Raw genomic sequence first — 230,686 nt, 5'->3', positions numbered from 1 at the left:
GGGTCTCCGGCCGCCCCGGCGGTGTCGGCGACGTGACCGCGTTCCGGGACTGGATCATCGACCTGGCCGCCGACGCGGGCCCGTACCTCCGCCGCGAGATCGACGACCTGATCGGCTCCAACGGCTCGGCCGCCCTCGCGGGCGCCCGCGAGCGCCGCGCACGCGCGGACGTGCTCCTGGAGATCGACACGCCCCGCTGGGACCGGCGCTACCCGTGGCGCGTGAAGCTGCTCCGCGACGGGCACATGGTCACCCCGCTCAAGGGCGACGACCGGGGTGTCGAGCGGGCCCGACTCAAGGAGACCCTGCGCGGGCCGCTCGCCGAGGCACTCAGGCTCGGCGACAACGGGCCGCACCTGGCCTCCGTGGAGGCCGTGCTGCCGCGCGAGCTCTTCGACGAGCCGCTCGACACCTGGCGGCTCGAACCCCCGGAGGGACCCGACGAGGAGCAGGGGCCCCTCACCCTCGGGCAGCGCCGCATCGTGGTCATCAGGGACGCCCGGCGCCACGGCAAGGAGCCGTCGGCCGAGTGGCGGGAGCGCTGGGAGGCAGGGGAGCGGGGACCGCTGCGTGCGACACCCCTGCGTGCCGAGGTGCCCGGCGCGGGCTCGGACGCCCACACCGCGCGCGTGCGCCGGGAGACCCTGGAGGAGACGCGCGAGCGGCTCCGCCGGGCCGAGGGCGGCACCGTTCCCGTCTACTGCGGCCCGGTGGGCAGCGGCGACGGGCTCATGGCGATGAACGCCGCCCTGGCCGCCGGCCACCCCCTGGCCCTCTGGCGGACCGGCGCCCACGACCACACCGACTGCGCGGCCTTCCACGTGGAGGCGGACTGGCTGCTCGCGGACGCGCGCACCGCCCACGGGCTCGGCGAGCCCATCCGTTCCCTGCGCGCCCTGGTGCCGGAGCGGGCCGACCTCGCCTGGGCCGAGACCATCGCCGTCCTGTACGACCCCCCCGACCGCCCGCCGGCCGCCGGCCGCCTGGAGCCCCCGCCGCTGCTCGGCGAGGAGGACCCGTGACGGCGGCGGCGCCCGCCGCCCGGACCCGCCCCGGGCAGGCCTCGTGAGGCCGGCGGAGCCCGCCGCGGTCCCCGGGCGGTCACGGGGGCCCTCCCGCCCCGGCCGGTCACAGGATCCCTCCCGCCCCGGTCCCTCACCGGCCCCGTCCCGCCCAAAGCGCCCCACGCGTCCGACAGTTACCGTCCCCGCCCGGAACGACCGGTTCGGGGGTCGGCAAGTACGGCCCCGGGGCAGTACGTTCGGAAAGCCCGGCCAGCACACCACAGCCAGGAGGAGTTCATCGTGAACGATTGGCGGATCTACCGTGGGGCCGGGCATCCGCATGACGAGATACGGCGCCTGCCCGCCCCGCCGCCCTGGCGCGACTTCTCGGCGGGCGGCGCCGACGACACCCTCGCCGGCTCCGACCGCCGGCTCGGCGTCAAGCGCAGGCTCGTCCAGAACCACCACCCCCGGCCCGCCGAGACCGACGCGGTCAACGCCGCCCTCTACCTGCGGCGTCCGCTCCTCGTCACCGGCAACCCCGGCACCGGCAAGTCCACGCTCGCGCACGCCGTCGCCCATGAGCTGCGCCTCGGCCGGGTGCTCCGCTGGCCCATCGTCAGCCGCTCCACCCTCCAGGACGGCCTCTACCGGTACGACGCCATCGGCCGCCTCCAGGACGTGCAGCTGGAGCGCGCCCAGGCCGGTGCGTCCGGTTCCGCCGCCGCGGCCCCGGCCGGCATCGGCTCGTACATCCGGCTCGGACCGCTCGGCACCGCGCTGCTCCCCTCCGAGCAGCCCCGTGTCCTGCTCATCGACGAGCTCGACAAGAGCGACCTCGACCTGCCCAACGACCTCCTGAACGCCCTGGAGGAGGGCGAGTTCGCCATCCCCGAGCTGGAGCGGCTCGCCGACCGGGAGCCGGTCGTCGAGGTGCTCAGCGACGACGGCCGCAAGGTGCCGGTGTACGGCGGCCGGATCCGCTGCAGCACCTTCCCGTTCATCGTGCTCACCTCCAACGGCGAACGGGACTTCCCCGCCGCCCTGTTGCGCCGCTGCATCCGCCTGGAGCTCGAACCGCCCGGCGAGGAGCAGCTCGGCGCGATGATCGAGGCCCACCTGGGGACCGAAGCCGTCGCGGGCGACGGCGAACAGGGCCTCGTCCAGCGCTTCCTGAACCGCGAGCCCGGCGAGGTGATCGCCACCGACCAGCTCCTCAACGCCCTCTACCTGACCCAGCACGCCTCCCGCGCCGAACGGGTGACCAGGGAACGGATCGCGGACATGCTCATGCAGCCGCTCGATCAGCCGAGGTGATGACCGGATGCACCGGACGCACCGGATGCCTCTGGAGGAGCTGACCCGCAGACTCCGGGCGGGCGGGGTGGACCCGTCCGCCGAGGCGGTCGCGGACGCGCTCTGGCTGTCCCAGTGGCTGCCGGAACCGGAGACTCCCGATCCGGAGCCACCGTCCCGCGCGGAAGGCGGAGACGCGGAGACCGCCCGGCCCGTCGGCGAGGGGCGAGAACCGGCCAATCACGAGGAGACGCCCGCACCCACGCCCGCGCCCCCGGCCGAGCGCACCGCGGGCCGCGAGTCCGTCGCCCTCCACACGCGCGCCGGAGTCGGCCCGGCGGACGGAGTGCGCCGCGGCGGGGGCGTCGGCACGGGGCGGGGCGCGGCCCTGTCCGTACGCGCGCCCGGCGCCAACGCCCTGCCCGGGCTCCTCGGCCTCCAGAAGGCCCTGCGCCCGCTGCGGGGGTACGCGCCCGCCCCGCCGCGCCCCGACGAGGGCGTCCTCGACGAGGAGGCCACCGCCGAAAGCAGCGCCGCCGCGGGCATCCTCACACCCGTCCTGCGTCCCGCCGCCGGCCGCCGCCCCGACATCCAGCTCCTCATGGACACCGGTCCCGCGATGGTCGTCTGGGACCGCATGGTCGAGGAGCTCCGCCAGGCCTGCCAGCAGTCCGGCGCCTTCCGCGACGTCCAGGTGCACCGCCTCTACGACACGGGCGAAGGCCCCCCGCTCGTCACCACCACCTCCGGTGCCGACGGCCGGCCCCGGCTCCGCCCCGTCGACCAGCTCCACGACCCCACCGGGCGCCGCCTCACCCTCGTCGTCAGCGACTGCGTCGGGCCCCTCTGGCAGCGCGGCGCCGCCCAGCGCTTCCTGCGCCAGTGGCCCCGCCACTCCCCGCTCGCCCTCGTCCAGCCGCTGCCGCCGCGCCTGTGGCCGCGCACCGCGCTCCCCGCCGAACCGGGCACCTTCCAGCGCTCCTCCCGCCCCGGAGGACCCGCCGCCTTCCGTTCCGACGACGAACCCTGGGCGGTCCCCGACCCGGCCCGGCGGGCCGTTCCCGTGCTCACCCCCACCCCCGAGGCCTTCGCCTCCTGGGCCCGGCTCCACACCGGCCACGGCGGCGACATCGTCCGCGGCTGGGCCGCCTGGCCCGCCCCCGGCCCCACGCGGCCGCCGGAGCCCCGGACACCCCGCGTCCCGCGCGGCGACGAGGAGCTCCTGCGCGCGTTCCGGGCGGGCGCATCCCCGGGGGCGCTCCGGCTCGCCGTCCAGCTCGCGGCGGCCCCGCTCACCCTCCCCGTCATGCAGCTCGTCCAGCGCGCGATGCTGCCCGACACCGGGCCCATGGAGCTGGCCGAGGTCCTGCTCAGCGGCCTCCTGCGGAGACTGCCGGGACCCACCCCGTACCCCTGCTTCAGCTATCCGCCCGGCATCCAGCAGCTCCTGCTCGGCTCGCTCGACCCCGGCGCCGCCGCTCTCGTCCTGAAACACTGCTCCGCCTACGTGGAGCGCAATTTCGGCCAGGGCATGCGGAACTTCCCGGCGCTCGCCGCCGCCCGGCTCGCCGGCCACGGCCCCGCCGACGGCGAGGGCGGACCCGGCCCCGTCCCGGCGTCCGACGAGACCGACGAACCCGCCGGGCCCGAGGGCGCCGAGGCGGAACTCTTCGCCCGCATCCCCGCGCGCGTGCTCCGCTTCTACCACCCCGACCTCGTCACCCCCGACCCCCTCACCGAAGCCCGCCGCCTCCTCGAACAGGGGCGCGCCCAGTCCGACCCCGCCCTCCTCTCCGCCGCCCGCGAGCGCGCCGAGGAGGCGCTCCCCACCGCGCCCGCCGAGGCCCGGATCGTCCTCGGCCGTGTCGTGTACGCGGAGGCGGGCACGGGGGCCGTCCGGCGTGCGGGACGCCGCCGCGAGCTCCTCGACCGGGCCGACGACATCCTCGTCAACGCCGCGGAGCTGGCCCGGCCGGGGGACGAGCACTGGGCCGAGGCCCGCCTCGAACGGGCCGTCGTCCAGCACGCCCTGTGGCAGGAGACCGGGGACGCACGGCGGCTCGACACCGCCCTCGCCACGCTCGCCGGGGACGCGGGCCGGTGGCCCCCGACCGCCCGGCCCACCCTGCACCTGCGCCGGGGACGGCTGCTCCTCGCGCGCGGCGACGGCGCGGCGGCGGCCGAGGAGCTCACCGCGGCCCTCGCCCTCGGGGAGAGCGCCGCGGCCCTGCTCGACCTCGCCGACGCCCTGCACCTCGCCGAGGCGGGACCCGACCGCATCGGCCCCGTCCTCGACCGCGCGGAGGCCCTCCTCGGCGACGGCCGGGCGCTGAGGCTGCGTCACGCCGCCGCACGCGCCCGCCTGTACGAGACCGCGGGCGACGGGCCGGCCGCCGACGCGGCCTACGAGCGGGCCACCCTGCTCACCCCCGCCGAGGGCGAGCAGCGCGGCCGCCTCCTGCTCACCTGGGGCGAGTCCCTGCTGCGCCGCGCCGCCGCCGGCACCGGGACCCGGCCGGTCGACCGCGCGGAGTCCGTGCTGCGCGAGGCCCTCACCTGCCTCCCCGCCGGATCCCCCGCCCGCGAGCGGGCCAGGATCCTCATCGGCAACGTGCTCGCCCTGCGCTTCGACCGCGCGGGGTTCCTGCCGGACCTGTACGAGAGCCGCCATCTCCTCGACGAGGCCCTCCGCACCACCCGCGACCCGGCGACCCGGGCCGAGGTCGGGCTGCAACTGGGATGGGTGCAGCTCCAGCTGAGCGAGGCGGCGAGGGACGGGCAGCTCGTCGGCGCCCTCACCGCCTTCCGGCGCGCCGCCGACGACTCCCGGGCCGCCCGCGGCGACACCCCCGGCACCGTCACCCTGGCGCGGGCGCTCCACGCCCAGGGCGCGGTGCTGTACCTGATGGACCGCGTCGGTCACGCCGCGACGGTCCTGGCGGAGGCCGCCGAGCAGTGGCGGCGGCTCGACGGCGTGCTGGTGGCGGTGGACTGGGCGGACGTCGAGCGGACCCGGACGCTGCTCGCCGAGGCCAGGGCCGTCCCCCGCCCGCGGCCGGACCGCTTCTCCCGCGAGGAACGGCGCCGGATCGCGCCGCCCTGGTGGGCCTGGCGCGAGGAGGACGCGGAACGGCTGGATAACGGGGGCGCGCATGGGCGCAGTTGAGTCGAACCGGTTTCCGCCTCTGGGGCGTCGGGAAGAACCGCTCCGCCGCTACGACCGTGGGGGACAAGGGTCGGTGAGGAGGAGCCGAGGGTGTTGGAGCACACGAAGCGGGTCGCAGGCGTCGACCGGGGCGGTGAACGGCCTCGGCACCTGCCCGATCTCAACGGCGTGGACCTGCGGACCCTGCGCTTCATGGACGATCCCGCCCTGGCGGCCGCCGTCGAGCGGGTCCTCTGGCATCCCCAGGAGCTGGCCGATTCCTGGGCGGAGACCGCCGGGGACAAGGTCCACGGCTGACCCTCGGTGGAGTGTCCGCCCCGACCGACCGTTTTCGGTCAGATGCGCGCCTCCCGCCGTAGGCCCATGGAGCCGGGAGTGAACAGCGCGCCCCTGCCCGCGCCCGTCTTCGTCCGGCTGGCCCGGCTCAGCCCCGCCCCGGACGGGCTCACGCTGCTCCGATCCGCGCTGCACGCCCGGCGGCTGCTGCTCCTCAAAGCACTCCTGGTGCGCGTCCACCGGCACCGGGAGTCCGTCGAACCGGGCGCGCTCGGCCGGTTCGACCGCGCCTGGGACCTGCTCGAACGGGTCGAGGAGCGCCATCCCGCCGTGGTCCGGGACGTCCTCGACTACCCCACGACCGGCGCCTGGCTGGCCGACGCGCTCGCCGAGTCACCCGGGCCGGCCTTCGACCGGCTGCTCGGCCACCTCGACAACCTCGCGGTCACCGCCGCCCTGCGCGCCGGAGGCCCGCTCGACCTGACCGTGGAGACCCCCGACGGCCTGCTCCCGCTGCCCGGCGTGGGCCGGCTGGCCGTGGCCGCGGACCGCGTCAGGGTCAGCGCCGGCGAGCGGACCGTACGGTTCCACCCGGACGGCGCCCGCCACCCCGTGCCCGCCGTCCTGCGGCTGACCGGCGGGCACGACGGCGTCCTCGCGGGCCACGGCCCCGGCTGGCGCGCCGTCCGCCCGCTGCCCGGCGGCAGCGCGCTCCTGGACGATCTCGACCCGTACCGGGTGCCGTTCGGCGGGGGCGGCGGCACGGTGGTCGCCGCGGCCGATCCCGCCGACACCGACCACGCCGCCTGGGCCGCCACCTGGTGCGCCGCCCGGGACCTCCTCGCCCGCACGGACCCCGGCCGGGCCGCCGAGGTGGCGCGCGGCGTCCGCGCGGTCGTCCCGGTCGTCCCGCGCGGACCCCGGCACCTGGGCGCCACCCTGAGCGCCGCCCCCGGAGCCGTACTGACCTCGCTGCCCGCCGAAGGGCAGGGGATGGCCGAAACGCTCGTGCACGAGCTGCACCACAGCAAGCTCGCGACACTCCATGAACTCGTGCCGCTGTACGGCCCCGGGCGGGGCGCCGTGCACCGGGTCGGCTGGCGTTCGGACCCACGGCCCATCGCCGGTGTGCTGCACGGCGCCTACGCGCATCTGGCCCTGGCCGATCTGTGGTGGCGCGCGGTCACCGCCGACGGAGTGCCGGCGGCCTGGCGGTCCGCCGCCGGGCAACAGTTCGACGACATCCACGATCAGGTGGGCGAGGCGCTGCCGATCCTGCTTGAATCCGATGAACTGACCGCGAACGGACGGGAGTTCGTTCGACAAATGGGACTGCACCACGCGAGCCTCGGCGCGACCCCCCTGGTCGCTGGGTAACACTGTGCTCACGGCACAAGACACTGCGTTGCGCGGGAGCGGGACGGGAGACACGACAGATGGCGGAACAGCGATCGGGCGGTGCGGCGGACCACGGAGCCAGAAGCGCGCCGGAACACGTCCTCGTGGTCTTCCCCGGCTATCACCGCCCGTGGGCCACCTGGATCAACCAACGGCTCGACGCGTACGGGGTGCGCGCGAGCCTTCAGCGCTGGGACCCGCCGCGCGAGGTGCCCCTGGAGGACTCGCTCGGCGACCTGCTGCTCGCCCGCGGACAGGTGCTGCTCGTCCTGGACGACTGGTTCTTCCAGCTCGGACCGCGCGCGGCCGGCGAGTGGAACGACGTGCTGCGCGGCTTCGTCGCCGCCCACGCCGAGCGGTTCGCCGCGGTCAACCTCACCAACCGGACCCTGCTCCCGGCCACCGCCGTCCTCGAACCCGTCAGCCTGTGGGGCGTCGGCGAGGAGGAGGCCGAAGCCCGGCTGCTCAGCCGGCTCGGCGTCGAACCCCGCCGCGCCACCGGCCGCCGGCTGCCCGCCGGCTCACTCGTCCGCTTCCCCGACACCCCACCCGAGATCTGGGGCGAGATCCCGCGCCGCAACCCGCGCTTCACCGGCCGCGACGACCTGCTCAGCGAGCTCCAGGAACGGCTCATGGACGCCGAGCGCGGCAACGCCGCGTGCACCCTGCTCGGCATGTCCGGCATCGGCAAGACCCAGATCGCCGCCGAGTACGCCCACCGCTTCAGCTCCGACTACGACGTCGTGTGGTGGGTCAGCTCCGACGACCGCAACGTGCAGCGCGACCGTTTCGGCGAGCTCGCCGCCGAACTCGGCCTCGCCACCGGCAACGAACCCGGCGAACGCATCCGCGCCGTCCGCGAGGCCCTGCGCCGGGGCGACCCGCACTCCCGCTGGCTCATCGTCTTCGACGGCTGGGACGACACCGACGGCGCGAACGTCATCCTGCCCCACGGCCCCGGCCACGTCCTCGTCACCTCGCGCAACCGCGGCTGGGGCGACTACACCGACATCCTCGAGGTCCCCGGCTTCGACCGCGCCGAATCCACCGCCTACCTGATGCGGCGCGCCCCGCACATCACGGCGCCCGAGGCCGACGAGGTCGCCGCCGAGTTCGGAGACGTACCGCTGCCGCTGGTCCAGGCCGCGGCCTGGCTGGGCGAGTCCCACATGGAGGTCTCCGAGTACCTGCACATGGTCCGCGAAGGACGGATCTCCGCCGTCGAGCCGTCCGGCGACGGCTTCCCGCAGGCCTCCCTCACCTCCTGGTCGATACTGATCAACCGGCTCCGGCGCGCCCAGCCGCAGGCCATCGACGTGCTCAGCCTGTGCGCGTCCTTCGCCCCCGGCCGCATCCCGCTCGGTCTCATCCGCGCCTATCCGCAGGCGGACCTCCCCGAGGACCTGCGCTGGATGGTCACGGACCTCGCCGCCTGGTCCCGGGCCCTGGACACCCTGGTCAACTACTCGGTGCTCACCCGCGAGACCCGGGGCCCCGTCAACAACGCCGAGGTGGGCCCCCACCAGGAGTCCGTGCACATGCACCGGCTCGTCCACGACATCGTCGCCCGGCTCACCGAGGGCGACCACCGCGCCGCCCACCGCCAGGCCGTCCGCACCCTGCTCGCCGAGGCCGACCCCGGCAACCCCATGGACAGCCGTCACTGGCCCCGCTACGCCGAACTCCTGCCCCACCTGGAACCCTCGGGCGCGCTCCTCAGCCACAACCCGCGCACCCAGACCGCGGTGCTCAACTGCCTGCGCTACTGCTTCCGCAGCGGCGAGTTCAAGGCCGGCATCCAGCTCGCCGAGAAGATCCGGGACAACTGGTCCACCTTCATGGACCCGCTGGACCAGCCCATGCTGGACCTCACCACCCAGCAGGGGAACATCCTGCGCTCCTTCGGCCGCTTCCGCGAGGCGTACGACCTCGACCTCGCCCAGCGCGAGCGCCTCGCCGCCGCCCAGCCCCCCAACGAGCTCGGCACCCTGCTCTCCAGCAGCGCCATCTCCAGCGACCTGCGCTTCCTCGGCCAGTACAAGGAGTCGGAACGACTGCAGCGCGCCGTCCTCGCCGACGCCGAACGCCTCCTCGGCGACAGCGAGTTCTCCACCCTCGTCGCCCGGCACAACCTCGGCGTCACCCTGCGGCAGCTCGGCCGCTTCCAGGAGGCGCACGAGTCCGACGCCGAGACCCTCGCCCAGTGCGAGCGCGTCCTCGGCAAACGCCACTCCCACACCCTCAACTCCAGCAGCGCCCTCGCCCACGACCTGCGGCTGCTCGGCCGGTACCGCGAAGCCCTCGCCCGCCAGGAGGCCAACGTCCTGCGGCACGTCCAGGTGCTCGGCCCGCAGCACCTGCAGACCCTGCACGCCCGCACCCAGCTGGCCCTGTGCCGGCGCCGCGAGGGCGGCTTCCAGCAGGACCTCGGAGCCACCATGGCCAGCCTGCTCGAACAGCTGGAGCAGGTGCACGGCCGCACCCACTGGGTGACGCTCTCCTCCCTCAACAACTACGCCAACTACCTCCGCGAACACGGCGACCTCGACCAGGCCCGTGAACTCAGCCAGGAGGCCGAGGCCGGCTACCGCGCCCTCCTCGGCCCCGCCCACCCGGTCGCCACCGGTGTCCTCGCCAACACCGCCCTCGTCCTCCAGGCGTCCGGCGAACGCGCGAGCGCCCTCGCCATCCTGGAGGCCGCACTCGCCGGACTGACCTCCTCGCTCGGCTCCGACCACCCCTGGGTCCTCGGCTGCGCCCTCAACGCCGGCGCCGCCCGCAACTTCAACGGCCGGGTGCACGACGCCGCCGAGCTCAGCCGGGACACCCTGCGCCGGGCCCGGCACACCCTGGGCAACGAGCACCCGCTCACCCTGTCGTCCCAGGTGGCCCTCGCCACCGACCTGCGCGGGCTCAGGGAGAACGAGGAGGCGAGCAAGCTGGAGGAGGACGCCCTGCTCACCCTCACCCGCACCCTGGGGGCCCAGCACCCGCACACCCTGTCGGCGCGTCAGCGCAACCGGCCCTACTGGGACTTCGAGGCCAACCTGGGCTGACAGCCCGTACGGCACAGGAAACGCCGGAGGCCCGGCACCCCTTCCAGGGTGCCGGGCCTCTTCACGCGGTACGAGATCAGGCGTCGAAGACCTCGTTGACCAGCTGCTGCTGCTCCGCCTGGTGGCGCTTGGCCGAGCCGACCGCCGGGGAGGAGGAGTGCGGACGCGAGATCCGGCGCAGGCGCTCGCCCGCCGGGATGTCCGCGCCGACCGCCAGGTCCAGGTGGTCGATCAGGTTGAGCGCGATGAACGGCCAGGCACCCTGGTTCGCCGGCTCCTCCTGCGCCCAGATGTACTTCGCGGCGTTCGGGTACTTGGCGATCTCGGCCTGCAGCTCGGCACCCGGCAGCGGGTACAGGCGCTCCAGACGGATGATCGCGGTCTCCGTGTCACCGCGCTTCTGACGCTCGGCCTCCAGGTCGTAGTAGACCTTGCCGGCGCAGAAGACGACCTTGCGGACGTCGGCCGGGTTGACCGTGCTGTCGCCGATCACCGGGCGGAAGCCGCCGGTGGTGAACTCCTCCACCTTGGACGCCGCGGCCTTCAGACGCAGCATCGACTTCGGGGTGAAGACGATGAGCGGCTTGTGGTGCGGGTTGTGCACCTGCCAGCGCAGGAGGTGGAAGTAGTTCGACGGCAGCGTCGGCATGGCGACCGTCATGTTGTCCTGGGCGCACATCTGGAGGAAGCGCTCCGGGCGCGCGGACGAGTGGTCCGGGCCCTGGCCCTCGTAGCCGTGCGGCAGGAGCAGCGTGACGCCGGAGGTCTGGCCCCACTTCTGCTCGGCCGAGGAGATGAACTCGTCGACGACGGTCTGCGCGCCGTTGACGAAGTCACCGAACTGGGCCTCCCAGATGACCAGGGCGTCCGGGCGCTCCAGCGAGTAGCCGTACTCGAAGCCCATCGCCGCGTACTCGCTGAGCAGCGAGTCGTAGACGTTGTAGTGGGCCTGGTCCTCGGTCAGGTAGAGCAGCGGGGTGTAGTCCTCGCCGGTCTCCTGGTCGACCAGGACCGCGTGGCGCTGGCCGAAGGTGCCGCGGCGGGAGTCCTGGCCCGACAGGCGGACCGGGGTGCCCTCCATCAGCAGGGAGCCGATGGCGAGGGTCTCGCCGAAGCCCCAGTCGATGGTGCCGTCGTCGATCGAGGCGGCACGGCGCTGCATCTGCGGCAGCAGACGCGGGTGGACCGTGACCCGCTCCGGGATGCTGACCTGCGACTCGGCGATCCGCTTCACGACCTCCTGGGAGACCGCGGTGGTGACGGCGACCGGGAACTCGGCCCGGGCGTCCGGGACGGTCGTCGCCGACGGGGCGGCGGTGGCCTCGCGGACCTCCGCGAACACCTTCTCCAGCTGGCCCTGGAAGTCCTGGAGCGCCTGCTCCGCCTCTTCGAGGGTGATGTCGCCGCGACCGATGAGCGACTCGGTGTACAGCTTGCGCACCGAACGCTTCTTGTCGATCAGGTTGTACATCTGCGGGTTGGTGAACTGCGGGTTGTCGCCCTCGTTGTGACCGCGGCGGCGGTAGCAGATGAGGTCGATCACGACGTCCTTGTTGAACGTCTGGCGGAACTCGAAGGCGAGCCGCGCGACGCGGACCACGGCCTCCGGGTCGTCGCCGTTCACGTGGAAGATCGGCGCCTCGATCATGCGGGCCACGTCGGTCGCGTACATCGAGGAACGCGAGGACTCCGGGGCGGCGGTGAAGCCGACCTGGTTGTTGATGACGATGTGGACCGTGCCGCCGGTGCGGTAGCCCCGCAGCTGCGACATGTTCAGCGTCTCGGCGACGACACCCTGGCCGGCGAAGGCCGCGTCGCCGTGGAGGGCGACGGGCAGGACGGTGAAGTCCGTGCCGCCCTTGTTGATGACGTCCTGCTTGGCGCGGACGATGCCTTCCAGGACCGGGTCGACCGCCTCCAGGTGCGAGGGGTTGGCGGCCAGGGAGACCCTGATCTGCTCGCCGTCGAGGCCCGTGAAGGTGCCCTCGGCGCCCAGGTGGTACTTGACGTCGCCGGAGCCGTGCATCGACTTCGGGTCGAGGTTGCCCTCGAACTCGCGGAAGATCTGCGCGTACGACTTGCCGACGATGTTCGCCAGGACGTTCAGGCGGCCGCGGTGGGCCATGCCGATGACGACCTCGTCCAGGCGGGACTCCGCCGCGGAGTCGATGACCGCGTCGAGCAGCGGGATGACGGACTCGCCGCCCTCCAGGGAGAAGCGCTTCTGGCCGACGTACTTCGTCTGCAGGAAGGTCTCGAAGGCCTCCGCCGCGTTCAGCCGGCGCAGGATCCGCAGCTGCTCCTCGCGCTCCACGCGGGAGTGCTGGCGCTCGACGCGGTCCTGGATCCACTTGCGCTGCTTCGGGTCCTGGATGTGCATGAACTCGACGCCGGTGGTGCGGCAGTACGAGTCGCGGAGCACGCCGAGGATGTCGCGGAGCTTCATCATCGACTTGCCGGCGAAGCCGCCGACCGCGAACTCGCGCTCCAGGTCCCACAGGGTGAGGCCGTGCTCGGTGATGTCCAGGTCGGGGTGCTTGCGCTGCTTGTACTCCAGCGGGTCGGTGTCGGCCATGACGTGGCCGCGGACCCGGTAGGAGTGGATGAGCTCGAAGACGCGCGCGGCCTTGGTGACGTCGTCGTCGTGCGAGGCGTCGATGTCCCGGAGCCAGCGGACCGGCTCGTACGGGATGCGCAGGGCCTTGAAGATCTCGTCGTAGAAGCCCTCCTCGCCGAGGAGGAGGTTCGCCACGATCCGCAGGAACTCGCCGGAGGCGGCGCCCTGGATGACGCGGTGGTCGTACGTCGAGGTCAGGGTCATGACCTTCGAGATGCCCAGCTTGTTCAGGGTGTCCTGGGAGGTGCCCTGGAACTCGGCCGGGTAGTCCATCGAGCCGACGCCCATGATGACCGACTGTCCGGGCATCAGGCGCGGCACGGAGTGGACGGTGCCGAGGCCGCCGGGGTTGGTCAGGGAGACCGTGACGCCGGAGAAGTCGTCCATCGTCAGCTTGCCCACGCGGGCGCGCTTGACGATGTCCTCGTAGGCCTGCCAGAACTCGAAGAAGTTGAGCGTCTCGGCCTTCTTGATGCCCGCGACGACGAGCTGGCGGTCGCCGTTGGGCTTGACCAGGTCGATCGCGAGGCCGAAGTTCACGTGGTCCGGCTTGACCAGGGTCGGCTTGCCGTCCTTCTCCGCGAAGGAGTAGTTCATCGACGGCATGGCCTTGATCGCCTGCACCATCGCGTAGCCGATGAGGTGCGTGAAGGAGATCTTCCCGCCCCGGGCGCGCTTCAGGTGGTTGTTGATCACGATCCGGTTGTCGAAGAGCAGCTTCACCGGGACGGCGCGGACGGACGTGGCCGTCGGCACCTCCAGGGAGGCGTTCATGTTCTTCGCGACCGCGGCGGCGGGGCCGCGCAGCGTGATCAGCTCGGGACCGGCGGGCGCCTCGGCGGCCGGGGCGGCCTTGACCGGCGCCGGAGCGGCGGCGGCCGGCTTCGCGGCGACCGGCGCGGCAGCAGAGGGCGCGGCGCCAGCCGCTCCGGTGGAGCCGGTGCTTGCACCGGAGGGCTTCACGGGAGCCGGGGCCGCGACCGGGGCCGGCGCGGGGGCCGGGACGACCGCGGGAGCCGAAGGCGCGGCCTGTGCGGGGCCCGCCTGCGGCGCGGCGGGCGCGGCGCTCTGCGTGGTGGTGGCGGCCGGGGCGGCCGGGGTCTCCGACGCTCCGGGCTTGTAGTCGGCGAAGAAGTCCCACCAGGCACGATCGACCGAATTCGGGTCCTGGAGGTACTGCTGGTAGATCTCGTCGACGAGCCACTCATTGGCACCGAAGGCGGCTGCGGGGCTTACGCCCTGCCCGTCTTGGTCGGCCGGGGAGCTCGGGGTACTGGGGGACTGAGACGACACGGCGGCAACCGCCCTCTTCCGCTTCGCAAGGTGATGGACAGCGGAAATAAAGGCTACGCCTGTCCGGCCGAGAGGTGCAGGCCAGGCAGTCCAACGTTGCGCAAGTCACACTTGACAGCGTGTTTCGATGCCATGAATGGCGGGAAACAAGCGTGGTTCCGCATGTGTGAGGGTACGAGGAAGCGCGAGCACGACCCGATTCGGCCGCACCTCTGATCACGCCCCGCTCACGGAGGCACACGTCCCGCTCATGAAGACGCAGGTCTCGCTCACGGAGACGCGTGTCCTGCTCACGTACACGCAGAACGTGCGCTTCCGGTTCGAACCCTACGTCAATCTCTGGAGGGAAGGCTGCCCGGAAGGGTGACTCTGATGCGGCATCCACGTGACGATTCGGCCACTCCGATCCCGCCGCCGTGCAGATCCACCGCCCAGCGGGCGATCGCGAGCCCGAGCCCCGTGCCGCCGTCGCTGCCCGGCCCCTGCCGGTTCGGGACCGAGCCCCGGTTGAACCGCTCGAAGACCTTGTGCCGCTCCGACTCCGGAATGCCGGGACCCTCGTCCTCGACCTCCAGCTCCAGCGAGTCCGGATACGGGCCCCGCCGGGCCCGGACCGTGACCCGGCCGTGCGGCGGGGAGTGCTTCACCGCGTTGTCGATCAGGTTCGCCATCACCTGGTGCAGCCGCTCCGCGTCCGCGTGCGCGACCAGCTCGGGCGGCGACACGTCCAGATGCAGATGCACGTCCGTACGACGGTGAAGGCCCGAGGTCGACGAGAGGCCGCGCTGGGACGCGGCCAGGTTCGCCTCCCGCAGCACCCCCGACAGATACGGCCATACCTCGAAGCGGCTCGCCCGGAGCGCCACGACACCGTTGTCGAGACGCGACAGGTCGAGCAGGGTCTCCACGAGCCGCCCGAGCCGCTCCGTCTGCTTCAGCGCCGACCGCATGGTCTCCGGATCGGCCTCGGACACCCCGTCCACCACGTTCTCCAGGACGGCCCGGAGCGCGGCGATCGGCGTGCGCAGCTCGTGCGAGACGTTCGCCACCAGCTCCTTGCGGTGCCGGTCGACGGCCTCCAGGTCGTCCGCCATGCGGTTGATCGTCGAGGCGAGGTCGCCCAGCTCGTCCCGCCGGTCCGCGCCCCGCACCCGGCGGCTGAAGTCCCCGCGCGAGATCGACCCGGCCACCGTGTTCATCTCGTCGAGCGGCGCCGTCAGGGACTGCGCCACGAACTGGGTGATCAGCAGGGTCGCGATCATCGCGAAGATCGTGATGTACCGGAACTCGGTGGAGGTCCGGATCGCCACCAGGGCCAGGCAGGAGGTCAGCAGGACCGCCCCGACGACCAGGGCGCCCAGCTTCGTCTTGATCGAGATCACGATGCGGCGGGACCGGCGCGGCCCCCGCGCATCCGGCCTCCCGGGCCCCGGCCGGCTCACGGCGCCGGGGTCTCCAGCGCGTAACCGACGCCATGGACCGTACGGATGCGCTCGGCCCCGATCTTCCGGCGCAGCGCCTTGATGTGGCTGTCCACGGTCCGGGTGCCGGAGGCGTCCGCCCAGTCCCACACCTCGGCGAGCAGCTGCTCGCGGGAGAGGACCGCGCGGGGGGTGCTCGCCAGGCAGACGAGCAGGTCGAACTCGGTCGGGGTCAGGTGCACGTCCTCCGCGCGGACCCGGACCCGGCGCTGCGCGTGGTCGATCTCCAGCTCGCCGAGGCGCAGGATCCCGCTGCGCGGGGTGACCGCCGCGAGCGCGGCCCGCTCCACCCGGCGCAGCAGCACGTGCACCCGGGCGGCCAGCTCGCGCATCGAGAACGGCTTCGTCATGTAGTCGTCGGCGCCGACGCCGAGGCCGACCAGCATGTCGGTCTCGTCGTCGCGGGCGGTCAGCATGAGGACCGGGACGGGGCGCTGGGCCTGGACCCTGCGGCACACCTCCAGGCCGTCGAAACCGGGCAGCATCACGTCCAGGACCATCAGGTCCGGCTGCCAGGCCTCGGCCGCGTCGACGGCCGCGGGACCGTCGGTCGCGGTCTGCACGAGGAAGCCCTCGGCGCGCAGCCGCGCGGAGATCGCCTCCACGATCGTGGCGTCGTCCTCGACCACAAGGACGCGCCGCTGGGCCCCCGGAGTGGCCGCCGCACCGTGGTGAGTGGTGTGTGTCTGCTCCATTGCCCCGCCTCGCGTCGCCGATGTCGGTGCAGCAGCCTAGAGGTACCGGCGGCGTCCCGGCTATCCAGGAGCTATCCGGGACGGACGGCGAGGTGGACCACGTCGGGGACGCCCCGGGCAACGGGGATCTCTTCCGTCCGTACCCCGCTGAATCCGGCATTCCGCAACGACTCTTCGAAATCGACGGACGGCTGGGCGGACCACACGGCGAGGATCCCACCGGGGTTGAGACGGGCCGCGCAGGCCGCCAAACCCTCGGCCGAGTACAGGGATTCGTTGTCCTCGGTGACCGTCCAGTCGGGCCCGTTGTCGATGTCCAGACACAGGGCGTCGTAGGTGTCGGTCGTGGTGCGCAGGTGCTCCACCAGGTCCGTGTGCAGGATCACGGTCCTCGGATCGGCGAGCGCGGCCCCGGAGATCGCCGCGAGGGGCCCCCGCCGGTGCCAGTCGATGATCGCCTCCTCACGCTCGGCGACGACGATCCGTCGCCAACGGGGCTCGGCGGCGGCGTGCGCGAGCGAGAAACCGACCCCGAGCCCGCCGACGAGGACGGACGCACCGGACCGCGACGCCTCGGGCAGGGCGCCCAGCGCCGCGTCGACCAGCAGCCGCTCGGAGCGCCCGTCGGAGGTGTCCATGAGGAAGGTGCCGTTGGCGATGATCTCGTAGTGCTCGGCCCTGCGGCGGAGCACCACTTCTCCGTACGGTCCGTCGCGGCGGTCGAGGGTGACGGGGCTGGTCATGATCACTCCGTGGTCTCGTGAACGTACGGTCTCTCCCGGCCATCCTTGCGGGGCGGCGACGACCGGGACAAACACTTAACGGGCCGTACGCGCGCGGGGACGCCGTCTCGTACGCGCCCTCACGGGCTCGTCGGCGGGCCGCCCTCCGGGAGGGCCGTGAAGACGCGGTCGAGGGCCGGCGGGCGGGTGTGGTCGTCCGCGACGACCAGGCGGTGGCGGTACGTCACGTAGTACTGGAAGCCGTCCGGGATCGGCTTGCCCGTCGGGCGGTCCGGGACCAGGGCGAAGGCGGGGTCCTCCAGGGCCGCGCGCAGTTCGGCGGCCTCGGCGGGGGTCTGCCGGCCCGTCCGGGGCGGTCTGGTGCCGGAGCGGCTGGTCCAGCTGCCGTCGTAGTGGACGACGAGCCGGTTGCGGACGCCGGCGAGGCCGCCGTTGACGACCACCTCGACGAGGACCTCGCCCGGCTGGGGTTCCGCGGTGGGCGTGCCAAGGTCCGTCGTGGGGCTCGGAACGGCCGGCACGCTCGCGCTCGACGGCGCTCCGCCGGGCGTGGGCGGCACCCCGGGGCCGCAGCCGCTCAGGCCGCCGGCCAGGGCTCCCGCCAGCAGCAGGGCCCCGCACCACTTCCCCGTACCCCTCACGCCTCGCGCCATGGAACGAGCATGCCCGCTCCGGGGTCCCGCTCGCAGCCGGACGGCCGGGTTTCAGCCCCGGGCGTCTGTTCGGACCATTCCGGTGATCGGTCCCCGGTAGCGCCAGTCCAGGGAGTCGTAGAGCGCGAGGCCGTCCGTGGTCGCGGCGAGCACGCCGGTCTCGGCGCCGGCCTGGGCGGCGGCGGCCTCCAGGGTGCGCATGACGTTCGCGCCGAGGCCCCGGCGCCGGTGCGCGGGGTCGGTCTCGATCTGGTCGGCCACGGCGGTGGAGCCGGTCGGGGCGATCTGGCCGCGGGCGGCGAGAGTGCCGTCCGGGGCGAGGACGCGGACGCGTATGACGCCGTTCGCGACCTCGGTCGTACGGGCGTACCCCTCGGGGGGCGCGGGGCGGGCGCCGGGGTCCAGCGGCTTGACCATCATGAAGCCGGGGTCGTCGGGGACCGTCCATCCTTCGGTGATCCACGGCGCCACCTCCTCGGGTCCCGCCATCACCTTGAGCCAGCTGTACGGCGTGGTCAGCCGGGCGCAGAGCGCGCCGACGGAGGCCGCGTCGGGGGCGGGCAGGACGTGCCGCACGACATGCCGGGGCAGGCCGACGTCGATCCGGTGGCCCCAGGGCTCGGCGACGGCGGCCGGGGTGCCCCGGGAGACCGTCCAGCCCGCCACCCACGCTGAAGTAATGGATGAGATGTTCATGGGGGTATTACATGTGACCTGTGCGGGTGCGTGTGGGGGTGATCGCTCAGAGCGAACGTATGGGCGGGAACATCTCTGGGCTCACAAGCATTGAGTGCACATAGCTCAACTTGACTGCCGAAGGGGAGATCATGGCTTCTGAGTCCATGGCGTCCGTGCCGCTCACTCTGCCTGTGCTGCCGCTCGACGACGAGGTCGTGCTGCCCGGAATGGTCGTGCCGCTGGACCTGTCCGACAACGACGTACGGGCCGCCGTCGAGGCCGCCCAGGCCGCCGCCCGCGCCGTCGCGGGCAAGCCCCGCGTCCTCCTGGTGCCGCGGGTCGACGGGACCTACGCCGGCACCGGCGTCCTGGGCATCGTCGAGCAGGTGGGACGCCTGTCCGACGGCGATCCCGGCGCGCTGATCCGCGGCCTCGGCCGCGTCCGCATCGGCGCCGGCACGACCGGCCCCGGCGCCGCGCTGTGGGTCGAGGGCGCCACGGTCGAGGAGACCCTGCCCGACCCGCTGCCCGGCCACGTGACCGAACTGGTCAAGGAGTACAAGGCGCTGGCCACCAGCTGGCTCAAGAAGCGCGGCGCCTGGCAGGTCGTCGACCGCGTCCAGCAGATCGACGGCGTCGGCGCCCTCGCCGACAACTCCGGCTACTCGCCCTTCCTCAGCGTCGAGCAGAAGGTCGAACTCCTGGAGACCGCCGACCCGGTCGCCCGCCTCAAGCTCGCCACCGCCCAGCTCCGCGAGCACCTCGCCGAGCAGGACGTCGCCGAGACCATCGCCAAGGACGTCCAGGAGGGCGTCGACAAGCAGCAGCGCGAGTTCCTGCTCCGCCGCCAGCTCGAAGCCGTCCGCAAGGAGCTCCGCGACCTCAACGGCGAGGCCGAGGGCGACGAGTCCGACGACTACCGCGCCCGCGTGGAGGCCGCCGACCTGCCCGAGAAGGTGCGGGAGGCCGCCCTCAAGGAGGTCGAGAAGCTGGAGCGGTCCAGCGACCAGTCCCCCGAGGGCTCCTGGATCCGCACCTGGCTGGACACCGTCCTCGAACTGCCGTGGAACGAGCGGACCGAGGACCGGTACGACATCCGGGGCGCCCGCGCGGTCCTGGACGCCGAGCACGCCGGCCTCGACGACGTGAAGGAACGGATCACCGAGTACCTCGCGGTGCGCAAGCGGCGTTCCGACCGCGGTCTCGGCGTGGTCGGCGGCCGTCGCGGCGGTGCCGTGCTCGCCCTCGTCGGTCCGCCCGGCGTCGGAAAGACCAGCCTGGGCGAGAGCGTCGCCCACGCCATGGGCCGCCGGTTCGTCCGGGTCGCCCTCGGCGGCGTACGGGACGAGGCGGAGATCCGCGGTCACCGGCGGACGTACGTCGGCGCCCTGCCCGGCCGGATCGTCCGCGCCATCAAGGAGGCCGGGTCGATGAACCCGGTGGTCCTGCTCGACGAGATCGACAAGGTCGGCTCCGACTTCCGCGGCGACCCCGCGGCGGCCCTCCTCGAAGTCCTCGACCCCGCGCAGAACCACACCTTCCGCGACCACTACCTGGAGGTCGAACTCGACCTCTCCGACGTCGTCTTCCTGGCCACGGCCAACGTCCTCGAAGCCATCCCCGAGGCGCTCCTCGACCGCATGGAGCTGGTGCGCCTCGACGGCTACACGGAGGACGAGAAGGTCGTCATCGCCCGTGACCACCTGCTCCCGCGCCAGCTGGAGCGGGCCGGTCTGGAGCCGGGCGAGGTCGTCCTGGAGGAGTCCGCGCTGCGGAAGCTGGCCGGGGAGTACACCCGCGAGGCCGGCGTCCGCACCCTGGAGCGGTCGATCGCCCGGCTGCTGCGGAAGGTCGCGGCCCAGCACGAACTCGGCGACCGCGAGCTGCCGCTCACGGTCGGAGCGGACGATCTGCGGGAGCTCATCGGGCGGCCGCACCACGTGCCGGAGTCGGCCCAGGACCCGGCGGAGCGCCGGACGGCCGTGCCGGGTGTCGCCACCGGGCTCGCCGTGACCGGCGCGGGCGGTGACGTCCTCTTCGTGGAGGCGTCCCTCGCCGACCCGGAGACGGGCGCCGCCGGTCTGACCCTCACCGGTCAGCTGGGCGACGTGATGAAGGAGTCGGCGCAGATCGCGCTCTCCTTCCTCCGCTCGCACGGCGCGGAGCTGGAGCTGCCCGTCACCGGCCTCAAGGACCGGGGCGTGCACATCCACTTCCCGGCGGGCGCGGTGCCCAAGGACGGGCCGAGCGCGGGCGTCACCATGACGACCGCCCTCGCCTCCCTGCTGAGCGGCCGGCTCGTCCGTACGGACGTGGCCATGACCGGCGAGGTCTCCCTCACCGGCCGGGTGCTGCCGATCGGCGGCGTGAAGCAGAAGCTCCTCGCCGCGCACCGGGCGGGCATCACGACGGTCGTGATCCCCAAGCGGAACGAGGCCGACCTGGACGACGTCCCGGCCGAGATCCTGGAGAAGCTGGAGGTCCACCCGGTGACGGACGTCCGCCAGGTCCTGGAGATCGCGCTCGCCCCGGCGGTCGTGCCGGTGGACGTGGCCGCGTAACTCCCCACGTTCCGGAGCGGGGTGCCGTGTCGGCACCCCGCTCCGGCGCGTACGGATCTCGTTACCCGGATGTCAGTCGGGGCTGGCATGCTCGTACGCATGAACGACGACGCCTTCTGGGCTCTCATCGACGAGTTGGGCCGCCGGCCGGGTGACCGGGAGGAGCGGCTCGAATGGCTGCGGGCGGAGTTGCTGCGGCGTCCGGAGGCCGAGAGCGTGGCGTTCCAGGTGCGCCTGGAGCGGGCGACCGAGCTCGCGGACACGCGCGCGCTGTGGAAGGCGGCCGACCGGATCGAGGGCGGCGCCTGCACGGACGACGGCTTCCACTACTTCACCCTCTGGCTGGTGGGCCAGGGGCGGAAGGTGTACGAGTCGGTCCTCGCCGACCCGGACGCGCTGGCGGACCTGCCCGGGGTGCGCGCGCTCGTGGGCCGGCACCACGACGAGTGGCACGACGACGAGTGGCCCGAGTGGGAGGAGCTCGACTACGTCGCCCAGGACGCGTGGGACGAGCTGACGGGCCAGGAGGACGACCACGGCGAGGAGTTCCTCGACGCGGTGGAGGAGGCGGAGGACGCCGCGGAGGCGGCGGGGGAGTGGGAAGAGGGCGAGTCGCTCCGGGGCTCTCGGCCGGAGGGGTTGGCGATACCCCGGCTCACCGCCCTCTTCCCACCCGCCACCTCCGGCTCCTAGGAGCCGGAGGGGCACGGGCCTCAGGGGCCCGGACCGCGGGGGCCGGAGCCTGACGGGGCCCGGCCCCCGGGATTTCGGGGCCTCGGGGCCCGGGCCTCGGTGGCCCGGAGCTGAGGTGGCCCGCGCCTCGGGCTCCGGAGCCGAGGTGGCCCGGGCCTCGGGCTCCGGAGCTCAGGGGCCCGAAGTCTGAGGTGTCCGGGGCCTCAGGGGTTCGGGTCCCTGAGCGTTCAGGACGCCGACGGGTTGCGGCGGCGGCCCAGGAGCAGGGTGCCCGCTGCGAAGACGGCGAGGGCGCCCGCGCCCGTGAGGGCCAGCGGGAGCGGCGAGGAGGGGGCCTCGGTGGTCTCGGCGGAGAGGGCCGGGGGCTGCTCGTCGCCGCCGTGGCCCGCGTGGCTCACGGTGGACAGCTCGGCGCCCGCCGCGATCTTCGCCTCGGTGGGGGCCTGGGCCTCGGCCGCCGTCGCGGAAGCCGTCGCCGTACCGCCGAACGTGACGTCCGAGCAGCTGTAGAAGGCCTCGGGGCTGTCGTTGCGCTGCCAGATCTTGTAGACGATGTGGCGGCCGGTGCGCGCCGGGAAGGTGCCCGTGAAGTTGTAGTAGCCGTCGGTCGCGGTGCGGCCGGTGTTGTAGACGGCGACGGGCGTCGGGTCCAGGTCCGACCACTTCAGGGGATGCGTCGGGTCGAAGCCCGCCTTGGTGATGTAGACGGTCATCGTGCCCGAGTGCGGCGCCGTCACGCGGAACTTGAAGTCGAAGGAGCCGGCGGCGACGGCCGTCGCCGGCCAGTCGGTGCGCGCCCAGTCCAGCGCCCGGTACTTCTCGCGGTTGGCCGAGCAGAGCTTGCCGTCCGGGATGAGCGCCTGGTGCTGCCCGGCGGCGTTGGCGATGTTGACCTCGTTCCAGTCGTAGAGCGGCTGGGTGCCGGAGTCGGCGACGAGGTCCTTGCAGACCTGCGACTTGGGCGTCTCGGGGCCCTCGGCGTAGCAGGCCGCGATCCGGCTCACGGGGTTGAAGACGGCTCCGTGGGCGCTCGCGGTGGCGGGCGTGAGGCTGACCAGGGCCGCGGCGGCGGACAGGGCTGCGACGCCGGTGGCGGTGCGGCGGGAGGACGGCATGCGGGGGCTCTCTCTCGTGCGTGGGGGAGTACGGGGCGAGCAACGCGCGCCGGGCGCAAGGAAGTTGATCCGGGCGGCCGGCGGAGGAAGCGTCGCATTGGTCCATACCAATGGGCAAGGGGGTGGACGGAAAAAGGCGGCCCCCCGGAGTGCCGCCGCACACCGGGGGGCCGCCGTCGGGGCGGCGGGGGTCAGCCGTTCGCGAGCGCCTGCACGCGCGAGTAGTCCCCGTTGAAGTGGTTGTGGTCGCCGACCGTCGGGCCGGAGGAGGTGTACTGCCAGATCGTGTAGTACGGCCAGCCGGCCGGGAGTTCGCCGACGTCGGTGGCGTACCGCGCGATCCACAGCGGGTTGGTGGAGGAGAAGGCGGCGGAGTTGCCGGTGCACTGCTTCCACCAGCTGGTGGCCGTGTAGATCACCGGGTCGCGGCCCGTCCGGTACCGGTAGCGGTTCACGAAGTCCTGGATCCAGGCGACCATTCCGGACGCCGTCTTGCCGTAGCAGGTCGCGCCGTACGGGTTCCACTCGATGTCGAGGACGCCCGGCAGGGTCCTGCCGTCCTTCGACCAGCCGCCGCCGTTGTTGACGAAGTAGTCGGCCTGGGCGGCTCCGGTCGTCGTGTCCGGGGTGGCGAAGTGGTACGTGCCGCGGATCATGCCGACGTTGTAGGAGCCGTTGTACTGCTGGGTGAAGGAGGTGTTCTTGTAGTACGTGCCCTCCGTCGCCTTGACGTAGGCCCACTTGACCCCGCTGTTCCACAGCGTGGACCAGTCCACGTTGCCGTTGTGGCTGGAGACGTCCACGCCTTCCGTCTGGGTGGCGAGGAGCGAGGCGCCGCCGGCCGGCTTGGCGCCCTGCCCGTCGTGCGCGATCACGCCCATGCCCATGTAGGCGGAGCCGCGCGCGGGGGTCGCCTTCCGGGCGCCCGGGTCCTGGGCGGCGGTGGCGGTGCCGGAGAGGCCGAGGGGGAGGAGGAGGGCCAGGGCCGCGAGGGCGACGCCGGCGAAGGTCGTTCCGGATCTGTGCACACGCATTGCGTGCCTCCGAAAGGCTCGGTGGGGGAGCGGGGGCGGCGGACCGCACGACAAAGTCTGGAATGGACATGTCATACGCCCTGCCGGAGAAGACGCTACGCACGTAGACCCGCCCTGCGGAAGGGGGCCTGGTTGCCGCCGTTGGTCTACGCCTGCGAAATACTGAAGGAGCTGCGGCGATGGACACCGCCGCAAGAAACTTTCAGGGTTCGGAAAGCGCGCGGGAGGTGCTGACGTGCACGGAAGCGGTACGGGAAGTGAAGGCCGGGCCACCGCCGGAAGTGGTGTGGACCAGGAATTCCTGGCCCTCGAACGGGAGCTGGCGGTCTTTCTGCGCCGCGCCCGTGCCCAGTCCGGCGAGATGGCCCGCGAGGTCCACCCCGAACTGGAACCCGCGGCCTACGGCCTCTTCGTACGCCTCGACGACGCCGGACCCCAGCGGGCCACCGAACTCGCCGGGTACTTCGGCGTCGGCAAGGCCACGATGAGCCGCCAGCTCCGCGCCCTGGAGGACCTCGGGCTCGTCGCCCGCGACCCCGACCCCGCCGACGGCCGCGCCTCGCTCGTCCGCCTCACCGAGGAGGGCCGCAGCCGCTTCCGCAGCGTCCGCGACGCCCGGCGCGAACGCTACGTCCGCAAACTCGCCGACTGGGACCGCGCCGAGGTCGCCGAACTGGCCCGCCTCCTGAACCACTTCAACCTCCGCTCGGAGGGGTGACGGGCCGGGGCTCACCGCCCCGGCAGCTCCGCGTACGCCGCCGTCGCGTCGTCGTGCAGCTTCCAGCGCCGCGCGCCGCCGGCCCGTGCGTCCGCCGCCTCCAGGGCCCGCACCCGGCGGAGCAGGCCGACCGGACCCTCCTTCCGCAGGACGCCGAAGCAGTCCGTCCAGTCGCCCTCGCCGAACAGCTCCACCCAGCGGCTCGCCCCGTCGGAGAGCGCCGCCAGGGCCCGTACCTCCGCGCGGGGCGTCGTCCCGGTCACCGCCCGCGCGGCCACCTCCGGGTCCGCCGCCGCGGTGAAGAAGCCGCCCTCCCGGTTCCGCAGCCGGTCCGTCGCCTCCAGGGAGCGCAGCACCTCGGCCGGCACCCGGTCGAGCCGGTCGTCGAGCACGGCCCGCACCGTCCCGTCCGGTGACTCCAGGAGGAGTGCGGAGTCGGAGAGGACGAGATGCTCGACCGAGGCCTCGTCCCAGCGGGCGAGGACCACGGTCGCCTGAGGCGTTCGCACGTGAGAAAGGTCACAGGTGTGGCGATGGGCGTCCGCGGTGCGCCGGATTGCCAGCGACAGGATCTCGGACAAGGGCATGTCCCGGCGGGAACCGGACAGTTCGGTCAAAGCCCCGCCCAGTCGCGCGGTGAACCAGGGGACCGTGTGCACACAACCGTCATCACCGGCGGGAGGCGTGACGCCGTCGAGCAGAACGAGGGTCCCCCCGCTGCCCGAGGCGGGCAGAACAGCGGCCACCCAGTCCTCGTTGGGGCGTTCGGGGCTGCCGGGAAGAGAGGCGACTTCGCTGCGCATGCCTTCCAGTGTGCCCGCCGCCCCGCATTCCCCCCTGAACTCCTTCACCGGACCTGCAAATGGCCGGAAAAGGCCTGTACCAAGCCCGCAGAAGCGGTGAGAGAGGCGGAAGGGTTACCTCCGGGAAACTGCGGGCGCGCATCCTGCCAAAGCCCGCCCGGAAGATCCAACCGGCGCCCCGTACGAGCCCCCGGAACCCACCTCCGCGAGTTGTCCGCCAACTACGGAGTGTTGTTCACTCGTTCGGGTGGCGGAGCGGCCGATGCCCGTCCCCCTGCCGGAAGCGCTGGAATGGTCGGAAGCCGTACCAGGGGTGGGGGCGCTCCCTCGTGACCGGTCGTCACCTCTGCTTCATCGGCGGACGAATCAAGAATGCGAGCACCGGTGCAGAAGAAGCGGCCTCGGAGCAACAACGGCACGCAGAGCCAGACCCCCGGTGAGCCGCAGGCCCCCGCCGGCCGGCCCAAGCGCGTCCGCAACCGGCTGGTCGCGGGCGTCGCCCTGGTGAGCGTCACCGTCCTCGCCGCCGGAGCCCCTGCGGTCCTCGCCGCCTCCACCGAGCTCACCGAGTCCCAGCGCCTGGTCACCCTCGCCGAACTCGACCGGCAGGCCGTCACCCTCGCGCACTCCCTCGCCGACGAGCGCGACGAGGTCGTGGCGTACATCGCCGCCGGCCGCGAGAACCAGAGCGGCGACGCCAAGCACAAGCGGCAGATCACCGAGGCCCGCTCCACCCGCGTCGACCGCCAGATCGACGAGATCCGGCCCGCCGCCCCCGCCGAACTCCGCCGCGAACTCGCCGGAGTCCCCTCCGTCCGCCGCACCGCCCTGACCGGCAAGGGCACGGCCCTGGAGGCCCACAAGGCGTACTCGGACGTCATCGCCAAGCTCCAGGCCCTCGCCGACGAACTCGCCGACAAGACCCCGGCCCGCGCCTCCGACGCCGCGCTGACCGGGGCCACCCGCGCCCCCGCCGCCCTCGGCCGGGCCGTCGAACAGGCCTCCGCCACCCGCGGCCTGCTCCTCGGCGCGCTCTCCGTGCCGCAGCCCGAGCCCAGCGGGGACGTCCACTACGACCCCCAGACCGGCACCTACGTCGCCGACGAGCCCGAGGGCGCGGCGGAGGCCGACCGGGCCCGCGACGGCCTCACCGCGGCCGCCCAGCAGGCCCGCGTCCGCGAACTCGCCGCCCTCGGCGACTTCGACCAGGCCGCCGGGGCCACCGCCCGCGACTCCCTCGCGGCCACCGTCACCGGCCCCGACGTCAAGACCGCCGAGCTCGCCCTCGCCAGCCTCACCGACCAGCCCAAGCTGACCGAGGCCGAGCGCGGCACGGACCCGGTCGCCCTGGACGCCGCGCTCTCCGCCCGCATCGAGCAGATGCGCGGCGTCGAGTCCGCCCTCGCCACCGAGCGGGTCGAACGCCTCGCCGCCCTCCGCGACGACGACGTCGAAGCCCTCGAACTGCGCCTCGCCTACCTCGGCGGCTGCCTCCTCGTCGCGATCGGCATCTCCACCTACGTCGCCCGCACCCTCACCCGGCCGCTCGCCGTGCTCCGCCTCGGCGCCGCCCGGCTCGCCGCCGCACACGGGCCGCGGCCCGATACGGACGCAGCAGCGGTCCGCTTCACCGGCCGCAACGACGAGTTCGCCCAGGTCGTCCGCTCCCTCAACGCCCTCCACGGCAAGCTCGCCGGCCTCGCCGCCCAGACCGAGCGGCTCACCGACGAGCGCGAGGACCTGGCCGCCGCCAAGGACGCCGTCGGCGCCGAACTCGCCGCCCAGCGCGCCGACCTCCAGGGCCGGGTCGCCCTCCTCACCGCCGACCTCGAACGGCTCAGGAACAGCGTCCACCACACCTTCGTCAACCTCTCGCTGCGCAGCCTCGGGCTCGTGGAGCGGCAGCTCGGCGTCATCGAGAAGCTGGAGGAGCGCGAGCAGGACCCGGACCGCCTCGCGACCCTCTTCAAGCTCGACCACATGGCGACCGTCATGCGCCGCCACAGCGAGAACCTCCTCGTCCTCGCCGGCCACGAGCACGTCCACGGCCACGCCGGGCCCGTCCCGCTCGTCGACGTGCTGCGCGCCGCCGTCAGCGAGATCGAGCGGTACGAGCGGGTCACCATCCAGTCGCTGCCGCCGCACGCCCAGATCGCCGGCTTCGCCGCGGACGACCTGAGCCACCTGGTCGCGGAGCTCCTGGAGAACGCCACCTCCTTCTCGCCGCCCGACGCCGAGGTCCAGCTCTCCGGCTGGCTCCTGGAGAGCGGCGAGGTGATGCTCTCCGTGCAGGACGCGGGCATCGGCATGACCGCCTCCCGGTCCGCCGAGCTCAACACGCGCCTCGCCGAGGCCGACCCGGAGGCCTTCGAGGGCGAGGGGCTCGGCATGCGGGTCATCGCCCTGCTCGCCGCCCGCCACGGCGTCCGCGTCGAGCTGCGCGAGCAGCAGCAGGGCGGCACGGCCGCCGTCGTGGTCCTGCCGCTGCCCCTGCTGCCGACGACGCCGCCGACGGCCGTGTCGGAGCCGGTACGGGTCGCGGGCGCCGCACCCGTCATCCAGCTGCCCGGCTCGGTCGCGGAGGCCAACTCCAACACCCTGCCGTCCCGGAACCGCGACCCGCTCGTGGAGGCGGCGGAGGCGGCGTTCCTGGCGGCGGAGACGGCGGAGACGCAGGAGGCCGGGTACGCCCCGGACCCCGAAGAGGCGTACGCCCCCGAGCCGGAGGCCCCGCACGCACCGGAGCCCGCGCCGGAGGAGCCGTACGAGCCGGCCCCCCTCGGGGAGTCCGTCTCCGAGACCACGCTCCAGGTCCGGCTGCCCGACCCGCCGCCCGAGCCGGACACGCACGAGCGCGCCGCCGACGGCGAGGAGACGGCCCGGCCCGAGGCGCCCGTCGCCGAGGTGCCCGTGGCCGACGCGACCACCGCGGACGTGCCCGGTCCGCGCCCCGCGCAGTGGGAGCGGGTCACCGACAAGGGCCTGCCCAAGCGCACTCCGCAGGTGGTCCGCCAGCCGGCCGCCGCCACCACGCCCCGCCGGGGCGGCGTGGACGCGGAGGCGCTGCGGCGCCGGCTCGGCGGCTTCCACCAGGGCGCCAAGGCGGGGCGCCGGGACGTGGAGGCGGAGCTGGACACGGCTCGCGCAGAGACCACACAGACTGCACGTACAGGGGAGAAGACGGGGGACACAGTCGAGGAGGCACGCAGTTGACCGCGACGGGAACGTTCGGACTGAGCACGGAAGCCCGCAACCTGCAATGGCTGCTGGGGAATCTGGTGGAGGAGGTCCCGGGTGTCCGCTCGGTGGCCGTCGTCTCCTCCGACGGCCTCATGCTGCTCTCGTCGGATCCGGCCACCCAGCAGGCCGCGACGGCCGCCGACGGCCCCGGCCGTCCCGGCGGGCCGCGCGGCTCCAGCGCCGATCTGGCCACCATCGTCTCCGGCATCGGCAGCCTCACCATCGGGGCGGCCCGGCTGATGGACGGCGGCGGGGTCAAGCAGACGATGGTCGCGATGGACGAGGGCAGCGTCTTCGTCATGTCGATCAGCGACGGCTCGCTGCTCGGCGTGCACGCCACGCCCGACTGCGACATGAGCGTCGTGGCGTACCACATGGCGCTCTTCGTGGGCCGCGCCGGTCACGTACTCACCCCCGAAGTCCGCAGTGAGCTGCGCAAATCGATGGAGAGCACCCAGTGACGGCCATGTCCTCAGCCCACGGGTTCAAGCTGCCGGTACGGGGGGAGAACCGCCGCCCCGCGCGCGTGCGCCCGTACTCGCTGACCGGCGGCCGCACCCGCTTCGGGCACATCCTGCTCGTCGAGACCTTCGTGGCGGCGCTCGAAGCGCCCGCCGCCCGCAAGGTCCTCACGGACGGCGGGCCCGCCGTCCGCGGGCTGATGCCGGAGATGCGGGCCATCGTCGAGATCTGCCGCCGGATGCGGACGGTCGCGGAGATCTCGGCGCTTCTGAAGATGCCGTTGGGGGTCGTCCGGGTGCTGCTCAGCGACCTGGCCGACCAGGGAAAGATCCGTGTGTACGGGACCGGTCACGGCACCGGCCAGCCCGACCGCGCGCTCCTCGAAAGGGTGCTGAGTGGACTCCGTCGTCTCTGACGCCACCGCCGTCTCCGAAAGCCCGGCGGTCGCCGGCATCCCCGCGCAGCCGGGGCCCGAGGGTCCGATCCTGGACACCGAAGAGGGCGCCCAGGACTGGCAGCTCGACCACTCGCGCGCCCCGATCGCGACGAAGATCGTCGTCGCGGGCGGCTTCGGCGTCGGCAAGACCACCTTCGTCCGCGCCGTCTCGGAGATCACCCCGCTCCAGACCGAGGCGCTGATGACCCGGGCGAGCGAGGACACCGACGACCTCACCGCCACGCCGGACAAGCTCACCACCACGGTGGCGATGGACTTCGGCCGGATCACGCTCGACAACGACCTGGTGCTGTACGTCTTCGGCACGCCGGGGCAGCAGCGCTTCTGGTTCATGTGGGACGACCTGGTGCGCGGGGCGATCGGGGCGATCGTGCTCGCCGACACCCGCCGGCTCACCGACTGCTTCCCGGCGCTCGACTACTTCGAGAGCTGCGGGCTGCCGTACATCGTGGCCGTCAACCACTTCGAGGGCACCGAGCTGTTCGAGGCGGACGACGTACGGGAGGCCCTGACCGTGCCCGCGCACGTGCCCGTGGTGGTCATGGACGCGCGCAAGCGGTACAGCGTCGTCGAGACCCTGCTCGCGATGGTCGCGCACGCCCTCGAAGCCACGCCCGAATAGTCGGCCCAGAACCGCCCTCCCCACAGCTCACCGTCGCCAGGAGCACCACCCATGCGGAAGATACTCATAGTCGGCGCAGGCCAGTCCGGCCTGCAGCTCGCCCTCGGACTCCAGTCGCAGGGGTACGAGGTCACCCTCATGTCGAACCGGACGGCGGACGAGATCCGTACCGGCCGGGTCATGTCCACCCAGTGCATGTTCGACACCGCCCTCCAGCACGAGCGCGACCTCGGGCTGAACTTCTGGGAGTCCCAGGCCCCGCGGATCGAGGGCCTCGGCGTCTCCGTCGCGGGACCCGAGTCCGCCCGCGTGATCGACTGGGTCGGTCGGCTCGGCGGTTACGCCCAGTCCGTGGACCAGCGCGTGAAGATGGCCGGCTGGATGGACACCTTCGCCCAGCGCGGCGGCCAGCTGGTGATACACGGCGCGGCCGTCGGCGACCTGGACTACTTCTCCCGCGGCTACGACCTGGTGCTCGTCGCGGCCGGCAAGGGCGAGCTGGTCTCCATGTTCGGCCGGGACGCCGCCCGTTCGCCGTACGGCGAGCCGCAGCGCGCGCTCGCCGTCGCGTACGTCCACGGCCTCGGCCCGCGCCCCGAGCACCCGGAGTTCGACGCGGTCCGCTGCAACATCGTGCCCGGTGTCGGCGAGCTCTTCGTCATGCCGACGCTCACCACCGGCGGCCGTGCCGACATCCTCTTCTGGGAGGGCGTCCCCGGCGGCCCCGTCGACGCGTTCCAGGGCGTCAAGGACCCCTCGGAGCACCTGGCGCTGACGCTGGAGCTCATGGAGAAGTTCCTGCCCTGGGAGTACGCGCGCGCCACCAAGGTCGAGCTGACCGACGCGGGCGGCACCCTCGCCGGCCGGTACGCGCCGACCGTCCGCAACCCCATCGGCCGGCTCCCCGGCGGCGGCCTGGTCCTCGGCGTCGCCGACGTCGTCGTGGCGAACGACCCGATCACCGGCCAGGGCTCCAACTCGGCGTCCAAGTGCGCCGCCGCGTACCTCGCCGCCATCGTCGAGCAGGGCGACAAGCCCTTCGACGAGGAGTGGATGCAGGGCGCCTTCGACCGCTACTGGAACACGGCCCAGCACGTCACCAAGTGGACGAACGCGATGCTGGCGCCCCCGCCGGAGCACGTCCTGAACCTGCTCGGCGCGGCCGGCCGGCTCCAGCCCGTCGCCGACCGCTTCGCCAACGGCTTCAACGACCCGGCGGACTTCGAGAACTTCTTCTTCGACCCGGAGAAGACGTCCGCGTACCTGGCCGAGGTCTCCGCCGGCTAGCGCCCCGACGGCCGGCGCCCGCGCGCCGGCCGTCGAAATCCGGTCGATCCGGCGCGTACCCGTGTTCGATCATGGGGGTATGCCCCCGACACGGACCCTCGCCCGCGTGGACGCGGACCTGGCCGCCGGCCGTGTGCCGATGGCGCGCCAGCGCCTGCGCGGTCTCGTCTCCTCCTTCCCGTACGACCTGACCCTCCGCCGCCGGCTCGCCGAGGTGTACCGGCTGTACGGGGACGCGGCGGAGGCCGGGCGCTGGATGTACCTCGAAGAGGACCGGCGCCCGGACGAGACGGCCGCCTTCGAGGAGCGGTACGGGTCTCCCGCGTGGCGCATGAAGGCCCTCGCGTGGCGCGGACCCGAGGCGCTGGCCGCCACCCCGTTCGCCGAGCGGCAGCTGGCGGCGGTGCGCACGGCCCGCGCCGGGGAGCTGGGGCGGCCGGTCGACTGGGACGACCCCGCCTCCTACGACGAGGACGCGGACGAGCAGTGCGCGCCGGACGCCGACGGGTGGACGGCCGGCGGCGTCGCCGCGGGCGTCGGCTGCCTGGTCGGGGCCATCGCCTTCGGCTGGGTCTGGGTGCTCGGCGTCGTCTCCCTGTTCAGCGACTGACGGCCCTGCTCCGCGCGCCGGACGGCGAGCGGGGTCAGGAGGCCGGTCAGGGCGAAGAGGGCGCCCACGGCGAACCAGCCGGGGCGGCCCCAGCCGATGCAGAGGGCAATGAGGAGACCGGGTCCGAGGGCCTCGGAGAGACCGGCGCCGAGGCCGAAGACGCCCAGGTACTGGCCCGTGGCGTGGGGCGGTGCGAGGGCGTACGAGACCTCGAAGCCGCCCGCCGCGTGCCAGAGTTCGCCGGCCGTGTGGACGACCACGGCGGCGAGCAGCAGGACCACGGCCACCGCCACGGACGTCCCGGCGGAGAGCGGGACGAGGGCGCAGGAGACGAGGAAGGCCGCTCCGGCGCGCCGGTAGGCCAGGCCGCCGGCCCGGGGCGAGTCGATCCCGCGGCTCGCCCGCACCTGGAGGCCGACGACGAGGACCGTGTTGGCGAGCATGGTGCCGGAGACCAGCCAGTGCGGGGCGGCGGTCGAGCCCACGAGCCAGAGCGGGATCGCGACGGTGAGCACCTTGAACTGGACCGCCATGACGCCGTCGAGCGCGGTGAGCGCCAGATACGGCCGGTCCCGCAGCGCGATCCACCGGGGGCCGCGGGCGACGGGCGCGGGCGCGACGGGCGGCAGCAGGAGCAGGACGGCGGCGGAGGCCGCGAACGCGAGCGCGTTCCCGGTGACCAGGACCCGGTAGGCGCCGAGCGTGCCGACCTGGACCGCCCATCCCGCGAGGAGGGCGCCGAGGGAGATGCCGACGTTGGTCACGGCGCGCAGATAGGCGCGGAACTCCTGCGGCCGGTCCCCTCCGTAGTGGCGGACGAGCGGAGCCCGGGCGGCGAGGCCGGCCGCTTTCGCGCCGGTCGCCGCGGAGACGGCGAGCACGAACGGCCAGAAGCTGTCGGCGAGGACGAAGGCCGCCGTGGCGAGCGCCTGCACCGCCAGGGTGGTCACGAAGACCCCGCGCGCGCCGCACCGGTCCGCGAGGTGGCCGACGGCGATTCCGACGGCGAGCGAGAGGAGCCCGGCGATGCCGAGCCCGAGGCCGACGGTGGCGGCCGGGAGGCGCACGGCCTGGGTGAAGTACAGCACTCCGGCGGTCAGGAAGAGGCCGCTGCCGACGGCGTTGACGAAGTTCGAGGCGGCGAGCGCGCGCTGGGGCCGGGTGTCCGGCAGCAGTCGGGGCATGACGGGGCTCCGCTCCGGGACAGGCGGTCAGAAGTCTGTAAGGACCCGTCAAGCTTGTTGCATATTACGTGCAAGAGCAAGAGGTGGGCAGGGAGCGGGAGTTCAGTTCTTGTCGTAGCCCTCGTCCCCGCCGTCCCTCGCACCTGCCGGAAGCACGGGCGGGGTGTACGTCTTCAGCGCCTTTCCCTCCGGATCGGGCCGTACGGCCCCGAGCACCGGGTTCGCCGCGAGCGGGGAGACCTTCACCCTGCCGCCGGGGCGCGGGGCCTGCACCACCAGGCCCCCGCCCAGATAGAGCGCCACATGGGTCGCGCCCGGGAAGTAGACCACCAGGTCCCCGGGGCGCAGCTCGGCCAGCGGCACCCGGGGCAGGGTCGCCCACTGCTCCTGGCTGGTCCTCGGCAGCTCCCGGCCGGCCGCCGCCCACGCCTGCTGCGTCAGCCCCGAGCAGTCGTACGCCTCCGGGCCCTCCGCCCCCCACTCGTACGGCTTGCCGATCTGCCCCACCGCGAAGCGCAGGGCCTCCGCCCCCGCCCGCGACGGGGTGCGCACGCCGTCCAGGACCCCGGAGTCGAGCAGCTCGCGCTGCGCGCCGGCGGTCTGGACGCGTTCGAGCGCGGTGAGCCGGGACAGCTGGTCCGGCGACAGGGCGGCGAGCAGCTTCTCGACCTCCTGGAGCTTGGCCCGCACCTCGTCGCGCCGGGTGCGCTGCGCGGCCGCGAGCCCCTGCTGCCGGTCGAGCGCCTTGCGGGAGGCGCTCGCGAGGCTGCCGGCCTGCCGTTCGGCCCGGGTGAGCCGCGCGATGGCACCGGCCCGGTCGCGGGCCGCGCGGGCCATCAGATGACCCTCGTCCAGGGCCGACTGGGGGTCCGCGGCGAAGAGCAGCCCCAGGTACGAGGGGAACGAGGAGGGATCGGACCTGCCCTGGTACTGGTCCCGGGCGATCCGGCCGGCCGCCGCACGGCCCTCCGCGAGCGCGGTCCGGGCGGCGGTGAGTCGGGCGGTGACCTTCCTGGTGTCGGCGGCCTGGCGCTTCAGGGCCTCCTCGGCGGCGTTGTACTTCTCGGTCGCCGCCTCGGCCTGCTGGTAGAGCGTCCGAAGCCGGGTGAGCAGCCCGCCGACGGAGTCCCCGCCGGGGGGCGGGAGGGCGGCGGCGTCGTCGTCCTCGGCGGTGCCGTTCGCGGGGGGAGCGGCCGTGGCGGGGGGAGAGGCGGTGGCCGGGGTGACGGGATCCGCGCCGGGTGCCGTACTGGTACCCGAAGGCGCGACCGGATCCGCGCCGGGTGCCGTACTCGTGCCCCCGGGCGGCACGGGATCCGCGGCCGTCACGCCCGGCGTGCCCGTATCCACCGGTCCCACCGGTTCCGCCGCCGGGTCGCCCCAGGCGATCGGGGCCTCCGCAGGCGGGTCCACCGGCGGGGGGGCCGGGACGGCACCCGCCGCCGGGAGGACTCCCGTGAGGGCCGTCGCCGCGGCGAGCGCCCCCGTGCAGACCGTGCGCAGCAGCCTTCGCGACACGTCATCACCTCCACGGGGATGATGACGTGTCACTTCATGCGATTACCGTACGAATCGGGGCGTGCCTTCTCTCGTCACTCGTTCGGCCCCGGCCCCGGCCCCGGCCCCGGCGTCGGCTTCGACCACGGCCACTTCAGCTCGCGCCGCTCCCGCCCCTCGGGGGCGTACTGGTAGACCCAGCCGCGCTGGAGCCCGAGCCGCTTCGTGTATCCCGAGGGCTCGCGCCGGTAGGCGTACAGGGTCGGCGGGCGCCCGTCGTGCGCCGGGACCGGGACCTCGTACCACTTCGGCGGGTGGCCGGTCGGGCCGAGCAGGATCGGCAGGACCCGGCCGTCGAGGGGGCCGCCGCGGAAGGGGGTGTTCTCGCTCTTCACCCCCACAGTCTCTCCCGGCGCAGGGCCTCACAGCAGGTGGGCCGCCCCGTCCGCCACCGGGATCACCCGGCGGGCGAGCGCCGCCACCGGCCCCTCGGGGGTCTCCTGCGCGAGGAGCCGCCTCACGACCTCCGCCGTCTCCGGGTCGCCCGCCGCGGTCGCCGCGAGCAGGGCGACGAGATGGTCGACGAGCCACTCCCGCAGCTCCCGGGCCGGCGGCCGCTTCTCCTCGTCGAGCCAGATGAGCGAGGCCGCCTCGACGGCCGCGATCCACGTCCGGACGAGCATGCCGAGCCGGGGGCCCGGCCGCTCCACCCCGAGGTGGACGAGGATCTGCCCGGCGGCGGCCCGCCGCACCTCGTCCACGATCGCGGAGGTCCGGGAGGTCTCGGCGACGCTGCCGCCGCGCAGCAGGGCGCTGAACCCGGTGTCGTGCCCGTCGACGAAGGCCAGGTAGCGGTCGAGCACCCGGCCGAGCCGCTCGGTGGGCGGCCCCTCCGGCGGTTCGGCGAAGCAGCGGTTCAGGGCGTCGGCCGAGGAGCGCAGGGCCGCCTCGTACAGCTGCTGCTTGCCGCCGGGGAAGTAGCGGTAGACGAGGGGCCGCGAGACCCCGGCCGCCTCGGCGACGTCGTCGAGCGAGACGTCCTCGGGCGCCCGGTGGGCGAAGAGCTCCTGGGCGGTGTCGAGGAGCTGCCCGCGCCGCTCCTCGACGCTGAGCCTGCGGTACGCGGGGGTGGCGGCGCTCGTCATGCACCGCAGCGTATCCGCGGAGCGGGACGCTCGGACGCCGGGGCGACAAAGCCTTGTGCGCGACTTGTTGACGATCCGTCTACCACCGTGTGAGCCTGCTGGAAAAGGACGGAAGGAGTCGTCAGTGTCGACGCACGACCTCTACGTGAACGCCCCGGCCGGACCCGTCTGGGAGGTCCCCGCCGCCGGTTCCGCCCGCTTCTCCTGGGACTACGACGACGGCCGCGAGCGCCTCCTCGCCCTCTACCAGAAGGGCAAGGACAAGCAGTGGGACGGCGCGACCCGGATCGACTGGGGCATCGAGGTCGACCCGTACGACCCGCTCGGCACCCCCGACGAGGTCCTGACGCTCCACGGCACCCGCCACTGGGCGAAGATGACCGAGAAGGACAAGGGCGACCTGCGCCGGCACTACGCCTCCTGGCAGTTCAGCCAGTTCCTCCACGGCGAGCAGGGCGCCATGGTCTGCGCCGCCCGGATCGTCGAGTCCGTCCCCGACCTGGACGCCAAGTTCTACTCGGCCACCCAGACCATGGACGAGGCCCGGCACGCCGAGATCTACGGCCGCTTCCTCCACGAGAAGATCGGGATGCTGTATCCGATCAACGACAACCTCCAGGGCCTCCTCGACGACACCCTGCGCGACTCCCGCTGGGACATGCCCTACCTCGGCATGCAGGTCCTCATCGAAGGCCTCGCCCTCGCCGCCTTCGGCATGATCCGCGACACCACCGACAAGCCGCTGCCGAAGCAGATCCTCGCGTACGTGATGCAGGACGAGGCCCGGCACGTCGCCTTCGGCCGGATGGCCCTGCGCGACTACTACCGGCAGCTCGGCGACGCCGAACTGCGCGAGCGCGAGGAGTTCGTCATCGAGGGCTGCTACCTGATGCGCGACCGGCTGCGCGGGGTGGAGGTCCTGGAGAACTTCGGCATCCCGAAGAAGGAGGCGGAGGAACTCAGCGAGCAGAGCGAGTTCCTGCACCTCTTCCGCAAGCTCCTCTTCAGCCGGATCGTCCCCTGCGTCAAGGACATCGGACTCTGGGGCGAGCGCCTCCAGAAGGCCTACCTCGACATGGGCGTCTTCGACCTCGGCGACTCCAACCTGGACCTGCTGATGACCCAGGACGAGGAGATCGCGGAGGCGCTGGACCGCGAACGGTTCGCGACGGAGGAGGCGGAGCGGGCCGCGGAGGTGGAGGTCGCGATCGCCGAGGGGTCGGCGGGGGAGTAGGAGCAGGGACGGGGGCTGTCATACGGGTGACGTAGCGTGCTCGTCATGACCATGCCACCATCGCCGACCCCGCCGCCCCACCAGCCGTACGGCGGGCCCGTACCGCCCCCGCAGCAGCCGGGCGCGTACGGGGCTCCGCGGCAGCCCGGTGCGTACGGAGCCCCGCAGCAGCCCGGCGCCTTCGGGGCTCCGCAGGGCTACCCGCCGCACGGTGTTCCGCCTCACGGGGTTCCCCCGCAGTACCCGGGGCCCGGCGCGCCGGGCTGGGGGCAGCCGCCCATGGGGCCGCCGAAGAAGAAGCTGTCGGCCGCGGCGATCACCGGCATCGTCGTCGGATCCCTGGTCCTGGTCGGCGGTCTCGGCTACGCGGCCAAGGCGGGGCTCGACGGCGTCACCGGCTCCTTCCCCGAGGCGACGCACAAGCTCGTCGTCCCCAAGAGCCTCCTCGCCGAGCGGTACACCCTGGTCTCCGACCTCTCCGACACCCAGGGCAAGGAGATCGAGAACACCCCCGACTTCACCGTCAAGGACGCCCAGGCGGCGGTCGGGCAGTACCGCGGAGAGAACCAGGCCACCCTCGTCCTCTCCGGGATGTACGGCCGCATCAAGAACCCCGGGGCCACCCGCGCGTCCATCCTCCGGGGCGCCGCCACGGACGAGGGCTCCACGCTCGCCGTCCGGCCCAGGAACTTCACGCCCGCCGGATCCGGAGTGACCGTCAGCTGCCAGGTCACCACGTCGAAGAGCGCGCTCGGTACGACCACGCTCCCCATGTGCGCCTGGGGCGACGACAACACCGCGGCCGCGATCGCCCTCGTCACCGCCGAGTCGGCCACCGCCGACCCGAAGGACATCGACCTGGCCGAGCTCGCCGAGACCACGGTCAAGATCCGCGCGGAGATCCGCAAGCCGATCGGCTGACGCATGCGGAGGGGGGCGGGATATTGGATCCACGGTCCAGGATCCAACCTCCTGGCTACGGGATATTGAATCCGCGATCCAGGATCTTGGATCCAGCCTTTCGGCTACGGGGTATTGGATCCACGATCCAGGATCCAGCCTCCCGGCTACGGGGTATTGGATCCACGATCCAGCCCCCGGCTACGGCTTCCGCGCCTCCGCCTCCAGCCTCAGCGCCTCCTCCATCACCGCCTTCGCGATCGGCGCCGCGCTGCCGCCCCCGCTGATGTCCGTACGGGAGGCCTCCGCGTCCTCGACGACGACCGCCACCGCCACCGCGGGCTGGGCCGCGTCGTCCGCCTGCGCCCAGGCGATGAACCAGGCGTACGGGGTGCCCGTGTTGCCGAAGCCGTGCTGCGCGGTGCCTGTCTTGCCGCCGACCCGGGCCCCGGGGATCATCGCGTTCGTGCCCGTGCCCTCCTCCACGGCCCGCACCATCAGCCGCTGGAGCTGCATCGCGGTCGCGGGGTTCATCGCCTGCCGGTAGCTGTGGCGGGCCGTGCGGTCCACGATCGTGCCGCCGGAGGTCGTGGTGCGGTCGACGAGGTACGGCTGGGCGATCTCCCCGTTGTTGGCGACGGCCGCCGCCACCATCGCCATCTGGAGCGGGGTCGCCGTCGTGTCGAACTGCCCGATCGACGAGAGCGCCAGCTGGTCCGGGCTCATCTCCCGGTCGAAGTTGGACTTCGCCACCCAGGACGGCACCCGGAGCCCCGTGTCGTTGAAGCCGAACCGTTCCGCCGCGTCGACCATCCCCGTAAGACCCACCTTCACCCCGAGTCCGGCCATCACCGTGTTGCAGGACCACTGGATCGCGGACGCGAGGGACGCGTCGCCGCAGCCCGTCGCCTCGTTCGGCAGGACCTGCCGGGTGCCGGGCAGCACGAACGGGTCCGGGGTGTCCGTCGCCGCGTCCGGGTCCCGCACCACCCCCGCGTCCAGGGCCGCCGCGGCCGTCACGATCTTGAAGGTGGAGCCCGGCGGATACGTCTGCCGCAGCGCCCGGTTCAGCATCGGCTGGTTCGGCGAGGTGTTGAGGCGCCGCCAGGCGTCCTTGACCGCCTGGCCCGTCCCGGACAGGACCCCCGGGTCGTACGAGGGCGAGCTGACCAGCGCGAGGATGCGGCCGCTGTACGGCTCGACCGCCACGACCGCGCCCCGCTTCCCGTCGAGCCCCCGGAACGCGGCCTCCTGCATCGGGGCGCGGATCGTCGTCACGACGTCGCCGCCGGGCTGCCGGCCGCGGGTGAGGTCGTTCCAGAAGGGCAGGGGCGCGAGCATCGGGTCGGTGCCCGCGAGGACGTCGTCCTCGGCGTGCTCGACGAGCGTCGTGCCGTACGTCTGGGAGGAGTAGCCGGTCACCGGCGCGTACAACGGGCCCTGCTTGTACGTCCGTTCCCAGCGCAGCTGCTGCCCGCTGTCCCGGGAGCCGGTCACGGGCTTCCCGTCGACGACGATCCCGCCGCGCGGATGCGCGTACCGGTCGATCGCGATCCGCCGGTTGGCCGGGTTGTCGTCGAGGGAGTCGGCCTGGAAGACCATCACGCGGGCGGCGTTGACGAGCAGCGCCACCAGGAGGACGAGGCAGAGGGCGGCGGCCCTCCGGATGTAGCGGATCACCGGGGACCCGCCTTCGCCAGCTCCCCGGTGTCCGCGCCGTCCGGCTGCGGCGCGCGGGCCGAGTCGCTGACCCGGATGAGGAGCGCGACGATCACCCAGTTGGTCACCACGGACGAACCTCCCTGCGCCAGGAACGGCATCGCCATGCCGGTCAGCGGGATCAGCCCCATCACCCCGCCCGCGATCACGAAGACCTGGAGCGCCACGATCGAGGCGAGGCCGATCGCGAGCAGCCGCCCGAAGGGGTCGCGCAGCGAGAGGCCGGCGCGGTAGCCGCGGGCGACGAGCAGCGCGTACAGCAGGAAGAGCGCGGTGAGGCCGACGAGCCCGAGCTCCTCGCCGGCCGTCGCCAGGATGAAGTCGGACTTGGTGGCGAAGCCGATGAGGACGGAATGGCCGAGACCGAGCCCGGTACCGAGGATCCCGCCGGCGGCGAAGGCGAAGAGCGACTGGGCGAGCTGCCCGGGCCCGTCCCCCGCGCGGATCGACGCGAAGGGGTCCAGCCAGTCCTGGACCCTGGTGTGGACGTGCGGTTCGAGCGAGCCGACGAGGAACGCGCCGGCGGAGGCCAGGACGAGGCCGACCGCGATCCAGCCGGTCCGGCCGGTCGCCACGTACAGCATGATCACGAAGAGTCCGAAGAAGAGAAGCGAGGTACCCAGGTCCCGTTCCAGGACGAGGACGCCGACGCTGAGCAGCCAGATCGCCACGATCGGCCCGAGGACCCGGCCCGTCGGGAACTGGAACTTCCAGATCCGGCGGCCGGTGTACGCGAGCGCGTTGCGGTTGGCGGCGAGGTACGCGGCGAAGAACACCGCGAGCAGGATCTTGGCGAACTCGCCAGGCTGGAACGAGAACCCGCCGATCCGGATCCAGATCTTGGCGCCGTTCACCGCGGGGAAGAAGATCGGCAGGATCATCAGGGCGAGCGCGGCGGCCACCGACACGTACGCGTACCCCTGGAGTGTCCGGTGGTCGCGGAGCAGCAGGACGGCCACGATGAACAGCGCCACCCCGAGCGTCGACCAGACCAGCTGCGTCGTCGCCGCCTGGTCCTTCGGCGTCTCCAGGTCGAGGCGGTAGATCAGCACCAGACCGAGGCCGTTGAGCAGGACCGCGATCGGCAGCAGCAGGGGATCGGCGTACGGGGCGCGGAAGCGGACCGCGAGGTGGGCGACGAGCGCGAGCAGCCCGAGCCCGGCCCCGTAGCGGGCGGCGTCGGGCGGCACCGCGCCGCTGCGGGCGAGGCCCACCTCCGCGTACCCGAGGACGGAGATCAGGACCGCGCCGATCAGGAGCGACAGCTCCACGCCGCGCCGCTTCGGGACGCGGATGCCGGGCGGGGGTGCGGTCATGGCCGCAACGTAGCAAGCGGTATGCCCTATGTCCCTTTTGTGTGACGGTGTGCCGTCACTGCGCGGATTCGGAGTCGGCGAGCCGTACGTACTCCGGCAGCCGCAGCCGGGCCTCGGCGCCCCCGTCCGGGGCGGCGGCGAAGACCAGCTCGGCGCCGATCACCTCCGCCTGACCCGCCGCGATCGTCAGCCCGAGGCCGTGCCCCTTGCCCCCGCCCTCGGTACGGAACCGCTGCGGCCCCGACTCCAGGAGGTACGCCGGATAGCCCGGCCCGTGGTCCCGCACGGACACCACCGGGCCGTCCACCGTCACCACCACCGGCGGCGCCCCGTGCCTGTGCGCGTTCGCCACCAGATTGCCGAGCACCCGCTCCACCCGCCGCCGGTCCGTCTCGACCGTGGCGTCCCGGAGCACCCGCACCTCGGTGTCCGTGCCCGAGGCGCGCACCACCCGCTCGGCGAGCGGCCCGAGCTCGTGCACCGCCAGGTCGACGGTCTCGGTGCGGGCGTCGAGCCGCGAGATCTCCAGGAGGTCCTCGGTGAGCCCGCGCATCGCCCGCACCCTGTCCCGTACGAGCTCCGACGGCCGCCCCTCCGGCAGCAGTTCGGCCGCCGCCGAGAGCCCGGTCAGCGGGGTCCGCAGCTCGTGCGCCACGTCGGCGGTGAACCGCTGCTCGCTCTGCAGCTTGCGCTGGAGCGAGGAGGCCATCGTGTCGAGGGCCCCGGAGACCGTGGCCACCTCGTCCTGGGGCCGGGTCGGGTCCTTCGTACGGGGGTCGTCGACGCGCGCGTCGAGGTCGCCGGCGCTGATCCGGCGGGCCACCTGCGCGGTGAGGTGCAGCCGGCGGGTGACCCGGGTGACCGCGAAGGCGCCCACGAGCAGGGTCGCCCCGATGGCCAGGACGGAGGAGCCGAGGATCGAGCGGTCGAGCGCGTCGATCGTCTCGGCGCTCTGGGTGTAGTCGAGGCGTACGGCGAGGGCGCGGCCGTCCGCCGGGCCCGCCGCCCACATCGTCGGCCGGCCCGCGTACTCGGACACCATCGTGCCGCGCTCCCCGCGCACGGCGAGCGCCCGCAGCGAGGCGGGCAGGCCGGGCGGATCCACGCCGGCGAACCGGGGGAGCGGCTCGCCCGCCTCGTACAGCTCGCCGACCTCGGTGAGCCGCGTCAGGGCCTTCTCCCGGGAGTCGCTCACGGTCTGGCCGGCCACCGAGACGTGGACGAGGACACCGAGCAGGGCGGCCAGGGCGCAGCACATCACCGTGATGAAGACCGCCGCCTTCCAGGTGAGGGTCGCGGTCCAGGCGGGCCGCCGGGGCGCCCTCACGGCGTCGCCTCCGGGGGCAGGGGTACGGGCGCGGGCCCGTCCGTCGGAGTCGGCGACGGGCTCACCAGGTGGGGCGCGGGCACCATGGAGGGCCCGGTGCCGGAGGGCTTCACCCGTACGATCTCGTCGCGGGTCGGCAGCATGCTGCCCTGCTGCTCGTCCCAGGACCAGGCGGTCCGGTACTCGTACCCGGGGATGCCGGCCGAGCCGACCCGCAGGATCAGGTCCCGGCCCGCCAGCTCCACGCTGATGACCTGGTCGACGGTCGACATGATCCGGGTGAGGCCGCCGTTCTCGGCGAGGTAGACCCGCACCCCGACCTGCTGGTCCGGCATCCGGATCCCGACGATCAGCTCGTCCCGGCCGTTGCCGGTGAGGTCGCGGTAGTACGGCCGCAGCACCGGACAGGCGGCCGGAGCCGTGCCGCAGGCCTCGATCGCCCGGGCGGTCTGCGCGTAGAGACCGTCGGGGCCGGTGTACGTGTCGGGGTGGGCGCGCACCTCGGCCTGGACGACCGCCACCGGGTCGACGGAGTGGACGTCGTTGTCGGCGGCCCGGATGCCGGGGACGCGCTGGATGTCGGACTCGCCGTAGTCGAGCGGCGGGTTCGTGGCGGGCGGCAGATCGGGCCAGAGGCGGACGGGCCCCACGGCGGTGGGCGTGGGCCCGGCGCTCCTGAGCCCGCCCACTTTGCCGCCGCACCCGGAGAGCGCGAGGGTGAGCACGCACGGGACGCCGACGGCCCACTGCACTCCGCGCGGTCTCACGCTGCTCCTCGGTCGGTCGATGGGGGTCGGGCTCCTCGTAGACCTTATGCGGAGTGAAGTCCTTTTTGTCTCACCATCGGACCGGTTCCCTTCGGGCGGTCCTAGAACGTCCCCCGCTCCATCCGGGCCAGCGCCGCCCGGCACAGGGTCAGCAGCTTCTCGTCCACGTGGATGTCATGGCTGCCGGAGCCGTCCTCGCGGGCGTTGTGACGGCGCCTGCGGGTCAGCTCGGTGAGGACGACCAGCTGCGCCGCCGAGGCCGCCGGGCCCATCTCCGCCAGGCACTCCGCGATGTCCACGCGCGCGTGCCGGTTCTCCTCCCAGGCCGCGAGCAGCACCGGGAGCGCCACCGACGCGTCACCCGACACCCGCCACAGCGCCGCCGCGCTGCGGACCCGCACCCACAGGTCCCGCGAGGCCAGCCCCGGCCGCAGGGCCGGGGCCGCCGCGGCCGCCGCCGGACCGATCTCGCCGAGGGCCTGCGCGGCCGCGCACCACTCCGCACCCGACGCGCCCGGCTGGAGCCACCCCTCCAGGGCCGGCAGCACGTCCCCGCGATCACCCTCGGCCGCCCACAGCGCCCGCGCCGCCGTCGTGGCCACCGCGGCCGAATCGGCGGCCAGGAGTCTTCGCACGTCCGGTACGGCCTCCGCGGCGGCGGGCCCGAAGGCCGCCAGGGTCCGCAGGGCGGCCTCCCGCACCCAGTCGCGCCGGTTCGCCGGCGCCCCGCGCAGCACCCGCAGCACCTCCGGCACGGCCTGGGCGCCCCGCACGGCCGCCAGGGCGTACAGCAGCGGCGCCGCCCGGTCGTACAGCCGCTCGTCGAGCTCGACCTCGGCGAGCCGGCGCGTGAGCAGCGGGGCGAGCATCGCCGCGGAGGGCCCGAGCCCGTCCATGGCGTACAGCAACTCGCGCCGCACCTCGGGCTCCTCCAGCGCCCGGGCGAGCAACGGGACCGCCCGGGTGTCCCCGGCCCGGGCGAGCGCGAGCAGAGCACCGTCCCGCCCGGACCTGACCGGCCCCGCAGCGCTCGTGCCCGCGGCTCCCGGGCCCGCCGCGAGGCGGGCGGCGAGTGCGTCCGCTGCGGGTGCGCCCAGTTCGAAGAGTCGTTCCAGGAAGGACGTGGCCGCCTCGCGGAGCCGGGGCTCGGGGTCCTGGAGCTGGGCGCCGACGAGTCGCACGACCTCCTCGTACCGCCCGCGCCAGACCCGTATCAAACCGCCGCACATCCAGATCGCGTCCGAACGCTGCCCCCAGTCGGGACTGCGCAGCTGCGCGACGATCAGCGCGATCCGGTCGTCGACCCGGTCGTCCAGCGCCGCGTGCAGGGTCCGCAGCAGCTCCTCCGTCCACGGCGCGGGCCGCCCGGCGGCGTGCTCCTCCAGGAGCTCGCGGACCTGCCCGATGAGGGTCGGCGTCGCCGCCCGCTCCGTGCCGGGGGCTGCCGCCCGGTTCGCCGAGGTCCTGATCTCCTCCAGGAGCCCCGTCACCCACGGCACCACATCGTCCGGAATGTCACCGGGCGCGCAGCGCGCCCGCTGCGCGAGGGCGGCGAGCCGGAGCCCGGGGTCCTGCGCGGCGCGGGCGAGCCAGCCGAGCCACTCGACGGTCTCGGTGCGCAGCGAGGCGTGCCGCAGGGCGAGCCGCCCGACGGCGGCCACCAGGGCGAGCCGCACCTCGGTGTCCCGCTCGACGGTGAGCCGCTCCCGCAGCAGGTTCAGCACCCGGGCGGGCTCGGGGTGCAGCGAGGCGAGCGCGCACGGCGCGGCCAGCCGCACCTCGGGGTCGGCGTCCGACACGAGGCCGAGGAAGACGTCGGCCCCGGCGGCGATGGCTGCGGCCGCCATCGCGTAGTTGGCGGCGGGGATGAACTCCTCGTCGTCCGCGCCGAGTTCGTCCAGTTCCTCATCGTCGTCGTCGAGCTCGATCCCGCCGATGCTGGTGAGCAGCTCGACGATGCAGCCCCGGTCCTGGACCGCGGGGTCGGCGACGAGTTCGAGGAGGAAGGGGATGCAGGCGAGCGTCGAGTCGTACACGTCGCCCTGGTGGTGCACCGCGCCGTACATGCCGTCGAGGGCGGTCTCCCGCTCCGCGGGGTCGGCGGAGGCGAGTCCGCGGAGCAGCTCCGGCACGTCGTCCGCGGGGCCGTACGCGTGCCCCAGCGAGGCCCAGTCGACCTCCTCGATCCCCGTCAGCATTGCCAGGCCGCCTTCCCCGTGAGCGCTGTGCCAGGCAGCAAGTGTGCACCACAGGACGGACAACAAAGCCGAACCGGCGACACCTGCCGCGCCCGGAGCGCCTGTTGCGGTCTCTTTGCGCCATGTACGGTGCGGAGCAAGGCAGTTGCGGTCGGTGTCGGAACGGACGACACGCCGGTGCCGGGTGAGGAGCGCGGGACGGTGCCGGGTGAGGAGCGCGGGACGGTGCCGGGTGAGGAGCGCGGGACGGTGCCGGGTGAGGGACGCGGGACGGTGCCGGACGCGGAGCGCGGGAGGGCGCTGGACGAGGGGCGCGGAGAGTCCCGCCTGACGACCCCCGCCACGCCGCCCCCTACCCCTCTGACCGGACCCGGGCGAACGTCGCCGTCTCGTGCCGCCCCGCGACCTGGTGCAGCTCGACCGGGAGCGGCGGGTCCACCCAGCTCACCGGCCCGTGCTCCGGGTCCTCCGCGAGGGGCCCCGCCCGGTCGCCCGCCGGCTCCCCGACCTCGCGCGACTGCGCCGGGGCAGCCGGGTCCGGCCTCGCGGGACCTGTGGGTGCGGGTCCGCAGCAGGGCGTCGCTCGTGTCGGCGTGCCGGATCTTGTGCCAGGCCCAGGTGGAGCCCGCCCGGTAGGGGGAGTCGAGCCGCTTCGCGACGACCTTCGCGACGCCCGCGTCCCGCAGGTCCCGGAACCAGCCCCGCGCGCACGTCGCGCCCGGGGCCGGGGAGCAGGTCGAAGGCGACGTACGAGACGGGCACCCCGGTCCGTACCCGGTCGGTGTGCGGCCGGAGCAGGTCGGTGAAGCTGAGCCGCCCGTCCCGGTAGGCGCACAGCTCGCCCGCCGTCCAGGACGATCCCCGGCGCGAGGTCCCGGCGGGAGCGGGACCGCAGGACGGCCTTCCCGGCGTCGAGGACGAAGGCCAGTACGCGGAAGCCGTCCAGCTTGAGGGAGTACGGGAGCTCCCGGGACGGCTCCGCCTGTGCGGGGATCTCGTCGGCGGCCCGGGGCCGCATGACGTCGACGGGCGGCGGCAGCACGACGGCGCCGCCTTCCTCCGGGACTCCGTTCACGGGACGGCCCCTGCCCGCCCCGGCTCGAGGAGCGGCTCCATGAGGTCCCCGTACCGCTCCAGACGTGGCGCGATGTCGCCCCTGAGGAGGACGAGATCCCCGGGCGGGGCGCAGCCCTCCACTTCCTCCCAGGTGACGGGCGCCGAGACGGAGGGCAGGGCCCGCGCGCGCAGGGTGTAGCTGCCCGTCGGGACCGTCCGGATGGCGCAGGGAGGGTCTGGCCGCGCTGCCGCTCCCCACCGCGACGACCGGCAGTTCCTTGCGCAGCCTCATGCGCCCCACACTGCGACCGGGGTCGGTCGCCGACACGCAGGCGCAAGGCATCGGGCCGGGGGGGGGGGGGGGCAGGTCGCCGACACACAAGGGCAAGGCCTCAGACCGGGGGCAGGTCGCCGGCACCGCCGTCGTCGTACACCCGCCGGGACCGCCCGATGTACGAACGGTGTTCCTCCGCCCACCGGATGAGCCCGCCCACCTCGGCCGACAGGGTCCGGCCGACCGGCGTGAGCGCGTAGTCGACGCGGGGCGGTGAGCTGGGGGTGACGGTGCGCAGGACGAGGCCGTCGCGTTCCAGGCTGCGCAGGGTGAGGGTCAGCATGCGCGGGGAGATGCCCTCGATGGAGCGGCGGAGCTCGGAGTAGCGCCGCGGGCCGTCGCCGAGGAGCGCCATGACGAGGACGCTCCACTTGTCGCCGACGCGGTCGAGGACCTCGCGCAGCTCGCAGACCTGGTCGGTAACACCGGTGTGCGCAGGGCCTGTTGAAGTGCCGTCTTCTGTCACGCGGGGAGCATCGCGCAGACTGCGGGTCGGGCACAAGAAGTACCCAGGGCACGCCCGGGTACCGCCCCTTCCCTTTCCCTCCCCCCCTCTGAGGAGCCCCATGTCTGCCGACCTGCCCCTCGACCTCACGTCCCTGCCCGCGCGCAGGGGCCCGCGTCCGCGGACGACCGGCGCCGAGATCCCGCACGACCAGCTGGAGGACTTCTCTCCGCCGGCGGTACGGGAGGAGCTGGTGGCCCGTGCCCGACTGCTGCCCGGAGTGGTGACCGGCCCGAGCCTGGTCTCGGAGCCGGGCTCGCTGGCGCTGCGGCTGCCCCGGATCCCGGAACGGGACCGCTCCTTCACGGCGTTCCTGCACCCCTCGGTGGACGAGTTCGGACATGTCCACCGCTCCGGCTTCCTCCACCTCACCGTGGAGCCGACGGCGCTGCCGGCTCTGGTGGACCTCGGCTGGGCGGAACCGCATCCGATCACGAGGCGGCCGGAGTTCCCCGACACGATCGTGATGCTGTACGCGCCGCGCGACGAGGAGGAGCTGGAGGTGGCGACGGCGGTGCTGCGCTCCTCGTACGCCCAGGCGGTCGCGAACGGTCGCCCCAACGCGGGTGTCCGATAAATGAACAGCGGTTGAAGTTGATCCAACTCGCCGCATAGCGGACGCTCTTGGCCGCCCTTCGGACAACAGATGGTCAAATCCTTGTTGCATACCTGTCAAACGGGGACTTTCGCTGGCACGCTCACCCCGCAACACACCCCCACCAAAACCCCCACGCTTCACAGCGAAGGAGCCCGCGTGACCCGCCAGCAGTCTTCGTCCCGCCGCACCACCGCCCGTGCCGCCGCGCTGATCGCCTCCGCCGCCATGGTCGTCGTCGGTGTCCAGACCGGATCCGCCAACGCCGACGCCCAGCGCGAGGCCGGTGCCACCGCCGTCCAGCTGACCGGCAGCCAGCGCGCCGCCGCCATCCACGAGGCGCAGGGCGAGGCCGCCGCCACCGCCCAGGCCATCGGCCTGCCGGCCCAGGAGAAGCTGGTCGTCCGGGACGTCGTCAAGGACGCGGACGGCACCGTGCACACGCGCTACGAGCGCACCTACGAGGGCCTCCCGGTCCTCGGCGGCGACCTGGTCGTCCACCAGAAGAAGTCGGGCGCCCGCTCCACCACCAAGGCGACCTCGGCCCGGATATCCGTCGCCACCACGACGGCCGCCGTCTCGTCCGTCGCCGCGGGCAAGTCCGCCCTCGCCTCCGCCGCCAACGCGGACGAGAAGGTCGCTTCCGCCCGCAAGGTCATCTGGGTGGCCACCGGCAAGCCGGTCCTCGCCTGGGAGACCTACGTCACCGGCGTCCAGAAGGACGGCACCCCGAGCCGCCGCCAGGTCGTCACCGACGCCACCACCGGCAAGGAGCTCTCCTCCGTCGAGACGATCGAGACGGGCGTCGGCAACACGATGTACGCCGGCCAGGTCACCCTCGGCACCTCGGGCTCGTACACCCTCACCGACGCCACGCGCGGCGGCCACAAGACGTACGACCTGAACGGCGGCACGTCCGGCCAGGGCACGCTCTTCACCAACTCCACGGACACGTGGGGCAACGGCCTCGCGAGCAACCGCGAGACGGCGGCCGCGGACGCCCACTACGGCGCGGCCGTCACGTGGGACTTCTACAAGAACGAGCTCGGCCGCCTCGGCATCCGCGGCGACGGCGTCGCCGCCTACTCCCGCGTCCACTACGGCAGCGCGTACGTGAACGCGTTCTGGGACGACTCCTGCTTCTGCATGACCTACGGCGACGGCATCAGCAACACCCACCCGCTCACGTCCCTCGACGTGGCCGGCCACGAGATGTCCCACGGCCTGACCTCCTCCACCGCCAACCTCCGCTACAGCGGCGAGTCCGGCGGCCTGAACGAGGCGACCTCCGACATCCTCGGCACCTCGGTCGAGTGGTACGCCAACAACGCCTCCGACACCGGTGACTACCTCATCGGCGAGAAGATCGACATCAACGGCAACGGCTCGCCGCTCCGTTACATGGACCAGCCCAGCAAGGACGGCTCTTCCGCCGACTACTGGTCGAAGTCGGTCGGCCGCCTGAACGTCCACTACTCCTCGGGCCCGGCGAACCACTTCTTCTACCTGCTCTCCGAGGGCAGCGGCACGAAGACGATCAACGGCGTCACCTACAACTCGCCCACCTACAACGGCGCCACGCTCACGGGCATCGGCCGCCAGGCCGCGTACAAGATCTGGTACAAGGCCCTCTCCACCTACATGACCTCCACCACCGGCTACGCGGGCGCCCGCACGGCCACCCTCTCGGCCGCCGCCGACCTCTACGGCACCGGCAGCACCCAGTACAACGCGGTCGCCGCGGCCTGGACCGCGATCAACGTGAAGTAACCCCACCGGCACCACACGAAGGCCCCGCCCCGGCACCAGCCGAGGGCGGGGCCTTCCGCTTGAACCCCTGAACCCCTGAACGCCCGAACGCCTGAACCGAGACATACGAAAAAGACCCCGCTTCCAGCGTTTCCGCTGATCGCGAGGTCTTTTTGGCACTTCCTGCGAAGTGCCCCCGGCAGGATTCGAACCTGCGCACACGGCTCCGGAGGGCATGCTCAACTAGGCGTCTACACCACCTCCGAGCTGCTACTTCTCATGAGGAGCAACCCCACCAGGCCGGTCTCACTCGCCCGTCACGCGTGCGGGCGGCAACGCCCAGGTCTCTCCACAACCTCTGGGCCGCAGCCGTAGCCATGCTGAGACCTCCGAACTGCGACACGCAGGGCAGCAGCCACAGCTATCGTTCCGTCATGAGCCAGCGCAGCTACTTTCGTGATGACCCGGACCCGGCCAACGACAGCCTCGAGCGGCGGTCATTTGCCCAGAGCGTTGTTGGGGCTCTTGCGCAAGTAAGGCAGCAGAGCAAGTCGAGCGTCGCCGGCCTCATCGGGCCTTGGGGGTCAGGAAAGTCCACCACCTTGTCCATGGTTCTGGATGGGCTGAAGGACGGCCAGGATGTCGACTGGACCGTGGTGGAACTGAATCCGTGGCTCTACAGCGATACCGAGTCCCTGCAACTGGGCTTCTTTGTGGCGCTCCGTGAGGCTCTTCCGGATGGAAGTAAGTGGAGTCAAGGGCGAGAGCGAATCGGAAATTTCTTCACCGCGATCTCGCCTGCCGGAAAAGTGAATGGAATCGCCGGAGTCGACGCCAGCGCTGCTCTCGAATCCGTAGGTAAATGGATCGCTGGTGATGTCAGCGCCAACGGTATGAAGGCCCGAGCGGAAAAAGTCTTGGAGGACTTGGAAAAGCCGATCATGTTCGTCTTGGACGATCTCGATCGCCTAACGCCGGAAGAGCTTTTGATGGTGTTCAAGCTTGTCCGGCTAGTGGGGCGACTTCCGAACATCTACTACCTGCTCGCTTACGATGAGAAGACTCTGCTGGACCTGATTCAACAGACGGACGTCGCTGCGGGGGACAGGCTCCGCGCCCGTGACTACATGGAAAAGATCGTCCAGGTTAGATTCGATATGCCTCCAATGAGGCCGAAGCAGACGCTCGCTCTTCTCGATAGCGCGTTGACGGAGCTTATGGAGCGTTACGGTGTGGTGATGGATGAGCAGGATGTCATCCGCTTTAGTGCCACCTATCAGGACCTCATTTCCGGCTATCTGACCACACCTCGCGCCGTCAATAGGTACATTGCGCAAATTGACTCACTATTCGACTCCCTGAATGACGAAGTGAACTTCGTTGAATTCTGTCTCCTCACCTTCCTTCGCACTTTCGAGCCTGAAGTCTATAAGAAAATTCCTGGCTCTTGGCGTGCTGAACTTCTTGGCGAGGACGTTGGGAGGATGCTTCGGCAGCGGAGCGGGGAAAATGCTCAGGAGGAGGCTCGCTGGCTTAAGGAGCTCTCGGAGGCAGGCGCTGCGGATGCGCGAACCCAGTCGATTTTTGACCTGCTGAGCTCTCTCTTCCCCGCCCTGGAGATGATCAAGAAAAACTACAGCGGAGGTCTTGGTTCGCTTCAGGACAAGGCTGAGCGCCGGCTTGGGGTCGGGCACCGCGACTACTTCGATCGGTACTTCTCCTTTGGCGTCCCTGGTGATGACGTTCCGAATAGAACGGTGAGGGGCTGGCTCGTTCGTCTCGGCGAAGGCCCGGATGAGTCGGTGGCGGCCGAGCTCGAAGCGTCCCTGTTTGAAGACACTGTACGAATCGCGCGGAAGATCGAAGCGCGCATCTCCGAGTTTCCTGACGCCGCCTGTCTGATCCTTCCGATAGCTGCCGATATCCGATCCAGAGTCGTACACCAGTCTTTTTCGATCGTCGGCAGCCCGATGCTTGCCGTTGAACGACTTGCTCGAGTTGCAATGGAGGCGGTTCCGTCCGATAGGGCGCATGCAGTAATTCTTGAAATGGATTCGTACGAGTATGGGGCGATTCTGGTTTCGGAAGTGCTTGAGGACTTGAGGCTCACCGGGGATGAGGGCAAAATTACGCCAGTAGAGCCTGCAGTTGTAGAGGTGCTCCATCGCCGAGTAGAAGGCTTCATTTCGCGAGATCTTAAAGACGTCTCTGATCACGATTTCAGGCACGTATTCCACTGGCGACGTGCAGCGGGTAAGGAGGTGGTTGACCCCATCTTGCGTGAAGCGCTAATTGGTGGTCCTTGGGATGCGCTGGAGTTTGCTGCACTGAATGTGTCTGTAGCGATCAGTGGATCCGGTGAGTCGCTTTCCGATCTAAGGATCGATTTTCTTGAGGAAGTGGTTGGACTCGACTACTTCTACGAGAATCTCTCAAGCGAACTTGATGGATTCGAGGAGAGTGTGCCGGACCATCTTCCTGTTACCAGGGAAAATCGCAGGAAGGTCGCTCTTGCGCGCCTTAAGTACCGTCGCGGCCCACGCGACTAGGGCTGCGGCCATCTGAGTAGGGATATGTGTGGGACGCTTGAGTGGTCCCCATTCGCTTGCAGTGGCTAGAAAATGAGGCCGGAAGGAGGGAATCTCGTGCCAGTGGCGAGCCCGCGCGGAACCTATATGCGCATTGCTGAAGGGGTGCGCAAGGAAATCTCGGAAGGAAAGTTCAAGAATGGGATCCTTCCATCCGAGGCTGCCATGGCTGATAAGTTCGGCGTGGCGCGAAATACGATACGGAGAGCACTCAAGAGTCTAGAGTCGGATAAACTGGTGGTCTCGGTGCCAGGAGCGGGATGGCGGATCGCTTCGGCTCCAATTCGCCCCCTCGTTCAGCGCCTTACTGAGCTCATCATTGAAGATTCCTTGTCGATTGGCGATGGTTATCCGTCTGAGTCTCAACTGTGCGCGCGCTTTGACGCCTCGCGGACTGCGGTGCGACGGGCTTTGGCGCAAATGGAGGGCTCTGGTTTGCTCATCGCCGTCCACGGCAAGGGCCGCACGGTACGCGCCCTCCCGGCCGTCCCTGAGTAGCCGTAGCCTTGACGTCCATGGGGCTTACTGAGTGGGCGTACTCGCTCTCCGAATCGATGTTGTCCGGTCCGCTGCCGCGTCGTTGGGCGCACTCCCTCGGAGTGGCCAAGCGGGCTCGGTCTCTGAGTCCGATCCTCGGCGCCGATGCGGAGTTGCTGGAGGCTGCCGCCGTTCTGCATGACGTCGGGTACTCGCCGGCCATCGCGACTACCGGCTTCCACCCGCTCGATGGGGCCCGGTTCCTTCGGGACCAGGAGGGTGCCGACGAGCGTGTGGTGCGGCTCGTGGCGCATCACTCCTGTGCGCTCCTGGAGGCTGAGGAGCGAGGGCTCCGGCATGAGCTTGAGACTGAGTTCGAGCTTGAGCGGCCGGAGCTGGTGGACGCGCTGATCGTCTCCGACATGACGACGACGCCCGACGGCGGGCACACCACCCCGGTCGCCCGGCTGGACGAGATCGTGCAGCGGTACGGGCCGGACACCATCGTGGGACGGTTCATTCAGCGCGCGGCGCCCGAGATCTACGCCGCCAATGAGCGGGTGGAGCGCCGTATGGCCGCTGCCGTGGCCGGCGCTCAGCCGAGGTAGGGCTCTCGTCGCGACTCGTCCAGGCCGTGCCGGATGCGCAGCCTCATGGACGGGTGGATGTCCAGGTCATCGAGGTCCGCTGGGTGAACCCAGCGGACCTCCTTCGATTCGCTGCTCGTGCGGAGGGATCCGCCGACCGGGTGGGCCCGGAAGCAGATGGAGAACTGCTGCCGGACCTCTCCGTCGTCGTACGCCAGGACGTGGTCCGGGTCCGTGTAGAGGCCGACGATGTTGTCCACCTCCACCTCGATCCCTGTCTCCTCCCGAACCTCCCGGACCGCGGTGTCGCCGATTCGTTCGCCGATGTCGTGGCCTCCGCCTGGGAGGGCCCACAGGTCGTTGTCGGTCTTATGGATGAGGAGGAGCCGCCCCTCGTCGTCGCGTACGACGACCGTCACGGACGGCACCACCGAGTTGGCTTTTGGGGCGGCGGGGTCGCGGAAGTAGTCGGTTCGGCTCATGCGTCCGAGCCTGCCAGGTCAGTGGGTGAGGTGATGGGGCGGGCGCTCTCCCAGACTCGCTCGATGCTCTCGGCGTAAGCGTCGAAGAGCTCGCCGCCGGCCACCCGCTGGATGTGCAGCACCGGCGCCATGTACGCGCCGACGCCGTACAGGTGCCCGTTTGCGAGCATCTGGTCGTCCGCGCGATAGAGGGAGTTGTAGAGGGTGGTGGAGTGAAGGCGGAATTCCACGCCAGGGAGTCCGAAGAGTGGCGCATAGTTGACCAGGGCATTTCGGATCTTGCCTGCCATGGCGCCACCGATCCCCTCGTCGGCTCCGCGCACTGCCACCGCAGCTGAGTCGGGGTCGCCGAGCATGAACCGGACCGGGATGCCGGCGGCCGACTTCTCCTTGACGACCTGGTGGAAGGCCGCGTCCTCAGTGAGCCAGAACCCCGAGTAGACCAGGACATCGAAGGATCGCTGAGCGCTGGCGTAGAGCTGCGTCCAGAGCCGGTTCGGCACGACCGAGCGGTGGGGGTAGAGCTTGATCAGCTCGGCGTTGCCCGCCTCGGTGACCTCCGCGGACGTCCGTTCCTCAGGCCATAAGTAAGACATCTCGCGTTGGAGGAGCGAGGCCGTCGCGTACTTGAATCGGCGGTACGGCTGGCGCTTGGGGTCGTTGATCCAGCGCTCCACTGTCTTCGCCGACACCCCGAGCCGCTCGGCGACCTGATCGAGCGTCATGCCGCTCTCGATGATGGCGCCGCGCAGTCGTTCGTTGGCCATGCCGCACTCTCCCATCCGCGGGACGACTTGGGACGACTTCACCGTAGCCAAGTCGTCCCACAGCCGTACATGTGTGGAGTCCAGCGTCTGCCCTGATCAGGCCAAGCTTGAGGCATCGAGCGGGGCGGGTTCACGACCTCCTTGAAAACCAAGGGACTTGACGACCCCAACCCGCCTCTCCATGATGAGGAACAGGTAATACATGTACCTCATCGGGCTTCGGTCCGAAGAGAGGTGCTGTCTGCAAGCACAGGGCGGGGACGCTGCAATCCCGCTAAAGGCCAGGTGGAACAGGGTTGTGGCCCGTACTGGCGAGGTGGCCCGGCGACCGCGAGCAACGGCCGGAGGGTGGGGACACAGGTCCCCCTTGCAGTGCTTCATCCGATCCGACCGACCCGAGGGGGTCTCCATGCATCGACGAAGACTTTGGGCGCCGCCCGTGCTCGACCGGCACGGCGGCCATGCCTACCGCGTCCCCTGATCCGCAGCTTCGGCGCACCGGGATGGCCGGTGATTCGCGGACGTCAGATCACCTGCGCAGCGGTTGCTGCGGCCGGTTGCCTCCCTCGCCCGTCCGGGCCCCGCACGGGGTGCCGTACGGGCGAGGCAGAGGGGAGCCGGAGAAATTCCGACCCCGCCGCGCTGGGGTGGCTGCCTCTCACCACGGACCGAGGCCACCCAGCGCCCCTTCGACAAGTTCAGGAGCGATCAGCCATGCGTACATTCATCGGCGGCCATCAGGCCGTCAGCGCCAACGACTTCGTGGAACTCGCCCTCGGTACCCCGGTGGAGCTGTGGCTCGGGGTGGAGGGCGAGAGCGAGGAGGAGCGCGCGGCCCGTCTGGACGCGGCGCGGGACATCCTCGCGGACAACCCGAACCTGCCGGACGAGGTGAGCCGGGTCGCCGCCGAGGCGATCGAGGCGTTCGCGCCGGAGCTGTTCAACGTCATCCCGCTGGTACGGCCGGCGGCCCGCCGCTCCCGTCCCCGGAAGGGAGCGGCGGCATGAGCGCCCGGATGCCCTGGGGCCCGGAGCTGGGTCCCGTCTGGCTCGGCTCGCTGATCGCGGTGGGCAGTGCCGCGGGCGCTGTCGCGGCCCATCAGGCATGGCTGTTCGCCGCGGCGGTTCTCGGGTTCCTCATCCAGCACATCGGTTGGGCTGTTCGGAACCGGAAGCTCTTCGGCGGTGCGCGATGACGACCGCGATCACCAACGAGCGGTCGGCGGTGCCGCCGCTGACGCGTCCGGAGATGGGCCTCGCCGGTGTCGGTGCGCTCGCCGCGGCCGGTGTCGGCGCGCTCGGGCTCATCTCCTCCTTCGATGCCGTGTCGGCCGCCGCGCTGCGGTGGGGCTTCGGTGAGCCGTGGATGCTGCCGGTCGGCATCGACGTGGCCATTCCGGTGTTCACGGTGGCCAACCTGCTGCTGATCCGGATGGACATGGCCCTCGCGTGGGTGCGGTTCGTGCCCTGGGTCCTGACCCTGATCACCTGCGGCCTGAACGTGGCCGCCGGGCACGGGATGTGGGCCAAGCTCGCCCACGGCACGATGCCGCTGCTGTGGGTGGTGTTCTCCGAGATCGGCGCCCACATCTACGCCGTACGGATCGGGGCCGCGACCGGCCGCCGGATGGACAAGATCCGGGCCTCGCGGTGGCTGCTGGCCTTCCCCTCCACCTTCTTGCTGTGGCGCCGGATGACGCTGTGGGAGATCACCTCCTACGCCGATGCGCTCGCCCGCGAGAAGGAGCGGCAGCTCGCCCGCGCCGACTTGCGCGAGACCTACGGCTGGCGGTGGCGGTCGAAGACCCCGCGCCGCGAACGCGTCCTCCTGCGGCTCGGGGAGCTTGCCCCCGACGGGGCCGTGGAGGAGCCGGAGCAGGAACCCGCCGTGCCGCCCGTCCCGCCGCCGGCCGAGGAGCAGGACGAGCGGAAGCCGCGCAAGCGCACCACCCGACAGAAGCCCAAGGGGGCGAAGCCGCCGCGTTCGGCGGCGGAGCTGCTGGCCGAGGCCCGTGAGCTGACCGCCGACTGGCCCCTCGCGGGGATCAACGCCGAGGCGATCCGGACCGCGCTGCACTGCTCGGCAGCCAACTCCCGCGTTCTGCGTGACGAGTTGCTCGCCGAGCGAGCCAGCCGCCCGGAGCTCCACTCCGTCGAGACGAACGAAGGCAGCGACACGGACGAGTCCGCCGAGACGGCCGAGGAGGTCGCCGCATGAACACGCTCGCCACGATCCTTGCCGCGACCGGCCCGCTCGCGGCCGGATGGTCCGGCCACGTGCTTTGGTTGCGCCGTCGGCTCCGCACCGCCCGCCGTGACCCGCTGACCGGGCTGCGGACCCGCGAGGGCTTCACCCGCCGGGCCGCCGCGCTCCTGCGCGACGACAGGGCGGTGGTCGTCCTCGCGGACGTCGACCACTTCAAGCAGATCAACGACCGCCACGGCCACGCGGCCGGCGACGCCCTCTTGAAGGCCACCGCCGACCGGCTCGCCCACTATGTCGGCCCGAACGGTGTTGCCGGGCGCCTCGGCGGCGACGAGTTCGCGGCCGTCGTCCTGGACACCGACGGCACGGTCGCGGACCTCCTCGCCGTCCTTCACGGGGTGCTGGCCCGCCCCGCCGACAAGGCCAACCCGCACGTCGCCACCACGGTGTCCCTCGGCTGGGTCCGCGCCGCCGACTTCCCCGGCGAAGACCTCTCCGCGCTCCTCGGCCGAGCCGATGAGGCCATGTACACGGCCAAGCAGGCGCGTGCCGGGGTCCGGCGGGCGGGGCTGAGGCGGCTGTTCGCTACCGTGGCCGGCCGCCGCTCCGGACGACGCGGCGCCCACACCGACGCTCCCGCGATCGTGGCGGCGGCATGAGCGGGCTGCGGATCGGTTCGCTGTGCACCGGTTACGGCGGGCTGGACATGGCCGTCCAGACCGTCTTCGGCGGGACGCTCGCGTGGGTGGCGGACAACGATCCCGGAGCGTCCCGCATCCTGGCCCACCACCACCCCGGCGTGCCGAACCTCGGTGACTTTACGGCCCTGGACTGGCACGACCTTGAGCCGGTCGACGTCGTCATCGGTGGCTATCCGTGCCAGCCGTTCAGCACCGCAGGCAAGCGGAAGGGAGTGCACGATGCCCGGCACCTCTGGCCCCACATCGCTCGTGCCCTTGGCGTTCTTCGACCCCGACTCGCGGTCTTTGAGAACGTCGCAGGGCACCTTCGACTGGGATTCGACACCGTCCTCGCCGACCTTGCCGGCCTCGGGTTCGATGCGGAGTGGTGCCTTGTACGCGCATCGGAGGTCGGCGCTCCCCACCGACGCCAGCGCCTCTTCCTCCTCGCCGCTCCTGCCGACGCCGCGGACCTCGGACACGAACGGGGCCGGGACGCACGGCGACGGGGGCATGGACCTGCGGACCACGGTCACGCTCCTGCCCACGCCGAACGCTTCGTTCCCGGGCACCACGGCCAATTACCGGCCGGACGGGACGCCGTACAGCAGCGGGTACGGGCTGACGCTCCTCGATGCGGCACGGCTGTTGCTGCCTACTCCCACCCGCGCGGACGGGGAGCGGACGAGCCTCACGTTCGGCAGGGGGAACCCGACACTGACTGGGGCAATTTCGCCCCCGCCATCGCCCGCTGGGAATCCGTCCTCGGGCGGCGTGCCCCATGGGCAACTGACGATCGACGTCGTCTGAGCCCTGCCTTCGTCGAGTGGCTCATGGGCCTGCCCGCCGGTCACGTCACGGACGTGCCGGGGCTGCCCCGCACGGCGCAGCTCAAAGCTCTGGGCAACGGAGTCGTACCCCAACAGGCCACGGTCGCCCTGGAGGTTCTCTGGGCTCGCCTGGAAGTTGCCGCGCGCAGGGGGAGGGCTGCGTGATGTCCGAGCCGATCGTCGCTGCGGGGCTGTTCCGCGCGGTGATGGTGGCTGCCGGCCACCGCTGTCAGTGCGAGGGCGCATGCGGCCAGCCGCACGCGAAGGGCGCTGGCCGCTGCACCAAGGTGCACGACGCCTACGCGAGCAAGCACGGCGGCCCGGTCCGGCTCATGGCCGCCGCGACCAACCCGCTTACTCCCGACCGTCAAGCCGCTGCTCTTCCCGCGAGTGAGCTGCGCGCCTGGTGCCCGCCCTGCTTCACCGCCGCCCGACGGGCCGCTCAGCGAGCCGCCGCCGCGACGCCCGACGCCGACCAGGGTGGCCTGTTCGACCTGTGAGCAACGGGGTCCGGTCACGACCGACCAAAGCAGCGGCCGGACCCCTCCATCCCTTTCAAGAGAAGGAAGAGTCTCAGTGAAGCACCCCGACGACGAGAACGACTTCTTCGACCGACTCGAAGCCGACATGGCCGCCACCGGGTCGCCCGACTCCGGGGCCGATGTGGTCGACCTCGACAAGGCCCGATCCGCCCGCACCGAGTCGGCCAACTCCACCGCCGACACGTCGGCCGACGCTCACACGGACGAGTCGGGCGACCCGTCGGCCCGCCGGTTGGTCGACGGTCCGGCGCTCGCCGGGCCCGGATACCTCGGCCGACTCGCGGGCGCGAAGCGGCGACGGATCGTCCCCGCGTGGCTGCGGTCGACGGCCGAACTCAAGACGGCCGCCCGCTGGGTCGCCAGCCACTACACCCACCTCGCCGGGTACCACGCACTCCGCTCCCCGGTCTACGCCGGGCGCCTCGCGCTCCAGGCCCCGCGCGGGGCGGCGAAGTTCATCGGCGGCACGATGCGCTGGGTCGCCGACCGCGAGGGCGAGCCCGTCCGGCTCGCCGCCGTCCGGCGCGAGGACGCGGCGGAGTACCTCAAGCTGTCCCGGCAGCGCGACGGCCGGGTCCGGCTGCGGACGCTCGTCGCCACCCTCGCCGCACTCGTCGGCATGGGCGCCGCGCTCGCCCTCTACGTCCTCGCCCCCGGCTGGCTCCAGGCCGTCTCGGTCGGCGCGCTGCTGCTCGCCCTCGGGTCGGCCGGCGGCCAGGCCGACGCCCCGGTCATCAACCGGGCGGTGGAGGTCACCAAGGCGCCCAAGCTCACCAGCGACATCGTCCTGCGCGCGCTGGGGGCGCTCGGCATCCCGGCGATCAACCAGGCACAGGGCAAGGGGCGGGACGGGTTCACGTTCACCGCACCGATCACGCGTGACGGGCCCGGCTGGCGTGCCGAGGGGGACCTCCCGTACGGCGTGACCGTGACGGACGTGATCGAGCGCCGCGACAAGCTCGCGTCCGGCCTGCGCCGTCCGCTGGGCTGCGTGTGGCCCGAGGCCGTACCGGAGGAGCACACCGGGCACCTGGTGCTGTGGGTCGGCGACCAGGACATGTCGACCGCGCGGAAGCCCGTGTGGCCGCTGCTCAAGGGCGGGGCCACGGACCTGTTCAAGCCGGTCGCCTTCGGCACCGACCAGCGTGGTCGCTGGGTGGAGATGACGCTCATGTACATCGCGGCCGTCATCGGCGCGATCCCCCGCATGGGCAAGACGTTCCTCCTGCGCCTGCTGCTCCTGATCGCCGCGCTCGACCCGCGCGCCGAGCTGCACACCTACGACCTCAAGGGCACCGGCGACCTCGACCCGGTCGGCGAGCGCGTCTCGCACCGCCACCGCGCCGGGGACGACGACGAGGACATCGAGTACGCCCTCGCCGACCTGCGGGAACTGCGGGACGAGCTGCGGCGCCGGGCGAAGATGATCCGCTCCCTGCCCCGGGACATCTGCCCGGAGTCGAAGGTCACCAGCGAGCTGGCGAACATGAAGAACCTGAGGCTCCACCCGATCGTCGTCGGCGTGGACGAGTGCCAGGTCTGGTTCGAGCACCCCAAGCACGGCGCGGAGTTCGAGGAGATCTGCACCGACCTGGTCAAGCGCGGCCCCGCCACCGGCATCGTGCTGCTGCTCGCCACCCAGCGCCCCGACGCCAAGGCCCTGCCGACCGGCATCAGCGCGAACGCCTCGGCCCGGTTCTGCCTGAAGGTCATGGGCCAGCTGGAGAACGACATGGTCCTCGGCACGTCCTCGTACAAGCGGGGCGTACGGGCCACGATGTTCTCCTGGAAGGACAAGGGCATCCACTACTTCGTCGGCGAAGGAGCGGACGCCCGGATCGTCTCCTCCGTCTACGTCGACGCCCCCACCGCCGAGACCATCGGCCTACGGGCGCGCAAGCTCCGCGAACAGGCCGGCACCCTCTCCGGCCATGCGCTGGGGGAGTCGTTCGAGACCGGCGAGACCAGCGCGTACGACCTGCTGCGCGACATCCTCGCCGTCGTCCCCGCCGAGGAGCCCAAGGTCTGGTCCGAAGTCGTCGTGGCCCGGCTCGCCGAGCTGTGCCCCGACGTCTACGGCGGCTGGGACCCCGAGGGACTGGCCGCCGCCCTCAAGCCGCACGGCATCTCCACCACCCAGGTGTGGGGCAAGACCGAGAGCGGCAAGGGCGCCAACCGGCGCGGCATCGAGCGCTCCCGTATCTCCGCCGCCATCACGGAACGTGACGGGAATCGGGACGCGAGCTGACGCGGATCGCCGCTAGGTCTAGCAGTAAGCCCCGCTAGGTCTAGCGGCACCGCTAGCACCCCATACCGCATCTGATCAGCGTGCTAGTTCCTAGCGGGCTGACCTGCGCATACCCCGAAAACCGCCGGAGAGGCCCCGATGACCCCCTTCCTCGCCGCTAGTGCACTCCTGCTCGCCATCACGCTCGGTTACATCGCCCTGTGTGCGGCCTCGCCGTTCGGCAACTGCCGCAAGTGCAACGGACTCGGTTTCGCCCTCACGACGGACCGCAAGGGCAAGCCCAAGCGCGGCAAGCCCTGCCGCCGCTGCAAGGGCCACGGCATCCGCATCCGCGTCGGCCGCCACCTGTTCAACATCGCCGCCCGCCTCCACCGCGACGGCACCCGCTGACCCCGCAACGACAGGAGCCTGACATGAACTTCGAGATCTCCGCCGTCCTGCTCTTCGGCGCCGCGTCCGCCTTCGCCGTCAAGAGCAAGTCCTCCGGCGCCGGCGCCGCCATCGTGCTCTTCCTCTTCGGGTTCTTCGCCGCCGGGACCGGCGCGTACGAGCCGATCGCCAACCTCGTCCAGTCCTCCGCCACGGCCCTCTCCGACCTCGCCAACTAGCCGAAGGAGCCCGCGATGAACGAGCCGATCACCGTCCCGCACTGGCTCACCACGGCCATGCCGAAGGTGGCCCCCGCCCTCGCCACGTCCACGGTCCTGGTCCTTGGCCGGATCTGGAACACCAACGGCGCCGAACACTCCGTCGGCAACGCCATCCTGATGGTCGTCCTCGCCGCCGGAGCGGCCACGGCCGGCGCCTTCGCCGCGGCCGGACACCGCGGGGACAGCACTCTCGCCGGAACCGCGTTCGCTACCTCGGGCGGCCTCGCCTTCGCCGGGGTCGCCGGATACGCCGACGGACTGTCCCTGCCGCTCCTGCTCTGGGTGCTCGCCACCGCCGTCGCCTACGGCCTCGCCGCCCGCTACTGGCGCACAAACCGCCGCGAGACCACCGCCTACGAGCGCCGCACCGTTGAGCGGCGCGAGGACCACGCCCACATCGAGCGGGTGGAAGCCCTGCGCGCCGGAGCTCAGATCGAGGCCGCCCGCACCGGCGCCCTCTACGCCGAGCAGCTCGCCACCGCCCTGCTCACGCGCGCGGCCCTGCCCGGCTTCGACCCGCAGGCCCTCACCCGCGCCGGACTGCCCGAACTCCCCGCCACCGAGAACACCAAGGAGCGCTGACCCATGTTCGAGATCCGCGTCATCTGCGACCCCGACGACACCGACCGGGTGACCGCTGCGCTCGGCGGCGCCTTCACCACGGGCGCCGTACGGCAGTACGCCACCCGCGACGGGAAGCGCGAGCGCCTCTACCTCACCGCCGACCTCCGGGCCGAGCGGTGGCCGACGCCCGAGGAGGCCTACGCCCTCGCCCCGAGCATCATCAGCGAGGTCGGCTGGACCGCCGGCACCGCGGCCGACAAGCCGTTCGGCAAGGGCCTCGGCCGCGAGTTCTGGCTCCGCAAGGCCGCGCTCCTTGACCGCATCGCGCTGGGCGACGAGAGCGAGCGCGTACGCAGCGACGCGGCGGAGATGGCCACCGCGGCGGCCCGCCGCCTCATGGACACCGACGACACCACGGTCATCTGCGACCCCCGCGCCTACGTCCGCCAGCAGTACGAGCAGTGGCTCAAGCAGAAGTAGCTGTGCCCGGGGCGGTCGCCTCTCACCACAAGACCGCGACCGCCCCGGCTCTCCGTCCCTTCGACAGAAACAGGAGAAACCCCAGCATGACACCTGAGCCCGCCCATGGGCAGTACGCCCCCGTGGTGCCGCTGCACAGCGTGCCCGACGGCACGGAGCGGATGGCACCGCATGACCGGGAAGCCGAACAGGCCGTCGTCGGCGCGCTCATGCTCGCGCCCGGCGTCATCGGCGACGTGAACGGCTCGATGGACCCGGCCGACCACTATGTGCCCGCCCACGAGACGATCCACCGCGCGATCCTCGCCCTGCACGCCCAGGGCCAGCCCGTGGACCCGATCACCCTCGGGCACCACCTGGAGCAGACCGGCGAACTCGTCCGCGCGGGCGGCCGGCCCTACCTCCACACCCTCATCCAGGCCGTGCCCTCCACGGCCAACGCCACTTACTACGCCGAGATCGTCCACGACCTCGCCCGGCGCCGCCGGAGCATCGAGGTCGGCACCCGCATCGTCCAGGCCGGCATGTCGGCCGAGGCCACCGAGGACGACCTCCGCGAGGCCCTTGCGCTCGGCGCCGCGACCGTCCCGGCCGCGTGGCCGGAGCCGATTCCGCTGGACCGCCAGCCGAAGCTGCCGCCGTTCCCCGTTCACGCCCTGCCCGGCTGGGTCTCGGACTTCGTCGTCGCGCTCGCCGAGGAGACCCAGACCCCGGTGGACCTCGCGGGCGCCCTCGCCCTCTCCGTCCTCGCGACCGCGGCCGGCGGCCGGGCCGTCGTCCAGGTGCGCGGGCGGTGGCGTGAGCCCACGAACCTCTTCGTCGTCGTCGCCCTCGGCCCGGCCAACCGCAAGTCCGCCGTCTTCGCCGCCATGACCGCCCCGCTCTACGAGGCGGAGAACACGCTCGTGGAGGGCTCCAACCTCACGATCGTAGAGGCCGAGGTCACCGCCCGCATGGCACGCGAGGCCGCCGACAAGGCCGCCGCCCAAGCCGCCAAGGCGGAGGGTCCCGAGCGGGACAACCTGGTGGCCGAGGCGATCGGCCTCGCCCAGACCGCCGAGTCCCTGACCGTGCCGCCACGCCCGCGGCTCCTCGCCGACGACGCCACCCCCGAGACCGTCACCACCCTGCTCGCCGAGCAGGGCGGCAGGCTCGCGGTCATGTCCGCCGAGGGCGGCATCTTCGACATCATTGCCGGGCGGTACTCCGGCGTCCCCAACATGGAGGTCTTCCTCAAGGGCCACGCCGGCGACCGGCTGCGTGTCGACCGCCGGACCCGCCAGGAGTTCATCGAGGCTCCCGCGCTCACCATGGGCCTCGCCGTCCAGCCCAGCGTCCTGGAGGACATCGGCAAGAACCGCGGCTTCGACGGCCGCGGACTGCTCGCTCGCTTCCTCTACTGCCTGCCGGAATCCCTGGTCGGCTACCGGAAGATCGACCCGGACCCCGTTCCGCCCGCCGTGGCGGCGGCGTACGAGCGGAACGTCTTCGCCCTCACGCTCAAGCTCGCGGACTGGACCGACCCCCTCGTGGTGCAGGTGGGCCCCGAGGCCGACGCTGCCCTGGTCGCGTACGCGGAACGCATCGAGCCGCAGCTCCGGGCGAAGGGTGGACGCCTTGGGCACATCGGCAAGTGGGCGGGCAAGGTCATCGGCGCCACGGCCCGCATCGCCGGGCTCCTCCACCTGGCCGACCACATCGACGGCGGCACCAGCAAGCCCATCAGCGCGGCGACCATGCAGTCCGCGATCGAGTTGGCGGACTACTTCACCGCCCATGCTCTGAGCGTCTTCGACCTGATGGGCGCAGACGCCACCCTCGCCCGCGCCCGTACGCTCCTGTCGGTCCTGGAGGACAACGGCTGGGAGAGCGTCAGTCGACGCGACCTGTTCAGCAAGGTCTCGCGCTCCGCCTTCCCCACGGTCGCCGAGCTGGAGCCTGCCGCCGCCGTCCTGGAGGACCACGGCTACATCCGGATCGAGACCCCGCCCCGGACCGGCAAGCGAGGCCGCCCGCCGGCGCCCCGCTACTTCATCCACCCCTGCGTCCGAGGGGCTCAGGCGTGAGCCACCGCGTGCTCTCCTGCCTCGGCCCCGTGCCGCGTAAATCGCAGAACCCGCAGAAGACCCCGGCCGTCCCCGCCCACCTGCGGCGACAGTTCCTCGGCGTCGCCGCCGCAGAAGTCCCTGAAACATCCGCAGTAATGGGCACTCGGCCCCCGGGTCGTCTCGCCGTGCCCATCGGCACCGGTTTCTGTGGCGATTCCCAAGACTTTTGCGGCAGCCACCACCCGACTCCCAACGCCGCAGGTCAGACCCCAGAACCGCAGCAATCTGCGGCCTCCGCGGTTTTTGCGGCGCCCGTCAGTCCCGTACTGCTCAGCCAGATGAGGAGGACCCGACCCCATGGCGCGTGACGAGATGCTCACCATCGACCAGGTCGTGGAGGAGATCGGAGTACCCCGCGCGACCTTCTACAGGTGGCGCCAGCTGAAGAAGGGCCCTAGGTCGATCAAGTTCCCGAACGGCTCCGTCCGCATCCGCCGCTCCGAGCTGGAGCGCTGGATCGAGATGCTGGAGGACGCAGCGTGACCCACCGCAAGACCAGCACGACGACGGGCGCCCGCAACAGCGGGCGCCCGCTCGTTTCCGAGGCCGCCACACTCTCCACCGACGTCAGGGTGTGGAAGGTCAGCCAGGTACGCAGCAAAAAGGCCCCGTATCAACTCCGGTGGAAGGTTGCCGGCCGTGTGAAGACGGCCAGCTTCGCCACGGTCACCCTCGCCGAGAGCCGCCGCTCCGAGCTATGGCAGGCGATGCGAAGGGGCGAAGCCTTCGATGTCGAGACTGGACTCCCGGAGTCCGAACTCCGGGCCGCGGCCGCGAAGGAGAACCAGCGTCCCGACCCGTCGTGGTGGGACTTCAGCCGCGAGTACATGGCGAGCCGCTGGCGTACGGCGGCGGCCAAGACGCGGGAGGGCCTCGCCGACAGTCTCGCCACGGTGGCGCTCGCGATGGTGGAGGCCGGGAAGAAGGCGCCGGAGCCAGAGGAGATCCGGCTCGCGATGCGATGGGCGGTCGTCCCGGTGCACCACGAGGAGAACCCGCCACACGAACTGGTTGCGGCCTGCCAGTGGCTCCAGCACCGTTCGCTCCCGCTGTCCGCCCTTACCGACCCCAAGGCGGTCCGGGACGTGCAGTACCGGCTTTCCTTCAAGCTGGACGACACCCCGGCGGCGGGGGAGACGTACAAGCGCCGGCGCCGCGGCTTCAACACGGCGATGGAGTACGCGATCGAGTGCGGCTACCTGGAAGAGAACCCGCTTCACGGGCTCAAGCGCTCCGGCCCCACGAAGGGCGACGTCGTCGACCCCCGAGTCCTAGTGAATCCCGTCCAGGGCGCCGAGCTGCTGACGGCGGTCTCGTACGTAGGCTCCGTCCACCGCAACCGCGGTCGCCGCCTGGTCGCGTTTTTTGCCTGCCAGCTCTACGCGGCGATGAGGCCAGCCGAAGTGGTCGGCCTCAGGGAGAAGGATTGCCACCTACCTGACACCGGATGGGGAACCCTCACACTGAGGGAGACCCGCCCGGTGTCCGGGAAGAGGTGGACGGACTCGGGGGAGCGCCACGACAAGCGCGGCCTCAAGTCCCGCGCCCCCAGGGCGGATCGTCCGGTTCCCATCCCGCCCATTCTGGTCACGATGCTCCGCGCTCACATAGCGGAGTACGGCACGGCGGCGGATGGCCGACTCTTCGCGAACGAGCGCGGTGGTGTTCTCGGGACGTCCAGCTATTGGAGGGTCTGGCAGGAAGCTCGTCCTATGGCTCTCCCCCCAGACAAGGTCAATTCCCTTCTGGCGCATAGGCCGTATGACTTGCGGCATACCTGCATCACAAATTGGTTGAATGCTGGTGTCCCAGTTGCCGAGGTGGCGCGACGGGCGGGCAACTCGCCCGAGGTTATCCACCGACGCTATGAAGGGTGCATCGACGGGCACGAGCAGCTAAATAACCGAAAGATCGAGGAGTCCATGGGTTGGTAGATGACTGCACTCAGGTGAGGTAAACAGCGGGTCCTACTCTGGCTATGCTCGGTGACCCTCATGATGTCTCGTTGAGGATCTCGACGAGATCTGAAAGGGTGGGCACAATTCTTGTTCCAGCCTTGCCCGGGATTTTCGCCGCGTTCAGGACGCTGGATGCGTGGCGCTCTGTCACTACGACATCACAGTAGGGGACAGCGATACTAAGCGCGTCGATATCGAAGATATCGTTTACTTTCCAACTCTTGTCGCGGTTCCTGTGTGCGGCAGTGGTGAGGGTGACGTCCACGTCCGCACTCGGCATTTTCGCCACGAACTGTCGAGCGGACTCCCTGTTTGGGAAGGCATCCTCGATCTGGATTCCTCGCGTCCCAAGAGCCTCGTTGAGAGCGTTGCGCAACTCAATCAGCAAGTAGCGTGCCGACACTACGTCGCGGAGGCGGCCCTTGCGCCACTGAGGGTCGGCATCCAAGCGTCGTCCTTGATCACGTTCCTGTTCTGCTCGTTTCTCGGCGGTCGTGCGGGCCACGGTTGGGTCCCATCCATGAGCCTTCAGCGCAGGGACCTCTGCGTCTGAAGGTCCACGCAGGATGGCTCTCTCTGCATACAGCTCGGCGTCTCTTTTCCAGGCGTCGAATGCTGCGGGGCCGCCGGGCCACTTTTGCCGACTGGTTGCTGTGACGTCACTGCCGTCAGAAGAACGGATCTGTAGCCCGCCGCGAATTCCCAGGGAGGGGCCCACACCGAAGTTGAGCAGTGGAACGCGCTGCATCTGCGGCCCCCGGACTTGCGGGTAGTCCTGCAGGGCCTCTTCCAGCTCGAATCGCATAATGATGGTTCGCGAAAGGATCGTTCTGAAACCTGACAGCTCCTCCATGACCATCGCGATGTCGGCCCGCTGCCTGGGGTCCTTGATGTTGGACATCTCCATGTAGTGCGTCGACGACAGCGGGAAGACGGTGGTACCTGAAGCCGCGGCAGCGCGCGCCACTTTGAGTGCCTCGCGGTGTCGGTCCCCGTCCTTGTGGCCCGTGGCGGCCTTGGCGAGGCTGATCCAGTGGTTCAGGTCGAGATAGACCAACCGAAGCCCCGCCTCTGGCCTGCCAAGCCATCGAGGCCACACGTACGGTTCAACCTGCTGGTGCGCCATGGAGAGATCCTGGCCCCTCTTGGGTGGCTCTGTCACCGGGTTTCGGCATCGACGCAGATGCATGGCGTGGGCCGGCAGCATGCGCCCACGCACCACTCACGCGCGACCAGTGATACGCAACGATGAAGGGCCGGACTCAGTGAGACTGAGTCCGGCCCTTCATTTTCGGCACTTCAACAGGTCAGCGGGTTGATCACGCTGTCCGAGCTGGAGTGCCCCCGGCAGGATTCGAACCTGCGCACACGGCTCCGGAGGCCGTTGCTCTATCCCCTGAGCTACGGGGGCGTCCGCCGTGTTTCTCGGCGACGGGTAGAACCCTACCAGCTCTGTGGGTGTGCCTGTGAACAGGTATTTCCGGGGCGTCACCGAGGGGTGCGTCCCCCGCACGGGTCAGAAGTGGGCAAAACCCGGACGCGGCCCTTGGGGGCGGCCTACTCTCGTTCGTGTGTCAGGCGTGTCCGGTCGGGTGCTCGTTGTCGATGACAACAAGGTGATCCGCCAGTTGATCAGGGTCAATCTCGAACTCGAGGGGTTCGAGGTCGTGACCGCGGCCGATGGTGCCGAGTGTCTGGATGTCGTACATCAAGTCTGTCCTGATGTCGTCACCCTGGACGTCGTCATGCCCCGCTTGGACGGGATCAAGACGGCCGAGCGGCTGCGGGCCGACCCGCGGACCAGTCATCTGCCGGTGGCGATCATCAGCGCCTGCGGCGAGCACGAGGTCGGCGGGGTCTCCTCCGGTGTCGACGCGTTCCTCGCCAAGCCCTTCGAGCCCTCGGAGCTCGTGCGCGTCGTGCGGCAGTTGATGCACCGCGAGCGGCGGGAGCGGCCCGAGGCGGCCGGGCCCGACGGGGGAGAGGACCCTGCCGCAGTCGTCGTACTGAAGGAACCGAAGGAACCGAAGGAGCAGGACGCCCGACGCTGAGCCGCGGTGCCCGCATGGCGAAACCGGTTCGCGTTCCGACCCCCCTCCTCCCCTAGGCTGGTCCCGTGACCCCCGCGGACCTCTCCCTCACCGTGCAGCACGCCGTGCGCCGTGCGGTCGACGACGGTGCGCTGCGGGTCGACGTTCCCTCTCGCGTCAAGGTCGAGCGGGCCCGTCCCGGGGGTACCGGGGAGTACGCGAGCAACGTCGCGCTCGGTCTCGCCCGGTCCGCAGGGCGTACCCCCCTCGATGTCGCGGGGATTCTTCAGGAGCGGCTCCGTGACAGCCCCGGGATCCTCGCCGTCGACATCACCGGGCCCGGGTTCCTGAACTTCACCCTTCGTGCCGATGCCGGCGGTGACCTCGTACGGGCGATCCGCGGAGCCGGATCGCGGTACGGGCACGGCACCGCCCTCGCCGGGACCGTCGTGCGCTTCGCCGACGTGACCGAGCCCCGCGCCTCGGTCGTGACCGACGTCGTGCTGCGGCTGCTGCGGGGGCAGGGCGCCGACGCCGACTTCGGGGGGGACGAGCGGATCCCCGTGCGGGGTGGGGCGTACCAGCCGGGGCTCCTCGGCGTCGACGCCGCTCGGTGGGCTCTGCTGCGGGCCGCCACCCATGATCGCGTCCTCGACGGGGCCCCTCTGCTCGTCCAGCACGAGCGCAACTCACTCTTCCGGGTGCGATACGCGCATGCGCGAGTGCGCCGGCTCGTCGCCAATGCGGCGCAGCTCGGCTTCGCCCCCTCGTACGAGACCGACATCCACGCACCCGAGCTTCTCGGCGTCCTCGGCGACCACCCCTTCGTCCTCCTCGCCGCCGCCCGCCACCGCGCCCCCGACCGGGTCGCCCGGCACCTCGAAGCCACCGCCGACGCGCTGCTCGCCTTCCAGCACACCGTGCTGCCCCTCGGCGACGAGAAACCCTCGGCCGCCCATCGCTCCCGGCTCGCGCTCGCCGAAGCCGCCGGGACGGTGCTCGCCGGTGGCCTGTCCCTGCTCGGCATCAGCGCACCCGACCAGATCTGAAAGAGCCAGTCGCCATGAGCCGTTCCGCCCACCCCGCCGGGCCCCGCCACGCCGACGTCCTGCCCGAGGGGCACTACACCGCTCCGCCCGCCGACCTCAACCAGCTCGACCCCAAGGTCTGGGCCCGGACCGTGAGCCGGGACGAGCGCGGGGTCGTCACCGTCGGCGGGATCGCCGTCGACGCCCTCGCCGAGGAGTTCGGCACGCCCGCCTACTTCCTCGACGAGACCGACTTCCGCGCCCGCTGCCGCGCCTGGGCCGAGGCCTTCGGCAAGGACGCCGATGTCTTCTACGCCGGGAAGGCGTTCCTCTCCCGCGCCATCGTGCGGTGGCTCAAGGAGGAGGGGCTCAACCTCGATGTGTGTTCCGGGGGTGAGCTGAGCACGGCGCTCTCCGCCGGGATGCCCGCCGAGCGCATCGCCTTCCACGGGAACAACAAGAGCGAGGAAGAGATTCGTCGGGCCGTCGAGGTCGGCGTCGGGCGGATCGTGCTCGACTCGTTCCAGGAGATCGTGCGGGTCGCTCATGTCGCCCAGTCCCTCGGGAAGCGGCAGCGCGTGCAGATCCGCGTCACCGTCGGCGTCGAGGCGCACACGCACGAGTTCATCGCCACCGCCCACGAGGACCAGAAGTTCGGCATCGCCCTCGCCGGCGGGCAGGCCGCCGAGGCCGTGCGGCGGGCGCTCAAGCTCGACGGCCTCGAGCTCATCGGCATCCACTCGCACATCGGCTCGCAGATCTTCGACATGGCCGGCTTCGAGGTGTCCGCGCGGCGCGTCGTCCAGCTGCTCGCCGAGGTGCGGGACGAGCACGGCGTCGAGCTGCCCGAGATCGATCTCGGCGGCGGGCTCGGCATCGCCTACACCTCCGAGGACGATCCGCGTGAGCCGCACGAGATCGCCAAGGCGCTGAGCGAGATCGTGACGCGGGAGTGCGAGGCCGCGGGGCTGCGGACGCCGCGGATCTCCGTGGAGCCGGGGCGCGCCATCGTCGGGCCCACCGCCTTCACCCTCTACCGGGTCGGCACCGTCAAGCCGCTCGAAGGGCTGCGGACGTACGTGAGCGTCGACGGCGGCATGTCGGACAACATCCGCACCGCGCTCTACGACGCCGAGTACAGCGTCAGCCTCGTCTCGCGGACCAGCGAGGCCGAGCCGATGCTCTCCCGCGTCGTCGGCAAGCACTGCGAGAGCGGTGACATCGTCGTACGGGACGCCTTCCTGCCCTCGGACCTGGCTCCCGGCGACCTCGTCGCCGTTCCGGCCACCGGCGCGTACTGCCGCTCCATGGCCAGCAACTACAACCACGCGCTCCGGCCGCCGGTCGTCGCCGTCCGGGACGGCGAGGCGCGGGTCATCGTCCGGCGCGAGACGGAGGAAGATCTCCTGCGTCTGGACGTCGGCTGATGAAATAGTCGAGTGATGGAATTCATGTCTCACGATCCGGACCAAGCGCGGAATAGTCCGTCCGGTGAGTGAGACTGGATCCCACTCGCAGGAAACCGTAGAGATACGAATCAGAAGTACGAGAATCGAGGTCGGATGATGCGTACGCGTCCGCTGAAGGTGGCGCTGCTGGGCTGTGGAGTGGTCGGCTCAGAGGTGGCGCGCATCATGACGACGCACGCCGACGACCTCGCCGCGCGCATCGGCGCGCCGGTCGAGCTCGCCGGCGTGGCCGTCCGCCGGCCGGACAAGGTCCGCGGGGGAGTCCCCGCGGACCTCATCACCACCGATGCGACCGCCCTGGTCAAACGCGGGGACATCGACGTCGTCGTCGAGGTCATCGGCGGCATCGAGCCCGCCCGCACCCTCATCACCACCGCCTTCGAGCACGGCGCCTCCGTCGTCTCGGCGAACAAGGCGCTGCTCGCCCAGGACGGCGCCAGCCTGTACGCCGCCGCCGAGCAGCACGGGCAGGACCTCTACTACGAGGCCGCCGTCGCCGGCGCCATCCCGCTCATCCGGCCGCTGCGCGAGTCCCTCGCCGGCGACAAGATCAACCGGGTGATGGGCATCGTCAACGGCACGACGAACTTCATCCTCGACAAGATGGACACCTCCGGCGCCGGGTACTCCGAGGCGCTCGACGAGGCCACCGCCCTCGGGTACGCCGAGGCCGACCCGACCGCCGACGTCGAGGGCTTCGACGCCGCCGCCAAGGCCGCCATCCTCGCCGGGATCGCCTTCCACACGCGCGTGCGCCTCGACGACGTCCACCGCGAGGGCATGACCGAGGTCACCGCCGCGGACTTCGCCTCCGCCAAGCAGATGGGCTGCACCATCAAGCTGCTCGCGATCTGCGAGCGGGCCGCCGACGGCGAGTCCGTCACCGCGCGCGTGCACCCCGCGATGATCCCGCTCAGCCACCCGCTCGCCTCCGTCCGCGAGGCGTACAACGCGGTCTTCGTCGAGGCGGAGGCCGCCGGGCGGCTCATGTTCTACGGCCCCGGGGCGGGCGGCTCGCCGACCGCCTCCGCCGTCCTCGGCGACGTCGTCGCCGTCTGCCGCAACCGTCTCAACGAGGCGACGGGCCCCGGCGAGTCCGCGTACACCCAGCTGCCCGTGAGCCCCATGGGCGACGTGGTGACGCGGTACCACATCAGCCTCGACGTGGCCGACAAGCCTGGCGTGCTCGCCCAGGTCGCGACGGTCTTCGCCGAGCACGGCGTATCCATCGATACGGTGCGCCAGCAGGGCAAGGACGGCGAGGCCTCCCTCGTCGTCGTCACCCACCGCGCGCCCGACGCCGCCCTCTCCGGGACCGTCGAGGCGCTGCGCAAGCTCGACACCGTGCGCGGTGTCGCCAGCATCATGCGTGTTGAAGGGGAGTAAGGACCCATGACCCACAAGGGCACCCACCAGTGGCGCGGCATCATCGAGGAGTACCGGGACCGCCTTCCGGTCACGGACACGACGCCGGTCGTCACGCTCCGTGAGGGCGGCACGCCGCTCGTCCCCGCTCAGGTCCTCTCCGAGCGCACGGGCTGCGAGGTGCACCTCAAGGTCGAGGGCGCCAACCCCACCGGCTCCTTCAAGGACCGGGGCATGACCATGGCCATCACGAAGGCCAAGGAGGAGGGCGCGCAGGCCGTCATCTGCGCGTCCACCGGCAACACCTCCGCCTCCGCCGCCGCCTACGCGGTGCGCGCCGGGATGGTCTCCGCGGTCCTCGTGCCCCAGGGCAAGATCGCGCTCGGCAAGATGGGCCAGGCCCTCGTGCACGGCGCGAAGATCCTGCAGGTGGACGGCAACTTCGACGACTGTCTGACCCTGGCCCGCAGCCTCTCCGAGAACTACCCGGTGGCGCTGGTCAATTCGGTCAACCCGGTCCGCATCGAGGGCCAGAAGACCGCCGCGTTCGAGATCGTGGACATGCTGGGCGACGCCCCCGACATCCACGTCCTGCCCGTCGGCAACGCCGGCAACATCACGGCGTACTGGAAGGGGTACCGCGAGTACGCCACCGACGGTCTCGCCACCCACCGCCCGCGCATGTGGGGCTTCCAGGCCTCCGGCTCCGCGCCGCTCGTGCGCGGCGAGGTCGTCAAGGACCCGTCGACGATCGCCACCGCGATCCGCATCGGCAACCCGGCCTCGTGGGACTACGCGATCGCCGCGCGCGACGAGTCGGGCGGCTTCATCGACGAGGTGACGGACCGTGAGATCCTGCAGGCCTACCGCCTGTTGGCCGCGCAGGAGGGCGTCTTCGTCGAGCCCGCGTCGGCCGCCTCGGTCGCCGGTCTGCTGAAGGCCGCCGCGCAGGGCAAGGTCGACCCGGGCCAGACGATCGTCTGCACGGTCACCGGCAACGGCCTCAAGGACCCCGACTGGGCCGTCGCCGGCGCGCCGCAGCCGGTCACCGTCCCGGTCGACGCCGCGACCGCCGCCGAGCGCCTCGGCCTGGCCTGAAAAAGGGCCTGAAACAGCACGGCTCCGCCGGTTCCTGATCGGGTGAAACCCGATCAGGAACCTACATAGGCGCACAGGATGGCTCGCGACACGCATCGTGCGCCTCCTGTGCGCCCTATGTCGCCACAGAACCTTCCTTCGATAGGCTGTACCGAACCCACCCCGACGCATATGCGCGGTGTCGTTGCCGTTGTCGCCTCCGCGGCCGAAACGGCCCTCCGGGGCCCGGGTCCCCGAGTACTTCTCTTGCACCACCCGCTGTCCGAAACACCGTTTCGCAATCAAGGAGAGTCAACGAGCGATGGCCGGTCCAGCGTTCCGCGCCGCCGCCGTACGGGTGCGCGTCCCCGCCACCAGCGCCAACCTCGGCCCGGGCTTCGACGCCTTCGGCCTGTCGCTGGGGCTCTACGACGACGTCGTCGTCCGGGTCGCCGACTCCGGGCTGCACGTCGACATCGCCGGTGAGGGCGCCGAGACGCTCCCGCGCGACGAGCGCCACCTGCTCGTACGCTCCCTGCGCACGGCCTTCGACCTGCTCGGCGGACAGCCGCGCGGCCTCGAGGTCGTCTGCGCCAACCGCATCCCGCACGGCCGCGGCCTCGGCTCCTCCTCCGCCGCCATCTGCGCCGGCATCGTCGCCGCCCGCGCCGTGACCATAGGCGGGGACGCCAAGCTCGACGAGGCCGCGCTCCTGGAGCTGGCCACCGAGATCGAGGGCCACCCCGACAACGTCGCCGCCTGTCTGCTCGGCGGATTCACGCTCGCCTGGACCGAGTCCGGTGCCGCGCGGGCGATCAGGATGGATCCTTCGGATTCCATCGTTCCGGTGGTTTTCGTGCCGGGGAAGCCCGTGCTGACCGAGACCGCCCGCGGACTCCTGCCGCGCACCGTCCCGCACGTGGACGCCGCCGCGAACGCCGGCCGCGCCGCCCTCCTCGTCGAGGCCCTGACCCGCCGCCCCGAGCTGCTGCTCGCGGCCACCGAGGACCGGCTGCACCAGGAGTACCGGGCCCCCGCGATGCCGGAGAGCATCGCCCTCGTGAACCGGCTGCGCGCGGACGGCGTCCCCGCGGTCATCTCCGGCGCGGGCCCCACGGTCCTCGCGCTGGCCGAACACGGGACGGCCGACAAGGTCGCCCGCCTCGCGGGCGAGGGCTGGGCCGCCAACCGGCTCGACCTCGACGCGTCCGGGGCGAGCGTCCTGCCGCTGGCGCCCTAGGCGTGTGACGTCCGGGGCGCCGGGCAGCGCCTCGGACGGCCGGGGCGCCGGGCAGCGTCTCGGACAGGAGATTGCCGGTGAGGGAGAGGGGGAATGTTTGTTGGAGCCGGTAGTGTTAACCTCAAGTCAGCACCCGGCGCCTTTGTGGCGCGGTGCTGAGTGTCCCCATCAGGGACCACCGATTCTTCCGGGAGCCTCCCCAACTGCCTGAGCAGCCTGCCTGAGCAGTTTCGAGCACGCTCCGGAACCGGCACGACACCCCTCGCTCTTCTTTCGAGCCGAGGGCCGAGCAGGGGGCGCTCGGGCCGGACCCACAGCACGTTTTCTCTCCGCCGTACCCGGCGGGACCACCGCCCCGGACACGGTCCACGAACCAGGACCCTGCCGGACAGCACAACCGGTCGCCGAGCCAGATGGCCGACGTCCGCTCCAGGGAAGGACCCTTCGTGAGCGACACCACCGATCTGATGGGCGTGACTGCCGACAACAGTGTCGACACCGCCGCGCCCGCCGCAGGTGCCACCGGCACCGCACGGCGCCGCCGCTCCGGCACCGGCCTCGAGGGCATGGTCCTGGCCGAGCTGCAGCAGGTCGCGTCCGGCCTCGGCATCAGGGGCACCGCGCGCATGCGCAAGAGCCAGCTGATCGAGGTCATCAAGGAGGCGCAGGCCGGAGGCTCCGCCGCCCCCGCCAAGACCGCCGACGCCGCCGAGACCAAGCCGAAGCGCCGCACCACCTCCAAGGCCCGCACGGGCGAGACCGCCGAGGCCGCCGCGCCCAAGGCGGAGAAGGCCGTCGCCCAGCAGCAGATCGACATCCCGGGCCAGCCGGCCGCCGACGACGCCCCGGCCGGCGAGCGCCGACGTCGCCGTGCCACCGCGCCCGCCGGTTCGCCGGAGGGCGAGGCCAAGGCCGAGGCCGCCCAGGTCGTCAAGACCGAGGCCCGCACCGAGACCCGCGAGGTCAAGGCCGAGCCGCAGGCCGACGCCAAGGCCGAGGCCGCCGTCGACGGCGCCGAGGGCCGCAGCCGCCGTGACCGCGGGGAGCGCGGGGAGCGCGGGGAGCGCGGCGACCGCCGTGACCGCCGTGACCGTCAGCGCGACCGCAAGGGCGACGAGCAGCAGGGCGGTGGCCAGGGCGGCCAGCGCCAGCGCCAGGGCGGCCAGGGTCAGGGTCAGGGTCAGGGCCAGGGCGGCCAGGGCCAGCAGCAGGGCGGCCAGCAGGCCGGCCCGCAGGACGACTACGACGACGAGGCGGGCGGCCGCCGCGGGCGTCGCGGGCGCTACCGCGACCGTCGTGGCCGTCGTGGCCGTGACGACTTCCAGGCCGGCGAGCCGCAGGTCGCCGACGACGACGTCCTGATCCCCGTCGCGGGCATCCTGGACATCCTCGACAACTACGCGTTCATCCGGACCTCCGGCTACCTGCCCGGCCCGAACGACGTGTACGTCTCCCTCGCCCAGGTCCGCAAGAACGGCCTGCGCAAGGGCGACCACGTCACCGGCGCCGTGCGTCAGCCGAAGGAGGGCGAGCGCCGCGAGAAGTTCAACGCGCTGGTCCGCCTGGACTCCGCGAACGGCATGGCCGCCGACTCCGGCCGCGGCCGCCCGGAGTTCAACAAGCTGACCCCGCTGTACCCGCAGGACCGCCTCCGCCTGGAGACGGACCCCGGTGTGCTCACCACCCGCATCATCGACCTCGTGTCGCCGATCGGTAAGGGTCAGCGCGGTCTGATCGTGGCCCCGCCGAAGACCGGCAAGACCATGATCATGCAGGCGATCGCCAACGCGATCACGCACAACAACCCCGAGTGCCACCTGATGGTCGTCCTGGTCGACGAGCGTCCGGAAGAGGTCACCGACATGCAGCGGTCGGTCAAGGGCGAGGTCATCTCCTCGACCTTCGACCGCCCGGCCGAGGACCACACCACCGTCGCCGAGCTGGCCATCGAGCGCGCCAAGCGCCTCGTGGAGCTGGGTCACGACGTGGTCGTCCTGCTCGACTCGATCACCCGCCTGGGCCGCGCGTACAACCTCGCGGCGCCCGCCTCCGGCCGCATCCTGTCCGGTGGTGTCGACTCGACCGCGCTCTACCCGCCGAAGCGCTTCTTCGGTGCCGCGCGCAACATCGAGGACGGCGGCTCGCTGACCATCCTGGCCACCGCGCTGGTCGACACCGGCTCGCGGATGGACGAGGTGATCTTCGAGGAGTTCAAGGGCACCGGCAACATGGAGCTCAAGCTCGACCGGAAGCTCGCCGACAAGCGCATCTTCCCGGCCGTCGACGTCGACGCCTCGGGCACGCGCAAGGAGGAGATCCTCCTCGGCAGCGACGAGCTCTCCATCACCTGGAAGCTGCGTCGCGTGCTCCACGCGCTCGACCAGCAGCAGGCGATCGAGCTGCTCCTCGACAAGATGAAGCAGACCAAGTCGAACGGCGAGTTCCTGCTCCAGATCCAGAAGACCACCCCTGGAGCCAGCAACAACGACTGAGGCGAGAGCCGCGTCACACGACGAGAGCCGGACCCCGGTCCCGTAACCCCGTCGTGACCTGCGTGAACCACTGCGCCCACCGTGCCCCGCACGGTGGGCGCAGTGCCGTTTCCGGGCAGAGCTCACGCAAACCTCACGGCCCCCTATGCAACCCTTTCGGGTGCAGAGCCGTCACTGAAGGTGAACCCAAGGGGCGAGGGAGGGAAGACGATGACCGAGCAGAACAAGGGCGGCCGCGCCCGCGGCGCCGGCAGCGGCACCCGCCGCAAGCAGCGCGCCGGGCGGCGCAAGGCGCCCGTTCTCATATCGGGGGCCGCCGCGGTCCTCGTCCTCGGCGGCGCCGCCCTCGGCTACGTCTACCTCAAGCTCGACGGCAACCTCCAGGGCGTCGACATCAACGCCCAGCTGGGCAAGGAGCGCCCCGACGACGTCGACAACGGCTCCCTCGACATCCTGGTCCTCGGCTCCGACTCCCGCTCCGGCGACAACGGCGCCTACGGCAAGGACGAGGGCGGCGCCCGCTCCGACACCGCGATGGTCGTGCACGTCTACGAGGGCCACAAGAAGGCCAGCGTGGTCTCCATACCCCGCGACACCCTCATCACCCGGCCCTCCTGCACCGACGCCCGGGGGACCGCCGTCCCCGGCGAGCGGCGGGCCATGTTCAACACCGCGTACGAGGTCGGCGGCCCCGCCTGCGCCGTCAAGACCGTCGAGTCGATGTCCGGCATCCGCATGGACCACTACATCGAGGTCGACTTCACCGGCTTCAAGAAGCTCATCGACGAGCTCGGCGGCGTCGAGATCACCACCACGAAGGCCATCAAGGACTCCAAGAGCCACCTCGACCTCGCCCCGGGCACGCACACCCTGGACGGCGAGCAGTCCCTCGGCCTCGTCCGCACCCGCAAGAGCGTCGGCGACGGCAGCGACCTCGGCCGCATCCAGCTCCAACAGGCCTTCATGAAGGCCTTCATCGAGCAGGTCAAGGGCGTCGGCGTCCTCACCAACCCGACCAAGCTGTACGGCCTCGCCGACGCCGCCACCAAGGCCATCACGCCCGACTCCGAGCTCGACTCGGTCCAGAAGCTGATGGGCTTCGCCAAGGGCCTCTCCGGCATCTCCGCGGGCAACGTCCACATGGTCACGCTGCCCGTCCGGTACGACCCCCGGGACCCGAACCGCGTCGTCCCCCTCGACGCCCAGGCCCAGCAGGTCTGGAAGGCACTCAAGGGCGACCTCCCGATCCCCGCGTCGGCCACCGAGGACACCGCCACGGGCCAGGCCGGCGGCCTCGTCAGATAGCCGGCGGGAACCCGGGAATACCTCCGGCCCGACCCCCGTTTTGGGAGATGCGGCCGGTCCCTGGCAGACTGGTACGTCGGTCCCGGTTCACGCTGTCCGCAACCCGCGGCGGCGACCCGGAGCCCTCCCGAAACTAGGAGACACCTTGAAGCGCGAGATCCACCCCGAGTACGTCGAGACCCAGGTCAGCTGCACCTGTGGCGCGTCGTTCACCACCCGTAGCACCCTGACCGAGGGCACCATCCGTGCCGAGGTCTGCTCCGAGTGCCACCCGTTCTACACGGGCAAGCAGAAGATCCTCGACACCGGCGGCCGCGTGGCCCGCTTCGAGGCCCGCTTCGGCAAGGCTGCCGGCTCCGCCAAGTAGCGAGCCACTGCGCCGGTCTTCGGCCGCCCCCGTGCGGGGGTGGCCGGGACCGGCGCTTTGCCGTCCCGTAGCAACCCACGAAAACCCAGGAGCTCCCGATGTTCGAGGCGGTCGAGGAACTGGTCGGCGAGCACGCCGGCCTCGAGACCAAGCTCGCGGACCCTTCGGTCCACGCCGATCAGGCCAACGCGCGCAAGCTCAACAAGCGCTACGCCGAGCTGACCCCGATCGTCGCCACCTACCGCTCCTGGAAGCAGACCGGTGACGACATCGAGACGGCGCGCGAGCTGATGCACGACGACCCCGACTTCGCCGCCGAGGTCAAGGAACTCGAGAAGCAGCGCGAGGAGCTCACCGACAAGCTCCGCCTGCTCCTCGTCCCGCGCGACCCCAGCGACGACAAGGACGTCATCCTGGAGATCAAGGCGGGAGCCGGCGGCGACGAGTCCGCCCTCTTCGCCGGCGACCTCCTCCGGATGTACCTGCGGTACGCCGAGCGCGTCGGCTGGAAGACCGAGATCATCGACGCCACCGAGTCCGAGCTGGGCGGCTACAAGGACGTCCAGGTCGCCGTGAAGACCAAGGGCGGCAACGGCGCCACGGAGCCCGGCCAGGGCGTCTGGGCCCGGCTGAAGTACGAGGGCGGGGTGCACCGCGTCCAGCGCGTGCCCGCCACCGAGTCCGCCGGCCGCATCCACACCTCCGCCGCCGGCGTGCTCGTCACGCCCGAGGCCGAGGAGGTCGACGTCGAGATCCACGCCAACGACCTGCGCATCGACGTCTACCGCTCGTCCGGCCCCGGCGGCCAGTCGGTCAACACCACCGACTCCGCCGTCCGCATCACCCACCTGCCGACCGGCATCGTCGCCTCCTGCCAGAACGAGAAGAGCCAGCTCCAGAACAAGGAGCAGGCCATGCGCATCCTGCGCTCCCGCCTTCTCGCCGCCGCCCAGGAGAAGGCCGAGGCCGAGGCCGCCGACGCCCGCCGCAGCCAGGTCCGCACCGTCGACCGCTCCGAGAAGATCCGTACGTACAACTTCCCGGAGAACCGGATCTCGGACCACCGCGTCGGCTTCAAGGCGTACAACCTCGACCAGGTCCTCGACGGCGACCTGGACGCCATGATCCAGGCCTGTGTCGACGCCGACTCGGCGGCGAAGCTCGCCGCAGCGTGAGGCGGGCGAAGTCCGTCGCAGCGTAAGGCCCCCCTCAAGCCCCACCCCGCACCACGGAGGACCAGCGTGAACCTGCTGCTTGCCGAGGTGGCCCAGGCCACCCAGCGGCTGGCCGACGCCGGCGTTCCCTCACCGCGTTTCGACGCCGAGGAGCTCGCCGCGTTCGTGCACGGCGTCAAGCGGGGGGAGCTGCACAACGTCAAGGACGCGGACTTCGACGCCCGCTACTGGGAGGCCGTCGCCCGCCGCGAGGCCCGCGAGCCGCTCCAGCACATCACCGGCCGGGCGTTCTTCCGCTACCTGGAGCTCCAGGTGGGGCCCGGCGTCTTCGTGCCCCGCCCGGAGACCGAGTCGGTCGTCGGCTGGGCCATAGACGCCGTACGCGCCATGGACGTCGTCGAACCGCTCATCGTCGACCTGTGCACCGGCTCCGGGGCGATCGCCCTCGCGCTCGCCCAGGAGGTGCCGCGCTCGCGGGTGCACGCCGTGGAGCTGTCCGAGGACGCGCTCGCGTGGACCCGCAAGAACGTCGAGGGCTCCCGCGTCGTGCTGCACGAGGGCGACGCGCTCACCGCGCTGCCCGAGCTGGACGGCCAGGTCGACCTGGTCGTCTCCAACCCGCCGTACATCCCGCTCACCGAGTGGGAGTACGTGGCGCCCGAGGCCCGCGACCACGACCCGGAGATGGCCCTCTTCTCCGGCGAGGACGGCCTCGACACCATCCGCGGCATCGAGCGCACCGCCCACCGTCTCCTCCGCCCCGGCGGCCTCGTCGTCATCGAGCACGCCGACACCCAGGGCGGGCAGGTCCCGTGGATCTTCAACGAGGAGGCGGGCTGGGCCGACGCCGCCGACCACCCGGACCTCAACAACCGGCCGCGGTTCGCGACCGCCCGCAAGGCGATGCCATGAGCAAGCACGACGTGAACGAGGAGGACGGGAACTGATGGCACGGCGATACGACTGCAACGAGTCGACCGACCGCGCGACCGGTCTGCGCGAGGCCGCGTCCGCCGTTCGCCGGGGCGAGCTGGTCGTGCTGCCCACCGACACCGTGTACGGGATCGGGGCGGACGCCTTCAGCGGCGAGGCCGTCGGGGACCTGCTGGCCGCCAAGGGCAGCGGCCGCAACATGCCCACGCCCGTGCTCATCGGCTCCCCGAACACCCTCCACGGCCTCGTCACGGACTTCTCCGAGCAGGCCTGGGAGCTCGTCGACGCCTTCTGGCCCGGCCCGCTCACCCTCATCGCCCGGCACCAGCCGTCGCTCCAGTGGGACCTCGGCGACAGCCGGGGGACCGTCGCCATCCGGATGCCGCTGCACCCGGTCGCGATCGAGCTCCTCACCGAGGTCGGCCCGATGGCCGTGACCTCGGCCAACCTCACCGGGCACCCGGCGCCGGAGGACTGCGACGCGGCCCAGCAGATGCTCGGCGACTCCGTCTCCGTCTACCTCGACGGCGGCCCGACGCCCGGCATCGTCCCCTCGTCCATCGTCGACGTCACGGGCAAGGTGCCGGTGCTGCTGCGCGAGGGCGCGCTCTCCCCGGAGGAGCTCCGGAAGGTCGTACCCGACCTCGAGGTGGCCAGTTGACCGCCCCTGAGGGGCGTGGCATAGCGGGGCACGAAGACAGCGACACCTTCCGCATCCTCCACGTCAGCACCGGCAACGTCTGCCGCTCGCCGATCACCGAGCGGCTGACCCGCCATGCCCTGAGCGACCGCCTCGGCGACCCCCTCGGCGGCGGCCTGATCGTGGAGAGCGCGGGCACCTGGGGCCACGAGGGCGCCCCCATGGAGGCCAACGCGGAACTGGTCCTCGCCGACTTCGGCGCGGACTACAGCGGCTTCGTGGGGCGCGAGCTCCTCGACGAGCACGTCATCCGCGCCGACCTCGTCCTGACGGCCACCCGCGACCACCGCGCGCAGGTCATCTCGATGGGCCACTCGGCGGGCCTGCGCACCTTCACCCTGAAGGAGTTCACCCGCCTGGTCCGCGCGATCGACCCGGCCACGCTCCCGGACCCGCGCGACGAGGGCATGGTGGAACGCGCCCGCGCCCTGGTCCGCGCGGCAGCGGCTCTACGCGGGTGGCTCCTGGCCCCGTCGGTCGACGCGGACGAGGTGAACGACCCGTACGGCGCCCCGATCACCTTCTTCCGCTCGATCGGCGACGAGATCAACCAGGCGTTGGACCCGGTGGTGACGGCCCTGACGGGCGTCGCCGCGAAGCGCTGACGGCCTGGACCACGTCCGGTGGTCGGAGGCCGCCGCAGCGTCCCGAAGCCCGGGAGGCCCCTTGGGGCCGAGCGGTGCGAGGGGTGCGTCGGGGATTGGGTCCCGTACGGCGCCCCGATCACCTTCTTCCGCTCGATCGGCGACGAGATCGACCAGGCGTTGGACCCGGTGGTGACGGCCCTGACGGGCGTGTCCGCGAAGCGCTGACGGCCCGGGCCACGTCGGGCGGTCGGAGGCCGCCGCAGCGTCCCGAAGCCCGGGAGGCCCCTTGGGCCGCGTCGGGAGGAGGGGCTCGGCCAGGCGGTGGGCCCGGTGGTGGCGGCACTCGCGGGCGGCTTCGCCAGGCGTTGGCCTTCGGGAGGCGGGGTGGGGGGCTGCTGCCTACATTGGTGCTGACATCCCTCCACGTCCGGAGTCAGCCATGTCCGTCACCGCGCCCCCCGATGAGGAACTCGACGTCCTGCGCCGGCAGGACCCCGAGGTCGCCGATGTGCTGCTCGGTGAGGCGCGGCGACAGGCCGACAGTCTGCAGTTGATCGCCGCCGAGAACTTCATGTCGCCGGCGGTGCTCGCCGCGCTCGGTTCGCCGCTCGCCAACAAGTACGCCGAGGGCTATCCCGGCGCCCGGCACCACGGCGGCTGCGAGTACGCCGACGCCGTCGAGCGGATCGCCGTCGAGCGGGCCACAGCGCTCTTCGGAGCCGAGCACGCGAACGTGCAGTCCCACTCCGGCTCCTCGGCCGTCCTGGCGGCGTACGCGGCCCTTCTCAGGCCCGGTGACACGGTCCTGGCCATGGGGCTCGACCACGGCGGGCACCTCACGCACGGTTCGCCCGCCAATTTCTCCGGGCGGTGGTTCGACTTCGTGCCGTACGGCGTCGACGCCGAGACCGGGCTCGTCGACTACGAGCAGGTCGCCGCGCTCGCCCGCCACCACCGGCCCAAGGCGATCGTCTGCGGGTCGATCTCGTATCCGCGGCATCTCGACTACGCCGTGTTCCGGGAGATCGCCGACGAGGTCGGGGCGTACCTGATCGCGGACGCCGCCCATCCCATCGGGCTCGTCGCCGGGGGAGCGGCGCCCAGCCCCGTCCCGTACGCCGACGTCGTCTGCGCGACCACGCACAAGGTGCTGCGCGGGCCGCGCGGCGGCATGATCCTGTGCGGCGGGGAGCTCGCGGGCCGGGTCGACCGGGCGGTGTTCCCGTTCACGCAGGGCGGCGCCCAGATGCACACGATCGCGGCGAAGGCGGTGGCCTTCGGCGAGGCGTCCGCGCCGGCGTTCACCGCGTACGCCCATCAGGTGGTCGAGCACGCCAAGGTCCTCGCGGCCGCCCTCGCCGCCGAGGGCTTCGGGCTGACCACCGGAGGGACGGACACCCACCTCATCACCGCCGACCCCGCGCCGCTCGGCGTCGACGGGCGGACCGCCCGCGCCCGGCTCGCCGCCGCGGGCATGGTGCTCGACACCTGCGCCCTGCCGTACGGGGAGGGGCGGGGGATCCGGCTCGGCACGGCCGCCGTCACCACGCAGGGGATGGGCTCCCCGGAGATGGCGAGAATTGCGGCGTTGTTCACCGTGGCGTTGCGAGACGACCCGGGGGAGACGGCCCGGGTACGCGCGGAAGTACGGGAGCTGACCTCCCGATTTCCCCCGTATGGGCGCTGACCGGAGGCCGAGCGCAACCGTTCGGGCCACCCCGATGTCTCCAAGCACATGGACGGCACGGCTAGGGTGTGGGGCTGAGATGGCCAGCGATTCCTGTGGGGCAGCCCGTGCGTGATTACCTGCTGACGCTCTGTGTCACGGCCGCGGTGACCTATCTGCTCACCGGTCCGGTGCGGAAGTTCGCCATCGCGACCGGCGCGATGCCGGAGATCCGCGCCCGCGACGTGCACCGAGAACCGACTCCGAGGCTCGGTGGCATCGCCATGTTCTTCGGGCTGTGCGCGGGACTCCTCGTCGCCGACCACCTGCAGAACCTGAGCAGCGTCTTCGAGCTGTCCAACGAGCCCCGTGCGCTGCTCTCCGGCGCCGCGCTGATCTGGCTGATCGGTGTCCTCGACGACAAGTTCGAGCTGGACGCGCTCATCAAGCTGGGCGCGCAGATGATCTCGGCGGGCGTGATGGTCGCGCAGGGTCTGACGATCCTGTGGCTGCCGATCCCCGGTGTCGGCACGGTCGCGCTCACCCCCTGGCAGGGCACGCTCCTCACGGTCGCCCTGGTGGTCCTCACCATCAACGCCGTGAACTTCGTCGACGGCCTCGACGGCCTCGCCGCCGGCATGGTCTGCATCGCCGCCGCGGCCTTCTTCCTGTACGCGTACCGCCTCTGGTACGGCTACACGATCGAGGCGGCCGCCCCCGCGACGCTCTTCGCCGCGATCCTCATGGGCATGTGCCTGGGCTTCCTCCCGCACAACATGCACCCGGCGCGGATCTTCATGGGCGACTCGGGTTCGATGCTGATCGGCCTGGTCCTGGCGGCCTCCGCCATCTCGATCACCGGCCAGGTCGACCCGGACGTGCTGAAGCTCTTCGAGGGCTCGACCCGTCAGGCCACGCACGCCGCCCTGCCGGTCTTCATCCCGCTCGTGCTGCCGCTGACGATCATCGCGATCCCGATGGCGGACCTGGTCCTGGCGATCGTGCGCCGTACGTGGAAGGGCCAGTCGCCGTTCGCGGCCGACCGCGGCCACCTGCACCACCGGCTCCTGGAGATCGGGCACTCGCACAGCCGCGCGGTGCTGATCATGTACTTCTGGTCGGCGCTGATCGCCTTCGGCACGCTGGCCTACTCGGTCCACTCGACCTCGATGTGGATCGTCCTCGGCGTCGTCGCGCTGAGCGCGATCGGCCTGGTGCTGCTCCTGCTGCCGCGCTTCACGCCGCGTGCCCCGCGCTGGGCCCAGTCGGTCGTCCCGCCCCGCTACCGGCGCCGCAAGCCGCCCGCCGTGCCCGCCGAGGCCGAGGGCGAGGCCGTGGAGGAGCGGGAACCCGTGCCCGCCGGGGTCAACGGGGCGACCGCCATCGGTCACCGTTCGCGCTTCACCGACCGGAGTAAGGCCGGGGCGCGCGGTTGACGAAAGCCCCATCCGGGGCCAATACCAGACAAGGTGACCCCGTGTCGCGCACACACGCGCGGGGTCACTCTCATGTGTGACTGTTTGCACACCTTACGGGTAAAGACCTATTCAAATAGTTTGTGATACGGTTCACGAGACCCGGCGACAGTGCCGAAAGACCGTAGTGCGACGGTCTGTTGGCCCCGAGGCCCATCTCGGACCGGGCTTACGCTCGTCCCTGACGACCATCACCACCCCCTCCAAGCAAGCGGAGACACCGCCATGCCTTCCAGCGACGCTCGCCTCCTCCTCTCGGCTGTCGTACCCACTGCCGCCGTCGGCGTCATCGCCACGGTGATCAGTGGCGTCGTCGCCGGCGGGAAGGGTGCGCTCGGCGCGGGAATCGGCACCTTGGTCGTGCTCATCTTCATGGGGACCGGGCTGTTCGTCCTCCAGCGGACGGCCAAGAGCCTCCCGCAGTTGTTCACGGCGATGGGAATGATGCTGTACGCGGCCCAGCTGCTGCTGCTCTTCGCCCTCCTCGCCCTGTTCAAGAAGACGACGCTGTTCGACTTCAAGGCCTTCGCCTTCTCGCTGATCGCGGCAACCGTGGTGTGGGCCGCTGCACAGGCCAGGGCGCACATGAAGGCCAAGACGTTCTACGTCGACCCCAAGAACACGGGGTCGAAGCAGTGAAAGGTAGGGCCGACGTAAAGGCCCCTCCGGCTTCCTGCTATCGTCCGATGCCAACTGCGGCACTGCGGACGCAGGCATCGGAACCGGCGCCTTTCGCAGCGCGAGGCTCGATGCCCACCAGCCGCCCCCTTATCCGTAAGACCAGTCCAGTGCCGAACCGCGGCTGCGCGCCGCGCCGACACAACGAGGTTGCCGTACCTATGCGCCACGCTGAAGGAGCCCGCGGTGAGTGCTGACCCGACTCAGGTGCTCGCTTTCGAGACCGACTGCCACATCTTCGACGGATGTGGCTTCCCAGGCCCGGGTCTGCACTCGTTCCTGTTCGAGCCGATCTGGGGCGACACCGACGGCTTCTACTTCAACAAGCCGATGCTCCTCGCGCTGCTCGGCTCGATCATCATCGTCGGCTTCTTCTGGGCGGCCTTCGCCAAGCCCAAGCTCGTCCCGGGCAAGCTGCAGATGACCGCCGAAGCCGGCTACGACTTCGTGCGCCGCGGCATCGTGTACGAGACCCTCGGCAAGAAGGAGGGGGAGAAGTACGTCCCCCTGATGGTCTCCATCTTCTTCTTCGTGTGGATGCTGAACCTCTGGTCGATCATTCCGATCGCCCAGTTCCCGGTGACGTCGATCATCGCGTACCCGGCGGCTCTCGCGGGCCTCGTCTACATCCTCTGGATGAGCCTGACGTTCAAGCGCCACGGTTTCGTCGGAGGCCTGAAGAACCTGACGGGCTACGACAAGTCGCTCGGCGCGATCCTCCCGCTCGTCATGTTCATCGAGTTCCTCTCGAACGTCATCCTGCGGCCGTTCACCCACGCCGTGCGACTCTTCGCGAACATGTTCGCGGGTCACACGCTGCTGCTGCTCTTCACGATCGCCTCCTGGTACCTGCTGAACGGTATCGGCATCGCCTACGCGGGTGTCTCGTTCGTCATGGTCATCGTGATGACCGGCTTCGAGCTCTTCGTCCAGGCGGTCCAGGCGTACGTCTTCGTCCTCCTGGCCTGCACTTTCATCCAGGGCGCGCTCGCCGAGCACCACTGAGCGTCCTCTCCCAAGCCCCCCAATCGTCCGGTGGCCAACCCCCACCGGTCCGTGAAAGAGAAGGAAGAACTGGCATGTCCCAGACCCTTGCTGCTGTCGACGGTTCCCTCAGCTCGGTCGGTTACGGCCTCGCGGCGATCGGCCCCGGCGTCGGCGTCGGCATCATCTTCGGTAACGGCACCCAGGCCCTGGCCCGTCAGCCCGAAGCCGCCGGTCTGATCCGCGCCAACCAGATCCTCGGCTTCGCCTTCTGTGAGGCGCTCGCCCTCATCGGCATGGTCATGCCGTTCGTCTACTAAAGACGAACTGCGACGACCGCCTCTTTAGACGAAAGGCACTGATGTGAACCTCGCCATGATCCTGGCGCAAGAGGCTGAGAAGGAGAACCCTCTCATCCCGCCGTGGCCTGAGGTGGTCATCGGTCTGATCGCCTTTGTCATCGTCTTCGGTTTCCTCGCCAAGATGCTCCTCCCGAACATCAACAAGGTTCTGGAAGAGCGCCGCGAGGCCATCGAGGGTGGCATCGAGAAGGCCGACGCTGCTCAGGCCGAAGCCCAGAGCGTGCTCGAGCAGTACCGGGCCCAGCTCACCGAGGCCCGCCACGAGGCCGCTCGCCTTCGTCAGGAGGCAACGGAGCAGGGCACCGCGATCATCCAGGAGATGAGGGCGGAGGGCCAGCGCCAGCGCGACGAGATCATCGCCGCCGGGCACGCCCAGCTGGCGGCCGACCGCAAGGCCGCGGCCACCTCGCTGCGTCAGGACGTCGGCAAGCTCGCCACGGACCTGGCCGGCAAGCTGGTCGGGGAGTCCCTCGAGGACGTCGCCCGTCAGAGCCGCGCGATCGACCGTTTCCTCGACGAGCTTGAGGAGAAGGCAGAGGCCGGCCGATGAACGGAGCGAGCCGCGAGGCACTGGCCGCCGGCCGTGAGGCGCTCGACGCGCTGACCGACAGCACGTCGGTCGACGCGGGCGTGCTCGCGGACGAGCTGGCGGCTGTCACCGCGCTGCTCGACCGCGAGGTGTCGCTGCGCCGGGTCCTGACCGACCCCGCCCAGCCGGGTGAGGCCAAGGCCGAACTCGCGCAGCGACTCCTGCGCGGACAGGTGGGCGGCGAGACCGTCGACCTGGTCTCGGGCATGGTCCGTTCGCGCTGGTCGAGCTCGCGCGACCTGGTCGACGCGGTCGAGGAGCTGGCGAACACCGCCGACCTCACCGCGGCGCAGAAGGCGGGCGCCCTCGACGACGTCGAGGACGAGCTGTTCCGGTTCGGCCGGATCGTGTCCTCCAGCACCGAGCTCCGCTCGGCGCTGACGGACAAGGCCGCCACGGCCGCCGCGAAGGGCACGCTGCTCGGCAGCCTGCTCGGCGGCAAGGCCCACGCGACCACCGAGCGTCTGGTCGTCCGTCTGGTGACCCAGCCCCGGGGACGTAGCCTGGAAGCGGGACTCGAGTCCCTGTCCAAGCTCGCCGCGGCGCGCCGGGACCGGATGGTGGCCGTCGTCACCTCGGCCGTTCCGCTGTCGGACCGGCAGAAGCAGCGTCTTGGTGCCGTACTGGCGAAGCTGTACGGCCGCGAGATGCACCTGAACCTGGACGTGGACCCCGCGGTCCTCGGCGGGATCACGGTGCGCGTCGGCGACGAGGTCATCGACGGTTCCATCGCGGAGCGCCTCGCCGAGGCGACCCGTCGACTGGCCGGCTGACGGCAGCGACCACAGCAGCACACAGGCAGTACAGCTACACAGCATCACCAGCGGCCCGGTTGGGCCGTGCAGAGATTGCAGAAGATTCCTGGGGGTCGGCCCCCAGACCCCTTAAGAAACTTCGGGCCCAACAAGGAGAGCAGGGAACCCAGATGGCGGAGCTCACGATCCGGCCGGAGGAGATCCGGGACGCACTGGAGACCTTCGTCCAGTCGTACCAGCCGGACGCGGCCTCGCGCGAGGAGGTCGGCACGGTCAGCCTGGCCGGCGACGGCATCGCGAAGGTCGAGGGTCTTCCCTCGGCCATGGCGAACGAGCTGCTGAAGTTCGAGGACGGGACCCTCGGTCTCGCGCTGAACCTCGAAGAGCGCGAGATCGGCGCGATCGTCCTCGGCGAGTTCAGCGGCATCGAGGAGGGACAGTCGGTGCAGCGCACCGGCGAGGTCCTCTCCGTCGGTGTCGGTGAGGGCTACCTGGGTCGCGTCGTCGACCCGCTCGGTAACCCGATCGACGGTCTCGGCGAGATCGCGACCGAGGGCCGCCGCGCCCTCGAGCTGCAGGCCCCGGGCGTTATGGCCCGTAAGTCGGTGCACGAGCCGATGGAGACCGGCTACAAGGCCGTCGACGCCATGACGCCGGTCGGCCGTGGTCAGCGTCAGCTGATCATCGGTGACCGTCAGACCGGCAAGACCGCGCTGTGCGTCGACACGATCATCAACCAGCGCGACAACTGGCGCTCGGGCGACGTGAACAAGCAGGTCCGCTGCATCTACGTCGCCATCGGCCAGAAGGGCTCGACCATCGCGTCCGTTCGCGGCGCCCTGGAAGAGGCCGGCGCGCTCGAGTACACGACGATCGTCGCCGCCCCGGCGTCCGACCCGGCCGGCTTCAAGTACCTGGCGCCGTACACCGGTTCCGCCATCGGTCAGCACTGGATGTACCAGGGCAAGCACGTCCTGATCGTCTTCGACGACCTGTCGAAGCAGGCCGACGCCTACCGCGCCGTGTCGCTGCTGCTGCGCCGCCCGCCGGGCCGTGAGGCCTACCCGGGTGACGTCTTCTACCTGCACTCCCGTCTCCTCGAGCGCTGCGCGAAGCTCTCGGACGAGCTGGGCGCGGGCTCGATGACCGGTCTGCCGGTCGTCGAGACGAAGGCCAACGACGTCTCGGCGTTCATCCCGACCAACGTCATCTCCATCACCGACGGCCAGTGCTTCCTGGAGTCCGACCTGTTCAACGCCGGCCAGCGTCCGGCCCTGAACGTCGGTATCTCGGTCTCCCGAGTCGGTGGCTCCGCCCAGCACCCGGCCATGAAGCAGATCGCCGGCCGCCTCCGCGTGGACCTGGCCCAGTTCCGTGAGCTCGAGGCCTTCGCGGCCTTCGGTTCCGACCTGGACTCGGCCTCGAAGGCGCAGCTGGAGCGCGGTCAGCGCATGGTCGAGCTGCTCAAGCAGGCTCAGTACCAGCCGATGCCCACCGAGAACCAGGTCGTCTCCGTCTGGGCCGGCACCACCGGCAAGATGGACGACGTCCCGGTCGCCGACATCCGTCGCTTCGAGGCCGAGCTCCTGGCGTACCTGCGCCAGAACCACTCCGGTCTCATGACCTCCATCCGCGAGGGCAAGAAGATGTCGGACGACACCCTGACGGCCGTCGCCGACGCCATCGCCGAGTTCAAGCAGCAGTTCGAGACGTCTGACGGCAAGCTGCTGGGCGCGGACGCTCCCGCCGTCAACGTCTCGAAGTGACGACGGAAGGGACCTGACTCATGGGAGCGCAGCTCCGGGTCTACAAGCGTCGCATCAAATCCGTCACCGCGACGAAGAAGATCACCAAGGCGATGGAGATGATCGCCGCCTCGCGTGTCGTCAAGGCGCAGCGCAAGGTGCAGGCGTCGACTCCGTACGCGACCGAGCTCACGCGCGCGGTCACGGCGGTGGCCACGGGTGCGAACGACAAGCACCCGCTGACCACCGAGGCGGAGAACCCGAGCCGTGCCGCGGTCCTGCTCCTCTCGAGCGACCGCGGTCTGGCCGGTGCCTTCAACTCCAACGCCATCAAGGCGGCGGAGCAGCTCATCAAGAAGCTGGAGGGCGAGGGCCGCGAGGTCGACGTCTACGTCGTCGGTCGCCGTGGTGTCGCGCACTTCAACTTCCGTGAGCGGAAGCTGAGCGACACGTGGACCGGCTTCACGGACGAGCCCACGTACGCGGACGCCAAGAAGGTCGCGGCACCGCTGATCGAGGCGATCGAGAAGGACACGGCCGAGGGTGGTGTGGACGAGCTCCACATCATCTACACCGAGTTCGTCTCGATGATGACCCAGACGGCGGTCGAGGCCCGGCTGCTGCCTCTCAGCCTCGACGAGGTGGCGAAGGAGGCCGGCGAGCCGGACACCCTCCGTCCGCTGTACGACTTCGAGCCGTCGGCGGAGGACGTCCTCGACGCCCTTCTGCCGCGCTACGTCGAGAGCCGGATCTACAACGCGCTGCTCCAGTCGGCTGCCTCCAAGCACGCCGCCACGCGCCGCGCGATGAAGTCGGCCACCGACAACGCGGGAGACTTGATCAACAACCTCTCCCGACTTGCCAACGCGGCCCGACAGGCCGAAATCACCCAGGAAATCAGCGAGATCGTCGGTGGCACCGCAGCCCTGGCCGACGCGACCGCGGGGAGTGACAAGTAATGACGACCACTGTTGAGACGGCCGCCGCCACGGGCCGCGTCGCCCGGGTCATCGGCCCGGTCGTCGACGTGGAGTTCCCCGTCGACGCGATGCCGGAGATCTACAACGCCCTCCACGTCCAGGTCGCCGACCCGGCCGAGGACGGCGCGCTCAAGACGCTGACCCTCGAGGTCGCGCAGCACCTCGGTGACGGCATCGTCCGCACCATCTCGATGCAGCCCACCGACGGTCTGGTCCGCCAGGCCCCCGTGGTCGACACCGGCGACGGCATCACCGTCCCCGTCGGTGACGTCACCAAGGGGCGCGTGTTCAACACGCTGGGCCAGATCCTGAACGAGCCCGAGGCGGAGTCGGAGGTCGGCGAGCGCTGGTCCATCCACCGCAAGGCCCCGGCGTTCGCGGACCTCGAGTCGAAGACCGAGATGTTCGAGACCGGCCTGAAGGTCGTCGACCTTCTCACCCCGTACGTCAAGGGTGGAAAGATCGGTCTGTTCGGTGGTGCCGGTGTCGGCAAGACCGTTCTGATCCAGGAAATGATCATGCGTGTGGCGAAGCTGCACGAGGGTGTTTCCGTGTTCGCCGGTGTCGGTGAGCGTACGCGTGAGGGCAACGACCTCATCGCGGAGATGGAGGACTCGGGCGTCCTCGACAAGACCGCCCTTGTCTTCGGCCAGATGGACGAGCCCCCGGGCACCCGTCTCCGTGTGGCCCTCGCCGGTCTGACCATGGCGGAGTACTTCCGCGATGTGCAGAAGCAGGACGTGCTGTTCTTCATCGACAACATCTTCCGCTTCACGCAGGCCGGTTCCGAGGTCTCGACCCTGCTCGGCCGCATGCCCTCCGCGGTGGGTTACCAGCCGAACCTGGCCGACGAGATGGGTCTCCTCCAGGAGCGCATCACCTCGACCCGTGGTCACTCGATCACCTCGATGCAGGCGATCTACGTCCCCGCCGACGACCTCACCGACCCGGCGCCGGCGACCACCTTCGCCCACCTCGACGCGACGACGGTTCTCTCCCGTCCGATCTCCGAGAAGGGCATCTACCCGGCCGTGGACCCGCTGGACTCCACGTCCCGGATCCTGGACCCGCGCTACATCGCGCAGGACCACTACGACGCCGCCACGCGCGTCAAGGGAATCCTGCAGAAGTACAAGGACCTCCAGGACATCATCGCGATCCTCGGTATCGACGAGCTGAGCGAGGAGGACAAGCTCACTGTCCACCGCGCCCGCCGTGTCGAGCGCTTCCTGTCCCAGAACACCCACGCGGCGAAGCAGTTCACCGGCGTGGACGGTTCGGACGTTCCGCTCGACGAGTCGATCGCCGCGTTCAACGCGATCTGCGACGGTGAGTTCGACCACTTCCCGGAGCAGGCGTTCTTCATGTGCGGTGGCCTTGAGGACCTCAAGAACAACGCCAAGGAGCTCGGCGTCTCCTGAGCCCCGTGCTCGCCCGAGGGGGACGGGATCCCGTCCCGTCCCCCTCTCCACGCCCCCTAGAATTGACCCCAACACCCGGCACGACCGCCGGGTGGTGACCCGAGGAGCCACCCTTGGCTGCTGAGCTGCACGTCGAGCTGGTCGCCGCGGACCGGAGTGTCTGGTCCGGCGAGGCCACCCTGGTCATCGCGCGTACCACCTCCGGCGACATCGGCGTCATGCCCGGCCACCAGCCGCTGCTCGGTGTGCTGGAGTCGGGCCCGGTGACCATCCGTACGAGCGAGGGCGCGACCGTCGTCGCCGCCGTCCACGGTGGATTCATCTCGTTCGCCGACGACAAGCTGTCTCTGCTCGCGGAGGTCTGCGAGCTGGCGGACGAGATCGACGCCCAGCGCGCCGAGCGCGCGCTGGAGCGTGCGAAGACGGACTCCGACGCCGCCGCCGAGCGGCGCGCCGAGGTCCGGCTGCGCGCGGTAGCGGTCCGCTAGCGGACCGCGCCGAGTAGGAGTGCCCTCAGCCGCGGCACGGTCCGGAATACTCCGGAGCGTGTCGCGGCTGAGGCGATGCAGATGCAGGTTGTATTCGGTTCTGCCGGCCGTGCCGGCTACGGGACGCAGCGAGGAGGTCGGTGAAGATGTTCCTCGCTCTGCTCGTGTGCGGCATCGTCGTCGCACTGGTGGTGATCGGGCTCTTCGTCTTCGGCTTGCGCCGGAGACTGATCCAGCGCGCCGGCGGCACCTTCGACTGTTCGCTGCGCTGGGACCTGCCCGACGAACCGGATCCGAACGGCAAGGGCTGGGTGTACGGCGTCGCCCGCTACAGCGGTGACGAGATCGCCTGGTTCCGTGTCTTCTCGTACTCGCCCCGCCCGCGCCGGATCCTGGAGCGCTCCTCCATCGTGGCCCTGGAGCGCCGGATGCCGGAGGGCGAGGAGGAGCTCGCGCTGCTCTCCGACTCCGTGATCCAGCCCTGTATGTACGAGGGCGTCCGCCTGGAGCTCGCGATGAGCGAGGACGCCCGGACGGGCTTCATGGCCTGGCTGGAGGCGGCTCCTCCGGGGCAGCGGGTGAACGTCGCGTGAGGCATGAGGAAGCGGGGACGGCGTGCTGCGCCGTCCCCGCTTCTTCGTGTACGTGACTAGCTCAGGCCGGTGTTGATCGCGCCGACCAGCTCGCCGTTGCCGGTGTCACCGCTGAACTCCCAGAAGAACGCTCCGCCGAGGCCCTGGTTCTTGGCCCAGCTCATCTTCGAGTTCACGGTGGCGGGGGTGTCGTAGCTCCACCAGTTGGTGCCGCAGTGGGCGTACGCCGTGCCCGCGACGGTGCCGTTGGCCGGGCAGGAGTTCTTGAGGACCTTGTAGTCCTCGATGCCCTGCTCGTACGTGCCCTGGGCCGGGCCGGTCGCCGTGCCGCCGGGGGCGTCCTGGGTGACGCCGGTCCAGCCGCGGCCGTAGAAGCCGATGCCGAGCAGCAGCTTGTTGGCCGGGACGCCCTTCGCCTTGAACTTGGCGATCGCCTCGGCGGAGTTGAAGCCCTGCTGCGGGATGCCGGCGTACGAGGTGAGCGGGGAGTGCGGGGCTGTCGGGCCCTGCGCCGCCCAGGCGCCGAAGAAGTCGTACGTCATGACGTTGAACCAGTTCATGTACTGCGCGGCGCCCGCGTAGTCGGCGGCGTCGATCTTGCCGCCGGTGGAGGCGTCGGCCGTGACCGCCGCGGTGATCAGGTAGTTGGCGCCGAACTTGGCGCGCATGGCCTGCATCATGTTCTTGAAGGAGGCCGCGCCGCTGGTGTCGCAGGACAGACCGCAGGCGTTGGGGTACTCCCAGTCCAGGTCGATGCCGTCGAAGACGTCGGCCCAGCGCGGGTCCTCGATCAGGTCGTAGCAGGACTGGGCGAACGCGGCCGGGTTCTGCACGGCCTGGCCGAAGCCGCCGGACCAGGTCCAGCCGCCGAAGGACCAGAGGATCTTGATGTTCGGGTAGGCCTTCTTCAGCTTGCGGAGCTGGTTGAAGTTGCCGCGCAGCGGCTGGTCCCAGGTGTCGGCGACGCCGTCGACGGACTGGTCGGCGGTGTACGCCTTGTCGTAGTCGGCGTAGGAGTCGCCGATGGTGCACTTGCCGCCCTGGACGTTGCCGAAGGCGTAGTTGATGTGCGTGATCTTCGACGCGGAGCCGGAGGTCACGATGTTCTTCACGTGGTAATTGCGCCCGTAGACGCCCCAGTTGGTGAAGTAGCCCATCTTCACGGCGTTCGGGAGGGGCTGGCCGCCGCCTCCGCCGGTGGTGTGGACGGCGACCGGGCCGGCGGCCGGGCCGGTCTGGTCGATCGTGTCGCGGGCGACGACGGTGTACGAGTAGTCGGTGCCCGCGGTGAGGCCGCTGTCGGTGAAGGTGAGGCCGGTGGTGGTGGTCACCTTCGTGTCGTCGCGCAGGACGTCGTAGTTCTTGACGCCCTTGTCGTCGGTGGCCGCGGTCCAGGTGAGCTTGGCCGAGGTGTCCGTGATGTTCGAGGCGACCGGGGTGCCGGGGGCCGAGGGCGGGTTGTCGCCCGGCACGGTGGTGCCGTCGCAGGGAGCGCCGTTGATCTTACAGCCGCTGGGGGCGCCGGGGCCCGCGCCGTTGTAGCCGAAGGAGACGGAGGCTCCGGGGGCGAGGGTGCCGTTCCAGCCGACGTTCTTGGCGGTCCAGTGGGTGCCGGAGCTGGTGACGGTGGCGTCCCAGGCGGAGGTGACGGAGGTGCCGGAGGGGTAGTCCCACTCGACGGTCCAGGAGCTGATGGTGGTGGTGCCGGTGTTCTTGACGGTCCAGTTGGCGCCGAAGCCGGTGCCCCAGTCCTGGGTCTTGGTGTAGGTGGCGGTGGCCGAGGTGGCGGCTTCCGCGGGGGAGGCGAGGCCGACCATGGCGGCCAGCGGCAGGATCAGGGCGGTCAGTCCGGCGGCGGTCCGCTTTCTGAACCCTGCTCTGCGCGTCGGTGCTTGAGTGCTCAACGGTGCTCCTCAAGTTGCGGACGGACAAGGTGGGGGTGGTCCGTGAAGAGTTGCGCGCGCCCCGCGAGCGTAGGAAGGTCTGGACCAATCGTCAAGAGGTCCAGACCAACGTCGGCAAAGATCTGCTAAACCCCCAACTCCTGTGCGAGGACCGCCGCTTGGACCCTGCTCCGCAGCTCCAGCTTCCCGAGCACCTTGCTCACGTGCGTCTTCGCCGTCGCCTCCGCCATGTCGAGGCGCACCGCGATCTCCGCGTTCGACAGACCGAGACCCAGCGCCGAGAGCACCTCCCGCTCCCGGGGCGTCAGCACGTCCAGTACGGACGGATCCGTCGCACGCTCCGGCCGCGCCGGGCGGCTGCTCGCGGCGAACTCCGCGAGGAGCCGCCGAGTCACCGCCGGGGCGATCAGACCCTCGCCGCGCGCCACCGTCCGTACGGCCTCGATCAGTTCACGGGCGTCGGCGTTCTTCAGCAGGAAGCCCGCCGCGCCCGCCCGCAGCGCCCCGAACACATACGCGTCGAGATCGAAGGTGGTCAGCACGAGGACGTCGGCGAGACCCTCGGAGACCACGATCCCCGTCGCCGTCACCCCGTCCATCCGGGGCATCTGCACGTCCATCAGGACCAGGTCCGGACGCAGTTCGCGCGCCAGCTCCACCGCCCGCTCGCCGTCCGCGGCCTCGCCGACCACCTCGATGTCCGGCGCGCTGCCCAGGATCAGCACGAGCCCCGCCCGCACCGCCGACTGGTCCTCCGCGACCACCACCCGCACCGTCATGCCGTTCCCGCCCTCTCCTCCGCGGGCAGTACCGCCCGCACCTGCCAGACCGCCCCCGAGACCGCCGCGCGGAACTCCCCGCCGAGCAGCTCCGTGCGCTCCCGCATGCCCACCAGACCCTGACCCGAGCCGGGCGCGCGCGGCCCCGGCCGCTCCCCGTACGGCGAGTCCACCGCCACCGTGAGCACCCCGCCGGACCGGCCGACCCGCACCCTGACCGTACCGGGGGCGGCGTGCTTGACCGCGTTGGTCAGCGACTCCTGCACGATCCGGTACGCGGCCAGCTCCACCGGCGCCGGCAGGGCACCGTCCGGCGGGCGGGTGTCCTCCAGGACGAAGTCCAGACCGCCGGCCGAGCCGTTCGCCCGGGCCCGCTCGACCAGCGCGTCCAGGGCGTCGAGGCTCGGCACGGCCCCCGGCTCCGTCTCCCCGCCGCTGTCCCGCAGCAGCCCGATGAGCCGCCGCATCTCCGCGAGGCCCGCCACGCTGTTCTCCCGGATCACCTTCAGCGCCTGCCGGGTGGTGGCCGGTTCGTCGAGGGACAGCGCGGCCGTGGAGTGGATCGCGATCGCCGAGAGGTGGTTCGCCACCATGTCGTGCAGCTCGCGCGCCATCCGCGCCCGCTCGGCCACCACCGCCTGCGCCCGGTCCATCTCGGCGAGCAGCGCGGTCTGTTCGGCCCGCAGCCTGGCCGCGTCCGCCGTCTCCCGGTGGTTGCGGACGATCGCGCCCGTCACCGCGGGCAGGAAGGAGATCATGCCGGTGATGACCCCGATGAGCAGCGCGTACGCGTTCTGCCACCAGACCAGGAAGCCGATCGTCACCCCGACCGTGACGAGACCGGTCGTGTACGGGACGCGGCGGGCGTGCGCGGGCGACCCGTACACCACGGCCGCGTACACGACGTCCGTGAACATCAGGACGGTGGCCAGGCTCCCGTACGTGAACTGGTCCGCGACGACCGCGAGCGTGCCCGCGGTCAGCGCCGCCCTGGGCGCCGTCCGGCGCATCGCCTCGCACCCGGCCATCACCACGAGCGGCACCAGGACCGCCCAGCGCTGGGTGAACCACCGGTCCACCTGGGTGTGCAGCCCGAACCACCACAGGACCAGCCCGCCGACGAGACCGAGGGCGGCGATGAACAGGTCGGTGCGATGGGGGCGGGGGAGCGTCACGTACTCATCCAACACGCCCCCGCGCGCACCGGCCTCCACGTACCGGCCGATCCGCGGGCGCGCCGCCCTCCGTCGAACGATGTAGACGGACTTCGTCACCGGCGACGACGAACCGGGGCCGTTCCCACGGGACGCTGAAGGGAACCGAAAGGGGAACCGCCGTGATCGTCACGCTGATCGTGCTCTGCGAGGTCGGCTTCTGGGTCCTGCTGGCCGCCGGCCTCGCCACCCGCTACCTCCTGAAGATGCCCCGGACGGGTATGGCCCTGCTGCTCGCCGAGCCGCTCCTGGAGGTCGTGCTCCTCGTCGCCACGGCGATCGACCTCAAGAACGGCGCGGACCCGAGCTGGGAGCACGGCCTCGCCGCGCTGTACATCGGCTACACCGTCGGCCACGGCCACCGCACAGTGAAGTGGCTCGACGGCCACGCCGCCCACCGCCTCGGCGGCGCCCCGCCGCCGCCGAAGCCCCCGAAGTACGGGACGGCCCGCGCCCGCCACGAGGGCCGGATCTGGCTGGGCACGCTGATCGGCGGCGCCGTCGCCACCGCCCTGCTGCTCCTCGCGACCTGGTACGTCGGGGACGACGGCGACACCGACGGCCTGAGGAGCTGGATGTTCGCCGCGTGGCGGGCCGTCGGCATCCACGGACTGATCGCGCTCAGCTACTTCGTCCGGCCGAAGAAGGACCCGGCCGAGGCGTCGGGGACCGGGTCAGCGGTCGCCGCCCGGGACCCGGAGCACGTCACCGACCTCCTTGTTCGCCGTCCTCGCGAGGATGCCGCATCTCCCGGGGGACAACCCCCGGACCCCCGGCAAGGGCCTGCCCGACGTCCGGCCTAGCGCTCTCCGCCGGGCACCCAGAGCACGTCCCCCACTTCCTTGTTGGCCGCCCTGGCCAGGATGAACAGGAGATCGGAGAGCCGGTTGAGGTAGGTCGCGGTCAGGGCGTTCATCGTCTCGCCGTGGACCTCGAGGGCCGCCCAGGTGGAGCGCTCCGCCCGCCGGACCACCGTGCACGCCTGGTGCAGCAGGGCCGCCCCGGGCGTGCCGCCCGGCAGGATGAAGGAGCGCAGCTTGTCGAGCTGCTCCAGGAAGCGGTCGCAGTCGGCCTCCAGCTTGTCGACGTACGACTGCTCGACGCGCAGCGGCGGGTACTCGGGGTTCTCCACCACCGGCGTGCAGAGGTCGGCGCCCACGTCGAAGAGGTCGTTCTGGATCCGGACGAGGACCTTCACGACGTCCTCGTCGAGCTGCCCGAGGGCGATGGCCGTCCCGATGGCGGCGTTCGCCTCGTTGGCGTCGGCGTAGGCCGAGATCCGCAGATCCGTCTTGGCGGTCCGGCTCATGTCGCCGAGTGCCGTGGTGCCCTTGTCGCCGGTACGTGTGTAGATGCGCGTCAGATTGACCATGCCACCAGCGTAGTTACGCCTGGGCCCCGCGGAACGTCCGTGTGCCGACCGTCACGGCGAGCGCCGTGAGCGCGGCCGCGGCGAGGACGCCGTACAGCATCGTGGCGGTGGCGTAGTGCCCGACGTACGCGTCCCGTACCGCGTCCACCAGATAGCGGAACGGCATGAAGTGCGACAGGACGTCGAGCCAGCCGGGCGCGAGGGCCATCGGCAGCATCAGGCCGGACAGCAGCATCGAGGGCATGGCCAGGGTGTTGATCGCCGGGCCGAACTCCTGCGGGCTGGGCAGCCTCAGCGCGAGCACGTACGACAGCGAGGCGAGCGAGAAGGTGAGCAGGGCGACGAAGCCGAAGCCGATGAGGATGCCGGCGAGCGGCGCCCGCAGGCCCATGAGCAGGGCGGCGAGGACGAGCAGGACGGCCTGGAAGAGGAAGAGGGCGGCGTCCCGCAGGGTCCGGCCGAGGAGCAGCGCGAGACGGCTGACCGGGGTGACCCGCATCCGTTCGAGGACGCCCCAGTTCTTCTCCATGATGACGGCGAAGCCCGCGAACGAGGCCCCGAAGAGGCCGAGCTGGAGCAGCAGTCCCGGCACGAGGACCTGCCAGGAGTCGCCCGCGCGGCCGAGCGGGAGGCCGGTGAGCAGCGGGCCGAAGAAGAACAGGTAGAGCAGCGGCATCAGCGCGCCGAAGAAGATCTGGAACGGCGAGCGCAGGGTCTGCCGAACGTAGCGGCCGAAGAGGACCGCGGTGTCGTGGACGAGCATCGGGTGGGCTCCTGGTCGGCGGTCAGACGGCGACGGGCGTGGTGTCGACGGGCGCGGGGCCGCGCCCGGTGATGGCGAGGAAGGCGTCCTGGAGGGTGTCCGCGCCGTGCTCGGCCTTGAGCGCGGCGGGGGAGCCCTCGGCGGCGACGACGCCCCCGTCGATGATCACGAGCCGGTCGGCGAGGGCGTCCGCCTCGTCGAGGTAGTGGGTGGTGAGGACGACGGTCGTGCCGTACTCGTCGCGCAGCCGGCGGACCAGCGCCCACAGGGCGGCCCGGCTGCCCGGGTCGAGGCCGGTGGTCGGCTCGTCGAGGAAGAGCAGCGCGGGGCGGTGGGTCAGGCCGAGCGCGAGGTCGAGCCGGCGGCGCTGGCCGCCGGAGAGCGCGGTGGTGCTCCGGTCGAGGAGCTCGGTGAGGTCGAGGTCGCGGGCGAGTCCGGCGGCGCGGGCGGCGGCCTCGGTGCGCGAGAGCCCGTAGAGCCGTCCCTGGACGACCAGCTCGGAGCGGACGGTCTCCTGCGGGTCGACGCCGCCGCCCTGGGCGACGTACCCGATCTTCCGCCGGACGGCGACGGGGTCGCGCAGCAGGTCGTGGCCGCAGACGGTGGCGGCGCCGCCGGTGGGCGGGAGGAGGGTGCTGAGCATGCGCAGGGTCGTGGACTTGCCGGCGCCGTTGGGCCCGAGGAAGCCGAGGATCTCGCCCGCCCGCACCGTGAGGTCGATGCCGCGCACGGCGTGCACCTCGCCCTGTTTCGTGCGGAAGGTCCGGGAGAGTCCGGACGTGCTGATGATTGCCATGGCGACTACAAAAACAGAGTCTCTGAAAATTTGCAATGGCTCCAAAATTTCAGGGAGTGAAGGCGCGGCCTAGGATGAGGGCATGGCTGAAGGGCTCAGGGAGCGCAAGAAGCGCCAGACGAAGCAGCGGATCTCGGACATCGCGACCGGGCTCTTCCTGGAGCGCGGCTTCCAGGCCGTGACGGTGGCGGAGATCGCGGAGGTCGCCGACGTCTCCGTCAACACCGTCTACAACTACTTCCCCGCGAAGGAGGACCTCTTCCTCGACCGCATGGAGGGCATCACCCACCGGCTCGCCCGGATGATCCGAGGCCGCGACGCGGGGGAGTCCGCCGCGCAGGCCGTGCTCCGCGAGATCCGCGGTCACGTCACCGCCGTCTCGCCCGCCTACGGGCTGATGGACGGCTACGCCGACTTCATGCGGGTGATCGACGAGGCCCCCACCCTCCAGGCCCGGCTCATGGCCCTCCAGCAGGAGGTCCGCCGGACCACCGTCGCCGCCCTGCGCGAGGAGGCCGGCGCCGGGCCCGACGACCCGATGCCGCTGCTCGTCGGCGGCCAGATCGCCTGGATCCAGGGGGCCCTCGTCGAGTTCATCAGCGACAGGATGACGGCCGGGGGCAAGGCCGCCGCCGTCTCCCGCGAGGCCCTCGACCTCCTCGACGAGATCGAGGAGCTGCTGAGCGAGAAGGTCCTGACGTACGCGGTGCGCGAGGGCTGAGGCCCGTCCGGCGACCCGTGCCCGGATCCGCCGGGCGGGCCCTGGGGAGTGTCGTGAGTGTGACGTCCGTCAAAGAGGGCGTGACGCGCATTACTTCACGGTCACATGGGGCCCCGCGACCGCTAATCTCCGCCGGAGAGCCAGAAGTGAACAGGCGTTAAAAGGGGTGGAAGATCGTGGCCAGGAAGCTCGCCGTCATCGGGGCCGGACTCATGGGATCCGGTATCGCGCAGGTCTCGGCACAGGCGGGCTGGGACGTCGTCCTGCGTGACGTCACCGACGCCGCCCTGACCCGCGGCACCGACGGCATCAAGGCGTCGTACGACAAGTTCGTCGCCAAGGGCAAGCTCACCGCCGAGGACGCCGAGGCCGCGCTGGGGCGCATCACCGCCACCACCGAGCTCGACGCCGTGGCCGACGCGGACGTCGTCGTCGAGGCCGTCTTCGAGAACCTCGACGTCAAGCACGAGATCTTCCGCTCGCTCGACAAGATCGTCAAGGACGGTGCCGTCCTCGCCTCCAACACCTCCGCGATCCCGATCACCAAGATCGCCGCGGTGACCGAGCGCCCCGAGGCCGTCGTCGGCGTCCACTTCTTCTCGCCCGTGCCGATGATGCAGCTCGTCGAGCTGGTCCGCGGCTACAAGACGAGCGACGAGACCCTGGCCACCGCCCGCGCGTTCGCCGAGTCCGTCGGCAAGACCTGCATCGTCGTCAACCGCGACGTCGCCGGCTTCGTCACCACCCGCCTCATCTCGGCCCTCGTCGTCGAGGCCGCGAAGCTCCACGAGTCGGGCGTCGCCACCGCCGAGGACATCGACATCGCCTGCAAGCTCGGCTTCGGCCACGCCATGGGCCCGCTCGCCACCGCCGACCTCACCGGCATCGACATCCTGGTGAACGCCGCCAACAACATCTACACCGAGTCCCAGGACGAGAAGTTCGCGCCGCCGGAGCTGATGCGCCGGATGGTGGACGCGGGTGACATCGGCCGCAAGAGCGGGCAGGGCTTCTACACGTACTGATCCGGACCCATCACCCCGCCTCACTCCGTGGGGTGAATTTCGGGATCGGTTCGCTGACAAGGCGCAACGTATCTGCCGGTGCGGCAGTCAGTTGTTGCGAAGACGGAGCACTCTCGGGGAGCGCATATGCACATCAGGGGCGACCACGTCGAGCTGGTCGTCGGGGGCCGCCTCGACGTCCGCAGCGCGGCGGACGCCCGTACGGTCCTGCACACGGCCGTCGACGACGGAGTCGGCGACCTCGTGCTCGACCTGACCGGCCTCGACTCCTGGGACGCGACCGGACTCGGCGTCATCATGGGCGCCCACCGGAGGGCGGGCCGCTGCGGCCGGCGCCTCGTCCTGCGCGGGGTGCCGCCCCAGATGCAGCGGCTCCTCGTCGCCACCAAGCTGCACCGCATCCTCGCCATCGAGGGCGGCCTCGCCCTGGAGTCCCTGCCCCGCGTCTGACCCCCGGGCGCCCCGCCGTGTGTGAAGCAGCTGTGTGAACCAGGCGTCACGCTCAATCCTCACAAGACCGTGACGTCTTGGTCTCGGGGGCACCCCGACTGTTCCCGAGCGCCTGAGCACGGTCTAGGGTTCGGTCGCCCGCACCTTGACGGACCCGCCCGCACACCGGACGGACCCACCGGCGGGCACCGGACATCGCTGCTTGGGAGCTTGGACCATGGACCCGATCAACCCTGGGTCGGAGGAGTTCGGTCACGACACCGAGGGCGAGGAGGCCCGCCAGGGCCGGGGCGTGCCCGCGCCGGCGCCCGCACGCGCCCGCGTCGTCCGGCTCGTCTCCGGCGAGCTGCTCCTCACCGTCAACCCCGTCGACGGCAGCGAGATCGAACCCTGCCCGCCCGGGCAGGAACCGTCCGCCCCCCGCCCCCGCACCGCCGAGGAACGCGCCGAGGCCGCCCGCGCCGCCGCCCCGCCCGTCCCGCCGGGCCCCGCCGCCCCCGAGCTGCCCCTCCTCGAACGCCAGGAGGAGCGCGAGCGGCTCACCGGCACCCTCGGCCGCGGCCGCTCCGCCCGCCTCGTCGGCGCCCCCGGCTCCGGCCGCACCGCCCTCCTCGACGCCGTCGCCGCCGACTGCGCCGACCTCGCACCCGACGGCGTCGTCCGGCTCTCCGGCCACCATCGCACGCCCACCGAACTCCTCCACGAGCTCTTCACGGCCGTCCGGTACGCCCCCGACCAGCGCCCCGACCGGGCCGCCCTCCTCGACCGGCTCCGCGACGTCGGCGCCGTCGTCGTCGTCGACGACCTGGAGTTCGGCGGCGCCGCCCTCGACGAGCTCCTCGCCGCCGCCCCCGAGTGCGCCTTCCTCCTCGCCGCCGGCCCCGACACCCCCGCCCCCTCCGCCGACGCCCACGTCGAGGAGGTCCTCCTCGCCGGCCTCGGCCGAGCCGCCGCCCTGGAGCTCCTGGAGAGCGCCGTCGGCCGCGGCCTCACCGAGGAGGAGGCCAACTGGGCCGGCGACCTGTGGTTCGAGTCCGAGGGCCTCCCGCTCCGCTTCGTCCAGGCCGGCGCCCTGCTCCGGCAGCGCGACAGGCTGCGCGTCACCCCCGCCGAGTTCGACGCCTTCGGCGCCCTCGAAGAGGCCTTCGGGCCCGCCGACCCCGCCGCCGCGGCAGCGGCCGCGGCCGCGGCCTTCGACGGCGTCGACGATCCCGACGTCGAACTGCGCGAGATACCGCTGCCGAGCCTCGGCGAGGGCGCCGCCCCCGCCGCGCTCCTCGCCTCCCGGCTCAGCCGCTCCGCCCAGGCCGCCCTGCGCTTCGCCGTCGCCCTCGGCGGCGAGGTCCCGCACCAGGCCCACCTCCCGGCCCTCGTCGGCGACACCCACGCCGACGCCGCCCTCGGCGAGCTCAGAGCCTGCGGCCTGCTCTCCCCGGTCGGTCCCCGTTACCGGCTCGCCGCCGGAGTCCTCACCCAGCTCCTCGCCCACGGCTACGAGCACGAGGCCGCCGACCGCGCCCACACCATCGCCCAGCACTACGCCTGGTGGGCCGCCCACCCCTCCGTCACCCCCGAGCGGGCCGCCGCCGAGGCCGACGCCCTGCTCGCCGCCCTCACCGCGCTGATCCCCGGCACCGGGGAGCCCGCCGCCGAGCACCGGGCCACCGCCGTCCTCCTCGCCCGCGCCGCCGCGCCCGCCTTCGCCGCCGGACTCCACTGGGGCGCCTGGGAACGCGCCCTGCGCGCCGGACAGGAGGCCGCCCGCCTCACCGGCGAGGTCGCCGAGGAGGCCTACTTCCACCACGAGCTCGGCGTCCTCGCGATCTGCGCCGGGAACCTGGAGCGCGCCCGCGCCGAGCTGGAGGCCTCCATCGGCATGCGCGGGATCCTCGCCGACAAGCGGGGCACCGTGGCCGGCCGCCGGGCGCTCGCCCTCGTCGCCGACCTCTCCGGCGACCACGCCGCCCCCGCCGTGGAGCCCGTCTCCCCGCCGCGCGGCACCCCGGCCCTGCGCGGCCCCGCCGCCCGGCCCGCCCTCACGAAGCCGGAGCCCGTCACGGCCCCGCTGCCGGGCGGAGCCCTCCGTACCCCGGCGACGGCCCCGGTCCCGGCGTTCCCCGGCTTCGCCGACGACGCCCCGACGGTCCTCACCCAGCCCGACACCGACGGCAGCCGCTCCGGCCTCAAGGGCGGCATCCTCAGCGGCGCCCGCCGCAACCTCGTCGCCGTCGGCGCGGGCGGGCTCCTCGTCGCCGTCCTCGGCACCGTCGTGACCCTCGGCCTCACCTCGGGCAACGGCGAGACCCCCGCCACCGACCACGTCACCTCCGACAGCACCGCGAGCGAGAGCGGCACCGACGACGGCCTCGACGGCGAGGAGCCGCCGGCCGACGGCGAGACCGCCCCGGCCGAGACGGGCCGGGCGACCCACTCGGACTCCCCGAGCCCCTCGGGCTCCGGGAGCGCGTCGACGTCCGCCTCGACGGACCCGTCCGACCCGGCCTCGCCGTCGTCCTCGGACAGCCCGACGGCGACGACGTCCCCGACGACGGCTCCGCCCACGAGCCCGAGCGCCACCACGAGGCCGCCGCGCCCCACGGCGTCGAGCCCGAAGCCGCCGAAGCCGCCGACCACGCCGCCGCCGACGACCACCACCCCGCCGCCGACGACCGAGCCGCCCACGACGCCCCCGCCGGCGACGACGACCGCCCCGCCGGCCGGCGGCGAGACCACCACCCTCGGCGCGCCCTCCGCCTCCGAGACGGCCACCGCCTCGTCGACGCCCGCCTGACCCCGTACGGGAACGACGACGGCCCCGGGCGCGCGCTCAGCGCACCCGGGGCCGTCGCCCGGAAGGACGGACCTCAGAACAGCCGCAGCTTGTCGTCCTCGATGCCGCGCAGCGCGTCGTAGTCGAGGACCACGCAGCCGATCCCGCGGTCCGTCGCCAGGACCCGGGCCTGCGGCTTGATCTCCTGGGCCGCGAAGACGCCCTTCACCGGCGCCAGGTGCGGGTCGCGGTTGAGGAGCTCCAGGTAGCGGGTCAGCTGCTCGACGCCGTCGATCTCGCCGCGGCGCTTGATCTCCACCGCGACCGTCCCGCCGTCGGCGTCCCGGCACAGGATGTCCACGGGGCCGATCGCCGTCGGGTACTCGCGGCGGATCAGCGTGTAGCCCTCGCCGAGGGTCTCGATGCGGTCGGCGAGCAGCTCCTGCAGGTGCGCCTCGACGCCGTCCTTGATGAGGCCCGGGTCGACGCCCAGCTCGTGCGAGGAGTCGTGGAGGATCTCCTCCATCGTGATGATCAGTTTCTCGCCCGCTTTGTTGATCACGGTCCAGATGCCCGCCTCGCCGTCGGCACCCTCCTTGAGAGTGCACGGCGGGGACATCCAGTTGAGCGGTTTGTACGCCCGGTCGTCCGCGTGGATCGAGACGCTGCCGTCTGCCTTGACGAGGATCAGACGGGGAGCTGAGGGCAGGTGGGCCGTGAGCCGGCCCGCGTAGTCCACGGAACAACGGGCAATGACGAGACGCATGGTCCGCAACGCTACAAGAGAGACGCTCTTCCGCGCGATTCGGGCATCGCCGCGGCGTCCTCCGGGGGCCGTCGTGAGCCGAACACCCGTCGGTTATCAGCCGGTTGTGTGCCCATTCTTCTGGTGCGGCCCGGACTGCGCGCTTACCGTGGAAGCTGGAGGTCGTCGTGCGTGCACGCTGCGTGGCGTACGGCCGGCCTTCGTCCCTGGCCGCAAGACCCCGTCCGCGGGGTCGCGAGAGGAGAACCCATGTCGCTCGACGTCTCACCGGCTCTGTTGGAACAGGCCGAGCGAGGCGAGGTCGACGAAGCCGACTTCGTCGACTGCGTCCGGACCTCCCTGCCCTACGCATGGGAGATGATCAGTTCTCTGGTGGCACAGCTGAAGGTCGACGGCGGAGAGTTCGCCGACAACCAGACGCCGCCGCCGAATGAGCAGGCACGTGGTCAGCTGCTGCGCGCGCTCGCGAGCGACGCCATTCGTGGTGCGCTGCAGCGGCACTTCGGGGTGCGTCTCGCCTTCCAGAACTGCCACCGCGTGGCGGTCTTCCCGCTCGACCCGTCGGTGGACGAGCGGCTCGCCCGTTTCACTTCCGTACGGGGACAGCTGCTGAACCAGTCGCCGGAACTGCGCGACTGCTGAGACATGGTGCTGCCGCTCCGCGCCGCGGAAGAAGGCGATCGATGCGGGCCGACGCGCATCGGCGCCGGCAGGCGCGGCGCGGAGCGGCAGCACGGTCCCGGAGGCCGTGAGACCCCTCACACCAGGAGCGGCAGGACCTCCGCGCCGAGCCGCCGGACGTTCTCCTCGGTCGCCGAGAGGTCGCCCGAGCCCTCCGCGAGCAGGGCGAAGCGCGTGATGCCCGTACGCTCCGCGGTCGCCGCGAGCCGGTCCGCCGCGCGCCGGGGCGTGCCCACCGGGTGCAGCCCGCACAGCAGCTCCGTGTACGCCACGGGGTCCCGCATCGCACGGTGCCGGCCGTCCACCGTCACGTGCGCGTCGAGGCCCTGCTTCAGCCAGCCCGGCATCGCCTTGACCAGCGCCTCCGCCGCGTCCGCGCCCCGGTCCGCGAGCTGGGCCACGCCCGCCGAGACGTGGCCGGCGCCGATCCGCGCGATCTCGTCCGGGTCCCGCCCGGCCTCCCGGGCGCAGCGCGCCCAGGCCGCGACCATCTCGGCCTTGTCCTCGTCGCCGCAGTGCATGCCGAGCAGCATCGGCAGTCCGCGCTCCGCCGCGAGCCGCACGCTCTTCGGCGAGGTGCAGGCCACCACGACCTCGGGGGCGGCCTCGCCGCCGATCAGCTCGTCGGGGCGGGGCACCACGGGCACCTCGCGGAAGGAGAACCGCTCCCCGTCGGCGCCGACGCGCGGCTCGGTGAGCCAGCGGAGCAGGAGGTCGAGCGATTCGGGGAAGCCCTTCTCGTACGCCGTGAGACCCGCGCCGAAGACCTCCAGGTCCACCCAGGGGCCGCCGCGGCCCACCCCGAGGGTGAAGCGGCCGCCGGAGGTGAGGTGCAGCAGCGCCGCCTGCTCGCCGAGGGCGACCGGGTGGACGGACGGCAGCACGCTCACCGCCGTGCCGACCCGGAGCCGCCGGGTGCGGCCGAGGAGCAGGGCGGCCAGGGTGACGGCCGAGGGGCAGACCCCGTACGGCACGAAGTGGTGCTCGGCGAGCCAGACGGAGTCGAGCCCCGCCTCCTCCGCCACCTCGGCGGTCCGCACCGCCCGGTGCAGTGCCTCCCCCTGGCCCTGGCCCGGGAACTGGGCTGCCAGAACGAACGTACCCACGCGCATCGCCTTCTGCCTCCTTGCGGCCGACGCGTATCTCCCCTCGCACAGGCACCAACGTCTGACACGTGCCAAAGGCAACGGCCGTTCATGAAGTTCTTGCGATTTTCGGCTAAGCCGCTCCGGGCGGGGCCGGGGGCACCGCGTGGCGGCCCGTAGGCTGGAGAGAACGGTCAGTGTTCCCCGGCCCCGTGTGCCCAGATCCCGTGAGGTGTGCCCGTGTCCCCGCGTCACAACCGCTCCCGAGGCGGCGAGAAGCCCGCGCAGCAGGGCGACCACGGAGACAGGTACGGCGGCGTGCAGCGCACCGAGACGTGGCAGGGCGAGGAGTGGTACGTCCGGCTGGTCGCCGGCGCGAGCGCCCCGGGCAAGCGCTACCGCTGCCCGGGCTGCGACCAGGAGATCCCGTCCGGCGCCCCGCACGTCGTGGCCTGGCCCGAGTGGGGCGGGGTGGACGACCGCCGCCACTGGCACAAGGCCTGCTGGAACGCGAAGGACCGCCGCACCAGCAGGGTGCAGCGGTCCCGCAACGCGCCCCGCCACTGACGCTCCCGCGCGCAGTTCCTCCATCGATTCTGCCTGGTTCTTCACGGGTGCCCCGGCAGATCATCGAGCCGAACGATCGGCGACAGGAACCGGCAGTGACGCCGCAGGCGAGGGACGACGAGGTCCGGGCCGGCGAAGCGCGTCATTCGCAGCACTTACGGAGCGCCCGTGACGAAAGCTCAGCCCTACGACATCGACTCGGTGCGGGCGTACTTCCCCGCACTCAAGGCCGGGTCCGCCCACTTCGACGGCCCGGGCGGCACCCAGATACCGCAGCCCGTGATCGACGCGATGGTCGACGCCATGTCGGACCCGCTGTGCAACCGCGGCGGCAACACCGCCGGGGAGCGCAACGCGGAGGCCATCGTCCTGGACGCCCGCCGCGCCCTCGCCGACTTCCTCGGCGCCGACCCGCGCGGCGTCGTCTTCGGCCGCAGTTCCACCCAGCTCCTGTACGACCACGCCCGCACGCTCGCCAAGACCTGGCGCCCGGGCGACGAGGTGGTCGTCAGCCGCCTCGACCACGAGGCCAACATCCGCTCCTGGGTCAACGCGGCGGCCGCCGTCGGCGCCACCGTCCGCTGGGCCGACTTCGACCCGGCGACCGGTGAACTGACCCCCGAGCACATCGGCGCGGTGCTCTCCGAGCGGACCCGCCTGGTCGCCGTCACCGCCGCCTCCAACCTGATCGGCACCCGGCCCGACGTGCCCGCGATCTCCCGCCTGGTCCGCCGGACCGGCGCGCTGCTCCACGTCGACGCGGCGCAGCTGAGCTCGCACGGCCGGGTCGACCTCGCGGCCTTCGGCGCGGACTCCGTCAGCGCCTCCGCCTACAAGTTCCTCGGGCCCCACCTCGGCGTCCTCGCCGCGCGGCCCGAGCTCCTGGAGGCGCTCAGCCCCGACAAGCTGCTCGCCTCGACGGACACCGTCCCCGAGCGCTTCGAGCTGGGCATCCTGCCGTACGGGGTCCTCGCGGGCGCCCGTGCCACGGTCGATTTCTGGGCCGGGCTCTCCGGACTGCCCGCGAGCGCCGCCGGCCGGCGCGAGCGGCTCGACTCCGCGCTCGCCGCGGTGGAGGCGTACGAGGAGCAGCTGCGGGTGCGTCTGGAGCGCGGGCTCGCCGAGCTGGACGGGGTCACGGTGCACTCGCGGGCCGCGCGCCGGACCCCGACCCTGCTGATCGGCGTCGCCGGGCGGCACCCCGTCGAGGTCCACCGGCACCTCGCCGCCCGGGGCGTCGACACCGGTGTCGGCACCTTCTACTCGGCGGACGCCGCTCGGCACCTCGGGCTCGGCGAGGAGGGCGGTGTCCGCGTGGGGCTCGCGCCCTACACCTCCGAAGAGGACGTGGAGCGGCTCCTCGAGGGCCTCGCCACGATCCCGGCCGTGCACTCCGGCGCGGGCCGCGGGCTCGTCGGCCACCACTGACCGCCGGACGGCGGGCCGGACGCGCCGGCCCCGTACGCGAAGAAACGGGAACAACCATATGAACGACATCCGGCTCGACGACGTCTGGATTCGCCAATTTCCGCCCGCGGGAACGGGCGGCGTACCGCTGGTCTGCTTTCCGCACGCCGGTGGGTCCGCCAGTTATTTCCGTCCCTTCTCGAATGTCCTGAAGAATCGCCTGCGAGTCCTCTCGGTGCAGTATCCGGGAAGGCAGGACAGGATTCAGCATCCGCTCATCACGTCGATTTCCGAATTCGCCGACGCCTCGTACGCGGCACTCGAACCGCTGCTGAAGGAACCCGTGGCGTTCCTGGGGCACAGCATGGGCGCGGCCATCGCCTTCGAGGTGGCCCACCGCATGCGCGAGCGCCTCGGCACCGCCCCGGTGACCCTCTACGTCTCCGGCCGCCGGGCGCCCTCCAAGGACCGGGAGAGCCGCATCCACCTCCTCGACGACGAGGGGCTCGTCGAGGTGCTGCGCAGCCAGAGCGGCACCGACACGCGCATCCTCGGCGACAAGGACGTCCTGAAGATGATCCTCCCGCCGCTGCGCGCCGACTACACGGCCATCGAGACCTGGCGGTACGACCCCGCGAAGCCCGCGCTGGACTGCCCGGTCGTCGCCCTCACCGGCGTGGACGACGAGACCGTCACCACCGAGGAGGCGCGGGCCTGGGGCGAGCACACCACCGGGCCCTTCGCCCTGGAGACCTTCCAGGGCGGCCACTTCTACCTCGCCGACCAGTTCGAGCTGGTGGCCGAGACCGTGCTCAGGACGCTGCCGGCGCGCTAGCGGGCGCGTACGGAACGCCGATGGGGCGTGCGGGAGGACCAGGTCCTCCCGCACGCCCCATCGGGCTGCCCGCGGTGCGCGGCCGGTGACCCGCCGGGCGGACGGGGAAAGCCGGGGCCGCACACCGCCCGCACGCGGTGCGCGGCCCCGGCTCCGGGGCGGCGGGGGATCAGCCCTCGACGGGCTTGGGCTCCAGGCCCAGGCCGTCACCGCCCGTGCGCATGTCCTCGATCACCCGGTGGAAGTGGGCGATGATGCACTCGCGCTTGCTCAGGATGTTCGTCTTGTACGCCGAGGAGTGCGTGGTGGCGGCGACGTCGATCCACTCGTCGATGTCCTGCTGCACGACCGCCTTGTAGATCTCCCAGAAGAAGTCGACCTGGCGCTGGTACTCCGGGTCGTCGCCCTCCTCCATCTCGTACTGGAGCTCCCACGCCTCGAAGCGGGTCTTGGTCACGCTCAGCGGGACCGCCCGGAAGACCTGGGTGTGCAGGGCCTGGCAGTTGGCGACGGCGGTGGGGAAGAGCAGGTAGTTGCAGATGGCGTAGCGGGTGTGGTCCAGCGTCTCCATGAGGTCGTCGAGGACGCCGAGGAACGGGACGAAGTACATGCCGTTGCGCCCGTACACGTGCATCGTCGAGTGCTTGGCGTCCTGGGCCTCCTTGCCGCCCATGCCGTGCAGCGCCTGCGCGTGGTAGTACTCGCTGAACGCGTCGACGGCCACCTTCCAGTTGACGTCGACCTCCCACTCGACCTTCTCGACGAGCTTCATGTCCTCCATGCGGAAGGCGGCGAGGTCGTCGCGGACCTCGGGGGCGATCCAGTCCTTCAGCGGACCGGCCACGCCCGGGCCGGCGAGGACGGCCCACACCCAGCCGCCCCACTCGTCGACGTCGACGGCGGGCGAGCAGAGGCCGGCCAGCGCCTTCGGGTCGAAGTCGGGACGGTCCGGGACGCCCTTGACCTTGCCCTCGGTGTCGTACGCCCAGTTGTGCCACTTGCAGGTGAAGCGGCGGGCGTTCTTGCCGCTCTCGGCGACGATGCGGGCGCCGCGGTGCGCACAGACGTTGTGGAAGCCGTCGAGGCCGCCGTCCTCGCGGCGGGTGATGACGATGCTCTCGCCGTGCCCCTCCCAGACGTGGTGGTCGCCGGGCTCGGCTATCTGCTCCGAGCGGCAGATGATCTGCCAGCTGCGGTTGAGGACGTTGATCCGCTCCTGCTCGTAGCGCTCCGGGTCGCGGTAGACGTCCGCGTCGAGCGTCGTCGGCCCGATGTCGGGAACGCCGGGGACGTCGGGCCCGAAGCGCAGGGGCAGATTTCCTCGGGTGGGCTGGAATACCACGGTCGACCTCCGTCGAGTCAGTGCGATGTCCGGGTCTTTTTCCGCGTCGAGAGAAGGACGGGAATCTGTCTGGAGGCAGCACGCGGCAGGGTCACGCGAATTTCCCCCGGCGGTCAGGCTAACCATCTTTTTCCGAATAACTCAAGCCGCTCCGCCGGACCCGGAAAAAAGGGGACACAACGGACTCCGGCGGTTCATCGGAATTTCGAATACGAGGTTTCGCCGCCGGTTCTGCCTGTTCTGCAGGCGCCCGAGTACCGAGGCTTACAGGTATTGACGAGCCGTGTGACGGTCGGGGGACGGGTAGTGGTGAGTACAGAGGACAAGCTTCGCGGCTATCTCAAGCGCGTCACCGCGGAGCTCCTGGAGACGCGTGAGAGGCTGGCCGCCGCCGAGACCGCCGAGCCGATCGCGATCGTCGGCATGGCCTGCCGCTTCCCGGGCGGGATCCGCACGCCCGAGGACCTGTGGCGGCTGCTGACGGACGGCGGCAGCGTCGTCTCCGGCACACCCGAGGACCGCAACTGGGACCTCGACGAGCTGACCGTGACCAACGCCGACGGCAGCGCGACGGTACGGACCTTCGGGGCCTTCCTCGACGACGCCACCGAGTTCGACGCCGACTTCTTCGGGATCTCGCCCCGCGAGGCCGTCGCCATGGACCCGCAGCACCGGCTCCTCCTGGAGACCGCGTGGGAGGCCCTGGAGCGGGCGGGCATCCCCGCCGACTCCCTGCACGGCAGCCGTACCGGCGCCTACATGGGCATCATCAGCGGCGACTACGCCGCCCACCTCACCGCGTCCGGCACCGCAGGCCTCGACGGCTACTTCATCAACGGCGCCGGAGCGGCCTTCGCCTCCGGCCGCATCGCCTACACCCTCGGCCTCCAGGGCCCCGCCGTCACCATCGACACCGCCTGCTCGTCCGCGCTCGTCGCCCTCCACGACGCCGTCCGGGCGCTGCGCGGCGGCGAGTGCGCCACCGCCCTGGTGGGCGGCGCGGCCGTCGTGTCGACGTCGGCGATGCTCGTCGAGTTCGGCCGCCAGGGCGGGCTCGCCCCCGACGGCCGGTGCAAGCCCTTCGGCGCGGCCGCCGACGGCACCGCCTTCTCCGAGGGCGTCGGCGTGCTCGTCCTGGAACGCCTCTCCGACGCCCGGCGCGCCGGGCACGAGGTGCTGGCCGTCGTGCGCGGCAGCGCCGTCAACCAGGACGGCGCCTCCAACGGCCTGACCGCCCCCAACGGCGCCGCCCAGGAACAGGTCATCCGCCAGGCCCTCGAGGACGCCCGGCTCACCGCCGACCAGGTCGACGCCGTCGAGGCGCACGGCACCGGCACGGTCCTCGGCGACCCCATCGAGGGACAGGCGCTGCTCGCCACCTACGGCGCGCACCGTCCCGACGGACGACCGCTGCTCCTCGGCTCGGTGAAGTCCAACATCGGCCACACCCAGGCCGCGTCCGGCCTCGCCGGCACCATCAAGACCGTCCTCGCCCTCCGGCACGGCGTCCTGCCGGCCAGCCTCGGCATCGACGAGCCGACGCCACACGTCGACTGGGCCGCCGGCGGCCTGCGCCTCCTGACCGAGCGGACCGACTGGCCCAGGACGGGGGAACCGCGCCGGGCCGGCGTCTCCTCCTTCAGCCTCAGCGGCACCAACGCCCACGTCATCATCGAGGAGGCTCCGGCCGCCACCGCGCCCGCCGGCGACGGGGAAGCGGCCCCGGCCGCCACCGCGACCGACGACGGGGAAGCGGCTCCCGCTGCCGACGGCGGGCGGCCCGCGCCGCTCGCCGCCGCGCCCGCGCCCGCGGTCCCGTGGGTCCTGTCCGCCAAGTCCCCGGCCGCCCTGCGCGCCCAGGCCGCCGGACTCCTCGCCCACCTCGACGCCGAACCCGCCCTGAGGGACGGCGACATCGCGCTCACCCTCGCCACCGGCCGCTCCGCCCTCAAGCACCGCGCCGTCGCCGTCGGCACCCGACGCGAGGAGCTGACCGCCTCGCTCGCCGCCCTCGCCGCGGGCGAGACCTCGCCGCGACTCGCCCAGGGCACGGCACCCGCCGAGCCCCGCACCGGCGCCGTCTTCGTCTTCCCCGGCCAGGGCCCGCAGTGGGCCGGCATGGGCGCCGAACTGATGGAGAGCTCGCCCGTGTTCGCCGCCCGGGTCCAGGAGTGCCTCGACGAGTTCGACCGCCACCTCGACTGGTCGCTCGCCGACGTGCTGCGCGGAGCGCCCGGCGCCCGCGCCCTCGACGAGGACGAGGTCGTCCAGCCCGCCCTGTTCACGATGATGGTCGGCCTCGCGGCCCTGTGGGAGTCCTGCGGCGTCCGGCCCACCGCCGTCGTCGGCCACAGCCAGGGCGAGATCGCCGCGGCCTGCGTCGCCGGCGCGATCTCCCTGCCCGACGCCGTACGGATCGTCGCCCGCCGCAACCGGCCCATCCGCGCCGCGATCACCGGCCGCGGCGGCATGGCCTCGCTGCCCCGCCCGGTCGCCGAGGTCGAGGAGCTCCTGAGCCGCTGGGACGGACGGATCACCGTCGCCGCCGTCAACGGCCCCTCGGCCACCGCCGTCTCCGGCGACCTCGACGCCCTCCAGGAACTCCTCGCCCACTGCGCGGCCGAGGGCGTCACCGCCCACCGCATCCCCATCGACTACGCCTCCCACTCCGCCCACATCGACCTGGTCGAGCAGGAACTCCTCGACACCATCGGCACGTTCGAGACCCGCGAACTCCGCACGCCGTTCTACTCGACCGTCACCGGCGGCCCCGTCGACGGCCACACGCTCGACACCGCCTACTGGTTCGAGAACCTCCGCCGCCCGGTCGACTTCGCCGGCGCCGTCCGCGCCCTCCTCGCCGACGGCCACCGCGCCTTCGTCGAGTGCGGCGCCCACCCGGTCCTCACCTACGGCCTGGAGGAGCTCGTCCACGAGGCCGGGGCCGACGCGGCCGTCGTCCCCACCCTCCGCCGCGGCCAGGGCGGAGCGGACCGCTTCCTCACCTCCCTCGGCCTGCTCCACGCCGGAGGCGTCCGCGTCGACTGGCCCGCGCTCCTCGCCGGCGGCGACGCCCGGACCGTGCCCCTGCCCACGTACGCCTTCCAGCGCAAGCGCTTCTGGCTCGACGAACCGGTCCGCGCGGCGGGCGACGTCCGCGCCGCCGGACTGCGCGCCACCGGGCACCCGCTGCTCGGTGCCGCCGTCGACCTCGCCGGCCCCGCCGCGGAGGGCGGCGCCGTCCTCCACTCCGGACGCCTCGCCCTCGACACCCACCCGTGGCTCGCCGACCACACCGTCGCCGGGACGCCGCTCCTGCCCGGCACCGCCACCGTCGAACTCGCCGCGCGCCTCGCCGCCGAGTCGGGCCCGGCCGGCGTGGAGGAACTCACCCTGCACGCCCCGGTGCCCGTCCCCGACGAGGGTGCGATCGACCTCCAGGCGGCGGTCGGCGCCCCCGACGACTCGGGACGCCGCTCCTTCGCCCTGTACTCGCGGCCCGAGGACGCCGAGCCGGGAGCACCCTGGACCCTGCACGCCGAGGGCGCCCTCGCCCCCGGGGCCCCGGGCACGCCCGCCCTGCCGACGGGCGGCGCCTGGGAGGTGCTGCGCGGAGCCTGGCCCCCGCCCGGCGCCACCCCCGTCGCCCTCGACGGGCTCTACGACCGGCTGGCCGGACTCGGCATCGCGTACGGCCCCGCCTTCCGCGGCCTGCGCGCCCTGTGGCGGCGCGGCGACGAACTCCTCGCCGAGGTCGCCCCCGGGAACGGGACCCCCGCGGACGCCGCCGGGCACGGCCCGCACCCCGCCCTGCTCGACGCCGCCCTGCACGCCGTCCTCGCCGACCGGCTCGGCGAGGAGCCGGACGCCGCACCGCTCCTCGTGCCCTTCGCCTGGCACGGCGTCACCAGCCACACCACCGGCGCCACCGCCCTGCGGGTCGCCCTCGGCCGGGACGGCGACGACGTCACCCTGCGGGCCGCCGACGCCACCGGCACCCCCGTCGTCTCCGTCGACCGGCTCACCGTCCGCCCCATGACCGCCGATCAGCTGCGGGCCTCCGGCGCCCCGCACCGCGACGCGCTCTTCCGGCTCGACCTGACGGCCGTCCCGCAGCCGGGCGAACGGCCGGACGCCGGCGCCTGCGTCCTGCTCGGAGACGCGCCCGCCGACCCCGCGAGCCCCCTCGCACGACTGCCCCGGCACGCCGACCCGGCCGCGCTCGCCGGCACGGCGGGGACCGGCGCCCCGCTGCCGCGGCTCGCCCTGGTCCCGCTCTCCCGCCTCCTCCCGGACCTGGAGACCTCCGCCGACCCGGCCGACGCGATCCGCACCGCCCTCACCCGAGTGCTCCGGCTCGTCCAGGACTGGGTCGCCGACGACCGGCTCGCCGACACCCGCCTCGTCCTCGTCACCCCCGACGAGGACACCGAGGACGGCCCCGGGACGCTCGCCGGAGCGGCCGGCGCCGCGGTCCGCGGCCTCGTCCGGTCCGCGCAGGCCGAACACCCCGGACGGTTCGTCCTCGTGAGCGCCGCCGACCCGGAGACCGTGTCCGTCGACGAACTCGCCGCGGCCGTCGCGACCGGGGAACCGGACACGCTGCTGCGCTCCGGCGCGATCCTCGCCCCGCGCCTGGTCCGGGTCCCCGCGGCCTCCGCACCGGCCACCGGGCCCGCGCCCCTCACCGGGGCCGGCACGGACCCCGGCACCGTGCTCGTCACGGGCGGACTCGGCACCCTCGGCGGCCTGGTCGCCCGGCACCTCGTCACCACACGGGGCGTGCGCCGCCTGCTCCTCGTCGGCCGCCGGGGCCTCGACACCCCCGGTGCCGACGCCCTCGTCGCCGAGCTGACCTCGCTCGGCGCGCACGTCACCGTCGCCGCCCGCGACGTGTCCGACCGCGCCGAGGTCGCCGCGCTGCTCGGCTCCGTACCGGCCGCCCACCCGCTCACCGCCGTCGTGCACACCGCCGGCGTCGTCGACGACGGCGTCGTCACCGCGCTCGACCCCGAGCGGCTCGACCGGGTGCTGCGCCCCAAGCTGGACGCGGCGCTCCACCTCGACGAGCTCACCCGCGAGACGGACCTGTCGGCCTTCGTCCTGTTCTCCTCCCTGTCGGGCGTCCTCGGCCGGGCCGGACAGGCCAACTACGCGGCCGCCAACGCCTTCCTCGACGGGCTCGCCCGCCGGCGCCACCGGCTCGGCCTCCCCGCCACCGCCCTCGCCTGGGGCCTGTGGGCCGAGGCCAGTGACATCACGGGAGACCTCGACGAGGCCGGCCTGCGCCGGCTCGCCGCCCCCGGCATCGCCGCCATGACCGCCGACGAGGCGCTCGCGCTCCTCGACGCCGCCCTCGACGCGGCGCGCGCCCACGACCTTCCCGCACTCGTCCCCGCCCGGCTCGACCTGCCCGCCCTGCGGGCCCACACGGGCCCCGGCGAGGTGCCGCCCGTGCTGCGGGCGCTCCTCGGCACCGGCCGCCGCGCCGCGCGGGGCCCCGAGACCACGGCGAGCGCCGCCGACGGACCCGACGCGCTGCGCGCCGAGCTCGCGGCGCTCTCCGAGGCGGACCGGCTCGACCGGCTCACCGAGCTCGTCCGGGCCCGGGCCGCGGCCGTCCTCGGACACGAGGGCGGGGACGGCGACGCGGTCGACCCCGACCGCGCGTTCAAGGAGCTGGGCTTCGACTCGCTGACGGCCGTCGAACTGCGCAACCAGCTCGGCGCGGCCACCGGCGTGCGCCTCCCGGCCACCCTGGTCTTCGACCACCCGACCCCGGCGGCGCTCGCCGAGTTCCTCCGTACGCAACTCGCCGACGATCAGGCCGGCCCGTCGCCCGTCGCCGGCGGCGGCCCGATCCACGCGGCACTCGACCATCTGAGCACGACGGTGTCGGCGACGACGCTGGACGACGCCACGCGCGACCAGCTCGTCGCCCGCCTCAGGGAACTGACGCGTGCCTGGGCCCGGACCTCCGAGCCCGACACCGGGTCCCTCGAGTCCGCAACCGCGGACGAGATCTTCAGCCTGCTGGACGAACAGTTCGGGAGCGCGTGACGGTGCCCGGATCCGCCAGGCCGTACGACACACCACGTGGGAGTGAGACACCATTGGACACCTCTTCCGACTCGCTCGTCGAGGCGCTTCGGGCATCGCTGCTGGAGAACGAACGCCTCCGGCAGGAGAACGAGCAGCTCGTCGACGAAGCGAACGAACCGCTCGCCGTCGTCGGCATGGCCTGCCGCCTGCCCGGCGGCGTGACCACTCCCGAGGGCCTGTGGGAGCTCGTCTCCGAAGGCCGTGACGGCGTCGGGCCGTTCCCGGAGGACCGCGGCTGGGACACGGAGGCGCTCTACCACCCGGACCCGGACCACCCGGGCACCAGCTACGTCCGCGAGGGCGGCTTCCTGCACGACGCCGCCGACTTCGACGCCGCCTTCTTCGGCATCTCGCCGCGCGAGGCGCTGACCATGGACCCGCAGCAGCGGCTCCTCCTGGAATGCTCCTGGGAGGCGCTGGAGCGCGCCGGGCTCGACCCCAAGTCCCTCGCGGGCGGCGACGCCGGTGTCTTCGTCGGCCTCATGTACCACGACTACCTGGGCAACACGAGCTCCGGCAGCCTCGCCTCCGGCCGCATCTCGTACACCCTCGGCCTCTCCGGCCCGGCGATGACCGTCGACACCGCCTGCTCCTCCTCGCTCGTCGCCCTCCACCAGGCGGGACGCGCCCTGCGTTCCGGCGAGTGCTCGCTCGCCCTCGTCGGCGGTGCCACGGTCATGGCGACGCCGCAGGCGTTCGTCGAGCTGTCCCGGCAGCGTCTGCTCGCCCCCGACGGCCGTTCCAAGTCCTTCTCCGCTGCCGCCGACGGCGCCGGCTGGTCCGAGGGCGTCGGCGTCATCGCCCTGGAGCGGCTCTCCGACGCCCAGCGCCTCGGCCACCGGGTCCTCGCGGTCGTCCGCGGCTCCGCCCTCAACCAGGACGGCGCCAGCTCCGGGTTCAGCGCCCCCAACGGCCCCGCCCAGCAGCGGCTGATCCACCAGGCCCTGGAGAACGCCCGCCTGACGCCGGCCGACATCGACCTGGTCGAGGCGCACGGCACCGGCACCACCCTGGGCGACCCGATCGAGGCCCAGGCCCTGCTCGCCACCTACGGACAGGACCGGCCCGAGGGCCGCCCGCTGCTGCTCGGCGCCCTGAAGTCGAACATCGGCCACACCCAGGCCGCCTCCGGTGTCCTCGGCGTGATGAAGACGGTCCTGTCGATCCGTCACGGCGAGGTGCCCGGCCTCGTCCACCTGGACGAGCCCACGCCACAGGTCGACTGGTCCCAGGGAGCCGTCGAGCCGGTCGCCGGCCTCCAGCCCTGGCCCGAGACCGGCGCCCCGCGCCGGGCGGCCGTCTCCTCCTTCGGCATCAGCGGCACCAACGCCCACGTCATCCTGGAGCAGGCCCCCGAGTCGCGGCCCGCCGCAGCGGACGCCGCCGACGGCGCGGCCGACGCGGACCCGCGGACCGTGGCCGCGGCCGAGGCCGCGACGGCCGACGCCGGTCAGGACGAGCGGCCCCTGCCCTGGGCGCTCACCGGCCGGTCCGCCGCCGCCCTGCGCGACCAGGCCGCCCGCCTCCTCGCGTTCGCCGACGCCCACCCGGAGACGGCGCCCGCCGACGTGAGCAGCGCGCTCGCCGCCCGTACCTTCTTCGAGCACCGCGCCGTCCTCGTCGGCCGCCACCGCTCCGAGTTCCTCGACGGCCTGAAGGAGCTCGCCGCGGGCGGCCAGTCCGCCGACACGGTGACCGGACGCGTCCGCGTCACGGGCCGCACCGTCTTCGTCTTCCCCGGCCAGGGCTCGCAGTGGGCCCGCATGGGCGTCGAACTCCTCGACACCGAACCGGTGTTCGCCCGCGAGATGGAGGCCTGCGACCGGGCCCTGCGGTCGTACGTCGACTGGTCGCTGCTCGACGTCCTGCGCGAGGCGCCCGGCGCGCCGGGCCTCGACCGCGACGACGTCGTCCAGCCCGCGCTCTTCTCCGTCGCCGTCTCGCTCGCCGCCGTCTGGCGGGCCCGCGGGGTCCGCCCGGACGCCGTGCTCGGCCACAGCCAGGGCGAGATCGCCGCCGCGTACGTGGCGGGGGCGCTCAGCCTCGACGACGCGGTCCGCATCGTCGCCCTGCGCAGCCAGGAGATCGTGCGCACCCTCGCCGGCGGGGGCGGCATGGCCGCCGTCGCGCTCCCCTCCGACGAGGTGACGGCCCGTCTGGAGCCCTGGGGGGACCGGCTCGCGGTCGCCGCGGTCAACAGCCCCACCTCCTCGGTCGTCGCCGGCGACGCCGACGCCCTCGACGAGCTCGTCGAGCGCTGCAAGGCCGACGGCGTACGGGCCCGCCGGGTCCCCGTCAACTACGCCTCGCACACCCCGCAGGTCGACGTGCTGCGCGCCGCCCTCGCCGAGCAGCTGGCCCCGGTCGCCCCGAAGCGTGCCGCGGTGCCGTTCTTCTCCACCGTCACCGGCGACTGGCTGGACACCACCGAGGCCGACGCCGCCTACTGGTTCCGCAACCTGCGCCTGCCGGTCCGGTTCGCCGACTCCGTCGCCGCGCTCGCCCGCCAGGGCTTCGACTCGTTCATCGAGGTCAGCCCGCACCCGGTGCTCGTCCCCGCCGTCGAGGAGACCCTCACCGGGCAGACCACCGCGTTCTGCGCCCTCGGCACCCTGCGCAACGGCCTCGGCGGCCGCGCCCAGCTTCTCTCCGCGCTCGGCGAGGCCTTCGCCGCCGGCGTGTCCGTGGACTGGCGGACGGTGCTGCCGGAAGGCACCGGCGCCCACGTCGACCTCCCCACGTACCCCTTCCAGCGCAAGCGCTTCTGGATCGACACCGTCACCTCGGGCGACACCGGCGAGGACATCCTGTCCGCGCTGCCCGAGGAGGCCGACGACGAGGCCGACGAGCTGCGCGCCCGCCTCCTGGACGGCACGGCCGAGGAACGCTACGCCGCCGCCCTCGACCTGGTCGTCCGTACGATCACGGCCGTCCTCCGGCACGGCTCGCCCGAGGACGTCGACGTCGACAGCCCCTTCCTCGACCTGGGCTTCGAGTCGCTCACCGCCCTGGAGGCCCGCAACCGGCTGAACCGGGCCACGGGCCTGACCATGCCGGTGACCGCGCTCTTCGAGCAGCCCTCGCCCGCGGCCCTCGCCCGGTTCGTCGCCGAGCAGATCGACGCCCGCGTCGACGGCACCGAGCCGGAGGACGCGCTGCTGCGGGTCGCCGCCGAGCGCCGCCTCGCCGGGTCCGCCGACCGCATCCCGCTCTCCTTCGGCCAGCAGCGGCTGTGGACCCTCGACCAGCTGGTGCCCGACAGCCCCGCGTACAACGTGGTCATGGCCCTGCCGCTCGCCGGCGACCTGCGCCCCGAGGTGATGCGGCGGGCGGTCAACGAGGTCGTCCGCCGGCACGAGGCGCTGCGCACCACCTTCCCCAGCGCCGACGGCCGCCCCTGGCAGGAGATCGCTCCGACCCTCACCCTGGACGTGCCCGTCGTGGCCGCGGAGGGGGAGACCCCCGAGGAGCGGGAGGCCGCCTACGAGCGGCTGGTGGGCGAGGAGGCCCGCCACGTCTTCGACCTGGCGCGCGGTCCGCTGGCCAGGGTGACGCTGTTCCGGCTCGGCGACGACGAGCACCGCATGGTCGTCAACCTGCACCACATCATCGCCGACGCCTGGTCCGGCGGCGTGTTCGGCAGCGAGATCGAGGCCGCCTACCGGGCCTTCGCCGAGGGCCGCGAGCCCGCGCTGCCCGCACTGCCCGTGCAGTTCGCCGACTACGCCGTGTGGGAGCGGGACTCGCTCGACGCCGACGCGCTCGCCGCCCGCCTCGCGAACCTGCGGGACCTGCTCGGTGACGTCACGTCCGCCGTGAAGCTGCCCACCGACCGGCCGCGCCCGGCCGTCCAGCGCCTGCAGGGCGGTGCCACGAGCTTCCGCGTCGAGGGCGAACTCGCAGAGAGCCTGCGTGCGTTCAGCGCCGAGCAGGGCGTGACCCTGTTCACGACGCTGCTCGCCGCGCTCAAGGTGATCCTGCACCGGTACGCGGGGGAGACCGACGGCACCGGCGACGTCGTCGTCGGCAGCGCCATGGCCAACCGCCGCCACGAGGCCCTCCAGGACCTGGTCGGCTTCTTCGTCAACACGGTCGTCCTCAAGACCGGCCTCGGCGACGACCCGACCGTCGGCGAACTCCTGGCCCGCGTCTCGGAGACCGTCAAGCAGGGCTTCGAGTACCAGGACGTGCCGTACGACGCGCTCGTCGCGGAGCTGATCCCGGAGCGCGGCCCCGCCACCAACGGGCTGTTCCAGGTCGTCTTCGACATGAAGCGGCACAGCGGCGACTCCGGCCCGGGCGGTGCGGCCTTCGCCGACGTCATGGAGATCCACAACGACACGTCCAAGTTCGACGTCGAGATCTCGGTGACCGAACTGCCCGACGCGCTGCTCGTCGACGCCGAGTACGACAGCGACCTGTTCGACCACGACACGGTGGAGCGGCTGCTCGGCGGCTACCGGGTCGTCCTGGAGGCCTTCGCCGGCGCCCGTGAGCGGCGGGTCTCCGAACTCCCGGTCCTCACGCCGGAGATCGAGCGGCGGATCCTCGTCGACTGGAACGACACCGACCGCGTCTGGCCCGAGGAGCAGATCCGCTGCCTCCACACCCTCATCGAGGACCAGACGGACCGGACCCCGGACGCCGTCGCCGTCACCTTCGACGGCGAGGACGTCACCTTCGCCGACCTCGACCGCCGGGCCAACCGGGTCGCCCACCGGCTACTCGCCATGGGCGTCGGGCCCGACCAGCCCGTCGCGATCTCGATGGAGCGGTCGGTCGAGATGGTCGTGGGCCTGCTGGCCGTCCTCAAGGCCGGCGGCGCCTACCTGCCGATCGACCCGACCTATCCGCGCCAGCGCGTGGCGTTCATGCTCGACGACACCGTGCCGCGGCTTCTGCTGACCCAGCGTCACCTGCTGGACCGGCTGCCCGAGCACCAGGCCGAGGTCCTCCTCCTGGACGATGCCGCCGAGTTCGCGGACCAGCCGGACACCCGGCCGGAGAGCCCCGTGGGCATGGACGACCTGGTGTACATGATCTACACCTCCGGCTCCACCGGCCGCCCCAAGGCCGCGATGATGACCCACCGCGGCGTGGTCAACCGACTGCTGTGGAAGCAGGAGTACTACGGGCTGACCCCGGACGACCGGGTCCTGCAGAAGACGCCGTTCAGCTTCGACGTCTCGGTGTGGGAGTTCTTCTGGCCCCTCCTGACCGGCGCGCGGATGATCGTCGCCCGCCCCGAGGGCCACAAGGACCCCGAGTACCTCTCCACCCTCATCCAGGAGCAGGGCGTCACCACCCTGCACTTCGTCCCCTCCATGCTGCGGGTCTTCCTCCAGCACCCGGGCATCGAGGCCTGCACCTCGATCACCCGCGTGATCGCGAGCGGTGAGGACCTGCCGGCCACCTCGATCAAGGGCGTGTACGACCGGCTGCCCAACGCCACCGTCACCAATCTGTGGGGCGCCACCGAGTGCTCCGTCGACAGCACCTGCTGGGAATGCCCCCGGGACCTCGGCAGCGCCCCGGTCTCCATCGGCACGCCCATCGCCAACACGCAGATCTACATCCTCGACCGCAACCTGCGGCCGGTGCCGATCGGCGCGGCCGGCGAGGCGTACATCGGCGGCGTCGGCGTGGCCCGCGGCTACTTCAACCGGCCGGAGCTCACCGAGGAGAGGTTCGTCCCCGACCCGTTCAGCACGGTTCCGGGCGCCACGCTCTACAAGACGGGCGACCTGGCCCGCTTCCTGCCCGACGGATCCATGGTGTTCCAGGGGCGTACGGACTTCCAGGTCAAGGTGCGCGGCATGCGCATCGAGCTCGGCGAGATCGAGGCGGGCCTGCGGGAGCACCCGGCCGTCCGCGACGTGGTCGTGATGGCGCGGGAGGTCACCGAGGGGCAGGACAAGCAGCTCGTCGCGTACGTGGTCCCCGGCGAGGACGCGGCCGTCCCGCAGGCCTCGGCCGAGGCCCTGGAGGCGGAGCGCGAGCGGATCCTGGAGCAGGACGCGTCCGGTGCGGCCCTCGCGGAGCGGGTCCTCGCGCTCGCCCCGCGGCGGGTCCTGGAGCTCGGTGCCGGCGACGGCGCCCTGATGGCCCGCGTCGCCCCGCACACCACCGCGTACGTGGCGGCCGAGCCGTCCGGTGCGGCCGTCGGACGGATCCGCGAAGAGGTCCTGCCGGCCCTGCCCGAGGCGGTCGACGGCCAGGTCCTGCACCGGTCCGAGGAGGACCTGTCCGGCCTGGGCGCCGAGCCCTTCGACGCGGTGGTCCTCGACGCCGTCACCCGGCGCCTGCCCGACCCGGCCCGGCTGCGGGACGTCCTCACGGGCGCCCTCGACCTGGTGCGGCCCGGCGGCGCGATCGTCCTCGGCGGCATCCGGAGCCTGCCGCTCCTGGAGACCTTCCAGACCGAGGCCGAGGCGGCGCGCGCCGAGGCGGGTCTGACCGTCGGCAAGCTGAAGGAGCGGGTGCGCCAGCGGGCCGCCGACGAGCGGGAACTGGCGCTCGCGCCCGAGTTCTTCTCCGTCCTGCGGACCGAACTGCCGCGGATCTCCCGGGTCGAGGTGGCCCTGCGGGCCGCCGGTGACGAGGCCGACGACCTCGTCGCGTACGGCTACGACGTCGTCCTGCACCTGGACGGCGCCGCCGTCCCGAGCCCGGCCCGGGTGGCCTGGTCCTCACTGGAGGACGTGCGCCGGATCCTGGCCGAGGAGCGGCCGGACGCCGTGGAGATCGACGCGGTGCCCAACCCGAGGACCGCCGCGGGTCGCGAGCTGGTGGCCGCGCTGGCCTCCGCCGCCGACGGCACCGCGGTCGCGGGCCTCGCCGGCGCCGGTGGTGCCGGCGGCCGGGGCATCGACCCGGACGTCCTGCGGGCCCTCGCCGGCGAGCACGGCTACCTGGCCGATGCCGCCTGGGCCGGCGGGCGCTCCGACGGCGCCTACCGGGTGCTCTTCCGCCGCCCGGACAGCGCGTGCGCCGCGGACTGGACGGACCGCGACGAGCTGGGCCGTCCGCTGCTGCGGCACGCCAACCGTCCCGGGCTCGCCGAGCTCGGCACCTGGCTGACCTCGGAGGCCGGCACCTTCCTGCGGGACCGGGTCCCGGAGTTCATGGTGCCGTCCGCGATCGTCGCGCTCGACGGGTTCCCCGTCACCGCCAACGGCAAGCTCGACCGCGGTGCGCTGCCCCTCCCGAAGCGCGGGGTGCGCTCGACCGAGCAGGTCGTCCAGGCCCGCACCCGGTACGAGGAGCAGCTCGCCGAGATCTGGGCGGAGGTCCTCGGCCTGGAGGAGATCACCGTGGACCGGGGCTTCTTCGCCCTGGGCGGCGACTCCCTCCTCGGCATCCAGATGGTGAGCCGGGCGACCGCGAAGGGTCTGGCGCTCACGCCGCAGGACGTCTTCCAGAGCCCGACGATCCAGGAGCTCGCGGCGCTCGCCGAGTCCCGCGGCCCGGTCCGGGCGAAGGCCAAGGTGGAGCGCGACGCCGCGCTCCTCGAATGGGCGCGGACCCGCTTCCCGGACGCCGCCGACGCGTACCCCGCGACCGGCATGCAGCGCAACGCGCTGGAGTTCGTCGAGCGGGCACCGGACTCGGGCGTCTACATCACCCACCAGCGCTTCCGCTTCCAGGGCAACAAGCTGGAGCCGGTCGCGCTGGAGAAGGCGTGGCAGTACACCATCGACCAGTTCCCGTCGCTGCGGTCCAGCTACGTGCGCGACGAGGACGACCGCTGGATCCAGGTGGTCCGCACCGGTGTGAAGATCGGCTTCGAGACGTTCGACCTGCGGGCCGCGTCCGACGTCGAGCAGGAGCGCCGGATCGCCGCCTTCATCGAGGCGGAGCGGCGGCGCGGCTTCTACGCCTCGCTGGGGAAGACCCGGCTTGGGCTGTTCCGGCTGGCCGACGACACGTGGGAGTACATCCACTTCTTCACGCTGCTCGCGCAGGACGGCTGGAGCGCGGCGATGATGGTCCGCACGCTCCTCGACACGTACGAGAACCTGTCGGCCGGCAAGGAGCCGCTGGTGATCCCGCCGGCGGCGGCCTACGGCGACTTCTGCCAGGAGCAGTCCGAGCGCGACATGAGCGGCGCGGAGGAGTTCTGGCAGAAGCAGCTGGACGGGGTGACGCTGCCGGGGGCGCGGATCACGCTGCCCGAGGAGGAGCGCCGTGCCGACGTCGCGATCCCGGTCCAGCAGGAGTTCGTGGTCGTCTCGGACGAGGACGCGGAGGGCATCACGCGGCTGGCGCGGAGCAACGGTCTCAGTGTCAACAGCGTGGTGTACGGCGCCTGGTCACTGCTGCTGAGCGCGATCACCGGCTCGGACCGGGTGGTCAGCGGCGCGCTGATGTCGGGCCGCAGCACCACCTCGGTCGACGTCGACCAGGCGGCGGGCCTGATGTTCAACATCCTGCCGGTGGCGACGACGGTGGACCCCGAGGCGGACCTGCTGACCTGGCTCACCGGGGTGCAGGACCGGATCAAGGCGATCAGCGACTACGAGTACGTGACGCCGGAGACGCTCCGGGAGCTGGGCGGTGGTCTGCAGACCACCGATCCGCTCTTCGAGAGCTACGTCGTCAACGAGAACGTGCCGGGCATGATCGCCGGCCTGGGACGTCTCATGTCGGTGCTCGGGGCGGCGACGCCGGTCCAGGTGCTCGCGCAGACGGAGCATCCGCTCCGGGTGGAGATCCACTTCACCGACCAGTTCTCGGTCATCGCGGCCAACCACCGCTCCGGCTATTTCCCGGACGGTGCGGTGGCCCGGTGGGTCCAGGAGTATGTGCACCTCCTTTCGGCCATGGTGGCTCATCCTGAGCGCAAAATCGGCGAGTTCGTGGCCGAGTTCGCCGAGCGCGTGTCACGGGAGGCGTGAACTCCTCGTGAAGAAATGTGACGTGAGGGGGGTGTGCCCTATCTCGCTTACCAAGATCAGAAGCGTCATGTTAGGGTGGATCTCGCCAATGCACGTCACGTTGTTCCCCCCGGGGGTGGCTGGATTCGGTTGCCCCCGGGGGGGCTCACGGGGAGAACTGCGTGATATCTCGAACGACACATCGAGAAGAACCGCTGGAAGAAGCACAAAGCCTGGAGGAGCTTCCTTCGCTGGTGCGTCTGCTGCGCGAGCGGGCCGGGCTCACTCAGGAAGAATTAGCATTCAATTCGGGGCTCAGCATTCGCACCATCTCCGATCTGGAGAGGGGCCGCACCACCGCGCCGCAGCGGCGCTCGATCGAACTGTTGGCCGACGCCCTGTGCGTCGAAGGGGACTCGCTGGAGCAGTTCCGCAGGACGGCAAGAGGCCGCTCTGTGGCCCAATGTCCCTCTTGCTCCGCCCGATGGCAGCTGGACGAACTGACCGCCCAGCGCCGTTCCGCTTGATCCGCGGGCAGACGCCCGCCGCCCCGCCGGCCGCACTCTCGCGGCCGGCGGGCCCTGGATTCCACTTGTTCCACCCTCTCTGACGGGCCTTCTGCCCCGCCCCCGCCGCCGCATCGTCCCAGGCAGGCCGGGTGAAATTATTCGGCGTTCTCTTCGGCATGCCGAAAACCATTCCATGGGACTGCGTACGCCACGGGGGAAAGAAATGGCTGACGAGCAGAAGTACGTGGATTATCTGCGGCGCGCCACGGCCGAGATAAAAGACCTCAGGGAACGCCTGGAAAAGGCGGGAGAACGCTCCTCGGAACCGCTCGCCATCATCGGAATGGCATGCCGATTTCCGGGCGGAGTGACCACACCTGACGAACTCTGGCGACTGGTCGAGGAAGGCCGCGACGCGGTCACCGGATTCCCCCGGGACCGCGGCTGGGACATCGCCGGCATCTACGATCCGGACCCCGAGGCCGTCGACAAGAGCTATGTTCGAGACGGCGGATTCCTTATGGACGCCGCCTCCTTCGACGCCGAGTACTTCGACATCAGCCCGCGCGAGGCGGCCACCGTCGACCCCCAGCACCGGCTGCTCCTGGAGTGCTCCGCCGAGGCCTTCGAACGCGCCGGCATCCGGCCCGACGCCCTCCGCGGCTCCCGCACCGGAGTGTTCAACGGCATCATGTCCTCCGGCCCGTCCACGGACACCGCCAGCATGGCCGCCGGCCGCGTCGCCTACGCCTTCGGCCTCGAAGGCCCGGCCGTCGTCGTCGACACCGCCTGCTCCTCCTCCCTCGTCGCCCTCCACCTGGCCGGACAGGCCCTGGCCGACGACGACTGCTCGCTCGCCCTGGTCGGCGGCGCCACCGTCATGACCACCCCCGACACCTTCGTCTACTTCAGCAGCCAGCGCGGGCTCGCCCCGGACGGCCGGTGCAAGTCCTACGGCGCGGGAGCCGACGGCACCGGCTTCGCGGAAGGCGTCGGAGTGCTGCTCGTCGAGCGGCTCTCCGACGCCCGCCGCCTCGGCCACCCCGTCCTCGCCGTGGTCCGCGGCACCGCCGTCAACCAGGACGGCCGGTCCAACGGCATCACCGCCCCCAACGGCCCCGCCCAGCAGCGCGTCATCCGCGCCGCCCTCGACCGGGCCCGCCTCACCCCCGCCGACGTCGACGTCATCGAGGGCCACGGCACCGGAACCCGCCTCGGCGACCCCATCGAGGCCCAGGCGCTCCTCGCCACCTACGGCGCGGACCGGCCCGCCGACCGCCCCCTGCTTCTCGGCTCCCTCAAGTCGAACATCGGCCACACCCAGGCCGCCGCCGGCGTCGCCGGCATCATCAAGACGGTCCTCGCCATGCGCCACGGAACCGTCCCGCCCACCCTCCACGCCGACGAGCCCACGCCCCAGGTCGACTGGACCGCGGGCGCCGCCCGGCTGGTCACCGACGGGCCGGTCCCCTGGCCCGAGACCGGACGGCCCCGCCGCGCGGCCGTCTCCTCCTTCGGCCTCAGCGGCACCAACGCCCACGTCATCCTCGAACAGGCCCCCGCCGCCACCGAGTCCACCGAGCCCCGGACCGTCACCGGCACCGCGCCCTGGCTCCTCTCCGCCCGCACCGAGGACGCCCTGCGCGCCCAGGCCGCCCGGCTCCGCGCCTGGGCCGAGCGCACCGAGGACGCCCACCCCGCCGACGTCGCCGCCGCCCTCGCCACCCGCCGCTCCGTCCTGCCCGTCCGCGCCGCCGTCCTCGGCACCGACCGCGCCGACCTGCTGCGCGGACTCGACGCCCTCGCCGTCGGCGAACCCACCGAGCACGCCGTCGCCGCCCACTCCCGCCGCCACGGCGGCACCGCCGTCCTCCTCACCGGACAGGGCGCCCAGCGGCCCGGCGCGGGCCAGGAGCTGTACGCGACGTACCCCGTCTTCGCCGAGGCCCTCGACGAGGTGTGCGCCGCCTTCGCCCCGTACCTCGAACGACCCCTGAAGAGCGTCCTGTTCGCCCGGCCCGACACCGCCGACGCGCTGCTCCTCGACCGGACCGCCTACACCCAGGCCGCCACCTTCGCCCTGGAGACCGCCCTCTACCGGCTGACCGAGAGCTGGGGCCTGCGCCCCACCGCCCTCCTCGGCCACTCGATCGGCGAACTCACCGCCGCGCACCTCGCCGGGGTCTGGTCCCTGCCCGACGCCGTGAAGGTCGTCGCCGAACGCGGCCGCCTCATGGGCGCCCTGCCCGCCGGCGGCGCCATGGTCGCCGTCGCGGCCCCCGAGGACCGGGTCCGCACCCTCATGACCGGCCTCGGCATCGACGAGGACACCGCCGGCCAGGACGGCCCCACGGCCGGCATCGCCGCCGTCAACGGCCCCGCCGCCGTCGTGGTCTCCGGCGACGAGACGCTCGTCGCCAAGGTCGCCGCCGCCTGCCGCGCCGAAGGCGTCCGCACCAAGCCGCTGCGCACCTCGCACGCCTTCCACTCCGCGCTCATGGAGCCCATGCTCGAGGAGTTCGCCGAGGTCCTCGGCACCGTCACCGCCCACCCGCCGCGGCTCCCCGTCGTCTCCGACGTCACCGGCGAGCTCCTCACCGCCGAACAGGCCTGCTCGGCCCAGTACTGGGCCGAGCACGTCCGCCGCACCGTCCGCTTCGCCGACGGCGTGCGCACCCTGTACGCCCGCGGCACCACCCGCTTCCTGGAGATCGGCCCCGACACGGCCCTCACCGCCGCCGCGCAGGACACCCTCGCCGGCGAACCCGAGGCCGACGGCGCCGTCTTCGCCGCCGTGCTCCGCCGCGGCCGCCCCGAGACCGGCACCCTGCTCGCCGCGCTCGCCCGCCTGCACACCGACGGAGCCGCCCTCGACTGGGACGCCGTCTGGGCCGGCCACCCCGTCCCGCACCTCGACCTGCCCACGTACGCCTTCCAGGGCACCCGCTACTGGGCCGCCCCGCACGAGGGCGGCACCGGCGCCGAGGGACTCGGCCTCGCCTCCGTCGACCACCCGTTCCTGCGCGCCGCCGCCGAACTCCCCGGCTCCGACGCCCTGGTGCTCACCGGACGCCTCTCCGCCGAGACCCACCCGTGGCTCGCCGACCACGCCATGTGGGGCACCGCCCTGCTGCCCGGCGCCGGCCTCGTCGAGCTCGTCGCCCGCGCCGGCGAACTCGCCGCATGCCCCCTCGTACGGGACATCACCCTGCACGCCCCGCTGCGCGTGCCCGAGGACGCCGCGGTCCACCTCCGCGTCGCGCTCTCCGCACCCGACGGCGAGGGCGCCCGCTCCCTCACCCTGCACTCCCGCGCCGAGGACGGCCTCCCCGGCGACCCGTGGGAGCTCCAGGCGTCCGGCACCGTCGTGCCCGCCGCCGGCGACGACCCCGGCACCGACCCCGCCGTCGTCGAACTCGCCGGCACCTGGCCGCCGCAGGACGCCACCACCGTCGACATCGAGGGCGTCTACGAACGGCTCGCCACCCGCGGCTACGACTACGGCCCCGCCTTCCAGGGAGTCCGCGCCGTCTGGCGCCGCGACGCCGAGGTCTTCGCCGAGGTCGAGCTCCCCGACGCGCGCCACGGCGAGGCCGACGCCTTCGTCCTGCACCCGGCGCTGTGGGACGCCGCCCTCCAGGCCCTCATCCTCGTCGGCTACGACGACGTGGACGGCGACACCCGGCTCCCGTACGCCTGGCAGGACGTCGCCGTCCACGCCAGGGGCGCCGTCGCCCTGCGCGTCCGCATCGCCGCCGCCGACGAGCAGACGCTCTCCCTGACCGCCGTGGACCCGGCCGGGCTCCCCGTCGTCCGCGCCGGCACCATCCGCCTGCGCGACGTGGCCCCCGAGCAGTTCGCCGCACCCGACACCACGAGCGACGCCCTCTTCCAGGTCCAGTGGACCCCCTCCGAACTGCCGCTGCCCCAGGACGGCACCGGCCGCCCCGCCGGCGCCTGGGCCGCCGTCGGCCCCGACGACCTCAGGCTCAGCCGGGCCCTGCGCGCCCAGTGGGGCGACGGCCGCTGGTTCGCCGACACCGACGCCCTGCGGGCCGCCCTCGACGCCGGCACCGCGGCACCCGCCCTCGTCGTCCTCAGCCACCCCGGGACCGCTCCCGACGACGACCTGCCCGAGGCCGTCCGGAAGGCCGCGACCGACACGCTCGCCCTCCTGAAGGAGTGGCTCGGCGACGAACGGCTCGCGTCGAGCCGGCTCGTCGTCGTCACCCGCGACGCCACCGGAACCGCCCCCACCGACCTCGCCGGCGCCGCCGTCTGGGGCATGCTGAGGACCGCGCAGACCGAACACCCGGACCGCTTCGTCCTCGTCGACACCGACGACACCGAAGCCTCCGCGGCCGCCCTGCCCAACGCCCTCGCCCTCGACGAGCCGCAGCTCGCGCTGCGCGACGGCGCACCGCTGGTGCCCCGGCTGCTCCGCGCCCAGGCCCCCACCCGTACCGACGCCACCGCCGGCCCGGAGGAGACCGCCGCAGGACCCGACCTGTCCACCGGCACCGTCCTCGTCACCGGCGCCTTCGGCGCCCTCGGCACCGCCCTCGCCCGCCACCTCGTCGTCCGCCACGGCGCCCGCAGCCTCCTGCTCCTCGGCCGGCGCGGCCCCGCCACCGAAGGCGCCGCCGACCTCCTGGAGGCGCTGCGGGACCTCGGCGCCGACGCCGAGGCCGTCGCCTGCGACGTCGCCGACCGGGACGCCCTCGCCGGCGTCCTCGACGCCCTCCCGGCCGACCGGCCGCTCACCGGAGTCGCCCACGTGGCCGGCGTCCTCTCCGACGGCATGCTGGAGACCCTGACCGACCGCCAGGTCCAGGACGTCCTGCGGCCCAAGACCGACGCCGCCTGGCACCTGCACCAGCTCACCCGCGGCCACGACCTGCGGATGTTCGCGCTCTTCTCCTCCCTGTCCGGCACCCTCGGCGGCGCCGGCCAGGCCAACTACGCCGCCGCCAACGTCTTCCTCGACGCCCTCGCCGCCCACCGCCACGCCCTCGGACTGCCCGCGCAGTCCCTGGCCTGGGGCGCCTGGGAGGCCGACGGCGGCATGGTCGACCGGCTCGCCGAGGCGGACCGCGCCCGCGCCGCCCGCGTCGGCCTCACCCCGCTCGGCACCGAGGAGGGCCTCGCCCTCTTCGACCTCGCCGCCGCGACCGACGCGCCGGCCCTCGTCCCCGCCCGCCTCGACGTCCGCGCACTGCGCAGGATGTTCACCCACGCCGAACAGGTGCCGCCGCTGCTCCGCGGCCTCGTCCGGCTCCCCAGGGCCAGGACCGCCGACCGCTCCGACCGGTCGGCCGCCCTGCGGGCCCGGCTGGCCGAACTGCCCGAGCAGGACCGGGCCCGCGAGGTCCTCGCCGTCGTCCGCGAACACGTCGCGGCCGTCCTCGGCCACGCCACCCCGGCGACCGTCGCCGTGGACCGGGGCTTCCTCGACCTGGGCCTCGACTCGCTCACCGGCATCGAGCTCCGCAACCGCCTCGACGCCGTCAGCGGACTCCGGCTGCCCTCCACGATGATCTTCGACTATCCGACGCCGCTGGCCATGGCCGAGTGGCTCGCCGGGCGCATCGTCCCCGCGGACACCGCCCCGAGCACGCCCACGGGACCGGCCCGCCCGGCCCGCCCGGAGCAGCGCGCGGCGGAACACGCCATCAAGAACATGGCCGCCGACGAGCTGGTCCGGCTGGCACTCGGCCGCGACGCCTCATGACCGGCGCACCACGCACGCTCCCAGGACCGGCGCAGTAGCCGACTCGGTACGACACAACGGGGGATCAGTCCATGAACAGCACCACCGCGCCGACCCCGTCCTTCAGGAGCCTGAAGGACGACGACCTGACGACACCCGGCCGCCACGTCCTCGGCCGCGTCGACTTCACCCACGAGCCCTTCCCTCCCACCCTCGAGGCGGGACACCCGGCCGTCGGCGTCCAGGCGGCCCAGTCCGTCGAGGAGGGCTTCGCCGAGGTGTGGACCTCCGACCGGCCCGTCGAGACGGGCCGGTCCGGGGAACTGTCCTACGCCGTCGACGGGGAGTTCCTCTTCTGCACCGCCCGCATCCCCGAGAGCGACGACTACGTCGACGCCACCGAGGCCGTCTACACCGAGGCCGTCGAACTGACCCGCTCCCTCGGCTACCCGCAGCTCTACCGCATCTGGCACTACATCAGCCGGATCAACGAGGAGAACGCCTCCGGCCTGGAGGTGTACCGCGAGTTCTGCGTCGGCCGCGCCCGCGCCCTCGAACGGTACGGAATGGCCGACAGCATGCCCGCCGCCACCGTCATCGGCGTGCACGGCGGCGGCATCGTCCTCTACCTCCTCGCCTGCCGCGAGGGCACCCAGGTCAACATCGACAACCCGCGCCAGGTGCCGCCCTACCACTACCCGAACCGCTACGGCCCGAAGGCCCCGAACTTCGCCCGCGCCACCTACCTCGCCCAGGACGGCGGCGGCGAACAGCTCTACGTCTCCGGCACCGCCGGCATCCTCGGCCACCGCACCATGCACGCCGACGACGTCGAGGCCCAGTGCCGCCTCGCCCTCGACAACATCGCCCACGTCATCGGCGGCCGGAACCTCTCCGTGCACGGCATCGGCCCCGGCTGCACCCTCGACGACCTGCGGGGCGTCAAGGTGTACGTACGCCACCGCTCCGACATCGCCCGCGTCGAGGAGATCTGCCGCGAGGCGCTCTCCCCGGCCGCGGACATCGTGTTCCTCAACGCCGACGTGTGCCGCGCCGACCTCCTCGTCGAACTGGAGGGCATCGTCGTCCGCGAGCAGGTGTCCCCGGCCCGCACCGTCCCCGCCTGGGAACACCTGCCCGCCGCCCAGCAGCCGCAGTGGCGCGACCACCCCGCGTACGGACGCGTCCGCGCCACCCTCGCGGCCGCACCGCCCGTCGTCCGCCCCGGCGAGATCCGCGAACTGCGCGACCGGCTCGCCGAGGTCGCCGCCGGCCGGGCCCACATCCTGCAGATGGGCGACTGCGCGGAGAGCTTCTACGAAGGCACCCCGCACCACACCGGCACGAAGATCGCCCACCTCGACGCGCTCGCCGACCGGCTCGGCGAGCACACCCGGCTCCCCGTCCTGCGGATCGGACGCCTCGGCGGCCAGTACGCCAAGCCCCGCTCCCAGCCCACCGAGACCGTCGACGGCACCGAACTGCCCGTCTTCCGCGGCCACATGGTCAACGCCGAGGGCCGCTCGGCCGAGGCCCGCCGGCACGACCCCGTCCGCATGCTCTGGGCCTACCACTTCAGCGACGAGATCCAGCAGGCCCTGCGCGCCCACCGCGCCGCCACCTCCCTGCGCAGCCTCAACCCCGGCCCCTGGTCCAGCCACGACGCCCTCGTCATGGACTACACCGCCGCCCTCGTCCGCATCGACGAGACCACCGGCGAACCGTTCCTCGGCTCCACGCACTTCCCGTGGATCGGCGAGCGCACCGGCGGCCCCGCCGACGCCCACGTCACCCTGCTCAGCGGCGTGGTCAACCCGATCGCCTGCAAGATCGGCCCCCGCGCCACCCCCGAGAGCGTCCTGGAACTCTGCCGCGCGCTCGACCCGCACCGCGAACCCGGGCGGCTCACCCTCATCAGCCGCATGGGCCGCGAAGCCGTCGGCACCGCCCTGCCCCCGCTCGTCCGCGCCGTCGGCGAGGCCGGCCACCCCGTCGTCTGGCTCTGCGACCCCATGCACGGCAACACCGTCAAACTGCCCACCGGCACCAAGGTCCGCCGCCTCGACGACCTCGTCGCCGAGACCCTCGCCTGCCGCGACGTCCTGCGCGCCCACGGACAGCACTTCGGCGGACTCCACCTGGAGACCGCCGCCGAGGACGTCACCGAATGCCTCGGCGGCCCCGTCCGCGACGCCTCCGACGTCGAACGCCACTACACGACGCTGTGCGACCCCCGGCTCAACCCCGAGCAGGCCGCCGAACTCGTCGACCGCGTCTTCGGCGAGGACCTCGCCCTCGACGGCCTCATCGGCCTGTCCTGACGCCGGCCGCCCACCCCCCAGGGCGTCTTCGGGCCGGCGGCCCGAACAGAACACCTTACGAAGCATCGAGAACGACAACGAGGGAAGTGCCGAAGTGCTGCGCAGCGACCTGATCCGGCCGATGCACGAACTGCTCCGCGCCCAGGCCGAGCGGTTCGGCGGGAAGACGGCCTTCTCCGACGCGGACCGCAGCGTCAGCTACACGGAGCTCGAACGCCGCACCGGCCGGCTCGCCGGCCACTTCCGCGCCCTCGGCCTGCGGCGCGGCGACCGCGCCGCCCTCCACCTCGACAACGGCGTCGACATGGTCGAGGGCTACCACGCCGTCACCCGCGCCGCCGGCATCGCCGTCCCCGTCAACGCCCGACTGACCGGCGCCGAACTCGACCACGTCCTCACCGACGCCGGCGTCCGCCTCCTCGTCACCGACCCGGCCCACCTCGACGAGGTCCGGGACCTGCTGCCCCGGCACCCCGGCCTCGTCCTGGTCGTCACCGGCGACGCGCCCGCCGCCGAACTCCCCGACGGCGCCGTCCCGTTCGCCGCCCTCGCCACCACCGAGCCCGCCGAGCCCGCCCGCGACGACCTCGGCCTCGACGAGCCGGCCTACATGCTGTACACCTCCGGCACCACCGGCCGCCCCAAGGGCGCCCTGTCCACCCAGCGCAACTCCCTGTGGACGATCGCCGCCTGCTACGCGCCGACGCTCGGCTTCTCCGAGGACGACCACGTACTGTGGCCGCTGCCGCTCTCCCACTGCCTCGGCCACCACCTCGGCGTGCTCGGCGTCACCGCCGTCGGCGCGAGCGCCCACATCATGACCGCGTTCTCCGCGGGCGAGGCGCTCGACCTGCTCGGCAGCCGCGACTTCACCTTCCTCGCCGCCGTGCCCGCCATGTACCACCAGCTCGTCAGCGCCGTCGGCGAGCGCGACACCCCCCTGCCGACCGGCCTGCGGACCTGCCTCACCGCCGGCTCCGTCGCCGCCGAACCGCTGCGCGCCCTCGTACGGGAACGCCTCGGCACCGACCTCCTCGACAGCTACGGAACCACCGAGACCTGCGGCCCCATCACCTCCAACGCCCCCGGCGGCCCCCGCGTCCCCGGCTCCTGCGGCCCTGTCCTGCCCGGCCTCACCGTCCGCCTCGTCGACCCCGAGACGGGCGAGGACGTCCCCGAGGGCGCCGAGGGCGAGGTCCGGGTCGAGGGCCCGAACGTCATGCTCGGCTACTGGGACGCCGCCACCGCCACCGCCACGGCCCCCGCCGGCGGCGTCCACCGCACCGGCGACCTCGCCACCCGCGACGCCGACGGCTTCCTGACCGTCACCGGCCGCATCAAGGAACTCATCATCCGCGGCGGCCAGAACATCCACCCCGGCGAGGTCGAGGAAGTCCTCCGGGACGTCCCCGGCGTCCGCGACGCCGCCGTCGTCGGCGCCCCCCACGACGTCCTCGGCCAGGTGCCCGTCGCCCTCGTCGTGCCCGGCCCCGACGGCGTCGACCCGCGCCGGATCCTCGCCGAGAGCCGGGCCCGGCTCGCGTACCACAAGGTCCCCCAGGAGATCCATGCCGTCCGCGAGATCGTCCGGACCTCCTCCGGCAAGGTCGTCCGCGACGCCCTGCGCGACCTGCCGCGCCGACTGCTCGCCACCGGCACCGGCACCGTCGACGGCCTCTACCGCCCGGAATGGGCCCCCCTCTCCGCGCCCGCCCCGGCGGACACCACCGCCTGGCAGGTGTACGGAGGCCACGGCGGCGACACCACGGCGCGGGCCCTGCCCGCCACCCCGGACCTCGCCGACGACCTCGCCGCCCGTCTCACGGACGCACAGGACCGGCTCGTCGTCGTCCTCCGCGACGCCGTCGACGCGGCCCCCGGCGGCCCCGCCGACACCGCCGCCCCCGGCAGCGCGGCCGAGACCTGGGCCCGCCTGCGGTCGCTCCAGACCGCCCACCCCGGGCGGCTCGTCCTCGTCGACCTCGACGACGACACCCTGCCCCTCGACACCCTGCGCCCCCTCGTCGAGACCGGCGAACCCCGCATCGCCGTCCGCGCCGGCGCCGCCCTCGCGCCCCGGCTCGCCCCGGCCGCCGCACCCCACGCCGAGGCCCGCCCGCAGGCCCCCGAGGCCATCGCCGTCGTCACCGGACTCGGCGGCCCGCTCGCCGACGCCGTCGCCGCCGCGGCCACCCAGCTCGTCACCGGCCACGGCGTCCGCCGACTGCTCCTCACCGGCCCCGAGACCACCCGCCACACCGAACTGACGGCGGCGCTCACGGCGGCCGGCGCCCAGGTCGACACCGCCACCGAGTCGACCCCGGCCGCCGACGGCACGGTCGCCGTCCTCGTCCACGCCGACGAGGACGGAGCGGCCGACCTGCCCACCCTGTACGAGGCGGTGGACGGCCCCACGACCCTGCCCGCCCTCGTCGTGCTCGCCCCGCTCACCGCCGCCCTCGGCGCCGACGGCCAGGACGCCGCCGCGTCCACCGCCGCCGCCGCGGCCCTCGTCCGGGCCCATCGGGCCCGCGGCGGCGCCGGCGCGCTGCTCGCCGCCTCCGCCTGGGACGGCGACACCCCGGCGTACGTGGACACCGCCCTGACCGGCCCCGACGCCTGCCTGCTCGCCCCCGCAGAAGGACCGGAGCACCTCCTGCCGCCGCGCCTCACCGAGGCCGGCGACGCCTGGACGGCCGCCGACCCGCAGGTCCGCGCCGCCCTCACGGCCCGACTCGCCCCGCTCACCGACGAGGCGCGCCACGCGGAGCTCGAACGGCTCGTCCTCGACACGGTCGTCGCCGTCCTCGGCGGGAACACCCCCGCCCCCGCCTCCGCCGACCGCGCCTTCAAGGAACTCGGCCTGACCTCCCTCACGGCCGTACGACTCCGCAACCAGCTCGTCGAGACCACCGGCCTCGGACTCTCCGCCGCCGTGGCCTTCGACCACCCGACGCCCGCCGCGCTCGCCCGCCACATCGCCGCCCGCCTCGCCGGCACCGACCAGGCGGTGCCGGCGTCGGTGGTGCGGCGCGGTGGTGCGGGTGTGGTGGACGAGCCGGTCGCGATCGTGGCGATGAGCTGCCGTTATCCGGGGGGTGTGGCGTCTCCGGAGGATCTGTGGAGCATGGTCGTCGAGGGTCGTGAGGGGATCTCCGAGTTCCCGACCGACCGCGGCTGGGACCTCAACGCCCTCTTCGACACCGACCCGGACGCCCCCGGCACCTGCTACACGCGCCACGGCGGCTTCCTCCACGACGCCGGCGACTTCGACGCCGCGTTCTTCGGCATCGCCCCCGGCGAGGCCCTCGTGATGGACCCGCAGCAGCGGCTGCTGCTCGAAGTGTCGTGGGAGGCGATCGAGCGGGCGGGGATCGACCCGCTCGGGCTGCGCGGTTCGCGCACGGGCGTGTTCGCCGGCCTCATGCACCACGACTACGCCGAGCGCTTCGCCGGCGTGCCCCGCGAGCTGGAGGGCTACCTCGGCACCGCCGCCGCCGGCAGCGTCGCCTCCGGTCGCATCGCCTACACCCTGGGCCTGGAAGGCCCCGCCGTGACCGTGGACACGGCGTGCTCGTCGTCGCTGGTGGCGCTGCACCTGGCCGCGCAGGCGCTGCGGCAGGGGGAGTGCGACCTCGCCCTCGCCGGCGGCGTCGCCATCATGTCCTCCCCGCAGGTCTTCCTCGACTTCTCGCGCCAGCGGGCGCTCTCGCCGGACGGCCGCTGCCGCGCGTTCGCGGCCGGCGCCAACGGCACCGGCTGGGCCGAGGGCGCGGGCATGATCCTGCTCGAACGGCTCTCCGACGCCGTCGAGAACGGCCACACGGTCCTCGCCGTGCTCCGGGGATCGGCACTCAACCAGGACGGTGCGTCGAATGGTCTGACGGCGCCGAACGGTCCGTCGCAGCAGCGGGTGATCCGTGACGCGCTGGCGGTGGCGGGGTTGTCGGTGGCGGATGTGGATGTGGTGGAGGCCCATGGGACGGGGACGTCTCTGGGTGATCCGATCGAGGCCCAGGCGTTGTTGGAGACGTATGGGCAGGATCGTGAACGGCCGCTTCTGCTGGGGTCGTTGAAGTCGAATCTTGGTCATGCGCAGGCTGCGGCCGGTGTGGGTGGTGTGATCAAGATGGTGATGGCGATGCGTGCGGGTGTGGTTCCGCGGACGTTGCATGTGGATGCGCCGTCGCCGCATGTGGACTGGTCGTCCGGTGCGGTGGAGCTGGTCACGTCGAATGTGCAGTGGCCGGTTTCGGGTCGGGTGGCGCGGGCGGCGGTGTCGTCGTTCGGGATCAGCGGGACCAATGCGCATGTGATCGTCGAGGCAGCGCCGGTTTCCGCTTCTGAGCGGGCCTCCGGTGTGGAGCCGTCTGTGGTGCCGTGGGTGGTGTCCGGGCGTGGGGCGGGGGCGTTGGAGGCGGGTCTTGCGGGTCTTGCGGGTCTTGCGGGTCTTGCGGGTCTTGCCGGGGTGACGGGTTCCCGGGTGGATGTGGGTTGGTCGTTGTTGCGGCGGCCGGTGTTCGAGGACCGGGGTGTGTTGCTGGCGTCCGCCGAGGGTGTGGTGGAGGCGGCCCGGGGCAGCGCCTCCGGTGGCGTGGGTCTGGGGGTGTTGTTCTCCGGTCAGGGTGCCCAGCGGTTGGGGATGGGCCGTGAACTGCATGGCCGGTTCCCGGTGTTCGCCGAGGCCTTCGATGCGGTCGTGGACCGTTTCGAGGGTCTGCGCGAGGTCGTCTGGGGCAGCGACGAGGCGCTGTTGAACCGGACGTTGTGGGCTCAGCCGGCGCTCTTCGCGGTCGAGGTGGCGCTGTTCCGGCTGGTGGAGTCGTGGGGGGTGCGGGCCGGGTTCGTCGCCGGTCATTCGGTGGGCGAGGTCGCGGCCGCCCATGTCGCGGGTGTGCTGGGTCTTGAGGACGCGTGTGTGCTGGTCCAGGCCCGCGCCCGGTTGATGGACGGTCTGCCCGAGGGCGGGGCGATGGTGGCGGTGGAGGCGGCGGAGGCCGAGGTCGTGCCGTTGCTGACGCCGGGGGTGTCGGTCGCGGCGGTGAACGGTCCGCGCTCGGTCGTGGTGGCCGGGGTGGAGGCCGAGGTGGCCACGTTGGTGGGGGCTTTGGAGGGGCGGCGGTCGTCGCGTCTTCGGGTGTCTCATGCGTTTCATTCGCCGTTGATGGAGCCGATGCTGGACGAGTTCCGGCGGGTGGTGGAGGGGTTGTCGTTCGCGGAGCCGGTGGTGGGGCTGGTGTCGAACGTGACCGGTGGTCTGGTGTCGGCGGGTGTGGTGTCGGTGCCGGAGTACTGGGTCCGTCATGTGCGTGAGGCCGTCCGGTTCGGGGACGGTGTGCGGGCGCTGGCGGATGCGGGTGTGGGGGTGTTCTTGGAGCTGGGGCCGGACGGTGTGCTGTCGGCGATGGCCTCGGGTGTGGTGCCGGGTGCGGTGGCGGTGCCGGCGCTGCGCAAGGGGCGTGGTGAGGAGGAGTCTGTTCTCACCGCGGCCGCCCGTCTGTTCGTGACCGGTGTGGAGGTGTGCTGGGAGGCGATGTTCGACGGTCTCGGCGCGGTGCGGGTCGATGTGCCGACGTATCCCTTCCAGCGTGAGCGGTACTGGCTGGAGGCCCCGGCCGGCCGGGTCACCGATCTGCGATCGGCGGGTCTGGACAACACCGGACACGCACTCCTCGGCGCGGGCGTCCCGCTCGCCGGTTCCGGCGGTCACGTCTTCACGGCCCTCCTCTCCGCCCGTACCCATCCGTGGCTCGCGGAGCACCGCGTCGGCGGCGTCCTCCCGGTGCCCGGTGCGGCCCTCGTCGAGGCGCTGCTGCGGGCCGGCGACGAGGTCGGCTCCGGCTGCCTCGACGAGCTGGTGATCGTGTCCCCGGCAGTCCTCCCGGAGGGCGGCGAGCTCCAACTCCAGCTCTCGGTGGGCCCGGAGGCCGAGGGCGGCCGGCGTGAGGTCGTCCTGTACGGCAGGGCCGACGCCCTCGCCGAGTGGACCACGCACGCGACCGGATTCCTCGGCGCGCTGCCGGGGGACGAGCCCGACGACTGGCCGCGCGAGTGGCCGCCGGCCGGCGCCGAACCCGTCGACGTCACGGGGCTGTACGAGGGGCTGGCCGCGGCCGGTCTCGCGTACGGGCCGGTGTTCCGCGGCATCCGCGCGGCCTGGCGGGGCGCGGACGGCGAGCTCTTCGCCGAGGTGCGGCCGGAGCAGGCGCCCGACACGACCGGGTTCACCCTGCATCCCGCCCTGTTCGACGCGGCCGTCCACGCGGCGGCCCTGGCGGGTGACGAGGCGCGGCCCATGCTGCCGTTCTCGTGGACCGGCGTCACCCTGTACGCGGGGGGCGCGTCCGAGCTGCGCGTACGGATCACCGGCAAGGGAACCGGCGACGGCGGCGCCACGGACACGTACGCCGTGCATGCCGTGGACCCGGACGGGCGGCCGGTCCTCGGGGTCGAGACCCTGCTCGTCCGTCCGCCGGCCGAGGCCCCGGCCCGTACGCCGGACCACCTGTACCGCCCCGAGCGGGTCGAGGTCACCGTCGGCCGCGCGGACGCCCCCGCCCCGGGGGCCTGGGCCGTCGTCGGCGACACCGCCTCCGGTGTCGTCGAGGCCCTGCCGTCCGAGGCGGAGCGGTTCGCCGACCTGGCCGCGCTCGGCGCGGCGGTGGACGGAGGCCGGAAGGCCCCCGCCGCCGTCTTCGTACCGCTCGCGGTGACGGGGGCGGCGCAGGACGAGGTCGTACGGACACTCGGCACGGTCCAGGCGTGGCTGGCCGACGACCGGTACGCGGACACCCGGCTCGTCTTCCTCGGCCGGGCCACGGACCTCGGGGCGCCGGACGGCACCGACGCCCCGGTCCACGCCGTCGCCCTCGCCGAGGCGGCCGTACGCGGTCTCGTCCGGTCGGCGCAGACCGAACACCCGGGGCGCTTCCTGCTCCTCGACCTCGATCCGGCCGAGAAGCCGGACGCCCCGCGGCTCGCCGCCGTCCTCGCGCTCGACGAGCCGCAGCTCGCCCTGCACGCGGACGCCGTCCTGGCCCCGAGGCTGCTGCGGGCCCCGGCCCCGGCGGCCCCGGCGCCCGAGTGGGGCGACAGCGTGCTCGTCACCGGCGGCACCGGCACCCTGGGCGGGCTCGTCGCGCGACACCTCGTCGCCGGGCACGGCGTCCGCCGGCTCGTCCTCGTCAGCCGCCGGGGCGCCGACGCCCCGGGCGCCGGCGAGCTCCTGGCCGACCTCCGGGAAGCGGGCGCCGAGGCCGTGGCCGTCGCGGCCGACCTGTCGGACCGGGCGGCGGTCGCGGCCCTGCTCGCCGAGCACCCGGTGACGGCCGTCGTGCACGCGGCGGGCGTCCTCGCGGACGGGACCGTGGAGTCGCTGAGCCCCGAGGACTTCACGACCGTGTTCCGTCCCAAGGCCGACGCCGCCGTCCACCTGGACGAACTCACCCGGGACGGAGGGGTGACGGCGTTCGTGCTGTTCTCCTCGATCGCGGGTGTCCTCGGCACGCCCGGCCAGGCCAACTACGCCGCCGCCAACTCCTTCCTGGACGCGCTCGCGGCACGGCGCCGGGCCGAGGGCTTCCCGGCGGTGTCGATCGCCTGGGGCCTGTGGGAGGAGTCCAGCGGAATGACCGCCGGCCTCGCCGAGCAGGACCGCCGCCGCATGTCCGCGGACGGCGTCCTGCCGATCCCCAGCGGGCAGGGGCTCACGCTCCTCGACGCGGCCGGCGCCTCCGACTCCCCGGTCCTGGCGGCGCTGCGGTTCGACCGGGAGGCGCTGAGGGCCCGCGCGGAGGCCGGTACGCTTCCGGCCCCGCTCCACGGACTCGTCCCGGCGCGCAACCGCCGGGCCGCCGCCGCCCGGACGGCGGGCGCGGCCGCCGAGCCCGCGCTCCTGCGCCGGCTGCGCGGACTGCCCCCGGCCCAGCGTTCCCAGGCGGCCGTCGCGGCCGTCGTCGCGGAGACCGCGGCCGTCCTCGGCCACAGCGGCACGGGGACGGTGAAGGCCGGCCGGGACTTCAAGGAGCTGGGCTTCGACTCGCTCACGGCGGTCGAGCTCCGCAACCGGCTGACCGCCGCGACCGGGCTCCGGCTGCCCGCCAGCATCGTGTTCGACCACCCGACCCCGCGCGCCGTCGCCGAGTACCTGCTCGGACTCCTGGAGCCCGCCGCGCCGGACGAGGACCGCGCCCCCGCCGCCGGGGACGCCGAGCGCGGCGGCCCCGACGCCGACGGCCCCGCCCCCCGCCGTACCGAAGACATCGACGCGATGGACGCCGACGACCTGGTGGCCATGGTTCTCGGGCACGACGCCTGAAACCCCAGCGCTGGAAAGGACTGGAACATTGACGAACTCCGACAGCCGGATCGTGGAAGCGCTGCGTGCGTCGCTCAAGGAGACCGAACGGCTCCGCGAGCAGAACCGCGAACTCGCCGCGGCCGCCCACGAACCGATCGCGATCATCGGCGCGGCCTGCCGCTACCCGGGCGGCGTCGCCTCCCCCGAGGACCTCTGGGACGTCGCCGCCGACGGCGCCGACCTCATCGGCCCGTTCCCCACGGACCGGGGCTGGGACCTGGCGAACCTCTTCGACGAGGACCCGGACAGCAAGGGCCGCACCTACGCCACCGGTGCCGGCTTCCTCTCCGGCGTGGCCGACTTCGACCCGGCCTTCTTCGGGATCTCGCCGCGCGAGGCCGTCACCATGGACCCGCAGCAGCGGCTCCTCCTCGAAGTGGCCTGGGAGGCCGTCGAACGGGCCCGGATCGACCCGGTCTCGCTGCGCGGCAGCCGCACCGGCGTCTTCGCCGGGATCATGGGCAGCACGTACGGCATGCGCCAGCTGATGGCACCGGGCGGGGCGGGCGAACACGAGGGCTACCTCGGCAACGGCAGCCTCGGCAGCGTGACCTCGGGCCGCGTCTCGTACACGCTCGGCCTCGAAGGGCCGGCCGTCACCGTGGACACCGCCTGCTCGTCCTCGCTCGTGGCGATCCACCTGGCGGCGCAGTCGCTGCGCCGCGGCGAGAGCACCCTGGCCCTCGCCGGCGGTGCCACCGTGATGGCCACCCCGTCGCTGTTCATCGAGTTCAGCCGGCAGCGCGCGATGTCCGCCGACGGCCGCTGCCGGTCCTTCTCGTCGACGGCCGACGGCACCGGCTGGTCCGAGGGCGTCGGCGTCGTGCTCCTGGAGCGGCTCTCCGACGCCGTACGCAACGGGCACCCGGTCCTCGCGGTCGTCCGCGGCTCCGCCGTCAACCAGGACGGCGCGTCGAACGGCCTCACCGCGCCCAACGGCCCCGCCCAGCAGCGGGTCATCCGCGCGGCGCTCGCCGACGCGGGCCTCGGGCCCGCGGACGTGGACGCCGTCGAGGCCCACGGGACCGGCACCCGGCTCGGCGACCCCATCGAGGCGCAGGCCCTCCTCGCCACCTACGGCCAGGACCGGGAACGGCCGCTGTGGCTCGGCTCCCTGAAGTCCAACATCGGCCACACGCAGGCCGCGGCGGGTGTCGGCGGCGTCATCAAGATGGTCCAGGCGATGCGGAACGGCGTGCTGCCCCGCACCCTGCACGTGGCGGAGCCCACCCCGCAGGTCGACTGGTCCGAGGGGGACGTCCGCCTGCTCACCGAGGCCACGCCGTGGCCGGAGGCGGACCGCCCGAGGCGGGCCGGCGTCTCCGCGTTCGGCGTCAGCGGCACCAACGCCCACCTGATCCTGGAACAGGCCCCGGAGGCCCCCACGGCCGGGGAGCCGGAGCCGGGCGCCCCGGCGTCCACCCGCCCGGCCCTCCCCGTCCTGTGGCCGCTCTCCGCCTCGGACGCCCCCGCACTCCGGGCCCAGGCGGCCCGCACGGCGGCGCACCTCGGCGCGACCGGGACCGCGACTGCGGCCGAGCCCGGAACCGCGTTCGCCGCAGCGTCCGCCGTCGAGCCCGCCACCGGCTCCGCGCCCGTGGCCGAGCACGACGCCGACCTCGCGACCGGGCCCGCCGCCGCGACCGGGCCCGCCGCCGCGACCGGGCCCGCCGCCGCGACCGAGCCCGCCGCCGCGACCGAGCCCGCGACCGAGCCCGTGCCCGCCGCCGCGTCCGACGACGCCGCCGTCGGCTGGTCCCTCGCCACCACCCGGGCCGCCCTGGAGCACCGCGCCGTCGCGCTCGGTGCCGACCGGGCCGAGCTCCTCGCCTCGCTCGCGGCGATCGCCGAGGGCACCACCGCCGCTGTGACCGGCCGTGCCACCGAGGGTGGCGTCGCCTTCGTCTTCCCCGGGCAGGGCAGCCAGTGGACCGGCATGGGCCGCGCCCTCATGGCCGCCTCGCCCGTGTTCGCGGAGTCGATGCGCGCCTGCGCCGAAGCACTCTCCGCCCACGTCGACTGGGACCTCGTCGAGGTCCTGGGCGACGAGGAGCAGCTGCGCCGCTGCGACGTGGTCCAGCCCGCGCTGTTCTCCGTGATGGTCTCCCTCGCCGCCCTCTGGCGCTCCCACGGCGTCGAGCCGGCCGCGGTCGTCGGCCACTCGCAGGGCGAGATCGCGGCGGCCCACGTCGCGGGCGTGCTCTCCCTGGAGGACGCCGTGCGGGTGGTGGCCCTGCGCAGCCGGGCCATCGCGGAGACCCTGGCCGGGCTCGGCGGCATGGTCTCGCTGCCGTGCTCCGCCGAGGACGCCGCCGCGCTCCTCGCGCCCTGGGGCGAACAGCTCACCGTCGCCGCCCACAACGGCCCCGACAGCACCACCGTGGCCGGTGACGCCCGCGCCGTCGAGGAGCTCCTCGCCCACTGCGAGACCGCGGACGTCCGGGCCCGGCGGGTCCCCGTGGACTACGCGTCGCACAGCCACCACGTGGCCTCGCTCCGCGAGCGGCTGCTCGACGACCTCGCCGCGATACGGCCGCGGCCGGCCCTCGTCCCGTACTACTCCAGCCTCACCGGGGGACTCCTCGACGAGACCGACCTGAACGCCGAGTACTGGTACGAGAACCTCCGCCGGCCCGTCGCGTTCACGCGGGCCACCGAGGCACTGCTCGCCGACGGCCACGAGCTGTTCGTCGAGTGCAGCGCCCACCCCGTCCTGACGGCCCCGGTGCAGGCCACGGCCGAACGGGCGGGCTCCGAGGCGGCCGTCATCGGCTCGCTCCGCCGCGACGAGGGCGGCCCGGACCGGTTCGCCCTCTCCCTGGCCACCGCCCACGTCCACGGCGCCGCGCTCGACTGGGCGACCGTCCTCGGCGCGGGGCTCCCGCGGGTCGACCTGCCCACGTACGCCTTCCAGCGGCAGCGGTACTGGCTCGCCGCCCCCGACACGACGGGCGGCGACCCCGGCTCGCTCGGCCTCGACGTGCCCGGCCACGCCCTCCTGGGCGCGGGCACGGCCCTGCCCGGCACGGGCGGCTACCTCTTCACCTCCCGCCTCGCGCTCGACACGCACACCTGGCTGGCGGAGCACCTCGTGCACGACACGGCCGTCCTGCCGGGCACGGCCCTGGTCGAACTCGCCGTGCGCGCGGGCGACCAGGTGGGCCACCCGGTGGTGGAGGAGCTGACCGTCCTCGCGCCGCTCACCGTGCCCGCGACGGGCGGTGTCCTGCTCCGCGTCACCGTCGACGGCGCCGGGAGCGAGGACGGTGACGGTACGGGCTCCGCCCGCACGGTCCACGTCCACGCCCGCCGCGAGGACGAGCCCGAGGACACGGCGTGGACCCTGCACGCCACCGGCACGCTGGTGCGCGAAGGCGCCGGCGCACCGCGCGGCCTGACCGTCTGGCCGCCCGCCGCCCCCGAGGCCGACCTCACCGGGCTGTACGACTCCCTCCACGACAAGGGCCTCGACTACGGTCCCGCGTTCCGCGGCCTGCGCCGGGTCTGGCGGGACGGCGCCGAGACCTTCGCCGAGGTGACGCTGCCCGACGAGGTCGCCACCGACGGCTTCGTCCTCCACCCCGCGCTCCTCGACGCGGCGCTGCACGCCGCCGCCGCCCGGCCCGAGGGCGGGCCGGACGGACCGGAGACCGGCGCGCCGCTCATCCCGTTCACCTGGGCGGGGGTCGTGCTGCGCACGGCCGGTGCCCGCAGCCTGCGGGTCCGGCTCGCCGAGACCGGCGAGAACACCCTGGCCCTGGACGTCTGCGACGCCGAGGGCGCCCCGGTCGCCTCGGTCGCCTCCCTGGCCGTCCGGCCGCTGGACGCGGCGCGCCTCGACCGCTCGGCGGCCGCCACCGTGCTGCCGTACCTGCCGGACTGGCGGCCGGTGACGGACCGACCGCTCCCGGTGGAGCCCCATCTCCTCGACGGGGCCGACGAGTTCGACGCCCTCCAGGAGTCCGCCGGTCTCGCCGGGGCAGCCCTTCCGCCGCTCGTCGCCGTCCGGCTCACCACCCCGCCCGGCACGGCCGCGGCCGCCGCCCGCGCGCACACCCACCGGGTCCTCGGCCTGCTGCACCGCTGGTCGGCCGAGCCCCACCCCGCCGACGCCCGCCTCGTGATCGTCACGCGCGGCGCGGCCGGCGACGACGCGACGGACCCGGGCCAGGCCGCCGTGTGGGGGCTCGTCCGCTCCGCCCAGTCCGAACAGCCCGACCAGTACGTCCTCGTCGACGAGGACCCGGCCACCGCGCCCGACGACGAGCTCCTCCGCACCGCGGTCGGCCACGCCGTCGCCGCCGGCGAGCCGCAGCTGCTGCTCAGGAACGGGACCCCGCACGTCCTGCGGCTGCGCCCGGCGGCCCCCGCGGCCCCCGAGGCCGAGCCGCGCCCGCTCGCGGGCCCCGACGGCACGGTCCTCGTCACCGGCGGCAGCGGCGGTCTCGGCCGGCTGCTCGTCAAGCACCTGGCGGTCCGGCACGGCGCCCGGCACTTCACGGTCCTCTCGCGCCGCGGCGAGGACGCGCCCGGCACCCGCGAACTCGCCGACGAACTCGCCGCCGCCGGTGCGGAGATCGCCTTCCGCGCCTGCGACGTCTCCGACCGGGACGCCCTCGCCGGCGCCCTGGCCGCGCTCGACCGTCCGCTGCACGCGGTCGTGCACGCCGCGGCCGTCCTCGACGACGGACTGATCGAGGCGCTGACCCCGGACCGCGTCGACACCGTCTTCCGGCCCAAGCTGGACGCCGCCGCCCACCTGGACGAGCTCACCCGGGACAGCGACCTGCGGGCCTTCGTCCTCTTCTCCTCGGCGGCCGGAGTCCTGGGCGGACTCGGACAGGGCAACTACAGCGCCGCCAACACCTTCCTGGACGCCCTCGCCACCGTCCGCAGGAGCGCCGGGCTCCCGGCCACCTCCCTCGCCTGGGGCCTGTGGGAGCGCGAGAGCGACATGACCGCCCACCTCGGCACCGACAACCGGAGCCGGCTCGCGCGCGGCGGTCTGCGGCCGCTCACCGACGAGCAGGGACTCGCCCTCTTCGACGCCGCCCTCCTCGACCCCGCGCCCGTCCAGGTCACGGTCCGCCTCGACCCCCGGGCGCTGCGCGAACCGGAGGCCCTGCCCACGGTCCTGCGCGCCCAGGCCACCGGCCGGTCCCGCCGCACGGCGGCGTCCGCCCCGACCGACGCGCGCGGCCTCGCCGAACGCCTCCTCGACCTGCCGCCCACCGGCCGGGAGCAGGCGCTCGCCGACCTCGTGTACGGGGAGATCGCCGGCGTCCTCGGCCACGGCTCCGGTCTCGACGACCCGGCCCGCCCGTTCAAGGACCTCGGCTTCGACTCCCTGACCGCCGTGGAGCTGCGCAACCGGCTCAACACGGCGACGGGTCTCCGCCTGCCGACGACCCTGGTCTTCGACCACCCGACCCCCACGGCGCTGCTCGCCTCGCTCCGCTCCCGTCTGCTGGGCGAGCCGGTCTCCCCGGAGAAGGCCCTGCTCGACGAACTCGACCGGATCGACGAGGCGTTCGCCGCCCTGGGCGCGGGCACCGAGCGCCGCGCGCTGACCGCACGGCTCCAGACGCTCCTCGCCCGCTGGCGGGAGACGGGCGGAGCCCCGGCCGACGCCGCCGCGGACCGCGACGCGATCGAGACGGCCAGCGACGACGAGATGTTCGCGCTGATCGACACGGAGATCGGAGCGGCCTGACCGGCCGACACGCCCAGCACACCGCCGTACGACCGCAGCACAGAGAGGAGGAGGACCGACGTGCGTGTCCTCTTCACATCGTTCGCCCTGGACGCCCATTTCCTGGGCCAGGTCCCGCTCGCCTGGGCCCTGCGCTCGGCCGGGCACGAGGTACGGATCGCCAGCCAGCCGGCGCTGACCCGCACCATCACCGCCGCCGGCCTCACCGCCGTACCCGTCGGCTCCGACCACCACTGGCACGACGCGATGGCCGGCGAGGGGGATGACGGCACCGAGCAGGGCTTCGACGCCATGCTCGACCTGGACCCCGCCGGCCCGCACGTCCACCACTGGGAGGTCCTGAAGGCCGTCCAGGAGCAGCTCACCGAGAAGTTCCTGGCCCCGGCCAACAACCCCTCGATGGTCGACGACCTGGTCGCCTTCGCCCGCCACTGGCGCCCCGACCTGGTGCTGTGGGAGCCGTTCACGCCCGCGGGGGCGATCGCCGCCGAGGCGGCCGGCGCGGCGCACGCCCGCCTGCTGTGGGGCGCGGACCTCTTCCTCGACCAGCGGCAGGCGTTCCTGCGCGAGCTGGAGCACCGGCCCGCCGCCGGGCGGCGGGACCCGGCCGCCGAGTGGCTGGACGGCCTCCTCGACCGGTACGGCCTCGTCTTCGAGGAGCGGCTGCTGCGCGGTCAGTGGACCGTCGACCAGATGCCCTCGGCGGTACGCCTGCCGCTCGAAGGGGACACCGTCCCGATGCGCTATATCCCGTACAACGGCACGGCCGTCGTCCCGGACTGGCTGCGCGAGCCGCCGGCCCGGCCCCGGATCTGCCTCACCCTCGGCATCACCGGCCGGGACGGGGGCGAGTTCCTGGGCGTGCCGCTGCCGCGGATCTTCGAGGCGCTGGCCGAGCTCGGCGACGTGGAGATCGTCGCCACCCTCAGCGCCTCCCAGCGCGAACTCGTCCCGGAACTGCCGGACAACGTCAGGGCCGTCGACTTCGTGCCCCTGCACGCGCTGCTGCCGACCTGTTCGGCCGTCGCCCACCACGGCGGGGCGGGGACCTGGTCGACCGCCGCGGCGTGCGGGGTGCCGCAGCTCGTCTTCCCGTCCGTGTGGGACGACTTCTACCGGGCGCGGCGCACCGCCGAGCTCGGCGCCGGCCTCGTCATCCAGCCCGACGCGCTCACCTCGGAGGGGCTGCGGACCGGGCTGCGGAGGCTCCTGGACGAGCCGTCCTTCGCCGACGGCGCCGAGCGCCTGCGGCGGGACATGCTCGCCGATCCCGCCCCGGGGGACGTGGTGGCGACGCTGGAGAAACTCGCGGGGGAGCACCAGGAATCGGCGTGGTGACCCCCCGGGACGAGGGGCCGCCGGCCGCGGCCCCCCGCCCTTGCATCAGGAAATGACCGGAACATCGGCCGGGAACATCGGAAACGGGGGCTTGGTGTCATGCGTGGAATTCTTCTGGCGGGCGGAACCGGATCACGGCTCTGGCCACTCACCTTGACGGTGTCGAAACAACTCATTCCCATCTACGACAAACCCATGGTGTACTACCCGTTGTCCACCTTGATGATGGCGGGAATCACCGAGGTCCTCATCGTCACCAGCCACCGCGACCAGGAGCAGTTCCAGCGGCTCCTCGGCGACGGGAGCCAGTGGGGAATGGAACTCGACTACGCGGTGCAGGACCGCCCCGGCGGAATAGCCGAGGCATTGGTGCTGGGGGCCGACTTCATCGGCGACCAGCCGGTGGCGCTGATCCTCGGCGACAACATCTTCCACGGCAACGGGCTCGGCACGAGGCTGTCCGAGAACAAGGGGCTCACCGGCGCCCGCATCTTCGCCTACCCGGTCGCCGACCCCTCCCAGCTCGGGGTCGTCGAGTTCGACGAGTACGGCAAGGCGATCTCCCTGGAGGAGAAGCCGCTGCGCCCCAAGTCCCGTTACGCCGTACCGGGGTTGTACTTCTACGCCCCGGACGTCGTGGACATCGCCCGCGGCCTGCGCCCCAGCGCGCGCGGCGAGCTGGAGATCACCGACGTCAACGAGACCTATCTGCGGCGCGGCGACCTCCAGGTGACCGTGCTCGACCGCGGCGCGGCCTGGCTCGACACCGGAACCTTCGAATCGCTGGTCCAGGCATCCGAATACGTAAGGGTGGTGGAACAGCGCCAGGGTCTCAAGATAGGGTGCGTGGAAGAGGTCGCCTGGCGCATGGGCCTCATCGACGAAACCCAATTGCGAGTCCTCGCGGAGGATTTGCTCAAGAGCGGGTACGGCGCCTATCTGATGGATCTCCTCACCCGGCCGAACGGCCCGTTCGAGGAGACCGGACGGCGCGTACGAACCGCCGCCGCGGCACTCCGCTGACCTTCTTCCCCCTTTTCTTTGCGCATTTCCGTTCCGGCCGACGGTTACCCGGCCGTGCATTCGATCGACGTATCACGAGGAGCGACCGTGACCACCCATGTCTGGGACTACCTGCCGGAGTACGAGAACGAGAAGGACGACATCCTCGCCGCCGTCGAGAAGGTCTTCTCCTCCGGTCGTCTGGTGCTCGGCGAGAGCGTCCAGGGCTTCGAGCGCGAGTTCGCCGACTACCACGGCCTCGCCCACTGCACCGGTGTCGACAACGGCACCAACGCCCTCAAGCTCGCCCTGGAGGCCCTCGGCGTCGGCCCCGGCGACGAGGTCATCACCGTGTCCAACACGGCGGCGCCGACCGTCATCGCCATCGTGGGCGCCGGCGCCACCCCCGTCTTCGTGGACGTCCGCGAAGAGGACTTCCTCATGGACACCGACCAGGTCGAGGCCGCCATCACGCCCCGCACCAAGGTGATCCTGCCGGTCCACCTGTACGGGCAGTGCGTCGACATGGCCCCGCTGAAGCGGATCGCCGAGAAGCACGGCCTGAAGATCCTCGAGGACTGCGCGCAGGCCCACGGCGCCCGCCACCACGGCCGGATCGCCGGCACGATGGGCGACGCGGCCGCGTTCTCCTTCTACCCGACCAAGGTGCTCGGCGCGTACGGCGACGGCGGCGCCGTCGTCACCGCCGACGACGAGACCGACCGGGCCCTGCGCGCCCTGCGCTACTACGGCATGGAGAAGGTCTACTACGTCGTCCGCACGCCGGGACACAACTCCCGTCTGGACGAGGTGCAGGCCGAGATCCTGCGCACCAAGCTGGCCCGCCTGGACGAGTACATCGAGGGCCGCAACGCGATCGCCCGCCGCTACGAGGAGGGCCTCGGCGACCTGACCGGCCCCGGGCGCCTGCAGCTGCCCGCCACCAACGCCGGCAACACGCACGTCTACTACGTCTACGTCGTCCGCCACCCCGAGCGGGACCGGATCATCGAGGCGCTCAAGGCGTACGACATCAACCTCAACATCAGCTACCCGTGGCCGGTCCACACCATGTCGGGCTTCGCGCACCTCGGCTGGGGCGAGCAGTCGCTGCCCGTCACCGAGAGGCTCGCGAAGGAGATCTTCTCCCTCCCGATGTACCCGTCGCTGCCCGAGTCCGTGCAGGACAAGACCATCGCCGCCCTGCGCGACGTCCTGGCCTCCCTCTGACCGCCCCACCGAAAGGAACGACCACCATGCAGGTGCAGAGCCTGGACATCGAGGGCGTCTTCGCCTTCACGCCGCCCGTCTACAAGGACCACCGGGGCCTGTTCTCCTCCCCGTACCAGGACACCCCGTTCTCCGAGAACGTCGGGCACACGATCTTCCCCGTCCGCGACATCAGCCACAACATCTCCGCGCGCGGCGTCCTCCGCGGCGTGCACTTCACCAAGACCCCGCCCGGCCGGGCCAAGTACGTCTACTGCCCCTACGGCGCGGTGCAGGACGTCCTGGTGGACCTGCGCATCGGCTCCCCGACCTTCGGCCGCTGGGTGAGCAACGAGCTGAGCGGCGACGTGTGCCGCGCCCTGTACGTGCCGGACGGCGTGGGCCACGCCTTCCTGTCGCTCAAGGACGACTCGATGATCGTCTACGTCATGGCCGGCGGCTACGTACCCGAGAACGAGTACGCGATCACCCCGTTCGACCCCGAGCTCGGCCTGCCGTTCCCGCAGGGCGACTACCCCCAGTCCGAGCGGGACAGCATCGCCCCCACCCTCGCCGAGGCCCGGGAGCTCGGCATGCTCCCGACCTACGAGGACTGCAAGAAGATCGAGGACGGGCTGTGGGGATGACCCGCCCCCTGATCACGGTGCTGGGCGCCACCGGCTTCATCGGTTCGGCCGTGCTGCGGGAGCTGGCCGGCCGGGACGTGCGGATCCGGGCCGTCGCACGGCGGCCCGTCCCCGTCCCGGCCGGGGCCCGGGCCGAGATCGAGGTCCGCACCGCGGACCTCACCCGGCCCGGCGAGACGGCCGCCGCCCTCGACGGCGCCGACGTCGTCCTCCACACCGTCCTGTACAGCGCGGCCACCTCCACGTGGCGCGTCGAGGAGGGCGACACCGAGGCCGAGCGGGTCAACGTCGGTCTCGTCCGCGACATCGTCGACGCCCTCGCCGCCCGCGCCCCGGGCGGCCCGCTGCCGAGGGTCGTCCTCGCCGGCACGGTCGGCCAGGCAGGCCCGACCGGCGGGCGGATCCTCGACGGCACCGAGGAGGACAGGCCGCACGGCGAGTACGACCGGCAGAAGCAGGCCGCCGAGCGCACCCTCCTCGCCGCGCACGAGCGGGGCCTCCTGCTCGGCACCTCGCTGCGGCTGCCCACGGTCTTCGGCTCGGGGCCCGGCTCCACCGCCCACGACCGCGGCGTCGTCTCCGCGATGACCCGACGCGCCCTGGCCGGCGAGCCGATCACCATGTGGCACGACGGCACGGTCCGCCGCAATCTCCTGTACGTGGCGGACACCGCCCGCGCCTTCGCCGACGCGGCCCTCGACACCGAACCCCTCGCGGGCCGCCACTGGTTGGTCGGTGCCGACCGCGCCCAACCGCTCGGCGACGTGTTCCGCACCGTCGCCGACCTGGTGGCGGAGCGCACCGGCAAGCCCCCGGTCCCGGTCGTGTCGGTGGAGCCGCCGGCGCACGCCGACCCCGGGGACTTCGCCGACATCGAGATCGACGCCTCGGCGTTCCGCACCGCCACCGGCTGGACCGCCCGCACGCCCCTCGACGAGGCACTGCGGAGCACGGTCGCGCACCTGGCGGACGAACGGGAACGGGCCGCGTCATGAGCGGGGGCACGGGCACGGCGACCGCCGGCGGGGGAGCGGCCGCGTCCCTCCTCCTCAGCCCCCGCACGGACCCGTCGCTCGCCGCCCGCCTCGCCCACTCGGCCACGGTCAGGGACAGCGGCTGCCGGCTCCGTACCGACGAGGTCGGCGACTGGCTCGCCGACCGGGCCCGCGCCCACCACTTCCAGGTGGAGCGGGTCCCGCTCACCGGCCTGGACGGCTGGTCCTTCCAGGAGGGCACCGGCGACCTCCGCCACCGCAGCGGCCGGTTCTTCTCCGTCGTCGGCCTGTCGGTGAAGAAGTCGGAGGGCCCGATCACCGAGTGGCGGCAGCCGATCATCCACCAGCCGGAGGTCGGCATCCTGGGGCTCCTCACCAAGGAGTTCGACGGCGTCCTGCACTTCCTCATGCAGGCCAAGATGGAACCGGGCAACCGCAACCTGCTCCAGATCTCGCCGACGGTCCAGGCCACCCGCAGCAACTACCAGAAGGTGCACAAGGGTTCGGCCGTACGCTACCTGGAGTACTTCACCGAGCGGGGCCGCAGCCGGGTGCTCAGCGACTCGCTCCAGTCCGAACACGGCTCGTGGTTCTACCACAAGGTCAACCGGAACATGCTGGTGGAGACCGAGGACGAGGTGGAGGTCGACCCGGACTTCTGCTGGCTCACCCTGGGGCAGATCGGCGAGCTGCTGCGCGACGACAACATCGTCAACATGGACGCCCGTACGATCATCTCCTGCTTCCCCGTCGCGGTGCCCGGCACGTCCGCGCTCCACTCCGACACGGAACTGCTCTCCTGGTTCACCGCGGAGCGGGCCCGCCACGACGTGGACGTCCACACCGTCCCGCTCGCCGAGGTCGGCGGCTGGGAGCACGACGAGCAGGGGCTCGCCCGCCCCGACGGCCGGTACTTCCGGGTCACCGGCGTCACGGTCGAGGCGGGCAGCCGCGAGGTCTCGGGCTGGTCGCAGCCGCTGATCGAGCCGACGGGCACCGGGATCGCCGCGTTCCTGTACCGAAGGATCGGCGGCGTGCCCCACCTGCTCGTCAACGCCAAGGTCGAGGCCGGCTTCCTCGACACGGCCGAGCTGGCCCCCACCGTCCAGGCCACCCCCGGCAACTGGGAGCCCCTCGCCCCGGAGCTGCGGCCGCGGTTCCTCGACACGGTCCTCGACGCCGTGGCGGAGGGCCGGGTCCGGTACGAGGCCGTCCACTCGGAGGAGGGGGGCCGGTTCCTGAACGCGGAGATCCGGTACCTGTTCATCGAGGTCGACGAGGAGACGGCACCGCTCGACCCGGGACCGGGCTACCAGTGGGCGACCCCCGAGCAGCTGAACACCCTGTCGATGCACGGCCGCTACCTGAACGTCCAGGCGCGCACCCTGCTCGCCTGCGTCAACGCGGGGGCCGTGCGCCTCTGAGACGCGTGAGCGCCGCCTGCCGGAAGGGCAGGCGGCGCTCAGCCGTCCGGTCCCGAAGCCGTACGGGCCTCCTAGGCGCGGGCCGCCGGGAGCAGCGGCTCCCACCAGGAGCGGTTGTCCCGGTACCAGGAGATCGTGTCGGCGAGGCCGTCGGCGAAGGAGACCAGCGGCTCGTAGCCCAGCTGCTCCCGGCTCTCCTCGATGTCCAATGCGTAACGGAGGTCGTGGCCCTTGCGGTCGGCCACCCGCTCCACCAGATCCCAGCTCCGGCCGGTCGCCTTCAGGAGTTCTCCGACGAGTTCCCGGTTGCTCATTTCCTGCCCGCCGCCCAGGTGGTACACCCGGCCGGCCTTGCCCCGGGAAAGAGCCAGTGCGATTCCCCGGCAGTGGTCGCTCACGTGCAGCCAGTCACGGACATTCGAACCGTCCCCGTAAAGCGGTACGGGATTTCCGGCGAGGAGTCGCGTGATGAAGAGCGGAATCACCTTTTCCGGGAATTGGTAGGGGCCGTAGTTGTTGGAGCAGCGGGTGAGGACGACGTCCATGCCGTGCGTACGGTGCTGGGCGAGGGCCATCAGGTCCGAGGCGGCCTTCGACGCGGCGTAGGGGGAGTTCGGCGCGAGCGGCTGCCCGACCCGCCACGCCCCCTCGCTGATCGACCCGTACACCTCGTCGGTCGAGACGTGCAGGAAGCGGCCCACGCCATGGCGCCGGGCGGCGTCGAGCAGGAGCTGGGTACCGAGCACGTTGGTGGTCACGAAGGGGCCGGCGTCCGATATCGAGCGGTCCACATGGGACTCGGCGGCGAAGTGCACGACGGCGTCCTGACCCGCCATGACCTCGTCCACCGCGACCGGGTCGCAGATGTCCGCCCGTACGAAGGAATATCCGGGAAGGCCGGCCACGGGATCCAGGTTGGCGAGCACTCCGGAATACGTCAGCTTGTCGATTACGGTGACGTGGTCGGCGGTGACGGCGAGCGAACCACGCAGTAATTGACGGACGAACTCAGACCCGATGAAACCGGCTCCGCCGGTGACGAGAATGCGCATTGCCCAGAGTTTAGGGCAGGTCCTCGTCCGCTCCTAGGAGCAATGACCGGCAATTGTTCCCGTGGTCGTGCGGCGCGAACAAAGAAAGCGGCCCCCGGCGGCGAGTGCCGCGCGGGGGCCGCTCCGAAGAGAACCCTTCCGGATCCCTACACGTCCCGGCTGTTCAGCAGCGCGTACGCGCCGCCCAGGGCCGCCGCGGCGACCGCCGCCATGATCAGCAGCGGCTCCCAGCCCGCCGGGCCCGAGTCGCCGAACGGCGGCTTCTCGCTGTAGAGCGAGATCATCTGCGACGGGATCGCGTAGGTGAACAGGAACTTCTGCAGCGACTGCAGGGTCTGGTTGAACATGAACAGGGCCGCCACCAGCGGCATCAGCAGCAGACCGATCATCACCGTGATCGCGCCGGCCGAGTGCCGGATGAGCGTGCCGACCGCCAGCGACAGCAGGCCGAGCAGGGCCAGGTAGCCGCCCGCGCCGACCGTCGCCCGCAGCCACTCGGCCGTCGTCGGCGTCGCCGCCGTGTCGACCAGGGCGACCTGCGCCACCGCCACGAGCGTCGCGAGGACGGTGGTGACCGAGAAGACGAGCAGGAAGAAGACGATCGCCTTCGCCGTGAGCACCCGGGCCCGGCTCGGGCAGGCCGTCAGGGTCGTACGGATCATGCCCGTGCCGTACTCGGAGGCGATCGTCAGGACGCCGAGGGTGATCACGCAGATCGACGCCGGCAGCATCCCGAAGAAGCCGAAGGCGAGCGCCGACTCCTCGCCCATCTCGGCCTCGGACGTCGCGGCGATCGCCGCGACGCCCAGGCCGAGGGCGAGCATCAGCAGGATCATGACCCCGAGCGTCCACACCGTCGAACGCACCGAGCGGATCTTCGTCCACTCGGAGGCGAGCGCGTCACCGAGGTGCGCGGCACGGACCGGGATGGGGGAGACGTAGGCGTGCGGCGCCGGGGCGTGGTGGTGGGCGGGGGCGGTCATCGGGCGTCCTTCGGGGTGTCGCTCGGCTGCAGGCTGTTCGGCTGGGGTGCGCTCGGCTGCGGGGCGGGCGGAGGGGCGTACGGACCGGGCGCGGGGGCCTGCGGACCGCCCGCGTACGGGTTCGGTCCGGGCGCGGGGGCCTGCGGGGCCGCGCCGTACGGGTTCTGTCCGGGCGGCGGCGGGGCGTACCAGCCCTGCTGCGGCACCTCCTGGACCTGCGGCTGCGGCGGCATCCCGTACCCCGGCTGTCCGGGCTGGAGCGGCGGCTGGAGGTGGGCGAGCCGGTCGTCGGTGGAGCGGTAGTCCACGGCGCCCTGCGTCAGCCGCATGTACGCCTCCTCCAGCGAGGCCTGGTGCGGGGACAGCTCCCAGAGCCGTACGTCCGCGCCGTGCGCGAGGTCGCTGATGCGCGGCAGCTGCAGGCCCGTCACGCGCAGCGCGCCGTCCGGCTCCGGCAGCACCTGGCCGCCGGCCTCCACCAGGACCGACGTCAGCTTCTCGCGCTGCGCCGGCTCGGTGCCCGGGATCCGCACCCGGGCGAAGTCGGCGGAGTTCGCCGAGATGAAGTCCTTCACCGGCATGTCCGCGAGCAGCTGCCCCCGGCCGATCACGATCAGGTGGTCGGCGGTCAGCGCCATCTCGCTCATGAGGTGGCTGGAGACGAAGACCGTGCGGCCCTCGGCGGCCAGCTTCTTCATCAGGTTCCGCACCCAGAGGATGCCCTCGGGGTCCAGACCGTTGACGGGCTCGTCGAAGAGCAGCACCTGCGGGTCGCCGAGGAGCGCCGCCGCGATGCCGAGCCGCTGGCCCATGCCGAGCGAGAAGCCCTTCGAGCGCCGCTTGGCCACGTCCTGGAGGCCGACGACGCCGAGGACCTCGTCGACGCGCTGGGCCGGGATGCCGGCCAGCTGCGCGAGCGACAGGAGGTGGCTGCGGGCGCTGCGGCCGCCGTGCACGGCCTTGGCGTCCAGGAGCGCGCCGACCTGCCGGGGCGCGTTCGGCAGCTGCCGGAAGGGGTGGCCGCCGATCGTGACGTGACCCGCGGTGGGCCGGTCGAGGCCCAGGATCATGCGCATCGTCGTCGACTTGCCGGACCCGTTGGGTCCCAGGAACCCGGTGACCACACCGGGCCTCACCTGGAAGGAAAGGTTGTACACGGCCGTCTTGGCGCCGTAGCGCTTCGTCAGGCCGACTGCCTCGATCATTCTCCAGCCCCATCGACAGGTCGGTCGCGTGCATCCGTGTCGGGGCGTGGCGGCCGTCCGGCCGGAGCCCCCCGTATGAGCTAGGAGCTTATCCAGCCGTTGACGGTTCCGGCGAAAAGGAGGAAGCCTCCGGAGGTCAGGCGTCGCGCTTCTTCAGCACCAGGTAGCCGCCGAGCAGCGAGGCCACCACCCAGAGCGCCATGATCCCGAGCCCGCCCCAGGGTCCGTACGGCGCCTTCTCCGAGTTCATCGCGTCCGGGATGACCCGCATGACCTTCGAGCCGGCCTGGTCCGGGAAGTACTGGGCCACCTCCTTGGCCTTCGGCACGGCCGAGAGGATGTTCGACACCAGGAGGAGGAACGGCACCAGGATGCCGAGCGACAGCATCGACGAGCGCAGCATCGCCGCCACACCCATCGAGAACAGGGCGATCAGACCCATGTAGAGCCCGGCGCCGATCACCGCGCGCAGCACGTTGTCGTCGCTGATGGAGGCACGGTGCCCGCCGAGCAGCGCCTGCCCCAGGAAGAAGGTGACGAAGCTCGTCGCGAGCCCCACCAGGAAGGCGAGCCCGCCCGCCACCGTGATCTTCGAGAAGAGGAAGGTCGCGCGCTGCGGCACGGCGGCCAGCGAGGTGCGGATCATGCCGGAGGAGTACTCGGTCCCCACCACCAGGACGCCGAAGACCACCATCGCCAGCTGCCCCAGGATCATCCCGGAGAAGCTGATCAGGGTCGGGTCGAAGGTGGCCCTCTCGACCGCCCTCATGTCGTCGAAGGTGGCGTTCGTCAGGGCGCTCAGTCCCGCGCCCATCGCCACCGTGACGAGGAAGGCGCTCGCCAGCGTCCAGACGGTCGAGGACACCGTCCGGATCTTGGTCCACTCGGACTGCAGGACCGCGGTTTCCACTGCCATCGATCAGGCTCCCTCGGAGGTCGGGCCCCACTGGGGGCCGGGCGCCGCGGCGCCGCCGTGTACGTCGGTGCCGTGCGCGTGGTACTCGACCGCGGCGGCCGTCATCTGCATGAACGCTTCTTCGAGGGAGGCGCGCTGCTGGCTCAGCTCGTGCAGCACGAGCCCGTTCTCCGCGGCCAGCTCGCCGAGCTTCTCCGTCGTCGCCCCGTCCACCTCCAGGGCCCCGTGGCCCGCCTCGACCACGACGAATCCGTTCGCGTGGAGCACGTCCCGCAGTCGTTCCTGCTGGGGGGAGCGCATCCGTACGAAACTCCGGGAATTCTGCTGGATGAAATCCGCCATCGACGTGTCGGCCAGCAGCTTTCCCTGCCCGATCACGATCAGATGATCGGCCGTCAGCGCCATTTCACTCATCAGATGGCTGGAGACGAAGATCGTCCGGCCTTCGGCCGCCAACGCCTTCATCAGATTGCGGATCCAGTGAATTCCCTCGGGGTCCAGACCGTTGACGGGCTCGTCGAACATCAGGATCTCGGGATCGCCCAGGAGCGCCGACGCGATCCCCAGCCGCTGCCCCATGCCGAGGGAGAACCCCTTCGACTTCTTCTTCGCGACCGCCGTCAGACCCACCAGGTCGAGCACCTCGCCCACCCGGCTCGCCGGGATGCGGTTCGACTGCGCCAGACACAGCAGGTTGTTGTACGCGGAGCGGCCGCCGTGCATCGCCTTGGCGTCGAGCAGCGCCCCGATGTACTTCAGGGGCTCGGCCAGGTCCCGGTAGTGCTTGCCGTCGATCCGGACCGTCCCGCTCGTCGGGTTGTCCAGGTCGAGCATCATCCGCATCGTCGTCGACTTGCCCGCCCCGTTCGGCCCGAGGAAGCCGGTGACCACGCCAGGACGGACCTGGAAGGAGAGGTGGTCGACCGCGATCTTCGTCCCGTAGCGCTTGGTCAGGCCCTCAAGCTCGATCATGCGTCCCAACCTACGGGCGCGCAAAACCCCCCGCCACCGGAATGACGGGGGGTTCTCACGGGGGGTTTCTTACGCCGGGGGCGCTGTTACCGCGACTGCTGGGCCGGGACGCCGGCCGTGCGCTCGTCGTCGATCGGGGAGCCGGCGGCCGCCACAGCGGCACCGGTCAGCGTCGCCAGCATCTCGCGGACGTTGGTCAGCTGCGCGTTGATCGAGTCGCGGCGGTTCGTGAGCGCCGCCAGCTCGCGCTCCGATTCCGAACGGATCCGGTCGGCCTTGGCGTTCGCGTCGGCCACGATGTCCTCGGCCTGGCGCTGCGCGGTCTCCACCGTCTGACGGGCCCGGCGCTCCGCGTCCGTGCGCAGCTTCTCGGCCTCCAGGCGGAGCTGCTCGGCGCGGTGCTCGATCTCCGCGAGGCGCTTCTCGGCCTTCGCCTGGCGCGAGGCCAGGTCCCGCTCCGACTGCTCGCGGCGCTTCGCCAGGTTCGTCTCGAAGTCCGCGGCGGCCTGGGCGGCCTTGGCACGGGTCTCCTCGAAGAGGGCGTCCGCCTCCTCGCGCTTCGACTGCGCGTCCTTCTGGGCCTCGGCGCGCAGCGAGTTGGCCTCGCCCTGCGCCTTCTCGACGATCCGGACGCCCTCGTCCTCGGCCTTCGCCTTGCGCTCGGCCGCGAACGACTCCGCGTCGTTGCGCACCTGCTGGGCGGCCGACTCGGCCAGCTCGCGGTGCTGCTCGGCGGCGCGACGGGCCTCCTCACGCAGGTCCTTCGCCTCCTCCTCGGCGAGCCGGAGGATCTTCTCGACCCGGGCACCCAGACCCGCGTACGACGGCTCGGCGTCGGTCACCTGCGCCTGGGCGTTCTGCGTCTCGAGGTGGAGCTCCTCGATGCGCTTCTCCAGCGAGGTGATACGGGACAGGGCGCTGTCGCGGTCGGCCACGAGCTTGGTAATGCGGTCGTCCACCTGACCGCGGTCGTAACCGCGCCGCACGAGCTCGAAGCCGAAGGGGGAGGAAGTGTCGCTCATGGGGTTCCTGTCGAATGAGACCGGTGAGGTGTTAGAGGGAATCCTAGGGGCCGAAGCGGCGTGTCATCGAGCGTATGCCCGTTTGATCTGGAGAATGTCCAGCCTTTTGAGTGGCTAGCCGTCCTGGGACTTGCCACTCGAACGGGTGGACCCTGCAGATGCACCCGCCTTGACCCCGTCCTTTCCTGTGGACGGAGTCTCGAATGACTCCAACGCCTCCAGAACGTCCTGGACACGGGAGATCTCGGCGTTGATGTCCTTGCGGCGGCGCGTCAGCACCTCCAGCTCGCGCTGTCCGTCCGCGACGGTCTTCTCCGCCTCGGCCGCGGCCTCCGCGCGGATCCGCTCGGCCTCCTCCTTGAGGGCCTCCGCCTCCGCGATGATCGAGGCCTTCTTCTGCGCGGCCTCCTTCAGGAGCGCGTCCGCCTTGCGGACCGCGGCGATCCGGACCTTGCTCGCCTCCGAACTCGCCTCCGAGACCATCTCCTTGGCCTTCTCGTCGGCCTCGGCGCGCTGCTCCTCGGCGGCCTTCACCAGCTTGTCGACCCGCTCGCCGGCCGTCTTCATCTGCTCGGCCGACTCGCGCCGCGCCCGCTCGTGCAGCTCCTCGATCTCGCCCTCGACGCGGCTCCGCAGTTCCTCGGCCCGCTCCCTTATCGCCGTCGCGTCGCTGCGCGCCCCGACCAGGAGCTCGTCCGCGTCCGTACGGGCCTGCTCCACCAGCGTGTTGCCCTCGACGGTCGCCTCGGCGACGATCCGCTCGGCCTCCTTGCGGGCCGCGCCGACCATCGTGTCCGCCTGCGACTCGGCCTCCGTGGTGGCGCGCAGCGCCTCCTCCTGGGCCTTGGCCATCAGCTGGTCGGCCTGCTCGGCCGCGTCGGAACGCTTCCGGGCCCCGGCCTCCCGGGCCTCGTCGAGCGTACGGTCCGCCTCCTCGCGGGCCTCCGCACGCATCTGCTCGGCCGCGGCGGAGGCGTCCTCCTTCACCCGCTCCGACTCGGTACGGATCCGCTCGGCGTCCCGCAGGGCCTCGGCGATCGCCTCGGCGCCCTCGGCGCGCAGCCGCTCGGCCTCCTCCGCGGCGGCGGCGACGGTACGGTCCGCCTCGGCGCGGGCGTCCGCGCCGACCGAATCGGCCAGCTCGGCCGCCTCGTTCACGATCCGCTCGGCCTCGGCCGTCGCCTCGCCGACGAGGGTGTCGGCCTGCTCGGCGGCGTCCGTACGGCGCTTGTCGGCGGCCTTGCGGGCGTCGTCCAGGATCTGGTCGGCATCGGCGAGCGCGGCGTTGCGCAGGGCCTGCGCGTGCGCCTCGCCGTCGGCCTTGACCTGCTCGGCCTCGGTGCGCAGCCGCTCGGCGTCCTGCGCGGTCGTCTCGCGCAGCTCGGCGGCCTCGGCCGCGATCCGCTCGGCCTCCGCGGTGGCCTCGCCGATCAGCGTGTCCGCCTGCTCGGCGGCATCGGCACGGCGCTTGTCGGCGGCCTTGCGGGCCTCGTCGAGGACCTGCTCGCCCTCGGCGCGGGCCTCCGCGCGCAGGGCCTCCGCCTGTGCCTCGCCCTCGGCCTTGACCTGCTCGGCCTCGGCCCGCAGGCGGGCGGCGTCCTGCTCGGTGGTCTCCATGAGCTCGACCGCCTCGGCGGTGAGCCGCTCCGCTTCGGCCGTCGCCTCGCCGATCAGCGTGTCGGCCTGCTCGGCGGCGTCCGTACGGCGCTTGTCGGCGGCCTTGCGGGCCTCGTCGAGGACCTGCTCGCCCTCGGCGCGGGCCTCCGCGCGCAGGGCCTCCGCCTGTGCCTCGCCCTCGGCCTTGACCTGCTCGGCCTCGACCCGCAGCCGAGCCGCCTCCTCGGCGATCCGCGCGGCCTCGGCCCGCGCCTCGCCGACGAGCGTGTCCGCCTGCTCGGCGGCGTCCGCACGGCGCTTGTCGGCGGCCTTGCGGGCCTCGTCGAGGACCTGCTCGCCCTCGGCGATCGCCGCGTCGCGCAGCGCCTCCGCGTGCGCCTCGCCGTCGACCTTGAGCCGCTCGGCCTCCGCCCGCAGCTCGGCGGCCTCGGCCCCGATCCGCTCGGCCTCCGTCGTGGCCTCGCCGATCAGCGCGTCCGCCTGCTCGGCGGCGTCCGCACGACGCTTGTCCGCCGCCTGCCGGGCCTCGTCGAGGACCTGCTCCGCCTCGGCCCCGATCCGCTCCGCCTCCGCGCGGGCCTCGCCGAGCGCCGTCTCGGCGCGGTCGGCCGCCTCCGAACGGATCCGGTTCGCGTCGTCGCGGGCGTCCGCACGGGTGCGGGCCGCGTCCTGCTCGGCCGAGGCCAGCGAGTCCGTGACCTCCGTCCGTACCCGCTGCGCGTACTCCGCGGTGTCCGCCCGCAGCTTCTCCGCCTCGGCGAGCGCGTCCGTGACCGTCCGCTCCGCCAGCGCCTTCGCGGCCTCCGACTCCTCCTGGGCACGCGCCCGCGTGGCGGCGGCGTCCTCGGACGCCCGCTCCCGCTCCTCGTACGCGTCGGAACGGACCCGGTCCGCCTCCTCCTGCGCCTCGGTGCGGGTCCGCTCGGCCGCGTGCTCGGCGGCGCTGCGCAGCCCGGCGATCTCCTCCTCGGCCTGCTCCCGCAGACCGGCCACCGAGTCCCGCACCTCCTGGGCGGCTCGCGAGGCGGCGGCGACCATCTCGGTCGCCCGCGTGTCCGCCTCCTCGACCAGGCGCTGCGCCTCGGTCTGCGCCTCCTCCACCCGCTTGCGGGCGGCGGCGAGGAGCTCCTCGGACTGCTCCCGGGCGTGCTCGCGCTCCCGGCCGGCCTCGGAACGGGCCGACTCCAGGGTCTCCTCGGCCTCCCGGCGGCGCCGGACGGCCTCGTCCTGCGCGGCGGCCAGCGCCTCGGCGGCCTCGGCGGCCACCCGCTCGGCGGCCGCGGCGGCCTCGGCCCGCACCCGGTCGGCGGTCTCCTGGGCCTCCGTGCGCAGCCGCTCGGCGTCCTCGGACGCCTCCGTGCGCAGCCGTACGGCCGCGGACTCCGCCTCGGTACGCGCGGTCGACGCGTCCGACGCGGCCTCGGCGCGCAGCCGCTCGGCCTCCTGCTCGGCCTGCTCACGCAGCGTACGGATCCGCTCGGCGGCCTCGGTCCGCAGCCGCTCCGTCTCCTCGGCGGCCTCGCGCCGGATCCGCTCGCCCTCGGCCCGCGCGTCGGTGAGCTCCTCGCCGGCGGCCGCGACCTTCGCCTCGGCGTCGGTGTGCAGCCGGGTCAGCTCCTCGGCGGCCTCCGCGCGGCGCGCCTCGGCGGCCCGCTCGGCGTCCGCGCGCAGCCCGGCGGCGGCCTCCTCGGCCGCGGCCGTCACCGACTCGGCCTGCTCCTCGGCCTCGGCGCGCAGCCGCTCGGCCTCGGCGCGGGTGCGCTCCAGGGTCTCCTCGGCCTGGGTCCGGAGCGTCTGGGCGCGCTCCATCGCCTCCGACTTGACCCGCTCGCTCTCGGCGCCGGCCTTGGCGCGCTGCTCCTCGGCGTCCGTACGGGCCTTGGTGAGGAGCTCCTCGGCGGTCCTGGCCGCCTCCTCGATCTGCTGGAGGGCCTCGCGCCGGGCCTCGCCGCGGATCCGCTCGCCCTCGTCGATGGCCTCGGCGCGCAGCTGCTCGGCCTCGCCGCGCAGCCGCCGGGCCTCCTCCTGGAGCTCGACCGTCTTGGCGCGGTACTCCTTGGTGTCGTCCTTCGCCGAACCGAGCAGCTCGTCGGCCTGCTCCCCGGCCTCGGCGCGCAGCCGGTCCGCCTCGGTCTCGGCCTCGCGGCGGACCCGCTCGGCCTCCTCGGCGGCCTTGCGGGTGGTCTCCCGGGCGTCCTCCGAGGCCTTGGTGAGGATCTCCTCGGCGCTGCGGGCGGCCTTCGCGAGCGCGGCGGCGGAGTCCTCGGCGGCGGCCGTGACGGCCTTCTCGGAGGCCTCGGAGACGAGCTTCTCCGCCTCGGCGGTCGCCTCGCGGAGCTTCTCCTCGGCCTCGGCCTTGAGCGCCTCGGCCTCCTTGGTGGCCTCGCCGACGAGCCGGGCGATCTCCGTCTTGGCGGTGCGGGTGCGCTGCTCGTTGACCTGCTCGGCGGAGGAGAGCTGCCTGGCCGCGGCCTCCTTGGCCTCGGTGAGGGCCTTCTCCGCCTCGACGCGGGCGACCCGGAGCCGCTCCTCGGCCTCCTGCATGCGCTGTTCGGCGGCGCGGGAGAGCTCGGTGGCCTGCCGGCGGGCCTGGTCGGTCTCGGTGGCGGTGGTGGAGCGGAGCTGCTCGGCGTGGCTGGTGGCCTCCTGCGCCTGGCTGGAGGCGGCGGCGAGGAGCCGCTCGGCGTCCTTGCGGGCGCGCAGCAGAATCGCCTCGGCCTCGGCACGGGCGGCCTCCGCCTCGGTGCCGACCCGGCGGCTGGTCTCCTCGGCGAGCCGGGTGGCCTCGGCGCGGGCGGTGGCGAGGGACTGCTCGGCCTCCGCGCGGGACTCCTCCATCAGGCGGCGGGCCTGCGACTCCGTGCGGGCGCGCAGCTGTTCCGCCCAGGCGACGTTCTCGTTGACGTGCGCCTCGACGGTCTGGCGGCGCTCGTTGAGCTCCTGGTCGAGCTGCTGGCGGCGCTGGACGGCCTCGTTGTGCAGCTCGGCCTGGAGCCGGGCCTGGTGCTCGGCGTGCTCCTGGAGGATCCGCTGCGTCTGGGCGCGGGCCTCGCGCAGCTCGCGCTCGGCGTCCTGGCGGAGCTGCTCGGCCTGCGCCTGCGCGTTCCGCAGCAGCTGCTCGGCCTGGTAGCCGATGTCGGCGCTGTCGTACGCGGGCCGGGAGGCGATGGTGCGGCGCGCCTCGTGGAGTTTGGCACGCAAGACCTCGACCTGGTAGCCCAGGTCCTCGGCATGCTGGACGGCCTTCTCGCGCTCGGTCTTCAGCCGGTCCATCTCGGCTTCGAACCTGGCGAGATGGTCGTCTTCAGCTCGGTGGCTCTCCTGGCGTTCGTAGCCCCGCACTGCGCGGTCCCATCCTTCCCCGAGCTCTTCGAGCAGGGGAGACCCCAACCCTGGTCGCAACTCCTACGAGCACGCCCTCACGGTCGAGGACGGACCCCCGGGGAATCGTGGCAGATCGGACGACCCCGACATCCCGACTTCGGTGCCGCACGGAGCGGCCCCGACCGGCCCCGGCCCGGAGCCGCCCACTCTACCGGGCCGGGAATCCGGAGGTCAGTGCTCCGCTGAGGAGTGGTCAGCCGACGGCTCGGCCGAGGTGACCAGTTCCGTCAGGACGCCGTGGCAGTCCTTGGGGTGGAGGAAGGTGATCCGGGAGCCCATGGAGCCGATCCGCGGCTCGTCGTAGAGGACGCGGACGCCCTTGCCGCGGATGGCCTCGGCATCGCCGTCGACGTCCGCGGTGCCGAAGGCGATGTGGTGCACGCCCTCGCCGTTCTTGGCGAGCCACTTGCCCACCGCGGAGTCCTCCCGGGTGGGCTCGAGGAGCTGGAGGTACGAGGCCCCGCCGTCGTCGGTGGCGTTGATCTTGAGCATGGCCTCGCGGACGCCCTGCTCCTCGTTGACCTCGGAGTGGTAGACCTCGAAACCGTACGTGGCACGGTAGAACTCGACGGTCTTGTCCAGGTCGAAGCAGGCGATCCCGATGTGGTCGATACGCGTCAGCATGCCTCCAGTGCACCGCTGGAAGGGTGGTTACGCAACGTGCGCGCGATCACACCTTTCGGCCGGTGACCGCGCGCCGCACCGCTCAGTACATTGGCGGTAAACCCTCGTTCACTCCTCATCCCAAGGGGCCGTGCCTCATGTCTGGAACGACCGGTACCACCTCAGTGATCGTCGCGGGCGCCCGCACGCCCATGGGTCGCCTCCTCGGCTCGCTCAAGTCCTTCTCGGGCGCCGACCTCGGCGGCTTCGCCATCAAGGCGGCCCTCGACCGGGCCGGCATCGGCGGCGACCAGGTGCAGTACGTGATCATGGGCCAGGTGCTCCAGGCGGGCGCCGGCCAGATCCCCGCCCGCCAGGCGGCCGTCAAGGGCGGCATCCCGATGAACGTCCCGGCGCTCACCATCAACAAGGTGTGTCTGTCCGGCCTCGACGCCATCGCCCTCGCCGACCAGCTGATCCGCGCCGGCGAGTTCGACATCGTCGTCGCCGGCGGCCAGGAGTCCATGACCAACGCCCCGCACCTGCTCCCGAAGTCCCGCGAGGGCTTCAAGTACGGCGCGATCGAGATGCTCGACGCCATGGCGTACGACGGTCTCACCGACTCCTTCGAGGGCATCGCCATGGGCGAGTCCACGGAGAAGCACAACACCCGCCTGGGCATCCAGCGCCCCGAGCAGGACGAGATCGCCGCCCTCTCGCACCAGCGCGCCGCCGCCGCCCAGAAGAACGGCATCTTCGAGGCCGAGATCACCCCGGTCGAGATCCCGCAGCGCAAGGGCGAGCCCGTCGTCTTCTCCAAGGACGAGGGCATCCGCGCGGAGACCACGGTCGAGTCCCTGGGCAAGCTCCGTCCGGCCTTCACCAAGGACGGCACCATCACCGCCGGCACCTCCTCGCAGATCTCGGACGGCGCCGCCGCCGTCGTCGTGATGAGCAAGGCCAAGGCCGAGGAGCTGGGCCTGGAGTGGATCGCCGAGATCGGCGCCCACGGCAACGTCGCGGGCCCGGACAACTCGCTGCAGTCGCAGCCGTCCAACGCGATCCTGAACGCCCTGAAGAAGGACGGCCTGAGCGTCGACGACCTCGACCTGATCGAGATCAACGAGGCCTTCGCCGCCGTCGCCGTCCAGTCAATGAAGGACCTCGGCGTTACCCCCGAGAAGGTGAACGTCAACGGCGGCGCGATCGCCCTCGGTCACCCCATCGGCATGTCCGGCGCCCGTCTCGTGCTCCACCTGGCCCTGGAGCTCAAGCGGCGCGGCGGCGGCATCGGCGCGGCCGCCCTCTGCGGCGGCGGCGGCCAGGGCGACGCCCTGATCGTCAAGGTCTCCGGCAAGTAATCCGGCAATCGAGGAGCAGCGCAGATGGTGGACGTCCCCGAACTCGTCGCCCAGGCACGGGAGGGCAGGCCGCGTGCGGTGGCCCGGCTGATCTCGCTCGTGGAGGGGGCGTCCCCGCAGCTGCGCGAGGTGATGGCGGCGCTCGCGCCGCTCACCGGCGGCGCGTACGTGGTGGGCCTCACCGGCTCGCCGGGCGTGGGCAAGTCCACGTCGACGTCCGCGCTGGTCTCCGCGTACCGCCGGGCGGGCAAGCGGGTCGGCGTGCTCGCCGTCGACCCGTCCTCGCCGTTCAGCGGGGGCGCGCTGCTCGGTGACCGGGTCCGGATGTCGGAGCACGCCTCCGACCCGGGCGTCTACATCCGCTCCATGGCGACCCGCGGCCACCTCGGCGGGCTCGCCTGGTCCGCCCCGCAGGCCATCCGCGTCCTGGACGCGGCCGGCTGCGAGGTGATCCTCGTGGAGACCGTCGGCGTCGGGCAGTCGGAGGTGGAGATCGCCTCCCAGGCCGACACCTCCGTCGTGCTGCTCGCGCCGGGCATGGGCGACGGCATCCAGGCCGCGAAGGCGGGCATCCTGGAGATCGGCGACGTGTACGTGGTGAACAAGGCCGACCGGGACGGCGCGGACGCCACCGCCCGCGAGCTCAACCACATGCTGGGCCTGGGAGAGGCGCGGGCCGCCGGCGACTGGCGGCCGCCGATCGTGAAGACGGTCGCGGCGCGCGGCGAGGGCGTCGACGAGGTCGTGGAGGCCCTGGAGAAGCACCGCGCCTGGATGGAGGAGCACGGGGTCCTGGCGGAGCGCCGCCGGGCCCGTGCGGCGCGCGAGGTGGAGACCATCGCGGTCACCGCCCTGCGCGAGCGGATCGGCGACCTGCACGGCGACCGGCGCCTCGACGCGCTGGCGGAGCGGATCGTCGCGGGCGACCTCGACCCGTACGCGGCCTCCGACGAGCTGGTCGCGAGCCTGACCGGAAACTGACGCCGGTACGTACGAAGAGGGCCTCTCCGGTGACCGGAGAGGCCCTCTTCGTACTCTGTCAGGTCACGGCTTCCCGCGGCGGCCGCGGAGCTGCTCGGCGACCGGCTTCAGGGACTCGTGGAGGTCGCCGAGTGCCTCGCCGCTGAGCTGGTCGATGAAGTGCTTGCGCACGGACTCGACGTGGTGCGGGGCGACCTTGCGCATGGTCTCCATGCCGTCGTCGGTGAGGACGGCGTAGAGCCCGCGGCGGTCGGACTCGCAGTTCTCGCGGCGGACGAGCCCGGCGTTCTCCATGCGGGTGATCTGGTGGGAGAGTCGGCTCTTCGACTGGAGGGTGGCGGCGGCGAGGTCGCTCATGCGCAGCCGCCGCTCCGCCGACTCCGAGAGGTTCACCAGGATCTCGTAGTCGTTCATCGTCAGGCCGAAGGGCTGGAGGTCCCGCTCCAGCTGGTACGTCAGCATTCTCTGGACGTCCAGGAACGTGCGCCAGGCGCATTGCTCGCCGTCGGTGAGCCAGGGGGTGGCGGTCTCGGTCTCCATATATGGATTCTACCTAAGAAGTTGAATACTTGACGAAGTCTGGGAGCGCGCGTTCGATCACGTCACACTCCGCAGACTACCGCTCACAGACCGAAGCGACGCTGGAGGTCACCGAGCTGGCCGGGAAGACGCGGTACCGCGCCGAGCGGCCCCTGGCCGGAACCAGACGCCCCGTGCCCGCCCGGAACACCCGCCTGCGCCGGCGGCGCGCCGATCGCCCGCTCCGGCATCAGCAGCTCCGTCGACTGCAGCAGTACCGTACCCGCACCGACGAACTCGAACTGGTGCTCCTCGCCCGAGGTCCCGCCGATCCCCGTCAGCGCGCGGACCCCGCCCATCACGCCCGTCATGTACCCGTGGTCGTAATGGTGGCAGGGCGAAGGGCAGTCCGCCCAGCCCACCAGCGCCTGCGGGTCCACCCGCATCGGCGGCTCCATGAAGACCACCGGACCGTTCGACGCGGCCACGAACTTGCCCGTGCCGATCAGCGTCACGAACCCCGGCACGATCGACTGCTTCAGCGCCAGCGTCGGCTGGTAGGCCAGCAGGTTCCCCGAGCGGATCGTCAGGTTGCCCTCGTCCAGGTCGTACGAGTTCACGTCGAACGCCCGGTCCGCGAGCAGCATCTTCCCGCTGCCCTCGGCCACCACCCAGTCGCTCGCGTGCAGCGGCGAGTGGAACGACGTCCGCACCAGCCGGTCGAGACGGCCGTGCCCGATGCCGTTGAACTCGATCCGCCCGTAGTAGGCGATCATCTTCCCCTTCTGGAGGAACCATTGGCTCCCTTTGAGCTCCACGCAGAAGGTGTACGGATTGACGTTGTCGTCCGACGGCAGGGAGTGCGGGTCGTGGATGACAGGGGTGCTCACAGCTTCTCCTCCGAGGCCTGGACGTACACCGCGCCGCTGCCGCTCAGCTCCAGCTGGAACGCCTCGCCCGAGCCGCGCCCCACCATGTCGCGCCAGCCCAGCGCCGTGGACAGCTTGTTCCGCACGTCGCCGTGGTGCGCCACGTACGCCTGCGGGTCCACGTGCACCGGGCGGCCCGGGGAGATCGGCAGCTCGATGACGCCGCCGTGCGCCATGACGGCCACCGAGCCGTGGCCCTTCAGGGTCGTCGTGAAGAGGCCCTGCCCGGTCACCTGGCCGCGGACCATGCCCATGACCCCGCCCTGCGAGCCCATGAACATCGTGCCCTGCTCCAGCGTCCCGTCGAAGGCGAGCAGCCGGTCGGCCTCCACGTACAGGGTGTCGCCCGTCAGCGCGATCACCTGGATGTGGTGGCCGCCGTGCCCGAACATCACCGTGCCGTTGCCCTCGACCGTCATCAGCGGGGTCGCCTCGCCCGCCACCCGGCGGCCGATCATCGACATCAGGCCGCCCTGGCCGCCCGCGATGTTCGGCGTGAAAGTGACGTCGCCGCGGTACGCGAGCATCGCGCCGCGCTGACTGAACATCCGCTGCCCTGGGATGACGGTCGCCTCGACCATCTTCGAGTTGATCTCGCGGAACGGCATCAGACGTCGCCCCCGATCGTGTTCCGCTCGCTCGGCTGCACGTACACGAGCCCGTCGCCCTCGAAGCGGATCTGGAAGGCCTCGCCGCCGCCCTCGCCCATGAGGGTGCGGAAGGTCACCCCGGACTGGAAGTGCTGCTGGAGGTTGCCCTGATGGGCGATGTACGCGCCCGGGTCGACCTGGAGCGGGTACTGGGGGGTCACCCGCAGCACCACCGCCGGACCGTCCGACATGATCGCCGCCTGGCCCGTGCCCTCGACGGTCGTGGTGAAGAGCCCGTTGCCGGTGGCGCCGCCGCGCAGCCCCGTGAAGGTGGTGCCGGTGCGCAGCCCCGCGTCGGTCGCGAGCAGGTTGCTCGCCTCCACCCACAGCTTGTCGCCGTGCAGCGAGACGAGATTGATCTCGGAGGCCCGGTCGGCGAACCAGCAGGTCCCCTGGCCGCGCACCTCCATCACCTCCATCTGCTCACCCGTGAGCCGGCGGGTCACCATGCCGCGCAGGCCCTCACCGCCGCCGCTCATCTTCTTGAACGCCATCTGGCCGTCGTAGGCGACCATCGAGCCGTTCTTCGCCTTCACGGCGTCGCCGGTCATGGACACGGCGAGCACTTTGCTGCCCTGGAGTCGGAACGTTGCCACCCCAGGAAGGTACTGGGCCCCCGGCTAAAGAGACAGCAAAGGAGCCGTGCACAATGAACGGGCCCTTGTGCATCCGTTCACAAGATCGAACGAAGGTGACCCCCTCCGTGGACATCAAGACCGCTTCCTCCCTCCACCGGCTCCGGCTCGTCTCCGCGCCGGAGGCCGTCTCGTTCCTGCTCCTGCTGGTCTGCTCGGTGTTGAAGCGGACGACGGACTTCAACGCGGTGCCGGTCATGGGGGCGATCCACGGCGTCCTGTTCGTCCTGTACGTGCTCTTCTGGCTGGACGCCTGGAACAAGACCAAGTGGAGCTTCGGCACCGCCGCCCTCTACTTCGTCCTCTCGGTGCTGCCCCTGGGGGGCTTCTACGCCGAGCGGAAGCTGAAGCGCGAGGCCGAGGACGCGGTCATCGCCTCCCGCGCGCGGGCCGAGGCTGCCCAGGACGCGGTGAAGGCATGATCGTCGCGTTCTCCGTGACCCCCCTCGGCGTGGGGGAGGAGGTCGGCGAGTACGTCGCCGACGCCGTCCGGGTCGTCCGGGAGTCGGGCCTGCCGAACCGCACGGACGCGATGTTCACCTCGATCGAGGGCGAGTGGGACGAGGTGATGGACGTCGTGAAGCGCGCCGTCGCCGCCGTCGAGGCCCGCGCGCCGCGCGTCTCGGTGGTCATGAAGGCCGACATCCGCCCGGGCGTGACGGACGGCCTCACGGCGAAGGTCGAGACGGTGGAACGCCACCTCGGCGCCTGACGGTCAGTCCGTCTCGGGCTGCGACAGCGCGATGCCCAGCGGGGTCCGCTCGTACAGCACCTGGTGGCCGTACCGCCGCGAGGTCAGCAGCCCCGCATCCCGCAGCACCGCCAGGTGCGAGGACACGGACGACGGCGCCCGCCCCAGGAGATGGGCCAGCGCCGTCGTCCCCATCGGCTCCGCCAGCGCGCACAGGACGTCCGCCCGCACCGGGCCGAGCAGCCGGGCGAGCGCCTCGGGGGTACGGTCCCGGGGCTCCGACCACAGGCCGCCGATCCCGCGCGCCGGATAGACCACCGTCGGCTGCCACGGCGGATCGAACCCGCTCACCACGTCCGGCCAGGTGAACACCGACGGCATGAGCACGAGACCCTGCCCGTCCAGCGGCCGGTCGTGCTCCCCGGGATAGTCCACCCGCAGCGTGGCCGTCTCCGAGGCCCAGTCGAAGGCCGGATGGAGCTCGCCGAGCAGCCGTTCGAGCCCGCCCTCCGCGAGCCGCCGCGAGTGGTACGCCACGTCCGCCTCGAGCAGCGCCCGCAGCCGGGGCCACTCGGGCGCGATCAGCGCCTCCCAGGCGGCCCGGAGCAGCTCGGCCAGCCGCTCCACCGCCCCCGCGGGGTCGGCGAGCAGCCGCCGCCCCTCCACGGTGTCCGCCGCCCCCGGCGTCTCGGCGAGCGCCCGCGCGAAGTCGTCGCGCGCGAGGGCCGGATCGATCTCCCGTACGGCCGCGATCTCGTCCTCGAAGGCGGCGGCGGGGCCCAGGGGCGGGGGATAGAGGAAGTCCGGGTTGTGCCCGCGCAGCGGCATGAGCAGGTGCAGCGGCCGCAGGTCGAGCTCCCGCGCGGCGCCCGCGATCCGCCGCATCCACGGCAGGTGGTACCCCTGCTTCTCGGGCCGCGCGAGCACCCGCACGGCGGAGTGCGTCTCCCAGAGCGGCGAGACGGCGAACCGGATCCGCAACGGGTCGGCCTCGCCGAAACGCAGGTGGTACGGCACGGGACCCTCCGGGGGATGCGGCGGAACATTCGCCTGGAGCCGAAAGTCTAGGGGGAACTCCTCGCACCGGGCAGGCTGCGCCCATGCCCGAGAACCACACTCGGACGCCCTCCCAGGCGCCCGCGCACACCCCTGCCCCCACGCCTATGGCGTCTGTCTCCGAGCGGGTCCTCGCCGTTACCGCGCCGGCCTCCGGCCACGAGGCTGCGCCCGTCGGGGTGGCGGCTCCCGGTGTCGCCCCCGGCCGGACCGGCGACCCCGAGAGCGACGGCCCGGCCCCCGCCTCGGCCCCCGGCCCCGAGGCCGTGCCCGTCGCGGTGGGCGCTCCCGGCTACCGGGCCGTCTTCGCCGTCCGTGAGTTCCGGTTCGTGTTCGTGGCGCACCTGTTCTCGTTGCTCGGGGTCGTCGTCAGCGAGCTCGCGCTCACCGTCCTCGTCTACGACCTGACGAAGTCGCCGCTCCTCTCCTCCCTCACCTTCGCGCTCGGGTTCCTGCCGTACCTCCTCGGCGGCACCCTCCTCGCCGGGCTCACCGACCGGCTTCCGCCGCGCCGGATCCTCGTCTTCTGCGACCTCGTCTGCGCGGGCTGCGTCGCGCTCATGGTGGTGCCCGCCACCCCCGTCGCCGTCCTGCTCGCGCTGCGCTGCGCCATCGCCGTCGTCTCGCCCGTCTTCAACGGCACCCGCATGGCGACCCTCGCCGACGTCCTCGGCGAGGGCGACCTCTTCGTCCTCGGGCGGTCGCTGCTGCGGATCGTGTCGCAGAGCGCCCTCCTCACCGGCTTCGCCGCCGGCGGCGTCCTCCTCACCCTCGTCCCGCCGCGCGGCGCCCTCGTCGTCACCACCGTCACCTTCCTCGCCTCCGCCCTGCTGCTGCGCCTCGGCACCGCCCGCCGCCCCGCCCGCGGGACCGACTCGCCGGGGCTCTCCGGCACCTTCGCCGTGCTGCGCAACCGGCGCGTACGGGCCCTGATGCTGATGTTCTGGGTGCCGCCGCTCTTCGCCGTCGTCCCCGAGGCCCTCGCCGCCCCCTACGCCGACGAGATCGGCGTCTCCACCGCCGCCCTCGGCCTCCTCATGTGCGCGCTGCCCGTCGGCACCATCGCGGGCGAGCTGTTCGCCGGATCGTTCCTGACCGCCGCGACCCGCTCCCGGATCGTGCTGCCGCTCGCCGTCGCCAGCGTCGTGCCGTACCTCCTCTACGGCCCCCGGCCGGGCGTCGCCCTCGCGGCCGTCGCGCTCTTCCTGGCCGGTGCCACCGGCGCGTACACCCTCGGCCTCGACGCCTGGTTCGTCGCCGCCGTCCCCGAGGAGCAGCGGGGGAGGGCCATGACCCTGATGACCGCGGGCATGATGACCGTCCAGGGCGTCGGCATGGCCGGGGCCGGGGTCGCGGCCGAGTTCGCCCCCGTGCACACGGTCGTGGCGGGCACGGGCGTCCTCGGCACGCTCTGCCTGCTCGCCGCCGCCGTCGAGCTGCGGGCGACCAGGGGCGGCGACCGAAAGGCGAGACGGGGCTGACCGGCATATGACCAGTCGGTATGGTCGATGCGTGTCCAAGCCGCTCAGTCTCCCCTTCGACCCCATCGCCCGAGCCGACGAACTCTGGCAGAAGCGCTGGGGCCCGGTCCCCTCGATGGCCGCGATCACCTCGATCATGCGCGCCCACCAGATCCTGCTGGCCGAGGTGGACGCCGTGGTCAAGCCGTACGGGCTGACCTTCGCCCGCTACGAGGCGCTGGTGCTGCTGACCTTCTCGAAGGCCGGCGAGCTGCCGATGTCCAAGATCGGCGAGCGGCTGCAGGTCCACCCGACCTCGGTGACGAACACGGTGGACCGCCTGGTGAAGTCGGGTCTCGTGGCGAAGCGGCCGAACCCCAACGACGGCCGCGGCACCCTCGCCTCCATCACGGAGAAGGGCCGCGAGGTGGTCGAGGCCGCGACCCGCGACCTGATGGAGATGGAGTTCGGCCTCGGTGCGTACGACGCCGAGGAGTGCGCGGAGATCTTCGCGATGCTCCGCCCGCTGCGCGTCGCGGCGCACGACTTCGACGAGGGCTGACGGGCACCCCCACCCCCGCGAAGATCGCCCGGATCGTGCCGTTACGCTCGACGGCATGAAATCCAGCGTGCTGACCCGCTACCGCGTCATGGCCTACGTGACCGCCGTCATGCTGCTCATCCTCTGCGCGTGCATGGTCGCCAAGTACGGCTTCGGCGTCGGCGAGGGCCTGACCCTCGTGGTCTCCCAGATCCACGGCGTCCTCTACATCATCTACTTGGTCTTCGCCTTCGACCTGGGCTCGAAGGCCAAGTGGCCGTTCGGCAAGCTCATCTGGGTGCTGGTCTCCGGCACCATCCCGACCGCCGCGTTCTTCGTCGAGCGCAAGGTCGTCGCCGAGACGCTTCCGCTGGTCAGCGGCGCGCAGCCGGCCCCGGTCAACGCCTGAGCGTGCACCCCCGCACTGATGTGCGGGGGTTTGCCATCGACATTTACTAGGACGTCCTAGTAAATTCGAAGCATGGACGCTGACGCCATCGAGGAAGGCCGCCGTCGCTGGCAGGCCCGTTACGACAAGGCCCGCAAGCGGGACGCCGACTTCACCACGCTCTCCGGCGACGCCGTCGAGCCGGTCTACGGGCCCCGGCCCGGCGACACCTACGAGGGGTTCGAGCGCATCGGCTGGCCCGGTGAGTACCCCTTCACCCGGGGCCTGCACCCGACCGGCTACCGCGGCCGGACCTGGACCATCCGCCAGTTCGCCGGCTTCGGCAACGCCGAGCAGACCAACGAGCGCTACAAGATGATCCTGGCCGCCGGCGGCGGCGGCCTCTCCGTCGCCTTCGACATGCCGACCCTCATGGGCCGCGACTCCGACGACCCCCGCTCCCTCGGCGAGGTCGGCCACTGCGGCGTCGCCATCGACTCCGCCGCCGACATGGAGGTCCTCTTCAAGGACATCCCGCTCGGCGACGTCACGACGTCGATGACGATCAGCGGCCCCGCCGTGCCCGTCTTCTGCATGTACCTCGTCGCCGCCGAGCGCCAGGGCGTCGACCCGGCCGTGCTCAACGGCACGCTCCAGACCGACATCTTCAAGGAGTACATCGCGCAGAAGGAGTGGCTCTTCGAGCCCGAGCCCCACCTGCGCCTCATCGGCGACCTGATGGAGCACTGCGCGGCGAGCATCCCCGCGTACAAGCCGCTCTCCGTCTCCGGCTACCACATCCGCGAGGCCGGCGCGACGGCCGCGCAGGAGCTCGCGTACACCCTCGCCGACGGCTTCGGCTACGTGGAGCTCGGCCTCTCCCGCGGCCTCGACGTCGACGTCTTCGCCCCCGGCCTCTCCTTCTTCTTCGACGCGCACCTCGACTTCTTCGAGGAGATCGCCAAGTTCCGCGCCGCGCGCCGGATCTGGGCCCGCTGGATGAAGGAGGTCTACGGCGCCAAGACCGACAAGGCCCAGTGGCTCCGCTTCCACACCCAGACCGCCGGCGTCTCCCTCACCGCCCAGCAGCCGTACAACAACGTCGTGCGCACCGCGGTCGAGGCCCTCTCCGCCGTCCTCGGCGGCACCAACTCCCTCCACACCAACGCCCTCGACGAGACCCTCGCGCTCCCCAGCGAGCAGGCCGCCGAGATCGCGCTGCGCACCCAGCAGGTCCTGATGGAGGAGACCGGCGTCGCCAACGTCGCCGACCCGCTGGGCGGTTCCTGGTACGTCGAGCAGCTCACCGACCGCATCGAGGCCGACGCCGAGAAGATCTTCGACCAGATCAAGGAGCGCGGCCGCCGCGCCCACCCGGACGGCCAGCACCCCATCGGCCCGATCACCTCCGGCATCCTGCGCGGCATCGAGGACGGCTGGTTCACCGGCGAGATCGCCGAGTCCGCCTTCACGTACCAGCGGTCCCTGGAGAAGGGCGACAAGCGGGTCGTCGGCGTCAACGTCCACCACGGCTCGGTCACCGGCGACCTGGAGATCCTGCGGGTCAGCCACGAGGTCGAGTGGGAGCAGGTCCGCGTCCTCGGCGAGCGCAAGGAGCGCCGTGACGACGCCAAGGTCCGCGCCTCCCTCGACGCGATGCTCAAGGCGGCCCGCGACGGCTCGAACATGATCGTCCCGATGCTGGAGGCCGTCCGCGCGGAGGCCACCCTCGGCGAGATCTGCGACGCCCTGCGCGACGAGTGGGGCGTCTACACGGAGCCCCCGGGCTTCTGATCCCCCGCACGGAGACATGACAGGGGCGGTACGGGAACTCCCGTACCGCCCCTGCCGCGTCCCCCGCTCAGCCCGTGGCCGCCGAGGTGGTCACCGGTCGCCGCCGGTCGCCGCCGCCGCGCCCAGGCCGCCCACCAGGAGCGCGGAGAGGCGGGCCACCCAGGGGCCGTCCACCGGCTCCGCGCTGACCAGCGCGCGGTGCACCACCGCGCCGGCGATGACGTCGAAGATCAGGTCGTCGGTCGCGTCCACGGCCATCGGGTCGCGGCCCGGCGGGAGTTCGCCGCGCTGCTGCGCCCGCTCGCGGCCGGCCAGGACCAGCCGCTTCTGGCGGTCGACTATCGAGGCGCGGATGCGCTCGCGCAGCGGCTCGTCCCGGGTCGACTCGGCGACCACGGCCATCAGGGCCGTCTTCGTCTCGGGCCGCTCCAGGAGGGCCGCGAACTGCAGCACCACGTGCTCGATGTCGGCCTGGAGGGAACCGAGGTCCGGCATCTCGAGTTCGTCGAAGAGGACGGCCACGGCGTCCACCACGAGCTCGTTCTTGCTGGGCCAGCGGCGGTACAGCGTCGTCTTCGCCACCCCGGCCCGGCCGGCCACGTCCCCCATCGTGAGCTTGGACCAGCCCAGCTCGACCAGGGCCGCGCGCGTCGCCTCCAGGATGGCCGTGTCGGCCTCGGTGGAGCGGGGGCGCCCGGTACGGCTGCTGCGGGGGTTGGTGCGGCTACACATGAGAAGCGACCATACCCGCCGGTAGGTATACCGCCAGAGGTCGGTGATGTGAGGCAGTTCACCGCGCGGATCGCGTCCGCGGGCTCCCCCCGGATCCATCCCTGGAGTTACGCTACGACCTGTAGCGAAAGGCATTGAGCGGCCTGAGCGACAACCAGAGTGCCGGATGGGGATCCGGCGCGGAAGAAGGTGCCGGGTGGGGACCCGGTGCCACCGAAGACGAAGAACCGTGTCGTACGCGCGTCTCGCACACCGGCGGGAGATGCGCGGACGGCACGGTTCAGCCATGGCTTACCGGTTACGCGCGCGGAAGGGGGAGGATGTATCCATGCAGCCCCGAAACATGTCCATGAGCGGCGTCGTCGACCTCGCCGCGGTGAAGGCGGCCGGAGAGGCCAAGGCGAAGGCGGAGCAGGTGCGCGCCGAAGCCGCCCGGCAGGGTGGTTCCGCCGCCGTGCCCCCGTCGGCCCTGGTGATCGACGTCGACGAGGTCGGCTTCGAGCGCGATGTGCTCCAGCGCTCGGCCGAGGTTCCGGTCGTCCTCGACTTCTGGGCCGAGTGGTGCGAGCCGTGCAAGCAGCTCGGCCCCCTCCTGGAGCGTCTGGCCGTCGAGTACAACGGCCGCTTCCTGCTCGCGAAGATCGACGTCGACGCCAACCAGATGCTGATGCAGCAGTTCGGCATCCAGGGAATTCCGGCCGTTTTCGCGGTGGTCGCCGGTCAGGCGCTGCCGCTGTTCCAGGGTGCGGTGCCCGAGGCCCAGATCCGGGAGACCCTCGACCAGCTGATCCAGGTCGGCGAGGAGCGCTTCGGTCTCACCGGCATCGCCGTGGACGCGGACGCCGACGCCTCGGCGCCCGCCGCGCGGCAGGCCGGCCCGTACGACGCCCTCCTCGAAGCGGCCATGTCCGCGCTCGACGCGGGCGACCTGGCGGGTGCCGTCCAGGCGTACAAGAACGTGCTCGCCGACGACCCGGCCCACCCGGAGGCCAAGCTCGGTCTGGCGCAGGCCGAACTGCTCACCCGGGTGCAGGATCTGGACCCCGGCGCCGTCCGCAAGAACGCGGCGGACAACCCGGCCGACGTCGCCGCGCAGATCGCGGCCGCCGATCTGGACCTGGTGGGCGGTCACGTGCAGGACGCCTTCGGGCGCCTCGTCGAGACCGTGCGCCGCACGGCGGGCGACGACCGGAACGCGGCGCGGCTCCGTCTCCTGGAGCTGTTCGAGGTGATCGGCGTCGACGACCCGCGTGTGACGGCGGCCCGGCAGGCCCTCGCCCGGGTGCTGTTCTAGGTCTCCGCGCGCGCCGGATCGTCTGACGATTTGGCAGCAGGGTGACAAATCGCGGCCGCGCTTTACCAAAACTTGGTAATCGCGGCCGCTGTTACTTGCAGTAAATCGAACCCGGCGTTCTGTCCCGATTCATCAGATGATCTCCTGACATTCCCTGTCGCTCGAACGTACCCAGCGTGCCCGTTCGGTCCCGCCCCGCCATGACGCGGTTATCCACCCGTTACTAGCCAGTAACGAACCCCCTTGTGCGGGGGCCCGGAATGGACCACGATCGGCGACGCTCGGTCCGAACCGCACCACCCCGGCAACCAACCGGGAAAGCGGCGAGGGTCCCCACCGAGTGGACCGGTGTTCCGGCACCGGTCGTGGACAGGGGGGTTCCCGCTCTCACCGAACGGGGCCTGTCCAAATCAGGTCGCGTTCGAAGGCGCGACCCATGGTTGTCGCTCGGGGGTGATCGCCGGTGATTCGGACGCGCATCGCGCCGCCTGATGCCTCGGCGCTCTCCTTCCCGAGGACGTAGCTCTTCTCCCATCCCAGGGTGGCCCCCCGGGGTCCCTCCGGAGATGTACGTCCGAGAAGGAGGAATTCTCATGAAGTCCCAGGTTCGTGGCGGAACCAGATGGAAGCGGTTCGCCGTCGTCATGGTCCCGAGCGTGGCCGCGACGGCCGCGATCGGCGTCGGCCTGGCCCAGGGCGCGCTCGCCGCGTCCTTCAGCATCTCCGGCCAGGAGTTCAAGGTCTCGGCCCAGAGCCTTGAAGGCACGAACTTCGTCCAGTACGGCAGCGTGGACACGGGCAAGGACCTGACGGGCAAGGACATCGCCGCCCCCGTCGCGGTGTCCGGCTTCTCCACCGCCAAGATCACCAAGATGTGCCAGTCGGTCGTCACGCCGAAGGTGCCGTTCATCAACGACTCGGTCACCCTCCGCCTGGAGGCCGGCACCGAGGCCGCGACGACGGGCAAGGACGAGGACAAGGTCCAGGCGACGGGCATCTACCTCGATGTCTCCGACCTCAAGGCCGACGCCCAGTTCGACAACATCGACATCGGCGTCGCGGCCGGCAAGCTCAACGAGTTCGGCGGCAAGGCGGACCCGACCAAGCCGGGCATCCAGCCGAACACCGCGGCCAACCCGTACGGCTTCGGCCAGCGCGCCGAGACGGCGACGCTGAAGAACGTGCAGCAGAGGGCCTGGGCCACCACGGCCGGCACCTTCAAGCTGCCCGGCCTGCACCTGTCGCTGCACAAGGGCACCGACGCCGAGTGCTACTAGGACCGGCCGGTCCATAAGGACCGATCCGTTCCGGAGGGTGGGGCCGTCGTGTGCGGTCCCACCCGCCAGGTTCCTTCTTCATCTTTTTCAGCAACACCGCTTCCAGGGAGCTGTTCCATGAGCGCCGAGATCCCCGCCTCCCGCGAAGTCCCCGTAAAGGAGAACCGGTTCAAGGTCTGGCGGCAGACCCGGCCCTTCTGGGCGGGACTGTTCACCATGCTGGGCGGCGTGCCGATCGCCTACCTCCCGTACGGAGACCTGCGGCTCGGCAACATCACGCTCGCCCTGGCGACGACCGCCGGAGCCGGCGCGCTGATCATCGGCGTCCTGCTCATCACGCTCGGGCTGACGATGTGGTTCCAGCCCATTGTCCGGGTGTTCGCGGGTGTCGCGGCGATCGTCCTGGCACTCGTCTCCATCCCGGTGTCGAACTTCGGCGGCCTCGTCGTCGGATTCCTGTTCTCCCTCATCGGCGGCGCCATGTCGGCCTCGTGGGCGCCCGCGCCCCCGGTCGAGGAGGCCGAGGAGGACGAGGAGAGCCGGGACGCGGCAGAGCACGACGGCCGGCCGGAGGCCTCGTACGAGGCCGGTGCGGAGCACGGGACCGAGGTCGTGCCCGTGGCCGCGTTCCCGGAGCAGCGCGAGGCGGAGCACCAGGCGACCGAAACGACGATCGACGCCAACGGCGGGAGGAACAGTGCGGGGTGACGAGAATCAGTCGGCGCTCGCGAAGGAGGGCCCGCGGCACGCGGCCCCGCGCAAGTCGCTGCTGAACAGGATCCAGGGCCCCGCGGGGAGGGCGATGGCACTGGCGGCCATGCCGACCGCGGTGTTCGTGGGCATGGGCCTCACGCCCAAGCTCGCCCTCGCGGACAGCAAGGACATCCCCTTCGCCCCCGGCCCCTGCGTGACGCGCTCGGACGAGCCGACGCCGGACGCGACGGAGACGGCGACGGAGAGCGCGAAGCCCACCGCCACCGCCTCGCCGACGGACACCCCCACGGCGACCGCCACGCCCTCCGCCACCGCGACGCCGGACGCGACCCCGACGCCCACCGCCACGCAGGGCGGACAGACCGCCGCGCCGCAGACGCAGCAGCACGCGACGACCGCCCCCGCGCCCGCCGCGACCCCCACGGCCACCCCCTCGCCGACGAAGTCCAAGAACCCGCTGGACCCGCTGGGCCTGGGCGACGCCCTGAAGGACCTCTTCGACGGCCCCGACAAGACGCCGACGGCCACGCCCACGCCCACCACGGCGCCGACCACGGCCGCGCCCACGCAGACGCAGCCCCCCGCCGACAAGGCGCCGGCGACCGACGCCCCGGCCCCGACCGCCACCACCGGGGCCCCGAAGCCGAAGCCGGCGGACGAGGCCACGCGGAAGACGAAGACGGCGATCGAGCAGGCCGCCGACGAGGCGGGCGTGAAGGTCTCGGAGCTCCCCGACAGCGTCAAGGGCCTCGACGTCACGAAGGACACGGACATACCCGACGGGGCCAAGCCCCGCTTCCCGTGCCCCGAGTACGACGCCCAGGCGCTCGCCGACGCGGAACTGGAGCCGGGCATCCCGCTGCTCCCGGACGCGCCCTGGCGCCTGGAGAGCTCCTGGCTCACCCTGAAGGGCCTCAAGTACCACGGCATCGTCGAGGTGAAGACCGGCAGCGGCACGATCAAGAAGGTCCTCAAGTTCACCGCGTCCGAGGTGGACATCAAGGACCTGCACCAGATGACGGAGCACTCCGACGGCCGCACGGCGCACATCCGCTCCACGCCGGGCTCGACGTCGACCATCACGGGCGGCACGGTGACGATGTACACGGAGGAGCTGAAGGGCAACCTCCTCGGCATCATCCCGATCACCTTCAGCCCGGAGTCCCCGCCGCCGCTGGACATCTCGCTCGTCTGGTTCAGCAACGTGAAGATCAAGCAGGCGGGCCAGTTCGGCGGCAACCTCCAGATCAAGGGCCTCCGCAACACGATCGAGCCCAGCTGATCCCCGTACCACTCCGGGAGCCGCACACGACGAAGCCCCCGTCCGATCCGGACGGGGGCTTCGTCGTGCGTCACGCGGGTCAGGCCTGCTCGGCGCCGCCCAGGTGGTGGACGCGGACCATGTTGGTCGTGCCCGGGACGCCGGGGGGCGAGCCGGCCGTGATGACCATGGTGTCGCCGGCGTTGTGGCGCTGGAGCTTGAGGAGCTCGGCGTCCACGAGGTCGACCATGGCGTCCGTGTTGTCCACGAACGGGACCAGGAAGGACTCCACGCCCCAGCTCAGGGTGAGCTGGTTGCGGGTGCCCTCGTCCGTCGTGAAGGCGAGGATCGGCTGCTGAGTGCGGTAGCGCGACAGGCGGCGCGCGGTGTCGCCGGACTGCGTGAAGGCGATCAGCGCCTTGCCGTCGAGGAAGTCGGCGATCTCGCAGGCCGCGCGGGCGACGGAGCCGCCCTGCGTGCGCGGCTTCTTGCCCGGGACCAGGGGCTGGAGGCCCTTGGAGAGCAGTTCCTCCTCGGCCGCGGCGACGATCTTCGACATCGTCTTCACGGTCTCGATCGGGTACGCGCCGACCGAGGACTCGGCCGAGAGCATGACCGCGTCCGCGCCGTCCAGGATCGCGTTGGCGACGTCGCTCGCCTCGGCGCGGGTCGGCCGCGAGTTGGTGATCATCGACTCCATCATCTGGGTGGCGACGATGACGGGCTTGGCGTTGCGGCGGCACATCTCCACGAGGCGCTTCTGCACCATCGGGACCTTCTCGAGCGGGTACTCCACCGCGAGGTCGCCACGGGCCACCATGACCGCGTCGAAGGCGGCGACGACATCGGCCATGTTCTCCACGGCCTGCGGCTTCTCGACCTTGGCGATGACGGGGACCCGGCGGCCCTCCTCGTCCATCACCTTGTGGACGTCCTTGACGTCGTCGGCGTCGCGGACGAAGGACAGGGCGACCATGTCGCAGCCCATCCGCAGGGCGAAGCGGAGGTCGTCGACGTCCTTCTCCGAAAGCGCGGGCACGTTGACCGCCGCGCCGGGCAGGTTGATGCCCTTGTGGTCGGAGATCACGCCGCCCTCGACGACGATGGTCTTGACCCGGGGGCCGTCGACCTCGACGACGCGCAGCTCGACGTTGCCGTCGTTGATCAGGACCTGGTCGCCCTTGGACACGTCGCCGGGCAGACCCTTGTAGGTGGTGCCGCAGATCGACTTGTCGCCCGGGACGTCCTCGGTGGTGATGGTGAACTCGTCACCGCGCACCAGCTCGACCGGTCCCTCGGCGAAGGTCTCCAGTCGGATCTTCGGACCCTGGAGGTCGGCGAGGACGCCGACGGCGCGGCCGATGTCCGCGGAGACCTGCCGGAGGCGGTCGTACCGCTCCTGGTGCTCTGCCTGGGACCCGTGGCTGAAGTTGAATCGGGCCACGTTCATACCGGCCTCGATGAGAGCCTTCAGCTGCTCATACGAGTCGACGGCGGGGCCCAGCGTGCAGACGATTTTGGAACGGCGCATGAGGCGGATCCTATCGGTTTGTTTCGCTGCGGAATATTCCGTCTGGTGGAAAATACAAATGGGCGCGGGTCCGCTCAGGCGTTCACTTCTCCGGACACCAGTGCGTAGCTCTGCCGCGCGATCTCCAGCTCCTCGTCGGTCGGCACCACCGCGACCGCCACCCGCGCGTACACCGGCGAGATGACGCGGGCCTCGTCGGACCGCACGGCGTTCAGGTCCGCGTCCACCGCGAGCCCCAGCTCCTCCAGGCCCGCGATCGCGGCCGCCCGCACCGGCGCCGCGTTCTCGCCGACGCCCGCCGTGAACGCCACCGCGTCCACCCGGCCGAGCACCGCGTAGTACGCGCCGATGTACTTCTTCAGCCGGTGCACGTAGATGTCGAAGGCCAGTGCCGCCCGCTCGTCGCCCTCGTCGATCCGCCGGCGGATCTCCCGCATGTCGTTGTCGCCGCAGAGCCCCACGAGACCCGACTTCTTGTTGAGGAGCACGTCGATCTCGTCCGTCGACATGCCCGCCACCCGCTTCAGGTGGAAGGTGACCGCCGGGTCGATGTCGCCCGAGCGGGTGCCCATGACCAGGCCCTCCAGGGGGGTCAGGCCCATGGAGGTGTCCACGCACCGGCCGCCCCGCACCGCCGAGGCGGACGCGCCGTTCCCCAGGTGCAGCACGATCACGTTCACCTCCTCCGGCTCCTTGCCGAGCAGTCGCGCCGTCTCCCGCGAGACGTACGCGTGCGAGGTGCCGTGGAAGCCGTACCGCCGGATCCGGTGCGCGTCGGCGGTCTCCACGTCGATCGCGTACCGCGCCGCCGACTCCGGCATCGTCGTGTGGAAGGCCGTGTCGAAGACCGCCACCTGCGGCAGGTCGGGACGCATCGCCATCGCCGTACGGATGCCCATGAGGTTCGCCGGGTTGTGCAGCGGCGCCACCGGCACGAGCCGCTCGATCTCCGCGAGCACCTCGTCGTCGATGACCGTCGGCTCGGTGAACCGCAGCCCGCCGTGCACCACCCGGTGGCCGATCGCCGCCAGCTCGGGGGAGTCCATCCCCAGCCCGTCCGCCGACAGTTCCTCGGCGACCGCCTTCAGTGCCGCCGCGTGATCGGCGATCGGCCCGTTCTTCTCCCGCTTCTCGCCGCCCTGGAGGGGGGTGTGCACGATCCGCGAGGTCTCCTCGCCGATCCGCTCCACGAGACCCTGTGCCAGGCGGCTGTCGTCACGCATGTCGAGCAGCTGGTACTTCACCGACGAGGAGCCGGAGTTGAGGACGAGGACGCGCGTGGGGGTGGAGGTCATGCCGGGAGCTCCTGGGCCTGGGACTGGATCGCCGTGATGGCGACCGTGTTGACGATGTCGCTGACGAGCGCGCCGCGCGAGAGGTCGTTCACGGGCTTGCGCAGACCCTGGAGGACCGGGCCGACGGCCACGGCGCCGGCCGAACGCTGCACGGCCTTGTAGGTGTTGTTGCCCGTGTTCAGGTCCGGGAAGACCAGCACGGTCGCCTGACCCGCCACCTCCGAACCCGGCAGCTTCGTCGCCGCCACGGACGGCTCGACGGCCGCGTCGTACTGGATCGGGCCCTCGATCCGCAGCTCCGGATGCGCCTCGCGGACCAGCTTCGTCGCCTCCCGCACCTTGTCGACGTCCGCGCCGGAGCCCGAGGTGCCCGTCGAGTACGACAGCATCGCGATCCGCGGATCCACCCCGAAGCGGGCCGCGGTCGCCGCCGACTGGACGGCGATGTCCGCGAGCTGCTCGGCGTCCGGATCCGGGTTGACCGCGCAGTCGCCGTACACGAGGACCTTGTCGGCCAGCAGCATGAAGAACACCGAGGAGACGATCGAGGCGTCCGGCTTCGTCTTGATGATCTCGAAGGCCGGCCGGATCGTCGCCGCCGTGGAGTGCACCGACCCCGACACCATGCCGTCGGCCAGGCCCTCCTGCACCATCAGCGTGCCGAAGTAGTTCACGTCCGAGACCACGTCGTACGCCAGCTCGACGGTGACGCCCTTGTGGGCCCGCAGCGCCGCGTACTTCTCGGCGAACGCGTCGCGCAGCTCCGAGGTCTGCGGGTCGATCAGCTGCGTGTCGCCCAGGTTCACGCTCAGGTCCGAGGCCTTCTTGCGGATGGCCTCGACGTCGCCGAGCAGCGTCAGATCGCAGACGTCACGGCGGACGAGCACGTCCGCGGCCCACAGCACCCGCTCCTCCGTACCCTCGGGCAGCACCACCCGGCGCCGGTCGGCCCGCGCCTGTTCGAGGAGCTCGTGCTCGAACATCATCGGGGTGACCCGGCCGCTGCGCGCCACCGAGATCCGCTTGAGGAGGTCGGCGGTGTCCACGTGCCGCTCGAAGAGACCGAGGGCGGTCTCCGCCTTGCGCGGGGTCGCCGCGCTCAGCTTGCCCTCCAGGGCGAACAGCTCCGCCGCCGTCGGGAAGCTGTTGCCGGCCACGGAGATGACCGGCGTGCCGGGCGCGAGCCGGGCCGCCAGGGTGAGGATCTCCTCGCCGGGCCGCTCGTTCAGGGTGAGCAGCACACCGGCGATCGGCGGGGTGCCGGCCGAGTGCGCGGCGAGCGCGCCGACGACCACGTCGGCCCGGTCCCCGGGGGTGACGACGAGACAGCCCGGGGTCAGCGCCTTGAGGAGGTTCGGCAGCATCGCGCCGCCGAAGACGAAGTCGAGCGCGTCCCGGGCGAGCCCCGAGTCGTCGCCGAGGACGACGGAGGCGCCCAGGGCGTGGGTGATCTGGGCGACCGTGGGCGCGGCGAGCGCCGGCTCGTCGGGCAGCACGTAGCAGGGGACGGGGAGCCGGGTCGCGAGCCGCTCGGCGATGGTCTCGCGGTCCTCGCCCGCCACCCGGTTGACGACCATCGCGAGCACGTCGCAGCCGAGCCCGTCGTACGCCCGGAAGGCGTTGCGCGCCTCGGCCCGTACGGACTCGGCGGGCTGGCCCTTGCCGCCGACCACCGGTATCACGGAGGCGCCGAACTCGTTCGCGAGCCGGGCGTTGAGCGCGAGCTCGTCGGGGAGCTGGGTCGCGGCGAAGTCGGTGCCGAGCACCAGGACGACCTCGTAGTCGCGGGCGACGGTGTGGAAGCGGTCGACGAGCCGGGAGACCAGCTCGTCGGTGCCCTGCTCGGCCTGGAGCGCGGAGGCCTCGTGGTAGTCCATGCCGTAGACCGTCGACGGGTCCTGGGTGAGCCGGTAGCGGGAGCGCAGCAGATCGAAGAGCCGGTCGGGACGGTGGTGCACGAGCGGCCGGAACACCCCCACCCGGTCCACCTGGCGGGTGAGGAGCTCCATGACTCCCAGCTCGACGACCTGGCGGCCGTCACCGCGGTCGATCCCGGTCACGTACACGCTGCGCGTCACGCCGTGGTCTCCTGTCCAGTCCTGCGGAAGGGGCCGAGCGGTGCCCTCGCGGCACCGGTCAACGGCCCGTACGTCAATCGACAGTGCTCAGAAAGCCCCGATAGGGCGGCATTACCCCCTTGACAATACCCCCGCCGATGGTTACGTCGCCCGCCGGACGAAGGGCCCGGAAAACCGGGACGAAAGGCCCCCGCGAGCCCGCCCCCGGGACGCGCGGACCGACGACGAGCGCGCCCCTCAGGCGGCGCGTGTGAGAATTGCGGTGGCTCACAACGGACCGCGACCGAGCAGGAGACCAAGCACGATGCGCATCGGAGTTCTCACCGCAGGCGGCGACTGCCCCGGCCTGAACGCAGTGATCCGGTCGGTCGTGCACCGGGCCGTCACCCACTACGGCGACGAGGTCATCGGCTTCGAGGACGGCTACGCGGGCCTCCTCGACGGCCGCTACCGCGCCCTCGACCTCAACGCCGTCAGCGGCATCCTCGCCCGCGGCGGCACCATCCTCGGCTCCTCCCGCCTGGAGCGCGACCGCTTCCGCGCGGCCTGCGACAACGCCAAGGAGCTCATCGAGAAGAGCGGCTTCGACGCGCTCGTCCCGATCGGCGGCGAGGGCACCCTCACCGCCGCCCGGATGCTCCACGAGGCCGGCGTGCCCGTCGTCGGCGTCCCCAAGACCATCGACAACGACATCTCCTCCACCGACCGCACCTTCGGCTTCGACACCGCCGTCGGCGTCGCCACCGAGGCCATGGACCGGCTCAAGACCACCGCCGAGTCCCACCAGCGCGTCATGGTCGTCGAGGTGATGGGCCGGCACGCCGGCTGGATCGCCCTGGAGTCCGGCATGGCCGGCGGCGCCCACGGCATCTGCCTGCCCGAGCGCCCCTTCGACCCGGCCGACCTGGTCAAGATGGTCGAGGAGCGCTTCTCCCGCGGCAAGAAGTTCGCCGTCATCTGCGTCGCCGAGGGCGCGCACCCCGCCGAGGGCACGATGGACTACGGCAAGGGCGAGATCGACCAGTTCGGCCACGAGCGCTTCCAGGGCATCGGCACCGCCCTCGCGTACGAACTGGAGCGCCGCCTCGGCAAGGAGGCCCGGCCCGTCATCCTCGGCCACGTCCAGCGCGGCGGCACGCCCACCGCGTACGACCGGGTGCTCGCCACCCGCTTCGGCTGGCACGCCGTGGAGGCCGTGCACCGCGGCGACTTCGGCCGGATGACGGCACTGCGCGGCACGAACGTCGAGATGGTGCCGCTGGCGGAGGCCGTGACCCAGCTGAAGACGGTCCCGGCGGACCGCATGCGCGAGGCGGAGTCGGTGTTCTAGGAGACCCGCTCCTGAGGCCCGGTGGCCCCGACCGTCCCCCCGTGGACGGTCGGGGCCACTTCGCCATGTCCGGCATCGCCCCCGGAAATGCCGGATTCCACTCTTGAGCCCCGGCGCGGGATCAACAAGGCTGGGACCGTCCCGGACACGTCCCGACGCTGTCCGGCGGACGGCCGACGGCGGACGGTGGGAGGCGCGGATGACGCCGGGGGAGCACGCTCCTGATCCACGGGAGGACGGGGGCCCCGTGGCCGATCCCGTCTGGCCCGGTGCCGCCGACGACCCGTGCGGCGCCACCGGCGGGGCCCCGTCCGCGACCGGCTCCCGGATACGGCGCGGCCTCGTCGCCACCGTCGCCCTCGCCGGGCTCGTGCTCGCCGGCCTCAGCGTCGTCGCCTTCCTGCGGGACGGGCACACCGGGCACCCGCCCCGCACCCCCACCGCACCCGCCGCCGGAGACGTCCGCATCCGGGTGGCCGGCACCGAGTTCTGCCTCGGCGAGCGGCGCGGCACCCGCACCGGGCGGGTCCTCCAGGTGCCGTGCGCCGCCGCGGGTCTCCCGCTCTACTCGCTGGCCGAGGCGGGCGGCGGCCGGTGGCGGATCGTTTCGGACCACCCCGACTCCGGCCCCGGCTGCTCCGGAATACCCTCCGGCGGCCGGACGCCCGACGCCGCGTACGAGGACGCCGCGTGCGACGACCCGACCCGGGTCGAGACCTTCGCCCTGGAGGCGTACGGCACCCCGGTCGAGGGCTACCGGATCGTCCCGGTCGGCTCCGCGACCCCCGGCAGCTGCGTCACCGTCGTCGGCGACCGGTCGGCCGCCTGGGCCCGCCTCGCCCAGGCGCCGTGCGCAGCGGACGGGGCGGGCCAGCTGTTCGACTTCGACAGGAGGGACTGAGAGGCGGGCCTCAGGGCCTCAGGGGGCTTCCACCAGGCGGGACCTGAGCGCCGTCACCACCTCCGGGTCGAGCCCGACGTGGCCGGTGACGTACCCGTGCACCGAGCCGTACCGCTCGCGCAGGTCCGCCAGGAACAGCCGGATGACGTCGGCGGGCGCCCGGCCGTAGCCCGGCCAGCGCGGCTCCCGGCCCGGGTGCGCGGCCCGCCAGTCGTCGATCAGCCGCTCCGTGGCCAGCTCGGTGAGCGCGAAGTCCGCGAGGATCTCCTCGTCCGGGACCTCCAGGAGGCCGAGGACGACGGCCGCGAGCAGACCCGTGCGGTCCTTCCCGGAGGCGCAGTGGAAGACGAGCGGTCCGTCGGCGGCGGCGATCAGCTCCAGGGCCGTACGGAGCTCCTCCGCCCCGTCCTCGGCGACCTCGGCGAAGCGGTCGGCGAGGTAGCGCCAGGGGTCGAGGGCCGGGTCGATCGCCTCCTGGTCGTAGGGGCGGTGCTCGATGGAGAGGTTGTGCCAGGAGACCTCCTCGGTCTCGGGCAGGCGGCCCTTGCCGGCGATCTCCCACGGATAGCGCAGGTCGATCACCGTGCCCACGCCCAGCGCGCGGAAGCGCTCCAGGTCGGCGGGGCCGGCGTCCGCGAGCTTGCCGAGGGAGTCGGAGCGGTAGAGGACCTCCCACCGCACGGTCCCGCCGTCGGCGGTCCGATAGCCGCCCAGATCACGGAAGTTGTGGAGGCGGTCGAAGGATATGTGTCGTCTCACGGCGGCCAATCTACGGCCACGGTCGACGATGATCTACGGGCCCACCGCGGCCCAGAAGCGGGCCGTGATCTCGTCCAGGTAGGCGCGGCCCTCGTCGCCGGTCGTCCCGATGGCGCCCCAGCTGCTGGTCGCGACCACCCGCGCGTGGTACTCCGTGTGGAGCTGCTGGAGCGCGGACTCCACGATCCGCTTGGGCAGCGGCACCATTTTCACCATCGGCTTCACGTACGCCTGCCAGCGCGTCGTCGCCGCGTCCCGCAGCAGCTCGGCGAGGGCCTCGTCGCCGCCGGTCGCGGTGATCAGGGCGCGCGGGCCGAGACCGAGCACCTCCGCGAGGGCGGCCGTCTGGCGTTCGGTGCCGCGCCAGCTGCCCTCGTCCTCCATCCGCCGGTACGCGTGCGGCGCCACGCCCACCCGGCGGGCGAGCTCCTCGGTGGAGAGCCCGCGCGCCACCCGGTGCTCGCGCAGCGTGGCGGCGGCGACGATCAGCTCCGCGGGGGAGCACCACAGGACGCCCGCGAGGGCGGTGAGCTCCTGCTCGTTCGGGACGGCTTGGCCGCGCTCCCAGGCGACGACCGTCTCGGGGGCGACGAAGAGGCCGTACTGCGCGCGCAGGCCGTAGGCGACGTGGCCGAAGGCCATGCCGAGGCCCTCGCGGAGGCGGCGCGCGGCCTGGGCGTCGAAGGGCGGGGAGGGTTGGTGCACCCGGCCACGGTAGGTACAAAGGGTGACGGCTGGCTACGGTGCGTTCCCCCAACGTGCGGCGTCGTAGGAACGTGGGAACCGGTCAGTAACCGCGCCCCGGTCCGTCGACCCAGCGGTACTGGAGCTCGGGCCGTCCGATCTGCCCGTACTGCGGGGCGCGCACGGCCCGGCCCTCCGTGACCAGGTGCTCCAGGTAGCGGCGGGCGGTGATCCGGGAGATCCCGACCGCCGTACCGGCCTCGGCGGCGGTGAGCCCGGCGGGGGCGGCCCGGAGGGTGCGGGTGACGGCTTCGAGCGTCGGGGCGCTGAGGCCCTTGGGCAGCGTGGCGGGGTGCGGGGCCCGGAGCGCGGCCAGGGCCCGGTCCACCTCGTCCTGGCCGGAGGCCTCGCCGGCGGCCGCGCGGAACTCGGCGTACCGGGCGAGCCGGTCCCGGAGGGTGGCGAAGGCGAACGGCTTCAGGACGTACTGGACGACGCCGAGGGACACGCCCTCGCGGACGACCGCCAGGTCGCGGGCGGAGGTCACGGCGATGACGTCGGCGGAGTGCCCGGCGGCGCGCAGGGCCCGCAGCAGCTGGAGGCCGTGGCCGTCGGGCAGGTAGAGGTCGAGCAGGATCAGGTCGACGGGGGTCCGGTCGAGCACCCGCACGGCGGCGGCCCGCGAGTGCGCGACCCCGACGACGGTGAACCCCTCGACGCGCCCGGCGTAGAGCGCGTGCGCGTCGGCGGCGACGGGGTCGTCCTCGACGACGAGGACGCGAAGGGGGTGGGGGCTCACGGGGCGACCTCCGGGGTGGCGGCGGTGGGGGCACCGGGGATCTTCCCGCCGCCGGGGCCCGGCGCCCCCGGCCCCCCAGGGCGCGCCGCACCGGCAGGGGCCGGTGCGCTTGCCGTGCCGGCCGCGCCCGCAGGGCCGGGCATGCTTGCCGTGCCGGCCGCGCCCGCAGGGAGCCCCGCGCTCGTTCGATCCGACCCGGCGGCAGCGGCGCCCGCGGCCAGCGGCAGGCGGACCGTGAACCGCGCGCCGCCCTCCTCCGCGTCCGCGAGGTGCAGCGTGCCCGAGGCCCGGGTGACCGCCTGGCGCACCAGGGCGAGGCCGAGGCCCCGGTTCGGGCCCCGGGTGGACCAGCCGCGGCCGAGGACCGCCTCGCGGTCGGCGGGGCGGACGCCCGGGCCGCTGTCGGCGACCCGGAGCAGCAGCTCGCCGTCGCCCGCGCGGGCCGCGACCGTGACCGTCACCCGCGCGTGCGGGGTCCCGCCGGCCGCCTCCACCGCGTTGTCGATGAGGTTGCCCAGGATCGTCACCAGGTCCCGGGCGGGCAGGGCCGCCGGCACCCGGCCGTCGTCGATGCGGCTGTCCTCGGTGAGGACCAGCTCCACGCCCCGTTCGTTCGCCTGCGCCGCCTTGCCCAGGAGCAGCGCCGCGAGGACCGGTTCGCCCACCGCGTCGACGACCCGGTCGGTGAGCGCCTGGGCGAGTTCCAGTTCCGCCGTCGCGAACTCCACCGCCTCGGCCACCCGGCCCAGTTCGATGAGCGACACGACCGTGTGCAGCCGGTTCGCCGCCTCGTGGGCCTGGGAGCGCAGCGCCTCCGTGAAGCCCCGCTCGGAGTCCAGCTCGCCGGAGAGCGCCTGGAGTTCGGTGCGGTCCCGGAGCGTGACGACGGTGCCGCGGCGCTCCCCGCCCACCACCGGACGGGTGTTGACGACCAGGACCCGGTCCGCCGTCAGGTGCGTCTCGTCGACGCGCGGCTCCGAGGAGAGCAGCGCGCCGGTCAGCGACGCCGGCAGGCCGAGGTCCGCGGCCGGCCGGCCGACGACCGCCTCGTCCAGGCCCAGGAGTTCCCGCGCGCCGTCGTTGATGAGGGCGATCCGCCGCCGCCCGTCGAGCATCACGAGCCCCTCCCGCACCGCGTGCAGCGCGGCCTCGTGGTAGTCGTGCATACGGCTCAGCTCGGTGGCGTTCATGCCGTGCGTGTGGCGGCGCAGCCGGGCGTTCACGACGTACGTCCCCGCACCGCCGAGCGTGAGTGCCGCGCCCGCCATCCCGAGCAGCGCGGTCACCTGCTTCCGTACCTGCTCGCTGATCTTGTCGATCGTGATGCCCGCGCTGACCAGGGCGACGACCCGGCCGTGGTCGAGGACCGGCGCCACCGTCCGCACGGACGGGCCGAGGACCCCCAGGTGCGTCTCGGAGTAGATCCGGCCCTGCCGTGCCTGCTCGATGTGGCCGAGGTACGTGCGGCCTATCTGCTCCGGCTCCGGATGCGTCCAGCGGGTGCCGTCCGGGGCCATGACCACCACGAAGGCGACGCCCGCGTGACGGCGCAGCGACTCCGCGTACGGCTGGAGGGCGGCCGTCGGATCGGCGGAGTGCGCGGCGGCGACCACGGACGGCGAGTCGGCGACGGCCGCGGCGGTCGCCGTGGCCTGGCGCCGCGCGGTCTCCTCGGCCTGCGTGAGGTCCGTGACGTACGCGAAGACCGCGCACCCCGCCACGACGACGGCCACGAGCACGACCTGCATCGCGAAGAGCTGGCCGGCGAGGCTGCGGGGGCGGGGGAGGCGGAGACGCATGCGGGTAAGTGTGCACGTGGGAACGTGGGCGGCGGCACCGCGTTCCCGAATCGTTCCCGTCCCGCCGTGAACGAAACGCACGCAACCGTGACCCGGGTCACAGGCTGATGGATAGTCGCGGAGGTCCACCGGGACGTGGACACCCATCAGCACGAGGAGGACCCCGTGGCCGCACGCCGGGACCGTACCCACTATCTCTATCTGGCCGTCATCGGCGCCGTACTGCTCGGCATCGCGGTCGGCTTCCTGGCGCCGGGCGTCGCCGTCGAGCTCAAGCCGCTCGGCACCGGCTTCGTCAACCTGATCAAGATGATGATCTCGCCGATCATCTTCTGCACGATCGTGCTCGGCGTCGGCTCGGTGCGGAAGGCCGCGAAGGTCGGCGCCGTCGGCGGCCTCGCCCTCGGGTACTTCCTCGTGATGTCCACCGTCGCACTCGCGATCGGTCTGCTCGTCGGCAACCTCCTGGAGCCCGGCTCCGGGCTCCACCTCACCAAGGAGATCGCCGAGGCGGGCGCGAAGCAGGCCGAGGGCGCGAGCGAGTCGACGCCGGACTTCCTGCTCGGGATGATCCCGAAGACCCTCGTCTCCGCCTTCACCGAGGGCGAGGTCCTCCAGACCCTCCTGGTCGCCCTCCTCGCCGGCTTCGCGCTCCAGGCGATGGGCTCCGCCGGGGAGCCCGTCCTGCGCGGGATCGGGCACATCCAGCGGCTCGTCTTCCGCATCCTCGGCATGATCATGTGGGCCGCGCCGGTCGGCGCGTTCGGCGCGATCGCGGCCGTGGTCGGCGCGACCGGTGCCGCGGCCCTGAAGTCGCTGGCCGTGATCATGATCGGCTTCTACGTCACCTGCGGGCTCTTCGTCTTCGTGGTCCTCGGTACGCTGCTCCGCCTGATCGCCGGGATCAACATCTGGTCGCTCCTGAAGTACCTGGGCCGCGAGTTCCTGCTGATCCTCTCCACCTCGTCGTCCGAGTCCGCGCTGCCGCGGCTCATCGCGAAGATGGAGCACCTGGGCGTCAGCAAGCCGGTCGTCGGCATCACCGTGCCGACGGGGTACTCCTTCAACCTCGACGGCACCGCGATCTACCTGACGATGGCCTCGCTGTTCACGGCCGAGGCGATGGGCGACCCGCTGTCGCTCGGCGAGCAGGTCTCGCTCCTCGCCTTCATGATCATCGCGTCGAAGGGCGCGGCGGGGGTGACGGGCGCGGGCCTCGCCACGCTCGCGGGCGGCCTCCAGTCCCACCGTCCCGAACTCGTCGACGGAGTCGGCCTCATCGTCGGCATCGACCGCTTCATGAGCGAGGCCCGCGCCCTCACCAACTTCGCGGGCAACGCGGTCGCGACGGTGCTCGTCGGCACGTGGACGAAGGAGATCGACAAGGCGCGCGCGGCGGAGGTCCTGGCGGGGCGGGTCCCGTTCGACGAGACGACGCTGGTGGACGACGGGCACGGGACGGGGGTGGTCCCGGACCAGCGCGCGGACGAGGGCGAGGAGAAGGCCAGGGCGGGCGTCTGATCCACCGGGGCCCGCCCCGTGCGGGCCCGCGCCCCGCCCGTGTGGGCAATCGTCCCGCAGGGCGAGGGGGACCCCCCTCGCCCCGGCGGAACGCATGCCCACAACGGCGGGCCCGTCAGTTCCTGTTCAGGGCCGTCAGGTCCTCCGGCGTGAGCCGTAGGGTCGTGGCGCCCGCCGAGTCCCGCGCCGTGGACGGCCGGCTCGCGCCCGGGATCGGGAGGACCGTTTCCGAGCGGGTCAGGAGCCAGGCCAGGGCCACCTGCTGGGGGCTGACACCGTGCGCGCGGGCCACGCGGTGGAAGGCGCCGAACTCCGGGTCCTCCTCGAGGGCCGACGCCCCGTCCAGGGAGCTCCGCGAGATCCCGCCCAGCGGGCTCCACGGCAGGAACGCCAGGCCCAGCGACGCGCACAGCCGCAGCTCCGCCTCGCTGTCCCGCACCGCCGGCGAGTAGCGGTTCTGTACGGAGACCAGCCGGTCGCCCAGGATCTCGCGGGCCTGGACGATCTGCTCGGTACTCACGTTCGAGACGCCCGCGAGTCGTACCGTGCCCGCGTCCAGCAGCTCCCTGACCGCACCGAGCGATTCGGCGTACGGGACCGCCGGGTCCGGCTTGTGCAGCTGGTACAGGCCGATCGGGCCGCCGCCGAGCCGCCGCGCCGAGTCCTCCGCCGCGCGCCGCAGGTGCCCGGGCCGGCCGTCCACGGTCCAGCCGCCGTCCGCCGTACGCCCCCGGCCGCCCTTCGTCGCGACGAGCACGCCGTCCGTACCGCCGCCGTACGAGGCGAGGGCGCGCCGCACGAGGAGCTCGCCCTCGCCCGGTGTGCCGCCCGGCGGGTGGTACGAGTCGGCGGTGTCGAGGAGGGTCACGCCCGCGTCGAGCGCGGCGTGCACCGTGGCGACGGCCCGCGCCTCGTCCGGGCGGCCCTCGATGGACAGCGGCATCGTGCCGAGCCCGACGGCCCCGACGCGTACGTCCCCCAGCATCCGGTACCGCGTCATCGGCGCATCGCCCCGATCGTCTCCGAGACGGCCTCGGCGAGCCACTCGCCGGAGTCCGTGAAGGTGTAACCGAGCGACTCCGCCCGGGAGTTGGACATGGCGTACGAGCGAGCGAAGGAGAACGGCGAGACCTCCCCGACCTCCACCTCCCGGAACACCGTCCGGCCGCCCACCAGCTTCTCGATCTCCGCGCAGATGTCGGCCGTCGTGAGCGGGGAGTGGGAGTGCGCGTTCACCGGCCCGGTGAAGTCCGCCCCGACCGCCCACGCGAGGAACGCCGCGATCTCCTCCACGTACACATAGGTCGCCGGGCGGTTCACCACCGGCACGGCGATCGGTTCGCCCGCCCGGATGCGCCGCGCGTAGTGGTCGAGCCGGCCCGTGAAGTCGTCCGCGCCGCCGAGGACGTGCGCCACCCGCACCGAGGCCCAGGCGAACGGCGCGCCGCCCGCCGCGAAGACCGCCTCGGCCTGCCGCTTCCCCTCCCCGTAGTGCGCGTCGAGGAACTCCGGGTCCTGCCAGGGCAGTCCCGTGTCGACGGTCACCGTGGCCGGGTCCACGGCGGACTCGGCGACCGGGACGGCGGAGTCCTCGTACTCGTACACCTCGACCGTCGACGTCATCACATAGCGCCGGGTGCGCGTCGCGAACACCCGCCGGGCGATCTCGGCCTGGCGCGGCGTGTAGCAGACCTGGTCCACGACGACGTCGAAGGAACGGCCCGCGAGGACGGATGCGAGGGCGCTCTCGTCGTCACGGTCGGCGACGAGCTGCTCGATTCCCTCCGGGGCCGCGGAAGAACCCCGGTTGAGCACCGTGATCCGGTGCCCGGATTCCCGCAGCAGCGCGATGAGCCGCTTTCCGAAATAGCGGTTCCCGCCGATCACCAGGATGTCCATGGATCCCAACTCCCCCAACTCCCTTGTCTCTGTGCACAAGTGTTACGTTGTGCGCTTGCCGATTGAAGGGGGAAACATGGGAGTGCAGGCCGTCCCGCCGAAGGAACCACGGCATTCGCGAGCCGCCACCGACGAAACGTCGGCGGCCGCTTTCGACCCCATCGACCGGCAGATCCTGGACCTCCTGCAGACCGACGGCCGCATCAAGCTGAGCGAGCTCGGCCGCCGCGTCCGGCTCAGCCCCGCGGCCGTCACCGAACGGGTCCGCCGTCTGGAGGCGAGCGGGGCGGTCACCGGCTACGGCGCGCACGTCTCGCCGGCCGTGCTCGGCTACGGCATCCAGGCCTTCATCCGCGTGAACCCGCACGGCGGCTACACCCTGAAGCACCCCCGCACCCTGGAGCTGACCGCGCGCCCCGAGGTCCTGGAGGTCCACCACGTGGTCGGCGAGGACTGCTGGATCCTGAAGGTCGCCGTCACCGACACCATCCACCTGGAAGACGTCCTGGAGCAGACCTCGGCCCTCGGCCGGACCACGACCTCGATCGTGCTGTCCTCCCCGGTGGTCCGCAAACCCCTCCTGCCGTCGTCCGCGCGCTGAGCCCTTGCCTTGACGTCGGCGTCAAGGCCTACCGTCGGGGACATGCGCATCGGAGAGCTGGCCGAGCGGGCCGGGACGACCACGCGGACCCTGCGGTACTACGAGTCCCGCGGTCTGCTGACCGCCCGGCGTACGGAGCAGGGGTACCGCACCTACGACGAGGACGACCTGCGGCTGCTCCAGCAGATCAGGACCCTGCAGGACTTCGGGTTCGAGCTGGAGGAGACGCGGCCGTTCGTCGACTGCCTGCGTGCGGGGCATCCGGCGGGGGACTCCTGTCCCGCGTCGATCGCCGTCTACCGGCGGAAGGTCGCCGAGCTGGACGGGCTCATCGAACAGCTCCGGGCGGTACGCGCCCAGGTGGGCGCCCAGCTGCTGCGGGCCGAGGCGGAACTGCCGCACGGCCCGGAGCCCCGGTGCGAACTCGAAGCGGAGACGGAGACGAAGGGGTGACGGACATGACGACGTACGCGGAGGGCGTGGCCCGGGTCACGGACGCGGACTTCGGCACGGAGGTGCTGGGCGCCGGGCTGCCGGTCCTGGTGAAGTTCACGGCGGAGTGGTGCGGGCCCTGCCGGCAGATGAAGCCGGTGCTCGGCGCGCTCGCCGCCGAGGAGGCGGAGCGGCTGCGCATCGTGGAGGTCGACGTGGACCACAGTCCGGAGACCGCGCTGAGGTACGGGATCCTCGGGACGCCGACCTTCGTGGTGTTCCGCGGGGGCGAGCCCGTGAAGTCGATCGTGGGCGCCCGCCCGAAGCGCCGGCTCCTGGCGGAACTGGAGGACGTGCTGGCCTGAGCGGCCCGACACCGAGGCATACAGAAATACCCCGACTAGAATTGACAGTCGGGGTATTGCATCGCGTATATTCATTGATTCCGTATCCGGGCATACCGGAAGTACGGAGAAGTTCAATAAACGCACTGTATCGCGCCGGGAGTCGAATTGTCAACCGAGGAATTTCGGAATGAGCAGCGGTTCATCACCGATCTCTACGCACGACTCGACGACCTGAGGGACCAGGCCGAAGCCGCCGTCGAGCGGGCGCTGCGCACCCCCGGGGTCGGCAGCAGCCAGGGACGGCTCGAACGGGACGTGATGGTCGCCGAGCAGTCCGGGCTGCTCTCCGCGCTCAACGCCGGGGAGAGCGGGCTCTGCTTCGGCCGGCTCGTCTTCAAGGACGGCCGCGACCACCACATCGGCCGGCTCGGCATCCGCGAGGACGACCCGAACCGCACCCCGCTCGTCGTCGACTGGCGCGCCGAGATCGCCCGCCCCTTCTACCTCGCCACCGGGTACGAGCCGATGGGGCTCTCCCGCCGCCGGCACATCACCACCCGGGGGCGCGAGGTCGTCTCCCTCCACGACGAGGTCCTCGACCTCGCCGACGCCACCCGCACCGGCCACGAGAGCCGGGACGCCGACGAGGTGCTGCTCGCCGCGCTCGACGCCGCCCGCACCGGCCGCATGCACGACATCGTGCAGACCATCCAGGCCGAGCAGGACGCCATCATCCGCTCCCCGCACCGAGGGGTCCTCGTCGTCGAGGGCGGCCCCGGCACCGGCAAGACCGCCGTCGCCCTGCACCGCGCCGCGTACCTCCTCTACGCGCACCGCGAGCAGCTCGCCAAGCGGGCCGTCCTCATCGTCGGCCCCAACCCCGCCTTCCTCGGCTACATCGGCAACGTGCTGCCCTCCCTCGGCGAGACCGGCGTCCTCCTCGCCACCCCCGCCGAGCTGTTCCCCGGCGTCCGCGCCACCGGTACGGACACCCCGCGCGCCGCCGCCGTGAAGGGCGCCGCCGCCATGGCCGACGCGCTCGCCGAAGCCGTACGGGACCGCCAGCAGGTCCCCGAGCGCGGCGAGCCGCTGATCGTGCCCCACGAGGACGGCGACCTGGTCATCGACTGGGACATGGCCCTCGAAGCCCGCCACAAGGCCCGCGAGACCTTCCTCCCGCACAACCTCGCCCGCCCCTACTTCGTCTTCCGGATCCTCGACGCGCTCGCCGAGCAGCTCGCCGACCGCATCGGCGCCGACCCCTACGGCGGTCCCAACTTCCTCGGCCCCGACGACATCGCCCTGCTCGCCAAGGGCATCGCCGCCAACCCCGACGTCCACGCCGCCATCGACACCCTGTGGCCGCCGCTCACCCCGCAGGAGTTCCTCGCCGACTACCTCGCCGAGCCCACGCACCTCGGATCCGAGGCCGACGCCGGGGCGATCCGCCGCGACGGCGGGCCGTGGACCCCCGCCGACGTACCCCTCCTCGACGAGGCCGCCGAACTCCTCGGCCAGGACGACTCCGCCGCCCGCGCCGCCGAGGAGGCCGAGCGGCAGAAGCAGATCCAGTACGCGCAGGGCGTCCTCGACGTCTCCTTCGCCTCCCGCACCTACGAGTTCGAGGACAAGGAGGAGCTCGACAAGGACGCCTCCGAGGTCCTCTCCGCCCACGACATCATCGACGCCGAGCGCTTCGCCGAGCGGCACGAGGAGGCCGACCACCGCACCGCCGCCGAGCGGGCCGCCGCCGACCGCACCTGGGCCTTCGGCCACATCATCGTCGACGAGGCCCAGGAGCTCTCCGCCATGGCCTGGCGGCTCCTCATGCGCCGCAGCCCCAACCGCTCCATGACCCTCGTCGGCGACCCCGCCCAGACCGGCGACCCGGCCGGCGTCGGCGCCTGGGAGTCCATCCTCGGCCCGTACGTCGAGGACCGCTGGGACCACGTCCGCCTCGGCGTCAACTACCGCACGCCCGCCGAGATCATGGCCGTCGCCGCCGAGGTCCGGAGGGCCGCCGAACCCGGCTTCGAACCGCCCCGCTCGGTGCGCTCCACCGGGGTCGAGCCCTGGGACCGGACGGTCGACGACCCGGTGAAGGAGGCCGCCGACGCGGTCGCCGCCGAACTCCGCGAGGAGGGCCGGATCGCCGTCATCGCCCCGTCCGAGTTCCACCCCGGACTGATCGCGGCGCTCCCCGAGGCCTCGTACGGCCCGAAGCCCGACCTCACCCGGCCGGTCGTCCTCCTCGACCCCCGGCAGGCGAAGGGCCTCGAATTCGACACGGTCCTCGTCGTCGACCCCGACGGCATCCGGGAGGGCGCCACGCACGGGATCAACGACCTGTACGTGGCGCTCACCCGGGCCACTCAGCGGATGGGCGTCATCAGGCTGGCCTGAGCCACACCGTCGCGAGCGGCGGCAGCGTCATCCGCACGCTCGCCTCGCGGCCGTGCCACGGCACCGACTCGGTCTTCACCGGGTCGGTGCCCACCACGTCCGAGCCGCCGTACCGCGCCGCGTCCGTGTTCAGGACCTCCGCCCAGGCCGCGAACGTGTCCGGCACCCCGAGCCGGTAGTCGTGCCGCACCACCGGCGAGAAGTTGCACACCGCGAGCAGCGGCGAGCCGAAGCCGTCGAACCGCAGGAACGCGAAGACGTTGTCCTCCGCCGCGTCCCCCACCACCCACTGGAAACCGTCCGGGACGGTGTCCCGCTCCCACAGCGACGGCGTCGCCGTGTACACCGTGTTCAGGTCCCGGACGAGGTCCCGCACCCCCCGGTGGTCCGCCTCCGCCCCGTACGCCGGATCGAGCAGCCACCAGTCGGGCCCGTGGTCCGCCGACCACTCCGCGCCCTGCGCGAACTCCTGCCCCATGTAGAGCAGCTGCTTGCCGGGGTGCGCCCACATGAAGCCCAGGTAGGCGCGGTGGTTCGCGCGCTGCTGCCACCAGTCGCCCGGCATCTTCGACACCAGCGACCGCTTGCCGTGCACCACCTCGTCGTGCGAGATCGGCAGGATGTAGTTCTCGCTGTACGCGTACACCATCGAGAACGTCATCTCGTGGTGGTGGTACTTGCGGTGCACCGGCTCCTTCTCCACGTACTGGAGCGAGTCGTGCATCCAGCCCATGTTCCACTTCATGCCGAAGCCCAGACCGCCGAAGCCGCCCGGACCCACCTGGTCCGTCGCCCGCGTCACCCCGTCCCAGGCCGTCGACTCCTCGGCGAACGTGACGACGCCGGGGCAGCGGCGGTACACCGTGGCGTTCATCTCCTGGAGGAAGCGGACCGCGTCCAGGTTCTCCCGGCCCCCGAACTCGTTCGGCGCCCACTCGCCGTGCTCCCGCGAGTAGTCCAGGTAGAGCATCGACGCGACCGCGTCCACCCGCAGCCCGTCCACGTGGAACTCCTGGCACCAGTACACGGCGTTGGCGACGAGGAAGTTCCGCACCTCCTTGCGGCCGTAGTCGAACTCCAGGGTCCCCCAGTCGGGATGGTGCGAACGGCGCGGGTCCTCGTGCTCGTACAGCGGACGCCCGTCGAACTCCGCGAGCGCCCAGTCGTCCTTCGGGAAGTGCGCCGGCACCCAGTCCATCAGGACCCCGATCCCCGCCCGGTGCAGCGCGTCGACCAGGAACCGGAAGTCGTCCGGGGTGCCCATGCGGGCCGTCGGCGCGTAGAACCCGGTGACCTGGTAGCCCCAGGACCCGCCGAAGGGGTGCTCGGTGACCGGCATCAGCTCCACGTGCGTGAACCCGAGATCGCGGACGTACGCGGGCAGCTGCTCGGCGAGCTGCCGATACGTCAGCCCCGGCCGCCAGGAGGGCAGGTGGACTTCGTAGACGGAGATCGGCGCCTCGTGCGGCGGGCGCGCCCCGCGCCGCTCCATCCACTCCGCGTCCTCCCACGTGTGGTGCGACGCGGTGACGATCGACGCGGTGTTCGGCGGGCACTCCGTACGACGCGCCATCGGGTCCGCGCGGACGGTGTGCGAACCGTCGGGCCGCGCGATGTCGTACTTGTAGACCGCGCCCTCGCCGATCCCCGGGACGAACAGCTCCCACACGCCCGTCGACCCCAGCGAACGCATCGGCAGCGCCGTGCCGTCCCAGTGCGTGAAGTCGCCCGTGACCCGCACCCCGCGCGCGTTCGGCGCCCACACGGCGAAGCGGGTGCCGGCCACGCCCTCGTGGGTCATGGGGTGCGAGCCGAGCGCCGTCCACAGCTCCTCGTGCCGGCCCTCGCCGATCAGGTGCAGGTCGAGATCGCCGAGGGCCGGCAGGAAGCGGTACGGGTCGTGCACGGGCATCTCGTCCCCGTCGTACCGCACCCGCAGCTCGTACGCCGGGACCTTCCGCAGCAGCGGGACGAACACCGAGAACAGCCCGTCGCCGTCGTCGTCCATCAGGAGCCGCTTGCCCTTGGTGAGGACGGCGACCTCCTTCGCCCACGGGCGCAGCGCCCTGATGACGACCCCGCCCTTCACCGGATGCGCGCCGAGCAGACCGTGCGGATCGTGATGCTCCCCGGCGAGCAGCCGGGCCCGGTCACCCGGGTCGAGCACGGGCGCCTTCCGTACGGTGCTGGACTTCTTGCCTGAGGGACGGCCGGTCACGGGGGTGCCTCCTGGGGGCAGGGGAAGGGGCTACGGGAACGGAACGGTGACGCGAGGGGCCGGGACACTCGGCCGAACGGGGCGCGTCGGGCTTTCGCAGGCGGGGGGTGGTGCGGGGCGCGGTCGGACTGGGCCGAACGTGTCGGGCCCGCCCGCCGGGGGCCCGACACGTCGCGGCTCATCGGGTCGCGAGGCGTTCGATCGCGGACATCGGGACGGGGAGCCAGTCCGGGCGGTGGCGGGCCTCGTAGACCACCTCGTACACCGCCTTGTCCGTCTCGTAGGCCCGCAGGAGCGCCGGGTCGGCCCGGGGGTCGACGCCCGACGCCTCCGCGTAGCCCGCGCAGTACGCCGCCCGGCAGCGGGAGGCCCAGTCCGCGTTCCAGGGCCGGTGCGTGCGGGCCGCGTAGTCGAAGGAGCGGAGCATCCCGGCGACGTCGCGGACGGTGGGCTGGGGGCTGCGCCGTTCGTCCAGCGGCTTCGCGGGCTCGCCCTCGAAGTCGATGACGGCCCAGCCGCCGTCGGAGCCGCGCAGGGTCTGCCCCAGGTGCAGGTCCCCGTGGATGCGCTGCACCGCGGCCCCGCCGCTCGCCGCGGCGAACACGGCCCGCAGGCCCGGCACGTACGGCAGCAGGGCCGGCACGGCCTGCGCCGCGGCGTGGAGGCGCCGGTCCATCGCGGCGGCGAGCTGCTCGGTCTCCGCGCGGGCCAGGCGCCGGGTGGGGAGCGCCTCGGCGAGGGCCAGATGGACCTCGGCGGTGGCGCGGCCGAGGGCCCGGGCCTCGACCGTGAACTCCCGTCCGTCGGCGAGCGCGTCGAGGGCGAGCCGCCAGCCGTCCCGGGAGTCCCGCAGGTAGGGCTGGAGGACTCCGAGGGTGGAGGCGCCGGACTCGAACCAGGCGACGGGCGCCGGGACCCGGGCGCAGCCGGCCCGGCTCAGCGCCAGGGGGAGTTCCAGGTCCGGATTCGCGCCGGGACTGACGCGCCGGAAGATCTTCAGGATGAACGAATCCCCAAAGACCAGGGACGAGTTGGACTGCTCGGCGTCCAGCATGCGCGGGGCCAGGGCGGGCGGCAGTGCCGTGGTGGCGTGGAAGCGGAGGGGGCCCGTGCTGCCCGGGGTGCGCAGCCGGTCGTAGAGGAGGCCGGCGAGCCGCGGGTCGCGCAGCCCTTCGTACACGGCGCGTCCGGCGAGCGGCCCCTGCCGGATCCGCCCGATCAGGGCGGGGGCGAGGCGGGGCGGGAGCTGGGTCCGTACGCCCAGGAGCAGTTGGTAGCAGTCGGCGGGTGTGCCGGCCGGGCGGCCGGGCTGTTCGACTCGTACGAGGAGGTGGAGGAGTCCGGGCCCGGTGCCGTCCAGGGGCAGCAGCTCGGTCGCCGCGTCCAGCGTGAATCCGGTGACCCGGCGGCCCTTGCCCGCGAACCAGCGCTGCCGTGGCAGCCATTCGTGGAGCAGGGGGGCGAGGGACGGGAGGAGGGCGTCCGGGGCCCGGGTGGTGGATGCGGTCTCCGGCATGGCATCGCGTCCTTTCCCCGGGGTGCGCAAGTGGAGTTCGTAGGCATTCAAATGCGCAGATTGTCCCGGATTGCGGCTGTGGCTGTCCGGATGTGCGGGACGTGTCGGAAAGGGAAGATCCGTATGGGCCCGGCAAGAAGGCCCGTATGGACCCGAATCGTGTGTCGTTCACAGTGCCCAGGGTGGGACGGGGGAAACCGCCCCACCCGGAACTGGCTTCGGCTCAGGCCTTCTTGAGACGGAACCAGTAGAAGCCGTGTCCCGCAAGGGTCAGGAGGTAGGGCAGCTGCCCGATGGCCGGGAACTGCACCCCGCCGATGAGCTCCACGGGCCGCGTGCCGTCGAAGCGCCGCAGGTCGAGCTCGGTGGGCTGGGCGTGCCGCGAGAAGTTGTTCACGCAGAGCACGAGATCGGCGTCCATTCCCTCTTCGGGGGCGGTTTCCCGCAGGAAGGCGAGCACCGCCGGGTTGGACGCCGGGAGTTCCGTGTACGTCCCCGTCCCGAAGGCGCGGTTCTGCTTACGGATCTCGATCATCCGCTTCGTCCAGTGGAGCAGCGAGGACGGCGAGGCCATGCCCGCCTCGACGTTGGTCACCTGGTAGCCGTGGACCGGGTCCATGATGGCCGGCAGGTAGAGCCGTCCCGGGTCGCAGGAGGAGAAGCCGGCGTTCCGGTCGGGGGTCCACTGCATCGGGGTCCGCACCCCGTCCCGGTCGCCGAGCCAGATGTTGTCGCCCATGCCGATCTCGTCGCCGTAGTACAGCACCGGCGAGCCGGGCAGCGAGAAGAGCAGGGCGGTGAACAGCTCCATCTGCTTGCGGTCGTTGTCGAGGAGCGGGGCGAGCCGCCGCCGGATGCCGATGTTGGCCCGCATGCGCGGGTCCTTGGCGTACTCGGCGTACATGTAGTCGCGCTCTTCGTCCGTGACCATCTCGAGCGTGAGCTCGTCGTGGTTGCGCAGGAAGATGCCCCACTGGCAGCCGGAGGGGATCTCCGGGGTCTTCGCCAGGATCTCGGAGACCGGGTAGCGGGACTCGCGCCGCACGGCCATGAAGATCCGCGGCATGACCGGGAAGTGGAAGGCCATGTGGCACTCGTCGCCGCCCGAGCGGAAGTCGCCGAAGTAGTCGACGACGTCCTCCGGCCACTGGTTGGCCTCGGCGAGCAGCACCGTGTCCGGGTAGTGGTCGTCGATCTCCTTGCGGACCCGCTTGAGGAAGGCGTGGGTGGCCGGGAGGTTCTCGCAGTTGGTGCCCTCCTGCTGGTACAGGTACGGCACCGCGTCGAGCCGGAAGCCGTCGATCCCCAGGTCCAGCCAGAACTTCAGCGCGGACAGGATCTCCTCCTGCACCGCCGGGTTCTCGTAGTTGAGGTCCGGCTGGTGCGAGAAGAACCGGTGCCAGTAGTACTGCTTGCGGACCGGGTCGAAGGTCCAGTTGGAGGTCTCGGTGTCGACGAAGATGATCCGGGCGTCCGCGTACTGCTTGTCGTCGTCCGCCCAGACGTAGTAGTCGCCGTACGGGCCTTCCGGATCGCGCCGCGACTCCTGGAACCACGGGTGCTGGTCGCTGGTGTGGTTCATGACGAAGTCGATGACCACGCGCATGCCGCGCTGGTGGGCCGCGTCGACGAACTCCACGAAGTCGGCGAGGTCGCCGAACTCGGGGAGCACCGACGTGTAGTCGGCGACGTCGTAGCCCCCGTCCCGCAGCGGGGACTTGAAGAACGGCGGGAGCCAGAGGCAGTCCACGCCCAGCCACTGGAGGTAGTCCAGCTTGGACGTGATGCCCTTCAGGTCGCCGACGCCGTCGCCGTTGCTGTCCTGGAAGGAGCGGACGAGGACCTCGTAGAACACCGCCCGCTTGAACCAGTCGGGATCGCGGTCCTTGGCGGGGGTGTCCTCGAAGGTGTCGGGGACGGGCTCGTTGACAGTCATGATGTGGGTGACCCTCCGGTCTGCGGGGACGGTCGCAGGACGAGCACGTGCGCGGGCGTGACACCCGGCTCTAGGCGCACGTAGGCGTTCCTGCCCCAGTGATAGGTCTCGCCGGTGAGCTCGTCGCGCACCGGCACGGTCTCGTGCCAGTCGAGGCCGAGTTCCGGCATGTTCAACGAGAGTGAAGCCTCATGGGTGTGGTGCGGGTCGAGGTTGACGACCACCAGAACGATGTTCGAACCCGAGCGCTTCGAGTACGCGATCACCTGCGGGTTGTCGGTGTCGTGGAAGGTCAGGTTCCGTAGCCGGCGGAGGGCCGGGTGGCGGCGCCTGATCCGGTTCAGGGCGGTGATCAGCGGGGTGATCGTCGCCCCGGACCGCTCCGCCGACTCCCAGTCACGGGGCCTGAGTTCGTACTTCTCCGAGTCGAGGTACTCCTCGCTGCCGTCCCGCAGCGGGGTGTTCTCGCACAGCTCGTACCCGGCGTACATGCCCCAGGACGGCGACAGCGTCGCCGCGAGCACCGCCCGTGCCTCGAACGCGGGCCGGCCGCCCTCCTGGAGGTAGGCGTGCAGGATGTCGGGGGTGTTCACGAAGAAGTTCGGCCGCATCAGCGCGGCCGTCTCCCCGGACAGCTCGGTGAGGTACTCCGTCAGCTCCTCCTTGGTGTTGCGCCAGGTGAAGTACGTGTACGACTGCTGGAAACCGATCGCGCCGAGCGTCCGCATCATCGCCGGACGGGTGAACGCCTCCGCCAGGAAGATCACGTCCGGGTCCGCGCCGTTGATCTCGCCGATCACCCGCTCCCAGAACACCACCGGCTTGGTGTGCGGGTTGTCGACGCGGAAGATCCGGATGCCGTGGTCCATCCAGAACCGCAGCACCCGCACGGTCTCCGCGACGATCCCGTCCATGTCCTTGTCGAACGCGATCGGATAGATGTCCTGGTACTTCTTCGGCGGGTTCTCCGCGTACGCGATCGAACCGTCCGGACGGTGGTGGAACCACTCCGGGTGCTTCTCCACCCACGGGTGGTCCGGGGAGCACTGGAGCGCGAAGTCCAGCGCGATCTCCAGGCGCAGCTCCCGGGCCCGCGCGACGAACGCGTCGAAGTCCTCGAAGGTCCCCAGGTCCGGGTGGAGCGCGTCGTGCCCGCCCTCCGGCGAACCGATCGCCCACGGCACGCCGACGTCGCTCGGCGACGCCGACAGGGAGTTGTTCGGTCCCTTGCGGTGGGTCTCGCCGATCGGGTGCACCGGCGGCAGGTAGACGACGTCGAAGCCCATCGCGGCGACCGCCGGGAGCCGTTCGGCCGCGGTGCGGAAGTTCCCCGGGACGGTGCGCCCCTTGACCTTCCGCACGCCCTCCGAGCGCGGGAAGAACTCGTACCAGGAGCCGAACAGGGCCCGCTCGCGCTCCACCTGGAGCGGCAACGCGGGGGAGGCGGAGAGCAGTTCGCGCAGCGGGTGGCGGTCCAGGGCGTCGACGACCTGCGGGGCGAGCGCCGCCGCGAGCCGCACCGCCGCGGGGCGCGACACGTCACGCAGCACGTCCGCCGCCGCGAGCACGGCCTCCCGGCCGCCGCCCTTCTTCGGGACGCCCTTCGCGGCCCGCTCGTGCAGCTCCGCGCCCTCGGCGAGGACCAGTTCGGAGTCGATCCCGGCCGGGATCTTGATCCTCGCCGTGTGGCGCCAGGTGGCCACCGGGTCGCTCCACGCCTCCACGGTGTACGTCCACAGGCCCTCGGCGTCCGGGGTGACCTCGGCACCCCACCGGTCGGTGCCCGGGGCGAGTTCGCGCATCGGGGTCCAGGGGCCTGGCCGGCCCGACGGCCCGCGCAGCACGACATTGGCGGCGACCGCGTCGTGGCCCTCGCGGAAGACGGTCGCCGTCACCTCGAAGGACTCTCCGGCCACCGCCTTCGCGGGGCGCCGGCCGCAGTCGACCAGTGGGCGGACGTCCAGTACGGGAATGCGTCCCATGAGCGGATTCACAGCATCACCTGACGGGTTACGGGGGTGCGGGTGGTGGTGCGCTCTTTCTAGCTCCGTCGACGGCCGGCGGGTTGCGGGCATGACGGCTCCTGTCCGCGTTCACTCGAATGGCGGGTCCACAGGGATGAACAGAGAGGAACTCAGGGCTCGGGGAGACGGGTTCGGGGGTTGTACCGCAGGAGCCTTCCCACGGTTCTCGGGTGGGCAATCCGGCGCCTTGTTAACTACTCGGACGTAGCGACACCGACAAGCACACGACCCGGACAAGAAAGAAGCCCCGTCTTTGTGGGGCGCGGACGGACGGGCGGCGGGGTGCCCCCGCGCGCCCTGGTGGGGGGCGGTGCGGTGGCCTAGCCTTCCGGGACGACAGCCGCGGACGCACAGCGTGGTGCTTCCGCTCCGGTCCGTCACTGCCTGCGAAGGTGGACAGCGTGAAGGCAATCCGTCGATTCACCGTGCGTCCCGTCCTCCCCGACACCCTTCGACCCCTCGCCGACCTCGCGCACAACCTGCGCTGGTCCTGGCACGAGCCCACCCGGGCGCTCTTCGCGTCCCTCGCGCCCGAGGGCCTGAGCGGCGCCGACCCCGTGCGGGTGCTCGGCGCCCTCGAAGCGCCCCGGCTCGCCGCGCTCGCCGCCGACCAGGAGTTCCTGGCCCGGCTGCGCGCCGCCGCCGACGACCTCGACCAGTACCTGCACGCACCCCGCTGGTACCAGGGCCGGCCCGGCGACGCGCCCGCCGCCGTCGCCTACTTCTCGCCCGAGTTCGGCGTCGCCGCCGCCCTGCCCCAGTACTCCGGCGGCCTCGGCATCCTCGCCGGCGACCACCTCAAGTCCGCCAGCGACCTCGGCGTCCCGCTGATCGGCGTCGGCCTGCTCTACCGGCACGGCTACTTCCGGCAGTCCCTCGGCCGGGACGGCTGGCAGCAGGAGCAGTACCCCGTCCTCGACCCCGGCGAGCTGCCCGTCACCCTGCTCCGCGAGGCCGACGGCACCCCCGCGCGCATCACCCTCGCGCTGCCCGGCGGCCGCAGCCTCCACGCCCATCTGTGGATCGCCCGCGCCGGCCGCGTCCCGCTCCTCATGCTCGACTCCGACGTCGAGGAGAACGCCCCCGGCGAACGGGGCGTCACCGACCGGCTGTACGGCGGCGGCAGCGAGCACCGGCTCCTCCAGGAGATGCTCCTCGGCATCGGAGGCGTCCGCGCCGTCCGCACGTACACCCGGCTCACCGGCCACCCCGCCCCCGAGGTCTTCCACACCAACGAGGGCCACGCCGGCTTCCTCGGTCTCGAACGCGTCCGTGAACTCGGCGGCGAGGGGCTCGACTTCGACGCCGCCCTGGAGGTCGTCCGGGCCGGCACCGTGTTCACCACCCACACCCCCGTCCCCGCCGGCATCGACCGCTTCGACCGGGCGCTCGTCGCCCGCCACCTCGGCGAGGACGGCGCCCTCCCCGGCGTCGACCTCGGCCGGATCCTCGCCCTCGGCGACGAGACCCCGCTCGGCGGCGAACCCGGCGTCTTCAACATGGCCGCCATGGGCCTGCGCCTCGCCCAGCGCGCCAACGGCGTCTCCACCCTCCACGGCGCCGTCAGCCGCTCCATGTTCGCCGGACTCTGGCCGGGCTTCGACGCCGACGAGGTGCCCATCACCTCCATCACCAACGGCGTCCACGCCCCCACCTGGGTCGCCCCCGAGGTCGGCCGGCTCTCCCCGGACGCGAACGACCGGGAGCTGTGGGAGCTGCGCCGCACCCTGCGCGAACGGCTCGTGACCGACGTACGGGAGCGGCTGCGGGCCTCCTGGCGGCAGCGCGGCGCGGCCGCCGCCGAACTCGGCTGGACCGAGACCGTCCTCGACCCCGACGTCCTCACCATCGGCTTCGCCCGCCGCGTCCCCTCGTACAAGCGGCTCACCCTCATGCTGCGCGACAAGGACCGGCTGCGCTCCCTCCTCCTCCACCCCGAGCGGCCCGTGCAACTCGTCGTCGCGGGCAAGGCCCACCCCGCCGACGACGGCGGGAAGCGGCTCGTGCAGGAACTCGTCCGGTTCGCCGACGACCCCCGGGTCCGGCACCGGATCGTCTTCCTGCCCGACTACGGCATGGAGATGGCCCGCGGCCTCTACCCCGGCTGCGACGTCTGGCTCAACAACCCCCTGCGCCCCCTGGAGGCCTGTGGCACGAGCGGGATGAAGGCCGCGCTCAACGGCTGCCTCAACCTGTCCGTCCTCGACGGCTGGTGGGACGAGTGGTACGAGCCCGACTTCGGCTGGGCCATCCCCACCGCCGACGGCACGGCCGCCGCCGACGAGGACCGCCGCGACGACCTGGAGGCCGCCGCCCTCTACGAGCTCATCGAGCGCCGGGTCGCCCCCCGCTTCTACGACCGCGGCCCCGACGGGGTGCCGGCCGGCTGGACGGCCATGGTCCGGCGGACCCTCGCCGACCTCGGCCCGAAGGTGCTCGCCGACCGGATGGTCCGCGCGTACGTCGAGCAGCTGTACGTACCCGCCGCCGGCTCCCACCGCGCCCTCACCCCGGACCGGGCGCGGGACCTCGCCGCCTGGAAGGCTCGGGTGCGGGCGGCCTGGCCGGCGGTGGCCGTCGACCACGTGGAGATCGGCGACGACCTCGCGGAGGCCGACGCCGAGCTCGGCGCGACGCCCGTCGTCCGGGTCCGGGTCGCGCTCGGCGGCCTGGAGCCCGACGACGTCGAGGTGCAGGCCGTCACCGGCCGCGTCGACGCCGACGACACGCTCACCGCCACCCGGGCGGTCGCCCTCAAGCCGGCGGGCGGCCCCGACCTGGACGGACGGCAGCCCTACGCCGGCACCCTGGAGCTCGACCGCACCGGCTCCTTCGGCTGCACCGTCCGCGTCCTGCCCGCCCACCCGCTGCTCGCCCACCCGGCCGAGCTCGGCCTCGCGGCCCTGCCGTCCGGGACGACGGGGGAGGGGGCGGGGGTGCTGCTGAGGTAACGGTGCCGCAGACGCGCGGGAGCCCGGAGGGAAGATTCCCTCCGGGCTCCCGCTCCCGTGTGTGGTGAGACTTACGGGAAGGTCAGCTTGAAGCTGTTGATGTAGCCGGTGTCCGCGGCGGCCTTGTCCTGGACGCGGAGCTTCCAGGCACCGTTCGCGACCTCCGAGGAGGCGTTCACGGTGAAGGTCTGCTGGATGTTGTCGGCGCTGCCGCCGACCCGGTTGCTCAGGTTGTAGACCGAACCGTCGGGGGCGATCAGGTCGACGACCAGGTCACCGCTCCAGGTGTGGATGATGTCCACACCGACCTGGAGGTTGCTCGGCGCGTTGCCGGTGATGCCGGTCACGTTGATCGTCGAGGTGACCGCGGCGCCGGGGGAGTCCGGGATGGCGACGTCGGTGTCGTTGGTGAAGACCGTCCCGCCGCCGGGGTTGCCGCCGCCGGAGCGCGCACCCACGTTGATGGCGGCGAAGGCGTCCTGGACGGCCGCGACCTCGGGGCTGCTCGCGCCGTACAGGTCGGTGGCCGCGGCGATGGCACCCGTGCGGGCGCCCGCGTAGTTGGTCGAGGAGCTGAACTTGGTCGTCAGCGCCTTGAACCAGATCAGACGGGCCTTGTCGATGCCTATGCCCGTGACCGGCAGGCCGTCGGAGGTCGGCGAGTCGTAGCTCACGCCGTTGATGGTCTTGGCGCCGCTGCCCTCGGAGAGCAGGTAGAAGAAGTGGTTCGCCGGGCCCGAGGAGTAGTGGACGTCGATGTTGCCGATGCCCGAGTACCACGAGTCCTTGGACGAGCCGTCCTTGCTCGGCTTGTCCATGTAGCGCAGCGGGGTGCCGTTGCCGCGGATGTCGATCTTCTCGCCGACGAGGTAGTCGCCCTTGTCGTTGGCGTTGTTGGCGTAGAACTCGACGGCCGCCGCCATGATGTCCGAGGTGGCCTCGTTGAGACCGCCGGACTCGCCGCTGTAGATCAGGCCGGCCGTGTTGGAGGTGACGCCGTGCGTCATCTCGTGCGCGGCCACGTCGATCGACGTGAGCGGGTGGGTGTTGCTGGTGCCGTCGCCGTACGTCATGCAGAAGCAGGAGTCGTCCCAGAACGCGTTCACGTAGGCGTTGCCGTAGTGGACGCGGGAGTACGCGCCGACGCCGTCACCGCGGATGCCGGAGCGGCCGTGGACGTTCTTGTAGTAGTCCCACGTGAGCGCGGCACCGTAGTGCGCGTCCGCGCCCGCGGTCTCCTTGTTGGAGGCCAGGCCGTTGCCCCACGTGTCCGTGGTGTTGGTGAACAGCGTCCCGGTGCCCGACGTACCGCCGTTGAGGTTGTACGTCTTGTGGTTGCCGCGGGTGGTGTCCGTCAGCGAGTACGAGGGCGCGGTGCCGAGGGTGACCTGGCCGCTGTACATCGTGTTGCCGATGCCGGTCTCGATGCCCTGCCACTCGAACAGCTTCGCACCGGACTTGGCGTCCGTGATGACGTGCAGCTGGTTCGGGGTGCCGTCGTGCTGGAGGCCGCCGACGACGGTCTCGTACGCGAGGACGGGTGCGCCCTGGGCCATCCACACGACCTTGCGCGGGGCGCGGTCGGCGGCGGTCTTCTTCGAGCCGTCCGCGGCGGCGAGGCCGAGGGCCTGCTTCTCGGCGGCGGCCGGGGCGACGGAGGCGGCGAGGTCGACGTTCTTGAGCTCGGCGCGGTTCGACTTGATGACCCCGGTCGTGGCGCCGGCCTTGGACTCGTCGACGATCAGGTCGCCGCCGAGGACGGGCAGCCCGGCGAAGGTGCGCTCGTAGCGCGTGTGGGTCGTGCCGTCGCGGTCCTGGACCACGTCGCGGACGACCAGCTTCTCCTGGGCGCCGAGGCCGAGGGTCTTGGCCGTCTCGGCCTTGTCGGCGTCCGCCGCCTTGATCAGCGCGGCGCGCTGGGCGGGGGAGAGGTCGGCCGGGAGCTTGCCCGGGTTGACCTTGCCGAGGGACGGCGCCGCGGCGGGGGCGGCACCGAAGGTGCCGGCCGAGGCGGTGCCGGCCTGCACGCCGAGGGTGAGCATGGCGGCGGCGGCGATCAGAGCGCCGGTCGCGGTGGCGCGACGGCTGGGCGTGGATCTCACGCAGACTCCTAATGCGAGGGGGGTACCGGCGGGCTTGGGTGAGTCCGTCCGGGCGGTGCAAGGAGAGCTGTGGAGCATGTACTTGTGACGCGGGACCCGGGTGGGTAGGAACCCGATCGGGTGACGCGGTGAACTCTGGTGCGAAGAACCGGGGAGAGAGTGACAGAACTGACGGGTACCTGTCAGGACCGTGTCGGGAAGTTGGCCGGAAACCGTCCGCTGCCCGAATGTCCGTGTTCGTTAACCGGACGTTTCGTCGATCAGGGCCGCGATGCCGTCCAACGTTCTGCGAAGGCCGAATTCGAAGAGGGACTCCAGGCTCAGTTCGAACCCCCCGTCATGGGCGATCGCGTCGAGCAGGGGGTACGGGCCACCCGACTGCATCGCGTCGAACCGTGGCTCGTTCTGTTCCATCCACTCGTCGTCCGACAGGCCCGTGTCGAGCCGGGCCTGCTCCTCCAGATCGTCCGCCATCGCCAGGCCCTGGACGAACGCGAACAGCGTCAGATGCGCGTGCAGCTTCTGTGACGGCGACAGCGGCGTCTCCCACAGCACCCCCAGCACCCACTCCGTGTACGCCATCGCGTTCACCGAGAGCACCGGCCGCGACAGCGAGGCCATCACCTGCGCCATCCACCGGTGCCGCGCGTACACCTCGCGCAGCCAGCGCGCCGCCCGCTCCAGGCCCTGCCGCCAGTCCGTCGGCGCCGGCCCCAGCGGCACCTCCCCGCACGCCTCGTCCGTCATCAGGCGCACCAGCTCGCCCTTGCCCGGAACGTGCCGGTACAGCGCCATCGCCGACGTGTCGAGCAGTGTCGCCAGTCGGCGCATCGTCACCGCGTTCAGGCCCTCCGTGTCCGCGAGGTCCAGCGCCGTGCGCACGATGCGGGTCCTCGTGAGGGTGCTCGTCGTCGAGTGGCGCGTCCGCTTCGGGTCCACCACCACGGTGCCGACGCCCGGCTCCACCCGTACCAGGCCCTCCTGGCGCAGCGCCGCCAGCGCCTTCGTCGCCGTCGCCATCGCCACGCCCCACTCACGCGTGATCGCCCGCGTCGACGGCACCCGGTCGCCCGGGGCCAGCCTCCCGGCGAGAATGCGGCGCCGGATCTCGGCGGCGATGGCCAGGTAGGGCGGTTCCGTCGTCATGGGCCGGGAGTGTACTAGTGCGGTGGTGCGGTGTACGCGGGCCCGAACTGGGCTTTCGACGGGTTTCGTCGGGGTGCACTAGGGCGTGTGTGGTGCTGTACGCGGGGTGTTGCTTCGCTGCCCGCATGGCACTCACCGAACGCTCTCAGGACCTCTCCGCCGTCCGGGCCGGGCGGCGTGAATGGACCGCCCTCGGCGTCCTCATGCTTCCCCTGCTCCTCGTCTCCATGGACGTCTCCGTCCTCTACTTCGCGATCCCCTCCATCGCCGCCGACCTCCGGCCCGGCGCGACCCAGCAGCTGTGGATCCTCGACATGTACGGCTTCGTGCTCGCCGGACTCCTCGTCACCATGGGCTCCCTCGGCGACCGCGTCGGGCGCCGCAAGCTCCTCCTCTTCGGCGCCGGCCTCTTCGGCGCCGCGTCGCTCGCCGCCGCCTACGCTCACAGTCCCGGCGCCCTGATCGGCGCCCGCGCGCTCCTCGGCGTCGCCGGCGCCTGCCTCATGCCGTCCACCCTCGCCCTGATCCGCACCCTCTTCCAGGACCCGGCCCAGCGCGCCAAGGCCGTCACCCTGTGGACCACCGTCATGGCGAGCGGCATCTCCCTCGGCCCCGTCGTCAGCGGCGCGCTCCTTGAGCACTTCTGGTGGGGGGCCGTGTTCCTCATCAACCTGCCCGCGATGGCGCTGCTGTTGGTGCTCGCGCCGGTTCTGCTCGGTGAGTCCAAGGGCGAGGCCGGGGGGTCCCGGTTCGATGTGCTCAGTGCCGGGCTCTCTCTTGCCGCCCTGCTGCCCGTGATCTACGGGATCAAGGAGCTCGCCAAGGGCGGGTGGGCCGTCGGGCCCGGTGCGGGTGTCGTCGTGGGCGTTCTGATCGGTGTCGTCTTCGTGGTGCGGCAGATGCGGCTCGAACACCCCATGGTCGATCTGCGGCTCGTCCGCACCCCGGCGTACGGCGGGTCCCTCGTGGTCAACCTGCTCTCCATGGCCGCCACCGTCGGCTTCGCCGTCTTCCTCACCCAGTACCTCCAGTCCGTCCTCGGGCAGAGCCCCCTCGAAGCGGCCCTCTGGAGCCTCGTCCCCGCCGCCGGCGTCATGGTCGCCGCGCCTCTCGCCGCGGCGCTCGCGCAGCGGGTGGACCGGGCGTACGTCATGGGCGGCGGATTCCTCGTCTCCGCCGGCGGCTTCGCGTGGCTCGTCGTCGTCGACCGTGCCACGCCGCTGTGGGTGGTCCTCGTCGGCAGCGCCGTCTACGCCGCCGGGCTCGTCTCCGCGATGACCCTCGCCAACGAACTCGCCCTCGGCGCGGCGCCCCCCGAGCGTGCGGGGGCCGCCGCCGCGGTACTCGAAGCGGGGTCGGAGCTGGGCGGTGCGCTCGGGATGGCCGTCCTCGGGTCCATCGGCGCGGCCGTGTACACCGCGGCGATGCCCCCGTCCGCGCCGGCCGCCGCCCGGGAGACGCTGGGGGGTGCCCTGGGGGGTGCGGCCGGTGTCGTCGACGCCGCGCGGAGCGCGTTCGTGTCGGCCATGTCCGGGGCCGCTGTGGGGGCCTCCCTCTTGATGGTCCTCGCGGCCGTGCTGTCCCTCGTGGTGCTGCGGCGGCGGGCCTGAAGGGGCCGCCGGGGACGGGGCCGCTCTCCCTCACCCCACCAGGCTGTCGCGCCATGCCTGGTGCAGGCTCGCGTAGCGGCCCTCGCCCTCGATGAGCGTCGACGGGTGGCCGTCCTCGACGATGCGGCCCTGTTCCATCACCAGGACGCGGTCCGCCACTTCGACCGTCGAGAGGCGGTGGGCGATGATCACCGCGGTGCGGCCCGCCAGGACCGTGTCCATCGCTCGCTGCACCGCTCGTTCGCCCGGGACGTCCAGCGAGCTCGTCGCCTCGTCCAGGATCAGGACCGCCGGGTCCGCCAGGAGGGCGCGGGCGAAGGCCACCAGCTGCCGCTGGCCGGCCGAGATGCGGCCGCCCCGTTTGCGGACGTCCGTGTCGTAGCCGTCGGGGAGTCCCGTGATGAACTCGTGGGCCCCGATCGCCTTCGCCGCCTGTTCGATCTCGGCGCGGGTCGCGTCCGGGCGGCCGATGGAGATGTTCTCCGCCACCGTGCCGGAGAAGAGGAACGCCTCCTGGGTGACCATCACCACCCCGCGGCGGAGATCCGGTGTCGTCAGGTCGCGGAGGTCCACCCCGTCCAGGAGGACCCGGCCGTCCGTCGGGTCGTAGAAGCGGGCCAGGAGCTTCGCGAGGGTGGATTTGCCCGCGCCCGTCGCGCCCACCACTGCCACCGTCTGGCCCGCGGGGATCCTCAGGTCGAAGCGCGGGAGGACTTCGCCTCCTGTCCGGTAGGCGAACCCGACGCCTTCGAAGGTGATCTCCCGGCCGGGTCCGCCGGTGCGCGTGGGGAGTTCCTCGGGGGTTCTCGTCTCCGGGACGCCCGGTTCCTGGGCCAGGAGGCCGGCGATCTTGGCGAGGGAGGCCGCCGCCGACTCGTACGAGTTCAGGAACATGCCCAGGCGGTCGATCGGGTCGTACAGGCGGCGCATGTAGAGGACCGCCGCCGCCAGTACGCCCAGTTCGAGCGTTCCGGCGGCGACCCTGTACGCGCCCCAGAGGCACATGCCCGCCACCGCGGTGTTCGCCACCAGCCGGGAACCCACCACGTAGCGGGCCATCTCCAGGAGGGCGTCGCCGTTGCTGCGCTCGTGGCGGTGGTTGAGCGCCGCGAACTCGGTGTCGTTGGCCCGTTCACGGCGGAACGCGCGGACCGGGCGGATGCCGTTCATCGTCTCCGCGAACTTCACGATGACGCCTGCGATGGCCGTGCTGCGTTCCGCGTACACCTCGCCCGCTCGGCGTCGGTAGAGGCGGATCAGCCCGTAGAGGGGGACGAAGGAGACCACCGCCACTGCTCCGACGCCCCAGTCCAGGTAGAGGAGGACCAGGGAGATCGAGACGAAGGAGAGCACCACGCCGATCAGTTCCTGCAGGCCCTCCTGCAGCAGTTCGCGGAGCGATTCGACGTCCGTGGTCGAGCGGGAGATCAGACGGCCCGAGGTGTACCGCTCGTGGAAGTCGACGCTCAGCACCTGCGCGTGGCGGAAGATCCGGCCTCGCAGGTCGAGCAGCGCGTCCTGGTTGATCCGGGCCGCTCCGCGGACGAACGCGTACTGGAGGACGCCCGACAGCGCGGCGCAGAGGAGGTAGCCGAGGGCCACGGCGATGACCGGGCCGTGGTCTCCCGCGCGGAACGCCGGGACCGCCCGGTCGATGGCGTACGCGACGAGCAGCGGGCCCGCCTGCAGCGCCGCCTCCCTGCCGAGGAGGATCAGGGCCGCGATCACCACCCGCGTCCGGTGCGGGGCCAGGAGGGAGCGGAGCAGGGCGCCCGTCGCTCCCGGGGCCGCGGGCAGGTCGTCGCGGTCGAAGGGGTCCGACGGTTCCGCCGGGGCCGTCTTCTTCTCGAGTGTCGTGTCCGTCATCGGTTCTTCCCCTCGCCCGTCATCAGCCAGGCGTACTCGGCGCTGCTGCGCAGCAGTTCCTGATGGGTGCCGACCGCCGCGATCCGGCCCTGGGAGAGCAGCGCGACGCGGTCGGCGAGCATCACCGTCGACGGGCGGTGCGCCACCACCAGGGCCGTCGTCTCCCGGAGGACCTCCCGCAGGGCCGCCTCGACTCGGGCCTCCGTGTGGACGTCGAGTGCCGAGAGCGGGTCGTCCAGGACCAGGAACCTGGGCCTGCCGACCACCGCGCGGGCGAGGGCCAGCCGCTGCCGCTGGCCGCCGGAGAGGCTGAGGCCCTGCTCGCCGACCTGTGTCGCCGTCCCCTCGGGCAGGCGGTCGACGAAGCCGTCCGCCTGGGCGACACCCAGCGCGCGGCGCAGCTCGGGGTCGCCTGCCCGTTCCGCGCCCATCAGGACGTTCTCGCCGACGCTCGCCGAGAACAGCGTCGGCTCCTCGAACGCCATGGAGACGAGGGAGCGGAGCTTCTCCCGTTCCATGAGGGCGATGTCCTCGCCGTCCAGGAGGATGCGGCCCGTCGTCGCCTCGTGCAGGCGCGGTACGAGGGCCGTGAGGGTCGTCTTGCCCGAGCCCGTGCCGCCGACCAGGGCCAGGGTCTCGCCGGGGCGGATGTGGAGGTCGACGCCGTCCAGGACGGGGGGTGCCTCCTCCGGGGCGTCCGGGTAGCGGAACGTGACGCCTTCGAAGCGGACCCCCTCGGAGGTGTCGTGGGCGGTGGTGCCGGTGGCCGTGTCCGGTTCCTCCTCGGCGTCCATCGCCTCGAAGTACCGTTCCGTCGCGGTCGCCGCGTCCTTGCTCATCGCGAGCATGAAACCGATCGACTCCACCGGCCAGCGCAGCGCCAGGGCCGTCGACAGGAACGCGACGAGGGTGCCCGCCGACAGGTTCCCGTCGGCGACCTGCACCGTGCCGAGCACGAGCGCGGTTCCGATGGCCAGTTCCGGTACGGCGGTGATGACCGCCCAGATGGCGGCGAGCAGCCGCGCCTTGGCCAGTTCCGTGCCGCGGAGGTGTCCGGCGAGTGCGTGGAACGCCTTCGCCTGGCTGCGGTGCCGGCCGAAGCCCTTCACGATCCGGATGCCCAGGACGCTCTCCTCGACCAAGGTGGTGAGATCGCCCACCTGGTCCTGGGACGTGCGGGCCACGACCCCGTACCGGCGCTCGAAGAGGTTGCTGACGATCACGAGGGGGATCACGGGCGTGAGGAGCACCAGGCCGAGCGACCAGTCCTGGGCCAGCAGGAGGACGTAACCGGCGAGGATCGTCACGCCGTTGACCAGGAGGAAGGTCAGCGGGAAGGCCAGGAACATCCGGACCAGCATCAGGTCCGTCGTCCCGCGCGAGAGCAGCTGCCCGGACGGCCACCGGTCGTGGAAGGCGATCGGGAGCCGCTGGAGCCTGCCGTACAGGTCGGCGCGCATCCGGGCCTCCACGGCGGCCAGCGGGCGCGCCACCAGCCAGCGGCGGAAGCCGAACAGGACGGCCTCGGTGATACCGAGGAGCAGGAGGTACAGCGCCCCCAGCCAGACGCCCCCGGGGTCGCCGTTCGCGACGGGGCCGTCCACCAGCCATTTGAGGACGAGGGGGATCACCAGAGACAGGCAGGAGGCGACGATCGCGATGACCGCGGCCGTGAACAGCCGGGCCCGCACGGGCCGTACGTACGGCCAGAGACGGAGCAGGACGCGGACCGTCGAGCGGTCGGAGGGCGGGGTGTCTGGGTTCTCGGGCATCAGGTCCGACCATACGGTTCGCCACTGACACGTCTCATCCGGTTTTCCGGCCGGGTCGTACCGCGGCATCAGCCGATCGGTTGATGGCGGGTCGAGCGCGATGGCCGATGGTCGGTGTTCCGCGTCTTCGACAGGCTGAAGGCATGACAGCGATCGAGGTGCGGGGACTGCACAAGGCGTACGGCGGCCGGAAGGTCGTCGACGGGGTGTCGTTCGAGGTCGGCGAGGGGGAGGTCTTCGGGATCCTCGGCCCCAACGGCGCCGGCAAGACGACCACCGTGGAGTGTGTCGAGGGGCTGCGGACCCCCGACGAGGGGCGGGTGCGCGTGTGCGGGTACGACCCCGCCACCCAGCGCGCCGAGGTCACCAGGGTCCTGGGCGTGCAGCTCCAGCAGAGCGAGCTCCAGGCCAAGCTGACCGTCCGCGAGGCGCTCGACCTGTACGCCTCCTTCCACGAGCGGCCCGCCGACCGGCAGGCGCTCGCCGAGCGGCTCGGGCTCGTCCCGCACCTGCGGACCCGGTTCGGGAAGCTGTCCGGCGGGCAGCAGCAGCGGCTGTTCATCGCCCTCGCCCTGCTCGGCGACCCCCGGGTCGTCGTCCTCGACGAGCTCACCACCGGTCTCGACCCGCGGGCCCGCCGCGAGGTGTGGTCGCTCGTCGAGTCCCTCCGGGACACCGGGGTGACGGTGCTGCTCGTCACCCACTTCATGGAGGAGGCGCAGCGCCTCTGCGACCGGATCGCCGTCCTCGACCAGGGCCGGATCGCCGCGCTCGACACCCCCGAAGGGCTGATCGGCCGGGCCTCGGCCGCCAAGGAGATCTCCTTCGCCGCGAACACCCCGATCGACCCGGCCGCGCTGCGGTCCCTGCCCGGTGCCGTCTCCGTCCGGACGGCCGAGGGCCGGACCGTCGTCGGCGGCACCGACGAGACCGTCACCGCCTTCGTCTCCCTCCTCGCCCGGGAGGGCGTCACGGCCGGCCAGCTCCGGGTCGTCGACGCCACCCTCGACGACGCCTACCTCGACCTGACGGGAACCGACCCGCGATGAACCCCTCCGTTGCCGTTCTGCGTGCCGAGACGCGCCTCTTCACCCGCGAACCCGGCGCCCTGTTCTGGGTGATGCTCTCGCCGACCCTGCTCCTCGTCGTCCTCGGCGCCTTCGTCCCGTCCTTCCGGGAGGCCTCCGCCGACCTCGGCGGGCGACGCGTGATCGACCTGTACGTGCCGGTCGCCGTCCTCTTCGCCCTGATCATGGCCGGGATCCAGGCGATGCCGCCCGTCCTGTCCGGCTACCGCGAGCGCGGCATCCTCCGCCGGATGTCCACCACCCCCGTCCGGCCCGGCGCGCTGCTCACCGCGCAGCTCGCGCTGCACGGCGCGGCCGCGCTCGTCTCCGCGTCGCTCGTGCTCGTGGTGGGGCGCATCGCCTTCGACGTCGCCCTGCCGGAGAACTTCCCGGGGTACCTGCTCGCGCTGCTGCTCGCCGTAGCCTCCGGGCTCGCCCTCGGTTCCGCGGTGTGCGCCGTCTCCCGTACGCAGAAGATCGCCACCGCCGTCGGCTCCGCCGTCTTCTTCCCGACGATGTTCACGGCCGGTGTGTGGGTGCCCGTCCAGGCCATGCCGGATACCCTGCAGCGGATCGTCGGCCTCACCCCGCTCGGCGCCGCCTCCCAGGCCCTCGACTCGGCCGCGTCGGGCGACTGGCCCGGCTGGGCGGCGCTCGGGGTGATGGCCCTGTGGACGGCCTTGTCGACCGGTGCGTCGGTGCGCTGGTTCCGCTGGGAGTGAGAGGGGGCGGCGGGGTGCCCACCACCGTCGAGGAACGCTGGCGGCAGTTCTTCCGCTGGGGACCGTACGGACTGCTCGCCGTGGCCGGTGCGATCGCCGGGGCGTCGGCGGACCTCCTCATGGACCGTACGAGGGTGCCGGCGGCCGGTCTCCTGGTGGTGGCCACGCTGGTCCTCCAGACGGTGTGGGTCCTGCGCTGCCGGCGGGTCGTCGCGGCCGACGGCTGGGAGCCCGAGACGCCGGGGGTCCGGCCCGTGCTCGTCCCGGCCGCCCCCGGGCCCGCCTCCGTCGCCTACTTCGTCCTGCGCACGGCGCTCGCCTTCGTCCTGACCTGGCTCAACCCCTTCTTCGCGATCTACGCCTGCGTCGGCTACTTCGACGCCGACCACCTGCTGCCCCGCCGGTTCGCCCGCGCCGGACTCCTCGTCACCGCCGTCACCATGGCCGGCTCCCAGTCCGGCGGCCTGCCGCCCGCCTCCCTCGTGCAGTGGCTCGCCTTCGGCGGTCTGCTCGCCCTCAACGGCGCGCTCTCCCTGGGCTTCGCCCACCTCGCCACGAAGGACGCCGAGAAGGCCGCCGAGCGGGCCGCCACCATCGCCGAACTCGGGCGCGCCAACAGCCGCCTCGAACAGGCCCTCGCCGAGAACTCCGCCCTCCAGGCCCAGCTCCTCCTCCAGGCCCGGGAGGCCGGGGTCGCCGACGAGCGGCGCCGGCTCGCCGCCGAGATCCACGACACCCTCGCGCAGGGCCTCACCGGGATCGTCACCCAGCTCCAGGCCGCGTCCGCCGCGCCCGACCGGGAGCACGCCGAGGCGCACCTGCGGCGGGCCGCGGACCTCGCCCGGCACAGCCTCGGGGAGGCCCGGCGCTCCGTGCGGAACCTCGGGCCGGTCGCCCTGGAGCACGACGGCCTCCCGGAGGCCCTCCGCAAGACGGTCGCCGAATGGGCCGAACGGACCGGTGTCGACACCCGGTTCACCGTGACCGGCACCGAGGCGCCGCTCCACGACGAGGTCGCCGCCACGCTGCTGCGGATCGCCCAGGAGGCCCTGTCGAACGCCGCCCGCCACTCCGGGGCCGGCCGGGCGGGTGTCACGCTCTCCTACATGGGCGACGAGATCACCCTGGACGTACGGGACGACGGCCACGGCTTCGATCCGCTCGCCCGGCCCGAACGGCGCGGCGACGGCGGCGGGTTCGGGCTCGACGGCATGCGGGCCCGCGCGGAGCGCCTCGCCGGCACGGTCACCGTGGAGACGGCGCCGGGCGAGGGCACGGCGATCTCCGCTCGCGTACCGTGGGGCGCGCCATGACTGACATCACGCTTCTGATCGTCGACGACCACCCCGTCGTACGGGACGGCCTGCGCGGCATGTTCGCCGCCGAGGGTTCCGGCTTCCGTGTCCTGGGCGAGGCCCCCGACGGCGTCCGGGGCGTCGAACTCGCCCTGGAACTCGACCCCGACGTCGTCCTCATGGACCTGCGCATGCCCGGTGGCGGCGGCGTGGACGCCATCGCCGAGCTCACCCGGCGCGGGGCCCGCTCCCGGGTCCTGGTCCTCACCACGTACGACACGGACACCGACACCCTCCCGGCGATCGAGGCCGGCGCCACCGGCTACCTCCTCAAGGACGCGCCCCGCGAGGAGCTGTTCGCGGCCGTACGGGCCGCCGCGTCGGGCCGCACGGTCCTCTCTCCGACCGTCGCCTCCCGCCTGGTCACCGCGGTCCGCGCGCCCGACAGCACGCTCTCCGCCCGCGAGGGCGAGATCCTGGCGCTGGTGGCGAAGGGCACGGCGAACCGTGCGATCGCGGCGGAGCTGTTCATCAGCGAGGCGACGGTGAAGACCCACCTCACGCACATCTACGCGAAACTGGGCGTGAAGGACCGCGCGGCGGCGGTCGCGACGGGCTACGACCGGGGCATCCTGGGCGGCTCCTGACGCCGCGTCACTCGCGGACCCGTAGCAGCACCACCGAGCGGGCGCCCACCGTGAGCGTGCCGTCGCCCGCGTGGTGGGTGTTCGGGGGCGTCGACTGGTCCTCCCGCGTCGTGTCCACGAGCAGTTCGTACGTCGCCGCCCACGGCGCCCCCGGGAGGCGGAAGTCCAGGGGACGGGCGCCGGCGTGCAGGACGGCGAGGAAGCTGTCGTCGGTGATCTGCTCGCCCCGCGCGTCCCGCCCCGGGATGTCGCGGCCCGACAGGTAGAGCCCGAGCGTGGCCGTCGGCGCGTACCAGTCCCGTTCCGTCATCTCCGTGCCCTCGGCGGTGAACCAGGCGAGGTCCCGCAGCCCGTCCGCGCCCTGCGGCCGGCCGGAGAAGAAGGCGCGGCGGCGCAGGACGGGGTGCCGGTGGCGCAGGGCGAGGAGACGGCGGGTGAGGGCCAGGAGGCCCGCCCGGCCGGGGTCGTCGGGGAGCGACCAGTCCAGCCAGCCGAGCTCGTTGTCCTGGCAGTACGCGTTGTTGTTGCCGCCCTGCGTGCGACCCGTCTCGTCGCCGGCGACGAGCATCGGGACCCCGGTGGACAGGAGGAGGGTGGTGAGGAGGTTGCGCTGCTGCCGGAGGCGGAGGGCGTTGACCGCGACGTCGTCCGTCTCGCCTTCCGTCCCGCAGTTCCAGGAGCGGTTGTCGTGGGTGCCGTCCCGGTTGCCCTCGCCGTTGGCCTCGTTGTGCTTGCGCTCGTACGTGACGAGGTCGCGGAGGGTGAAGCCGTCGTGCGCGGTGACGAAGTTGACCGAGGCGTACGGCCGCCGTCCGCCCCAGGCGTACAGGTCGCTGGAGCCGGAGAGCCGGTAGCCGAGGTCCCGCACGTCGGGCAGCGCCCCGCGCCAGAAGTCCCGCACGGCGTCCCGGTAGCGGTCGTTCCACTCGGTCCACAGGGGCGGGAACGCGCCGACCTGGTAGCCGCCGTTCCCCACGTCCCAGGGCTCCGCGATGAGCTTCACCCTCCTCAGGACCGGGTCCTGGGCGATGACCGCGAGGAAGGGGGAGAGCATGTCGACGTCGTGGAAGGAGCGGGCCAGGGCCGCCGCCAGGTCGAAGCGGAAGCCGTCCACGCCCATCTCCGTCACCCAGTAGCGCAGGGAGTCGGTGATGAGGCGGAGGACCTGCGGCTGCACCACGTGCAGGGTGTTGCCGCAGCCCGTGTAGTCGGCGTACCGGCGGGCGTCGGACTGCAGGCGGTAGTAGCCGCGGTTGTCGATGCCCTTCAGGGACAGGGTGGGGCCCAGCTCGCCCGCTTCCGCGGTGTGGTTGTAGACGACGTCGAGGATGACCTCGATCCCGGCCGCGTGCAGCGCCCGCACCATCCGTTTGAACTCGCCGACCTGCTGCCCGGCCGTCCCCGAGGACGAGTAGCCGGCGTGCGGGGCGAAGTAGCCGATCGAGTTGTAGCCCCAGTAGTTGCGCAGGCCGCGGCGGAGGAGGTGGTCCTCGTGGGCGAACTGGTGCACAGGGAGCAGCTCGACCGCCGTCACCCCGAGGCGTACGAGGTGGTCGATCGCGGCAGGGTGGGCCAGTCCCGCGTACGTGCCCCGCAGCTGCTCCGGGACGCCGGGGTGCAGCTTCGTGAAGCCCTTCACGTGCAGCTCGTAGATGACCGAGTCCTGCCAGGGCGTCTTGGGCCTGCGGTCGTCGGACCAGTCGTCGTCGTCATGGACGACGACCCCCTTCGGAACGTACGGGGCGGAGTCCCGCTCGTCGCGGACGGTGTCGGCCACGTGCTGCTGCGGCCAGTCCCGGACGTGTCCGTACACCTCGGCGGGGAGCGTGAAGTCGCCGTCGACCGCTCGGGCGTACGGGTCGAGGAGCAGTTTCGCCGGGTTCCAGCGGGCGCCCGTCCACGGGTCCCAGCGGCCGTGCACCCGGTAGCCGTACCGCTGCCCCGGCCCGACGCCCGGCACGAAGCCGTGCCAGATCTCGTGCGTCAGCTCCGTCAGCGGGAGCCGTGTCTCCGTCCCGCCGGCGTCGAAGAGGCACAGCTCCACGGCCTCCGCCCCGCCCGCCCACAGGGCGAAGTTGGTCCCCGTCACCCCGCCGGGCCCGACCCGGCAACGGGCCCCGAGCGGCGTCGGCGCCCCCGGCCACACCGGTGGGCCGGCCCGCTCCGGGGCATGCTCGGACACCGCCTCCTGCTCGGCTGCGCTCGTCACCGTCCCGGCCTCCCGCGGCTCGTCGGGCCCGCACCCGGGGGAGCGGCGGCGTCCCGGCCGCCGCTCCCGCGTGTGGTCCTCCCCCTGTTCTGCCCGCACGGCCGTCCTCCCAACATGACCCGCACGCACGTTTCCCCTGGAGGGTGGCCGTCGTTGGGCCGGGCGTGACATGCGTATGGAAGCGGGCGGGGCGCGCCCTCGCGGTGGCGGGACTGTTGGCGGGCCTCGTGGGCTGCACGGCGGCGGACGGCGGTGGCGGCATCGACATCGGCCTGCCGGGCAAGGCGCGGGCCCCGGGTGACGTCATCCGGGTGAGCCCGGAGGACGGCAGCCGGGCGGTGCCGGCCGGCGGGCCCGTCGAGGTGAAGCTGGACAGCGGGCGGCTCGAACGGGTGAGCGTGGTCCAGGTCGAGGACGGCCGGCGGACGGAGGTCGCGGGGGAGGTCTCGGCGGACGGGCTGCGCTGGCGGCCCCGGCCCGGCACCCGGCTCGCGCTGGCCGCCAAGTACAGCGTGGACGCGGTCGCACTCGACGCGCACGGGCGCCGCTCGGCCCGGCACACCACGTTCACCACCGCCGTCCCCGAGTCCCGCTTCATCGGCTACTTCAAGCCGGAGAACCGTTCCACGGTCGGCACCGGCATGATCGTCTCCTTCGGCTTCAACCGGCCGATCGAGAACCGCGCCGAGGTGGAGCGCGCCATCCGGATCACCTCGGAGCCCCCGGTGGAGGTCGTCGGCCACTGGTTCGGCAAGGAGCGGCTCGACTTCCGCCCCGCCGCGTACTGGCGGCCCGGCACGAAGGTCACCGTCGAGCTCGGGCTGCGGGACGTCGAGGGGGCGCCCGGGGTGTACGGCATCCAGCGCAAGACGGTCGGCTTCACCGTCGGCCGCTCCCAGGTCTCCCTGGTCGACGCCGCCGCGCACACGATGGAGGTCCGCAGGGACGGCGAGCTCCTCGCCACCGTGCCGATCACCGCGGGCGCGCCGAAGACGACCACGTACAACGGGAAGATGGTCGCCACCGAGCTGTACGACGTGACCCGGATGGACGGCAGGACGGTCGGTTTCGGCGGCGAGTACGACATCAAGGACGTGCCGCACGCGATCCGTCTGACCGACTCGGGGACCTTCCTGCACGGCAACTACTGGGCCGCGGCCTCCACCTTCGGCTCGGCGAACGTCAGTCACGGCTGTGTGGGGCTGCGGGACGAGAAGGGCGGCAGCGCGGACTCGCCCGCGGGCTGGTTCTTCGACCGGACGCTGATCGGCGACGTGGTGGAGGTGGTCAACTCCCAGGACAAGGAGGTCGCCCCCGACAACGGTCTCGGCGGCTGGAACCTGGAGTGGGACGAGTGGAAGACCGGCTCCGCGATCTAGGGGATCCGGACAGCCCCCGTACCAGTCGACTGGTGCCGAACGGTGACATTCACGAGGAACTTTCGTGTCCTGCGGTGTGATTATCTAGCGCTGTGTGCGCGAGTGGATGCGCACGGGGGTGGGGCCGTGGCGTTGCCAGGCCGTGCGAGGGGAGAAGACCACAGTGAACGGGCAGCCGATATCGGGGGCATCGGTCAAGAGCAGGCGGCGACGCGGGGGCGTCGGGCTGCAGGCCCTGGCGGCGGGGGCGATGCTCCTGGTCCTGACCGCGTGCGGTGGCGGTGAGACCGCCACCGGCGGCGGTGCGGGGGGACAGGGTCCGGCGGCGCAGGGCGGCGGCAAGCAGGAGAACGCGGCCTCCCAGGCCGTCGTGACGATCCTTCCGAAGGACGGCGCCGACTCGGTCGCCACCAGCGGGGCACTGAAGATCACCGCGGAGCAGGGCAAGCTGACCACGGTCACGGTCGCCGACTCCAAGGGCTCCTCGATCGAGGGCAAGATCGCCGCGGACGGCGCCAGCTGGTCGCCGACCGCGCACCTGGCCGCGGCCACGCAGTACAAGGTCCACGCGATCGCGAAGGACGCCGACGGCCGCGAGTCGGCCAAGGACACCACCTTCACCACGCTGGTCCCGAAGAACACCTTCATCGGCCAGTACACGCCCGAGGACGGTTCGACCGTCGGCGTCGGCATGCCGGTGTCCATCAACTTCAGCCGGGGCATCACCGACCCCGACGCCGTCGAGAAGGCCATCAAGGTGACGGCCGTCCCGGCCGTCCAGATCGAGGGCCACTGGTTCGGCAACGACCGCCTGGACTTCCGTCCCAAGGACTACTGGGCCGCCGGCACCAAGGTGACGGTCGCGCTGAACCTGGACGGCGTCGAGGGCCGCCCCGGCGTCTACGGCAAGCAGAAGAAGACGATCTCCTTCACCATCGGCCGCCGTCAGGTCTCCACGGTGGACGCCGCCGCG

Annotated in this window: 168 protein-coding genes, 1 tRNA gene and 6 pseudogenes (2 of these 175 only partly in view); 111 read left to right on the top strand and 64 right to left on the bottom strand. The window is 72.4% G+C overall.

What is annotated here, in order from left to right; translation table 11 throughout:
• From GGE06_RS19750 to fxsT, 6 genes are all read left to right on the top strand, one after another.
• Positions 1–1,022, top strand: partial view of a VMAP-C domain-containing protein gene (locus GGE06_RS19750; protein WP_116158866.1) — the 3' portion only. The gene continues 1,012 nt to the left of window position 1, outside the view; the window shows 1,022 of its 2,034 coding nt (coding positions 1,013–2,034); the start codon falls outside the window, past its left edge; the stop codon is at positions 1,020–1,022.
• Positions 1,023–1,304: 282 nt separating this feature from the next.
• Positions 1,305–2,321 (top strand): AAA family ATPase, encoded by a 1,017-nt coding sequence (locus tag GGE06_RS19745; RefSeq protein WP_116158865.1) that lies wholly within the window; start codon positions 1,305–1,307, stop codon positions 2,319–2,321.
• 7 nt (positions 2,322–2,328) lie between these two features.
• On the top strand, positions 2,329–5,466 hold the full coding sequence (locus tag GGE06_RS43475) for an SAV_2336 N-terminal domain-related protein (RefSeq protein ID WP_281402353.1): 3,138 nt from the start codon (positions 2,329–2,331) through the stop codon (positions 5,464–5,466).
• A gap of 90 nt (positions 5,467–5,556) precedes the next feature.
• The gene (locus GGE06_RS19735; protein WP_147321067.1) at positions 5,557–5,763 is read left to right on the top strand and encodes an FxSxx-COOH-like cyclophane-containing RiPP peptide; all 207 of its coding nucleotides are present in this window, start codon (positions 5,557–5,559) and stop codon (positions 5,761–5,763) included.
• A 78-nt stretch (positions 5,764–5,841) separates the two neighbouring features.
• Positions 5,842–7,119, top strand: a complete 1,278-nt coding sequence (locus tag GGE06_RS19730; protein ID WP_184931377.1) for an aKG-HExxH-type peptide beta-hydroxylase — start codon at positions 5,842–5,844, stop codon at positions 7,117–7,119.
• 59 nt (positions 7,120–7,178) lie between these two features.
• Positions 7,179–10,196 (top strand): FxSxx-COOH system tetratricopeptide repeat protein, encoded by a 3,018-nt coding sequence (gene fxsT, locus GGE06_RS19725; RefSeq protein ID WP_116158862.1) that lies wholly within the window; start codon positions 7,179–7,181, stop codon positions 10,194–10,196.
• A 76-nt stretch (positions 10,197–10,272) separates the two neighbouring features.
• Here fxsT and GGE06_RS19720 read toward each other — a convergent pair whose 3' ends face one another.
• From GGE06_RS19720 to GGE06_RS19695, 6 genes are all read right to left on the bottom strand, one after another.
• Positions 10,273–14,106, bottom strand: a complete 3,834-nt coding sequence (locus GGE06_RS19720) for a multifunctional oxoglutarate decarboxylase/oxoglutarate dehydrogenase thiamine pyrophosphate-binding subunit/dihydrolipoyllysine-residue succinyltransferase subunit (RefSeq protein WP_116158861.1) — start codon at positions 14,104–14,106, stop codon at positions 10,273–10,275.
• Between the two features lie 332 nt (positions 14,107–14,438).
• Positions 14,439–15,548 carry a HAMP domain-containing sensor histidine kinase gene (locus tag GGE06_RS19715; RefSeq protein ID WP_376773565.1) on the bottom strand — a complete coding sequence of 370 codons (1,110 nt, stop codon included), beginning with the start codon at positions 15,546–15,548 and terminating at the stop codon, positions 14,439–14,441.
• A complete protein-coding gene (locus tag GGE06_RS19710; protein ID WP_030688813.1) occupies positions 15,545–16,282 on the bottom strand; it encodes a response regulator transcription factor in 738 nt (245 codons plus the stop codon). The genes GGE06_RS19715 and GGE06_RS19710 overlap by 4 nt, the downstream gene beginning before the upstream one ends.
• A 71-nt stretch (positions 16,283–16,353) precedes the next feature.
• Positions 16,354–17,025 (bottom strand): spermidine synthase family protein, encoded by a 672-nt coding sequence (locus GGE06_RS19705; RefSeq protein WP_116165315.1) that lies wholly within the window; start codon positions 17,023–17,025, stop codon positions 16,354–16,356.
• Between the two features lie 119 nt (positions 17,026–17,144).
• On the bottom strand, positions 17,145–17,678 hold the full coding sequence (locus GGE06_RS19700) for a hypothetical protein (protein ID WP_147321066.1): 534 nt from the start codon (positions 17,676–17,678) through the stop codon (positions 17,145–17,147).
• A 51-nt stretch (positions 17,679–17,729) separates the two neighbouring features.
• On the bottom strand, positions 17,730–18,374 hold the full coding sequence (locus GGE06_RS19695) for a GNAT family N-acetyltransferase (protein WP_116158859.1): 645 nt from the start codon (positions 18,372–18,374) through the stop codon (positions 17,730–17,732).
• A gap of 131 nt (positions 18,375–18,505) precedes the next feature.
• Between GGE06_RS19695 and lon the strand changes: the two genes are divergently transcribed.
• Together lon and GGE06_RS19685 are read left to right on the top strand one after the other, a co-directional pair.
• Positions 18,506–20,917, top strand: coding sequence for an endopeptidase La (lon, locus tag GGE06_RS19690; RefSeq protein WP_184931376.1), 2,412 nt, complete (start codon positions 18,506–18,508; stop codon positions 20,915–20,917).
• Between the two features lie 99 nt (positions 20,918–21,016).
• A complete protein-coding gene (locus tag GGE06_RS19685) occupies positions 21,017–21,610 on the top strand; it encodes a DUF4240 domain-containing protein (RefSeq protein ID WP_246532635.1) in 594 nt (197 codons plus the stop codon).
• A 227-nt stretch (positions 21,611–21,837) separates the two neighbouring features.
• On the opposite strand, the gene GGE06_RS19680 is transcribed toward GGE06_RS19685, so the two are convergent.
• Positions 21,838–22,725 carry a lytic polysaccharide monooxygenase auxiliary activity family 9 protein gene (locus tag GGE06_RS19680; RefSeq protein WP_184931375.1) on the bottom strand — a complete coding sequence of 296 codons (888 nt, stop codon included), beginning with the start codon at positions 22,723–22,725 and terminating at the stop codon, positions 21,838–21,840.
• 191 nt (positions 22,726–22,916) lie between these two features.
• Positions 22,917–23,759, bottom strand: coding sequence for a lysozyme (locus GGE06_RS19675; protein WP_184931374.1), 843 nt, complete (start codon positions 23,757–23,759; stop codon positions 22,917–22,919).
• A 235-nt stretch (positions 23,760–23,994) separates the two neighbouring features.
• Here GGE06_RS19675 and GGE06_RS19670 point away from each other — a divergent pair, with 235 nt between their 5' ends.
• Entirely contained in the window at positions 23,995–24,477 is a 483-nt protein-coding gene (locus tag GGE06_RS19670; protein ID WP_116158854.1) for a MarR family winged helix-turn-helix transcriptional regulator, read from the top strand.
• 11 nt (positions 24,478–24,488) lie between these two features.
• Here GGE06_RS19670 and GGE06_RS19665 read toward each other — a convergent pair whose 3' ends face one another.
• Positions 24,489–25,280 (bottom strand): protein phosphatase 2C domain-containing protein, encoded by a 792-nt coding sequence (locus GGE06_RS19665; RefSeq protein WP_184931373.1) that lies wholly within the window; start codon positions 25,278–25,280, stop codon positions 24,489–24,491.
• Between the two features lie 372 nt (positions 25,281–25,652).
• Between GGE06_RS19665 and GGE06_RS19660 the strand changes: the two genes are divergently transcribed.
• The 6 genes from GGE06_RS19660 (at position 25,653) to GGE06_RS42685 (ending at position 31,958) form a co-directional block, all read left to right on the top strand.
• On the top strand, positions 25,653–28,493 hold the full coding sequence (locus GGE06_RS19660; protein WP_221518277.1) for a sensor histidine kinase: 2,841 nt from the start codon (positions 25,653–25,655) through the stop codon (positions 28,491–28,493).
• Positions 28,490–28,981 carry a roadblock/LC7 domain-containing protein gene (locus tag GGE06_RS19655; protein WP_116158852.1) on the top strand — a complete coding sequence of 164 codons (492 nt, stop codon included), beginning with the start codon at positions 28,490–28,492 and terminating at the stop codon, positions 28,979–28,981. The genes GGE06_RS19660 and GGE06_RS19655 overlap by 4 nt, the downstream gene beginning before the upstream one ends.
• A 5-nt stretch (positions 28,982–28,986) precedes the next feature.
• Complete coding sequence (locus GGE06_RS19650; RefSeq protein ID WP_116165313.1) at positions 28,987–29,397, top strand: DUF742 domain-containing protein; 411 nt, start codon at positions 28,987–28,989, stop codon at positions 29,395–29,397.
• Positions 29,378–30,061: a GTP-binding protein gene (locus GGE06_RS19645; protein ID WP_116158851.1), complete on the top strand. Its 684-nt coding sequence runs from the start codon at positions 29,378–29,380 to the stop codon at positions 30,059–30,061. Before GGE06_RS19650 ends, GGE06_RS19645 begins: the two co-directional genes overlap by 20 nt.
• 51 nt (positions 30,062–30,112) lie before the next feature.
• Positions 30,113–31,348: a styrene monooxygenase/indole monooxygenase family protein gene (locus tag GGE06_RS19640; RefSeq protein ID WP_116158850.1), complete on the top strand. Its 1,236-nt coding sequence runs from the start codon at positions 30,113–30,115 to the stop codon at positions 31,346–31,348.
• Positions 31,349–31,427: 79 nt separating this feature from the next.
• Complete coding sequence (locus tag GGE06_RS42685) at positions 31,428–31,958, top strand: DUF6584 family protein (protein ID WP_246532634.1); 531 nt, start codon at positions 31,428–31,430, stop codon at positions 31,956–31,958.
• A gap of 320 nt (positions 31,959–32,278) precedes the next feature.
• Here GGE06_RS42685 and GGE06_RS19635 read toward each other — a convergent pair.
• The 4 genes and pseudogenes from GGE06_RS19635 to GGE06_RS19620 form a co-directional block, all read right to left on the bottom strand.
• Positions 32,279–33,142: pseudogene (locus GGE06_RS19635) on the bottom strand (MFS transporter); the annotation flags it as partial.
• 102 nt (positions 33,143–33,244) lie between these two features.
• Positions 33,245–34,660 (bottom strand): C40 family peptidase, encoded by a 1,416-nt coding sequence (locus GGE06_RS19630; RefSeq protein ID WP_184931371.1) that lies wholly within the window; start codon positions 34,658–34,660, stop codon positions 33,245–33,247.
• 74 nt (positions 34,661–34,734) lie between these two features.
• Positions 34,735–35,034: a DUF8847 domain-containing protein gene (locus GGE06_RS19625; protein WP_184931370.1), complete on the bottom strand. Its 300-nt coding sequence runs from the start codon at positions 35,032–35,034 to the stop codon at positions 34,735–34,737.
• A 27-nt stretch (positions 35,035–35,061) separates the two neighbouring features.
• A complete protein-coding gene (locus GGE06_RS19620) occupies positions 35,062–35,784 on the bottom strand; it encodes a TetR/AcrR family transcriptional regulator (RefSeq protein WP_116158847.1) in 723 nt (240 codons plus the stop codon).
• Between the two features lie 124 nt (positions 35,785–35,908).
• Between GGE06_RS19620 and GGE06_RS19615 the strand changes: the two genes are divergently transcribed.
• Positions 35,909–37,018 (top strand): ferritin-like domain-containing protein, encoded by a 1,110-nt coding sequence (locus tag GGE06_RS19615; protein WP_184931369.1) that lies wholly within the window; start codon positions 35,909–35,911, stop codon positions 37,016–37,018.
• A 45-nt stretch (positions 37,019–37,063) separates the two neighbouring features.
• Positions 37,064–37,939 (top strand): proline-rich domain-containing protein, encoded by an 876-nt coding sequence (locus GGE06_RS19610; RefSeq protein WP_221518276.1) that lies wholly within the window; start codon positions 37,064–37,066, stop codon positions 37,937–37,939.
• 180 nt (positions 37,940–38,119) lie between these two features.
• Here GGE06_RS19610 and GGE06_RS19605 read toward each other — a convergent pair whose 3' ends face one another.
• The 7 genes and pseudogenes from GGE06_RS19605 to GGE06_RS19580 all read right to left on the bottom strand — a co-directional run bounded on the left by GGE06_RS19605 (position 38,120) and on the right by GGE06_RS19580 (position 47,101).
• Entirely contained in the window at positions 38,120–39,598 is a 1,479-nt protein-coding gene (locus GGE06_RS19605; protein ID WP_116158844.1) for a penicillin-binding transpeptidase domain-containing protein, read from the bottom strand.
• Positions 39,595–40,953, bottom strand: coding sequence for an FtsW/RodA/SpoVE family cell cycle protein (locus GGE06_RS19600; protein ID WP_116158843.1), 1,359 nt, complete (start codon positions 40,951–40,953; stop codon positions 39,595–39,597). Before GGE06_RS19600 ends, GGE06_RS19605 begins: the two co-directional genes overlap by 4 nt.
• Positions 40,954–41,008: 55 nt before the next feature.
• Positions 41,009–42,280, bottom strand: coding sequence for an ATP-binding protein (locus tag GGE06_RS19595; protein WP_184931367.1), 1,272 nt, complete (start codon positions 42,278–42,280; stop codon positions 41,009–41,011).
• Positions 42,277–43,047, bottom strand: a complete 771-nt coding sequence (locus GGE06_RS19590; protein WP_116158841.1) for a hypothetical protein — start codon at positions 43,045–43,047, stop codon at positions 42,277–42,279. The genes GGE06_RS19595 and GGE06_RS19590 overlap by 4 nt, the downstream gene beginning before the upstream one ends.
• Positions 43,048–43,148: 101 nt before the next feature.
• Positions 43,149–45,245 (bottom strand): PBS lyase, encoded by a 2,097-nt coding sequence (locus GGE06_RS19585; RefSeq protein WP_184931366.1) that lies wholly within the window; start codon positions 45,243–45,245, stop codon positions 43,149–43,151.
• 1,071 nt (positions 45,246–46,316) lie between these two features.
• Positions 46,317–46,499 (bottom strand): annotated as a pseudogene (locus GGE06_RS42680) (non-homologous end-joining DNA ligase); the annotation flags it as partial.
• Between the two features lie 194 nt (positions 46,500–46,693).
• A complete protein-coding gene (locus tag GGE06_RS19580) occupies positions 46,694–47,101 on the bottom strand; it encodes a winged helix-turn-helix transcriptional regulator (protein ID WP_312883197.1) in 408 nt (135 codons plus the stop codon).
• Positions 47,102–47,201: 100 nt separating this feature from the next.
• Here GGE06_RS19580 and GGE06_RS19575 point away from each other — a divergent pair, with 100 nt between their 5' ends.
• The 5 genes from GGE06_RS19575 to GGE06_RS19555 all read left to right on the top strand — a co-directional run bounded on the left by GGE06_RS19575 (position 47,202) and on the right by GGE06_RS19555 (position 53,157).
• Positions 47,202–47,717, top strand: coding sequence for a luciferase domain-containing protein (locus GGE06_RS19575; RefSeq protein WP_184931364.1), 516 nt, complete (start codon positions 47,202–47,204; stop codon positions 47,715–47,717).
• 246 nt (positions 47,718–47,963) lie between these two features.
• Positions 47,964–49,505 (top strand): M4 family metallopeptidase, encoded by a 1,542-nt coding sequence (locus GGE06_RS19570; RefSeq protein ID WP_246532664.1) that lies wholly within the window; start codon positions 47,964–47,966, stop codon positions 49,503–49,505.
• 413 nt (positions 49,506–49,918) lie between these two features.
• Positions 49,919–52,033 carry a KAP family P-loop NTPase fold protein gene (locus tag GGE06_RS19565; protein WP_184931362.1) on the top strand — a complete coding sequence of 705 codons (2,115 nt, stop codon included), beginning with the start codon at positions 49,919–49,921 and terminating at the stop codon, positions 52,031–52,033.
• Between the two features lie 96 nt (positions 52,034–52,129).
• Complete coding sequence (locus GGE06_RS19560; protein WP_184931361.1) at positions 52,130–52,570, top strand: GntR family transcriptional regulator; 441 nt, start codon at positions 52,130–52,132, stop codon at positions 52,568–52,570.
• Positions 52,571–52,587: 17 nt separating this feature from the next.
• On the top strand, positions 52,588–53,157 hold the full coding sequence (locus tag GGE06_RS19555; RefSeq protein ID WP_184931360.1) for an HD domain-containing protein: 570 nt from the start codon (positions 52,588–52,590) through the stop codon (positions 53,155–53,157).
• On the opposite strand, the gene GGE06_RS19550 is transcribed toward GGE06_RS19555, so the two are convergent.
• On the bottom strand, positions 53,145–53,618 hold the full coding sequence (locus GGE06_RS19550) for an NUDIX hydrolase (protein ID WP_184931359.1): 474 nt from the start codon (positions 53,616–53,618) through the stop codon (positions 53,145–53,147). The two genes, GGE06_RS19555 and GGE06_RS19550, sit on opposite strands and share 13 nt — an antisense overlap.
• Complete coding sequence (locus GGE06_RS19545; RefSeq protein ID WP_184931358.1) at positions 53,615–54,385, bottom strand: helix-turn-helix domain-containing protein; 771 nt, start codon at positions 54,383–54,385, stop codon at positions 53,615–53,617. Before GGE06_RS19545 ends, GGE06_RS19550 begins: the two co-directional genes overlap by 4 nt.
• Positions 54,386–55,099: 714 nt before the next feature.
• Between GGE06_RS19545 and GGE06_RS19540 the strand changes: the two genes are divergently transcribed.
• The 14 genes from GGE06_RS19540 (at position 55,100) to GGE06_RS19475 (ending at position 66,627) form a co-directional block, all read left to right on the top strand.
• A complete protein-coding gene (locus tag GGE06_RS19540; protein WP_184931357.1) occupies positions 55,100–55,393 on the top strand; it encodes a hypothetical protein in 294 nt (97 codons plus the stop codon).
• Entirely contained in the window at positions 55,390–55,581 is a 192-nt protein-coding gene (locus GGE06_RS19535) for a hypothetical protein (protein ID WP_184931356.1), read from the top strand. The genes GGE06_RS19540 and GGE06_RS19535 overlap by 4 nt, the downstream gene beginning before the upstream one ends.
• Positions 55,578–56,603 (top strand): DUF2637 domain-containing protein, encoded by a 1,026-nt coding sequence (locus GGE06_RS19530; protein ID WP_246532633.1) that lies wholly within the window; start codon positions 55,578–55,580, stop codon positions 56,601–56,603. The genes GGE06_RS19535 and GGE06_RS19530 overlap by 4 nt, the downstream gene beginning before the upstream one ends.
• Positions 56,600–57,250: a GGDEF domain-containing protein gene (locus GGE06_RS19525; protein WP_184931355.1), complete on the top strand. Its 651-nt coding sequence runs from the start codon at positions 56,600–56,602 to the stop codon at positions 57,248–57,250. Before GGE06_RS19530 ends, GGE06_RS19525 begins: the two co-directional genes overlap by 4 nt.
• On the top strand, positions 57,247–58,266 hold the full coding sequence (locus GGE06_RS19520; protein WP_184931354.1) for a DNA cytosine methyltransferase: 1,020 nt from the start codon (positions 57,247–57,249) through the stop codon (positions 58,264–58,266). Before GGE06_RS19525 ends, GGE06_RS19520 begins: the two co-directional genes overlap by 4 nt.
• Positions 58,266–58,601, top strand: a complete 336-nt coding sequence (locus GGE06_RS19515; protein WP_184931353.1) for a hypothetical protein — start codon at positions 58,266–58,268, stop codon at positions 58,599–58,601. The genes GGE06_RS19520 and GGE06_RS19515 overlap by 1 nt, the downstream gene beginning before the upstream one ends.
• Before the next feature lie 76 nt (positions 58,602–58,677).
• On the top strand, positions 58,678–60,891 hold the full coding sequence (locus GGE06_RS19510; RefSeq protein ID WP_184931352.1) for a cell division protein FtsK: 2,214 nt from the start codon (positions 58,678–58,680) through the stop codon (positions 60,889–60,891).
• A gap of 138 nt (positions 60,892–61,029) precedes the next feature.
• Entirely contained in the window at positions 61,030–61,281 is a 252-nt protein-coding gene (locus tag GGE06_RS19505) for a hypothetical protein (protein WP_184931351.1), read from the top strand.
• A gap of 23 nt (positions 61,282–61,304) precedes the next feature.
• Positions 61,305–61,499: a hypothetical protein gene (locus GGE06_RS19500; protein WP_033206753.1), complete on the top strand. Its 195-nt coding sequence runs from the start codon at positions 61,305–61,307 to the stop codon at positions 61,497–61,499.
• Positions 61,500–61,514: 15 nt separating this feature from the next.
• A complete protein-coding gene (locus GGE06_RS19495; RefSeq protein ID WP_184931350.1) occupies positions 61,515–62,123 on the top strand; it encodes a hypothetical protein in 609 nt (202 codons plus the stop codon).
• Between the two features lie 3 nt (positions 62,124–62,126).
• On the top strand, positions 62,127–62,585 hold the full coding sequence (locus GGE06_RS19490; protein ID WP_184931349.1) for a hypothetical protein: 459 nt from the start codon (positions 62,127–62,129) through the stop codon (positions 62,583–62,585).
• 86 nt (positions 62,586–62,671) lie between these two features.
• Positions 62,672–64,651 carry a YfjI family protein gene (locus GGE06_RS19485; RefSeq protein WP_184931348.1) on the top strand — a complete coding sequence of 660 codons (1,980 nt, stop codon included), beginning with the start codon at positions 62,672–62,674 and terminating at the stop codon, positions 64,649–64,651.
• Between the two features lie 354 nt (positions 64,652–65,005).
• Positions 65,006–65,176, top strand: coding sequence for a helix-turn-helix transcriptional regulator (locus GGE06_RS19480; RefSeq protein ID WP_376773567.1), 171 nt, complete (start codon positions 65,006–65,008; stop codon positions 65,174–65,176).
• Positions 65,173–66,627: a tyrosine-type recombinase/integrase gene (locus tag GGE06_RS19475; protein ID WP_312883195.1), complete on the top strand. Its 1,455-nt coding sequence runs from the start codon at positions 65,173–65,175 to the stop codon at positions 66,625–66,627. Before GGE06_RS19480 ends, GGE06_RS19475 begins: the two co-directional genes overlap by 4 nt.
• Positions 66,628–66,685: 58 nt before the next feature.
• On the opposite strand, the gene GGE06_RS19470 is transcribed toward GGE06_RS19475, so the two are convergent.
• Entirely contained in the window at positions 66,686–67,777 is a 1,092-nt protein-coding gene (locus GGE06_RS19470) for a hypothetical protein (protein ID WP_184931346.1), read from the bottom strand.
• A 213-nt stretch (positions 67,778–67,990) separates the two neighbouring features.
• Positions 67,991–68,062 (bottom strand) — tRNA-Arg (locus GGE06_RS19465).
• 160 nt (positions 68,063–68,222) lie between these two features.
• On the opposite strand from GGE06_RS19465, the gene GGE06_RS19460 reads away from it, so the two are divergent.
• The 26 genes and pseudogenes from GGE06_RS19460 (at position 68,223) to GGE06_RS19340 (ending at position 94,155) form a co-directional block, all read left to right on the top strand.
• Positions 68,223–68,702: a response regulator gene (locus GGE06_RS19460; protein ID WP_116158836.1), complete on the top strand. Its 480-nt coding sequence runs from the start codon at positions 68,223–68,225 to the stop codon at positions 68,700–68,702.
• Between the two features lie 65 nt (positions 68,703–68,767).
• Positions 68,768–69,730, top strand: coding sequence for an ArgS-related anticodon-binding protein NrtL (nrtL, locus tag GGE06_RS19455; protein WP_184931345.1), 963 nt, complete (start codon positions 68,768–68,770; stop codon positions 69,728–69,730).
• 14 nt (positions 69,731–69,744) lie between these two features.
• Positions 69,745–71,136 carry a diaminopimelate decarboxylase gene (gene lysA / locus GGE06_RS19450; RefSeq protein WP_116158834.1) on the top strand — a complete coding sequence of 464 codons (1,392 nt, stop codon included), beginning with the start codon at positions 69,745–69,747 and terminating at the stop codon, positions 71,134–71,136.
• 135 nt (positions 71,137–71,271) lie between these two features.
• Positions 71,272–72,564, top strand: a complete 1,293-nt coding sequence (locus tag GGE06_RS19445) for a homoserine dehydrogenase (protein WP_184931344.1) — start codon at positions 71,272–71,274, stop codon at positions 72,562–72,564.
• Positions 72,565–72,570: 6 nt separating this feature from the next.
• Positions 72,571–73,641, top strand: coding sequence for a threonine synthase (thrC, locus tag GGE06_RS19440; protein ID WP_116158832.1), 1,071 nt, complete (start codon positions 72,571–72,573; stop codon positions 73,639–73,641).
• 301 nt (positions 73,642–73,942) lie between these two features.
• A complete protein-coding gene (thrB, locus tag GGE06_RS19435) occupies positions 73,943–74,860 on the top strand; it encodes a homoserine kinase (protein WP_116158831.1) in 918 nt (305 codons plus the stop codon).
• 446 nt (positions 74,861–75,306) lie between these two features.
• Positions 75,307–77,352 (top strand): transcription termination factor Rho, encoded by a 2,046-nt coding sequence (rho, locus tag GGE06_RS19430; RefSeq protein ID WP_184931343.1) that lies wholly within the window; start codon positions 75,307–75,309, stop codon positions 77,350–77,352.
• A gap of 210 nt (positions 77,353–77,562) precedes the next feature.
• Positions 77,563–78,657, top strand: coding sequence for an LCP family protein (locus GGE06_RS19425; RefSeq protein ID WP_116158830.1), 1,095 nt, complete (start codon positions 77,563–77,565; stop codon positions 78,655–78,657).
• Positions 78,658–78,802: 145 nt separating this feature from the next.
• Complete coding sequence (rpmE, locus tag GGE06_RS19420; RefSeq protein WP_015036196.1) at positions 78,803–79,024, top strand: 50S ribosomal protein L31; 222 nt, start codon at positions 78,803–78,805, stop codon at positions 79,022–79,024.
• Between the two features lie 98 nt (positions 79,025–79,122).
• Positions 79,123–80,199, top strand: a complete 1,077-nt coding sequence (gene prfA, locus GGE06_RS19415; RefSeq protein ID WP_116158829.1) for a peptide chain release factor 1 — start codon at positions 79,123–79,125, stop codon at positions 80,197–80,199.
• A 66-nt stretch (positions 80,200–80,265) separates the two neighbouring features.
• Entirely contained in the window at positions 80,266–81,111 is an 846-nt protein-coding gene (gene prmC / locus GGE06_RS19410) for a peptide chain release factor N(5)-glutamine methyltransferase (protein WP_116158828.1), read from the top strand.
• A gap of 34 nt (positions 81,112–81,145) precedes the next feature.
• Complete coding sequence (locus tag GGE06_RS19405; protein ID WP_116158827.1) at positions 81,146–81,793, top strand: L-threonylcarbamoyladenylate synthase; 648 nt, start codon at positions 81,146–81,148, stop codon at positions 81,791–81,793.
• On the top strand, positions 81,790–82,437 hold the full coding sequence (locus GGE06_RS19400; protein ID WP_184931342.1) for an arsenate reductase/protein-tyrosine-phosphatase family protein: 648 nt from the start codon (positions 81,790–81,792) through the stop codon (positions 82,435–82,437). The genes GGE06_RS19405 and GGE06_RS19400 overlap by 4 nt, the downstream gene beginning before the upstream one ends.
• Positions 82,438–82,539: 102 nt before the next feature.
• Positions 82,540–82,644, top strand: a pseudogene (locus tag GGE06_RS42670) (protein-tyrosine-phosphatase); the annotation flags it as partial.
• Positions 82,645–82,858: 214 nt separating this feature from the next.
• Positions 82,859–84,106: a serine hydroxymethyltransferase gene (glyA, locus tag GGE06_RS19395; RefSeq protein ID WP_184931341.1), complete on the top strand. Its 1,248-nt coding sequence runs from the start codon at positions 82,859–82,861 to the stop codon at positions 84,104–84,106.
• 107 nt (positions 84,107–84,213) lie between these two features.
• Positions 84,214–85,521, top strand: a complete 1,308-nt coding sequence (locus GGE06_RS19390; protein ID WP_116158824.1) for an MraY family glycosyltransferase — start codon at positions 84,214–84,216, stop codon at positions 85,519–85,521.
• A 264-nt stretch (positions 85,522–85,785) separates the two neighbouring features.
• The gene (locus tag GGE06_RS19385) at positions 85,786–86,199 is read left to right on the top strand and encodes a Cg1360 family ATP-synthase-associated protein (protein ID WP_116158823.1); all 414 of its coding nucleotides are present in this window, start codon (positions 85,786–85,788) and stop codon (positions 86,197–86,199) included.
• 225 nt (positions 86,200–86,424) lie between these two features.
• Positions 86,425–87,243, top strand: coding sequence for a F0F1 ATP synthase subunit A (atpB, locus tag GGE06_RS19380; protein WP_116158822.1), 819 nt, complete (start codon positions 86,425–86,427; stop codon positions 87,241–87,243).
• Between the two features lie 74 nt (positions 87,244–87,317).
• Entirely contained in the window at positions 87,318–87,542 is a 225-nt protein-coding gene (locus GGE06_RS19375; RefSeq protein ID WP_116158821.1) for an ATP synthase subunit C-like protein, read from the top strand.
• 55 nt (positions 87,543–87,597) lie between these two features.
• On the top strand, positions 87,598–88,134 hold the full coding sequence (locus GGE06_RS19370) for a F0F1 ATP synthase subunit B (protein ID WP_116165311.1): 537 nt from the start codon (positions 87,598–87,600) through the stop codon (positions 88,132–88,134).
• Positions 88,131–88,946, top strand: coding sequence for a F0F1 ATP synthase subunit delta (locus GGE06_RS19365; RefSeq protein WP_116158820.1), 816 nt, complete (start codon positions 88,131–88,133; stop codon positions 88,944–88,946). The genes GGE06_RS19370 and GGE06_RS19365 overlap by 4 nt, the downstream gene beginning before the upstream one ends.
• Positions 88,947–89,098: 152 nt before the next feature.
• A complete protein-coding gene (atpA, locus tag GGE06_RS19360; RefSeq protein WP_116158819.1) occupies positions 89,099–90,694 on the top strand; it encodes a F0F1 ATP synthase subunit alpha in 1,596 nt (531 codons plus the stop codon).
• 20 nt (positions 90,695–90,714) lie between these two features.
• Complete coding sequence (locus GGE06_RS19355) at positions 90,715–91,632, top strand: F0F1 ATP synthase subunit gamma (protein WP_116158818.1); 918 nt, start codon at positions 90,715–90,717, stop codon at positions 91,630–91,632.
• The gene (gene atpD, locus GGE06_RS19350) at positions 91,632–93,074 is read left to right on the top strand and encodes a F0F1 ATP synthase subunit beta (RefSeq protein ID WP_116158817.1); all 1,443 of its coding nucleotides are present in this window, start codon (positions 91,632–91,634) and stop codon (positions 93,072–93,074) included. Before GGE06_RS19355 ends, atpD begins: the two co-directional genes overlap by 1 nt.
• Before the next feature lie 113 nt (positions 93,075–93,187).
• Positions 93,188–93,562, top strand: a complete 375-nt coding sequence (locus GGE06_RS19345) for a F0F1 ATP synthase subunit epsilon (RefSeq protein WP_030218854.1) — start codon at positions 93,188–93,190, stop codon at positions 93,560–93,562.
• A 146-nt stretch (positions 93,563–93,708) separates the two neighbouring features.
• Complete coding sequence (locus GGE06_RS19340; protein ID WP_116165310.1) at positions 93,709–94,155, top strand: DUF2550 domain-containing protein; 447 nt, start codon at positions 93,709–93,711, stop codon at positions 94,153–94,155.
• Positions 94,156–94,211: 56 nt separating this feature from the next.
• Here the strand turns inward: GGE06_RS19340 and GGE06_RS19335 are convergent, their stop codons facing one another.
• The 3 genes from GGE06_RS19335 to GGE06_RS19325 all read right to left on the bottom strand — a co-directional run bounded on the left by GGE06_RS19335 (position 94,212) and on the right by GGE06_RS19325 (position 98,013).
• Positions 94,212–96,059 (bottom strand): glycosyl hydrolase family 18 protein, encoded by a 1,848-nt coding sequence (locus GGE06_RS19335; RefSeq protein WP_512701024.1) that lies wholly within the window; start codon positions 96,057–96,059, stop codon positions 94,212–94,214.
• A 125-nt stretch (positions 96,060–96,184) separates the two neighbouring features.
• Positions 96,185–96,838: a response regulator gene (locus tag GGE06_RS19330; protein WP_116158815.1), complete on the bottom strand. Its 654-nt coding sequence runs from the start codon at positions 96,836–96,838 to the stop codon at positions 96,185–96,187.
• The gene (locus GGE06_RS19325; RefSeq protein ID WP_116165309.1) at positions 96,835–98,013 is read right to left on the bottom strand and encodes a sensor histidine kinase; all 1,179 of its coding nucleotides are present in this window, start codon (positions 98,011–98,013) and stop codon (positions 96,835–96,837) included. The genes GGE06_RS19330 and GGE06_RS19325 overlap by 4 nt, the downstream gene beginning before the upstream one ends.
• Before the next feature lie 161 nt (positions 98,014–98,174).
• On the opposite strand from GGE06_RS19325, the gene GGE06_RS19320 reads away from it, so the two are divergent.
• Positions 98,175–98,855, top strand: coding sequence for a hypothetical protein (locus tag GGE06_RS19320; RefSeq protein WP_312883191.1), 681 nt, complete (start codon positions 98,175–98,177; stop codon positions 98,853–98,855).
• Here the strand turns inward: GGE06_RS19320 and GGE06_RS19315 are convergent.
• The 3 genes from GGE06_RS19315 to GGE06_RS19305 are packed head-to-tail and all read right to left on the bottom strand — an operon-like array spanning position 98,852 to position 100,983.
• The gene (locus tag GGE06_RS19315; protein ID WP_116158814.1) at positions 98,852–99,424 is read right to left on the bottom strand and encodes a cob(I)yrinic acid a,c-diamide adenosyltransferase; all 573 of its coding nucleotides are present in this window, start codon (positions 99,422–99,424) and stop codon (positions 98,852–98,854) included. The two genes, GGE06_RS19320 and GGE06_RS19315, sit on opposite strands and share 4 nt — an antisense overlap.
• Before the next feature lie 13 nt (positions 99,425–99,437).
• Positions 99,438–100,187 (bottom strand): ABC transporter permease, encoded by a 750-nt coding sequence (locus GGE06_RS19310; RefSeq protein ID WP_116158813.1) that lies wholly within the window; start codon positions 100,185–100,187, stop codon positions 99,438–99,440.
• Between the two features lie 22 nt (positions 100,188–100,209).
• The gene (locus tag GGE06_RS19305) at positions 100,210–100,983 is read right to left on the bottom strand and encodes an ABC transporter ATP-binding protein (protein ID WP_116158812.1); all 774 of its coding nucleotides are present in this window, start codon (positions 100,981–100,983) and stop codon (positions 100,210–100,212) included.
• A gap of 82 nt (positions 100,984–101,065) precedes the next feature.
• Here GGE06_RS19305 and GGE06_RS19300 point away from each other — a divergent pair, with 82 nt between their 5' ends.
• From GGE06_RS19300 to GGE06_RS19285, 4 genes are all read left to right on the top strand, one after another.
• Positions 101,066–101,704, top strand: a complete 639-nt coding sequence (locus GGE06_RS19300) for a TetR/AcrR family transcriptional regulator (RefSeq protein WP_116158811.1) — start codon at positions 101,066–101,068, stop codon at positions 101,702–101,704.
• Between the two features lie 176 nt (positions 101,705–101,880).
• Positions 101,881–102,729 (top strand): 3-hydroxyacyl-CoA dehydrogenase family protein, encoded by an 849-nt coding sequence (locus GGE06_RS19295; protein ID WP_116158810.1) that lies wholly within the window; start codon positions 101,881–101,883, stop codon positions 102,727–102,729.
• A 126-nt stretch (positions 102,730–102,855) separates the two neighbouring features.
• Entirely contained in the window at positions 102,856–103,179 is a 324-nt protein-coding gene (locus tag GGE06_RS19290; RefSeq protein ID WP_116158809.1) for an STAS domain-containing protein, read from the top strand.
• 217 nt (positions 103,180–103,396) lie between these two features.
• Positions 103,397–105,970, top strand: a complete 2,574-nt coding sequence (locus GGE06_RS19285) for an ATP-binding protein (protein ID WP_184931340.1) — start codon at positions 103,397–103,399, stop codon at positions 105,968–105,970.
• 73 nt (positions 105,971–106,043) lie between these two features.
• Here GGE06_RS19285 and nucS read toward each other — a convergent pair whose 3' ends face one another.
• The gene (nucS, locus tag GGE06_RS19280) at positions 106,044–106,715 is read right to left on the bottom strand and encodes an endonuclease NucS (protein WP_181924504.1); all 672 of its coding nucleotides are present in this window, start codon (positions 106,713–106,715) and stop codon (positions 106,044–106,046) included.
• Positions 106,716–106,964: 249 nt separating this feature from the next.
• Between nucS and GGE06_RS19275 the strand changes: the two genes are divergently transcribed.
• Entirely contained in the window at positions 106,965–107,357 is a 393-nt protein-coding gene (locus tag GGE06_RS19275; protein ID WP_015036224.1) for an SCO5389 family protein, read from the top strand.
• 116 nt (positions 107,358–107,473) lie between these two features.
• Here GGE06_RS19275 and GGE06_RS19270 read toward each other — a convergent pair whose 3' ends face one another.
• Complete coding sequence (locus GGE06_RS19270) at positions 107,474–108,508, bottom strand: LLM class flavin-dependent oxidoreductase (RefSeq protein ID WP_116158806.1); 1,035 nt, start codon at positions 108,506–108,508, stop codon at positions 107,474–107,476.
• A 213-nt stretch (positions 108,509–108,721) separates the two neighbouring features.
• Here GGE06_RS19270 and GGE06_RS19265 point away from each other — a divergent pair, with 213 nt between their 5' ends.
• The 3 genes from GGE06_RS19265 (at position 108,722) to GGE06_RS19255 (ending at position 111,290) form a co-directional block, all read left to right on the top strand.
• On the top strand, positions 108,722–109,048 hold the full coding sequence (locus GGE06_RS19265) for an Rv1322 family protein (protein WP_116158805.1): 327 nt from the start codon (positions 108,722–108,724) through the stop codon (positions 109,046–109,048).
• A gap of 168 nt (positions 109,049–109,216) precedes the next feature.
• The gene (locus tag GGE06_RS19260; protein WP_184931339.1) at positions 109,217–110,476 is read left to right on the top strand and encodes a cysteine desulfurase-like protein; all 1,260 of its coding nucleotides are present in this window, start codon (positions 109,217–109,219) and stop codon (positions 110,474–110,476) included.
• Between the two features lie 58 nt (positions 110,477–110,534).
• Positions 110,535–111,290 (top strand): thioesterase II family protein, encoded by a 756-nt coding sequence (locus GGE06_RS19255; protein ID WP_184931338.1) that lies wholly within the window; start codon positions 110,535–110,537, stop codon positions 111,288–111,290.
• A 169-nt stretch (positions 111,291–111,459) separates the two neighbouring features.
• Here the strand turns inward: GGE06_RS19255 and GGE06_RS19250 are convergent, their stop codons facing one another.
• Positions 111,460–112,632: an aromatic ring-hydroxylating oxygenase subunit alpha gene (locus GGE06_RS19250; RefSeq protein ID WP_181924503.1), complete on the bottom strand. Its 1,173-nt coding sequence runs from the start codon at positions 112,630–112,632 to the stop codon at positions 111,460–111,462.
• Positions 112,633–112,941: 309 nt separating this feature from the next.
• Between GGE06_RS19250 and GGE06_RS19245 the strand changes: the two are divergent.
• The 13 genes and pseudogenes from GGE06_RS19245 to GGE06_RS19185 form a co-directional block, all read left to right on the top strand.
• Positions 112,942–118,692: pseudogene (locus GGE06_RS19245) on the top strand (type I polyketide synthase); the annotation flags it as partial.
• Between the two features lie 53 nt (positions 118,693–118,745).
• The gene (locus GGE06_RS19240; protein WP_184931336.1) at positions 118,746–127,631 is read left to right on the top strand and encodes a non-ribosomal peptide synthetase/type I polyketide synthase; all 8,886 of its coding nucleotides are present in this window, start codon (positions 118,746–118,748) and stop codon (positions 127,629–127,631) included.
• Positions 127,632–127,792: 161 nt separating this feature from the next.
• Positions 127,793–128,137, top strand: coding sequence for a helix-turn-helix domain-containing protein (locus GGE06_RS19235; protein WP_220378531.1), 345 nt, complete (start codon positions 127,793–127,795; stop codon positions 128,135–128,137).
• A gap of 175 nt (positions 128,138–128,312) precedes the next feature.
• Positions 128,313–133,850, top strand: coding sequence for a type I polyketide synthase (locus GGE06_RS19230; protein WP_446696911.1), 5,538 nt, complete (start codon positions 128,313–128,315; stop codon positions 133,848–133,850).
• A 71-nt stretch (positions 133,851–133,921) separates the two neighbouring features.
• On the top strand, positions 133,922–136,150 hold the full coding sequence (locus tag GGE06_RS19225) for an FkbO/Hyg5 family chorismatase (RefSeq protein ID WP_116158798.1): 2,229 nt from the start codon (positions 133,922–133,924) through the stop codon (positions 136,148–136,150).
• Between the two features lie 94 nt (positions 136,151–136,244).
• Positions 136,245–144,467, top strand: a complete 8,223-nt coding sequence (locus GGE06_RS19220; RefSeq protein ID WP_184931334.1) for a type I polyketide synthase — start codon at positions 136,245–136,247, stop codon at positions 144,465–144,467.
• 28 nt (positions 144,468–144,495) lie between these two features.
• Positions 144,496–150,222 (top strand): annotated as a pseudogene (locus GGE06_RS19215) (type I polyketide synthase); the annotation flags it as partial.
• Between the two features lie 60 nt (positions 150,223–150,282).
• Positions 150,283–151,560, top strand: coding sequence for an activator-dependent family glycosyltransferase (locus GGE06_RS19210; RefSeq protein ID WP_116158796.1), 1,278 nt, complete (start codon positions 150,283–150,285; stop codon positions 151,558–151,560).
• A 99-nt stretch (positions 151,561–151,659) separates the two neighbouring features.
• Positions 151,660–152,583 carry a glucose-1-phosphate thymidylyltransferase RfbA gene (rfbA, locus tag GGE06_RS19205; RefSeq protein WP_116158795.1) on the top strand — a complete coding sequence of 308 codons (924 nt, stop codon included), beginning with the start codon at positions 151,660–151,662 and terminating at the stop codon, positions 152,581–152,583.
• 87 nt (positions 152,584–152,670) lie between these two features.
• Entirely contained in the window at positions 152,671–153,792 is a 1,122-nt protein-coding gene (locus tag GGE06_RS19200) for a DegT/DnrJ/EryC1/StrS family aminotransferase (RefSeq protein WP_116158794.1), read from the top strand.
• Between the two features lie 26 nt (positions 153,793–153,818).
• On the top strand, positions 153,819–154,418 hold the full coding sequence (locus GGE06_RS19195) for a dTDP-4-dehydrorhamnose 3,5-epimerase family protein (protein ID WP_116158793.1): 600 nt from the start codon (positions 153,819–153,821) through the stop codon (positions 154,416–154,418).
• Positions 154,415–155,413 (top strand): NAD-dependent epimerase/dehydratase family protein, encoded by a 999-nt coding sequence (locus GGE06_RS19190; RefSeq protein ID WP_220378530.1) that lies wholly within the window; start codon positions 154,415–154,417, stop codon positions 155,411–155,413. Before GGE06_RS19195 ends, GGE06_RS19190 begins: the two co-directional genes overlap by 4 nt.
• Positions 155,410–156,837, top strand: coding sequence for an NDP-hexose 2,3-dehydratase family protein (locus tag GGE06_RS19185; protein WP_184931332.1), 1,428 nt, complete (start codon positions 155,410–155,412; stop codon positions 156,835–156,837). The genes GGE06_RS19190 and GGE06_RS19185 overlap by 4 nt, the downstream gene beginning before the upstream one ends.
• A gap of 71 nt (positions 156,838–156,908) precedes the next feature.
• Here GGE06_RS19185 and rfbB read toward each other — a convergent pair whose 3' ends face one another.
• The 8 genes from rfbB to mce all read right to left on the bottom strand — a co-directional run bounded on the left by rfbB (position 156,909) and on the right by mce (position 168,612).
• A complete protein-coding gene (gene rfbB, locus GGE06_RS19180; RefSeq protein ID WP_184931331.1) occupies positions 156,909–157,889 on the bottom strand; it encodes a dTDP-glucose 4,6-dehydratase in 981 nt (326 codons plus the stop codon).
• Positions 157,890–158,035: 146 nt separating this feature from the next.
• Entirely contained in the window at positions 158,036–158,872 is an 837-nt protein-coding gene (locus GGE06_RS19175) for an ABC transporter permease (RefSeq protein ID WP_116158789.1), read from the bottom strand.
• Positions 158,869–160,077: an ABC transporter ATP-binding protein gene (locus GGE06_RS19170; RefSeq protein WP_184931330.1), complete on the bottom strand. Its 1,209-nt coding sequence runs from the start codon at positions 160,075–160,077 to the stop codon at positions 158,869–158,871. Before GGE06_RS19170 ends, GGE06_RS19175 begins: the two co-directional genes overlap by 4 nt.
• Before the next feature lie 136 nt (positions 160,078–160,213).
• Positions 160,214–160,993, bottom strand: a complete 780-nt coding sequence (locus GGE06_RS19165) for an ABC transporter permease (protein ID WP_116158787.1) — start codon at positions 160,991–160,993, stop codon at positions 160,214–160,216.
• A gap of 3 nt (positions 160,994–160,996) precedes the next feature.
• Positions 160,997–161,965 carry an ABC transporter ATP-binding protein gene (locus tag GGE06_RS19160; protein WP_116158786.1) on the bottom strand — a complete coding sequence of 323 codons (969 nt, stop codon included), beginning with the start codon at positions 161,963–161,965 and terminating at the stop codon, positions 160,997–160,999.
• A gap of 86 nt (positions 161,966–162,051) precedes the next feature.
• Complete coding sequence (locus GGE06_RS19155; protein WP_116158785.1) at positions 162,052–162,987, bottom strand: coiled-coil domain-containing protein; 936 nt, start codon at positions 162,985–162,987, stop codon at positions 162,052–162,054.
• Positions 162,988–163,101: 114 nt separating this feature from the next.
• Positions 163,102–167,946, bottom strand: a complete 4,845-nt coding sequence (gene scy / locus GGE06_RS19150) for a polarized growth protein Scy (RefSeq protein WP_184931329.1) — start codon at positions 167,944–167,946, stop codon at positions 163,102–163,104.
• 213 nt (positions 167,947–168,159) lie between these two features.
• Complete coding sequence (mce, locus tag GGE06_RS19145) at positions 168,160–168,612, bottom strand: methylmalonyl-CoA epimerase (RefSeq protein ID WP_116158783.1); 453 nt, start codon at positions 168,610–168,612, stop codon at positions 168,160–168,162.
• 137 nt (positions 168,613–168,749) lie between these two features.
• On the opposite strand from mce, the gene GGE06_RS19140 reads away from it, so the two are divergent.
• Together GGE06_RS19140 and meaB are read left to right on the top strand one after the other, a co-directional pair.
• The gene (locus tag GGE06_RS19140) at positions 168,750–169,952 is read left to right on the top strand and encodes an acetyl-CoA C-acetyltransferase (RefSeq protein ID WP_116158782.1); all 1,203 of its coding nucleotides are present in this window, start codon (positions 168,750–168,752) and stop codon (positions 169,950–169,952) included.
• A gap of 24 nt (positions 169,953–169,976) precedes the next feature.
• The gene (gene meaB, locus GGE06_RS19135; RefSeq protein WP_116158781.1) at positions 169,977–170,933 is read left to right on the top strand and encodes a methylmalonyl Co-A mutase-associated GTPase MeaB; all 957 of its coding nucleotides are present in this window, start codon (positions 169,977–169,979) and stop codon (positions 170,931–170,933) included.
• 63 nt (positions 170,934–170,996) lie between these two features.
• On the opposite strand, the gene GGE06_RS19130 is transcribed toward meaB, so the two are convergent.
• The 4 genes from GGE06_RS19130 to GGE06_RS19115 all read right to left on the bottom strand — a co-directional run bounded on the left by GGE06_RS19130 (position 170,997) and on the right by GGE06_RS19115 (position 173,627).
• Complete coding sequence (locus GGE06_RS19130; RefSeq protein ID WP_116158780.1) at positions 170,997–171,473, bottom strand: MarR family winged helix-turn-helix transcriptional regulator; 477 nt, start codon at positions 171,471–171,473, stop codon at positions 170,997–170,999.
• A gap of 83 nt (positions 171,474–171,556) precedes the next feature.
• Positions 171,557–172,342, bottom strand: coding sequence for an AIM24 family protein (locus tag GGE06_RS19125; RefSeq protein WP_116158779.1), 786 nt, complete (start codon positions 172,340–172,342; stop codon positions 171,557–171,559).
• Complete coding sequence (locus GGE06_RS19120; RefSeq protein ID WP_116158778.1) at positions 172,339–172,989, bottom strand: AIM24 family protein; 651 nt, start codon at positions 172,987–172,989, stop codon at positions 172,339–172,341. Before GGE06_RS19120 ends, GGE06_RS19125 begins: the two co-directional genes overlap by 4 nt.
• Positions 172,989–173,627 (bottom strand): AIM24 family protein, encoded by a 639-nt coding sequence (locus GGE06_RS19115; protein WP_184931328.1) that lies wholly within the window; start codon positions 173,625–173,627, stop codon positions 172,989–172,991. Before GGE06_RS19115 ends, GGE06_RS19120 begins: the two co-directional genes overlap by 1 nt.
• Before the next feature lie 107 nt (positions 173,628–173,734).
• Between GGE06_RS19115 and GGE06_RS19110 the strand changes: the two genes are divergently transcribed.
• Both GGE06_RS19110 and GGE06_RS19105 read left to right on the top strand, forming a co-directional pair.
• Complete coding sequence (locus GGE06_RS19110; protein WP_184931327.1) at positions 173,735–174,088, top strand: DUF3817 domain-containing protein; 354 nt, start codon at positions 173,735–173,737, stop codon at positions 174,086–174,088.
• A complete protein-coding gene (locus GGE06_RS19105; RefSeq protein WP_116158775.1) occupies positions 174,085–174,378 on the top strand; it encodes an MTH1187 family thiamine-binding protein in 294 nt (97 codons plus the stop codon). The genes GGE06_RS19110 and GGE06_RS19105 overlap by 4 nt, the downstream gene beginning before the upstream one ends.
• Before the next feature lie 3 nt (positions 174,379–174,381).
• Here the strand turns inward: GGE06_RS19105 and GGE06_RS19100 are convergent, their stop codons facing one another.
• The gene (locus GGE06_RS19100) at positions 174,382–175,374 is read right to left on the bottom strand and encodes an ArsR/SmtB family transcription factor (protein WP_116158774.1); all 993 of its coding nucleotides are present in this window, start codon (positions 175,372–175,374) and stop codon (positions 174,382–174,384) included.
• Positions 175,375–175,520: 146 nt separating this feature from the next.
• Between GGE06_RS19100 and GGE06_RS19095 the strand changes: the two genes are divergently transcribed.
• The 4 genes from GGE06_RS19095 (at position 175,521) to icmA (ending at position 179,596) form a co-directional block, all read left to right on the top strand.
• Positions 175,521–176,894, top strand: a complete 1,374-nt coding sequence (locus GGE06_RS19095) for an MFS transporter (protein ID WP_184931326.1) — start codon at positions 175,521–175,523, stop codon at positions 176,892–176,894.
• A 31-nt stretch (positions 176,895–176,925) separates the two neighbouring features.
• The gene (locus tag GGE06_RS19090) at positions 176,926–177,435 is read left to right on the top strand and encodes a MarR family winged helix-turn-helix transcriptional regulator (protein ID WP_116158773.1); all 510 of its coding nucleotides are present in this window, start codon (positions 176,926–176,928) and stop codon (positions 177,433–177,435) included.
• 55 nt (positions 177,436–177,490) lie between these two features.
• Positions 177,491–177,823 carry a DUF3817 domain-containing protein gene (locus tag GGE06_RS19085; protein ID WP_116158772.1) on the top strand — a complete coding sequence of 111 codons (333 nt, stop codon included), beginning with the start codon at positions 177,491–177,493 and terminating at the stop codon, positions 177,821–177,823.
• Between the two features lie 72 nt (positions 177,824–177,895).
• The gene (gene icmA / locus GGE06_RS19080) at positions 177,896–179,596 is read left to right on the top strand and encodes a coenzyme B12-dependent isobutyryl-CoA mutase large subunit (protein ID WP_184931325.1); all 1,701 of its coding nucleotides are present in this window, start codon (positions 177,896–177,898) and stop codon (positions 179,594–179,596) included.
• 90 nt (positions 179,597–179,686) lie between these two features.
• Here the strand turns inward: icmA and GGE06_RS19075 are convergent, their stop codons facing one another.
• The gene (locus GGE06_RS19075; RefSeq protein WP_116158770.1) at positions 179,687–180,328 is read right to left on the bottom strand and encodes a TetR/AcrR family transcriptional regulator; all 642 of its coding nucleotides are present in this window, start codon (positions 180,326–180,328) and stop codon (positions 179,687–179,689) included.
• A 328-nt stretch (positions 180,329–180,656) separates the two neighbouring features.
• On the opposite strand from GGE06_RS19075, the gene GGE06_RS19070 reads away from it, so the two are divergent.
• The 4 genes from GGE06_RS19070 (at position 180,657) to GGE06_RS19055 (ending at position 184,895) form a co-directional block, all read left to right on the top strand.
• Entirely contained in the window at positions 180,657–181,622 is a 966-nt protein-coding gene (locus GGE06_RS19070; RefSeq protein WP_116158769.1) for a tetratricopeptide repeat protein, read from the top strand.
• Between the two features lie 593 nt (positions 181,623–182,215).
• Positions 182,216–182,899: a DUF6230 family protein gene (locus tag GGE06_RS19065; RefSeq protein ID WP_184931324.1), complete on the top strand. Its 684-nt coding sequence runs from the start codon at positions 182,216–182,218 to the stop codon at positions 182,897–182,899.
• A 117-nt stretch (positions 182,900–183,016) separates the two neighbouring features.
• Positions 183,017–183,607, top strand: a complete 591-nt coding sequence (locus tag GGE06_RS19060; protein WP_116158767.1) for a DUF6114 domain-containing protein — start codon at positions 183,017–183,019, stop codon at positions 183,605–183,607.
• Positions 183,597–184,895, top strand: coding sequence for a hypothetical protein (locus GGE06_RS19055; protein WP_116158766.1), 1,299 nt, complete (start codon positions 183,597–183,599; stop codon positions 184,893–184,895). The genes GGE06_RS19060 and GGE06_RS19055 overlap by 11 nt, the downstream gene beginning before the upstream one ends.
• A 79-nt stretch (positions 184,896–184,974) precedes the next feature.
• Here the strand turns inward: GGE06_RS19055 and pyk are convergent, their stop codons facing one another.
• From pyk to pta, 3 genes are all read right to left on the bottom strand, one after another.
• Positions 184,975–186,405, bottom strand: a complete 1,431-nt coding sequence (gene pyk, locus GGE06_RS19050) for a pyruvate kinase (protein WP_116158765.1) — start codon at positions 186,403–186,405, stop codon at positions 184,975–184,977.
• 74 nt (positions 186,406–186,479) lie between these two features.
• Positions 186,480–187,700 (bottom strand): acetate kinase, encoded by a 1,221-nt coding sequence (locus GGE06_RS19045; protein ID WP_184931323.1) that lies wholly within the window; start codon positions 187,698–187,700, stop codon positions 186,480–186,482.
• The gene (gene pta, locus GGE06_RS19040; protein ID WP_184931322.1) at positions 187,697–189,778 is read right to left on the bottom strand and encodes a phosphate acetyltransferase; all 2,082 of its coding nucleotides are present in this window, start codon (positions 189,776–189,778) and stop codon (positions 187,697–187,699) included. The genes GGE06_RS19045 and pta overlap by 4 nt, the downstream gene beginning before the upstream one ends.
• 304 nt (positions 189,779–190,082) lie before the next feature.
• Here pta and GGE06_RS19035 point away from each other — a divergent pair, with 304 nt between their 5' ends.
• Complete coding sequence (locus GGE06_RS19035) at positions 190,083–191,108, top strand: ATP-dependent 6-phosphofructokinase (protein WP_116158762.1); 1,026 nt, start codon at positions 190,083–190,085, stop codon at positions 191,106–191,108.
• Positions 191,109–191,355: 247 nt separating this feature from the next.
• The gene (locus GGE06_RS19030) at positions 191,356–192,009 is read left to right on the top strand and encodes a hypothetical protein (RefSeq protein ID WP_116158761.1); all 654 of its coding nucleotides are present in this window, start codon (positions 191,356–191,358) and stop codon (positions 192,007–192,009) included.
• 18 nt (positions 192,010–192,027) lie between these two features.
• Here the strand turns inward: GGE06_RS19030 and GGE06_RS19025 are convergent, their stop codons facing one another.
• The 4 genes from GGE06_RS19025 to GGE06_RS19010 all read right to left on the bottom strand — a co-directional run bounded on the left by GGE06_RS19025 (position 192,028) and on the right by GGE06_RS19010 (position 196,050).
• Positions 192,028–192,768: a tyrosine-protein phosphatase gene (locus GGE06_RS19025; protein WP_184931321.1), complete on the bottom strand. Its 741-nt coding sequence runs from the start codon at positions 192,766–192,768 to the stop codon at positions 192,028–192,030.
• Between the two features lie 33 nt (positions 192,769–192,801).
• Entirely contained in the window at positions 192,802–193,473 is a 672-nt protein-coding gene (locus GGE06_RS19020; RefSeq protein ID WP_184931320.1) for a helix-turn-helix domain-containing protein, read from the bottom strand.
• An 82-nt stretch (positions 193,474–193,555) separates the two neighbouring features.
• Complete coding sequence (locus GGE06_RS19015; protein ID WP_116158759.1) at positions 193,556–194,251, bottom strand: response regulator; 696 nt, start codon at positions 194,249–194,251, stop codon at positions 193,556–193,558.
• Positions 194,248–196,050: a sensor histidine kinase gene (locus GGE06_RS19010; protein WP_246532631.1), complete on the bottom strand. Its 1,803-nt coding sequence runs from the start codon at positions 196,048–196,050 to the stop codon at positions 194,248–194,250. Before GGE06_RS19010 ends, GGE06_RS19015 begins: the two co-directional genes overlap by 4 nt.
• 165 nt (positions 196,051–196,215) lie before the next feature.
• Between GGE06_RS19010 and GGE06_RS19005 the strand changes: the two genes are divergently transcribed.
• Positions 196,216–197,571 carry a cation:dicarboxylate symporter family transporter gene (locus GGE06_RS19005; RefSeq protein ID WP_184931319.1) on the top strand — a complete coding sequence of 452 codons (1,356 nt, stop codon included), beginning with the start codon at positions 196,216–196,218 and terminating at the stop codon, positions 197,569–197,571.
• A gap of 115 nt (positions 197,572–197,686) precedes the next feature.
• Here GGE06_RS19005 and GGE06_RS19000 read toward each other — a convergent pair whose 3' ends face one another.
• Both GGE06_RS19000 and GGE06_RS18995 read right to left on the bottom strand, forming a co-directional pair.
• Positions 197,687–198,571, bottom strand: a complete 885-nt coding sequence (locus tag GGE06_RS19000) for an aldo/keto reductase (RefSeq protein WP_116158757.1) — start codon at positions 198,569–198,571, stop codon at positions 197,687–197,689.
• Positions 198,568–199,470 carry an NAD-dependent epimerase/dehydratase family protein gene (locus GGE06_RS18995; RefSeq protein ID WP_184931318.1) on the bottom strand — a complete coding sequence of 301 codons (903 nt, stop codon included), beginning with the start codon at positions 199,468–199,470 and terminating at the stop codon, positions 198,568–198,570. The genes GGE06_RS19000 and GGE06_RS18995 overlap by 4 nt, the downstream gene beginning before the upstream one ends.
• Before the next feature lie 76 nt (positions 199,471–199,546).
• On the opposite strand from GGE06_RS18995, the gene GGE06_RS18990 reads away from it, so the two are divergent.
• The 4 genes from GGE06_RS18990 to GGE06_RS18975 all read left to right on the top strand — a co-directional run bounded on the left by GGE06_RS18990 (position 199,547) and on the right by GGE06_RS18975 (position 203,253).
• Positions 199,547–200,071 (top strand): Lrp/AsnC family transcriptional regulator, encoded by a 525-nt coding sequence (locus GGE06_RS18990; RefSeq protein ID WP_181924502.1) that lies wholly within the window; start codon positions 199,547–199,549, stop codon positions 200,069–200,071.
• A gap of 42 nt (positions 200,072–200,113) precedes the next feature.
• Positions 200,114–200,524 carry a MerR family transcriptional regulator gene (locus GGE06_RS18985; protein ID WP_116158755.1) on the top strand — a complete coding sequence of 137 codons (411 nt, stop codon included), beginning with the start codon at positions 200,114–200,116 and terminating at the stop codon, positions 200,522–200,524.
• 5 nt (positions 200,525–200,529) lie between these two features.
• Positions 200,530–200,868, top strand: a complete 339-nt coding sequence (locus GGE06_RS18980; RefSeq protein WP_116165302.1) for a thioredoxin family protein — start codon at positions 200,530–200,532, stop codon at positions 200,866–200,868.
• 147 nt (positions 200,869–201,015) lie between these two features.
• A complete protein-coding gene (locus GGE06_RS18975; protein ID WP_184931317.1) occupies positions 201,016–203,253 on the top strand; it encodes a HelD family protein in 2,238 nt (745 codons plus the stop codon).
• Here the strand turns inward: GGE06_RS18975 and glgB are convergent.
• The 4 genes from glgB to GGE06_RS18955 form a co-directional block, all read right to left on the bottom strand.
• Positions 203,240–205,471, bottom strand: a complete 2,232-nt coding sequence (gene glgB, locus GGE06_RS18970) for a 1,4-alpha-glucan branching enzyme (RefSeq protein ID WP_116158753.1) — start codon at positions 205,469–205,471, stop codon at positions 203,240–203,242. The genes GGE06_RS18975 and glgB overlap by 14 nt on opposite strands.
• 178 nt (positions 205,472–205,649) lie before the next feature.
• Positions 205,650–206,987: a maltokinase N-terminal cap-like domain-containing protein gene (locus tag GGE06_RS18965; RefSeq protein WP_116158752.1), complete on the bottom strand. Its 1,338-nt coding sequence runs from the start codon at positions 206,985–206,987 to the stop codon at positions 205,650–205,652.
• Positions 206,988–207,210: 223 nt separating this feature from the next.
• Positions 207,211–208,923, bottom strand: coding sequence for a maltose alpha-D-glucosyltransferase (gene treS, locus GGE06_RS18960; RefSeq protein WP_116158751.1), 1,713 nt, complete (start codon positions 208,921–208,923; stop codon positions 207,211–207,213).
• Positions 208,920–210,905 (bottom strand): alpha-1,4-glucan--maltose-1-phosphate maltosyltransferase, encoded by a 1,986-nt coding sequence (locus GGE06_RS18955; RefSeq protein WP_220378529.1) that lies wholly within the window; start codon positions 210,903–210,905, stop codon positions 208,920–208,922. Before GGE06_RS18955 ends, treS begins: the two co-directional genes overlap by 4 nt.
• A gap of 443 nt (positions 210,906–211,348) precedes the next feature.
• On the opposite strand from GGE06_RS18955, the gene glgP reads away from it, so the two are divergent.
• Positions 211,349–213,898: an alpha-glucan family phosphorylase gene (gene glgP, locus GGE06_RS18950; protein WP_116158749.1), complete on the top strand. Its 2,550-nt coding sequence runs from the start codon at positions 211,349–211,351 to the stop codon at positions 213,896–213,898.
• A 71-nt stretch (positions 213,899–213,969) separates the two neighbouring features.
• Here glgP and GGE06_RS18945 read toward each other — a convergent pair whose 3' ends face one another.
• Both GGE06_RS18945 and GGE06_RS18940 read right to left on the bottom strand, forming a co-directional pair.
• Complete coding sequence (locus GGE06_RS18945; RefSeq protein ID WP_184931316.1) at positions 213,970–216,000, bottom strand: M4 family metallopeptidase; 2,031 nt, start codon at positions 215,998–216,000, stop codon at positions 213,970–213,972.
• A gap of 240 nt (positions 216,001–216,240) precedes the next feature.
• A complete protein-coding gene (locus tag GGE06_RS18940; protein WP_116158747.1) occupies positions 216,241–217,146 on the bottom strand; it encodes a TetR/AcrR family transcriptional regulator C-terminal domain-containing protein in 906 nt (301 codons plus the stop codon).
• A gap of 125 nt (positions 217,147–217,271) precedes the next feature.
• Between GGE06_RS18940 and GGE06_RS18935 the strand changes: the two genes are divergently transcribed.
• Complete coding sequence (locus tag GGE06_RS18935) at positions 217,272–218,756, top strand: MFS transporter (RefSeq protein WP_116158746.1); 1,485 nt, start codon at positions 217,272–217,274, stop codon at positions 218,754–218,756.
• A 30-nt stretch (positions 218,757–218,786) separates the two neighbouring features.
• Here the strand turns inward: GGE06_RS18935 and GGE06_RS42660 are convergent.
• Positions 218,787–222,407, bottom strand: a pseudogene (locus GGE06_RS42660) (ABC transporter ATP-binding protein); the annotation flags it as partial.
• 130 nt (positions 222,408–222,537) lie between these two features.
• Between GGE06_RS42660 and GGE06_RS18920 the strand changes: the two are divergent.
• Genes GGE06_RS18920 through GGE06_RS18905 form a run of 4 tightly spaced genes read left to right on the top strand, consistent with a single transcriptional unit; the run spans position 222,538 to position 226,125 of the window.
• Positions 222,538–223,443 carry an ABC transporter ATP-binding protein gene (locus GGE06_RS18920; RefSeq protein ID WP_184931314.1) on the top strand — a complete coding sequence of 302 codons (906 nt, stop codon included), beginning with the start codon at positions 222,538–222,540 and terminating at the stop codon, positions 223,441–223,443.
• Complete coding sequence (locus GGE06_RS18915) at positions 223,440–224,183, top strand: ABC transporter permease (protein ID WP_116158742.1); 744 nt, start codon at positions 223,440–223,442, stop codon at positions 224,181–224,183. Before GGE06_RS18920 ends, GGE06_RS18915 begins: the two co-directional genes overlap by 4 nt.
• Before the next feature lie 14 nt (positions 224,184–224,197).
• Positions 224,198–225,496: a sensor histidine kinase gene (locus GGE06_RS18910; protein WP_116158741.1), complete on the top strand. Its 1,299-nt coding sequence runs from the start codon at positions 224,198–224,200 to the stop codon at positions 225,494–225,496.
• Positions 225,493–226,125: a response regulator gene (locus GGE06_RS18905; RefSeq protein WP_184931313.1), complete on the top strand. Its 633-nt coding sequence runs from the start codon at positions 225,493–225,495 to the stop codon at positions 226,123–226,125. The genes GGE06_RS18910 and GGE06_RS18905 overlap by 4 nt, the downstream gene beginning before the upstream one ends.
• 7 nt (positions 226,126–226,132) lie before the next feature.
• On the opposite strand, the gene glgX is transcribed toward GGE06_RS18905, so the two are convergent.
• The gene (gene glgX, locus GGE06_RS18900) at positions 226,133–228,334 is read right to left on the bottom strand and encodes a glycogen debranching protein GlgX (RefSeq protein ID WP_116158740.1); all 2,202 of its coding nucleotides are present in this window, start codon (positions 228,332–228,334) and stop codon (positions 226,133–226,135) included.
• Between the two features lie 143 nt (positions 228,335–228,477).
• Between glgX and GGE06_RS18895 the strand changes: the two genes are divergently transcribed.
• Both GGE06_RS18895 and GGE06_RS18890 read left to right on the top strand, forming a co-directional pair.
• The gene (locus GGE06_RS18895; protein WP_184931312.1) at positions 228,478–229,713 is read left to right on the top strand and encodes a L,D-transpeptidase; all 1,236 of its coding nucleotides are present in this window, start codon (positions 228,478–228,480) and stop codon (positions 229,711–229,713) included.
• Between the two features lie 163 nt (positions 229,714–229,876).
• Positions 229,877–230,686: the 5' portion of a L,D-transpeptidase gene (locus GGE06_RS18890; RefSeq protein ID WP_181924500.1), read on the top strand. Its footprint extends 447 nt past the window's final position; the window shows 810 of its 1,257 coding nt (coding positions 1–810); the start codon lies at positions 229,877–229,879; the stop codon falls past the right edge of the window.

Source organism: Streptomyces nymphaeiformis (genome assembly GCF_014203895.1).
Classification (GTDB): Bacteria; Actinomycetota; Actinomycetes; order Streptomycetales; family Streptomycetaceae; genus Streptomyces; species Streptomyces nymphaeiformis.
This window is presented reverse-complemented; position numbering and strand designations above follow the sequence as displayed.

Bases quoted from the DNA above. Each gene is read 5' to 3' on its own strand.
- GGE06_RS43475 (WP_281402353.1), top strand. From the start codon at position 2,329: ATGCACCGGACGCACCGGATGCCTCTGGAGGAGCTGACCCGCAGACTC.
- fxsT (WP_116158862.1), top strand. From the start codon at position 7,179: ATGGCGGAACAGCGATCGGGCGGTGCGGCGGACCACGGAGCCAGAAGC.
- GGE06_RS19710 (WP_030688813.1), bottom strand. From the start codon at position 16,282: ATGGAGCAGACACACACCACTCACCACGGTGCGGCGGCCACTCCGGGG.
- GGE06_RS19705 (WP_116165315.1), bottom strand. From the start codon at position 17,025: ATGACCAGCCCCGTCACCCTCGACCGCCGCGACGGACCGTACGGAGAA.
- GGE06_RS19700 (WP_147321066.1), bottom strand. From the start codon at position 17,678: ATGGCGCGAGGCGTGAGGGGTACGGGGAAGTGGTGCGGGGCCCTGCTG.
- GGE06_RS19695 (WP_116158859.1), bottom strand. From the start codon at position 18,374: ATGAACATCTCATCCATTACTTCAGCGTGGGTGGCGGGCTGGACGGTC.
- lon (WP_184931376.1), top strand. From the start codon at position 18,506: ATGGCTTCTGAGTCCATGGCGTCCGTGCCGCTCACTCTGCCTGTGCTG.
- GGE06_RS19685 (WP_246532635.1), top strand. From the start codon at position 21,017: ATGAACGACGACGCCTTCTGGGCTCTCATCGACGAGTTGGGCCGCCGG.
- GGE06_RS19680 (WP_184931375.1), bottom strand. From the start codon at position 22,725: ATGCCGTCCTCCCGCCGCACCGCCACCGGCGTCGCAGCCCTGTCCGCC.
- GGE06_RS19675 (WP_184931374.1), bottom strand. From the start codon at position 23,759: ATGCGTGTGCACAGATCCGGAACGACCTTCGCCGGCGTCGCCCTCGCG.
- GGE06_RS19665 (WP_184931373.1), bottom strand. From the start codon at position 25,280: ATGCGCAGCGAAGTCGCCTCTCTTCCCGGCAGCCCCGAACGCCCCAAC.
- GGE06_RS19660 (WP_221518277.1), top strand. From the start codon at position 25,653: ATGCGAGCACCGGTGCAGAAGAAGCGGCCTCGGAGCAACAACGGCACG.
- GGE06_RS19650 (WP_116165313.1), top strand. From the start codon at position 28,987: ATGTCCTCAGCCCACGGGTTCAAGCTGCCGGTACGGGGGGAGAACCGC.
- GGE06_RS19640 (WP_116158850.1), top strand. From the start codon at position 30,113: ATGCGGAAGATACTCATAGTCGGCGCAGGCCAGTCCGGCCTGCAGCTC.
- GGE06_RS42685 (WP_246532634.1), top strand. From the start codon at position 31,428: ATGCCCCCGACACGGACCCTCGCCCGCGTGGACGCGGACCTGGCCGCC.
- GGE06_RS19620 (WP_116158847.1), bottom strand. From the start codon at position 35,784: ATGACGAGCGCCGCCACCCCCGCGTACCGCAGGCTCAGCGTCGAGGAG.
- GGE06_RS19610 (WP_221518276.1), top strand. From the start codon at position 37,064: ATGACCATGCCACCATCGCCGACCCCGCCGCCCCACCAGCCGTACGGC.
- GGE06_RS19600 (WP_116158843.1), bottom strand. From the start codon at position 40,953: ATGACCGCACCCCCGCCCGGCATCCGCGTCCCGAAGCGGCGCGGCGTG.
- GGE06_RS19585 (WP_184931366.1), bottom strand. From the start codon at position 45,245: ATGCTGACGGGGATCGAGGAGGTCGACTGGGCCTCGCTGGGGCACGCG.
- GGE06_RS19575 (WP_184931364.1), top strand. From the start codon at position 47,202: ATGTCTGCCGACCTGCCCCTCGACCTCACGTCCCTGCCCGCGCGCAGG.
- GGE06_RS19570 (WP_246532664.1), top strand. From the start codon at position 47,964: ATGGTCGTCGTCGGTGTCCAGACCGGATCCGCCAACGCCGACGCCCAG.
- GGE06_RS19565 (WP_184931362.1), top strand. From the start codon at position 49,919: ATGAGCCAGCGCAGCTACTTTCGTGATGACCCGGACCCGGCCAACGAC.
- GGE06_RS19555 (WP_184931360.1), top strand. From the start codon at position 52,588: ATGGGGCTTACTGAGTGGGCGTACTCGCTCTCCGAATCGATGTTGTCC.
- GGE06_RS19550 (WP_184931359.1), bottom strand. From the start codon at position 53,618: ATGAGCCGAACCGACTACTTCCGCGACCCCGCCGCCCCAAAAGCCAAC.
- GGE06_RS19545 (WP_184931358.1), bottom strand. From the start codon at position 54,385: ATGGCCAACGAACGACTGCGCGGCGCCATCATCGAGAGCGGCATGACG.
- GGE06_RS19540 (WP_184931357.1), top strand. From the start codon at position 55,100: ATGCGTACATTCATCGGCGGCCATCAGGCCGTCAGCGCCAACGACTTC.
- GGE06_RS19535 (WP_184931356.1), top strand. From the start codon at position 55,390: ATGAGCGCCCGGATGCCCTGGGGCCCGGAGCTGGGTCCCGTCTGGCTC.
- GGE06_RS19530 (WP_246532633.1), top strand. From the start codon at position 55,578: ATGACGACCGCGATCACCAACGAGCGGTCGGCGGTGCCGCCGCTGACG.
- GGE06_RS19525 (WP_184931355.1), top strand. From the start codon at position 56,600: ATGAACACGCTCGCCACGATCCTTGCCGCGACCGGCCCGCTCGCGGCC.
- GGE06_RS19520 (WP_184931354.1), top strand. From the start codon at position 57,247: ATGAGCGGGCTGCGGATCGGTTCGCTGTGCACCGGTTACGGCGGGCTG.
- GGE06_RS19515 (WP_184931353.1), top strand. From the start codon at position 58,266: ATGTCCGAGCCGATCGTCGCTGCGGGGCTGTTCCGCGCGGTGATGGTG.
- GGE06_RS19505 (WP_184931351.1), top strand. From the start codon at position 61,030: ATGACCCCCTTCCTCGCCGCTAGTGCACTCCTGCTCGCCATCACGCTC.
- GGE06_RS19500 (WP_033206753.1), top strand. From the start codon at position 61,305: ATGAACTTCGAGATCTCCGCCGTCCTGCTCTTCGGCGCCGCGTCCGCC.
- GGE06_RS19495 (WP_184931350.1), top strand. From the start codon at position 61,515: ATGAACGAGCCGATCACCGTCCCGCACTGGCTCACCACGGCCATGCCG.
- GGE06_RS19490 (WP_184931349.1), top strand. From the start codon at position 62,127: ATGTTCGAGATCCGCGTCATCTGCGACCCCGACGACACCGACCGGGTG.
- GGE06_RS19485 (WP_184931348.1), top strand. From the start codon at position 62,672: ATGACACCTGAGCCCGCCCATGGGCAGTACGCCCCCGTGGTGCCGCTG.
- GGE06_RS19480 (WP_376773567.1), top strand. From the start codon at position 65,006: ATGCTCACCATCGACCAGGTCGTGGAGGAGATCGGAGTACCCCGCGCG.
- GGE06_RS19470 (WP_184931346.1), bottom strand. From the start codon at position 67,777: ATGGCGCACCAGCAGGTTGAACCGTACGTGTGGCCTCGATGGCTTGGC.
- lysA (WP_116158834.1), top strand. From the start codon at position 69,745: ATGAGCCGTTCCGCCCACCCCGCCGGGCCCCGCCACGCCGACGTCCTG.
- GGE06_RS19445 (WP_184931344.1), top strand. From the start codon at position 71,272: ATGATGCGTACGCGTCCGCTGAAGGTGGCGCTGCTGGGCTGTGGAGTG.
- thrC (WP_116158832.1), top strand. From the start codon at position 72,571: ATGACCCACAAGGGCACCCACCAGTGGCGCGGCATCATCGAGGAGTAC.
- thrB (WP_116158831.1), top strand. From the start codon at position 73,943: ATGGCCGGTCCAGCGTTCCGCGCCGCCGCCGTACGGGTGCGCGTCCCC.
- GGE06_RS19425 (WP_116158830.1), top strand. From the start codon at position 77,563: ATGACCGAGCAGAACAAGGGCGGCCGCGCCCGCGGCGCCGGCAGCGGC.
- prfA (WP_116158829.1), top strand. From the start codon at position 79,123: ATGTTCGAGGCGGTCGAGGAACTGGTCGGCGAGCACGCCGGCCTCGAG.
- GGE06_RS19405 (WP_116158827.1), top strand. From the start codon at position 81,146: ATGGCACGGCGATACGACTGCAACGAGTCGACCGACCGCGCGACCGGT.
- glyA (WP_184931341.1), top strand. From the start codon at position 82,859: ATGTCCGTCACCGCGCCCCCCGATGAGGAACTCGACGTCCTGCGCCGG.
- GGE06_RS19385 (WP_116158823.1), top strand. From the start codon at position 85,786: ATGCCTTCCAGCGACGCTCGCCTCCTCCTCTCGGCTGTCGTACCCACT.
- GGE06_RS19375 (WP_116158821.1), top strand. From the start codon at position 87,318: ATGTCCCAGACCCTTGCTGCTGTCGACGGTTCCCTCAGCTCGGTCGGT.
- GGE06_RS19370 (WP_116165311.1), top strand. From the start codon at position 87,598: ATGATCCTGGCGCAAGAGGCTGAGAAGGAGAACCCTCTCATCCCGCCG.
- GGE06_RS19365 (WP_116158820.1), top strand. From the start codon at position 88,131: ATGAACGGAGCGAGCCGCGAGGCACTGGCCGCCGGCCGTGAGGCGCTC.
- atpA (WP_116158819.1), top strand. From the start codon at position 89,099: ATGGCGGAGCTCACGATCCGGCCGGAGGAGATCCGGGACGCACTGGAG.
- GGE06_RS19355 (WP_116158818.1), top strand. From the start codon at position 90,715: ATGGGAGCGCAGCTCCGGGTCTACAAGCGTCGCATCAAATCCGTCACC.
- atpD (WP_116158817.1), top strand. From the start codon at position 91,632: ATGACGACCACTGTTGAGACGGCCGCCGCCACGGGCCGCGTCGCCCGG.
- GGE06_RS19340 (WP_116165310.1), top strand. From the start codon at position 93,709: ATGTTCCTCGCTCTGCTCGTGTGCGGCATCGTCGTCGCACTGGTGGTG.
- GGE06_RS19330 (WP_116158815.1), bottom strand. From the start codon at position 96,838: ATGACGGTGCGGGTGGTGGTCGCGGAGGACCAGTCGGCGGTGCGGGCG.
- GGE06_RS19315 (WP_116158814.1), bottom strand. From the start codon at position 99,424: ATGGTCAATCTGACGCGCATCTACACACGTACCGGCGACAAGGGCACC.
- GGE06_RS19310 (WP_116158813.1), bottom strand. From the start codon at position 100,187: ATGCTCGTCCACGACACCGCGGTCCTCTTCGGCCGCTACGTTCGGCAG.
- GGE06_RS19305 (WP_116158812.1), bottom strand. From the start codon at position 100,983: ATGGCAATCATCAGCACGTCCGGACTCTCCCGGACCTTCCGCACGAAA.
- GGE06_RS19300 (WP_116158811.1), top strand. From the start codon at position 101,066: ATGGCTGAAGGGCTCAGGGAGCGCAAGAAGCGCCAGACGAAGCAGCGG.
- GGE06_RS19290 (WP_116158809.1), top strand. From the start codon at position 102,856: ATGCACATCAGGGGCGACCACGTCGAGCTGGTCGTCGGGGGCCGCCTC.
- GGE06_RS19285 (WP_184931340.1), top strand. From the start codon at position 103,397: ATGGACCCGATCAACCCTGGGTCGGAGGAGTTCGGTCACGACACCGAG.
- nucS (WP_181924504.1), bottom strand. From the start codon at position 106,715: ATGCGTCTCGTCATTGCCCGTTGTTCCGTGGACTACGCGGGCCGGCTC.
- GGE06_RS19275 (WP_015036224.1), top strand. From the start codon at position 106,965: ATGTCGCTCGACGTCTCACCGGCTCTGTTGGAACAGGCCGAGCGAGGC.
- GGE06_RS19270 (WP_116158806.1), bottom strand. From the start codon at position 108,508: ATGCGCGTGGGTACGTTCGTTCTGGCAGCCCAGTTCCCGGGCCAGGGC.
- GGE06_RS19255 (WP_184931338.1), top strand. From the start codon at position 110,535: ATGAACGACATCCGGCTCGACGACGTCTGGATTCGCCAATTTCCGCCC.
- GGE06_RS19230 (WP_446696911.1), top strand. From the start codon at position 128,313: ATGGGACTGCGTACGCCACGGGGGAAAGAAATGGCTGACGAGCAGAAG.
- GGE06_RS19225 (WP_116158798.1), top strand. From the start codon at position 133,922: ATGAACAGCACCACCGCGCCGACCCCGTCCTTCAGGAGCCTGAAGGAC.
- rfbA (WP_116158795.1), top strand. From the start codon at position 151,660: ATGCGTGGAATTCTTCTGGCGGGCGGAACCGGATCACGGCTCTGGCCA.
- GGE06_RS19195 (WP_116158793.1), top strand. From the start codon at position 153,819: ATGCAGGTGCAGAGCCTGGACATCGAGGGCGTCTTCGCCTTCACGCCG.
- GGE06_RS19190 (WP_220378530.1), top strand. From the start codon at position 154,415: ATGACCCGCCCCCTGATCACGGTGCTGGGCGCCACCGGCTTCATCGGT.
- GGE06_RS19185 (WP_184931332.1), top strand. From the start codon at position 155,410: ATGAGCGGGGGCACGGGCACGGCGACCGCCGGCGGGGGAGCGGCCGCG.
- rfbB (WP_184931331.1), bottom strand. From the start codon at position 157,889: ATGCGCATTCTCGTCACCGGCGGAGCCGGTTTCATCGGGTCTGAGTTC.
- GGE06_RS19175 (WP_116158789.1), bottom strand. From the start codon at position 158,872: ATGACCGCCCCCGCCCACCACCACGCCCCGGCGCCGCACGCCTACGTC.
- GGE06_RS19170 (WP_184931330.1), bottom strand. From the start codon at position 160,077: ATGATCGAGGCAGTCGGCCTGACGAAGCGCTACGGCGCCAAGACGGCC.
- GGE06_RS19165 (WP_116158787.1), bottom strand. From the start codon at position 160,993: ATGGCAGTGGAAACCGCGGTCCTGCAGTCCGAGTGGACCAAGATCCGG.
- GGE06_RS19160 (WP_116158786.1), bottom strand. From the start codon at position 161,965: ATGATCGAGCTTGAGGGCCTGACCAAGCGCTACGGGACGAAGATCGCG.
- GGE06_RS19155 (WP_116158785.1), bottom strand. From the start codon at position 162,987: ATGAGCGACACTTCCTCCCCCTTCGGCTTCGAGCTCGTGCGGCGCGGT.
- mce (WP_116158783.1), bottom strand. From the start codon at position 168,612: ATGCTGACGCGTATCGACCACATCGGGATCGCCTGCTTCGACCTGGAC.
- GGE06_RS19140 (WP_116158782.1), top strand. From the start codon at position 168,750: ATGTCTGGAACGACCGGTACCACCTCAGTGATCGTCGCGGGCGCCCGC.
- meaB (WP_116158781.1), top strand. From the start codon at position 169,977: ATGGTGGACGTCCCCGAACTCGTCGCCCAGGCACGGGAGGGCAGGCCG.
- GGE06_RS19130 (WP_116158780.1), bottom strand. From the start codon at position 171,473: ATGGAGACCGAGACCGCCACCCCCTGGCTCACCGACGGCGAGCAATGC.
- GGE06_RS19120 (WP_116158778.1), bottom strand. From the start codon at position 172,989: ATGCCGTTCCGCGAGATCAACTCGAAGATGGTCGAGGCGACCGTCATC.
- GGE06_RS19105 (WP_116158775.1), top strand. From the start codon at position 174,085: ATGATCGTCGCGTTCTCCGTGACCCCCCTCGGCGTGGGGGAGGAGGTC.
- GGE06_RS19095 (WP_184931326.1), top strand. From the start codon at position 175,521: ATGGCGTCTGTCTCCGAGCGGGTCCTCGCCGTTACCGCGCCGGCCTCC.
- GGE06_RS19085 (WP_116158772.1), top strand. From the start codon at position 177,491: ATGAAATCCAGCGTGCTGACCCGCTACCGCGTCATGGCCTACGTGACC.
- icmA (WP_184931325.1), top strand. From the start codon at position 177,896: ATGGACGCTGACGCCATCGAGGAAGGCCGCCGTCGCTGGCAGGCCCGT.
- GGE06_RS19075 (WP_116158770.1), bottom strand. From the start codon at position 180,328: ATGTGTAGCCGCACCAACCCCCGCAGCAGCCGTACCGGGCGCCCCCGC.
- GGE06_RS19070 (WP_116158769.1), top strand. From the start codon at position 180,657: ATGCAGCCCCGAAACATGTCCATGAGCGGCGTCGTCGACCTCGCCGCG.
- GGE06_RS19065 (WP_184931324.1), top strand. From the start codon at position 182,216: ATGAAGTCCCAGGTTCGTGGCGGAACCAGATGGAAGCGGTTCGCCGTC.
- GGE06_RS19060 (WP_116158767.1), top strand. From the start codon at position 183,017: ATGAGCGCCGAGATCCCCGCCTCCCGCGAAGTCCCCGTAAAGGAGAAC.
- pyk (WP_116158765.1), bottom strand. From the start codon at position 186,405: ATGCGCCGTTCCAAAATCGTCTGCACGCTGGGCCCCGCCGTCGACTCG.
- GGE06_RS19045 (WP_184931323.1), bottom strand. From the start codon at position 187,700: ATGACCTCCACCCCCACGCGCGTCCTCGTCCTCAACTCCGGCTCCTCG.
- GGE06_RS19035 (WP_116158762.1), top strand. From the start codon at position 190,083: ATGCGCATCGGAGTTCTCACCGCAGGCGGCGACTGCCCCGGCCTGAAC.
- GGE06_RS19010 (WP_246532631.1), bottom strand. From the start codon at position 196,050: ATGCGTCTCCGCCTCCCCCGCCCCCGCAGCCTCGCCGGCCAGCTCTTC.
- GGE06_RS19000 (WP_116158757.1), bottom strand. From the start codon at position 198,571: ATGACGCGGTACCGGATGCTGGGGGACGTACGCGTCGGGGCCGTCGGG.
- GGE06_RS18995 (WP_184931318.1), bottom strand. From the start codon at position 199,470: ATGGACATCCTGGTGATCGGCGGGAACCGCTATTTCGGAAAGCGGCTC.
- GGE06_RS18990 (WP_181924502.1), top strand. From the start codon at position 199,547: ATGGGAGTGCAGGCCGTCCCGCCGAAGGAACCACGGCATTCGCGAGCC.
- GGE06_RS18985 (WP_116158755.1), top strand. From the start codon at position 200,114: ATGCGCATCGGAGAGCTGGCCGAGCGGGCCGGGACGACCACGCGGACC.
- GGE06_RS18980 (WP_116165302.1), top strand. From the start codon at position 200,530: ATGACGACGTACGCGGAGGGCGTGGCCCGGGTCACGGACGCGGACTTC.
- GGE06_RS18965 (WP_116158752.1), bottom strand. From the start codon at position 206,987: ATGCCGGAGACCGCATCCACCACCCGGGCCCCGGACGCCCTCCTCCCG.
- treS (WP_116158751.1), bottom strand. From the start codon at position 208,923: ATGACTGTCAACGAGCCCGTCCCCGACACCTTCGAGGACACCCCCGCC.
- GGE06_RS18955 (WP_220378529.1), bottom strand. From the start codon at position 210,905: ATGGGACGCATTCCCGTACTGGACGTCCGCCCACTGGTCGACTGCGGC.
- GGE06_RS18940 (WP_116158747.1), bottom strand. From the start codon at position 217,146: ATGACGACGGAACCGCCCTACCTGGCCATCGCCGCCGAGATCCGGCGC.
- GGE06_RS18935 (WP_116158746.1), top strand. From the start codon at position 217,272: ATGGCACTCACCGAACGCTCTCAGGACCTCTCCGCCGTCCGGGCCGGG.
- GGE06_RS18920 (WP_184931314.1), top strand. From the start codon at position 222,538: ATGACAGCGATCGAGGTGCGGGGACTGCACAAGGCGTACGGCGGCCGG.
- GGE06_RS18915 (WP_116158742.1), top strand. From the start codon at position 223,440: ATGAACCCCTCCGTTGCCGTTCTGCGTGCCGAGACGCGCCTCTTCACC.
- GGE06_RS18905 (WP_184931313.1), top strand. From the start codon at position 225,493: ATGACTGACATCACGCTTCTGATCGTCGACGACCACCCCGTCGTACGG.